Origin of the sequence: Pseudomonas rustica (genome assembly GCF_018336155.1) — a bacterium.
Taxonomy (GTDB): Bacteria; Pseudomonadota; Gammaproteobacteria; order Pseudomonadales; family Pseudomonadaceae; genus Aquipseudomonas; species Aquipseudomonas rustica.
In genome coordinates this window covers 1-230,686 of sequence record NZ_JAGYHF010000011.1, presented here as the reverse complement: position 1 = coordinate 230,686, position 230,686 = coordinate 1, and the positions used below count along the sequence as shown (strand labels likewise).

The window sequence follows — 230,686 nt, the reverse complement described above, 5'->3', positions numbered from 1 at the left end:
GAGTGACGGCTGCCGTAGCTCATGTCCTGCCACTGACGAACCATCCCCAGAACACCGTTGTTCAGGATGACGATTTTCACTGGCAAGCCGTATTGCAGGCAGGTCGACAGTTCCTGGATGTTCATCTGGATGCTGCCTTCGCCAGTCACGCAGGCAACGTCGTCATCCGGGAAGCTCAACTTGATGCCCATGGCCGCCGGGAAACCGAAGCCCATGGTGCCCAGACCACCGGAGTTGATCCAACGATTCGGCTTGTTGAACGTGTAGTACTGCGCAGCGAACATCTGGTGCTGGCCCACGTCGGAAGTGATAAAGGCATCGCCCTTGGTCACTTCGCAGAGGGTTTCGATCACGGTCTGCGGTTTGATCACGCTGCCGTCGCCCTTTTCATAAGGGAACAGGCCGCGATCACCGCGCCATTCATCAACCTGCTTCCACCAACTGGCCACGGACTCCTTGTTCGGGGTCTCGCCGATTTCCTTGAGGATCGCGACCATTTCGGTCAGGACGCTCTCAACCGGACCAACGATAGGCACGTCGGCCTTGATGGTCTTGGAAATCGAAGCCGGGTCGATGTCGATGTGGATGATCTTGGCGTTCGGGCAGAACTTCGCCGGGCCGTTGATCACGCGATCGTCGAAACGCGCGCCGACCGCGAGGATCACGTCAGCATGGTGCATCGCCAGGTTGGCGGTGTAGCTGCCGTGCATGCCGAGCATGCCGATGAACTGACGATCAGTGCCGGGGAAACCACCCAGGCCCATCAAGGTGTTGGTCACGGGCAGGTTAAGCATTTTCGCCAGTTCGGTCAGCGGTGCGGAACCGTTGCCGAGGATCACGCCGCCACCGGAATAAAGCACTGGGCGCTTGGCCGCGAGGAGCATTTCGGCTGCCTTGCGGATTTGCCCGGAGTGACCGCGAACGGCCGGGCTGTAGGAACGCAGCTTGGCTTTCTTCGGGAAGATGTATTCGAATTTCTCGGCCGGGTTGGTCATGTCTTTCGGGATATCGACCACGACCGGGCCCGGACGACCGGATTGCGCCAGGTAGAAGGCCTTCTTCATGACTTCCGGGATTTCCGAAGCGTGCTTGATCATGAAGCTGTGCTTCACGATCGGCCGGGAGATACCGATCATGTCGGTTTCCTGGAACGCGTCGGTGCCGACCATGGTGCTTGGCACCTGACCGGAAATGATCACCATTGGAATCGAGTCCATATAGGCCGTGGCGATACCGGTGATGGCGTTTGTGGCGCCTGGACCGGAAGTCACCAATACCACGCCGGCTTTACCGGTGGCACGGGCGTAGCCGTCAGCCATATGGGTTGCCGCTTGTTCGTGACGAACCAGGATGTGATTCACTTCCGGTTCTTTGAACAGGGCATCGTAAACATGCAGGAGAGCACCACCCGGGTACCCGTAGATATATTTGACGCCTTCGTCACGCAAAAAGCGGACGAGCATCTCACCGCCAGATAAAAGCTCCACGTTGTTCACCTCTAAAACGCCAGAATACCGTCCACAAAAAAGGGGCGGGTCTTAATAGGTTTACTTCTCGGCAGAGCATGAGCGACGGTGGTCGCCGACTACGTCAGCACTGACTGAGCAAGTATTGGGATCGTCCCAGTGTTGCGGGCCTTTCCCACCCAGCGCGAGGTAACGCGTTGCGGGTGTAACAGGTCGGCGCGGATGTGCGCCTCATGATCTACCGAGTGGGTCTGCTTCTGGCAGTCCCTCTACAGCGGACTTTGGATTCTTCTGTTTCGCCCTCTCCAAGTCAAGCTGTCTATGTCACTAATTGTGGGTAAGCACATGAGAACGCAAGAAAAAACCTGAAAACCGCTACTCTGTTAGCGTCAATTGCGCAATTTTGCCAAGGAATCAGCATGCGAACGCTCCTCCTCACCCTGCTGATCGGCCTCAGCCCCTGGTGCATGGCCGCTCAGATCTACAAATGGGTCGACGCCCAAGGTGTCACGCATTTCGATGCGCAGCCGCCAGCGGGCCAGCCGTCGACGACGTTACAGACGCCCTCCTCGCCCCCGCCCAAACCGGCGCCAATGCCGGGCAGCGGCGTGCTGGGCAATCAGAAGGCGATTGATGACAAGGTGAAGAAACAGGTCGCGGATCAACAGGCGCAGCTCAAGCAGTTTTGTCAGCAGGCACGGACGAACCTTGCGCAGTTGCAGAACAATCCGCGTTTGAGGGAGGAAGTGGAGGGACAGATGCGACGGCTGGATGATGCGCAGCGTCAGGAGCGGATTGTTGAGGCGCAGAAACAGATTGCACAGAATTGTGAATAGATATGTGTAGGAGCTGCCGAAGGCTGCGATCTTTTGATGTTGTTTTTAAAACAGGATCAAAAGATCGCAGCCTTCGGCAGCTCCTACAGTTTCCGGTGTACACGCCGACAGGATCGGAGTTACCGGGCCCCGAAAAGGATCGGGGTTAACGTGAGGCGGTGATCAGCAGGTCGAACTCTTTGAGCAGCACCTGCAGTTGACGATCCTTGCCACCCAGGTTGCGCTGGGCGAAGACCATCTCGGCCATTTCCTGAATGCCCGAGGCATTCGGCAGTGGCAGATCCTGCTCGAGGATCATTTTCATGCGCGGCAGGAAGATCCATTGCAGCCATTGTTCGAAGTCCAGCGTATCGACCGAAAACGGTTCGACACTGCTCAAGGCTTCTGCCGACGGCTGCACCTCATCCCACCAGCCCTGTGTGCGCAGTTCGCGCTCGATCAGCAGTAACTGATCGGCGATTTTCGGGAACCGTGCATCCATCACAGCGAAACCTTGGCCTTCTGACGGGCCTGAGCGGCGCCGGCGGAATCGCCTTGTTTCTCACGGGACTGCGCGATCAATTCCCACAGGCTCGCCTGCAGATCCGGACGACCATTGGCCATGGTCAGGGCGCGACGGGCGAACTGCTCGGCTTGCGGTGCATCGCCTTGAGCCATGCGTACCTGCGCGAGGCGATAAAGCACTTGCGGCTCACGCGGCGCGACACGTTGCGCACGCTCGAGGCTGGAGGACGCACCGTTGAGGTCGCCACCGGCCTGTTGCTGTTGCGCAGTGGTCAGCAAGGCGAGCACCGGGCCGTCCAGTTGCTCGTCAGCCGATAAACCGCCGCCGCTGCTGGCCGACGGAATCCCGCTCGGCGTCGACGGCATGTTGTAGGTGCCGGTATTGACCGGCGCCGACTCGACTGGCGCAGGGTTGTAAGGCCCCGCCGTGATACCGCCGGACGCCGGGCCGGGCACGATCGGCGAAGAGCTGATCGGCGTCGACACGGCAGCGCCGCCACCCGGCACCATCACCACCACGCCGGTATCACCCTGCGGAATGGCCTGAGTCTGGCCCTGCGCAGGACGCTTCACCGTGGTTTGACGGAAACCGCCATTGGCCGAAATACGTTCGCTGTTGGACACCGCAGTCCCGGAATCAACCACCGGAATCGAACCACGCTGTACGGTAGAGCAGCCGCTGAGCAAAGCCACGGCGGTCACCGCTGGAATCAACCACTTGTTCACTTGAAACCCTCTTTGCTTAATTCATCCAGCCCTTGACCCAATCCATCACCGACTCGCCGGAAGCAGGCGTTTCGCTTGCGCACGCGGCGCCGGGTGGTGGTTCGCTGCCGCGAATATACGGCATCTGCACCGCGCCCGGGCAGTTGGCATCGGAGCCTTGTCCGGTGCGCGAATCCACCCATGCCTGAACAATGTTGTCCGGTTGCGGCATGTCCAGCGGCAGCGGGTCGGCCTTGCGCATGAAACTGGTCCAGACCTGCAATGCACCGGTGGCGCCGGTGAACGGCGTCTTGCCGTTATCGTCGCGACCCAGCCAGACCACGGCCAGCAAGTCCTGGCTGAAGCCGGCGAACCAGCTGTCCCGCGAATCGTTACTGGTACCGGTCTTGCCCGCCAGCGTCAGGGTTTTCGGCAAGACGTTGTAAACCGAGCTACCGGTACCTTCACGCATCACGCGTTGCATGGCGTTCTGGATCAGGTAGATCGACGCCGGATCGAAACGCTGCTCGATCTGGAACGGATAACGCTTGAGCGGTTCGCCCTCGGCGGTCAATACGCTGCGAATCCCGCGCATCGGCGTGTTGAAACCGCCGTTGGCGAGGGTCTGGTACATGGTTGCCACTTCGATCGGGGTCATGCCGCCGGCCCCCAGCAACATCGACGGGAACGCCGGGAACTCACGGGTTACGCCGAGGCGCCCGAGGGTTTTCAGCACGTTCGACACACCGACTTCCAGACCCAGGCGCGAGGTCGACAGGTTGTAGGAATGCGCCAGACCCTGATAAAGGAACACCGTGCCGTGGGAGCGACGATCGTAGTTCTGCGGTTTCCACACCTGACCGTCCGCGCCTTTGACCGACAACGGGTCATCCGACAACCAACTGGTCAGCGTGTACTTGCTCGGTTTTTCCAGCGCGGTCAGGTACACCGCCGGTTTGATTAACGAACCCACCGGCCGCACGGCATCGAGCGCGCGGTTGAAGCCTGCGTAACTGGCCTGACGGCTGCCGATCATCGCCTGCACTTCGCCGGTTTCCGGGTTGGTCACGACCATCGCCGCTTCAACATCGTCGGAGCCTTTGCGCCCGGACAGACGTTTGAAAGTGTCGTTGACCGAGGCTTCCGCCTTCATCTGCAGAATCGGGTCGAAACTGGTGAAAATGCGCAGGCCTTCTTCGGTCAAGTCTTCGTCGCGATAGTCTTCACGCAACTGACGTTTGACCAGATCGATAAAGCCCGGGAAGGAACTGTCGGCCAGTTTGCCGCGCGTGGTCACACCCAGTGGCATTTTCTTCGCCGCTGCGACTTGCTCGGCGGTCGCTACACCTTGTTGCTCAAGCACGTCGAGCACCAGGTTACGACGCTCAAGTGCGCGTTCCGGGTTGCGACGCGGGTTGTAATAGGACGGGCCTTTGACCATGCCGACCAGCAGCGCAACCTGATGCAGCTTCAGCTCGGACAATGGCTGGCCGAAGAAGAACTGGCTGGCCAGACCGAAACCGTGCACCGCACGCTGACCGTCCTGACCGACAAAGACTTCGTTGAGGTAGGCCTCAAGAATTTCTTTTTTGTCGTAATGCAGCTCCAGCAGCATCGCCATCATCGCTTCGGTGAGCTTGCGGGTCAGGCTGCGTTCGCTGGTCAGGTAGAAGTTTTTCACCAACTGCTGGGTCAGCGTACTGCCGCCCTGAGTCATTTTTCCGCCCGAGGTGTTGACCCAGACAGCGCGGGCAATCGACTTCGGCGACACGCCCCAGTGGCTGTAGAAATCGCGGTCTTCGACAGCCACCAGGGTTTCGAGCAGGTACGGCGGCACTTGATCAAGTTTGATCAGAATGCGGTCTTCAAGATTTTTCGGATAAATGCCGCCGATCATCAGCGGTTCAAGACGCACCACCGACAGCTTGGAACCGTTGGTCGCCGACAACTCGGCGACGTAATCGCCGGAGAAGCGCACGCGCACCGGTTGCGGTTTTTCCAGGCCTTCATAGAACTGGAAACCACGGGTGTTCAGATCAACCGTGTTGCCATTGACCGCAGCAGCACCGGGGCCGTTGCTCACGGCTTCGCGGCGATAGCCGAGGGCATCGAGTTCAGTGAGGAAATCGTCCTTGCTGAGCTTCTGTCCGACGAACAGCTCAAGCGGGCGCGCGTAAACCTTGGCCGGGATGGTCCAGCGCTTGCCGGAGAACTTCTCCTGCACCACGGCATCGAGGTAAACGGCGAAGCCGGCCAGCACGACAAGGCCGACCAGACTGAGTTTAATGGCCCAGCTCAACCACGGGCTAAGGCCCTTGGAAGGTGGTTTTTTCTTGGTACGGGGAGATCGAGTTCGAGTCATGGCGGCGGATTATACGCACTTTATTCATCCTCAACAGGAGCGCTCCGAGGTTTGCGTCAGGCTGGCGAGCGGCCATAATAGCCGCCTCGAATTTCCCCCCTCTCTGAAGGATCGCCCGTGAGCCAGTCACTGATCGCTGCCCTGCAAAACCCGGCCCTCTACCCGCACCCTGTCGAAGGGTTTCAGGTCATCGAAACGCACATCTCGTGGGTAATCCTCACCGGTCCGTTTGCTTATAAAGTGAAGAAGCCCGTGAATTTCGGCTTCCTCGACTTCACCGGCCTCGAATCGCGCGCGCACTTTTGCGCCGAAGAACTGCGCCTGAACCAGCGCCTGACCGATGATTTGTATCTGGAAGTGTTGCCAGTCACCGGCAGCGTCGAAGCACCGCAACTGGGCGGTGACGGCCCGGCCATCGAATACCTGCTGAAAATGCGCCAGTTCCCGCAGACCGGTTTGCTCAGCACCCTGCAAGCGAATGGCGAGCTGACCACCCAGCACATTGATGAGATGGCGCAGCAGATCGCGCACTTCCACCTCACCGCGCCAAAAGTCCCGGCCGAACACGATGCTGGCACCCCGGAAAGCGTGATGGCGCCGGTGTCGCAAAACTTCGAACAAATCCTGCCGTTCCTCAGCGACAAAAATGACCTGCTGCAACTCGACGCACTGAAAGCCTGGGCCGAAAGCAGCTTCGAGCGCCTCAAGCCGCTGTTCACCCAGCGCAAGGCCGACGGTTTCACCCGTGAATGTCACGGTGACATCCACCTCGGCAACGCTACCGTCATCGACGGCAAAGTGGTGATCTTCGACTGCATCGAATTCAACGAGCCTTTCCGTTTCACTGACGTCTGGGCCGACACCGGTTTCCTCGCGATGGACCTGGAAGACCGTGGCCTGAAATCCCTCGCGCGCCGCTTCATCAGCCAGTACCTGGAGCTGACCGGCGATTACCAGGGTCTGGAAGTGCTGAACTTCTATAAAGCCTACCGTGCAATGGTTCGCGCAAAAGTGGCGCTGTTCAGCATGCCGGCCGACGCGACTCCGGTGCAGCGCGCGACCACCCTGCGTCAGTACCGCAACTACGCCAATCTGGCGGAAAGTTACAGCACCATTCCTTCGCGTTTCATGGCCATCACTCACGGCGTTTCTGCTGTCGGCAAGAGCCACGTGGCCATGCGTCTGGTTGAAGCACTGGGTGCCATTCGCCTGCGTTCCGACGTTGAGCGCAAGCGTCTGTTCGGCGAGCAAACCGTTGCCAATGATGTACAGGCCGGCATTTATAGCGCCGACGCCAGCACCGCGACTTACGCGCGTCTGCATGAAATCGCTGAAGTGATCCTGCACGCCGGTTTCCCGGTGGTCATCGACGCGACTTACCTCAAGCGCGAACAACGCGACAACGCGGCGAGAATTGCTGAAGCCACTGGCACGCCGTTCCTGATCCTCGACTGCAACGCGCCGCAAGCGGTGATCGAGAGCTGGCTGGCGATGCGTCAGGCCGACAAACAGGATCCGTCCGACGCCACGCTGGCCGTGATTGAAGCGCAACAAGCCAATCGTGAAGCGCTGACGCCGGAAGAAATTCTGCGCAGCAAACGCGTGCAGACCAACGAATCCGGCACCCTCGATACTGTGGTCGCACAGATCCGTCAGCGCCTGCCGGGCCTGTAAGAAACTATTTCGGCCGTGAAGCCCTCGCTTGCTTCACGGCCGTCAAATAGTGGCACTATACTGGCGTCATAAAACCAACAGGTGATGTGACATGAGCCAGCCGAAACTTCTCGACACCCCGCTGTATGCCTTGCTGCATAAAGACGACATCACTGGTTTCAACAAGGAACGCCCGCAGGACGGCCCGATCGACATGGTCGGCGGCGATTTTCGCGGTCTCGATCTGCGCGAGCTGAATGCCGACGGCGTGGATTTCCGTGACGCGTATTTCCGTTCTGCTGATTTGCGCGGGATTGATTTCCGTAATGCATCGCTTGAAGGGGCGAGCCTCGCTCATGCGCAGATTTCCGGCGCGTATTTCCCGGCGGAGTTGAGTGCGGACGAGATTTTGATGTCGATGAATTTTGGTACGCGTTTGCGTTATCGCACTCGCTGATATTCTTGATCGGCCCTTGTGGGAGCGGGCTTGCTCGCGAAGGCGTAGTGTCAGTCGATACATCCGGTGACTGATACGACGCCTTCGCGAGCAAGCCCGCTCCCACATTTGTTTCCGCGTTTCTTCCCGCCTTTCTGCGTTTGCAGCCCCTTTCTTAGAAGCTTTTGCGTCGAATCCGACCAAACAACCACGCTTTTCCTACTGATGGCTACACTCCTGAGAAGCTCGCCCACGCACCGTTCGGCCGTCGCAAGGAGGCTTGATGAATGATGAACTGCAACACCTGAAGAATCTTGGCAAGACGTCGGCGCAATGGCTGCATGCTGTGGGCATCCACAGCGCCTCGGACTTGCGTCGCCTGGGCGCGGTGGACGCCTACCGGGCCGTGCGTACCCGCGGGTTTCGCGCATCGAAGGTGTTGTTGTATGCGATCGAAGGCGCGCTGATGGACGTGCACTGGAACGACATTCCCGCCGAGCGCAAAGACGCGTTGAACAAGCAACTCGACGCCATCTCCGCGCGCCACAAGAACTGACCGCTATGTATTTGCTGGGGGAACAATCGGCGCCAGTGGATGCGCTGATCAATCGCTTGCAGACTCTGCCCGCGCAATGGCTGCAAGGCCTTGAGCCGTGCGGTTTGGAGATTGAAGTCGAGGCGACTGAGGATTTGCTGGGGCAACTGCCGAGTGATCAGCTATTTCTGCTCAACGAAGGCGTGATCAGCGGAAGTATCGCTGGTCGAGCCCTGTTCTATTGGCAGGAAGGCGACTTGATCGGTCTGCAACGTGGCGAAGCCTGGATGGATTGCCGCTTGAGCAGTGACGGCGCCCTGCGTCTTCTGCCTTATCGGCGCCGTGATCTGTTTCAGCATTTGTATGCAGAGCCCGCTCGGGCTGAGCAATTTCTCGAATACCTGCTGGGGCACACCGCGATACTGGCCCACGCCGTAGCAGAACTGAAGCCGCGCGAGTTTCGTAGCACCAATGGTTTCAAACGGGTCGAGGCCGGCGAAATCCTGATTCAACAAGGTGACGCCGCTGATCATGTCTTCGTGATCATCGACGGGCACGCCGAAGCGTTTGTTGATGGGCAGAAAGTCGGCGAAGTACCCAAGGATGAAATTTTCGGCGCGATGGCGGTGTTCACCCGCGAGCCGCGCAACGCCACGGTGATCGCCCGTGAGCCGAGTACCATCATGCTGATCCCCGGTGATCAATTTTTGAGCATGACCCGCAGCAATCCAAAGATCGCTCACAGCCTGATCGAGAGCATGGCGCGGCGCATCGGCCAGCTCAACCGGCAGATCACCCAGTTGACGTCGACTAATGGTTAACGCTCAAGTCCTTTGTTTGCGGGGCGTTCCGGCCATTTCACAGACTAAATCAAATAAATCCAGAATCAGGTGTTGACTCGGTAATGAGAATCGCTATGATTATCACAACTGGTCGCGAGATCAGTCGATATTCTGAAAAGCCCTTGGTTCGGACTCTCAGATTATCTCCTCATCAGGCTAATCACGGTTATTTGACCCGGTTTTTACCGGGTCTTTTTTTGCCTGTGGAAAAGTCATTTGCCGAACTGTTTGCGCATTTGCTCGCAGTAATCCTGCTTCGGCGTGACAGGAGTGAACCAGACGTAATCGGCCATTGCCGCAGTCGCCTCACTGCCCTGCTCTGCCAACATCAAAACCGTCGGTGCCTCAGTGGCGCCCAAATCCTCGACATGCACCGGCACACCGACATCCTTGCGCGCATGCCAGGCACCGGCCAGCAACAGCGAAGGCGTCGGCGCGGCCAGCAAACGCTCAGCCATACGCCGATCACGCTGTTGCTGCACCGCCAGCATCGCCGGCATTTGTGATTCCGGAAGCAGGCCACAGTGCGAATCACTGATCTGCTCAAGCAACGTGCTTTTTACCGAGGCGGCATTGCTACGCTCCCCCTTCAAAACCGGCGGGTTGCGGTAGAAGGTGTGGATTTCGGCGGTGTCGAGATTTGCCGCCAGCAGCGGATACGGTTGCGTGAGCGCGAAACGAACGATCGGCCCGTAGAGATTCCAGTCCCAGCCATCCTGCCAAGCCAATGCGGCAGGCAGATCTGCGGGCGGCGCTGCGGCACGGCGCACTTGATCAACTTTCGATTGCTGCTCCGGCGTGAGCATTTCCAGCAACAGACTGCCCTGCGGCCGTTGCTCGCCGAGTGCCTGCAATAACCACAACTGCACCGCGTGATGATCGGCATTGTCATGTTGCTCGCCGACGATCACACGCTCAGGCTCGGCCAGTCGCATCAGCAATTGCTGCGCCGTCAGCACTTGACCGTTGCGCAGATCAAGAATTTCTCCAGCGGGCGGCGGCGCCACAGCCACATGCTGACACCCCGCCAACCACAACACCGCCAACAACCAGATTGCGCGCATGCACTCACCTCGATGAAAAACTCAGCGGGCGATGATCAGCGGATGCCCACGCTCCGGGTGCGGTTGCACCAATACTTCCAGACCGAACACCGCTTTGAGTGCGTCCGGACGCAGCACTTGCTCCGGCGTATCCAGCGCGACCGGGCGCCCGCCTTCGAGCAGCAACACCCGATCACAATAGCGCGCCGCCAGATTCAGATCATGCAGGATGACCAACACCGCAGTGCCGCGATCAGCGAACTCGCGCACGGCCTGCAACGTGGTGTGTTGATGCAGCGGATCGAGCATCGACGTCGGCTCGTCCAGCAACAACGTTTGCCCGGCCTGCCCCGGCCACAGTTGCGCCAACACCCGCGCCAGATGCACGCGCTGACGTTCGCCGCCGGACAACGCCAGATAACTGCGACCGCTCAAATGCCCGGCATCGGCGGCGGCCAGTGCGGCAGCAATAATCTCGTCATCGCGCACTCGACCGCTTTGATAAGGCAAGCGGCCCATGCCGACCACTTCTTCAACGCGAAACGCAAAATCCAGCGTCGACACTTGCGGCAGTACGGCCAGACGTTGCGCCCGTTGCGTGCCCGTCCAGTGCGTCAGCGCCTGGCCGTCGAGCGACACTTCGCCCTCGCTCGGTTTCAATTCACCGCACAAGGCGCCGAGCAAGGTACTTTTGCCGGCACCATTGGGCCCGAGCACACCAAGCACTTCACCCGGTTCGAGTTGCAGCGAAACTTCGCTGAGCACCGTTTTGCGGCCGCGATGGATGTGCAGATTGTGCGCTCGCAGCATCAGGCACGTCCTCGCAACAGCAAGTAAAGGAAGAACGGCGCACCGATAAACGCGGTGACGATACCGATCGGCAATTCCGCCGGCGCCAGCGCCAGCCGCGCCACCAGATCGGCGAGCAACAACAGGCTCGCCCCCGCCAGCACCGAGGCCGGCAACAACACCCGATGATCCGGCCCCGCCAGCAAGCGCACCAGATGCGGCACTACCAGGCCAACAAAACCGATCATCCCGGCCGCCGCCACCGCCGCGCCAACACCCAGCGCCGTGCAGAACACCAACTCACGCTTGAGCTTCTCGACATCGATTCCCAAATGCCCGGCTTCCGACTCGCCGAGCAATAACGCATTCAACGCCCGCGCCCGACGCGGCAGCCACAAGGCGACAGCGGCGCTGATGATCAGCAACGGCCACAACCGCGCGTAACTCGCACCATTGAGGCTGCCCAGATTCCAGAACGTCAGCGTGCGCAGAGTCGCGTCATCCGCCAGATAAGTGAACAGTCCAACCGCCGAACTGGCCAATGCGGTCAGGGCAATACCCGCCAGCAGCATGGTGGCGACATTGGTCTGGCCATTACGGCGACCGAGTCGGTACACCAGCGCCGTCACACCGAGGCCGCCGAGAAACGCGCACACCGACAACAGGTAAGGCCCGAACCACTCAGGCATGCCGCCAAAAAACGAGCCGCCGACAATCGCAATCGCCGCGCCCAACGCCGCGCCACTGGAAACACCGACCAGCCCCGGATCCGCCAGCGGATTGCGAAACAAACCCTGCATCGCGACGCCGGACAACGCCAACACACCGCCGACCGCCAGACCAAGCAAGGTTCGCGGTAGACGAATCTGCCCGAGAATCAGCTCAGCCTGTTCCAGCCCGTCCGGCGCCAGCGGCACACCGATCAGGCGCAACGCCGCCCGCAGCGTGTCGAACAGCGGCAGGCTGACCGGCCCCAATGCCAACGATAGCCAGATCGCCAGCAAACACAGGAGGGTCAGGCCGATGAACAAGCCGCGGGGTTTGACCAGTGTGGTCATTGGCCGCTCTTGGCCGGGTAGAAACCGTCAGACAGGGTTTTCAAAGCCGCCGGCAAGCGCGGGCCGAGGCCGCCGACCAACAGCGTCGGATCCAGCTCCAGCACCCGCCCGGTTTTCGCCGCGCGGCTTGAATTGAGAATCGGGTTTTCCTTGAACAACGCCGCTTTCGCCGCGTCACCGGTCAAGGCACGGTCGGCGAATACCAGGACTTCCGGATCAAGACTGGCAAGGGATTCCACCGAGAACGGTTTGTAACCGGTGTGCGTCGCGAGGTTATGCCCGCCCGCCTGTTGCAGCAGCCAGTCGGCGGCGGTGTCCTTGCCGGCGATCAACGGTTTGCCACCGGCATGGCCGAGCAAGAGCAGCACACCCGGGGCTTTCTGCTTGGACTGCGCGTCGGCAACCCGCACTTTTTGTGCGTCGAGTTGCTGTTGATAACTTGCCAGCAGTTGTTTGGCCTGAGCTTCAGCGCCGAGTAATTGACCGAGACGGGTCACGTTTTTCTCAACCGTCGGCAGATCGGGCTGCGCCGAGAACAATTCCACCTGCACCTTGGCCGCTTTGACTTGCGACAGTACCGGCGGCGGGCCCATTTCTTCGGTGCCGATCAGAATGTCCGGGCGCAAACTGAGAATGCCTTCAGCGGAAAGGCTGCGCTGATAGCCGATGCTCGGCAGCGCTTTCAAAGATTCCGGATGCTGACTGGTGGTGTCGACGCCGACCAGTTTCGACTCGCCGCCCAAGGCCGAAACCCACTCCGACAGCGCGCCGCCGGCACTCACCCAACGTTGCGGCAGATCAGCCGCTGCAGCCTGGTGGCTGACGAAAAGTCCGACACACAGCACAGCAACGCGGGTACTCAGGCGCATACACAGCTTCCTTGAACGTGGTTTTCCCGGGCATCGGGACGACAGGCCAAGTATCCTCGGCATCTGCCAGCCGCCCTGCGGACGAAGGCCGTCATTTGATAATTGTTTGCATTTAAACGTCAAGCTCGGACATATCCGGACACGAGCGGACACTAGAGGATAGTCATGAAGTTTCTCTGCGCAGGTGCCGAGCTGGCCGAAGCGAAAAGCCGTGGTTTCGAGATCGACGGCAACAAGCTGTTCGCCGTGCGCCGCAGCGGCCAGGCCTACGTCTACCTGAATCGCTGCCCGCACCGGGGCGTGGGGCTGGAATGGCAACCCGACCAGTTTCTCGACCCGAGCAACAGCCTGATTCAGTGCGCCACCCACGGCGCACTGTTTCTGATCGAGGACGGTGAATGCGTGGCCGGGCCTTGCGCCGGGCAATCACTCACCGCCATCCTTTGCCGCGAAGACGCGCAAGGCCTGTGGATCGATGTTTAACCGTTGAGCAACACGTCGAGGCGCCGGTCGATAACCATCTCTTCATGGCTCAAGCGCACGCCGTACGCCAGCACCTCGACGCCACACGCGACCGCTTCATGCAGTGCTTCGGCATACGCTGAATCAATTTCCTTGGCCGGGCGCACCGCCTCGATCCCGCTGAGATTGACGCAGTACAACTGCACCGCGCGAATCCCGTCCCGCGCCAGATGCGCCAGCTCCCGCAGATGCTTGGCGCCGCGCTGGGTCACCGCATCCGGAAACGCTGCCACCGGCGTACCGTCGAAACCCAGCGTGACACTTTTCACTTCCACGTAAGCCGGGCCGCTCGGGTATTCGAGGCGAAAATCGATGCGACTTTTTTCCTGACCGTAAGCGACTTCACGCTTCAACGCGGTAAAGCCGTTTAGCTCGGTGATGACGCCAGCTTGCAAGGCTTCCTCGACCAGGCCGTTGGCCCGCGCGGTGTTCACGCAAAACAGGCGGCCCTGCGGTGTTTCGCCGATTTCCCAGGTACCGGGCAACTTGCGTTTGGGGTCATTGGAGCGGCTGAACCAGACCTGCCCGCCCTCGACCTGACAATTGAGCATCGAACCGGTGTTCGGGCAGTGAATGGTCAGTAACTCACCGTTAACCGTTTCGATATCGGCGAGGAAACGTTTGTAACGACGGATCAGTCGCGCTTCTTCAAGCTCTGGATAAAAGCGCATCAGCCTTGCCAACTCTTCAAACCAAGCGCGATGCGTTCCACCGCTTCTTGTAGGCGAGGGAGGTTTTGCGTGTAGGCAAAACGCACATGATGACTGGCCTGATAGCGACCGAAATCCAGCCCTGGCGTAAAAGCGACGTGCTCGGTTTCGAGGAAATGTCGACAGAACGCGAAGGCATCACCGCCGAACTGGCTGATATCGGCATACAAGTAGAACGCGCCTTCAGGCTCCACGGCAATGTTGAAACCCAACTCGCGCAAGGCCGGCAACAGGAAGTCGCGACGACGGCCGAACTCGGCGCGGCGTTCTTCGAGAATGGCGATGGTGTCCGGTTCGAAACAGGCCAGCGCGGCGTACTGGGCCATGCTCGGGGCGCTGATGTAGAGGTTCTGCGCGAGTTTTTCCAACTCGCTGACTGCTGCGTCCGGCGCCACCAGCCAGCCGAGTCGCCAGCCGGTCATGCCGAAATACTTGGAGAAACTGTTCAGCACGAAAGCACTGTCATCGACTTCCAGCACGCTCGCCGCATCGGTGCCGTAGGTCAGGCCGTGGTAGATCTCGTCCACCACCAGATGCCCGTGTCTGGCCTTGATGGCTGTGGATAACCCGGCCAGCTCATCGCGGGTCAGGATGGTGCCAGTCGGATTGGCCGGTGAGGCGACCAGTGCGCCGACGCTGTCGTGATCCCAATGACGCTCGACCAGATCCGGGGTCAGTTGATAACGCACGTCAGGCCCGACCGGCACCAGTTGCGCCGCACCTTCAACCAGACGCAGGAAGTGGCGGTTGCACGGGTAACCCGGATCCGCCAACAGCCAGTGTTTCCCGGGATCGACCAGCAACGCACTGGCGAGCAGTAACGCCCCGGAACCGCCCGGCGTGATCAGAATCCGCCGTGGATCGATGTTCAAACCATAGCGCGATTGATAGAACCCGGCGATCGCCTCGCGCAGCTCAGGAATGCCGCGCGCGGCGGTGTAACGGGTTTTCCCGGCGGTTAGCGCCGCCTGCCCTGCGCGAATGATCGGTTCAGCGGTGGTGAAGTCCGGCTCGCCGATCTCCAGATGGATCACGTCGTGGCCTTCCGCCTGCAACTCATTGGCCCGCGCCAGCAACGCCATGACATGAAACGGTTCGATCGCACGACTGCGCGCACTGTAGGGCTGAGCCATTGGGCCTTTCCTTCAACGGAAAAAAAGAGACGATTCTACCCATCTGCCGGAACGAGCGAGAACCCGCAGCGGTCACAGCCTCAAGAACGCTGGACTGTAACGATACGAGCGTACGCTCCAGGATTGACTAAAATCAGTGATTGAACAGGTCTCCACCACCGCCAGACACAGCTTGCCTGACTTTTACAAGCGCCACCCGCCGGGGCCTCGACATCCGGGAGTAGCGCGGGCCGAATTGATCTGGTAAGTTCGCCCGCTTGCAGCCGCAGGGCCGGCAGGTGTCGGTGATGGAGCAATCCTGCGCAATGGATTACAAGAGTAGAGGCGGTCCATTTCATGCCCACCCAAGCAAAGCAACAGCAGCAAACCACGATCAGCGGTTTCGAACCTTACGTTCCGGCGAAAGGTGAAGAGTACATGGGCGCCCCGATGCGCGCGCACTTCACCAAGGTTCTGAACAAGTGGAAACAGGAGTTGATGCAGGAAGTCGACCGCACTGTTGACCACATGAAAGACGAAGCTGCGAATTTCCCGGATCCGGCCGACCGTGCCAGCCAGGAAGAAGAGTTCGCTCTTGAGCTGCGCGCCCGCGACCGCGAGCGCAAGTTGATCAAGAAGATCGACAAGACGCTGCAACTGATCGAAGACGAAGAGTACGGCTGGTGTGATTCGTGCGGCGTCGAGATTGGTGTGAAGCGCCTCGAAGCACGCCCTACAGCCGACATGTGTGTCGACTGCAAGACCCTGGCGGAAATCAAGGAAAAGCAGGTCGGCAAGTAATCTCGACCTGAACGAAGAACGGAGCGTGCGAACGCTCCGTTTTTGTTTCTGCGGTTCCTGCTTTTGTGGGAGAGGGCTTGCTCCCGAATGCGGTGTGTCATCCAACATCCAGGTTGTCTGAACCGACGCTTTCGCGAGCAAGCCCGCTCCCACAGGGGTAATCTGCGCAAATTCTGAAAAGTTTTATCGCCCCCATGACTGCCAAAAAATCCCCCGCCTACATCGGCCGCTTCGCCCCGACCCCCAGTGGCCATCTGCACTTCGGCTCGCTGGTAGCCGCCCTCGCCTCTTACCTCGACGCCCGTTCAGTCGGTGGTCGCTGGCTGGTGCGCATGGAAGATCTCGATCCGCCGCGTGAAGAACCCGGCGCGCAGACTGCGATTCTCAAGGCGCTGGAAAGCTACGGTTTCGAGTGGGACGGCGACATGGTGCGCCAGAGTGATCGACATGACGCCTACGCCGACGTGCTCAACAGCCTGTTCAATCACGGTCTGGCCTACGCCTGCACCTGTTCGCGCAAACAGCTCGAAGCGTACAACGGCATTTATCCGGGCCTGTGCCGTAACGCCGGCCATGATCAACAAGACGCAGCGATCCGCCTGCGCGTGCCGGAGCTGGAATACCATTTCATCGACCGCGTGCAGGGCGAGTACCGCCAGCACTTGGGTCGCGACGTCGGCGATTTCGTCATTCGCCGCCGTGACGGGCTCTACGCCTATCAACTGGCCGTGGTGCTCGATGATGCGTGGCAAGGCATCACCGACATCGTCCGTGGTGCCGATCTGCTCGACTCGACACCGCGCCAGCTCTACCTGCAAGAACTGCTCGGCCTGCGCCAACCGCGTTACCTGCACTTGCCGTTGATTACCCAACCGGACGGCAACAAGCTCGGCAAGTCCTATCGCTCACCACCGCTTGAAGCAGATCAGGCCACGCCATTGCTGCTGCGGGCCCTGCGTGCTTTGGGGCAAAATCCCGGCGCCGAACTGGCCCACGCCTCGCCGCAAGAATTGCTCAGTTGGGGCAGCAAGCATTGGGATGCGACGAAGATCCCGCGCACACTGACCCTGCCCGAAGCGCAACTGCTATGACGACACTTGCAGTCGCGCGCCCATCCGTTACCATCGCCGCACGTTTTCGGGCACGCGCATAAAAAAGAGAGGCCGGGATGTACATCTATCGCTTGGTCCTGCTTTTAGTCGTGGGGATCTACCTGTTTTCCCCCGCCATCATGGATTGGTGGATCGACGCTACGGGCGCCTGGTATCGCCCCTATCTGCTTTGGCTGATCCTGATTGTTGTGACCTTCATCCTGCAGAGCCAAAAAGATGCCGATGAGCTTTAGCCTGACCCAGATGATCCTGATCAGCGCCGCGTACCTGGCGGTGCTGTTCGGCGTTGCCTGGGTCAGCGAACGGGGCATGATCCCGCGCGCGATCATTCGCCACCCGCTGACGTACACCTTGTCGCTGGGGGTTTACGCCAGTGCGTGGGCGTTCTACGGCACGGTCGGCCTCGCGTATCAGTACGGCTACGGTTTTCTGTCCAGTTACCTCGGCGTGTCCGGCGCGTTTCTGCTGGCGCCGGTGCTGCTCTATCCGATTCTGAAAATCACCCGCACCTATCAACTGTCGTCGCTGGCGGATCTGTTTGCCTTTCGCTTTCGCAGCACCTGGGCCGGTGCGCTGACCACGATCTTCATGCTGATTGGCGTGTTGCCGTTGCTGGCGTTGCAGATTCAAGCGGTCGCCGATTCCATTGGCATCCTCACTGGCGAGCCGGTGCAGAGCCGCGTAGCGCTGGCGTTTTGTGCGCTGATCATCCTGTTCACGATTTTCTTCGGCTCCCGCCACATCGCTACCCGCGAGAAACACGAAGGACTGGTGTTCGCGATTGCCTTTGAATCGGTGATCAAACTGGTTGCCCTCGGCGGCGTCGGTTTGTATGCGCTGTACGGCGTGTTCGACGGCCCGCAACAACTTGAGGTGTGGCTGCTGCAAAACCAGACCGCCCTCGCCGCGCTGCACACGCCATTGCAGGAAGGCCCGTGGCGCACGCTGTTGCTGGTGTTCTTCGCTTCGGCGATCGTGATGCCGCACATGTATCACATGACGTTTACCGAAAACCTCAATCCACGCTCGTTGGTCAGTGCGAGCTGGGGTTTGCCGCTGTTCCTGCTGTTGATGAGCCTGGCGGTACCGCTGATTTTGTGGGCCGGTCTGAAACTGGGCGCGACGACCAATCCGGAATATTTCACCCTCGGCATCGGCATCGCCGCCAACAGCAAACCGCTGGCGTTGCTCGCCTACGTCGGTGGCTTATCAGCGGCCAGCGGCCTGATCATCGTCACCACGCTCGCGCTGTCGGGCATGGCGCTGAACCACCTGGTGCTGCCGCTTTATCAGCCGCCGGCTGAAGGCAATATCTACCGTTGGCTGAAGTGGACGCGCCGCGCGCTGATCGTCGCGATCATCATGGCTGGTTTCGGTTTCTACCTGATGCTCGGCGCCGAGCAGGATCTGGCCAACCTTGGCATTGTTGCCTTCGTCGCGACCCTGCAATTCCTCCCGGGCGTGCTGTCTGTGCTGTATTGGCCGACCGCCAATCGCCGGGGTTTTATCGCCGGTCTGCTGGCGGGGATTCTGGTCTGGGTCGTGACCATGCTGTTGCCGCTGGTCGGCAATCTGCAAGGTTTCTACATCCCGCTGCTGAACATGATTTACGTGCTCGACGACACCAGTTGGCACATGGCCGCGATTGCCTCGCTGGCGGCCAACGTGTTGATGTTTACGCTGATCTCGCTGTTCACCAACGCCAGCCCCGAAGAAGCCAGCGCCGCCGAAGCCTGCGCTGTGGATAACGTGCGTCGCCCGCAACGCCGCGAACTGCACGCTGCTTCGCCGCAGGAATTCGCCACGCAACTGGCGAAACCGCTGGGCGCCAAGGCTGCGCAGAAAGAAGTCGAACAAGCGTTGCGTGACCTTTATCTGCCGTTCGATGAACGTCGTCCGTACGCGTTGCGCCGTTTGCGCGACCGCATCGAGGCCAACCTTTCCGGCCTGATGGGCCCGAGCGTGGCGCAGGACATGGTGGAAACCTTCCTGCCTTATAAGGCGGGCGGCGAAAACTATGTCACCGAAGACATCCACTTTATTGAAAGCCGTCTCGAGGATTACCACTCGCGCCTCACAGGTTTAGCCGCCGAACTTGATGCCTTGCGCCGTTACCACCGGCAGACCTTGCAAGAATTGCCGATGGGCGTCTGTTCGCTGGCCAAGGATCAAGAGATCCTGATGTGGAACAAGGCCATGGAAGAACTCACCGGGATCGCCGCGCAGCGCGTGGTCGGTTCGCGCCTGAGCACCATCGGCGAGCCATGGAAAGAATTGTTGCAAGGCTTCATCAATCTGCCCGACGAGCATTTGCACAAACAGCATCTGGCCCTCGACGGCCAGACCCGCTGGCTGAACCTGCACAAAGCGGCCATCGATGAGCCGCTCGCTCCGGGTAACAGCGGTCTGGTGTTACTGGTCGAAGACTTGACCGAAACACAGATGCTCGAAGACAAACTGGTGCACTCCGAACGGCTGGCGAGCATCGGTCGCCTCGCAGCGGGTGTGGCCCACGAAATCGGCAACCCGGTCACTGGCATCGCCTGTCTGGCGCAAAACCTGCGCGAGGAGCGCGAAGAGGACGACGAGCTGACGGAAATCAGCGGGCAGATTCTCGAACAGACCAAACGCATATCGCGCATCGTCCAGTCGTTGATGAGTTTCGCCCACGCTGGCAGCCATCAACACAGCGATGAGCCGGTTTGTCTGGCGGAAGTGGCGCAGGACGCGATTGGCCTGCTGGCGCTGAACCGACGCAATTTCGAAGTGCAGTTCTACAACCTGTGCGATCCGGATCACTGGGTCGAAGGCGATCCGCAGCGGCTCGCGCAGGTGTTGATCAATCTGCTTTCAAACGCCCGCGACGCCTCGCCGCCGCACAGTGCGGTACGGGTGAAAAGCGAAGCCGGCGAACACACGGTCGATCTGATCGTCGAAGACGAAGGCAGCGGTATTCCGAAGAACATCATGGACAGATTGTTCGAACCCTTCTTCACCACCAAGGATCCTGGCGAAGGCACCGGTCTGGGCCTTGCACTGGTCTATTCCATCGTTGAAGAGCATTATGGACAAATCACCATCGACAGCCCGGCTGATGTACAAAGCCAACGCGGCACCCGTATTCGGGTGACATTGCCGCGTCATGTCGAAGCGACGTCCGCTGTGAACTGAGACCGTCGAGAGTATCGAATCAATGCCGCACATTTTGATCGTCGAAGACGAAACAATTATCCGCTCCGCCTTGCGCCGCCTGCTGGAACGTAACCAGTATCAGGTCAGCGAAGCCGGTTCAGTGCAGGAAGCACAAGAACGCTTCACCATTCCTACGTTCGACCTGATCGTCAGCGATCTGCGTTTGCCGGGCGCGCCGGGCACCGAGCTGATCAAGCTCGGCCAGGGCACGCCGGTGCTGATCATGACCAGTTACGCCAGCCTGCGCTCGGCGGTCGACTCGATGAAGATGGGCGCGGTGGATTACATCGCCAAGCCTTTCGACCACGATGAAATGCTCCAGGCCGTCGCGCGGATTCTGCGTGATCGCCAATCGGCCCCGGCTGCCGGCGAAGCGCTTGCCAGCAAACCGGCCAATGGCAGCGGCAAACCCGCCACCGACAACAGCAATGGCGAGATCGGTATCATCGGCTCGTGCCCGCCGATGCAGGATCTGTACAGCAAGATCCGCAAGGTCGCGCCGACCGATTCCAATGTGTTGATTCAGGGCGAGTCCGGCACCGGTAAAGAACTGGTGGCCCGCGCCCTGCACAATCTGTCGAAACGCGCCAAGGCACCGATGATCTCGGTGAACTGCGCGGCCATTCCGGAAAGCCTGATCGAGTCCGAACTGTTCGGCCACGAAAAAGGTGCGTTCACTGGCGCTAGCGCCGGGCGTGCCGGTCTGGTCGAAGCGGCGGACGGCGGCACGTTGTTCCTCGACGAGATCGGTGAACTGCCACTGGAAGCTCAGGCCCGCCTGTTGCGCGTGTTGCAGGAAGGCGAAATTCGCCGTGTTGGTTCGGTGCAGTCGCAGAAGGTCGATGTACGCCTGATCGCAGCAACGCACCGGGATCTGAAGAGCCTGGCGAAAATCGGCCAGTTCCGTGAAGACCTTTATTACCGTCTGCACGTGATTGCCCTGAAATTGCCAGCGCTGCGCGAACGCGGTGCCGACGTCAACGAAATCGCCACAGCCTTCCTCGCTCGCCAGAGCGCGCGCATCAACCGTACCGACCTGAAATTTGCTGCCGATGCCGAACAGGCCATTCGTCACTATTCCTGGCCGGGTAACGTGCGCGAGCTGGAAAACGCAGTCGAGCGCGCGGTGATTCTCAGCGAAAGCCCGGAAATCTCTGCGGAACTGTTGGGCATCGACATTGAACTGAGCGATCTGGACGACGACGAGTTCATCGGCCTGCCACCGCAAACCGGTGGTAACGCCAGCAACAGCAGCCATGAGCCGACCGAAGACCTGTCGCTGGAGGATTACTTCCAGCACTTCGTCCTTGAGCATCAGGATCACATGACCGAGACCGAACTGGCGCGCAAACTGGGCGTCAGCCGTAAATGTCTGTGGGAACGCCGTCAGCGTCTGGGCATTCCACGGCGCAAGACCGGGGTCGCCAGCGAGAGCTGAACGTTACCTGTCGAGTGTGCGGGTAACGCTTGAAGAGGTGAAAAAACTGTTACCTCAGTCTTTTCACGTAACAGAAGCCGGGGTTATCGGTAACGAAACCCCGGCTTTTTTTCGCCCCGAGAAAACGGTTATATCGATCTAACCCTTTGTTTTACGGGGTTTCGCAAAAGTTGGCACGACCCCTGCTATATGTTTGGTACAAGAACAATAACAAGCAATGCACAAGACAATAAAAATAAGACGAATCGACTCACGCACAATAAAAACAAGACGGCGAGAGGCGCAGCTAACTGATTCTTTTGGAGAGGCGTTGTATTTGGGGCTTGCCCCACGACCAGGCCGAGAACAACAAAAACTGTCCTAAGACAGAGCCTGTACTGGTTGGATCGTAAGATCACTGCAATTCAGCGACCAAAGCAATCCGTTTGCTCTTGGCTCCCGATTGGGAGGGTCACGAAGGAAAAGCTTCGTGGCGAGGGCACTCAACAAAAACAAGAAGCCCGAATCAATAATAAAAAGAGCACGCAACTACTTCTTGGGGAGCCTCGGCTCCCCTTGTAGTTTCTCCCTTCTGTAAAAAACTCCCTGTTTTACCCCCGTTCACCCTTGTAGCTTGCGGCTTTCAGCTCGAAGCTGCTGTCTCCTACACCATCCCCCGACTAAATGCTAGAATCTGCGCCCATCATGCGGTCATTCTTTGGTATGGCCGAACATTCCTTCAAACAGTGCATCCCATGCTGAAGAAGTTGTTCCAGTCATTCCGAACTCCCGTGCGTCGTACGCAACACATCCGTAGCACCCCTGAAGTGCTCAACAGCGGTCAACATTCGCTGCAGAAAACGCAGTTCAGCCGCTATGCGGTGAATATTGTCGAACGCCTGCAAGGTGCCGGTTACCAGGCTTATCTGGTCGGTGGTTGCGTGCGTGACATGCTGCTGGGCATCACGCCCAAGGATTTCGACGTCGCCACCAGCGCCACGCCCGAGCAAGTCCGCGCCGAATTCCGCAACGCGCGGATCATTGGCCGTCGCTTCAAACTGGTGCATATCCATTTCGGTCGCGAAATCATCGAAGTCGCGACCTTCCGTGCCAATCACCCGGTCAATGAAGACGACGAAGACAGCAATCAGTCTTCGCGTAACGAAAGCGGGCGGATTCTGCGCGACAACGTTTACGGCACCCTGGAAGAAGACGCGCAACGCCGCGACTTCACCATCAACGCCCTGTATTACGATCCGGTCAGCGAGCGCATCCTCGACTACGCCAACGGCGTACACGACATCCGCAATCACCTGATCCGCTTGATCGGCGATCCGAAGCAGCGTTATCAGGAAGACCCGGTGCGCATGCTGCGAGCCGTGCGTTTCGCCGCCAAGCTCAACTTCGGCATCGAGAAGCACACCGTGCAGCCGATCCGCGAGCTGGCGCCGATGCTGCGCGAGATCCCGTCGGCGCGTCTGTTCGAAGAAGTGCTCAAGCTGTTCCTCTCGGGACACGGCGCAATTACCTTCGAAATGCTGGTCGATCTGCAACTGTTCGCCCCGCTGTTCCCGGCCAGTGCCGATGCGCTGGAACACAACCCGGAATACACCCACACGCTGATCAGCGAAGCTCTGACCAACACCGACCTGCGCATCAAGCAGAACAAACCGGTGACCCCGGCGTTCCTGTTTGCCGCGCTGCTGTGGCCAGCCCTGCCGGCCCGCGTGTTGCGCTTGCAAGAACGTGGCATGCCGCCAATCCCTGCGATGCAGGAAGGCGCCCACGAGCTGATCGCCGAACAGTGCCAGCGCATCGCGATTCCGAAACGTTTCACCATGCCGATCCGCGAGATCTGGGACATGCAGGAACGCTTGCCACGCCGCAGCGGCAAACGCGCCGACCTGTTGCTGGACAATCCGCGTTTCCGCGCCGGTTACGACTTCCTGCTGTTGCGTGAAAGCGCCGGCGAAGAGACTGACGGCCTCGGCGAATGGTGGACGGATTATCAGGACGCTAACGAAAGCGAGCGTCGCGACATGATTCGCGACCTCAGCGGCAAAGGTGATGACGCCAGCGGCGCACCGCGCAAACGTCGCCGCAGCGGCGGTTCCAAGCGCAAACGCGCCGGCGCCCCGAGCGCTTCGACCGGCGAGTAAAAGCATGGAACGCATCTACATCGGCATGGGCAGCAACCTCGCTGACCCCGCCGAACAATTGCGCAGCGCCGTCGAGGCGCTGGGGCAATTGCCGCAAACCACGCTGGTGGGCGTTTCGGCCTTCTATCAAAGTGATTCGTTGCTGCCGGGCCAACCGCGTTACACCAATGCGGTCGCGGCGCTCGACAGCTCGCTCTCCCCGATTCAGTTGCTCGATGCCTTGCAAGCGATCGAGAATGATCAGGGCCGCGAACGTCTGGAACGCTGGGGCCCGCGTACGCTTGATCTGGATATTCTGCTGTTCGGTGATCGCTTGATCGACGAACCACGGCTGAAAGTCCCGCATTACCAGATTCAGGAACGCGCGTTCGTGCTGTATCCGCTCGCCGAACTGGCGCCGGCGGATCTCCATCTGCCCGATGGCCGCACCTTGGCCGACCTGCTCGCCGCCTGCCCGTTCATCGGCCTCGAACGCCTGCCCCACCCCTGACACAACTCCTCCTGTAGGAGCTGTCGAGTGAAACGAGGCTGCGATCTTTTGATTTTCAAAAGCAACATCAAAAGATCGCAGCGTTCCGCAGCTCCTACAGATGGGGGTTGATCCCCACATCGGTTTTGTCGGACAAAAATTCCTCGAATCAGGCCCGCCGCGCCGCTGAATCGCATCAGTAACGTCGGTAACACTCGCCTCGTAACAATGCGGTAACACACGCAATTGACTTCCTCGGTTCTCCTCACGACTATAGGCGTCCCGCTGCCGCCAACCCGGCACATACGGGCGCAATCCAGGCCTTATAAGCACGACAAAAGAGCGTGCGCCTGAGTAAATGAAGAATCACGCGCGTTACTCGCAGTAGTTTCCAGAGCGCCTGAACGAGGATTTTTTACATGCCAGCCATCACCCTGACCACGCTCCAGAGCCTCAAGCAGAAAGGTGAAAAAATCACCATGCTGACCTGCTATGACGCGACCTTCGCCCACGCCTGCAACGAAGCCGGTGTCGAAGTGCTGCTGGTGGGCGACTCCCTCGGCATGGTGCTGCAAGGTCACGACAGCACCTTGCCGGTGACCACTGCAGAAATGGCCTACCACACCGCGTGCGTCAAACGCGGTAACACCGACGCCCTGATCCTGGCTGACTTGCCGTTCATGGCCAACGCCACCCTCGAACAAACCATGATGAACAGCGCCATGCTGATGCAGGCCGGTGCGCACATGGTCAAGGTCGAAGGTCAGCTGTGGCTGGCGGAGTCGATTCGTCTGCTCGCCGAACGCGGTGTGCCGGTGTGCGCGCACATGGGCCTGACCCCGCAAGCGGTGAACATCCTTGGTGGCTATAAAGTGCAGGGCCGCAACGAAAACCAGGCGCGGCAGATGCGTGCCGATGCGATCTCGCTGGAGCAGGCTGGCGCGTCCATGCTGCTGCTCGAATGCGTGCCAAGCGAACTGGCTGCGGAAATCACCCAGGCGGTGAAAATTCCGGTTATCGGCATTGGCGCCGGCGCGGATACTGACGGCCAGGTGCTGGTGCTGCACGACATGCTCGGTCTGTCGATCACCGGCCGTGTACCGAAATTCGTCAAAAACTTCATGCACGACCAGGACAACATCCAGTCCGCATTGAAGGCTTACGTTAGCGAAGTCAAAGCTGCCACGTTCCCTGGCATCGAACACGGATTCTCTGCATGAACACCGTAAAAACCGTACGCGAACTGCGCGCCGCCGTGGCCCGCGCGCGCAGTGAAGGCAAGCGCATCGGCTTCGTGCCGACCATGGGCAACCTGCACAGCGGCCACGTCGCCCTGGTGACCAAAGCCACGCAACGCGTGGACTTCGTGGTGGCGAGCATTTTCGTCAACCCGCTGCAATTCGGCGCCGGCGAAGACCTCGACAAGTACCCGCGCACCCTGGCAGCGGATCAGGAAAAACTGCTTGAAGCCGGTTGCTCCCTGCTGTTCGCGCCGACCGTTGAGGAAATGTACCCCGACGGCATGGCCGGGCAGACCCGGGTCAGCGTGCCGCAACTGTCCGAAGGCCTGTGCGGCGCCAGTCGTCCGGGACACTTCGAGGGCGTCGCGACCGTGGTCAGCAAGCTGTTCAACATGGTGCAGCCGGATCTGGCGATTTTCGGTCAGAAGGACTTCCAGCAACTGGCGGTGATCCGCGCGCTGGTGCATGACCTGAACATGCCGATCCAGATCATCGGCGAACCGACCGTACGCGCTGCGGACGGTCTGGCGCTGTCGTCGCGCAACGGCTTCCTTAATGAAGAACAACGCGCGGTAGCCCCTGTGGTGTATCGCACGCTGAGCACTATTGCCGAGTCGATCAAGCAAGGCGAGCGTGATTTCCCGACGCTGATCAGTGCCCAGCTGCAACAGCTGGAAGCGGCGGGCCTGCGTCCGGATTACCTGGAAATCCGCCATGCGCTGACGTTGCGTCCGGCGACGGCTGAAGACCGTGATCTGGTGATTCTGCTGGCCGCATTCCTCGGTACTACGCGATTGATCGACAACCTGCACCTGAATCTCGACACCCCCTCTTAAAAACACCGCAGTCCCCCCTGTGGGAGCGGGCTTGCTCGCGAATGCAATCTATCAGTTGACCAACATGTCGACTGATACGACGCCTTCGCGAGCAAGCCCGCTCCCACAGTGGTTTTCGGCGCATGAACGATTGCATAGCAGCTGTATTGCCGCCCCCAGAGCCTTCGGGCACACTGCCCGCCGTTCGATTCCAACCCGGGAGGTTCAGCTTGCCCGACCTCGCCCTCCCCCTCCGTTTGTCGGCCACTCCCTGTATTAAATGTTAAAAAAGTACAGGGATCAGGTCAGAAGAAGTCAAGACAGATCGCAGCGCGAGGTTTACTGTATTCGCCCTGCGTCGATAAATCGTGTAGACGCAGTTGACCGCGCCCCCAAACATGGCGCGCCGGTCTGATCCGTGTTCAGAAGCCGTTCAAGTAAAAAGGAAAACCGCAGCGATGGCGTATTACCTCACTCCTCAAGACGTTACCGCTCTGCCCGCCTGGCAAGCGTTGAAAGATCACCGCCAAGCCATGCAGGATTTCAGCATGCGCGAGGCCTTCAACGCCGATCCGCAGCGCTTCAATCAGTTCACCCTCAGCAGCTGCGGCCTGTTTCTCGATTATTCGAAGAATTTGATCAACGCCGAGACCCGTAATCTGCTCGTGGGTCTGGCCAATGAAGTCGATCTGAAGGGCGCGATCAAAGCGCTGTTCGAAGGCGAAATCGTCAACACCTCCGAAGGCCGCCCGGCGCTGCACACCGCCCTGCGCCGCCCGGTGGGCGACAAGCTGTCGGTCAACGGCGTCAACGTGATGCCGGAAGTCCACAAAGTACTGAACCAGATCACCGACCTCGTGGGCCGCATCCACGACGGTCTGTGGCGCGGTTACACCGAGAAGCCGATCACTGACGTGGTCAACATCGGCATCGGTGGCTCGTTCCTCGGCCCTGAGCTGGTTTCCGAAGCACTGCTGTCGTACGCGCAAAAAGGCGTACGTTGCCACTATCTGGCAAACATCGACGGCAGCGAATTCCACGAGCTGACGCAGAAACTGCGCGCCGAGACCACGCTGTTCATCGTTTCGTCGAAATCCTTCAACACCCTCGAAACCCTGAAAAACGCTCAGGCCGCACGTGCCTGGTATCTGGCGCAGGGCGGTTCGGAAGCTGAGCTGTATCGCCACTTCATCGCCGTCTCGAGCAACAACGCCGCGGCTGTGGCGTTCGGTATTCGTGAAGAAAACATCTTCCCGATGTGGGACTGGGTTGGCGGTCGTTACTCGCTGTGGTCGGCGATCGGTTTGCCGATTGCGCTGGCCATCGGCATGTCCAACTTCAAGGAATTGCTGTCCGGTGCCTACACCATGGATCAGCATTTCCAGACTGCGCCATTCGAGCAGAACATGCCGGTGCTGTTGGGCTTGCTGGGTGTGTGGTACGGCAACTTCTGGGGCGCGCAAAGCCACGCGATCCTGCCGTACGACCACTACCTGCGCAATATCACCAAGCACTTGCAACAACTGGACATGGAATCCAATGGCAAGAGCGTGCGTCAGGACGGCACCCCGGTGTCGACCGATACTGGCCCGGTGATCTGGGGCGGCGTCGGCTGCAACGGTCAGCACGCTTACCACCAGTTGCTGCACCAAGGTTCGCAACTGATCCCGGCTGATTTCATCGTGCCGATCGTCAGCTTCAATCCGGTTGCTGACCACCATCAGTGGCTGTACGCCAACTGCCTGTCGCAGAGCCAGGCGCTGATGCTCGGCAAGACTTTGCCGGAAGCAGAAGCCGAGTTGCGCGAAAAAGGCATGAGCGAAGAGCAAGTGCACAAACTCGCACCGCACAAGGTGATCCCGGGCAACCGTCCGAGCAACACCCTCGTCGTTGAACGCATCAGCCCGCGTCGTCTCGGCGCACTGGTGGCGATGTATGAACACAAAGTGTTTGTGCAGAGCGTGGTCTGGGGCATCAATGCCTTCGATCAGTGGGGCGTGGAGTTGGGCAAGGAACTGGGCAAAGGCGTTTACAACCGTCTGGTGGGCAGCGATGAAAGCACCGCTGACGACCCGTCCACTCAGGGCCTGATCAACTACTTCCGCGGTCGTCACCGCGGGTGATAGGCTGAAGGGGCGGTTTGCCTGCCCCTACAGCTTGCAACATCGACAGTTCCACGGCACCGGGCTAATCGCAGAATCGGTGGCGTACACGATCCCTGTAGGAGCTGCCGAAGGCTGCGATCTTTTGATCTTGACCTTAAAAAACAAGATGAAAGATCGCAGCCTTCGGCAGCTCCTACGAGGGTCGTACAGCTCCCCTCTTGTCGCACAACAAGAATAAGGAACCGTCATGTTCGATATCAGCACGTTCCCCAAAGCCGATGCCGTCCGCCGGGCTGCGCAATTGAGTCAGGATGACTATCGGCGCCTGTACCGCGAATCCATTGAACACCCCGACACCTTCTGGGCCGAGCAAGCCACGCGCTTCCTCGACTGGAGCACGCCGTGGCAAACCGTTCAGCGCTGTGACTTGAAAACCGGTGAAGCCGCCTGGTTTGCCGGGGGCCAACTGAACGTCAGCTACAACTGCATCGACCGCCATCTCGAACAACGCGGCGAGCAGACCGCCCTGCTCTGGGAAGGCGACGATCCCGCCGAATCGGCACAAATCACTTACAAAAAACTTCACCACCATGTCTGCCGCCTGGCCAACGTGCTGAAAAGCCGTGGCGTGAAGAAAGGCGACAGGGTGTGCATTTACATGCCGATGATCCCCGAAGCTGCTTACGCGATGCTCGCCTGCACGAGGATTGGCGCGGTTCATTCCGTGGTGTTTGGCGGTTTCTCTCCCGATTCCCTGCGTGACCGCATTCTCGATGCCGACTGCCGCACCGTGATCACCGCCGACGAAGGTGTGCGCGGTGGCAAGTTTGTGCCGCTTAAACACAACGTCGACAAAGCCCTGCAAAGTTGCCCGGGCGTCAGCACCGTCGTGGTGGTTGAGCGCTCTCAAGGCAAGGTCGACTGGGTCGAAGGTCGCGACCTCTGGTATCACCAGGCCGTGCGCGACGTAAGCGACGATTGCCCGCCGGAACCGATGGACGCCGAAGATCCGCTGTTCATCCTCTACACCTCCGGCAGCACCGGCAAACCCAAAGGCGTGCTGCACACCACCGGTGGCTACTTGCTGCAAGCGGCGATGACCTTCAAATACGTGCTCGATTACCGTGACGGCGAAGTGTTCTGGTGCACCGCCGACGTCGGCTGGGTCACCGGCCACAGTTACATCGTCTACGGCCCATTGGCCAATGGCGCGACCACGCTGATGTTCGAAGGCGTGCCGAGCTATCCGAGCAGTTCACGTTTCTGGCAGGTCATCGATAAACACAAGGTCAACATTTTCTACACCGCGCCCACCGCCCTGCGCGCATTGATGCGCGAAGGCGCCGAACCGTTGCAGGAAACGTCGCGCGCCAGCCTCAGATTACTCGGCAGCGTCGGTGAGCCAATTAACCCGGAAGCGTGGGAATGGTATTTCAACGTGGTCGGCGAACAGCGCTGCCCGATTGTCGATACCTGGTGGCAGACCGAGACCGGCGGCATCATGCTCAGCCCGCTGGTCAGTGCGCAGCGGATCAAACCGGGCTGCGCCACACAGCCGATGTTCGGCGTGCAACCGGTGTTGCTCGACGAGCAAGGCAAGGAAATCCAAGGCGCCGGCAGCGGCGTGCTGGCGATCAAATCGAGTTGGCCGGCGCAGATTCGCAGCGTCTATGGCGACCCACAACGGATGGTCGACACCTATTTCAAACCTTACCCCGGCTATTACTTCACCGGCGACGGCGCGCGGCGCGATGAGGACGGCGATTATTGGATCACCGGGCGCATCGATGACGTGATCAATGTGTCCGGCCACCGCATTGGCACCGCTGAAGTGGAAAGCGCTTTGGTGCTGCACGACAGTATCGCCGAGGCCGCCGTGGTCGGTTATCCGCACGACGTCAAAGGTCAGGGCATCTATGCCTTCGTCACGCCCATGAACGGCACCGAGCCCAACGACGAACTGAAGAAAGAATTGCTCGCCCACGTCAGCAAGGAAATCGGCAGCTTCGCCAAACCGGATCTGATCCAGTGGGCGCCGGCCTTGCCGAAAACCCGCTCAGGCAAGATCATGCGCCGCATCCTGCGCAAGATCGCCTGCAACGAACTCGACAGCCTCGGCGACACTTCGACCCTGGCCGACCCGAGCGTGGTGCAAGGCCTGATCGACAAGCGCCTCAATCAGTAACACGTCGGGCGCGGTCAACCGGCCGCGCCCGCCCTTCTTCACTGAGTGGTCATGGAATTCATCCGCAGTCGCATCGAAAACCAACTCATGAGCCTGACCGGGTTATCCCTCGGCCAGCTCGATCTGGAAAACCCCAAGGGCGATCCCGGCCTGTTCGGCCCCGAATCGGTCAGTTGGCAGGTGCACGGCGATTTCAGCAGCATGTTGATCGGCGGCATCAGCGCGTTGTTGCTGCGAGCCCTGCATCCACTGGCGCTGGCCGGGGTTTGGGATCATTCGAATTTTCGTCAGGACATGCTTGGGCGCTTGCGGCGTACCAGCCAGTTTGTCTCCGGCACCACGTTTGGCTCCCGGCGGGATGCCGACTGGTTGATCGAGAAAGTCCGCACCATTCACCTGCAAGTGGTGGGCACCGCACCGGACGGCCGACCATATGCGGCCAGTGATCCGGATTTGCTGACGTGGGTGCATGTGGCCGAAGTCAGTAACTTTCTGGCGGCGCATTTGCGCTATCGCAATCCACAGTTGTCGCTGGCTGATCAGGATCGTTATTACGCCGAGATCGCCGTGGTCGCCGAACGCCTAGGCGCACGCGATGTGCCCAAGTCGCGGCAGGCCGTGGCCGATTATCTGCAACGCCTGCGCCCGCATTTGCTGTGCGATGAGCGCAGCCGCGAGGTTTTACGTTTGCTGCTGGCCGCACCGGCGCCGAGTGTTCTGGCGCGACCGTTTGGCGATCTGATGATGAAGGCTGGCATTGATCTACTGCCGAACTGGGCCAGCGACATGCTCGAGGTGCGGCAGAGTTCGCTGCAACGCCAGTTGATTCGCGCCAGCGTCAAGCGCAGCGCACCGATGCTGCGCTGGGCGATGCGCAATGGCTCGGTGCAGAGAGCCAAACGTCGTATGGGCCTGCCGACCTGAAAAGCTTCGCGAGCAAGCCCGCTCCCACATTTGGAATGCGTTCCCATGTGGGAGCGGGCTTGCTCGCGAAGGGCTTAACTCGGTTCCCCGCCAAGCTGTTAAACTCCCGCGCCCCAATTCTCTCCAGCAAGGCGCATGCATGTCTTCCTTGAATCAGGCGCTGCGCGCCGCCCTCGATCAACGCCAGGACTTGCTCGCTGTGCTGCACAGCCAGGGCACCGATTGCTATCGGCTGTTCCACGGCAGCCAGGAAGGCGCCGGCGGTCTGACCATCGACCGCTACGGCCCGCAACTGCTGGTGCAGAGTTTTCACCAGACGCTTGAGCGTGACGACCTGCTGCAACTGCACGCGATGGTCAATCAAACCCTGGGCCTGGAAACCTTGCTGGTCTACAACGACCGCTCCCGTGGCAACTCGCGCATCGACCGTGAAGACAGCGTCTACAAAGCCGAAGACGCCGCACTGGTTGATCTGGTCGGTCACGAATGGGGCCTCAATTACCGCGTGCGCGGGCGGCACGCCGGGCAGGATCCGCTGTTGTTCCTCGACCTGCGCAACACGCGCGGCTGGGTCAAGGAGCACGCCAAAGGCAAATCCGTGCTCAACCTGTTCGCCTACACCTGCGGCGTCGGCCTCAGTGCCGCAGCCGGTGGCGCTCGTGAAGTGTGCAATCTGGATTTCGCCGAAGGTAATCTCGCGGTCGGTCGCGAAAACGGTCTGCTCAATCCGCAGTTGCCGGAGATGGAATTCATTCAGTCCGACTACTTCCCGGCGATCCGCCAACTCGCCGGCCTGCCGATCAGCCAGCGTCGCGGGCAGAAACTGCCAAGCTACCAGCGCCTCGAACAGCGTCAGTACGATCTGGTACTGCTCGATCCGCCGGCCTGGGCCAAGAGCGCGTTCGGCACCGTTGACCTGCTGCGCGATTATCAAAGCCTGCTGAACCCCGCGCTGCTGACCACCGCCGATAACGGCGTACTCATTTGCTGCAACAATCTGGCGAAAGTCAGCATGGACGACTGGCGCGAACAAGTCCTGCGCTGCGCCGAAAAGGCCGGCCGCCCGGTGCGTGAGTGGAGCGTGATGACCCCGGGTGCAGACTTCCCGTCCATGGATCAGCAACCGCCACTGAAAACCCTGATCCTGCAGCTATAAGAAGATCCCTGTAGGAGCTGCCGAAGGCTGCGATCTTTTGATTTTGTCTTTTTTTAAAACAAGATCAAAAGATCGCAGCCTTCAGCAGCTTCTACACAGTCGTGCATATTTCCAGACAAATCTGAACAATCCTGACCCATGCGATGTACTTCGGAACCAGATTCGCGTGCCATACTCCAAGGCACTTCGATTCAGACAGATGAAGCCGCACATGACCAAAGGATTGATTCGCGCGATTGGCGCCTTGTTGACTGCGCTGGCCCTCTACAGCCTGCTGGGGTTTCTGATTTTGCCGGGCATTGCCCTGCGAGTGGCCAACCAGCAACTGGCCAATTACGCCACGGTGCCGGCGCATATCCAGCGCATCGAACTCAACCCGTTCAGCCTTGAGGTCACCTTGTGGGGCCTGGTTATTGGTGAACCGGGCAAAGAGCAGGTGGGCTTCGAACGCCTGTACGCCGACCTGCAAATCGACAGTCTGTGGACCAAAGCCCTGCATCTGGCGAACATCGAACTGGACAAGCCGAAGACCGAAATCCTCTTCGCCAAAGACGGCAAGCTCAATCTGCTCGGCCTGTTCAACGTGCCGGCCAGCGAACCGGTCCCGGCCGATCCCGACGCCAAACCGTTCCCGCTGCGCATCGACAACATCAAACTGGCCAGCGGCGTCGTGCACTTTCAGGACGTGCGCCCAAGCGAGCCGATTGAATTCCTTTACGACGACCTCAGCTTCGAACTGAAAAACCTCAGCACCCTGCCCGAAGACAGCGCCGACATGACCCTCGTCGCGATCGGCCCGGCCGGCGGACGAATCGACTGGAGCGGCAATTTCAGCCTGATCCCGTTCACTTCCGAAGGCACCCTGAAAGTCACCGACGGCAAGATGAAAGCCTTCTGGCCTTACGTGCGTGACTCGGTGCCTTTGGTACTCAACGACGGCGTGGTCAGCCTCAGCACCGAATACAAACTCAACCTGTCGAAAGAAACCGAACTGCTGCTGAACAACGTCAACGTCAGCATCGCGCCGTTCGCGATCAGCGCTCCGGATGGCCGCCCGCTGGCCAAGCTTGAGCGCCTCGACGTCAGTGACACCAGCATCGATCTGGCCAAGCAACACGTGGAGGTCGGCAAGATCCGCAGCCAGAAACTGGAAACCTGGGCCGCTCTCGAAGCTGACGGCCAGCTCGACTGGCAAAAACTGTTCGCCAGCCAACCGTCAAAACCCGCCGCCAAAGCCGCCGCCGAACCGGCCAGCACACCGGCCGCTGCCGATTCGCCGAAAGCTGAACCGACGGCGCCAGGCAAACCATGGCAAGTGCTGCTCAAAGACGTGCAACTGCGCGACTACACCGTTCACCTCGCCGACCGTTCCGCCACGCCTGCGGTGGCGCTGGATATCACGCCGCTGAACATTGATCTGCAGGATTTCGACAGCCTCAACGGCTCGCCCTTCAAGGTCAAACTCGACAGCGGCGTGGGCAAATCAGGCAAGCTGAGCGCCGACGGCGCGGTCAATCTGGCGCCGGTCAACGCCCAACTCAATGTGAAAACCCAGGACATCGACCTGCGTGTCGCACAGTCCTACATCAACCCGTTTATTCGTCTGGAACTGCGCAGCGGCATGCTCGGCAGTGACCTCAAGGTCAACCTCAAGAGCACCGAGCCGCTGGCCCTCAGCGTGACCGGCCGCGCGCAGATCGATCAACTGCACACCCTCGACACCCTGAAAACCCGCGACTTTCTCAAGTGGCAGCAAGTGGTGGTCGAAGGCCTGAATTATCAGCACGGTGACAGCCTGTCGATCGACAAGGTCAACCTGTTCCAGCCGTACGCGCGCTTCATGATCAACGATGATCGCACCACTAACATCGACGATCTGCTGATCCCGCAACCGGCCGACAGTGGCGCGAAATCCGCTGCGGCGAAACCGGCCAGCAAGGACAAGCCGCTGGGCATTCATATCGGCGGCATTGCGATCAATGACGGCTCGGCCAACTTCGCCGACTTCAGCCTGACGCCTAATTTCGCCACTGCGATCCAACAACTGAACGGTCAGATCGGCACCATCGACAGCCGTCAGGCGAAACCGGCCAGCGTCGACATCAAGGGCAAGGTCGACCGCTATGCACCGGTGACCATCAAAGGTGCGGTCAACCCGTTCGACCCGATGGCCAGCCTCGACATCGCCACCAGTTTCAAACGCGTCGAGCTGACCACGCTGACGCCGTATTCCGGCAAGTTCGCCGGTTACCGCATCCGCAAGGGCCGGCTCAATCTCGACCTGCATTACTTGATCACCAAAGGCCAACTGAAAGCCGAGAACAAAGTGGTGGTCGAGCAATTGCAGCTCGGTGAGAAAGTCGACAGCCCGGACGCCGTGAGCCTGCCGTTGAAACTGGCGATTGCGCTGCTCAAGGACGTCGACGGCAAAATCTCCATCGAATTGCCGGTGACCGGCGACCTCAACAACCCGCAATTCAGCGTGATGCCGATTGTCTGGCAGACCCTGCGCAACCTGATCGTCAAAGCCGCAGCGGCGCCGTTCAAGCTGATTGGCGGTTTGGTCAGCGGTGGCGGTTCCGAAGACCTCGGCACCGTGTCGTTCGCGCCGGGCTCCAGCGAATTGAGCAAAGACGCCGAAGGCGCGCTGGTGAAACTGTCGCAAGCGCTGAAAGAACGCCCTGCCCTGCGTCTGGAAATCGAAGGCACCGCCGCGCAAAGCAGCGATGGCCCGCTGATTGCCGAACAGCGTCTGGAACGTGAATATCAGTACAACTACTACAAGATGCTCCAGCGCCGTGGCGATAAAGTCCCGGCTCAAGCATCTTTGATCGAAGTACCGGAGGGCGAAAAAGGCCCGCTGCTCGAAGGCATTTATCGCACCCGCCTGAAAACCCAGCCGCCGGCTGAGTGGAAGGATCTGGGCAAGGAAGAACGCACGGCGAAAATGCGTGAAGGCGTGATCAAGTTCTGGAGTAGCAGCGATGTGTTGCTGCGTCAGTTGGGTCAGGATCGCGCCAGCAGCATCAAGGATTATCTGGTCGACAAAGGCCAACTGGCCGATGACCGCGTGTACTTCATCGACGCCAATCTCGGTCAGGCTGAAAGCGATGGTCGGGTGATCACACCGCTGCATCTGGACGCCGAGTAATGACGGGCAAGTGGCTGGCGGCGATCGCCCTGACGCTGGCTGCCAGCCACGTCTGGGCGTCGGATACGTTGCGCTGCGGCAGTCAACTGGTCAGCCTCGGCGACCGCGCCAGCGAAGTGCTGCAGAAGTGCGGCGAACCGGTTGGTCGCGATCCGCTGGGTTACAAGCGCAGCGCCAATCGGCGTGAAGAGTTTCAGGTCGAGGAATGGACGTACGGGCCGAACAACGGCATGTACCAATACCTGCGCTTTGAAGGCAATCGCCTGCGGCAGATCACCAGCAAACGCGGTAACTAAAACACATCAAAAGATCGCAGCCTTCGGCAGCTCCTACAGGGAAATGCATTCCAAAGTAGGAGCTGCCGAAGGCTGCGATCTTTTTTTGCGCCTGAAATAGAACGGGCCCCGACACAAGTGTCGGGGCCCGTAATGACCACATCCGTGTGGCCGTTCGCATGAACTCTAAAGGTGCGGCAGACGTATTGCTCGGCCCGCCTGTCGCGTCTTCTCCCGGTTCAGGCGAGAAGCCTTAGCCTTACTCGGCTTTCAGGCCGTCAGCGGAGACCGCTTTGACGCCTTTGATTTTCTTGGTGATGTTAACGGCGGTGGTTTTCTGAGCTTCGGTGACAGCTACAGTCGACGACAGCGAAACAACGCCTTTGTTGGTTTCTACTTTGATGTCGGTGCCTGGGATGCCTTTTTCGGTAACCAGGTCGCTTTTGACTTTGGTGGTGATCCAGGTATCGGAAGTAGCTTCTTTAGCTTGGGTAACTTCACCAGCAGCCAAAGTCATTGGAGCAGTCTGAGTGGTTTGGGCGAATGCGCCGGAAGCCATGGTCAGGGTCAGCGCGGTAGCAGCAGCGGCAGTGATAGCGAACTTCTTCATACGAGTAACTCCTGTTTTTCTGGAAAGTCTGCTGCGTGTCTTGTCAGCAGGGTTGCCATATACATTGCGAACGCTGTGCCAACTTTTTCGACGACATAAAAACCTTATGAATCAATAGTTTAGTAAAAATGTAAATTCCCGGATTCATGCAATTTGCATGACTTGCAGATAAATCGCATGCAAGTTGCGGTTTTTTGGAAAGTTCCTAAGACGCTGAAATTATTGAAGCTTTTATTTAGCCCCGGCCAAAGAAAATGCCCCGTAAACGGGGCATGTTTCAGTCGAAGGTCAATGTAGGATCGCTATTAAGTACCGCTACCTGGGCAGCCTTTAGGCGCGTAATCGGCGTTGACCGTCGAAGTGCAGCTCCAGACACCTGCTGCCGAGCCGGTCCCGGAAGAGCGAGCTAGCGTGATCGTTTTGCCCAGCACCGGAGCGGGTGCGTTAGCGAGTGTGCAAACGATACTGCCTGCCCCGGATGAGGCAGTACCTGACGCCTCTACTTTCCCGCAGTTAGTGGTGGTGAACGTAGTGTTGCCGGCGACTAGCGCAAGTGTTGGGTCAGTCCCTTGGTTAATCGTGTCTTCAAACGGAATCTTCAGCGCGCTGATTTCCGCCAGACCCGCCGTGACCTTCGCCCGCGCTTGATACTTGGTGTACTGCGGCAGGGCAATGGTCGCCAGAATCCCGATGATCGCCACTACGATCAGCAGTTCGATCAGCGTAAAACCTTGTTGTTTTTTCATAGACACGCTCCATGCATGAGTCGAAATCTCATGATCTGCAAGGGACGCAGCATAGCCCATGCCAACGGCCGCCAGACCCCGCACGCTGGGCGCACAGCGATCGTGACGCCGTTTCCTACAACCTCTGACCGCACTATCTGACACTTTTTGTCACCTGCGCCCGGCATGTTTGGCGCTGCCGGTTGACTAGGCTATAAGTCATGAACGGCAAGCGTGCGGAATCCCCATGAATGACATCGCTCTGAGCGGTCTGGCCAAGCAATTGGTGCAGGCCGAACTGCTCACGGAAAAAAGCGCCCAACAAGCCTGGCAACAGGCCCAGCGCAATCGGCTATCGCTGGTCAGCTACCTGGTGCAGAACAAACTGGTGAAGAGCTGGCAGGTCGCCGAGATCGCCTCGGAACACTTCGGCATGGCGTTCCTCGACCTCAATTGTCTGGACAAGGAAACCCAGCCCAAAGGCCTGGTCAGCGAAAAACTGGTGCGCCAGCACCACGCCCTGCCCTTGTGGCGGCGCGGCAACAAACTGTTCGTGGGCATTTCCGACCCGAGCAATCATCAGGCGATCAACGACATTCAGTTCAGCACCGGGCTGAACACCGAAGCCATTCTGGTGGAGGACGACAAGCTCACCGATGCCATCGAAAAGTTCTTCGACACCCACGCCTCGGGGCTCGAAGACATGGCCGACGTCGACCTCGACGGCCTCGATGTCGAGGCCGTCGACGATGCTAAACAGGAGAGCATGGGCCCGGATGCCGACGATGCGCCGGTCGTGCGTTTCGTGCACAAGATGCTGCTCGACGCGATCAAAAGCGGCTCCTCCGACCTGCACTTCGAACCCTACGAAAAAAACTACCGCGTGCGCGTGCGCACCGACGGCATTCTGCGCGAAGTGGCGAAACCACCGATCCAGTTGGCCGGGCGCATCGCTGCGCGCCTGAAAGTCATGGCCAGCCTCGACATCTCCGAGCGGCGCAAACCGCAGGACGGGCGGATCAAGATGCGCCTGTCGAAGAGCAAGTCGATCGACTTCCGCGTAAACACGCTGCCGACCCTTTGGGGCGAAAAAGTGGTGATCCGGATTCTCGACCCGTCCAGCGCGCAGATCGGTATCGACGCGCTCGGCTATGAGCCAGCGCAAAAAGACTTGTACATGGCCGCACTCAAGCAGCCACAGGGAATGATTCTGGTCACCGGCCCTACCGGTTCGGGGAAAACCGTGTCGCTGTACACCGGGCTGAATATTCTCAACACCGTCGACATCAATATCTCCACCGCTGAAGACCCGGTGGAGATCAACATGGAAGGCATCAATCAGGTCAACGTCAATCCGCGCCAAGGCCTCGACTTCGCTCAGGCATTGCGCTCGTTTCTGCGTCAGGATCCGGACGTGATCATGGTCGGTGAGATCCGCGATCTGGAGACCGCCGAGATCGCGATCAAAGCCGCGCAGACCGGTCACCTGGTGCTCTCGACCCTGCACACCAACAGCGCCGCGGAAACCCTCACGCGTCTGCACAACATGGGCATTCCCGGTTTCAACATCGCCACGTCGGTGAGCCTGATCATTGCCCAGCGCTTGGCGCGCAAATTGTGCAGCCACTGCAAGAAACCCATCGAGATCCCCCGTGAAACCCTGATCAAGGAAGGTTTCCCCGAGGAACGCATCGGTCATTTCACGATCTACGAGCCGGTCGGCTGCGATCATTGCAACGGCGGGTATAAAGGCCGCGTGGGGATTTATGAAGTGGTGAAAAACACACCCGAGCTGCAACGGTTGATCATGGCCGAAGGCAACTCACTGGAAATCGATAGTCAAATGCGCCGCGACGGCTTCGATGACCTGCGCACCTCGGGTCTGCACAAGGCCATGCAAGGCATCACCAGCCTTGAAGAAATCAATCGGGTCACCAAGGACTGAACATGGCGGTCAAGGCAGCGAAAATCAGCATCTATGCCTGGGAAGGCACGGATCGCAAAGGCAGCAAAGTCACCGGCGAGCTGAGCGGGCAGAATCCGGCGCTGGTCAAGGCGCAGCTGCGCAAACAAGGGATCAACCCGGGCAAGGTGCGCAAAAAATCCGTGTCGTGGCTGAGTCTGGGCAAACGCATCAAGGCGCAGGACATCGCCCTGTTCACCCGGCAAATGGCGACCATGATGAAGGCCGGCGTGCCGCTGTTGCAGTCGTTCGACATCATTGGTGAAGGCTTCGATAACCCGGCCATGCGCAAACTGGTCGACGAGGTGAAGCAGGAAGTTGCTGCCGGTAACAGCTTCGCCGCCGCGCTGCGCAAAAAGCCGCAGTATTTCGACGAGTTGTATTGCAACCTGGTCGACGCGGGCGAGCAGTCCGGCGCCCTCGACACCTTGCTGGAGCGCGTCGCGACCTATAAGGAAAAAAGCGAAGCGCTTAAAGCCAAGATCAAGAAAGCCATGACCTACCCGACCGCCGTAGTACTGGTCGCTGCGGTGGTCACCGGGATTCTGCTGGTCAAAGTGGTGCCGCAATTTCAGTCAGTGTTCTCCGGTTTCGGTGCTGAGCTGCCGCCCTTCACTCTGATGGTGATCAGCCTTTCAGAATTCATGCAGCAATGGTGGTGGGCGATTCTCGGCTTACTGATCGCGGCGTTTTTCGGCACCCGTCATGCGCTGAAAAAATCTCAGGCGTTGCGTGATCGGCGCGATACCTGGCTACTGAAACTGCCGCTGGTGGGCACGATGATGTACAAGTCCGCCGTCGCGCGTTTCGCCCGAACGCTGTCGACAACATTTGCCGCCGGCGTGCCACTGGTTGAAGCGCTGGACTCGGTGGCTGGCGCCGCCGGCAACGTGGTGTTCAAGCGCGCGATTCTGCGTATTCGTCAGGATGTTTCCACCGGCATGCAGCTGAATTTTTCGATGCGCACCACAGGCATTTTTCCCAACATGGCCGTACAGATGACTGCGATTGGTGAAGAGTCCGGTGCACTCGACGAGATGCTCGACAAGGTTGCGGGTTTCTATGAAGAGGAAGTCGACAACATGGTCGACAACCTCACCAGCCTGATGGAGCCGTTCATCATGGTGGTACTCGGGGTGATTGTTGGCGGTCTGGTGGTGGCGATGTACTTACCGATCTTTCAACTCGGCTCAGCGATCTGATATGCCCATCGACGAACTGTTTGCCCTGTATCCGCTGGCCTTTGTCATCACCGCGCTGTTGCTCGGGCTGGTGGTCGGTAGCTTCCTTAACGTGCTGATCTGGCGTCTGCCGAAGATGCTTGAACGCGATTGGCGCCAGCAGGCCCAGGACGTCCTCGGCCTGCCCGGCGAAACGCCGCTGCCTACCTACAACCTGATGCTGCCGCACTCGCAATGCCCGCACTGCGCGCATCGAATTCGGGCGTGGGAAAATATTCCGCTGCTCAGTTACCTGTGGCTGCGCGGCCGCTGTTCCGCGTGTGCAGCGCCGATCAGCAAACGCTATCCGCTGACCGAACTGGCCTGCGGCCTGCTCTCGGCATTTATCGCCTGGCACTTCGGCTTTGGCTGGCAGGCGTGTCTGCTGATCTTCCTGACCTGGGGTCTGTTGGCGATGAGCCTGATCGACACCGAGCATCAATTGCTGCCCGATGTGTTGGTGCTGCCCTTGTTGTGGCTGGGATTGATCGTCAACAGTTTCGGCTTGTTCGTGCCATTGCACGCTGCGCTGTGGGGCGCGGTGGCCGGTTATCTGCTGCTGTGGTCGGTGTTCTGGCTGTTCAAATTGCTCACCGGCAAGGACGGCATCGGCCACGGTGATTTCAAGTTATTGGCGCTGCTCGGCGCGTGGGGCGGCTGGCAGATTCTGCCGCTGACCATTCTGTTGTCATCGCTGGTCGGCGCGATCATCGGTGTGATTTTGCTGCGCCTGCGCCAGCAGGAAACCTCGACGCCGATCCCCTTCGGCCCCTATCTGGCAATTGCCGGCTGGATTGCCTTGCTCTGGGGTGGTCAAATAACCGACTTCTATTGGCAGTTTGTCGGTTTGAAATGAATACCCCTGTGGAAAAACCCTGGATTCTCGGCCTGACCGGCGGCATCGGCAGCGGCAAAAGTGCCGCTGCCCAGCACTTCATCGACCTCGGCATTCATGTCGTCGACGCGGATCACGCCGCGCGCTGGGTGGTCGAACCGGGCCGGCCGGCGCTGGCAAAGATTGCCGAGCATTTCGGCCCCGGCGTGTTACAAGCGGACGGCACGCTGGATCGTGCGGCCCTGCGCAAACTGATCTTCGAGATTCCAGAACAGCGGCGCTGGCTCGAAGCCTTGCTGCATCCGTTGATCGGCGAGGAAATCGCTCATCATCTGGCGCTGGCAAAATCGCCTTACGCGATTCTGGTGTCGCCGCTGTTGATCGAATCCGGGCAATACGCGATGACCCAGCGAATTCTGGTGATCGACGCCCCGCAACAACTGCAGATCGAACGCACCTTGCAGCGTGACCAGACCAGCGAACAGCAGGTTCAGGCGATCCTCAAGGCCCAGTCGAGCCGTGAAGACCGCGTGAGCCGCGCCGACGACGTGGTGGTCAACGCCCGCGACCTCGCCTGGCTGCACAGCGAAGTCGAGCGTCTGCATCACTTTTACCTGACTTTATCCGGAGGCCAAGCATGAGCCAGATTCCTACCGTTGAATGCCCAACCTGCGGCGCCCCCGTGGAATTCACACCTGAAAGCGAATTTCGTCCGTTCTGCTCCGCGCGCTGCAAACTGATCGATCTCGGCGCCTGGGCGTCGGAAGAACACAAGATTCCGGTCGCGCCGGACGCTGAAGACGAACTGTTTTCCGGCGATTTCGATCCTCGTCACTGATCGCGATGAGGGCAGATCTGCTGGGGATCAACGCTTGGGATCGTCGTCCTTCCACGGCGCCGAAAGGTAGCGTGTGCGATTGAAGGTCTCCAGCCATTCCGGGCTGAAGACCACCAGCGCGCTAATGACCATGCCGTTGATAAACGCCTCGGGGAAAATGATCAGCCACAGGTAACCGATGAAATCTTCCAGCCATTCCGGCATGGCGAAGACGCCGTCGTACCACAGCAGCGTCAGACTCAGCAGCAGGCAAACCAACGCCGACAGCGCGGCAGCCAGAAACCCCGAACAGAAGATATACACGAAGGGATTACGCGGTTGTGCACGCTCGACGAGTATTGCCACGCACTCGGTGATCAGCACCGGCAGCAGAATAAACAGCGAGCCGTTGACCCCCATCGCCGCGAGATCCTGACGCCCGAGCAACACCAGACCGATCTGCGCCACCAGCCCGCCGACAATCGCCAGCGGCCAGTCCAGCAGCAAGGTCACTGCGGTCATGCCGATAAAGTGATACGACACGCCGGTGTCGAAATCCCTGCGCACCAGCCACAGCAGAAACAACGCGAACACCGTGCCGAACAGCAAATGCTGACGGCGGCTGTCACTGAACAACTCGACCCACGGCGCACGCACGATCGCCCAGAGCAGCACCGGCAGGTAAATCAGCCAGCCGAGCGTCAGGCTTGCCGTCGACAGCAGTTCAGCTCCAATCATGACTCCCTCACCTTTCTGCGCACATCCCCCCGTAGGAGCTGCCGCAGGCTGCGATCTTTTGATCTTGTTCTTTTTACAGTCAAAAGATCGCAGCCTTCGGCAGCTCCTACAAGGGCGAGGTGAACGGGCGGTTCAAGCAAAGCTTTCTGCTTGTCGCATTTGAACGCTAAGCTTGGGCCTATGGATGACTCAGATTATTTACGCCTGCTGACCATCGCGGCCGAGCAAGCCAACGCGTTCCTGTCCAATGCCCGCAAATGGGAGCGTGAGCGTTGGGTCTGCCAGCGCCTGCTGCAAGGCTTGAATATCCCCTATCGCGCCGACGAGTTCGCCCCGGCCGGTGAGCCGCCGGACGTATTGTTTCGTGATGCCAATTTCGAAGTGTTCTTCGTTCTTGATGAAGGCCGTCGCCTCAACGATGAATGGCGCGACGAACTGCAGCGTCGGCGCAGCGCGTTTTCCCTCAGCCAACTGGTGCGCCGTGAAGCCAAGCCCAAGCGCATCCCGGCCAATGAATTCCTTATGCGACTGGCGCCGACCTTGCGTAAAAAAGCCCACAACTACAAAGAACGCGGCATGGATCTGGGTGAGCTGGACATCATTGCCTTCGCCAGCCTCAAGCGCGAAGTGCTCGACTTGAACAGCCACTTCCCGCCGCCCACCGAATATTTGCGTCAGGGCTGGCGCTCGCTGTCGCTGGTCGGCCCGACCTTCGCCCGCGTGCTGTTCGCCCATCCGGATGCGCCGGATTTTCTGCGCAGCAACCTTGGTCGCAGTATCGTTTTTGATGTGGGGATCAGCCTGTGACGCCGCTTCAGCAGTTGATCGCCGATGTGCCGCAAACCGGACGTGTGCGCTGGATCGGTGTGCGTCCGGAGTCTCGTGGGCCGATGATTGAGCTGGATGCCGTCGAGGCACGACTTGAGGCCGGGCTAACCGGCGATCATGCACGCCCCGGTGTGCGTAATGCGCGGCAGGTGACGCTGATTCAGTGGGAGCATCTGGCGGTGATCAACGCATTGATGGGCCGCCCCGACGATCAACCGGTCAAGCCTGAAGATCTGCGGCGCAATCTCGTTATCAGCGGTATCAATTTGTTTAGCCTGAAAGGTCGGCGCTTTCGCATCGGTCAGGCCATCTTCGAAACCACCGGTTGGTGTCAGCCCTGCGCACGCTTGCAGAACAACCTCGGCCCCGGCACCTTTCAAGCGGTGCGCGGGCATGGCGGAATTACCGCGCGGGTGTTACAAAGCGGGATAATTCGCCTCGATGATGGCGTGTCTGTCGAGCCGGTTCCGGACAGCGGCTATGCTGCGTTCAACCCCGGATAAAAACCGCTGTAGCTTCTGCCCATTCAGCAACGTCTACCTGACGAGGCATTTATGACCAGCCGCCTGAACCCCGAAGACCAGAAACATGTCGAAGAGTACCTGCAACTGTCCCAACACCGAGTCGAGCGCCGGCCTTTCCGGCCGTGGATGCTCCTCGTGCTGGTGCTGGCAGTGACCATTGGTCTGGGCCTGTTGAGCCGATTTATCAGTTACCTGACGCTATGAGCAGCTTGGCGCTCGCTTGGGTAACCGCACCGATTTCCTTTAAAAACCTTGCGAGTTATCCCTATGTCCCATCGTATTGTTATTGTCGGCGGCGGCGCCGGCGGTCTGGAGTTGGCTACCCGTCTGGGTAAGACTCTGGGCAAACGCGGCACCGCCAGTGTGATGCTGGTCGACGCCAACCTGACGCACATCTGGAAGCCGTTGCTGCACGAAGTGGCCGCCGGATCGCTGAACTCCTCCGAAGACGAACTCAACTATGTTGCCCAGGCCAAATGGAACCACTTCGAGTTTCAGCTGGGGCGCATGAGCGGGCTCGATCGCGCGCAGAAGAAAATCCAGCTGGCCGCGACCTATGACGAAAACGGCGTCGAACTGGTACCGGCGCGGGAAGTGCAGTACGACTCGCTGGTCATCAGCGTCGGCAGCACCACCAACGATTTCGGCACTCAGGGCGCGGCGCAGCACTGCCTGTTCCTCGACACCCGCAAACAGGCCGAGCGTTTTCATCAGCAATTGCTTAACCACTATCTGCGCGCACATGCCGGGCAAACCGATGTGGTCGAGCAGATCAGCGTGGCGATCGTGGGTGCTGGCGCCACTGGCGTTGAGCTGGCGGCAGAGCTGCACAACGCGGCGCATGAACTGGCGGCGTATGGGCTGGATCGGATCAAACCGGAAAACATGCACATCACCCTGATCGAAGCCGGGCCACGGGTGCTGCCTGCCCTGCCGGAGCGCATCAGCGGGCCGGTGCACAAGACCCTGGAGAAACTTGGGGTCAATGTGATGACCAACGCCTCGGTCAGCGAAGTGACGGCGGACAGCCTGATCACTGCCGACGGCAACGAGATCAAGGCCAGTCTGAAAGTCTGGGCCGCCGGGATTCGCGCGCCGGGTTTCCTCAAGGACATCGATGGTCTGGAAACCAACCGCATCAACCAACTGCAAGTGCTGCCGACGCTGCAAACCACCCGCGATGAAAACATCTTCGCCTTCGGTGACTGCGCGGCCTGCCCACAACCGGGTTCGGATCGCAACGTACCGCCGCGTGCACAAGCGGCGCACCAACAGGCGTCGTTGCTGGCTAAATCGCTGAAGCTGCGCATCGAAGGCAAAACCCTGCCGGAGTACAAGTACACCGACTACGGCTCGCTGATCTCGCTGTCGCGTTTCTCGGCTGTGGGTAACTTGATGGGCAACCTGACAGGCAGCGTGATGCTCGAAGGCTGGCTGGCGCGGATGTTTTACGTCTCGCTGTACCGCATGCACCAGATGGCGCTGTACGGGCCGTTCCGCACGGCGATGCTGATGCTGGGCAGCAAGATTGGTCGCGGGACTGAGCCACGCCTGAAGCTGCATTGATGATCTAAAAACTGTGGGAGTGAGCCTGCTCGCGAAAGCGATGTGTCAGTCGACATTGATTTCGACTGTGCTACCGCCATCGCCAGCAGGCTGGCTCCCACTTTTTTTTGCGCTGCCCATAAAACCGCCAGACAACCGCAATCAATGTAGGAGCTGCCAAAGGCTGCGATCTTTTGATCTCGCTCTGATCGGCCTGGGTTCACAGGACTTGACGCAGCAGAGCTTTGAACTGCTGTAACCCTTAAAAGCCAAAGATCGCAGCCTGCGGCAGCTCCTACAGTGGATCTGGGTTACACACAGACAATTCTTCTCCTCGAGATTGCTGAAGGTGGCTGAGGTTTTTCGCGGACAAAAAAAATCCCCGTATCTTTCGATACGAGGATTTTTAATATGGTCGGGGTAAGGGGATTCGAACTCCTGACATCCTGCTCCCAAAGCAGGCGCGCTACCGGACTGCGCTATACCCCGGTAAAAAAAAGGCGACCTTTCAGTCGCCTTCTTCGATCAGCGCTTTTGGCCTCTGATCTTAAGATTCGATTCCAGCGTTAACTGGTTTCAAAAATGGTGGGTCGTGTGGGATTCGAACCTACGACCAATTGGTTAAAAGCCAACTGCTCTACCAACTGAGCTAACGACCCAAAAATGGTCGGGGTAAGGGGATTCGAACTCCTGACATCCTGCTCCCAAAGCAGGCGCGCTACCGGACTGCGCTATACCCCGGCTTGAAATTGGCTCCGTGACCAGGACTCGAACCTGGGACCCAATGATTAACAGTCATTTGCTCTACCGACTGAGCTATCACGGAACTACATATTTCAATTTACAACGGTGAAACTTACTGCTTCCAGTCACTCGTTCGCATCGCTGCGTTCGTGTGTCTGAGGCGCGCTATTCTACAACCTAGAACACCTCTGTCAACCCCCTAAATTGCTTTCAAGTTAATGATTTGCAACTTATTTCAGATTTCAGCTCAGTGAGTTGAAACCGTCTTGGCGACTGACTGCGGGGCGCACTTTACAAGCCTTTTCCTTTGAGTTCAACAGCCTAACGAAAAAAAAGGCCCCACAATGTGGGGCCTGCCAATTTTCATTGGCGTTTGGACTTAGTTGAAAACGATTTCGTCGTTCTCAACCACGCCGGTTGCCGTGTCACCTGGCAGGAAATGCCCCGACAGGATCAGCTGCGCCAACGGGTTTTCGATCCAGCGCTGGATCGCACGTTTCAACGGACGTGCGCCATAGACCGGGTCGTAGCCCACCGCAATCAGCTTATCCATGACTTCCGGGCTCAGTTCCAGCTTCAGCTCACGCTCAGCCAGACGCGTACGCAAGCGACCCAACTGGATCTCGGTGATGCCCGCGATCTGATCCCGTGCCAGAGGCTCAAAGATCACCACTTCGTCGACCCGGTTGATGAACTCCGGCCGGAAGTGCGACGTCAGCGCGTCCATTACAGCTGCACGCTGTGCCTCACGATCACCGACCAGTTCCTGGATCTGTACAGAGCCAAGGTTGGAGGTCATCACGATCACCGTGTTGCGGAAGTCCACCGTACGGCCGTGGCTGTCGGTCAGGCGACCATCCTCAAGCACTTGCAGGAGGATGTTGAACACATCCGGGTGCGCCTTCTCGACTTCGTCCAGCAGGATCACCGAATAAGGCTTGCGACGCACAGCCTCGGTCAGGTAACCGCCCTCTTCGTAGCCGACATATCCTGGTGGCGCACCGATCAAGCGAGCCACGGAATGTTTCTCCATGAACTCGGACATGTCGATCCGCACCATCGCCTCTTCAGTATCAAAGAGGAATTCGGCCAGCGCCTTGCACAGCTCGGTTTTACCGACACCGGTCGGGCCGAGGAACATGAACGAGCCGCTTGGACGATTCGGGTCAGACAACCCGGCTCGTGACCGTCGCACGGCGTTGGCCACGGCGACCACGGCTTCTTCCTGACCAATCACACGTTTGTGCAACAGGCTTTCCATCTTCATCAACTTGTCGCGCTCGCCTTCGAGCATTTTCGACACGGGGATGCCGGTCCATTTCGACACAACCTCAGCAATCTCTTCCTCAGTCACCTTGCTGCGCAGCAACTGATTTTCGCTCTTGCCGTGCTGATCGACCATTTGCAGGCTGCGTTCCAGATCCGGGATCACCCCGTACTGCAACTCGGCCATGCGGTTCAGGTCGCCTTTACGGCGTGCCGCTTCCAGTTCCTGACGCGACTGTTCGATCTTCTGCTGAATCTGTGCAGAACCCTGCACCTCGGCTTTCTCCGAGTTCCAGATTTCTTCCAGATCGGAATACTCGCGTTCGAGGCGGACGATTTCTTCCTGAAGTTTCTCCAGACGTTTCATCGCCGCTTCGTCGCTTTCTTTCTTCAGCGCCTGCGATTCCACCTTCAACTGAATCAGGCGACGTTCCAGACGATCGAGCACTTCCGGCTTGGAATCGATTTCCATGCGGATGCGGCTCGCGGCCTCGTCGATCAAGTCGATGGCCTTGTCCGGCAACTGCCGGTCAGTGATGTAACGATGGCTGAGCTTCGCCGCCGCGATGATCGCACCGTCGGTGATCGCCACCTTGTGGTGAACCTCATAACGCTCTTTAAGGCCGCGCAGGATCGCGATGGTGTCTTCTTCGCTCGGCTCATCCACCAGGACTTTCTGGAAGCGTCGCTCGAGCGCCGCGTCCTTCTCTATATATTGGCGGTACTCGTTAAGCGTGGTCGCGCCAACGCAGTGCAACTCGCCGCGAGCCAGTGCTGGCTTGAGCATGTTGCCAGCGTCCATCGAACCTTCGCCCTTACCGGCGCCGACCATTGTGTGCAGTTCGTCGATAAACAGAATGATCTGCCCTTCCTGCTTCGACAGCTCGTTGAGCAGCGACTTCAGGCGTTCTTCGAACTCACCGCGATACTTGGCACCGGCGATCAGCGCGCCCATGTCCAGCGAGAGCAGACGTTTGCCTTTAAGGCCGTCCGGCACTTCGCCGTTGATAATGCGCTGGGCCAGACCTTCGGCAATCGCGGTTTTACCCACGCCAGGTTCACCGATCAGCACCGGGTTGTTCTTGGTGCGGCGTTGCAGAACCTGAATGGTGCGACGAATTTCGTCATCACGGCCAATCACCGGATCGAGCTTGCCGTCTTCGGCGCGCTTGGTCAGGTCGACGGTGTATTTATCCAGCGCCTGACGCGACTCCTCGTGGTTGGCGTCATTTACCGCTTCGCCGCCACGCAGGTTAGTGATCGCGTTTTCCAGAGCTTTTTTGCTCACGCCCTGGCCGAGCAACAACTTGCCGAGCTTGCTGTTCTCGTCCATTGCCGCGAGCAACACCAGTTCGCTGGAAATGAACTGGTCACCCTTCTGCTGCGCCAGACGATCAGCCTGATTGAGCAGGCGTGCCAGATCCTGCGACATGTTGACGTCGCCAGTCGGGTTCTGGATTTTCGGCAATTGGTCGAGCTCTTTGGTCAGCTCTTTGCGCAAGCTGTTGACGTCGAAGCCCACCTGCATCAGCAGAGGTTTGATCGAACCACCCTGCTGTTCAAGCATGGCTTGCATCAAGTGCGCCGGCTCAATCGCCGGATGATCGTGGCCGACTGCCAACGACTGGGCGTCGGACAAGGCCAACTGTAATTTACTGGTTAAACGGTCTATTCGCATAAGTCACCTTCCTTTTGAGCAGGCCGGACCTAAGAAACCATCCTGAATAAAGAAACCTGCCAGATACCCCTATAGATGCGGTCGATTCTGGAAGATTCAAGCGTCAGAGAGTTGATGCAGATCAGACAGTCTAGCGGGTGAGCCAAACTAAGGAGGCGAAGCGTCCGGTGCGCGAAGCACGGCGATAGGAGAAGAAGCGCGGATCGGTCACGGTGCAGAAACCGCCACCATAAATAGCTGTGACTCCACGGGCTGCCAGACGCAGGCGCGCCAGCAGATAGATGTCCGCCATGAACTTGCCGGCATTGGCGCTCGGCACGAAGGCGTTTGCCGCTTCCGGCAACTGACTTATGAAGACTTCACGAACTTCCGGGCCGACTTCAAAGGCTTTCGGGCCAATCGCCGGGCCGAGCCAGACCAAAACGTCGTTAGCCGGAATATCGAGGCTATCGAGCGTCGCTTCAAGGACACCCGCCGCCAGACCACGCCAACCGGCATGGGCCGCCGCCACGCGAGTGCCAGCGCGATCGCAGAACAATGCCGGCAAGCAATCCGCCGTCATCGCCGCGCAGGCAATACCGGGCGTTGCCGTCCAGCTCGCATCAGCGGTCGCAACAATGCCCGGATCAGCATGCGCCACGGTAATCCCGTGAACTTGCTGCAACCAGGCAGGCTGTATAGAGAAGTGTTCGGTGAGACGTCGACGGTTTTCGGCAACTGCCTCAGGACGATCATCAACGTGATCGCCCAGATTGAGGCTGTCGAACGGCGCCTCGCTGACACCGCCCTCGCGGGTGGTGACGCAGGCTTTGACGCTGGCCGGCGCGGGCCAGTCCGGCGTCAGCCAATTCATCCGATGAAGGCCTCACGATCCTGCTTGAGCAGGGTCAGCAGCCAGACGAAATCTTCTGGCAGCGGCGATTCCCAGCTCATGCGCTCACCGGTCGTCGGATGATCCAGCTCAAGGAAGCGCGCGTGCAGGGCCTGACGCGGGAAATGCTTGAGCGATTCCACCATCGTCGGGTTGGCCGCTGGCGGAATGCGGAAACGACCGCCGTACGCCGGATCGCCGACCAACGGGAAGTTGATGTGCGACATGTGCACGCGAATCTGGTGAGTACGACCGGTTTCCAGTTTCACCCGTACATGGGTGTGGGAACGGAAACGCTCCAGCACGCGGTAGTGGCTGACGGCAGGCTTGCCGCCTTCCATCACCGCCATGCGCTGGCGCTGCTGGCCGTGGCGACCGATCGGGGCGTTGATCTTGCCACCGGCCGTTACCACGCCAATCACGATGCACTCATAGATGCGGCTGACGCTGCGACTCTGCAATTGAGTAACAAGCTTTGTCTGCGCCTGAATGGTCTTGGCCACCACCATCAAACCGGTGGTGTCCTTGTCCAGACGATGCACGATACCGGCGCGCGGGACATTGATGATGTCCGGCACGTGGTGCAGCAAGGCGTTGAGCAACGTGCCATCGGCGTGACCGGCAGCCGGGTGCACCACCAGGCCCGCAGGCTTGTTGATCACCAGAATGTCGTCGTCTTCATAGACGATGTCGAGCTCGATGTCCTGGGCGATCCACTCGCCCTGGGCTTCCTGCTCGGCAGTCAGCTCAAGGATGGCACCGCCGTGCACGATGTCGCGAGGGCGGATGACCGCCCCGTCCACAGTCAGGCGACCTTCTTTGATCCAGGCGGAAAGGCGCGAGCGAGAGTGCTCAGCGAAGAGTTGGGCAGCGACTTGATCGAGGCGTTGGCCGCCCAATTCGGACGGCACCTCTGCGCGAAGTTCAATTTTATCGGACATGCTCTGACTGTGCGTCGGCACAGCTTTTGGTTTCGGCTGCGCGCTTGTGGTTAAATACGGCGTCTTTTGCCCCGAGGCTTTTCAACGGGGCGCTCATCATAACAGGACGGCCCCGCCCAAGACAGCGGCCGTCATAGGGACGCAAGCCGCCATGCAAGTGAAACACCTGCTGCTGATCGCCATCCTCGCATTGACCGCTGCTTGCTCATCGAAGGAAGTCGTAGACGAAAACCTCAGCGAAGCCGAGCTGTATCAGCAGGCTCAGACTGACCTGGACAACAATAGCTACACCAGCGCCACAGCCAAGCTGAAGGCTCTGGAGTCGCGTTATCCGTTCGGTCGCTACGCCGATCAGGCACAGCTGGAGCTGATCTACGCCAACTATAAGAACGCCGAGCCGGAAGCTGCAAAATCCGCCGCCGAGCGTTTTATTCGTTTGCATCCGCAGCACCCGAACGTGGATTACGCGTACTACTTGAAAGGTCTGACTTCTTTCGACCAGGACGTCGGCCTGCTGGCGCGCTTCCTGCCGCTGGACATGACCAAGCGTGACCCGGGCGCTGCCCGCGACTCGTACAACGAGTTCGCCCAGCTGACCAGCCGCTACCCGAACAGCCGCTACGCGCCGGACGCCAAGCAGCGCATGATTTATCTGCGCAACCTGCTGGCAGCCTACGAAATCCACGTGGCCGACTATTACCTGACCCGTCAGGCTTATGTAGCCGCTGCCAACCGTGGTCGTTACGTGGTGGAAAACTTCCAGGAAACCCCATCGGTCGGTGACGGCCTGGCGGTGATGACCGAGGCTTACCAGCGTCTGCACCTGGACGAACTGGCCAACACCAGCCTGGAAACCCTGAAGCTCAACTACCCGAACCACCCTAGCCTGCAAGACGGCCAGTTCGTGCCTTCGGTGGCTGAAGCGGACAACCGTTCGTTCCTGAGCAAGGCGACCCTCGGTCTGATCGAGTCGCGTCCACCGCTGCCGCCGGGCGAAACCCGCGCCAACCAGGACGTGCAGAAGCAGTACCAGGACGCGAAAGATGCGATCCCGAACGAGCTGAAGCCTAAAGACGAAAACGGCGACGTGATCGAAGAGCCGGAGCCAGAGTCGAGCGACACTGACCGTTCGTGGTTCAGCTACATGACCTTCGGCGTGTTCGACTGATCACACCGGATGGACAAAAAAAGGGAGATCTCAGGATCTCCCTTTTTTATTGCCGCGCGTTAATAGGCTGTGCGCTTGTCGGGAGCTTGGCTAAACTGCCGGATCATTAGTCGGAAAGCCGCTCATCATGCTTCGTATATTGTTCTGGATCGTCCTGATTTTCGCCGCTGTCTGGCTGTGGCGTAAATTCAAGGCGCCCGCCGCCAATCAATCCAATCGCGCCCCTCGCGAACAGGACGCCGCGCCGATGGTGCGTTGCGCCCACTGCGGCGTGCACCTGCCGCGCGACCGTGCATTGAGCGTTCAACAACAGTGGTATTGCAGCCAGGCTCACCTTGAGCAAGGCCCGGGCCCCCGTGATCGCTGAGGCCAACGCCGACAGCAAACAGGCTCAGCGCCTGCTGCGCCTTTATCACCTCTACCGTTTAAGCGTCGGCATCATGCTGGTGCTGCTGATCTCCAGCAATATGGACAACCGCCTGCTGACGTCGATCGACGACGATTTGCTGCGCAGCGGCAGTTGGCTGTACCTGGTGCTGAATATCCTGCTGGTGGTGTTCCTAGAGAGCACCCGGCGCCCGGCGCAGTTGTTCAGCCTGGCGCTGGTCGACGTGTTGCTGCTGTGCGGTTTGTTCTACGCCGCCGGCGGGGTTGCCAGCGCCATCGGCAACTTGCTGATCGTTTCCGTGGCGATCTGCAACACCTTGCTGCGCCGGCGCATCGGTTTGCTGATCGCTGCCATAGGCGCGCTCGGCATCGTCGGCTCAAGCTTCTTGCTGAGTTTCAGCCATCCCCTCACGGCCAACGATTATCTGCAGGCCGGCACCCTCGGCGCACTGTGCTTTGCCGCCGCTTTGCTGGTGCAAGGGTTGATTCGTCGGCTTGAAGTCAGCGAGACCCTGGCCGAACAACGCGCCAGTGAAGTCGTCGGGCTTGAGGCGCTCAATGCGCTGATCCTGCAACGCATGCGCACCGGCATTCTGGTACTCGACGAGCAACGCCGCGTGCAACTGGCCAATCACAGCGCGCAGACCTTGCTGGCGCGCACACACCTTCAGGGCCATTTGATCGACGACTATTCGCCCGCCCTCGTCGATCGCCTGCAACTGTGGCTGAACAACCCGACCTTGCGCCCACAAAGCCTGAAGATTCCCGGCAACGGTCTGGAATTGCAGCCGAGCTTTATCGCCCTCGAACAAAGCCCGAATCAGCAAACGCTGGTGTTTCTCGAAGACCTCGCGCAAATCGCTCAACAAGCGCAGCAACTCAAACTCGCTGCGCTTGGACGACTGACCGCCGGCATCTCCCACGAAATCCGCAATCCATTGGGCGCCATCAGCCATGCCGCGCAGCTATTGGGTGAATCCGAGGAACTCGATGGCGCCGACCGGCGTCTGACGCAGATCATTCAAGATCACTCCAAACGCATGAATCGAGTCATCGAAAACGTCCTGCAACTGTCCCGCCGCCAGCAAAGCGCACCGCAACGGCTGGATCTCAAGCCGTGGCTGGAAAACTTCGTCAACGAAAGCCGCGAGCAGGCCAATGAACAGCAACAGATTCATCTGCGGATCAATTCAGGGGATTTCACCACGCTGATGGATCCTGCGCAGCTCACGCAAATTCTCGACAATCTGCTGCGTAATGGCTGGCGCCACAGCGCCCTGCTGCACGAGCAGGCCGAGGTCTGGCTGGCGTTGTTTGTCGACAACGAAAGCCAACTGGCAGTGCTAGAAGTGCAGGACAACGGCCCCGGCGTGCCCGTCGATGAGCAGGCGCATCTGTTCGAACCGTTCTTCACCACCAGCAGCCAGGGCACCGGTCTTGGGCTTTATCTGTCCCGTGAGCTGTGCGAAAGCAACCAAGCGCGCCTAGACTTCAAACCACGCCAAGGCGGCGGCTGCTTTCGCATCACTTTTGCTCACGGACGGAAACAAAGTTGAACACGAGCCCACGGCAAAAAATCCTCATCGTCGACGACGAACCGGATATCCGCGAACTCCTGGAAATCACCCTGGGACGGATGAAACTCGACACCTTCAGCGCCCGCAATCTGGCTGAAGCCCAAGCGCTGTTACAGCGCGAGCAATTCGATCTGTGTCTGACCGACATGCGCCTGCCCGACGGCACGGGGCTCGATCTGGTGCAGCACATTCAACAACGTTATCCACAACTGCCGGTGGCGATGATCACCGCTTACGGCAGCCTCGAAACGGCGATCAATGCGCTGAAGGCCGGGGCGTTCGACTTCCTCACCAAACCGGTGGATCTCACCCGCTTGCGCGAACTGGTCGCCACCGCGCTGCGCATGCCGGTGGCGGGCGCCGTGTGCACGTCGATTGATCGACGTTTGCTCGGTGACTCCCTGCCGATGCGTAGCTTGCGCAAGCAAATCGACAAACTCGCCCGCAGTCAGGCGCCGGTGTACATCAGCGGTGAGTCCGGCAGCGGTAAAGAACTGGTCGCACGACTGATCCACGAACAAGGGCCACGCGCGAGTCAGCCGTTTGTACCGGTGAACTGCGGGGCGATTCCGTCGGAACTGATGGAAAGCGAGTTTTTCGGCCATCGCAAAGGCAGTTTTACTGGCGCAGTTGAAGACAAGCCGGGACTGTTTCAGGCGGCGAATGGCGGCACCTTGTTTCTTGATGAAGTGGCGGACTTGCCGCTGTCGATGCAGGTGAAACTGCTGCGCGCCATTCAGGAAAAAGCCGTGCGTAGCGTCGGTGGGCAGCAGGAAACCGTGGTCGATGTGCGGATTCTTTGCGCGACGCACAAGGATCTTGATGCGGAAGTGGCTGCCGAGCGGTTTCGGCAGGATCTGTATTACCGGCTCAACGTGATCGAATTGCGTGTGCCGTCCCTGCGTGAACGGCGCGATGACATTGAAGTGTTGGCGGCGCACATGCTCAAGCGTCTGGCCAAGGACACCGGGCAACCGGCGGCACGCTTGCATGCGCAGGCGCTGGAAGCGCTGAAAAATTACCGCTTTCCGGGGAATGTGCGCGAGCTGGAAAACGTGCTCGAACGCGCGCACACCTTGTGCGAGAACCGCACGATCGAGGCTGGGGATTTACGCCTGAGCGAGGGTAATTGCGCGGCGGAAGGCGGGATTGCGGATCTGACGCAGATCGACAATCTTGAAGATTATCTGGAGAACGTTGAGCGGAAGCTGATTTTGCAGGCGCTGGAGGAAACGCGCTGGAATCGCACGGCGGCGGCGCAGCGCTTGAGTCTTTCGTTTCGGTCGATGCGGTACAGACTGAAAAAACTCGGTCTGGATTAGATCGCAAAAGATCGCAGCCTTCGGCAGCTCCTACAGGAAACCCATTCCAAGGTAGGAGCTGCCGAAGGCTGCGATCTTTTGATCTTGCTTTAAATGCGGCCCGCAGGCGCATAAGGCGCCGGATCAATAATCGGCGCACGACCCAACATCACATCCGCAAACAACTGACACGACGCCGGTGCCAGCACCAATCCGTTACGGTAATGCCCGCAGTTCAGCCACAAGCCTTCATACCCCGGCACCCGGCCAATGTACGGAATCCCTTCCGGCGAACCCGGACGCAACCCCGCCCAATGCCCGACCACTTCAGCATCCGCCAACGCCGGAATCAGCTCGACCGCTGAAGCCTTGAGGCTCTCCAACGCCACATCGGTCGGCGTTTTGTCGTAGCCTTCATGCTCCAGCGTGCTGCCAATCAGAATATGCCCGTCACGCCGCGGAATCGCGTACCGCCCCTTCGCCAGCACCATGCTCGGCAAGAAATCCGCCGCGCACTTGTAGAGAATCATCTGCCCTTTCACCGGTTCGACCGGCAGTGTCAGATCCAGCGTCTTGAGCAGATCACCGCTCCATGCACCCGCCGTCAGCACGACCTGATCGCCCTTGATCACGCCGCCGGAGGTTTCGACGCCGATGACCTGCCCACCTTCACGAACAAACCCGCTGACTTCGCACTGCTCATGAATCGTCACGTTCGGCATCGCTTGCAGCGCCGCTTTCAACGACTTCACCAGGCGCGGATTACGTACGTTGGCAACGTCAGCCATGTAGATCGCCCGCGCGAACCCACCGCCGAGTACCGGCACCGCATCGTGCGCCGCCGAGATATCCACAGCCCGCAGCGGACGGTTCTCGCGTTGAGCCCAAGCGAGCGCTTCGGCTTCATCGTCCAGATCCAGCCAGTACAGGCCGGTGGTGTGGACTTCAGGATCAACCCCGGTATCAGCAAACAGACGCTCGCCAAGCTGTGGATAAAAATCCTGCGACCAGTGCGCCAGTGCGGTGACTGCCGGGCTGTAGCGCCACGGGTACAACGGCGAAACGATACCGCCGCCCGCCCAGGACGATTCCTGGCCGAGGTTCGAACGATCGAGCAGCACCACGCTGCGCACTTCGGAGGCGAGGTTGTAGGCGGTCAGCAGGCCAATCACCCCGCCACCGACTATCACCACTTGCTGTTGCCTGGTCATGTTTGATCCAACCGTAAAAAAGACAGTGGGCGCAAAAGGCGCCCGAAAGAAAGCGCCTCAGCGGCCCCAGCAATCCTTGGTGGTCAGCCCGGTGGTCGCGTTGTTCATGCTTCTGACACCGGTGTTGGTCAGGGTGAAATCCCCGCACTTGTCGGTGGCCATGGTCGTACCGGTTTTACGCGTCGCGGTCAGCAGGAAAGTCTGGTCAGCGATGGTCGGGGTGATGGTGTAGAAATCATTGCCCGTGCTTAGCCCGGTGATGCCGGTGTAGACATTGTTCTTGGTGTAGAAGCGCTCGAGGGACTGCGCCTGCTCCGAGAGCAATGACACCACTTCGGCGCGGCGGCCCTTTTTCAGGTACTCGGTGTAGCTCGGTGCGGCGATGGTGATGACGATCCCGATAATCGCAATCACGATCATGATTTCGATCAGGGTGAATCCGCGGTTGGATCTGCGCATGCCTCAAACTCTCACTTACTGTATTTGTCGCCACATGATACGACGGCTGCCGCCGCCGGGTTTTTCCACCAGTGTGGTAATGCCGCCACTGGAGTCGTTCACGATCTTGCGGGTTGCGCCGTTGACGATGGCGTTCAGGGTCGGAATACCGCCGGTGAGCACCACGCCACTGGAAATTGTGTCGTTGCTGTCGACCACGCCATCGGCGTTGGTATCGAGCACCGCGTAGTTGAGCATCTTACCGCTGAACGCATCGAGTTCGACCAGTTTGCCGGTGCCGAAACTGGAGCAGGGATCAGTGGTATCGACGCTGGCGGTGGTAAAAATGATTCGCCCCAGCACCAGACTGGCCTGATTGATCACCCGCTCGCCGGTCAGCGCGTTGTTATACACCAAGGGCAAATACCAGCCCTTCTCCGCCGGGTACGTCGTGTCATTCTGCGAGGTGCTCACGAATTGCCCGGTACTGCCCGAGAACACACCCGTGACTGCCTGCGCCTGCAAACTGCTGACGGTCAATTGTCCGGAACCGCCATCGGCATCCCACACCGAGTAGAACGCTTGCAAATCCTTGTTGGTTTTGTCGGCCGTTTCGTTGAATTTTCCGGTGCCGAAGAAAATCTGTTTGCCGCCGACTGAGTTGTCCGCCAGTAGCGGTTGCGCGGTAATCGGCTGAGTCGCGCCGCCAGCCGTGGTGAATAGCGGTTTACCGGAAAACGCCACGCCCCAACTGTCGGTCGACGTCGCACTCAGGTCGAATTTCCACAGGCGCCCTTTCAAGTCACCGCCGTACGCGGCCTGCACGACATTGGAAGAGTTGACCTTGAGCTTAACCGAGGACAAACCGTTGGTGGTTTCCGTGCTGTCGATGACGATCTTCTTGATCAGCGAGCCGTCGCGTACATCCAGCACATACAACGCGGCCACGCCAGAATTGCTGCCGTAACCGTTGGAAATAAACGCCGCCCAGCGACCGTCGGCCAAGCGTGCCACTTCTGGTCGGGCGTAGGCGTAACCCAGATCATTAAAAGCGTTGGCGCTGTTGGCGGTGGTCGGCGCACTGACTTCCCACAAGGCCTTGATCACATTGCCCGCCGATGCATCAAACAACTGCAGCCCGTAGAACGTTTTACCTCCGGCACCCGTGCCACCAATGGCCAGGGTTTTCCAGGCCGTGCCGGACTGCGCGTCGAACACTCCGACTTGCCCGTCGACGAGAAACTTGTGGCTGACGCCATTGATGTAGGTCGGATCAGCAATCAGCCGTAGCGACGGCAACACACTGGACGGCATGTAGGCGTAGCGCCGGGTGCCATTGGCCGAGTTGATGATGTTGACGAATCCGTCGTTGGCATTCACCACCAGATTGGCGTTCATGTTCGCGGCTTTGGTCGTCAGATAAGCGCTATAAGTGCTATCGCCGGACAAGTCAGCAGCGGTCTTGTCCGTGGGAGCCGCCAGCACCAATGGCGAATTGATGATGTCGCCGAGCAATACGCTGCGTACCTTGAGCCCGGTTTTGTTGGTGCCTTTGCTCCACTCCACCAGATCATTGCCGGTGATTCCAGTGGGCAGACTTTGACTGAGCGTGGTTTGTTGCGCTGGGGAAAAGTTGCCGTAAGCCAGCGTCACGGCGGCGTTGCTCGTGGTGTTCCAGGATTGGTAAGTCGGCGCAGTCGCTCCGGGCACTATGGTCGTATCAGTCGTCCAAAGCGTGGTCGACGTATTCACCGCCCCGGAAGACGTGAAGCCGAAAGACTTGATGGTGCCGCGCCAATCCTTGGGGTCGTAACTGGTCTGGAAATAGCTGGTGCCGCTCGCCAGCGTGGTGCCGCTGGCGACGCCGCTGCCGCCGGAGCCCGCCTTGGAAGTGATATCACTCAACGCCGACGACAGTGCCGCATTCAGCCCCGTGCTGTCCGTCGCCTGATAATACTTGCCCTGCCCATAACTGGCCGCATCCGACAACATGTCGTTGGCCGCTGTGAAACCGACTGTGTAGGTGTTCATGTTCTGCTTGGGAAAATCCACCGCGTTCCAGCTCTTGCCCGCCGCGTCGGTGCCGGTCGAACGCATGTCGATGTCGAAGGCGAATTTGGCGATGTCGTCCAGATACAGCGTGTCGCCCTCACCGTCACCATTGAGATTGTTGCCGTCATTATTGACGCCATCCCAGTTCGGTAGACGACTGCCGCCCAGCGGATCGTTGGTCGGGAAAGTTCGGTCGAAGGTGGGTAAGCCGTCAGTGATCACCACGCCGTAGTTTTTCTGGCAGCGATACTGGATCGGGCTGGTGTAGGTCGTTGGCGTGCTGTTGTAGTACGGCGCCATGCCGCGCATGTAGCGGGTGATCTCGTAATAGGTTTCCGCCAACGGCGTGTTGGCCACGGCGCTCAAAGCGTTGATCGATGAGATCAGCGCGTTGTAGTTGGTATCCGCCTGGGCCTGCGTCACGCTGCCGGAGACCGGGGCCAGATCGCTGATCGAACGCGCGATGTATCCGCCATTGCCGGAGTTGTTGCTGGTGGCCGGATTGAAGGTCGACAGACCCATTCGCAAGGTGCGGTTGCTGGTCACCAGTGCCGTCGATACGTTGCGTGCCACGTTGATCCGGTAATCGTTGGGAATCGCCCCGGTGGTGAAATCGCGGGTGCCGTTGTTGATGGCCAGACTGACCACGTAAGAAATGTAATCGCCCGAATAACGCGTGTTGCCGCTGCCCACGGGATCCGGCAGTTTCAGGCACAACGGCGCGATGCTGTTGTTGTAGAACGCATAGGCGCCACCGGAACAGCCGGAAGTCGGCAGGCTCGACAGAAAGATCGTGTCACCGGTGATCGCTGTCGAACTCAGACACAAGCCGAGCAAGGCGTTGCACTGCCGCGCCGGCGTGGGGTTGTCAGCGGGGTTGAAACCGGACGCATAGATGATGCTGTTCATGCTCCCCGAATCATCGATCAACAGCATCACATTTGGCGGAACCGCGGCTGCACTTAACAACGGCGAGTCCGATGGCGTGAACGCATACGCCGGTGCCGTCAGATAAAAGCTCAGCAACAGACCGAGCAGCAGCGATCCATAGCGCTCAATACTTCGCATAAACACTCTCCACCACGCTGCGCGAAGTGCCGGCGATGCCGACGGCGGTCACTCGATACAACGTTGCCGAGGTATTGCTCGGCACATTCACCGCCGTGAGTGTGGTGCCAATGTTTTGCACACCATAGAAACCATTACCGGTCGCGATCCACGTCACCCCCGAGGTGGAATTGAGCCCTGCCGCACTGACCACCGAAGATTCCGCCGGCGGCGCACATTGCGTCGTGCCGCTGCACACCGCCAAGGTGTAAGTATCGAGCTGCACCGCGCTTTCGCCCACCCGCAACGCCGCTTCCGCAGTCTGGAACGACTGATTACGCAAACTCACACTACCGGCCATTTTTTCCTGCAGGTTGGCGCTCTGCATCGACGACAAACCAATCAGCGTCAGTAACAACAAAAACACCAGACTGACCAGCAACGCCATGCCGAGCTGGGCCTTCCTGTTGTGAAGAGAAATCCGCATCACCCTGGCCCTCACTGCAAGCGGTTGCGCAAAGCGGCAACCACGTTGAAGGTTTGTGGGGCGACCCGGCTGTTGGGGTCGAGCAGGGTCAGGCTCAGGCGCACACTGCGGATGCGTGCCGGATCGCTGGGGTTGGCGCTGTAAGTTGAAGCGGCCACATCGGTCGCAGAACTCGCCAGGCCGAAGGTAACGGTGAAAGCACTGACGTTGTTCACCAGCACCTGCTGGGTCGGCGTGCCGCTGCCGGTGCCCATGAGTATCTGGTTGTTGCTGAAGCTGTAGATCAATCGGCGAATCGGAAAGGCAATCTGCCCGGTCGCCGCCGTTCGTAAACCGGTATACGCCGTGGCGCTGTTGCGGCAATCGGAGAGCACCGTCCAGGTCGGCGTGCCACCACCGCTGCCGATATCGGCGGTCACCAGCGTCAGTTTGAGGTTGGCGTTATCCCAGCCGATCGGAGCGATCTGCGCGGCATTGAAATCCCCGGCCGTGCTCGAATCGGTAATCGTGCCGAGGCAACCGAACATGCCGACCATGCGGATTTCCTGAATCATTTTGCTCAGCACAAAACGCGCGTCCTCCTGCATCGCGGCGGCGCTGTTCTGACTGACATAGGTATTTTTCGCCGCGATGAAAATCTGCACGACACCCAGCACGATGATCAGACCCAGCGCGAGAGCCACGAGCAATTCGATCAGGCCGAAACCCCGATTATCGCGCCTCATGGCGTGGCCACCGGATCGACCGCCGCACGGCTGCTGAGGACGAAACTGCGCGGCGCGCTGGCGGTGTTGGCGGCCCGTGCGTCACTCCAGTTGATGGTGATGGTGTACACCCGCTGATTGAGGGTGATGCTGCCGGTAGCGGTGGGCCCGCCGAAAGCAATGATGTTGGTGGTGAAATCGTAGAGATCCTGATCGCGAGCGACGCTGAGATTGCCCGAGGTCGGCGGCGTCACGGTGTAGTCGGCGCCGGAGTTGGCGCGAATGCGATCCATCATGTCGTAGGCGATAAAACTGGCCTGACTGGTCATCCGCGAGCTGTCGGTGTACTTCAGCGCATTCAGTTGCACCGCCGCCGCGCCCAATAACCCGACGGTCAGAATCAGCAACGCGACCAGCACTTCGATCAGCGTCATGCCCTCCTGTGCGTGTTGACTCCCTGCCCTCATCCGCAAATTCCACCCAATTGAATTCGTCCGTTCAAACACACGTTCAGCGTCCTGCTTTGCGTGCCCAGCGTGTAACTGATGACCACCGCCGTGGACGGTGCGGCCAGACCGCCGAGATTGTTGAAATCCAGCGCGGTCACTCCAGAGGGTAGCGCCAGAGTGGCGCCGCTGCTCATCGCTGGAACAACCCGCAATACATTCGCCGGCGTGCCAGTACTGTCGTAAACCGCCAATTCGCCCGTCCAGACGCTGCCGCCGGCGCTCGGGCGCAAGCGAGTGGTCACGCCACGATCAATCGCTTCAAGCCGGGCAAAATTGATTGCCCGTTGCAGATCGCCCATTTCGGTATCGGCCTTGCTGCTCTGGATCGACTTGGTGAACGCCGGCACGGCAAGGGTGATCAGAACAACGAAGATCGCCATCGCCACCAGCAACTCGATCAGCGTGAAACCTTTTGTACGAAGATCCATCGATGCCCTCCGTTGCCGTCGGCTATACCTGCTTCTACACGCTAGAACATTCAACCGACCCGCGTCGGTTGATTTGCCCTGCGCGGCGTAAGGATCGCGCCGCTCATCACACTCCACGGAGGGAGTTTTCATGACGCAACATGGTTTCAGCCTGATAGAACTGCTTATGGGACTGGCGATCGGCGCAATTGTTCTGCTGTTGGTCAATCCGGCGTTCGCAACGCTGCGCGAATCGAACCAGCGGGATCTGGCCGCGCAGTCGCTGCTCGACGGTATTCGCAACGCACGCAGCCTGGCCATCACGCGCAATCAGAGCGTGGTGATTCATGGCATCAACGGTGACTGGAGTCAGGGCTGGCGGATCATTGTGGATATCAGCGGCAAAGGATCTGCGGACAGCAGCAATCCCTTGTTGGCAGAACGTGCGAGTGACGCAAAGGTGCCGATTGTCGGTAATCGATCAGTGAGTCGATACGTGCGCTTCAGCAGTCTGGGACAACCGCTGATGCCCGGGCGGGCGTTTCAGGCAGGGACATTACATATTTGCTCGACTCACGAGCCGGTCAGCCAGCGCCAGGTGGTGCTGGCGGCGACCGGTCGCGTGCGCCTGAGCAGCAAAAGCGCTGAACAGGCGTTGTGTCAGAAAGCCAAAAACGTCAGATCGAACGAACGCGCAACTCTTTCGGCATCGAGAACGTGATGTTCTCTTCGCGCCCGGCCAGCTCATCGGCGCCGGTCGCACCCCAGGCTTGCAGTTGCTGAATCACGCCACGCACCAGCACTTCCGGTGCGGAGGCGCCAGCGGTGATGCCGATACGCTCGACACCGTCGAACCAGCTCTTTTGCAGGTCTTCGGCGCCGTCGATCAGGTAGGCCGGGGTAGCCATGCGCTCGGCCAGTTCGCGCAAGCGGTTGGAGTTGGAGCTGTTCGGGCTGCCGACCACCAACACCACATCGCATTCGTCGGCCAGTTGCTTGACCGCGTCCTGACGGTTTTGCGTGGCGTAACAGATGTCGTCCTTGCGCGGGCCGCCGATAGCCGGGAAGCGTGTGCGCAAGGCATCAATGACGCGACTGGTGTCGTCCATCGATAGCGTGGTCTGGGTGACGAAAGCCAGTTTTTCCGGGTTGTGAACCTGCAATTCGGCGACGTCTTTTTCGTCTTCAACGAGGTAGATCGCGCCGCCATTGCTGGCGTCGTACTGGCCCATTGTGCCTTCGACTTCCGGGTGACCGGCGTGGCCGATCAGGATGCACTCACGACCATCGCGGCTGTATTTCGCGACTTCGATGTGCACCTTGGTCACCAGCGGACACGTGGCGTCGAAGACTTTCAGACCACGGCCAGCGGCTTCGGTACGCACGGCCTGGGAAACGCCGTGGGCACTGAAAATGACGATGACGTCGTCCGGCACCTGATCCAGTTCTTCGACGAAAATCGCGCCACGACTGCGCAGGTCTTCAACGACGAACTTGTTGTGCACCACTTCATGGCGCACGTAGATCGGTGGCCCGAAGACTTCCAGGGCGCGGTTGACGATTTCGATCGCCCGGTCCACACCGGCGCAGAAGCCACGGGGATTGGCGAGTTTGATTTGCATGCTGTGCCTCGTGTCTTGCGCGCGAAAACAATGAAAAACCATTGTAGGGATCAGCTCTCTGTGGCGAGGGGATTTATCCCCGTTCGGCTGCGTAGCAGTCGTCGACCTTTCAGCGCATTCATTCAGAATTGCGGTGCCTGGTTCGGGGGCGCTTCGCACCCCAACGGGGATAAATCCCCTCGCCACAAAGGCTCACTCCTACATTTTTATAGCGCTTTAACGGAAATGATTTCCACGTCAAAGGTCAGCGTTTTGCCTGCCAGCGGGTGGTTGAAGTCGATGGTCACTTGCGTGTCGTCGAATTCTTTCACCACGCCCGGCAGCTCAGTATTGGCCGCGTCGTTGAATATCACCAGCAAACCCGGCGACAGCTCCATGTCGACGAACTGCGAGCGCGGGATGATCTGCACGTTCTGCGGGTTCGGCTGGCCGAAAGCATTTTCCGGCTCAACAGTCAGCGTGCGCTTGTCACCGGCCTTGAAGCCGGACAACGCCGCTTCGAAACCCGGCAGCAGGTTGCCGTCGCCGACCTTGAAGGTCGCCGGGGCTTTGTCGAACGTGCTGTCGACGGTGTCGCCGTTCTCCAGGCGCAATGCAAAGTGCAAAGTGACTTCCGTGTTCTGGCCGATGCGTTGCTCAGCCAATACCTGTTCAGTCATGAACGGCCTCTTCGGTTTTCTTGGTTTTGAACATGTCCAGTGCCAGCATTATCGCGCCAACGGTAATCGCGCTGTCGGCGAAGTTGAACGCCGGGAAGTACCAGCGGTTCTGCCAGTGCACCAGAATGAAATCGATCACATGCCCCAAGGCAATGCGGTCGTACAGATTGCCCAGCGCGCCACCCAGCACCAGCGCCAAAGCGACGGCCAGCCAGGTTTCATTGCGGCCCAAGCGCTTGAGCCAGACAACCAGCACGGCACTGACCACAATGGCGATCAGGGCAAACAGCCAGCGCTGCCATCCGGAGCTGTCAGCGAGGAAGCTGAAGGCAGCGCCGGTGTTGTACGCCAGCGTCCAGCTGAAGTAATCAGGAATGATCACGATCTGCTGGAACATTTCGAGCTTGCCTTCGAAGTAAAACTTGCTGGCCTGGTCAATGACCAGAACCAGCAAACTCAACCAGAGCCAGCTCAACCGTCCGAAACGGCCAACGGCATTAGGCATAGTGACGAACCTCGCCAGCGCCGCTGATGTTGTCGACGCAACGACCGCAGATTTCCGGATGCTCCGGGTTCACACCAACGTCTTCACGGCAGTGCCAGCAACGGGCGCACTTCGGGAAGGCCGATTTGACGATCTTCAGCTTAAGGCCGCTGACTTCAGTCACGACCGCGTCTTCAGGTGCGCTGACAAAAGGCGCAACGCTGGCCGTCGAAGTGATCAGGACAAAGCGCAGTTCGTTGCTCAGCTTGGCCAGATCGGCGCTCAGGGCGTCTTCGGCGTACAGCGTCACTTCGGCTTGCAGGTTGCCACCGACGGCTTTGGCCGCGCGCTGGATTTCCATTTCTTTGTTGACCGCTACTTTGACCGCCATTACGCGCTCCCAGTAGTCGCGGCCCAGTTCAACGTCAGCTGGCAGTTCGGTCAGGCCTTCGTACCAGGTGTTGAGCATGACCGATTCGTTACGCTCGCCCGGCAGGTATTCCCACAGTTCGTCGGCGGTAAAAGCGAGGATCGGCGCGATCCAGCGCACCAGCGCTTCGGAGATGTGGAACAGCGCGGTTTGCGCCGAACGGCGAGCCTTGCTGTTGGCGCCAGTGGTGTACTGACGGTCCTTGATGATGTCGAGGTAGAAACCGCCCAGCTCCTGCACGCAGAAGTTGTGGATCTTCGAGTAGACGTTCCAGAAACGGTATTCGCCGTAATGCTCTTGCAGCTCGCGTTGCAGCAGCAAGGTGCGGTCGACCGCCCAACGATCCAGCGCGAGCATTTCTTCAGCCGGCAGGATGTCGGTGGCCGGGTTGAAACCGCTCAGGTTCGAGAGCAGGAAGCGCGCGGTGTTACGGATACGACGATAGGCGTCCGCGCTGCGCTGCAGGATCTGGTCGGAAACCGCCATCTCGCCGGAGTAGTCAGTCGAAGCCACCCACAGACGCATGATGTCGGCGCCCAGGGTGTCGTTGACTTTCTGCGGCGCAATCACGTTGCCCAGCGATTTGGACATCTTGCGGCCGGCTTCGTCGACGGTAAAACCGTGAGTCAGCAGTTCGCGGTACGGCGCGTGATTGTCGATGGCGCAACCGGTCAGCAGCGACGAGTGGAACCAGCCACGGTGTTGGTCGGAACCTTCCAGGTACAGATCGGCGCGCGGGCCGGTCTCGTGACCCATCGGGTGCGAACCGCGCAGGACGTGCCAGTGCGTGGTGCCCGAATCGAACCAGACGTCGAGGGTGTCGCTGATCTTGTCGTACAGCGGCGCTTCGTCGCCGAGCAACTCGGCAGCGTCCATCTTGAACCAGGCTTCGATGCCTTCGACTTCAACGCGTTTGGCGACTTCTTCCATCAGCTCGACGGTACGTGGGTGCAGTTCGCCGCTTTCCTTGTTCAGGAAGAACGGGATCGGCACGCCCCAGTTACGTTGACGCGAGATGCACCAGTCAGGACGGTTGGCGATCATCGAGTGCAGACGCGCCTGGCCCCAGGCCGGGACGAACTTGGTGTTTTCGATGGCTTTGAGCGAACGTACACGCAGGGTGTCGCCGCTGGTTGGCTCTTTGTCCATGCCGATGAACCACTGCGCGGTGGCGCGGTAGATCAGCGGAGTCTTGTGGCGCCAGCAGTGCATGTAGCTGTGTTCGATGACGGTGGTGTGCATCAGCGCACCGACTTCGGTCAGCTTGTCGACGATGGCCGGGTTGGCCTTCCAGATGAACTGGCCGCCGAAGAATTCCAGCGACGGCACGTAAACGCCGTTGCTTTGTACTGGATTGAGGATGTCGTCGTTGACCATGCCGTATTTTTTGCAGGTCACGAAGTCGTCCACGCCGTAGGCCGGAGCGGAGTGAACCACGCCGGTGCCAGCGCCCAGTTCAACGTAGTCAGCCAGGTACACCGGCGACAGACGGTCGTAGAACGGGTGACGGAAGTTGATCAGCTCCAGCTCTTTACCGGTGGTGGTCGCGATGACCGAACCTTCGATGCCGTAGCGCGCCAGGCAGGCTTCAACCAGCTCTTCAGCCAGCACCAGCAGCTTGTCGCCGACATCCACCAGTGCGTAGTTGAATTCCGAGTGAACGTTCAGTGCCTGGTTGGCCGGGATGGTCCACGGGGTGGTGGTCCAGATCACGATCGAGGCAGGTTTGCTCAACGATGGCAGACCGAACGCGGCAGCCAGTTTGGCTTCGTCAGCGATCGGGAACGCAACGTCGATGGTCGAGGACTTTTTGTTCTCGTACTCAACTTCCGCTTCAGCCAGGGCCGAACCGCAGTCGAAGCACCAGTTCACCGGCTTGAGGCCCTTGAACACGAAACCGCCCTTGACGATTTCAGCGAGGGCGCGGATTTCACCGGCCTCGTTCTTGAAATCCATGGTCTTGTACGGGTTGGCCCAGTCGCCCAGCACGCCGAGACGGATGAATTCGGACTTCTGCCCTTCGATCTGCTCGGTGGCGTAGGCACGGCACAGTTCGCGGGTCTTGTCCGCGCCCAGATTTTTGCCGTGGGTCACTTCAACCTTGTGCTCGATCGGCAGGCCATGGCAGTCCCAACCCGGAACATACGGCGCGTCGAAGCCCGACAGGGTCTTCGAGCGGATGATCATGTCCTTGAGAATCTTGTTCAGTGCGTGACCGATGTGGATCGTGCCGTTGGCATACGGAGGGCCGTCATGCAGAACGAACTTCGGACGATCCTTGCCAATCTCGCGCAACTTTCCGTACAGGCCAATACTGTCCCAGCGCTGCAGAATCTGCGGTTCGCGCTGTGGCAGGCCGGCCTTCATTGGGAAGGCGGTGTCCGGAAGGTTAAGCGTGGCTTTATAGTCGGTCATTTAAGGCTCTTCATTAGCGATGGGCGCTAGGTGCGGCTAGTGCACGGGCGGTGGCGACATCCGCATTGATCGCCGTTTTCAATGCCTCCAGGGAGGCGAAGCGCTGCTCTTCACGCAGCTTTTGGTGGAAAACCACCGTCAAACGCCGGTCATACAGATCGCCGGCAAAATCTAAAAGATGGACTTCAAGGTGGGCCTTGCCATCACCTTGTACCGTAGGCCGCACGCCGATATTGGCGACGCCTGGCCAGGTCTTGCCGTCGATATCGACATCCACCAGATAGACCCCGGTGAACGGCACGCGACGACGCTTGAGTTGAATGTTGGCAGTGGGCGTGCCCAATTGCCGGGCCAGTTTCTGGCCATGCAGCACGCGACCGGCGATCCGGTACGGGCGACCGAGCAAACGTTCGGCCAAGGCAAAATCGGCGGCGGCCAAGGCATTGCGCACTTGCGTGCTGCTGACGCGAATGCCGTCCAGCTCGACGGTTTGCGCCGCTTCGACGGTAAAACCGTGAACCTGCCCGGCCTGCATCAGGAAATCGAAATCACCGAGGCGGTCGCAGCCAAAGCGGAAATCGTCACCGACTTCCAGATGCTGCACGCCGAGGCCATCCACAAGGATGGTGTCGACGAACTCACTGGCGCTGAGTTTGCTCAAGCGCTGGTTGAACGCCAGACACAACACCCGGTCGACGCCTTCGGCGGCCAACAGTTGCAGCTTGTCGCGCAACCGGGCCAGACGTGCCGGCGCGGTCTCGGGGGCAAAGAATTCCCGTGGCTGCGGCTCGAAAATCACCACGCAGCTGGGTACGCCCAACTCGAGCGCACGCTCACGCAGTCGGGCCAGGATAGCCTGGTGACCACGGTGAACACCGTCAAAGTTGCCAATAGTGGCGACGCAGCCCCGATGCTGGGGGCGCAAGTTGTGGAGGCCTCGAACCAGCTGCATAACGCGCTTCTTGCTCATAAAGTGGTCGATTATAACCACACCCGACGGCCGACGACAGGCAACACCGTAACGCAAAGTGAACGAGCCGACAAAACTGCCGGCCCGCGCCCATCCATAAAGAGAAAAACCTTAGCTCAAGGCCTTGCGATTGAAGTCGCGCAGGCGGAAACCGAGCAGCAGCAACATACCGAAATAGGACACCACGCCAGCCGCGACCAAGGCGCCCAGACGCAGGAAGCGCTCAAGCATGTGCCCTTGATCCCATGGCGGCATGAAATGCATGCCGATCAACAGCACCACGGACATCACCGCCACCGCGACCACCAGTTTGAAAGCGAACTTGGCCCAACCCGGCTGCGGCTGGTACATCTGCTGCTTGCGCAGTTGATAGAACAGCAGTCCGGCGTTGAGGCAGGCACCGGCACTGATCGCCAAGGCCAGACCGGCGTGAGCCAGGGGGCCGATCAGCACCAAGTTGAACAACTGAGTAACCACCAGCGTGAAGATTGCGATTTTCACCGGGGTGCGGATGTTCTGTTGCGCATAAAAGCCCGGCGCCAGCACTTTGATCACGATAATCCCGAGCAGGCCGACAGAATAAGCAATCAGCGCACGTTGAGTCATTTCTGCGTCGAAGCCACTGAACTGACCGTACTGGAACAGCGACACGGTCAGCGGCTCGGCGAGAATCCCCAACGCCAGCGAGCACGGCAGCACCAGCACAAAACACAGACGCAGGCCCCAATCGAGGATCCGCGAATACTCGTGGCGATCCTTGCTCGCATAGGTTTTTGCCAATGTCGGCAGCAAAATCGTGCCCAACGCCACGCCAAGCACACCGGATGGCAACTCCATCAAACGGTCGGCGTAGTACATCCACGACACCGAACCTGCGACCAGAAACGAGGCGAAGATAGTGTTGATGATCAGCGAAATCTGGCTGACCGAGACACCGAGGATCGCCGGCAGCATCTGCTTCATCACGCGCCACACGCCGGTATCGCGCAGGTTCAGACGCGGCAGCACCAGCATGCCGATCTTTTTCAGGTGCGGCAGTTGATAGAGCAGCTGCGCCAGACCACCAACCAATACCGCCCAGCCAAGGGCCATGACCGGCGGATCGAAGTACGGCGTGAGGAACAGCGAGAACACGATCATGCTGACGTTAAGCAAGGTCGGCACAAATGCGGGCACCGAGAAACGGTTCCAGGTATTGAGGATCGCGCCGGCCAGCGATGACAGCGAGATCAGCAATATATAAGGGAACGTCACCCGCAACAGATCAGAGGTGAGCTGGAATTTTTCCGGCGTATCGGTGAAACCGGGCGCCGTGGCCCAAATCACCCAAGGCGCCGCGATCATGCCCAGCGCGGTGACGATCGCCAGTACCAGCGTCAGCAGGCCCGATACGTAGGCAATGAAGGTACGGGTCGCCTCTTCGCCCTGCTGACTTTTGTATTCGGCCAGAATTGGCACGAATGCCTGGGAGAAAGCGCCCTCGGCAAAAATTCTTCGCAGCAGATTGGGCAGTTTGAAGGCGATAAAGAAGGCGTCTGTCGCCATCCCGGCGCCGAATGTGCGGGCGATAAGCGTGTCACGAACAAAACCCAGAATCCGGGAAAGCATCGTGATAGAGCTGACGGCGGCCAACGATTTGAGCAGATTCATTGAGGGAATTTGTGCCTGTCGATAAACAGCAGGCGAATTAAGCGCCTACTTATGCGATACTCCGCGCCGCAGCAGCACAGAGCCAAAGCTCGCGAGTTTACAGGTCAAGCGCCGGAAATAAATATCCCGCCTCTTTATACCTACCACTTAGCGGAACGATTCAAGTGCCCTTGACAAGACTTCTCTTCATCGGCATGATTCGCGGCCTATTTTGTTTGCTATTTCCTAAAAAGTCTTTCGAGGAGCTCGACGGTGGCCAACTCACCTTCCGCCAAAAAACGTGCAAAACAGGCTGAGAAGCGTCGCAGCCACAACGCCAGCCTGCGTTCCATGGTTCGCACCTACATCAAGAATGTAGTTAAAGCCATTGACGCAAAAGACGCTGAAAAAGCTCAAGCTGCATACGTTCTGGCTGTGCCAGTTATCGACCGTATGGCCGATAAAGGCATCATCCACAAGAACAAGGCTGCTCGTCATAAGAGCCGTCTGAATGGCCACGTTAAAGCGCTGAAAGAAGCCGCTTAATCGACGTAGTCATTAAAAAACCGACCTTAGGGTCGGTTTTTTATTGCCTGTGATTTAACAAATCCAGCGCAAAAAAAAGTGGGAGCGGGCTTGCTCGCGAATGCGATCGGTCAGTGGATATTCCTATCGACTGACACGACCTCTTCGCGAGCAAGCCCGCTCCCACATTTGTATCTGCGGAGTTATTGCTGGACGGGCACCCATGGCAGGATCGGGATCGCCGTCACGGCATTCTGTGGACTGCCTTCGATCAAGCGATCGCTATAGACCAGGTACACCAGCGTATTGCGTTTCTTGTCGAGGAAACGCACCACCTGCATGGTCTTGAACACCAGCGACGTGCGCTCCTTGAACACCTCATCGCCATCCTTCAGATCGCCATTGAACTTGATCGGCCCCACCTGACGACAGGCGATCGACGCTTCTGCGCGATCTTCAGCCAGACCCAAACCACCCTTCACCCCGCCAGTCTTGGCGCGCGACAGGTAGCAGGTCACGCCTTCGACCTTCGGATCATCAAACGCTTCGACCACGATCCGGTCGTTCGGGCCGACGAATTTGAACACTGTCGACACCTGACCGATTTCCTCGGCCGAGGCCAGCAATGGCATCGCCATCAGTAGGCCCAACAATCCTTTTGCTAAACGCATCGAGTTTTCCTTACACCAGGATCAGGTTGTCACGGTGAACCAGTTCTGGCTCCGCCATGTAACCGAGCAAACCGACAATCGCATCCGACGACTGACCGATGATTTTTTGTGCTTCCAGCGCGCTGTAGTTGGCCAGGCCACGAGCGATCTCACGACCGTCCGGCGCCACGCACACCACCATCTCACCGCGACGGAAGCTACCCTGCACCAGTTTCACGCCGACCGGCAGCAGGCTTTTGTTGCCTTTGGACAGCGCCGACACCGCGCCATCGTCCAACACCAGGGTACCGCGCGTTTGCAGATGGCCGGCCAGCCACTGTTTACGCGCCGCGAGCATGCCGCGCTCAGGCGACAGCAAGGTGCCGATGCGCTCGCCCGCTTTCAGGCGATCAAGCACGCGCTCGAGACGCCCGCCAACGATGATGGTGTGCGCACCGGAACGCGCCGCCAGACGCGCCGCGCGCAGCTTGGTCTGCATGCCGCCACGCCCCAACGCACCGCCGGTACCACCGGCAACCGCGTCGAGACTCGGATCATCGGCGCGCGCTTCGTAGATCAACTGCGCATCCGGATTGTTGCGCGGATCGGCGTCGAACATGCCGTCGCGGTCGGTAAGGATCACCAGCAGATCCGCTTCGACCAGGTTGGCCACCAGCGCCGCCAGCGTGTCGTTGTCGCCAAAACGGATCTCGTCAGTCACCACGGTGTCGTTTTCGTTGATGACCGGAATGACTTTCAGCTCGACCAGCGCGCGCAAGGTGCTACGGGCATTGAGGTAGCGCTTGCGGTCGGACAAGTCGTCGTGAGTCAGGAGAATTTGCGCCGTGTGCCGGCCATGCTCGGCGAAGCTTGATTCCCACGCCTGCACCAAACCCATCTGACCGATAGCGGCGGCCGCCTGGAGCTCGTGCATCGCGCTGGGTCGCGCGGTCCAGCCCAAACGGCTCATACCGGCCGCCACTGCCCCGGAGGACACCAGCACCAGCTCGACGCCCGCTTCATGCAGCGCCACCATTTGCTCGACCCAGACACTCATTGCCGCGCGATCCAGCCCTTTGCCATCTGCTGTCAGCAAAGCGCTGCCGATCTTCACGACCCAACGCTGCGCACCTGTCACCTTGCTCCGCATCATCTTCAACCTTAGCTTGAGGGCAGCGCGACCCAGCGCCGCCCGTGACGTTATTCGTGGCTATGCCTTACCAACGATCGATTTCCAGATACTAAAACGCCGCTCGATTGAGCGGCGTTCAAGTTTATCGCAACGGATCAGTCACGCACGTAAATGATTTCCGGACCGTCTTCGTCATCTACATCTTCTTCGTCCCAATCATCGTCGCCGATGTCGTGAACCGACTTCACGCCGCTGCGGCGCAGGGCACGCTTGTCGTCCAGCGCCTGCAACTGGGCGCGAGCTTCGTCTTCGATGCGTTGATCGAGGTCTGCCAACTCTTCCTTGTAAGCCGGATCAGCAGCAAGGCGATCGGCACGATCTTCCATGTAACGCATGATGTCGTGGCACAGACGCTCGGTACCGATCTTGGCGATAGCCGAAATCACGTAAACCGGGCCAGTCCATTCCAGACGATCAACGATCTCCTTGACGCGCTCTTCGTGCTCTTCTTCAAGGATCTGGTCGCACTTGTTCAGCACCAGCCAGCGATCACGCTCGGCCAGGGACGGGCTGAACTTGATCAGCTCGTTGACGATCACTTCTGCCGCGTCCGGAGCGCTGGCGTCATCCAGCGGCGCCATGTCGACGAGGTGCAGCAGCAGACGCGTACGCGCCAGGTGCTTGAGGAAGCGAATACCCAGACCGGCACCGTCAGAAGCGCCTTCGATCAGACCCGGAATGTCCGCAACGACGAAGCTCTTCCAGCGATCGACGCTGACCACACCGAGGTTTGGCACCAGCGTGGTGAACGGGTAGTCGGCGACTTTCGGCTTGGCCGCCGATACCGAACGGATAAAAGTACTTTTACCGGCGTTCGGCAAGCCCAGCAGGCCAACGTCGGCCAGTACTTTCATTTCCAGTTTCAGGTCGCGCTGCTCACCCGGCTTACCCGGCGTGGTTTGACGCGGCGCACGGTTGGTACTGGATTTGAAACGGGTGTTGCCCAGACCGTGCCAGCCGCCCTGCACAACCATCAACTTCTGACCAGCCTTGGTCAGGTCGCCGATAACTTCCTGAGTGGCGGAGTCGATCACTGTGGTGCCGACTGGCACACGCAGGATCAGGTCTTCGCCCTTCTTGCCGGTACAGTCAGTGCTGCCACCGTTGGAACCGCGCTCGGCATCGAAGTGCCGGGTGTAACGGTAGTCGACCAGGGTGTTGAGGTTTTCGTCAGCCATCATGTAGATGGAACCGCCGTCACCGCCATCACCACCGTTCGGGCCACCGTTTTCGATGAATTTTTCCCGACGGAAACTCATGGCACCGTTGCCACCGTCACCGGCCTTTACGCGAATCGATACTTCATCAACAAACTTCATAACCAACGCCTCTCGCCGTACGGACGAGCCGAAAAACAATCAAGACATAAGACTCTTGCAAAAATGAGCGCAGCGACCCCAAAACACGACCTGCATCGCACGCCGACAGCCCATACAAACAGTTTTGCAAGAGACTCACCCCACAAACGAAAAAGCCCCGTCGCGAGACAGGGCTTTTCCAGCGATTGCGCAATTAAGCTGCGACAACGCTCACGTAACGGCGGTTGAACGCGCCCTTTACTTCAAACTTGATCACGCCTTCGATTTTCGCGAAGAGGGTGTGATCTTTACCCATGCCAACGCCGTAGCCAGCGTGGAATTGGGTGCCGCGCTGACGCACGATGATGTTGCCCGGAATGATTTTCTGGCCGCCATACATCTTAACGCCAAGGCGTTTGGCTTCTGAGTCGCGACCGTTACGGGTACTACCACCAGCTTTTTTGTGTGCCATGAGTCAATTCTCCTAGTGAGGAATTAGGCTGAAATTAAGCCTGAATACCGGTGATTTTGATCTCGGTGTACCACTGGCGGTGGCCCATACGCTTCATGTGGTGCTTACGACGACGGAACTTGATGATGCGGACTTTATCGTGACGACCTTGGGAGATCACTTCAGCCACAACGGTAGCGCCAGCAACAACTGGAGCGCCGATGTTCACGTCATCGCCATTGGCGACCAACAGAACGCGATCAAAAGTAACGGATTCGCCGGTAGCGATTTCCAGTTTTTCGATCTTCAGGTATTCACCTGGGGCGACTTTGTATTGCTTGCCACCAGTAACAATTACTGCGTACGACATGGTATTTCTCCGATAATCCTGCTCACCCAGCTCTTTATAAGAAGAGGTATTGGCTGGCATGGCTGCATAAGGCTGGAAGGCCTGATTGCAATTGCGTAAGGCAGGTGCTGCCCAGGAAGTTCAGGGTGCGCGATTGTACGCAAGCTGTTGAAGTGTTGCAAGAGGCCGTCCATCGCGCCTTGACAGGTCCGGGTGGGGGTCCTAGCATGCCGCGCAACCCTTCTGGAGCAACTGTCTCTGATGCAACCCCAAGCTTTCTACCGCGCGGTGGCGGACGATTTTAGCGCCGTCGACGGCATCATCAAGAAGCAGCTGACTTCCCGAGTACCGCTGGTATCGAAAATCGGCGATTACATCACCTCGGCCGGCGGTAAACGCCTGCGTCCTTTATTAGTGTTGCTGTGTGGCAAGGCATTGGGTCGCGAAGGCGACGACATGCGTCTGCTCGCCGCCACCATCGAATTCCTGCACACCGCGACCCTGCTGCATGACGACGTTGTCGACATGTCCGGCATGCGCCGTGGCCGCTCGACCGCCAACGCCATGTGGGGCAACGCTCCGAGCGTGCTGGTCGGCGACTTCCTGTACTCGCGCTCGTTCGAAATGATGGTCGAACTGGGTTCGATGCCGGTGATGAAGATCCTGTCCCAGGCCACGCGCATCATCGCTGAAGGCGAAGTGTTGCAACTGTCCAAGGTTCGCGACGCCAGCACTACCGAAGAAACCTACATGGAAGTCATCCGCGGCAAAACCGCGATGCTTTTCGAGGCTTCGACCCACAGCGCTGCGGCGCTGGCCGGTGCCACAGCTGAGCAGAGCGAAGCCCTGCGCACTTTCGGCGATCACCTCGGTGTGGCGTTCCAACTGGTCGACGACCTGCTCGACTACAAGGGCGACGCGGAAACTCTTGGCAAGAACGTCGGTGACGATCTGGCCGAAGGCAAGCCAACCCTGCCGCTGATCTACACCATGCGCGAAGGCACGCCGGAACAGGCTGCACTGGTGCGTCAGGCGATTCAGAAAGGCGGGATCGAAGACCTGGAAAGCATCCGCATTGCCGTGGAAGCCTCCGGTTCGCTGGAGTACACCGCGCAACTGGCCCGCGATTATGTGGCCCGTGCGATCAAGTGCCTCGAAGCGCTGCCAGCAAGCGAGTATCGCGATGCACTGGTTGAACTGAGTGAGTTTGCGGTCGCCCGCACGCACTGATATCGCTGTAGCAAGATCAAAAGATCGCAGCCTTCGGCAGCTCCTACAGGGGTTGTCGGGGCTGCGATTTTTGCTTTTGACTGCCTGAACAGCTAAAACCCTATACAATGTGCGACTTTTAGCGATCCCTCCCAAGGAGCCTTAGTGAGCACGTTGCCACCCTGCCCGAAATGCAATTCCGAATACACCTACGAAGACGGTACCCAACTGGTGTGCCCGGAGTGCGCCCACGAGTGGTCCGCCAGTGGTGAAGCCGAAGTGGCCGCCGATGACACCGTGAAGAAAGATTCGGTCGGCAACGTCCTGCAGGACGGCGACACCATCACTGTGATCAAGGATCTGAAGGTCAAGGGCACCTCGCTGGTGGTCAAGGTCGGCACCAAGGTCAAGAACATCCGCCTGTGCGATGGCGACCACGACATCGACTGCAAGATCGACGGCATCGGCCCGATGAAACTCAAATCAGAGTTCGTCAGAAAAGTCTGATTGCGCTGTCATCCATCCCGCGCCAGCCGTGGGATGGAGCTTCACCCTCCCCCGCCGTACCTCAATAAATCCACGCAATAGCCAAACGCCAGCCGTTTTGACCTTACGCAATCTTTACCCGGAAAAAATCAGAATCCGCCAATAGGCGCTTGCTATTTCGATAATAAGAATTATTCTCATCAAACACCTTCAATGGAGATGAGAACCATGACTTATTTGATCGACGCCTGGCTGGATCGCCCACACCCTTACCTCAGGATCCTCCACCGGGAAACCGGCGAGGTCTGTGCGGTGCTTGAAGAGGAAGCCTTGCATGAGCTGCAGGATCAAGGGGATCTGGATGTCAGCAGCCTGAGTTCCAGCGAGCCGATGGTGCTCAAGGAACTGGTGCGCAATCTGTTCCTGTTCTGCTACGCCCGGGCGTTGCGCCCGACCCATGAACTGCATCACAAGATCGAAATATGAAACACGACACAAACCCTGTAGGAGCAGAGCTTGCTCGCGAAAGCGGTCTTTCATTCAACATTGATGTCGATTGACCGGACGCCTTCGCGGGCAAGCCTTGCTCCTACAAGGTCACGGGATTACAGAACGTCCAGCAGCTCGACGTCGAATACCAGAACGCTGTGCGGCGGGATGCTGCCAACGCCTTGCGCGCCGTAAGCCAGTTCGCTCGGCACGTACAGACGCCATTTGCTGCCGGCATTCATCAGTTGCAGGGCTTCGGTCCAGCCGGCGATCACGCCGCCAACCGGGAATTCTGCTGGCTGGCCGCGCTCGTAGGAGCTGTCGAACACAGTGCCGTCGATCAGCGTGCCATGGTAGTGAGTACGCACCTGGTCTTCACGGGTTGGCTTGGCGCCTTCGCCCTGAGTCAGCACTTCGAATTGCAGGCCGGAAGCCAGAGTGGTGATGCCGTCACGCTTGGCGTTTTCAGCCAGGAATGCCAGACCTTCGCCAGCAGCGGCTTCAGCTTTGGCAGCCGCTTCGGCTTGCATGATTTCGCGGATAACCTTGAAGCTGGCGGACATTTCTTCCTGACCAACACGGCTTTCCTTACCGGCGAAAGCGTCGGTCAGACCGGCCAGGATCGCGTCCAGGCTAACGCCCGGTGGCGGGTTGTCGCGCAGCTGGTCACCTAGCTGACGGCCGATACCGTAGCTGACGCGGGTTTCGTCGGTGGACAGATTTACTTCGGACATGACACTGCTCCGCTGTGCGGACGGCCACAAGACTTGCCGTGCGTGCACAGCGCGTCCCGGCGCGCCCGGAACCAAAAGGGCGAGCAGACTAGCACAGATGCTTCGGCGATGGGACGCAGCGCCTACAGGGCGGAACGCCAGGCCAGCGGTACCTTCAGACTTTCCTCGCCACTGGCGCCCAGGCCACACATTTCATCATGTACCGAGGTGTGTACGAGGTTGAACGGCAGCACCGGAAAGGCATGCAGCAAATCTCGCGCATGCTCCACCGAACGCAGCGTCAGCATGTTGCCCTTGGGATCACTCAAAGGATACGCCGCGCCATGCATGCGCGCTTCGAGCAGATAAATCCCGCCCTCCATGGAGATCAGATTCAGCTCATCGACCTTCCTGGCAATGGCAAACGCATTCAACTCTTGCAGGTTCATGTGCGCACCTCTCGCGGTGGCGAATCAGGACGTCTACAGGGATATGCCCGCGCGCCCGAAAGCACAAGCCACAAACGACACCGCCCGTCTGTTTCGCAACAGACGGGCGGTGTTTTGCAGCGTTCAACAAACGATCAGTGCTTGGTGAGCTTGTCCAGGTAACCCATGGCGAAGGCCGAGATCACGAAGGTCATGTGAATGATCACGTACCACATCAGGTGCTCGGGATCGACGTTCTTGGCGTCCATGAAGATGCGCAGCAAGTGGATCGAAGAGATCGCCACGATCGACGCCGCGACTTTCATCTTCAGCGAAGACGAGTCCATGGTGCCCAGCCAGCTGAGCTTCTCCTTGCCCTCGTCGATGTCCAGTTGCGAGACGAAGTTCTCGTACCCGGAAATCATCACCATCACCAACAGGCCGCCGACCAGCGCCATGTCGATCAGCGACAGCAGTACCAGAATCAGATCCGACTCGGCCATCGCAAACACGTTGGGCAGGATATGGACGATTTCCTGGAAGAATTTCAGTGCCAACGCGAGCAGACCGAGGGACAAGCCGATGTAGATCGGCGCCAGCAGCCAGCGCGTGGCGTACATTGCGTTTTCGATAAAGCGTTCCATTGAATCTCACACTGGGGGCTGGAAATGGCGGCGAGTATACCAGCCCGCCATGACCGCCAGAAACCGTCCTGAATCCGCCGTTTGCGCACGTATGACAAAGAATTTCTGCTAGTGTCCAAACCTATGAAAGCCCAGTGACGTTGGACAGGATGCGTGGAAATGGATGTGCGATTGCCGATAACAACTGCCGGAATTTGCTTCGCGCTGCTGATGAGCGGTTGCTCGCCCGGCGATGAGAAGCACGCGACAAGCCTTGAAGAGAAAACCGCCAAGTTCGAACAGTCACTGGACACCATCACCGATCCGAAACTCAAGGACGCCGTCAGCGAACTCGGCGGCTCATTGCTGTTACTCCAGCGCGCAAAACAGAAACTCGACAGCAACCCGGCGAAAACCGAATACGGCGAAGACGCCCTCGGCGTGCTCAAGCACTACCCGACCCCGCAGGCATTGGTCGACACCTTTATCAATGGCCTGTTTGTGCTGCACAAGGATTCCAGCTCCGACTACCTCACCGACCTGCAACCGGTGTTCCCTTTCAACCTCAATATTCCCGGCGGCTTCCTTTTCCCTCACGGCGTCGAATGGCAGTCGGTCACGCTGAGTAACAAACGCGTCATTGGCTACCAGCCGGAATGGTCGGAAACCGATCCCGGCATTCAGCTCAGCCCGTCCAGCTCCAACGTCACCAACCCCGATGACCTGACCGTGACCTACCCGTTCATCGACGGTCTGAACGTCGACAAGAAGAGCCTGCCGCAACCGGTCAGCCTGCAAGGCAAGCTCGAAGTCATCGCGCCGCGTCGCCTGTACAGCTTCGACCTGACGCAGAAAGACGTTGGCCAGACCCGCACCAACGACAACCTCAGCGTGAAACTGCTGAAGCTTGAAAAGAATTCCGCCGAAGTCGAATTCAGTAACAGTCAGCCATTGGCCCCGGAAGTGGCTGAGGCGCAGCTCAATCCGATGATCGTTCAGGCCCGCGATGCCAGCGGTCAATACCTGGTGCGTGCCGGCTCGATCAACGAAAGCCCGGAGCAAGTGGCGTTCTACGAAAAACAACTGACGAACCTGCAACAGCAGAAAGCCTGGAGCGATGCGCTGGACAAGCAGCTCACTGCCGAGCAACAGGCGTTCGAGGAAAAACATCCAAAGCGCTACAACAAGGTCTACTTCAACGGCCCGATCGAAACCCTGGAAGTCAGTGTGCTGGATTTCTCTTCGGTGACCGTATCGCGTAAAGCGCTGGACTTGCCGATCCGCGCCTTCAAACAGCACACCACGGAAAAAGCCATTCAGCCGCTGGATCTGCCGGTGACGGTTTACGACGATCAGACGGTGAGCTGGCTCAAGGGCGCGAGCCTGACCGAAGAGCAATTGAAGGCCGGTGTGCGCATCCATCAATCCGTCGAAGAACCGAGCGCCGCACGCATCGAGTTCTCCCACCGCCGCACGTTCAACGATGAATTGCTCGGTGACGATTTCAACCCCGGCGAAAGCCCGGTGACGTTCTTTACCGAGAAGCACAACGGCAAACTCGACGAGCCGATCGAACTGCCGCCCGAGGCGTACCAGGTCGATCCGTTGCGCGCGACGATTACTTACGATTTGAATCTGTTCCCGGAAACCCCGGCGATTGCCGTCGGTTCGATGCCGCTGTTTTTGGCGACCGTGGCCAAGCAGGCCTACGACGAAAAATCGTTGCCCAAAGGGCTGGAGATCAAGAACAACACGCTGCTGGTGGATCTGAAATTGTTTCCGGCCAACGAATATCGCTACTTCGTCAAAGACGACAGCGGTAATTATTTGAAGGAAATTCTTTCGGTCAGTCACGACGCCAGTGCAGAGGGCCCGGCGTTAGTTGGCGTGCATTATTTTTATGGTCGCCCGACTCACGTGGAAACCTATCAGCGCACCGACCTCGCCACCGTGCAATATGGTTTTGAGGTCAAACTCGACAAGGCGCAGACGTCCGACGCGGCGCCTTGAGGAACAGGATCAAAAGATCGCAGCCTGCGGCAGCTCCTACAGGGCGCGGCTGCGGCCTCCGTTGATCTGGCGCAGCTGGGCTTGCAGGTGCAGGCTCCAGATTTGCGGATCGTCGGCCAGTTCGTAGCCGTGCAGCGTCAGGCTCTCAACGATGGTGTCGAGAATCGACTCGGCCGCGATCGGCCCGTGAAACGGTCCCTGGGCTTTGATGGCGGAAGGTTGTTCGCCGGCCATACCGGCGGCGAAGAGTAGCGTCCACATGCCGTTATCGCCGGCCAACGGCTTGATGGCGCATTCGATGCGGGTCACGAGACCCAGGCATTGACGGGTGAGGCAGAGGTTGCGCGACATGGCGGCGACCCTCGGTGAAGCCGGTATTCAGCCCCCACGGGAGGACTGGCTCGATCCAGTGATACTGTCGATATCCTTGAGCTGAGAATAGAAGAAAAGTCCGCTGCGCAAGCCAGATAGAACCAGCAGGCGCCGAATGGTCATTGTGTGAAGTTTGACGTCAGAGTAGTGGCGAATTTTGATGTCATTACACAAAACAAATGTGGGAGCGAGCCTGCTCGCGAATGCGGAGTTTCAGGCAACTTATTCGTCGTCTGATACACCGCTTTCGCGAGCAGGCTCGCTCCCACAGTTTTGACCGCGTTTGACCTTAGGCCGGTTTTGCTTCGGCTAACGCCTCTTGGGCCAGTTCCTTTTCCGCTTCCTTGAGGTCTTCTTCGCTGATCATTTCAGCGATGTCGCGCAAGCGCTCGACCACCCGTGCATTGATGCTGCCTTCCGGAAATTCGCCGTCGGCATTCGGCTCACCGGCCGGTTCGCCGACCAGCAGGCTCAACGCCTCGTCGGCCTGACGCACCGCGTAAACGTGGAACTGCCCGGCACGCACCGCCGCCAGCACTTTCTCATCGAGCATCAACGTTGCCACGTTGGCCTGCGGAATGATCGCGCCCTGCTCGCCCGTCAGCCCGCGTGCTTCGCAGAGACGGAAGAAGCCTTCGATCTTCTCGTTGACCCCACCGACCGCCTGCACTTCACCGAACTGGTTGATCGAGCCGGTGATCGCGAAGCACTGCTTGAGCGGGGTTTTCGACAGCGCCGAAATCAGCGTGCACGCCTCGCCCAGCGATGCACTGTCGCCATCGACGTAACCGTAGGATTGCTCCAGCGCGATGCTCGCAGAAATCGCCAGCGGGAATTCCTGCGCGTAACGGCTGCCCAGATACCCGGTGAGGATCATCACGCCTTTGGAGTGAATCGGCTGGCCAAGGTTAACCTCGCGCTCGATGTCGACGATGCCACTGCCGCCCGGGTACACCGTGGCGGAAATCCGCGCCGGCACACCGAACGCCGAGTCGCCGACTTCGAGCACGGTCAGCCCGTTGCACTTGCCGACTGCTGCGCCATCGGTGTCGATGAGGATGATCCCGGCGAGCATGTCGTCGAGAATCCGCGCCGACACGCGACCAGTGCGCGTGGCTTTGGCTTTCAGCGCACGCTCGATGTGGCCGGCATCGGTCATTTCATCGCCAGCCAGATGGCGGATGAAATCCGCTTCGCTGACCAACTGGAACAGATCGCCGATACGCGCCGACAAACGCCCTTGGTGCTCGGCCAGCCGTGCGCTGTACGTCGCCAGACGCGCCACCGCGTCGGCGGTCAGCGGCGCCATGCCTTCTTCCGAGGTGCGGGTTTTCAGCAGCTGGGCAAATTGCTCCAGGCTCTCGTCGACCATCGGGATGTCTTCGTCGAAGTCGACCAGAACGCGGAACATCTCCTGGAAGTCCGGATCGAGGTCTTGCAGCGTGTAGTACAGCGACCGCGCACCGATGATGATGACTTTGACCTGCAACGGAATGTGCTGCGGGTTGAGCGTGACCGTGGCGAAACGGCCCATCTCGCCCAGCGGCGATTCCATTTTCAGCTTGCGCGATTGCAGGGCGCGCTTGAGCGCATCCCACACGAACGGCTCGCTGAGCATTTTTTCCGCTTCAAGAATCAGGAAACCGCCGTTGGCACGGTGCAAGGCACCCGGGCGCAACTGACGATAAGTAGTGTAGAGCGCGCCCTGATCGGTGGTGTATTCGATACGACCGAAGAGGTTTTCGTAAGTCGGGTGCGGTTCGAATACCACCGGCGCACCGCCGCTGACTGGGTGACCGACGACCAGACTCGGCGCGTATTGCTCTTCGAGCAGCTTGCGCGCCACGGCGTCGGTCTTGCTGTCGTCGACCAGTTGCTCGACCACGGTTTTCAGCAGGTACACCTGCATCGCTTGCAGGTAACCGCAGACCGCAGCGTTCTCGGCGTACTTCTCCGACAGCGGCGACAGCAACGGCTGCAGCGCCAACGTGATGGTTTCTTCGTTGAGCGAACGCAGCTGATTGTTCGACTCGCGCTTCCATTGCGGCAGGCTGGCGAGTTCTTCGTTCAGGCGTTCTTCAAGCCCGGAAATATCATCGTGAAAACGCTCGCGATCAGCTTCTGGCAATTGGGCGAATTCGGCTTCGTCCAGCGCCTTGCCGTCGAGCATCGGCGTGAAGGCGATGTTGCTGCTGTCGCGATAGAGGGCGACGTCTTTTTCCAGGGCCAGGCGCTCGATGATGTCGAGGGCCTTGTCGTAGCGCTGGTTGAAGGCGCGGTCGATGGCGCTTTTCTTTTGCTGGTAGGACGGGTGCTCGAAGACGGCCGGAAACGTTGCCAGCAGGTTGTCGATCAAACCGTTGATGTCACCGATGAACGAAGCGGCGGTGCCGGATGGCAACTCCAGTGCGCGGGGTTCGCGCGGCTCATCGAAATTGTTCACGTAGACCCAGTCCGCCGGGGTCTGCAGGCGTTTGCCTTCGGCCTTCAGATAGCGTTTGACGAACGAGAAACGGCCAGTGCCGGGCTCGCCCATGACAAACACGTTGTAACCGGGGCGTGGCATGGCCACACCGAACTGCAAGGCTTCGACCGCGCGTTCCTGGCCGAGCACACCGCGAAAGGGCTCCAGATCATTGGTGGTAGTGAAGCTGAACTGTTCAGCGGAAAACGGACGGGTCAGCGCTTCGGGCGCAAGACGCAAGCTGGCAGCAACAGGATCAGGCATCGGGCTTCCTTAACAATCAGGCGGGGCAGATAGCCGCATTCTGGCGCTGCCCGTGCCCCACTGGCAAGGCGCGCCATGTGACAAAGCATAGACAACCGGATCTCTGCGCACCGGCTCCCCTGAAACCGGGGTTATTACCGAATCTTTTGTAAAAAATCACGGAACCGCAGGAACGTGCCTAAACTCCAAACTGCGCGGCTGGAACTAATACCGGCCCACTGGCTTCGTTTGGGTCTGTCTTGTACAGCGCTTGGGGGCCAGAACCCTGTCCATTGGTATGCACACAAAGAGAACAAAGCTATGAAACGGATTCTTCTCGGTACTCTCTTCACCGCTGTATCCATCAACGCAATGGCGCAAGCTCCAGGCGGCCCGGATTGCGGTTGGGGCAACATGCTGTTTGAAGGTCAGCGTGGCACCCCTGCTCACTTCCTCGCTTCCACCACTAACGGCACTTCCGGTAACGCTACGTTTGGTATGACTTCCGGCACCAACGGTTGCTCGACCAATGCGTCGCTGACCTACGGCGGCAAATCCTGGTTTGCCATGAATGGCATGATGAACGAGCTGTCCGAAGACATGGCCAAAGGCAACGGCGAAGCGCTGACGACTTATGCCGTGGTACTGGGCGTGGCGCCGGAAGATCGTGCGCACTTCGCTGCTGTGACTCACGAGCACTTCCAGCAGATCTTCAGCAAAGCTGACGTGACCGCTGAAGACGTGCATACCAACACCCTGGCCGTACTGAAATCGGATCCTCGTCTGGCCAAGTACGCAACGCAGGCTTAAGCTCGACCCCTGCCCGCTTCCTTCGGGGAGCGGGTTTTATTTTTTATGCAGTGATTCCACCGTGACGCTGAACCTGTGGTGAGGGGATTTATCCCCGATCGGCTGCGCAGCAGTCGTGAACCTGTGCATGCGGTATAACTGGTGCATTGGGGATATAGGTTTTGGGGCCGCTTCGCTGCCCAACGGGGATAAATCCCCTCGCCACAAGGGTGGAGTGTTAACCCCCGATTCGGGTTTTATTTTCTTTCGACTTAAGTTGCCACTTATGCTCAAACGCCTTGCCTGGCTGGCGCTCTGTGTCTGCGCCCCGCTGTCCGCCGCGCCCCATGTCGACCCTCAACGTTTGCAGCAACTGGCCAACGACCGCTTCTGGATTTCCCTCGGTCATTACGAAACCGCCAAACTCGGCGGCTGGCGCAGCTATGTCAGCGACAAGAAATTCTTTCTCGCGCCTGATGGCAATGAACATCCCGATCACGAATTGGCGGCGACCGTGCAAGCGTTGTACGCCCCGGCCAGTCTCGGTGAAAAGCACGCGCAGTGCATTTACCCGGCGCGCACGCGCTGGCTGAAAGCGCAACTCAATCTGAAAGATCTGCCGGCACCTGATTGCGCCGAGTACAAAAAATGGATGAAGGACGTCTCGCCGCACAGCGCGGTGATGATCTTCCCGGCGGCGTATTTGAACAGTCCGTCATCGATGTTCGGCCACACCTTGCTGCGCATCGACCAAGCTGACGTGCAGGCCGACAAGACCTCGCTGCTCAGCTACGCGATCAACTTCGGCGCCTATATCGAGGGTTCCGACAACAGCATCCTCTACGCCTGGAAAGGTTTGATGGGCGGTTATCCGGGCCTGTTCGCGCTGGTGCCGTATCAGGAAAAACTCTCCGAATACCGCAGCCTGGAAAACCGTGATCTGTGGGAATACCGACTCAATCTGACGCAAGAAGAAACCGCACGCATGGTCGAACATGTGTGGGAGTTGAAGCAGATCCAGTTCGACTATTTCTTCTTCGATGAAAACTGCTCGTACCGCTTGCTGGAGCTGCTGCAAGTGGCTCGCCCAAGTCTGCGCCTGACCGAGCAATTCCCGCTGACCGCAATTCCGACCGACACCGTGAAAGCGGTGAAAGAAGCAGGGCTGGTGGAAAGTATTGAATATCGTCCGTCCCGTGAGCGCGAGTTGCTGAGCCGCGCCGAGCCGTTGACGGGTGAAGAACAGGATTGGGTGCTGAAAGTCAGCGCCGATCAACAAGTGCTGCAAGAGCCGACCTTCAAAGCCCTGCCCCGCGATCGTCAGGCACTGATCATCGACGCGGCGTATCGCCTCGAACGCTACCGCGCCAACGGCCAGGAACGTGATCCGCAACGGGCGCAGCGCAGTTTCGAACTGCTGCGAGCGATCAATAAAAACCCGGCACCCGATCTGCAGATTCCGCAACCGGGCTTGCCGGAAGACGGCCACGAATCGCGCACCTGGCAGGCCGGTCTCGGCACCCGTGGCGACCGTGCGTTCGGTGAGTACGGTTTGCGTATGGCTTATCACGATCTCAACGACAACGCCGAAAGCTTCCCGCTCGGCGCGCAGATTGAAATCCTGCAAATGAAGCTGCGTCAGTACGAGGGCAATCACTGGCAGTTCCAGCAACTGGATCTGGCGACGATTCGCTCGCTGACGCCGCGTAATGAGTTGTTGCAGCCATTGTCGTGGCAAGTCACCGGTGGTCTTGAGCGCGTGCCGGGCAAGCATGATGACGAAACGCTGGTCAGCCATGTGAATGGTGGCGGCGGCGGCACGTGGGCGCTGGGTGATGATGTGTTGGGGTTTGCACTGGGCACCGTGCGGGTTGAGCACAACAATGACTTTGCTGAATTTGTTTCGCCGGCCGGTGGTTTCAATACCGGCGTGCTGTGGCGCAATCCTCTGGGAAATATGAGCCTGGAGGCCAAGGGTGATTACTTCACCAATGGCGAAGTGCGGCGCAGTTTGAGCCTGAATCAGCAGTGGGAACTGTCGCGCAATCTTGGTTTGCGCTTGAGTGCGCAGCGCGAGTTCAGCCACATCGCCACGCCGGAAACGGAAGTCATGCTCGAAGTGAAGTGGTATCACTATTAAAAGATCGCAGCCTTCGGCAGCTCCTACATTTGCAATGTGCTTCACCTGTAGGAGCTGCCGCAGGCTGCGATCTTTTGATCTTTCTTTCACACCCCACTAATGAATCTGCTTCTAGACTCTCCTTATAAGCCGGACAACCGGCTCAGGAGAGTGCGATGTGGCGGTGTGCGGGTTTGCTGGGGGTTTTGCTGTTCGTGAGCGGTTGCCAGACCACCCACGATGATTTGATCGCCAAAGGCTACCCACCGGCCTTTGCCGACGGTTTCGATGACGGTTGCGTCAGTGGTCGCCAGGCTGCCGGTTCGATCAGCGGCGAATTCCGCAAAAACGTCCCGCGCTATCTCAAAGACAAGCAATACGCCGAAGGCTGGACTGACGGCTTCCGCCAATGTCAGGCGATGCTCGAAAACAAGGATCGCGACGAGTACCGTAATGAGCATTGGGACGAACGCGAGCGCGCCTGGCAGCAGCAAAAAGATCAGGACGCCGCGCGGGCTTACCGCTCGCCCTAGGTCGCTCCCAGACATCCAGTGAAACCAAATGCCTGCGAGCATGGCCCAAACCTCATACGAGGAGGAATCCATGAGCCGTGCTTTCGTCAACGAAGACAACGCCGCCGCACAAGCCGATCAACCGGTTGAACGGCAGGTCAGTGACCAGCCCAATTACGTCACGTCACAAGGCTTGGCGCAGTTGCAGGCAAAAGTCGCCGAACTGCAAAGTCTGCATGCCGAACAATCAGCCAAGGGTGAGCAAGCCGATAAGCAACGGCTGGCCGACCTGCAAAGGGATTTGCGTTATTTCAATCAGCGCTTGAGCAGTGCGCAAGTGGCTGTGCCGGCAACGTCCAGAGACAAAGTGCAGATCGGCAGTTGGGTCACCTACGCGGATGAGCACGACACAGAACGCCGCGTGCAATTGGTCGGTGAAGATCAGGCCGATGCCGCGAAGGGCCTGATCAATTGGGGTTCACCGCTGGGCCGGGCGCTGCTCGGTGCCCGGCTGAACGACGAGGTGCTGTGGCAGCGCCCCGCCGGCGATCAAGTGATCGAAGTGATCCGCATCGAACCGGCTTAAACCACGCCCTGCGCCAGCATCGCGTCGGCGACTTTGACGAAACCGGCGATGTTCGCGCCTTTGACGTAATTGATCCGACCGTTCTCTTCGCCGTAGTGCACGCAGGCGTGGTGGATCGATTGCATGATGTTGTGCAGCTTGCTGTCCACTTCACCCGCCGTCCACAGCAGACGCATGGCGTTCTGCGACATCTCCAGACCACTCACCGCGACACCGCCGGCATTGGACGCCTTGCCCGGCGCGAAGAGAATGCCGGCCTCGATAAAGATATCCACAGCCTCCAGCGTGGTCGGCATGTTCGCGCCCTCAGCGACGCACACGCAGCCATTGCGCAGCAGCGTACGCGCGGCTTCGGCGTCGAGTTCGTTCTGCGTGGCGCACGGCAATGCGATATCGCATGGCAGCGACCACGGCAATTGACCGGCGCGGAATTCCAGACCGAACGCTGAGGCCAATTCGCTGATGCGTCCGCGTTTGACGTTCTTCAGCTGCAGCAACGCCGACCACTGTTCTTCGCTCAGGCCCGCCTCGCAATACAGCGTGCCTTCGGAGTCGGACAGCGAAATCACCTTGCCGCCCAGATCCATCACTTTGCGCGCGGCGTATTGCGCGACGTTGCCGGAACCGGAGATCGCCACGCGTTTGCCTTCCACGGTTTGCTCGCGACGTTTGAGCATTTCTTCCGCGAAGTACACACAACCGAAACCGGTGGCTTCCGGACGAATCAGGCTGCCGCCGTAGGTCATGCCTTTGCCGGTCAGCACGCTAGTGAACTGGTTGCTCAGGCGTTTGTACTGGCCGAAGAGGAAACCGATCTCGCGCGCCCCGACACCGATGTCACCGGCCGGCACGTCAACGTCGGCGCCGATGTGACGATACAACTCGCTCATGAACGCCTGGCAGAAACGCATGACTTCGGCGTCGCTCTTGCCCTTCGGATCGAAATCCGAACCGCCCTTGCCGCCGCCCATGGGCAACGAGGTCAGGGAGTTTTTGAAGGTCTGTTCGAAGGCGAGGAATTTCAGCACGCCCATGTTCACCGACGGATGGAAACGCAAGCCGCCCTTGTACGGGCCGATGGCGCTGTTCATCTGGATGCGGAAACCGCGATTAACCTGAACCTTGCCCTGATCGTCGACCCACGACACGCGGAACGCCACGGCACGCTCCGGCTCGCAGAGCCGCTCGAGAATCCCCGAAGTCAGGTAGTGCGGATTGGCTTCGAGAAATGGCCACAGGCTGCGCAGGACTTCTTCGACGGCCTGGTGGAATTCGGGCTGATCAGGGTCGCGTTTTTTCAGGCGGGCGAGGAAGGATTCGACGGATTCGATCATGGGAAAAGTCTCGGCAAATTTATTATCGTTGGAAGAGATTGGGCCGGACTGTAACAAACCAATTGCGCACAGGAATAGAGCGAAATGTCGCGGATATGAAATTAAATGGTGCACAGGATATAAATCATGAGGATTTTTTGACCTGTTTTGCACCTGAATGGTGATTTACAAAACAAGCTTTGCACCAACCGGAATACAGCCTTCGCGAGCAAGCTCGCTCCCACATTTGGAATGCGTTCCCCTTGTGGGAGCGGGCTTGCTCGCGAATGCCGCGACTCGATCCATCTGAAAAAACCCGGGCAAAAAAAAACGGAGCCCGAAGGCTCCGCTTTTTATGCAACCAACCCGAATCAGGCCAGTTTCTTGTGACGCACCCGGTGTGGCTGGGCAGCTGCTTCGCCGAGGCGTTTCTTGCGATCCGCTTCGTACTCGGTGTAGTTACCTTCGAAGAAGATCGCTTGCGAGTCGTCTTCGTACGCGAGGATGTGTGTCGCCACGCGGTCAAGGAACCACCGATCGTGAGAGATCACAATTGCAGCGCCCGGGAAGTCCAGCAGGGCTTCTTCCAGGGAACGCAGGGTTTCAACGTCGAGGTCGTTGGACGGTTCGTCGAGCAGCAGGACGTTACCGCCCTCCTTCAGGGTCAGTGCCAGGTGCAGACGACCGCGCTCACCACCGGACAGATCCTTGACGAACTTCTGCTGATCGCCGCCCTTGAAGTTGAAGCGACCGACGTAGGTGCGCGACGGGATCTCGTAGTTGCCGATGCGGATCTGGTCGGAGCCGTCGGAGATCTGCTGGAACACAGTTTTGCTGCCGTCGAGGTCGTCGCGGCTCTGATCGACGCAAGCCAGTTGCACGGTTTCGCCGACTTCGATGCTGCCCGAATCCGGTTGTTCCTTGCCCATCAGCATGCGGAACAGGGTCGACTTACCGGCACCGTTACCGCCGATCACACCGACGATCGCGCCCTTCGGCATCGAGAACGACAGGTTGTCGATCAACACGCGATCGCCGTAGCCCTTGGTGACGTTCTTGAATTCGATGACCTTGTCGCCCAGACGCGGGCCGGCCGGGATGTAGATCTCGTTGGTTTCGCTGCGCTTCTGGAATTCCTGCGATTGCATTTCTTCGAAGCGTTGCAGACGTGCCTTGGATTTCGACTGGCGGGCTTTGGCGCCTTTGCGCACCCACTCCAGTTCTTCCTTCATGGCTTTTTCGTGTGCCGACTGCTGCTTGGATTCAGCGGCCAGACGATCGGACTTGGCTTCAAGCCAACCCGAGTAGTTGCCTTCGTACGGAATGCCCGCGCCGCGGTCGAGTTCCAGAATCCAGCCAGCGACGTTGTCGAGGAAGTAACGGTCGTGCGTGATCGCAACCACGGTGCCCGGGAAATCGTGGAGGAAGTGCTCCAGCCACGCAACGGAATCGGCGTCCAAGTGGTTGGTTGGTTCGTCGAGCAGGAGCATGTCCGGAGCGGACAGCAGCAGGCGGCACAGGGCCACACGACGCTTTTCACCACCGGAGAGGAATTCGACCTTGGCGTCCCACGCCGGCAGACGCAGGGCGTCGGCGGCGACTTCCAGTTGACGATCGAGGTTGTGACCGTCGCTGGCTTGCAGGATCGCTTCGAGCTTGGCCTGTTCAGCCGCCAGTTTGTCGAAGTCGGCATCTTCGTCAGCGTAAGCCGCGTAGACCTCGTCCAGGCGGGCCTGGGCGTTCTTGATCACGCTGACCGCTTCCTCAACCACTTCACGCACGGTCTTGGTGGGGTCAAGTTGCGGCTCTTGCGGCAGATAACCGATGTTCAGTTCCGGCATCGGGCGCGCTTCGCCTTCGAACTCGGTGTCGACGCCAGCCATGATTTTCAGCAGCGTGGACTTACCCGAACCGTTGAGGCCGAGCACGCCGATCTTGGCGCCGGGGAAGAACGACAGCGAAATGTTTTTGAGGATTTCCCGCTTCGGCGGAACAACTTTGCCCAGCCGATGCATGGTGAAGACGTATTGAGCCATGGAGAACCTTGGGTCAGTGACAGATGAATGATTGCAGCGCGGGCGATGCCCGGCCAGACCATGCGCGTCGTTCACTTGATGGTTATCAATGCGTGCGCGCTGAAAAAGTCTGAGTCTAGGAGCTGGAACGCTCCCGCGTAACCGGCAAAGCTACCTGAATGACGGAAGGCAGTCCAGCCGAGCGGGGCTGGCACTTCGCCACAACTCAAGGCATGCTAGCCGCCCTTTGGGCGTCCGGCTTATAGTGCACGTCGCGCCAGTCCAGCCAGACCGCAGGATTACAGCTTGTCCAATGTCACTCCGCCAGCCTCTGTGAGCAGCACCCCTCCGGCGCCCGGCTCACCCCTGCGCGGGACATTAAAGGGTGCGCTGGCGACTTTGGTGCTGTTGCTGCTGGCGTTGCTGTTCTGGCAACTGCTCGATCAACTGCGCGAGACCCAGAAAAACCAGCGCCAGTACACCATCGATTACACCGCCGACCTCGCTTCACAAGTCAGCCTGAACATGGCGCTGAACGCGCAAATCGCTCTCAACCTGCTACCGATCGTCGAGCAACCGCAAACCGCCGACGAACAGCAGGCGCTGCTGCGCAAACTTCAGCAATCGCTGCCGGATCTGCGCAGCATGGCGTTGCTCAGTCCTTCCGGGCGAATCCTCAGCGACAGCGCCGCCGACAGCCATGACGCCGATTACCTCACCGAACTGGTTCGGCGCAGTCGTGCTCAGGCGCATTACTTCAGTAACGCCGATGACGGCTCGGTGGTGCATCTGTTGCTGCATCAGGCCAGCGGCAGTTCGCGCGGTTATTGGGCGTTGCGCCTGACGCCGACGTTTTTCGATTCGCTGACCAAACAGGGCGAAACCGGCCTGCGCCCATTGTGGCTGGTGGAAAACCGCATCAACCATCAGATCGTCAGTCGCGATAAAGCGTTGCCCTCGGCCAAGCCCAGCGTGCTTTCCCCTGACGATCTGGCCGACACGGTGCTGACTGTGCCGCTGAGCAGCAGCGACTGGCAGTTGCGCGGTCTGTTCGACCGTCAGCGCGTGCTCGAAGAATTGCTCCCGGCGTTTATCGGCAAATGCCTGCTCGGGCTGGCCTTCTCGCTGCTGCCGGTGATCGCGCTGCTGAACATGCGCCGCCGTCAGCGCCAGTTGCATGAAGGTCGCCGGCGTTATCAGGATATTTTCGAAGGCACCGGCGTTGCGTTGTGTGTGCTCGATCTGTCTGGCCTGAAACAGGTTTTCGAGAAAGCGCAGATCCAGACCAGCGACCAGCTCAAGGCCTGGCTCGACCAACCGGCGCAGCGCCAGCAATTGCTGCAAGAGTTGCGTGTCACCGAGGTCAACCAGGTCGCGTTGCAACTGCTCAACGTCAATTCCTGCGAACAAGCGTGGCAACTGTTGATCGACGGTCATCCGCACCGTCAGTGCGCGATCGGCAATCAAATCCTCGACGCCGTGCTGCAACAGCAAAAGCAGCTGGAACTGGAAATCAAACTGGCGGACATCAATGGCCGCGATCAACACCTGTGGATGGTCTTGCGCCTGCCGACCGAGCAGCACGATTACACGGCGGTGATCCTCAGCATCAACGACATCACCAGCCGCAAACTGGTCGAGCTGTCGTTGCTGGAGCGCGAAGGGTTCTGGTCGGACGTGGTGCGCACGGTGCCGGATCATCTGTACGTGCAGGACGTGATCAGCCAGCGAATGATTTTCAGCAACCACCACCTCGGGCAGACCCTCGGCTACAACCGCACCGAACTGCACCAGATGGGCGAGTATTTCTGGGAAATCCTTCTGCACCCGGAAGACGCCGATTATTACCACCGCTCGCGCCAATCCCAGCGCCATGCCGGTTACAGCCAATTGCTGCAGTGCCAACTGCGCTTCCGCCATCGCGACGGCAACTGGCGGCGCTTTGATATTCGCGAACAGGCACTGGCGCGCGACAAGCACGATCAGGTCACGCGGATCATCGGCGTGGCCAAGGACATCACCGAGCAGATTGAGGCCAGCGAGTCCCTGCGCGACAGTGAGCAGCGTTATCGCATGCTCGCCGAAAGCATCAGCGACGTGATTTTCTCCACCGACAGCAAGCTCTCGCTGAACTACGTCAGCCCGTCGGTGCAGGCTGTGCTGGGCTTTGATGCCGAGTGGATTTTCCAGAATGGCTGGCAATCGATCATTGCCAACCCGCAGCAATTGAGCGGCATCTACACGCTGATGGATCGGGTCAGCAAGTCGCTGAATAAACCCGAGCAACTGGCGCTGTTGCGCAGTCAGGTGCAGACGCAATTGTTTCTGTTCGACTGCCTGCGCGCCGATGGCCGCAAGATTCCAATCGAACTGCGTCTGGTCTTGGTGTGGGATGAGCATGGCGGTTTTGAAGGCGTGCTCGGGGTCGGTCGCGACATCAGCCAGCAGCGCCGCGCCGAAAAAGACCTGCGCATGGCTGCCACCGTATTCGAACACTCGACCTCGGCGATCCTGATCACCGATCCGGCCGGTTACATCGTTCAGGCCAACGAAGCGTTCAGTCGCGTCAGCGGTTACGCGGTGAGCGAAGTGCTCGACCAATTGCCGAACATGCTCACGGTCGACGAGCAGCAGGACGCGCATCTGCGTTACGTGCTCAAGCAGTTGCATCAGCACAGCACCTGGGAAGGCGAAGTCTGGATGAAGCGCCGTAACGGCGAGCATTATCCGGCGTGGGTCGGCATCACCGCGGTGCTCGACGACGAAGGCGATCTGGCCAGTTACGTGTGTTTCTTCAGCGACATCAGCGAGCGCAAGGCCAGCGAACAGCGCATCCACCGCCTCGCTTACTACGACGCCCTGACCCACTTGCCGAACCGCACGCTGTTCCAGGATCGCCTGCACACGGCGCTGCAATCGGCGGAGCGGCAGAAGTCGTGGGTGGTGCTGATGTTCCTCGACCTCGACCGTTTCAAACCGATCAACGACTCCCTCGGTCACGCCGCCGGTGACCGCATGTTGAAAGACATGGCCACGCGCCTGCTGGCCTGCGTCGACAACGACGACACCGTCGCGCGCATGGGCGGCGATGAATTCACCTTGCTGCTGCAACACCGTTCCAGCCGCGAACTGGCGCTGAACCGGGCGATTCATGTCGCCGAGCAGATTCTTGCCAGCCTGGTGCGACCGTTTGTGCTGGAAGGCCGCGAGTTTTTTGTCACTGCGAGTATCGGCATCGCCCTGAGTCCGCAGGATGGCAACGAACTCAGCCAGTTGATGAAGAACGCCGACACCGCGATGTACCACGCCAAGGAACGCGGCAAGAACAACTTCCAGTTCTATCAGGCCGACATGAACGCCAGTGCGCTGGAGCGTCTGGAGCTGGAAAGCGATTTGCGCCACGCCTTGGAACAAGACGAATTCGTCCTGTATTACCAGCCGCAATTCAGCGGCGACGGCAAACGCCTGACCGGCGCTGAAGCCCTGCTGCGCTGGCGTCACCCGCGTCGTGGACTGGTGCCGCCGGGGGATTTCATTCCGGTGCTGGAAGAACTCGGTCTGGTGGTCGACGTTGGCGATTGGGTGATCAGCGAGGCCTGCCGCCAATTGAAAACCTGGCACCAGAACCGTGTGCGCGTGCCGAAGGTGTCGGTGAACATTTCCGCGCGGCAGTTCTCCGACGGCCAACTCGGCACGCGGATCGCCACGATCCTGCGCGAAACCGGCCTGCCGCCGGCGTGTCTGGAACTGGAGCTGACGGAAAGCATTCTGATGCGCGAAGTCAGCGAGGCGATGCAGATTCTTGCCGGGCTGAAAAACCTCGGCCTGAGCATCGCGGTCGATGACTTCGGCACCGGTTATTCATCGCTGAACTACCTCAAGCAGTTCCCGATCGATGTGCTGAAGATCGACCGCACGTTTGTCGACGGTTTGCCATCCGGCGAGCAGGACGCGCAGATTGCCCGGGCGATCATTGCTATGGCGCACAGCCTGAATCTGGCGGTGATTGCCGAAGGCGTGGAAACCCACGAGCAGCTGGATTTCCTGCGCGAGCATGGTTGCGATGAGGTTCAGGGGTATTTGTTCGGGCGGCCGATGCCGGCGAGCCGGTTTGAGGCGCAGTTCAGTAATGACGCCCTGTTCATGTTCGACTGAAGAAAAGATCGCAGCCTGAGGCAGCTCCTACAGGGATTGATGTCGGTCACGGTATTGGTGTGCGCCTCGGATAATGTAGGAGCTGCCGAAGGCTGCGATCTTTTCAGGCTGGCACAATCACCATCTATCCGCGCATGAACGCCACTTGTCTGCGACATGATGCCGTTTCATATGCCATCCAAAAGCCGTTGGGTTAGAATGCCTCCCTTTTCTGCCCCCCGATCCTTGAGGACCGCCATGTTCAGCCGTGATTTGACTATTGCCAAGTACGACGCCGACCTTTTTGCCGCCATGGAGCAAGAAGCTCAGCGCCAGGAAGAACACATCGAGCTGATCGCTTCGGAAAACTACACCAGCCCAGCGGTGATGGAAGCTCAAGGCTCGGTACTGACCAACAAGTACGCTGAAGGCTACCCAGGCAAGCGTTACTACGGTGGTTGCGAGTACGTCGACATCGTTGAGCAACTGGCCATCGACCGCGCCAAAGAGCTGTTCGGCGCCGATTACGCCAACGTTCAACCGCACGCCGGTTCGCAAGCCAACGCGGCTGTTTACCTGGCCCTGCTGCAAGGTGGCGACACCATTCTGGGCATGAGCCTGGCCCATGGCGGTCACCTGACCCACGGCGCCAGCGTTTCCTCCTCCGGCAAGCTGTACAACGCGGTTCAATACGGCATCGACGCCAACGGCCTGATCGACTACGACGAAGTCGAGCGTCTGGCAGTTGAGCACAAGCCAAAAATGATCGTGGCCGGTTTCTCTGCCTACTCGCAGATTCTGGATTTCCCACGCTTCCGCGCCATCGCTGACAAAGTCGGCGCTTACCTGTTCGTCGACATGGCTCACGTGGCCGGTCTGGTCGCCGCGGGCGTCTACCCGAACCCGGTGCCTTTCGCTGACGTCGTGACCACCACCACGCACAAGACCCTGCGCGGTCCACGTGGCGGCCTGATCCTGGCGCGCGCCAACGCCGACATCGAGAAGAAGCTGAACTCCGCAGTATTTCCGGGCGCCCAAGGTGGCCCGCTGGAGCACGTGATCGCTGCCAAGGCGATCTGCTTCAAGGAAGCGCTGCAGCCTGAGTTCAAGGCCTACCAGGAACAAGTGGTGCTGAACGCCCAAGCCATGGCCGAAGTGTTCATCGAACGCGGTTTCGACGTGGTTTCGGGCGGTACCAAGAACCACCTGTTCCTGCTGTCGCTGATCAAGCAGGACATCTCCGGTAAAGATGCTGACGCCGCTCTGGGCAAAGCCTTCATCACCGTGAACAAGAACTCCGTGCCAAACGATCCACGCTCGCCGTTCGTTACTTCCGGCCTGCGCTTCGGTACTCCGGCTGTGACCACTCGCGGCTTCAAGCAAGCCGAGTGCAAAGAGCTGGCTGGCTGGATCTGCGACATCCTGGCTGACCTGAACAACGAAGCGGTGATCGACGCCGTTCGTGAGAAAGTCAAAGCCATCTGCAAGAAACTGCCGGTATACGGCGCTTAATTGCGACGTTAAATCCGCAGCATGAAAAACCGGCCAAGTGATTGGCCGGTTTTTTTTCGCCTGCAATTCACCTGTAGGAGCTGCCGAAGGCTGCGATCTTTTGATCTGGATTTTAAAAACAAGATCAAAAGATCGCAGCCTTCGGCAGCTCCTACATTTGGCTGGTGCCACTGGTCAGACCGGTCATGCCAATTTTCATGTTTTCACTTGTCATCCCGAAAAAACCGAGCGTAGACTGCGCCTGCACTGGACATACCGGTAAGACCACAATAATTAAGTCCTGAATCTGATGCGTTCAAGCGCACGGCAGCCAGGACACCGACCAGGATTCCTCCCATGCTCAGATGGTGCTCGCGTTCAATCTTCCTCCAAGTGGTTCTCGGACTGGTGCTCGGCATCGTCTGCGGGCTGACCCTTCCTGAATATTCGGCCCAGCTCAAACCGCTCGGCGACGGTTTCATCAAACTGATCAAGATGCTCATCGGCCTGATCGTGTTCTGCGTAGTGGTCAGCGGCATCAGCGGCGCGGGCGATCTGAAGAAGGTCGGGCGCATCGGCCTCAAATCGGTCATCTACTTTGAAATCCTCACCACCATCGCCTTGGTGATCGGTCTGGTCTTCGCCTTCAGCACCGGCATCGGCAGCGGCGCGAATATTCATCTGGAGCAGCTGTCCGCTGCCGACATGGGCGACATCGCCCAGCGCGGCCAGCACATGCACACCACCACGCAGTTCCTGATGGATCTGATCCCGACCTCGGTGATCGGCGCCTTCGCCGACAACAACATTCTGCAGGTGCTGCTGTTCTCGGTGCTGTTCGGCAGCGCGTTGAATCTGGTCGGCGAAGCGGCGTCCGGGATCTCGCGACTGATCAACGAACTGAGCCATGTGATCTTCCGCATCATGGGCATGATCGTGCGTCTGGCGCCGATCGGCGTGTTTGGCGCCATCGCCTTCACCACCAGCAAATATGGCCTCGATTCGCTGCAGCATCTGGGCAGCCTGGTCGGTTTGTTCTACCTGACCTGCATGGCTTTCGTCGCGCTGATCCTTGGCACTGTCATGCGCTTGTCCGGCCTGCGCATGTGGCCGCTGCTCAAATACCTGCGTGAAGAATTGCTGATCGTCATGGGCACCGCTTCGTCTGACGCCGTGTTGCCGCAGATCATGCGCAAACTCGAACACCTCGGCATCGGCAGCTCGACGGTAGGGCTGGTGATTCCAACCGGCTACTCGTTCAACCTCGATGGTTTTTCGATCTACCTGACGCTGGCCATCGTGTTCATCGCCAACGCCACCGGTACGCCGCTAGCGATGACCGATTTGCTGACGATTCTGCTGGTGTCGCTGATCACCTCGAAAGGCGCCCACGGGATTCCCGGTTCGGCACTGGTGATTCTGGCGGCGACACTGACCGCGATTCCGGCGATCCCGGTGGTCGGCCTGGTATTGGTGTTGGCCGTGGACTGGTTCATGGGCATCGGCCGCGCACTGACCAACCTGATCGGAAACTGCGTCGCCACGGTTGCGATCGCCCGTTGGGAAAAAGACATCGACGTACAACGCGCCAACAAAGTACTCAGCGGTCAGCAGGGCTACACCTTTCAACCGCGTAAACCAGCAACTCCCGCGCACCAGCAGGAGTTCTGATTTAACTCTGTAGGAGCTGCCGCAGGCTGCGATCTTTTGATCTTGAGTTTGCGGTGCTGCCCTACAGGCAAATGGAGCGAGACCCTTGATAACCACATCAACCGTAGTCAACTCAGTCGTCGAAAAACTCCGCGCCGCCCTCGCCCGTGGCCAATGGCGCTCGGGCGATATGCTGCCGGGCCAGCGCGAACTCGCCGAACAACTGGGCATCAGCCGCCCGAGCCTGCGTGAAGCGGTGATCGTTCTGGAAACCCTCGGCCTCGTCCGTTCGATGCCGGGCAAAGGCGTGGTCGTCCTCGATGCACAACTCAGCGACAGCCAAAGCCACGACAGCGCAGTCGCCGGGGCGAGCCTCGAAGATGTGCTGCAACTGCGCTACACCCTTGAGCCATTCATTGTCGGTCTGGTCGCGCAGTCGATCAGCAGCAAGGAAGTCGGCCAATTGCGCCTGACCCTGATGGACATGCGCGAAGCCCTTGAGGCCGGCGACAGTGAAGCCGGCGTCAGCGCTTACATCGCCTTCCACGAAGAGCTGTTCACCCTGACGTCAAACCCGATTTTCCAGAGCGTGGTGCAGCAAACCAGCAATGCCCTCAAGCAAAGCGCCGAAGTGTTGCGCAACTCCCCGGAACATCTGGCCGAACGCCTTGAAGAAAACGAAGCCGTGGTACGCGCGATCCGCAGCAAGAACAGCGCGCAGGCCAGCGCGGAAATGCGTCGGCACATTCTGCAAGAAGGTCAGCGCATGGGCATCGAGCTGAATATTCCGGATGACAACCTGAGTCGCTGATTCCTACAGGAGACAGGCCATGAACAGTTTCGCTTCAGCGTCGCACACTCGCGAGAGCACGACGCCCCTGCCCTTCTCTCGTTTGCGCGCGCCGGCGGAGGATCTTTACCCGCGACTGTTCGATGCGATTCTGGAACAGCGCCTTGATGCGGACAGCCGTTTCACCGAAGACAGTTTGAAAGACATGTTCGGCGTGACTCGCGCGGACGTGCGGCGGGTGCTGACGCAACTGAGCCATGAGCAAGTTGTTGTACTGCGCGCCAATCATCGTCCGCGTGTGGCGGCTCCGGATCGCGAGCAAACGCGGCAGACCTTGCATGCGCGGCGATTGGCCGAGAACACGTTGGTGCGGTTGGCGTGTCAGCGTCCGCAGGCTGAGGGTTTGAAACGCTTGCGTGGGTTGATCGAGCGTGAGCGTTTGGCGGTTGAGCAGGATCGGCGCGGGGCGGCGATTCGCTTGTCGGGGGAGTTTCATCTGACGTTGGCGAGGATGGCGGGGAATGTGCCGTTGGCGCATTTTTTGGGCAGTCTGGTACCGCTTACTTCGTTGGCGATTGCGCGGTGTGAGGGTTCTGCGCACAGCTGTTGCGCTTGGCGGGAGCATTTGGCGTTGGTTGAGGCGGTTGAATGTGGGGATGCTTCCAGGGCCGGGATGTTGATGAATCGGCATTTGGATCATCTTGAGCAGACACTATTGGGTTCAGACCTTGAAGTTTGTGTTGCCGGGTAGATTGCCATCGCGGGCAAGCCTTGCTCCTACAAAGTCATACCCATAACTCTGTAGGAGCAAGGCTTGCCCGCGATGGCGTCAGCCCTGACCCAGAAGATCCATCAGGCAGAAACGACTTTGGCAAACCCCGCCCGAATCTTCTCTTCCGGCAAATCATCAGCAATAAACACGATCACACTGTCCCGCGCCTCACCCTCGGCCCATTCGGTGTCCCAGTCGAAACCATAGAGTTTCAGCACGCCCTGAAACACCAAGCGACGATCTTCGCCAGCAATGCTCAGCACACCTTTGTAACGCAGCAATTGCTTGCCGTGCTCTTCCAGCAATTCATTCATGAACTCGCTGAGCTGATCGATATCCAGCGGTTGATCGGTGCGCAGCACCAGGCTGGAAATACGATCGATCGACGGCGCCTTACTCACTGGACGCAAACTCAAGCCGCCGCCCAGATCGGCGTTGAGGTTGAAGCCGCGTACATCGAGCAGTTCAGCCAGTTCGATGTTGCCGTGATCAACCACACGAATCGGCGCGCGACGGTTGATTCGCGTCAGGCGTTCGCTCAACGCCGTGAACGTGGCCTCGTCGACCAGATCGGTCTTGCTCACCAGCAAGCGGTCGGCAAAACCGATCTGCGCCTGGGCGATGGTCTGGCTCAGATGCACATCCGCATGGGCGGCATCGACCAGGGTGATGATGCCGTCGAGCAGGTAACGCTCGCGCAATTCCTCGTCGATGAAAAAGGTCTGGGCGACTGGCGCTGGATCGGCCAGGCCGGTGCATTCGATGACCAGACGATCGAAGGCAATTTCGCCGCTGTCCAGACGCTCGAGCAGCAGGTACAGCGCTTTGGTCAGGTCGGTGTGAATGGTGCAGCAGACGCAGCCGTTGGCCAGGGTCATGACTTGCACCGGTTCGTCGCCGAGCAACTGAGTGTCGATGCCGGCGTCGCTGAATTCGTTTTCGATCACGGCGATTTTCAGGCCGTGCTCGGCTTTCAGAATGTGGCGCAGCAAGGTGGTCTTGCCGGCGCCGAGGAAACCGCTGAGTACCGTGACCGGGATTGGGGCTGACAAATTAAATCTCCCTCACGCAAAAAAACTGTAGGAGCCTGGCTTGCCAGCGAAGGCGTCATCAAGATCGCCTTCGCCAGCAAGCTGTGCTCCTACAGTGCTTGTGTTGCTTGAACCATCATGTGCCTCAACAGCACTTCGGCCCACCCTTGCCACCGTAACGGGCTTCCTGACGTTCGCGGAAGAACATCTCATAGCTCATCACCGGTTTGTCCGGGTGTTTGGTTTGCATATGCTCGACGTAGGTGTCGTAGTCGGGCATGCCGACCATCAGGCGCGCGGCCTGACCGAGGTATTTACCGAGGCGACTCAGGTCATTGAACATGCTGCAATCCTCTGGTTACGCATCCGGCAGAGCCTGGAATGGCGATTCTTTATCCGTACGCTCTTTTTTGCCCCAGGCGGCGATGCCGACTTTGAGCGCATAGAACAGGATGCTGAAGACCACGAACAGGAACAGCGCGGTGAGCGTTGCGTTGGTGTAAGCGTTGAAGATCACGTGCTGCATCTGCTCGACGCTTTTCGCCGGGGCCAGAATCTGACCACTGGCCAGCGCGTCGCTGTACTTCTTGGCCAGCGACAGGAAGCCGATTGCCGGGTTGGCATCGAACAATTTGATGAAGCCCGCCGTCGTGGTGCAGATCAACAGCCAGGTGGCTGGCAGCAAGGTGACCCAAATGTAGCGCTGACGCTTCATTTTGATCAGCACCACGGTACCGAGCATCAGCGCGATACCGGCCAGCATCTGGTTGGAGATACCGAACAGTGGCCACAAGGTGTTGATGCCGCCCAGTGGATCGACCACGCCCTGATACAGCAACCAGCCCCACATCGCCACACAACCGGCGGTGGCGATCAGGTTGGCCGTCCACGATTCAGTGCGTTTCAGCGCTGGCACGAAGGAGCCGAGCAAATCCTGCAGCATGAAACGTCCGGCACGAGTACCGGCGTCGACAGCGGTCAGGATAAACAGCGCTTCAAACAGGATCGCGAAGTGGTACCAGAACGCCATGGTGTTTTCACCCGGCAGAACACTGTGCAGGATCTGCGCGATACCGACCGCCAGGGTCGGCGCGCCACCGGCACGGGCCAGAATGGTGGTTTCGCCAATGTCATGCGCCACGGCTTGCAGCGCTTCCGGCGTGATCGCAAAGCCCCAGCTGGAGACCACTTGCGCAACCGAGGCGACATCACTGCCGACCACAGCGGCCGGGCTGTTCATGGCGAAGTACACGCCAGGTTCAATCACCGAAGCGGCAACCATGGCCATGATCGCGACGAACGATTCCATCAGCATGCCGCCGTAACCGATGTAACGGGCGTTGGTTTCGTTATCCAGCAGCTTCGGCGTGGTGCCCGAAGAAATCAGTGCGTGGAAACCGGATACCGCACCGCAAGCGATGGTGATGAACAGGAACGGGAACAGACCGCCCTTCCACACCGGGCCGGTGCCGTCGACGAACTGGGTCAGCGCCGGCATTTTCAGCTCGGGCATGGTCACCAGAATGCCGATCGCCAGGGCGATGATGGTACCGATTTTGAGGAACGTGGAGAGGTAGTCACGCGGTGCCAGAATCAGCCACACCGGCAGCGATGCTGCGACGAAACCGTAACCGACCAGCATCCAGGTAATCTGCACGCCGGTGAAGGTGAAGGCCTTGGCCCATACCGGATCAGCAGCAATCTGCCCGCCCAGCCAGATCGAACCGAGCAGCAGCAACACGCCGACCACGGAGATTTCGCCGATGCGGCCCGGGCGGATGTAGCGCATATAAATGCCCATGAACATCGCGATCGGGATGGTCGCCATCACCGTGAAGATGCCCCACGGGCTCTCGGCCAGTGCTTTCACCACGATCAGCGCCAGCACCGCGAGGATGATGATCATGATCAGGAAGCAGCCGAACAGTGCGATGGTGCCGGGAATCCGGCCCATTTCTTCACGCACCATGTCGCCCAGGGAACGGCCGTTGCGACGGGTCGACATGAACAGAACCATAAAGTCCTGCACCGCACCCGCCAGCACCACACCGGCAATCAGCCACAGCGTGCCGGGCAGATAACCCATCTGCGCCGCCAATACCGGGCCGACCAAAGGTCCTGCGCCAGCGATCGCTGCGAAGTGGTGACCGAAAAGAATGTGTTTGTTGGTCGGCACGAAGTCCAGACCATCATTGTTGAGCACGGCGGGGGTGGCCCGACGCGGGTCAAGTTGCATCACATTGTTTGCGATGAACAGACTGTAGTAACGGTACGCAACCAGATAAATGGCCACAGCGGCGACCACAATCCACAAGGCATTGATCGCCTCGCCGCGGCGCAATGCCACTACGCCCAGGGCGCACGCTCCTACGATTGCCAGCAATAGCCAGGGTAAGTGGCGTAGCAGGCTATTATTATTTTTCATTTTATTATTCCAGCCAGGGTGGACAAGAAAGACAGCCACCCCGAGTTTAGCGCTTACGGCGCCAAAGGCCATACCCCGACGTTGGTCTGAGTGGCCCGTCTGCGCTGGTACGCTTAGACAATGCGGGTCTATAGTCAGCGAACTTCCGGAGGATTGCGCCATGAGCGAGCACCCAGCCAATCGTCGTCGCTTCAAACGTATTGCGTTCGATGCCAGAACCGAGCTGAGTCAGGGCGAGTACATCTGGCCGGTCAAGCTGATAGACCTGTCGCTCAAAGGCTTGCTGATCGAGCGGCCAGAGCCTTGGCTGGGGGATGCCGAGAAGGATTTCTTCGTCGACATTCATCTGAGCGATGAGATTGATATCGAGATGGACGTGCAGTTGGCGCACGAAGAGAACGGCCAGTTGGGGTTTGTTTGCCGGCATATCAGTCTGGAGTCGATCCAGCGGTTGCGACGCTTGATCGAGCTGAACCTGGCGGATCCGCAGGAGCTGGAGCGCGAGTTGGGTGCGTTGATCGAGATCTGATGGTTGCCCCTGTAGGAGCTGCCGAAGGCTGCGATCTTTTGACTTTGTTTCAAGATCAAAAGATCGCAGCCTGCGGCAGCTCCTACAGGGGATCTCTGGTTATTCGAAGAGGGCGTCGAGGGCCTGTTCGAGGCGCGTTACGGCGATGATCTGCAAACCCGGCGGCGACTCTTTTGGCGCATTGCCTTTGGGCACGATGGCGCGTTTGAAGCCATGCTTCGCGGCTTCCTTCAAGCGCTCCTGACCACTGGGCACAGGACGCACTTCGCCAGACAACCCAACCTCTCCAAACACCAACAAATCATGCGGCAACGGCCGATTGCGCAAACTCGACATCACCGCCGCCATCAACGCCAGGTCAGACGCCGTCTCCAACACCTTCACCCCGCCAACGACGTTGAGAAACACGTCCTGATCGTGCGTCGGAATCCCGCCATGGCGATGCAACACCGCGAGCAACATCGCCAAGCGGTTCTGATCCAGCCCCAACGTTACCCGTCGCGGGTTGGCCAGATGACTGTCATCGACCAGCGCCTGCACTTCCACCAGCATCGGCCGGGTGCCTTCCCACGTCGCCATCACCACACTGCCCGGGACTTCTTCTTGCGCGCGAGTGAGAAAAATCGCCGAAGGGTTGGAGACTTCTTTCAAACCTTTATCAGTCATGCCGAAAACGCCCAACTCGTTGACCGCCCCGAAACGGTTTTTCACCGCGCGCAGCAAACGTAGACGCCCATCCGATTCGCCCTCGAAATACAAAACGGTGTCGACCATGTGCTCGAGAACCCTAGGGCCGGCGAGCGCGCCTTCCTTGGTGACGTGGCCGACAAGGAAAATCGCCGTGCCGCTCTGTTTGGCATAACGCACCAGCAGTGCCGCACTCTCACGCACCTGGGACACGCCACCGGGCGCCGATTGCAGTTGTTCGGTGAAGATCGTCTGGATCGAATCGATCACCATCACCTTGGGCTTTTCCTGGCGGGCGGTGGCGATGATGGTTTCGATGCAGGTTTCGGTCATCACCCGCAGTTGATCCTGCGGCAAGCCGAGACGCCGCGCGCGCATGGCCACCTGCTGCTGGGATTCTTCGCCGGTGACGTACAGCGCCGGCATGCTCTTGGCGAGGTTGCACAAGGTCTGCAACAGAATCGTCGATTTGCCGATGCCCGGATCGCCGCCGATCAACACCACCGAGCCGTCGACCAGACCGCCGCCGAGCACGCGATCCAGTTCACTGGATGCCGTGGAAAAACGCGGAATCTCTTCGACGCTGACTTCGGCCAGGGTTTTGATCTGCGCCTGCTGGCCGGTCCAACCGGTGCGACCGCTTGGCGCCGTGGCACCGCCGCTTTCGATCATGGTTTCGGTGAGGGTGTTCCAGGCACCGCATTCACCACACTGCCCGGCCCACTTGGGAAAGGTTGCGCCGCACTCGGTGCAGCCGTACATGCGCTTGGCCTTGGCCATCAGAACCCCCGGGGCAAAAACCGCGATGATAACGCAGACGGAGCCTGATTCCGGCTCCGTTTGCGCTCCGTCGTTATCAGTCGACCAGTTTTGCCGCCAAGGCCTTGACCCGACTCAGGTCACCATTAGCCACCTTCGTCACGCCGGTGCCGTACTCTGGATCGGCCTTATAAAGGAAGGACAGGATGATGTGCTTGCTCTCGTCATCCGCGCTCGCCAGCGAGCCACCGAAACTGTCGATCAAGTCACGACGTTCCTTTTTGCTGAAGGAGCGATAAAGATCACCGGCCTGCCTGAAGTTCTGCTCCCGTGTAATTTTCGCTTGCTGAGTATTGCCAGACAACGCCGATTGGCTGTAACGCGCACTCTGAGTTTCTTCACGCGGTTGCAGTCGGCTCGGTTGATAATTCACACCGGAGTTGCTCGCCCCGCTATTCATTGCGCCGTCCTGATTGCCGTTATTGACGCCCACCTTTGGTGCATTAATTGGCAATTGCAGGGCGTTAGCGCCCACGCGATACATTTGCGTGTCGGCGTAAGCGAATATTCGTCCTTGCAACAAACGGTCTTCAGAAGGCTCGATGCCGGGCACGACATTGGACGGTGCCATGGCCACCTGCTCGGTCTCCTGGAACACGTTCGCCGGATTGCGGTTGAGCACCATTTGTCCAACTTTTCGCTCAGGGATCCCTGGCCAGATCTTGGTGGCGTCCAATGGATCGAAATCAAATTTGGACAAATCTTGTGGATTCAGCACTTGAATGTACAAGTCCCATTTCGGGAAATTGCCTTTGTTGATGTTCGCCACCAGGTCATTGGTCATATGACTGTAATCTTGACCCTGGACTTTACTGACTTCTTTAGGCGTCAGATTTTTAACACCCTGTACACTCTTCCAGTGAAACTTTACGTAATGCACTTCGTCCTTGGCATTAATCAACTTATAGGCATGAACACTATTACCATCCATTTCACGATAACTGGCTGGCGTGCCTGAGTTGGAATATAACTCGGTCAATGTCCGGGTCGCTTCCGGTACATGGGAGAAGAAATCAAAACGCCGCGAATCATCATCCAGATTAGTTCGTGGATTGGGCTTGAACGCATGAACCATGTCTGGAAACTTGATCGCATCGCGAATAAAGAATGTCGGGAAGTTGTTACCGACTAAATCCCAATTGCCGTCAGCGGTGTAGAACTTTGTGGCGAAGCCGCGAGGGTCGCGCAGGGTTTCCGGCGAATGGTTAGCGTGCACCACCGCCGAGAATCGCACGAACACTGGCGTGCTTTGCCCGGCAGCGAAGACTTTGGCCTTGCTCAGATCACTGAGGTCGTCAGTGACGGTGAAGGTGCCATGAGCACCGGTGCCGCGAGCGTGAACGACGCGCTCCGGAATACGCTCGCGGTCGAAGCGCTGCAGCTTCTGGATCAGTTGCACATCCTGCAACAGCACCGGGCCGTTGGCGCCAGCGGTTTGCGAGTTCTGATTGTCACCAACCGTCGCGCCGTTATCGCGAGTCAGGGGTGTCGCGTTGACGCTAAAGGTCAGCAGGCTGGCGGTGAGTACGCCAAGAGTACGGCGATGGGGAAAAGCCCCTAAGCCAAGGGATGCAGTCATATCAGAGTCCTCTGTTTATTTTGGGCGCATCCGGGTGCGCCAACCAGAGGCTAGAGGGCAAATCCGGAGAACTTAAATAGAATATCCGCAACGCCATGATGGAAAAAAATGGCTTCCTGATCAGCGAGTTAAGGCGTATTTCGCGCGCGATTAGTGGCACTTTGCAAACTATTCGTCGAATAATGGGTCGATAAAAACGGGCATTGTAAGAAGGTGTTTCGCGCAGGACGCGTTTTGCTGATTTACACTGCGTACACCAACCTCATCTGTAACAAGGAAATAACCTATGGGCGTGCTAAGTGAGTTCAAGGCCTTCGCGGTCAAAGGCAATGTGGTCGACATGGCCGTCGGTATCATCATCGGTGCCGCTTTCGGCAAGATCGTTTCGTCGTTTGTCGGTGACGTGATCATGCCGCCGATTGGCTTGCTGATCGGTGGGGTGGATTTCAGTGATTTAGCGGTCACGCTAAAAGCCGCTGATGGCGCCGCGCCTGCGGTGGTGCTGGCTTATGGCAAATTCCTGCAGACCGTTCTGGACTTCGTGATCGTTGCTTTCGCGATCTTCATGGGCGTTAAAGCCATCAACCGCCTCAAACGCGAAGAAGCCGTGGCCCCTACCCTGCCACCGGTTCCGACCAAAGAAGAGGAATTGCTCGGCGAGATCCGTGACCTGCTCAAAGCGCAGAACAACCGGCCGCAATAAACCGGCAGAATTGAAAACGGCGCCTTCGAGGCGCCGTTTTTTTACCAGTAGTTTTCCACCGCCACCTGCCCGGGCCTGCGCGTCAGGCTCAGGCTCATGTTTCGTTGTTTGAGTAAGGCGCGGGTGTCGTCGATCATCTGCGGATTACCGCACAACATGACTCGCGAGTGCTCAGCCGTCAGCTCAACCCCGGCCGCACGCTCCAGCTCACCGTTTTCGATCAGCGTCGTGATACGCCCATTAAGTGCGCCGGGATGAGATTCACGGGTCACGGTGGGGATAAATTGCAGCTTGTGGGCATGCTCGGCCAGATAGTCACGCTGCGCCAATTCCGCAATCAACTGTTGATACGCCAGTTCGCGGGCCTCGCGCACGCTGTAGACCAGAATGATCCGCTCGAATTTCTCCCAGACTTCGAAGTCCTGCAGGATCGACAAGAACGGCGCCACGCCGGTGCCTGTGGATAACAGCCAGAGGTCGCGACCGTCGACAAAACGATCCAGCGTCAGATAACCAAAGGCCTGACGGTCGACCAGCAAGGTATCGCCCGCTTCAAGCCGGCTCAGTTCACTGGTGAATTCGCCGCCCGGCACCACGATCGAAAAGAATTCAAGAAACTCGTCAAACGGTGAAGACACCATCGAATAGGCACGCCATACCGTACTACCGTCGGCCTTGGTGACGCCCAATCTGGCGAATTGTCCTGCACGAAATCTGAAGCCTGCGTCGCGAGTGGTACGCAGGGTGAACAGGTTCGGCGTCAACGGCTGCACATCAAGCAGGGTCTGTCGGGTGAATTTTTCTGCGCTGGCGGTCATAGGGCGCTCCATTCGGCGATGGCCTTAGTCTCTCGCAAAGTAAAGCCTGTTTAAACCGTCATTTTGTAGTGGTATTACGCCGCGCGTTTATACAACTAAAACGATCCGTATTACCAACACAATTAACCGAATAGGACATCAATAAACTGGGATGACACCCTTCATATAAAAACCCAGTTACTAATAACGGTTTATACAAAAAAAGATCAGCACAAAGAGCAAAAAATTCCACAGCACCATGTAGGAAACGTCCTACACTCGACTTCGTGCGCATTGGATCCAACGCACCCCAGCGAAAACCTATGGAGCGTTTGAAATGGAAAAATGGAAGGAGTCGCAGTTAAGGCAACTGACGTTCGCAAAAAAAATAGATAGCGCTTACCCGATTCTGCTCAGCTTTGCTCAGAATATCGGCTTCAACTTTTGTAGTATCACCGTGGCCTCCACTTATCGTGATGCGCACTTCAATACTTTGGAGATCAATAACTTTTCCGACGACTGGAAACGACGATGCGCCCAAGACCCGGTTGACGAAATTGATCCGATTACCAAGCATTGCACGGGGTCAATGTTGCCCTTCATGTGGAACAAAGCCGCTTACGAAAATGCCCCCAAGCGCTGGAATGCATTGCAGAAAGAAGGCCTGCGTTACGGCTGGTCACAATCTTTTCACCGCGAGGAGTTAGGACTCTGTAGCACCTTGAGCCTGGCCAGAGGTGACGGCCCGATCAATTCCATAGAGCTTTATGAACATTTTGGCTGCCTGTTCTATATCACCAGCCTGATGACAGATCTGTTTGCTCAGTCGTTGCCCAAGCCAGCCCTGGCTCGCCGCCCTCATCTGTCCCCGCGAGAACTGGAAGTGGTGGGGTTATCCGCGCAAGGGAAAACCGCTTACGAAATCTCCCAGATTCTCAGCCTCAGCGAGCGAACCGTGAATTATCACGTCCAGCACCTGATCGAGAAATTCAAGGTGTGCAACAAGATCTCTGCGGTCATTGCCGCCGCCCGGGCCGGGTATATCTAAACGGCCGGCCTCGCACAAACAGAAAACGTGCGGGTAATTGAATAGAAAAAAACGTACCATTTGTGGCCTTCCTGAGTGTTAACGCCATCCATCCGCGTTGCAGTCCACTCGGTCGGTTCCGCCGCACAATGCCAGGGCTGCGGGACATCCCTCGATTACCCTGAGTCCCCGCCCCATGCCTTTGCTCGATACACCGTTCGCCCAACTCGACTTGATTCGCCAGCCCGAACAGCAAAACGAACCGCTGCAAGCTTTCGATGCCGCCGACGAATACCTGCTCAATCATCTGGCCGCGCAACAGCCTGCGGCGAGCACGCGGGTGCTGGTGCTCAATGACAGCTTCGGCGCGTTAGCAGCCAGTTTGCTGGGCAAGGTTGAAGTGAGCAGCAGCGGCGACTCGTTTCTGGGTTTTCAGGGACTGGAAAAGAATTTGCTGCGCAACGGTCAGGCATTCGATGCCATTCGGCCGATTCCGGCGAGTGAGCCTTTGGTCGGGCCTTTCGATCGCGTGTTGATCCGCGTACCGAAAACCCTCGCGCTGCTCGAAGAACAATTGATTCGCCTGCAAGGGCAACTCGCTCCCGGCGCCGAAGTCATCGCAGCGGCGATGGTCAAACATTTGCCACGCGCTGCCGGTGATCTGCTGGAGCGCTACATCGGCCCGGTGCAAGCATCGCTCGCCGTGAAAAAGGCGCGACTGTTGATCGCCACGCCGGAAGCGAAAGCCCCGGCTATTTCGCCCTACCCGAGCCGTTACAGCCTCGACGAACCGGCCATCGAACTGCTCAACCACGCCAACGTGTTCTGCCGTGAAGGCCTGGACATCGGCACTCGCGCTTTTCTTCCGCATCTGCCGAAAAACCTTGGCAGCGCACGGGTTGCCGATCTCGGTTGTGGCAACGGCGTGTTGGCGATTGCCAGTGCGCTGCAAAACCCTGACGCGCAGTACACGCTGGTCGATGAATCGTTCATGGCGGTGCAATCGGCCGCTGAAAACTGGCGCGCGGCGGTGGGTGATCGTGAAGTGACTGTTCGCGCTGGCGACGGTCTGGCTGGTCAGGAGCCGCAATCGCTGGACGTGGTGCTGTGCAATCCGCCATTCCATCAGCAACAAGTGGTCGGCGATTTTCTCGCCTGGCGCATGTTTCAGCAGGCGCGTGAGGCGCTGGTGGTGGGCGGCGCGTTGTACATCGTCGGCAACCGACACTTGGGTTATCACAGCAAACTGGCGCGGCTGTTCCGGGGTGTCGAGCAAGTCGCGGCGACGCCGAAGTTCGTGATTCTCAAAGCCCGAAAATAATCTTCAGGGCAAAAAAAACCCTCCATGCGGAGGGTTACAAAACCGTACCCGAAGGCGCCGGGACGGGGATGATTCAGATTCAGTGCGTCGTCAGGCCTGCCGCGTTCATGAACATGCGCATCAGGCTGGCGGCGATGAACAACACGCCAACACTGCCGGCCCAGATCAGGGCCAGCCAGCCGAGCCGCTGCCACAGCGGTTTTTTTTCGGCTTGTTCAATGTCGTGCAGGGAATGTTTGCCGGGCATTGTTTCGATCCTCAGTTAGATCGATGGCGCCGTTGCCGACGCCATCGCGAGCTAGCTCTCTCCACAAGATTAGTGGTAGCCGTCTTCGTGGGTGACCTTGCCGCGGAACACGTAGTAGCTCCAGAAGGTGTAACCCAGAATGAACGGGATGATGAACAGCGTCCCCACCAGCATGAAGCCCTGACTCTGCGGCGGCGATGCGGCGTCCCAGATCGAGATCGACGGCGGCACAATGTTCGGCCACAGGCTGATGCCCAAACCGCTGTAGCCGAGGAAGATCAGCACCAGCGTCAGCAGAAACGGCGTGTAGTGGGCGTTACGCGCCACTGCACGAATCAACCCGTACAGGGTGACCAATACCAGAATCGGCACCGGCATGAACCAGACCAGATTCGGCATGCTGAACCAGCGCGTGGCGATTTCCGGGTGGGCCAGCGGTGTCCACAGGCTGACGACACCGATCACCGCCAGCAGCACGAATGCCAGTGGCCGCGCCAGATTGTGCATCTGCTCTTGCAGCTTGCCTTCGGTCTTCATGATCAGCCAGGTGCAGCCGAGCAAGGCGTACGCCACCACCAGTGCCGCGCCGCAGAACAGGGTGAACGGTGTCAGCCAGTCGAGTGAACCGCCGGCGTATTGCCGATTGACCACCGGCAAGCCGTCAATGAACGCACCGAGCGCCACGCCCTGAAAGAACGTCGCAGCCACCGAACCGCCGATGAACGCCTTGTCCCACAAGTGACGCTTGTCGTCCTTGGCCTTGAAGCGGAACTCGAACGCCACACCGCGAAAGATCAAGCCGATCAGCATGAAGATCAGCGGCAGATACAGCGCCGACAACACCACCGAATACGCCAGCGGGAACGCGCCAAACAACGCCGCGCCGCCCAGTACCAGCCAGGTTTCATTGCCGTCCCAGACCGGGGCGACGGTGTTCATCATTACGTCACGGTCGACTTTGCCGGGGATGAACGGGAAGAGAATCCCGATGCCCAGGTCGAAGCCGTCCATGACCACGTACATCATGATGCCGAAGATGATGATCACGGCCCAGATCAGCGGAAGATCAATACCCATGAGTCAAATCTCCTTGGTCAGGCGAACGTCGTCGCCGTGATCGGCATCGGACGAATCGTCGGCAGCGGACAACGGACGGGCCGGTGTACGTTTTTTGCCAGGGCCACCGTCCGGCGTCTCTGTGCCTTCGCTGATCTTCGGCCCTTTGCGCACCAGGCGCATCATGTAGCCGAGACCGGCACCGAACAGCGCGAAATACACCACGACAAACATGATCAGCGTGATGCTCATCTGCATAAAGCTGTGGTTGGAAGACGCGTCCGCCGTGCGCATCAGCCCGTAGACCACCCACGGCTGACGGCCGATTTCAGTGGTGAACCAGCCCGCCAGAATCGCGATCAGACCGGACGGCCCCATCCACAACGCCAGGTACAAGAACGGACGCGAGGTGTAGAGCGTGTCGCGTTTACGCAGCCACAGACTCCACAGACCGGTGAAGATCATCAGGAAACCGAGGCCGACCATGATCCGGAACGACCAGAACACGATGGTCGAATTCGGCCGGTCTTCCGGTGGGAATTCCTTGAGCGCTGGCACTTGTTTGTCCAGCGAGTGCGTGAGGATCAGGCTGCCGAGGTACGGGATCTCTACGGCGAACTTGGTGCGCTCTTCTTTCATGTCCGGCCAGCCGAACAGGATCAGCGGCGTGGCTTCGTCGCCCTTGTTTTCCCAGTGACCTTCGATCGCGGCGATTTTCGCTGGCTGATGCTTGAGGGTATTGAGGCCGTGGAAGTCACCGATGACTGCCTGGATCGGCGCGACGATCAGCGCCATCCACATCGCCATCGAGAGCATGGTGCGGATCGCCGGGTTGTCCTTGCCGCGCAGCAAATGCCAGGCCGCCGAGGAGCCGACGAAGAATGCCGTGGCCACAAACGCCGCAGTCGCCATGTGCATCAAGCGGTAGGGGAATGACGGGTTGAAAATGATCGCAAACCAATCGGTCGGAATCACCTGACCGTTGATGATCTCGAAGCCTTGCGGGGTCTGCATCCAGCTGTTGGAGGCGAGAATCCAGAAGGTCGAAATCAGCGTGCCGATGGCTACCATCACCGTGGAGAAAAAGTGCAATCCGCGCCCGACCTTGTTCCAGCCGAACAGCATGACCCCGAGGAAACCGGCCTCAAGGAAGAATGCCGTGAGCACTTCATAGGTCAGCAACGGCCCGGTGACGGCACCGGCGAAGTCCGAGAAACGGCTCCAGTTGGTGCCGAACTGGTAGGCCATGACCAACCCCGAGACCACGCCCATGCCGAAGTTGACGGCAAAGATCTTCGACCAGAAATGGTAGAGGTCACGGTACGTGTCGTTATGGGTTTTCAGCCACAGGCCTTCGAGCACGGCGAGGTAACTCGCCAGACCGATGGTGATGGCCGGGAACAGGATGTGGAACGAGATGGTGAACGCGAATTGAATTCGGGCGAGATCTAGTGCCTCTAAACCGAACATATGGCTTCCTCTGTCAGGTAATACCGGCGGCGGGGCTTGTGGCCCCTTGCACTACTGCCCCCACGGATATGGAGTGCGGCGAATTCGGATTCGTTCTTTTTGAAACCATCGCAACGCAGGGAGTCTGGCCAACTGGCCGTCTGATCAATTCCGTTTGGGGTCTTGATCTGGATCAAGCAACGTTGAAAGAGTAGTCCCATTTTTGCCGATGAACCGCGTGGTCGTTTGCCGCGTGACAAGTTGCCTCATAACTGCGGCAAAACTTTGCAACAAATCCCCGGAACCATGTGATGGTGAGGCAACAACACAGAAACCCTGTGGCGAGGGGATTTATCCCCGTTGGGCTGCGAAGCGGCCCCCAATCCATTCAACGCGTTTTTTCAGATCAATCGCGTCGCCTAATTTGCGACTGCTGCGCAGCCGAACGGGGATAAATCCCCTCGCCACAGGGTTAATTTGTGATGGCGAGAATATCGATGTCTGGCTAACTAAATTTTTTGTCATAGCAACTTCCTGTTACAGACTGGTGATAACCTCGCGGTTCCCCTCGAACCAGACCTGCCCTCAGATGCCCAGCCAAGAGCCGTTGCTGTTACGCCACCATCGTCCCTTTCTCGCGTTCTGGATGGCGCGGATTTTCACTGCCAGCGGTTTTCAGATGCTCACCGTGGCGATCGGCTGGAACCTCTATCAACTGACCGGCAACGTCCTCGATTTGGGCCTGGTCGGTCTGGTCGAATTCGCCCCGCGCGTGCTGTTCATGCTGCACACCGGGCATGTCGCCGACCGCTATGACCGACGCAAAGTTGCAGCGATCTGCCAGTCGTTGCAGGCCATGATCGCCCTCGCGCTGGCCATCGGCAGCGCTACCGATCACGTCACCCGCGAGATGATCTTCATCCTCGCCTTCCTGCTCGGTGCGGCGCGCTCCTTCGAGATGCCGACCACTCAGGCATTGCTGCCGAGCATCGTGCCCAGCGCCCTGTTCCCCCGAGCCGTCGCGGCAGCGCAATCGGCGCAACAGTCAGCGACCATCGTCGCCCCGGCCCTTGGCGGTTTGCTCTACGCGTTCGGCAGCGTCTGGGTGTATGGCCCGACCGTGCTGCTCTACGTGATCGCCTGCACGCTGATGCTCAACCTGCCCGCGCGGCAAACACCGTTGAATAAAGGCAAAGCCACACTGGATTCGTTGCTGGCGGGGATCCGCTTCATTCGCAGCCGCCCGGATATTCTCGGGGCGATTTCGCTGGATCTGTTTGCGGTACTGCTCGGCGGTGCGACGGCGCTGCTGCCGGTGTTCGCCAAAGACATTCTGCTGACCGGCCCGTGGGGTCTGGGCCTGCTGCGTTCGGCGCCAGCGGTCGGTGCGCTGGGGATGTCACTGTTCCTCGCACGGTTTGCCGTGGAACGTAACGTCGGTCGGGTGATGTTCACTGCGGTCGGCATCTTCGGCGTCGCGACCATCGCCTTCGGTCTGTCGACCTCGTTCTGGTTTTCGCTGGCGGTGCTGGTGGTACTCGGTGCGGCAGACATGATCAGCATGGTCATCCGCGCCTCCTTCGTGCAACTGGAAACCCCGGACGAAATGCGTGGCCGCGTCAGCGCGGTCAACGGCCTGTTCATCGGCGCGTCCAATCAGCTGGGCGAATTCGAATCCGGCGTCACCGCCCACTGGTTCGGCACCGTGCCCGCCGTGGTCATGGGCGGGATCGGCACGCTGGTGGTGACGGGGACGTGGATCAAGTTGTTTCCGACGCTGGCGAATCGGGACCGGATGCATGTGCCGGTGGAAGAGACGAAGGTTTGAGTTCATCGGCAAAATCGGCAGGCCAAACACACATCAGATGAAAATGTGCGGTACATAGATACCGCACTGAGTGTAATGTATCGCCTTACACTCCCCCATGATCAAATCCTTTCAGCACAAATAGCAAGCAGGCTCATGCCCATGCACAACCCGCCACACCCCGGCGAAACACTGTTGATGGATGTTCTGCCCGATTTGGGCATCAGTGTTACCGAACTGGCACGGCATCTGGGTTTTGCGCGCCCACATCTTTCGCGTGTATTGCACGGTCATGCGCCGATCAGCCCGGATCTGGCTGTACGCCTGGAGCGTGCGGGCATTGGTAAGGCTCGCGTTTGGCTGGGTGTTCAAACTGATTACGATCTGTGGCAAGCAGAACATCGCGAGCAGCCGCCAATTCAACCGATCGCTGCACACGCCTGATCGACTCAGGCCAACAACTTCCCCGCCACTTTCGCCCTGAGCGTCTTGCCCCCCAGTTGCTCAACCAGCGCCAAGGCAAACTCCAGCACCGCACCAGAGCCCTGCGCAGTGATGCAGTTGCCGTCGATCACTACCGGTTGATCAACAAACGTACAGCCCGACAGTTGATGACTGGCGCTGGGCAGACAGGTCATGCGGCGTTGGCGCAGCACGCCAGCAGCTTGCAGGGCGACGGCCGGGGATTCGGCGATGGCGGCGAACAGGCGTCCGGCGCTGGATTGATCCTTAAGTATTTGTTGCAGAGGTTGGTGTGCGGCGAGGTGTTGGGCACCGACGGCGCCGCCGGGTAAAGCGATCAGGTCGAAGGTTTGCGCCAGTACATCGACGAGCATCCCGTCGGCGGTCAGGCGGGTGCCGCGGGCGCAGGTGAGCATGCGCCGGCCTTCGATGCTGGCCGCGACGACTTCAATGCCGGCACGGCGTAGCACGTCGATGAGGGTCACGCTTTGCAGATCATCGATGCCCTCGGCGAGGGTAATCAGGGCTCTAAAGGTCATAGGCTGTGTCCGCTGGGTGATCCTTTAAGCGTAGTCAGCTTCGCCTGGATCGCGCAGCGCCAGCCGTTACTTGATGTAAAGCTGCGTTGAAACCTTGTTGCCCGGCGCGTTAATAGAAGTGTTGCTGTAGGTGAACGTGCCTTCCTGCTTGCCATCCAGATCAAAGATGTACAGCGTGCCGACGACCTTCGACGCGGCGCCGGTGCATTGCGTGAGGTTGCCGTTGCCGTAGGCGCAGACCTGGGTTTTCATTCCGTCCAGTTCAAAACCGTCCAGTGCGGCATTGGGAACGCGGCCGTAGCCCATTTCCAGCACATACACCTTGATGTTGGCACCGCCGTGGTCGCAGGCCGTCTTGTCCTGCCCATCAGAAATATTTTCGATGCCGCAGGCCGCCGACTGCACCTTGAGCACCTGCACGCTGGTCAAGGGTGGCGCCGATGCCGCCATAACGGCTGGCACACTGGCCATAAACGTGCAAAACAGCCCCAACGATCGAACGAAATTGCGCTTGACGCCCATCATGACCCTCCCCCCAAAACAGGCGCGCAGTATGGCTCAGTTCGCCTGACTGCAAAACATCGCCGACGATCGCAGCCAATCCCCCACGCTGCTGGTATGATGCGCGGCTTTTTCCGGCCCACCACAATTTTCCAGGCGCTTGCGACGGTCTGTGCTTTGCTGTTGAGGTCGATACATTCACGGCGCTACGCGCGCCACGGGGAGCAGACATGCTGGAAAGGCTGTTTCAACTCAAGGCACACAACACCAACGTGCGCACCGAGATTCTGGCGGGCATCACGACTTTCTTGGCCATGGCCTACATTCTGTTCGTCAACCCGAGCATTCTCGGCGAGACCGGCATGGACAAGGGTGCGGTGTTCGTCGCCACCTGTCTGGCCGCCGCGATCGGTTCGACGGTCATGGGCCTGATCGCCAACTACCCGATCGCCCTCGCGCCGGGCATGGGCCTGAACGCCTTCTTCACTTACACCGTGGTGCTGCACATGGGCCACACGTGGCAAGTGGCGCTGGGCGCGGTGTTCATTTCGGCGGTGCTGTTCTTCCTGCTGTCGATCTTCCGCATCCGTGAATGGATCATCAACAGCATCCCGCTGCCGCTGCGCTCGGCGATTGCCGCCGGTATCGGCCTGTTCCTGGCGCTGATCGCCCTGCACAACGCCGGCATCGTGGTCAGCAACCCGGCGACCATGGTCGGCCTCGGTGACCTGAAACAACCGGCACCGATTCTCGCCACCCTCGGCTTCGCCTTGATCGTTGCCCTCGAAGCGCTGAAAGTGCGCGGTGCGGTGCTGATCGGCATTCTCGCGGTGACCATCACCTCCATCGTGATGGGTTTCACCCCGTTCGGCGGCGTGACGTCGATGCCACCTTCGCTGGCGCCGACCTTCCTGCAACTGGACATCAAAGGCGCACTGGACATCGGTCTGGTCAGCGTGATTTTCGCCTTCCTGTTCGTCGACCTGTTCGACAACTCCGGCACCCTGATCGGCGTCGCCAAGCGCGCCGGCCTGATGGGCAAGGACGGCCACATGCCGAAAATGGGTCGCGCACTGATCGCCGACAGCACCGCGGCCATGGCCGGTTCGCTGCTGGGTACGTCGACCACCACCAGCTACATCGAATCCGCCGCCGGCGTCAGTGCTGGCGGCCGTACCGGTTTGACCGCCATCGTCGTGGCGATTCTGTTCCTGCTGGCGCTGTTCTTCTCGCCATTGGCGGCCAGCGTACCGGCGTTCGCCACTGCACCGGCACTGCTGTTCGTCGCCGTGTTGATGACTTCGGGCCTGGCGGAAATAGACTGGGACGACATCACCGTCGCCGCGCCGGTTGTGGTGACCGCGCTGGCCATGCCGTTCACTTACTCGATCGCCAACGGCATCGCCTTCGGCTTCATCTCCTGGACGGTGATCAAGTTGCTGTCCGGTCGCGCCCGTGAGCTGAACCCGGCGCTGGTGATTCTGTCGATTCTGTTCGTGATCAAGTTGGGTTGGTTCAACGCATGACATTTGATTCCCAGGCTTACGCCGAGCAACTCGAAGCCAAGGTCACGCGCTTGCGTGACCTGCTGGCGCCGTTCGATGCCCCCGAGCCGACCGTGTTCGACTCGCCGCTGCAGAACTTCCGTCTGCGCGCCGAATTCCGCCTGTGGCGCGAGGGCGGCGATCGGCATTACGCGATGTTCGCTCAGGACGACAAACGCACGCCGATCCTGATCGAAGAGTTCCCGATCGCCAGCCTGCGCATCAATCAGTTGATGCCGCAGCTGAAAGCGGCGTGGCAGGCCAGTTCGGCGCTGAGCCACAAGTTGTTTCAGGTCGAGTTTCTGACCACGCTGTCCGGCGACGCGATGATCACCCTGTGCTATCACCGTCCGCTGGACGAGCACTGGCACGCGGCGGCGACCAAACTGGCGGCGGATCTCGGCGTCAGCATCATTGGGCGCTCGAAAGGCAAACGCGAAGTGCTCGGCCTCGATTACGTGGTCGAGAAACTCGAAGTCGGCGGTCGCACCTTCAGCTATCGCCAACCGGAAGGCGCGTTCACCCAGCCGAACGGCACCGTGAACCAGAAGATGCTCAACTGGGCATACGAAGCACTCAGTGATCGCACTGACGACTTGCTGGAGTTGTACTGCGGCAACGGCAACTTCACCCTGCCGCTCGCCACCCGCGTGCGCAAAGTGCTGGCCACCGAAATCAGCAAGACCTCGGTCAACGCGGCACTGAGCAACCTCAGCGAAAACGCTGTGGATAACGTCACCCTTGTGCGTTTGTCCGCCGAAGAACTGACCGAAGCGCTCAACGAAGTGCGCCCGTTCCGTCGCCTGCAAGGCATCGACCTGAAGAGCTACGAGTTCGGCAGCGTCTTCGTCGACCCGCCACGCGCCGGCATGGATCCGGACACCTGCGAGCTGACCCGGCGTTTCGACAACATTCTGTACATCTCCTGCAACCCGGAAACCCTGGCGGCCAACATCGCCCAGTTGCACGACACGCACCGCATCACCCAGTGCGCGTTGTTCGACCAGTTTCCGTGGACGCACCACATGGAATCGGGTGTGTTACTGACCCGGCGCTGAGTGCGAATGCCAGATACAAAAAAGCCGTCGTGATTGACGGCTTTTTTGTGGGTGTTTACAACGCGGGATCGGCCTTGCGTGGTCGCCCGCCCTTTTTGCCATTCGCTCGAGCAGCTTCGGACTTCGCAGCACTGCTTTGACGACCGTTACGCGATGCAACCACCGACGCGGCCATCTTCATGAGTGACGGGCTCGCTGAAATCATCCCGGCAATGGAAACGTCAAGGTCTTTGCCTTCATGGCAAAGCGCAGTGCCTGCGAACCCGACTGTCAGCCCCTCGTAATCGCCTGCATCAAACCCGTCAAACTCTGGATACTGGTTCACCGGAAGCAACACACCGCTGCCATCCTCAAAACGGATGACCAGAGATGATTTTTCAAAGGTTACGGAGACCGCCTGCAAGCTACTCGCCCGGCGTGCCTCCCCTTGCAGGATGGCGGCGTCGATCATCTCCTCCGTCAGGGGGCGACGTGTGGATGGCTTAGCTTTGACGACTTTCATAGATCGATTTCCACTCCTTCGAAATGTGCGAGCGGGATGCCCATCTCGCATCACGATCGCTATTGCATGTTTCTTTTAGCTGCGCACTTATGCTAACCCATCAGTTAGGTTAATTGATTTCAAGTGTGAAACTTATGTCTCATTCCTGCTTCAGAATTTCTACCAAATATTGCTTCTGTGCGATCACCGAACATAAAACGCCACGTGCATTATTTTTCAATTGACCATGGTAACCATCTAGTACATTTTATCTCCACAGGCCGAAACCTCTGGCCAAAGCCAAAAACAATAAGTGGAGTTACCCCTCATGCCCCCTATCGTTCTGGTGCTCAACGGCCCGAACCTGAACCTGCTTGGCACCCGCGAGCCGGCGACTTATGGTCACGAAACCCTGGCGGATATTTCGGCGTTGTGCGGTCGTGCGGCTGAAGAATTCGGCCTGGCCGTGGAGTTTCGCCAGACCAATCACGAAGGCGAATTGCTCGACTGGATTCACGCGGCGCGCGGTCGTTGCGCCGGGATCGTGATCAACCCGGCAGCGTGGACGCACACGTCGGTGGCGATTCGCGATGCGCTGGTCGCCAGCGAAGTGCCGGTGATTGAAGTGCATCTGTCCAACGTCCACGCCCGCGAGCCGTTTCGTCATCACTCGTTTGTCTCGGCGATTGCCACGGCGGTGATGGCCGGGTTTGGCAGTCATGGCTATCGCCTGGCGCTGGAACATTTCAGTCAGCGGCTGAAGGGGTGAATCGCATGTCGCACTCCAACATAATTCTCGCCGGGTTGATCGGTGCCGGTATTCAGGCTTCGCGCACACCGGCGCTGCATGAGCACGAGGGTGATGCGCAGGGCATGCGTTATCTGTATCGATTGATCGATCTCGATCAATTGCAAATGGACAGCACCGCCCTGCCCGATCTGCTGCTGGCAGCTGAACGGATGAACTACACCGGGCTGAACATTACTTTTCCGTGCAAGCAGGCGATTATTCCACTGCTTGATGAGTTGTCGCCGGAAGCCCGGGGCATCGGCGCGGTCAACACGGTGGTGCTGAGGGACGGCAAACGCGTCGGCCACAACACCGATTGTCTGGGTTTCGCCGAGGGTTTTCGCCGTGGTTTGCAGGACGCTGCCCGTGAGCGTGTGGTCCAGATGGGCGCCGGTGGTGCGGGTGCGGCAGTGGCCCACGCGTTGTTGAGCGAAGGCGTCCGGCAGTTGAGCATTTTCGACGTCGACAGTGAGCGTGCGGAAAGTCTGGCGAACAACTTGAATCAGCATTTCGGCTTCGGTCGTGTGGTGGCGGGTCGGGATTTGCCGAGTACGCTGAATCTGGCTGATGGTCTGGTCAACACCACGCCGATGGGCATGGCTAAATTGCCGGGCATGCCAGTGCCAGTCGAGTTGCTGCGCAAGGAATTGTGGGTGGCGGAGATTGTGTATTTCCCGCTGGAAACCGAGCTGCTGCGTAATGCTCGCGCGTTGGGTTGCCGCACGTTGGATGGCGGCAACATGGCGGTGTTTCAGGCGGTGAAGGCGTTTGAATTGTTCAGCGGCGTGGTGCCGGATGCGCAGCGGATGCTGGCGCATTTTCAAAGCATGAATGGTTGAAGATCAAAAGATCGCAGCCTGCGGCAGCTCCTACAGGGATCGGTGTAGGAGCTGCCGAAGGCTGCGATCTTTTGATTGTCAGGCTTGCAGGTAGCGCAGCACCGATTCGCAGATCATCTCGCGATGACGCTGTTTGATGTTTTCATCCGGCAGGTCAATCTGGAAGATCTCGCCAAACGTGTGCCGGTTCGACACGCGATAGAAGCAGAACGAACTGATCAGCAAATGCACATCCAGCGCATCCAGCCCCGCACGGAACACACCTTCATCAGCACCGCGACGCAGAATCTCGCCGAGTGAATCGAGGATGGTGTTGTTCATCGCCTTGATCGCATCGGAACGCTTCACGAATTCAGCGTTGTGGATATTTTCGATGCTGACGATGCGCACGAAATCGACGTTGCGATCGTGGTGATCGAAGGTGAATTCGACCAATCGTCGAATCGCCACCTCTGGCGGCAACTCGGCCAGATGCAGGCGGTTTTCGGTGTTGCGAATATCGCCGTAAAGCTTCTCCAGCACCTCGACGTACAACTGCTCCTTACTGCCGAAGTAGTAATAGATCATGCGTTTGGAGGTGTGGATGCGCTCGGCGATCGCGTCGACGCGAGCACCGGACAAACCTTGCTGGACGAACTCGACGATCGCCTCCTGCAGGATGTTCTCGCGGGTCTTTTCCGGGTTGTTTTTGCGACTCTTGCGCGGCTCTACGACGGGCACGACAGTAGCTGCGGAAAGTTCTGAATTTATCGTCATTGCGGGCTCACGGCCATCACTGCACAGGCGGCGATTATGGGCCGCGCCGCACAGTGAAGGAAGCCGCGCGAGCCGTGTTTAATCCCGCGTTTACGAATTTCCTACAACTTCGCCTGGCGAACGGCGCCGCTGCGTGATTTGGCCATCGCCGCCAAACGCACCGCGACATTCGCTGCGCCGTAACCGGCATAACCGTTTTTGCGCTGGATGATCTCGAAGAAGAAGCGCCCTTCGAACGGCTCGGTGTAGACGTGAAACAGCTCGCCGCCCTGCGCATCACGGTCGTAGAGCACGTTGTAATAGGCCAGCTCGCTGAGGAATTCGTCGTCGAAATCGAAGCGTGCGGCGAGGTCGTCGTAATAGTTGAGCGGAATATCCAACAGCGGCACACCGGCCTCTTTGGCACGACTGACTTCGGCGAATATGTCGTCACAATCGAAGGCGATGTGATGCACACCGGAACCGCGATAACTCGACAGCGCATGGGAGATCGCGGTGTTGCGGTTCTCTGAAATATTCAGCGGCAAGCGGATCGAGCTGTCGCGACTGCGCAGTGCGCGGCTCTTCACCAGCCCGTACGGGTCGGGCAGCACCACTTCATCATCCGCTTCGAAATCCAGCAGGCTCTTGTAGAACAGCACCCAACTGTCGAGGCTGTCGGCCGGCAGCGCCATGGCCATGTGGTCGATGCGCTTGAGCCCGCCACGAGCCGGCGCGTCGGCCAGCAGATTGAAATCGGTGCCGTAGACATCGGCCTGTTCATCGACCAGATAAATCAGGCTGCCATCCGGCGCGCGCACTGCCGCCAGTTCCAGTTCGTTGGGGCCGACCAGTCCGCGATAGGGCTGACCTTTGTAAGCCACGGCGCGGGCCAAAGCACTGGCGCTGTCCTTGACCCGCACGGCGGTGGCGCACAACGACGGGCCGTGGGCTTCGAAAAAACTGTGGGCGAAAGAGTAAGGCTCGGAGTTGAGAATCAGGTTGATGTCGCCCTGACGCAACAGGCTCACGCTCTTGGAGCGGTGCTGGCCCGCTTTGACGAAACCGAGGCGCTCCAGCCAGTTCGACAGCTTGGCGCCGAGGCTTTCATCGACGGCAAACTCCAGAAACTCAATGCCGTTGTACTCGCTGGCCTGCGGCGTTTCGAACAGGATTTCGCGGTTGGCCACAGGCGTCGTGTCCTGCTCCAGACGCTGGCGAGTCTTCTCCTCCAGGTACAGCAGCGAACGCAAACCGTCAGCGGCATTGGCCCGTGGCGGCGCGGCGCGGAAGCCGTCATTGAAGATTTCCAGCGACAGCGGCCCGGTGTAACCGCTCTGAATGATCGGCGCGAGGAAGCCCGGCAGATCAAATTCGCCCTGCCCCGGGAAGCAGCGGAAATGCCGGCTCCACTCCAGCACATCCATCTGCAGAATCGGCGCGTCGGCCATTTGCACGAAGAAGATTTTGTCGCCGGGGATGTCAGCGATGGCGCGCGGATCGCCCTTCAGCGACAAGGTGTGAAAGCTGTCGAGCAGCACGCCGAGGCTCGGATGATCGGCCTGACGCACGATGTCCCAGACCTGTTGATAAGTGTTGACGTGACGGCCCCAGGCCAGCGCTTCGTAACCAATGCGCAAGCCACGCGCGCCGGCGTGTTCGGCCAGCAAGCGCAGGTCATCGACTAGAATTTGTTGATCGCCGACGCTGTCGGCCGAGGCGTTGCTGCAGACCAGCACCAGGTCGGTGCCGAGTTCCTGCATCAGGTCGAACTTGCGTTCGGCGCGCTCAAGATTGCGCGCCAGGCGATCGCGGCGGCAGCCTTCGAAATCGCGGAACGGCTGAAACAGGGTGATGGCGATGCCGAGATCGGCGCACATCTGTTTAATTTCGCGCGGACTGCCGTCGTAGTACAGGAGGTCGTTTTCGAAGATCTCCACCCCGTCGAACCCGGCGGCGGCAATGGCTTCGAGTTTTTCCGGCAGGGTGCCGCTCAAGGAAACGGTGGCAATGGAACGCTGCATGTTTCAACTCCCGGACTGCGCCGCTTGATCTTTACTGTAGGAGCTGCCGAAGGCTGCGATCTTTTGATGTTGCTTTTCAAAATCAAGATCAAAGGATCGCAGCCTTCGGCAGCTCCTACATGGGATGGGTTTTTATAGTGGGGAAATTATTGGCTGCATTGAACGCGGCAGCAATTTAAAGTGTACTACCCGGTTAGTTTTGCGTGCGATTATTGAACACAATGGCGGTTTGGCGAATTGACGATTTTTCGTCCACTGCCCACCATCGACCGCACATTGAGTCCGGATATGAACCACCGGTCGCAGCGTGCAAGCAACACAGCACACCAAATAACAAATCCAAAAACGGGTGGAACACATGATTCCTTCACAGACTTCCCGCATGGCTCCGGCCATGAGTACTGCCTCAGGTGGCATCGGCGACAAGATCCGCGGCGCCATGGCGGTCGGCAAAACCCGCTGGGGCATGCTGGCGCTGGTGTTTTTCGCCACCACCCTGAACTACATCGACCGCGCCGCCCTCGGCGTCATGCAGCCAATCCTCGCCAAGGAAATGAGCTGGACGGCGATGGATTACGCCAACATCAACTTCTGGTTTCAGGTCGGCTACGCGATCGGTTTCGTCCTGCAAGGTCGACTGATCGACCGGGTCGGCGTCAAACGCGTGTTCTTCTGCGCCGTGCTGCTCTGGAGCCTGGCCACCGGCGCCCACGGCCTGGCGACATCGGCGGTCGGTTTCATGGTCTGCCGATTTATCCTCGGCCTCACCGAAGCGGCGAACTACCCGGCCTGCGTGAAAACCACGCGCCTGTGGTTCCCCGCTGGCGAACGTGCAGTCGCCACTGGCATCTTCAACGCCGGCACCAACGTCGGCGCGATGTTCACGCCAATGTTGCTGCCGCTGGTTCTCCACGTCTGGGGCTGGCAAGCCGCGTTCCTGTGCATGTCGGCGCTGGGCGGGATCTGGTTGTTGTTCTGGGGTTTGAAGTACTTCAACCCGGAAGATCACCCGACCGTGAAACAGTCCGAACTGGACTACATCCAGCAGGAAGTTGAACCGGAACAGGCCCGCGTGCCGTTCTCGAGAATCCTGCGGATGCGCGGCACCTGGGCCTTCGCCATCGCTTATGCGCTGACCGCGCCGGTGTTCTGGTTCTACCTGTACTGGCTGCCGCCGTTTCTCAATCAGCAATACAACCTGGGCATCAACGTCACCCAGATGGGTATTCCGCTGATCATCATCTACGTGACGGCTGACTTCGGCAGCGTCGGCGGCGGCATTCTGTCTTCGTTCCTGATCGGTCGCGGCATGAACTCGATCAAGGCGCGGCTGCTGTCGATGTTGCTGTTCGCCTGCTGCATCATCGGCGTGGTCATGGCGGCTGGCTCGGCCAATCTGTGGGTCGCAGTGGCGGCGATTTCTCTGGCGATCGGCGCGCATCAGGCCTGGACGGCGAACATCTGGAGCCTGGTGATGGACTACACGCCCAAGCACATGATGAGCACGGTGTTCGGTTTCGGCGGCATGTGCGCGGCGATCGGCGGGATGTTCATGACCCAGATCGTCGGCCACATCCTGACCGTGACCAACAACAACTACACCGTGTTGTTTACCCTGATTCCGGCGATGTATTTCCTTGCGCTGACGTGGATGTACTTCATGGCCCCGCGCAAGATCCCGACCGTCACCGAATAACCTGCCTACACCCGACTCCCTTGTAGGAGCTGCGGCACGCTGCGATCTTTTGATCTTGATGTTGAAGATCAAAAGATCGCAGCCTCGTTTCACTCGTCAGCTCCTACAGGGGTTTGTGTTTCCGGCTTTGCTGCCACGCTGCTGCCAGTCCGCTGCAGCAGATCACCGCGATACCGATGATCGTCAACACACTCGGCGTGTGATTGAACAGCAGCCAGCCCAACAACCCCGCAAACACGATCTGGCAATAACCGAACGGCGCCAGCAGCGCCGGCGCAGCATGGCGGAACGCTTGGGTCAGGAACAAATGCGCGGTCATCCCGCAACTGCCCAGCGCCAGCATCAACCCGGCGTGGGTCAGCGTCGGCACCTGCCAGAAGAACGGCACCAGCGCACTCATCACCAACGTGTTGCACAACCCGGCGAAGAAGTTGCTGGTGGTCGGACTATCAATCTCCGCGAGCTTGCGGGTGAGTAATTGATAGAAGCAGAAAAACAGCGCCGAGCAGAACGGCAACAGCACCGCTGGTGTGAACAGTTCACCGCCCGGGTGGACGATGATCAGCACGCCGATAAAGCCGCAAATCACCGCGATCCATTGGCCGCGTGTCACCCGTTCTTTAAGCAATGGCACTGACAACGCCGTGACCAACACCGGTGCAAGAAAGTTGACCGCAGTGGCTTCCGCCAACGGGATGTACAACAGCGCCGTGGTGAAAAACAGGCTGGTGCCGAGTAGGCAAAGTGCTCGAACCAACTGCCACAACGGCTTCTTGGTACGTAGGACGCGCAGTCCGGACTGCGGCAGAAAAATCCCCGCCATCAGTAAGGTGTGCACCAAATAACGCGCCCACACCACCATCACGATCGGATAGAACCCGGAGAGGTATTTCGACAGCGCGTCGTGGCTGGAGAACAGGAAAGTCGCCACGACAATCAGCAGGATCCCTTTGAAGGGTTGGTTGACACCGGAGAGCGGGGTGCTGACGGTCATTGGGTTTCCTTGTGTTGCCAAAAAAGATCAAAACCTTCGCGGACAGTCTCGCCCTCCCCCTGTGGGAGCGGGTTTGCCCGCGATAGGTGCGCAGCACCGCTTAAAGCCGCGCCAACAATTCCCGCGTTCTATCGATCGCCATCTTCGCCCGATCCAATCCACTCACGCCCTGCTCCAGCAGTTTAACCGTAGGAATTTCCAGGCTCAGTGGGATATTAGCCGGCAGCGCTTTCAGCAACCCGAGCAAATCGCAATCACCCTCGCCGGGAAACCGCCGCTCGTTGCGCGCCTGACGCAAGATCTCGGCCATGTCTGACGGTCGCGGCCCTGTGACATCACATAACTGCGCATAACGCAGTCGCGACGATGGCACCTTCGCAAGATCCTCAAGCTTTGACGCCGAACGATCAAAGTGGAAGGCATCGACCAACACCGCAGCATTTTCCCGACTAGCGTTTTCCACAATCCGCAGCGCTTGCTCAAGGTTGCGCGCATCCGTCCAGGGCATGAACTCCAGATGCGGATGCAATCCGAGCGGCGCCGCCAAATCGCACAACGCGGCAAAGTTATCCGTGAGTCGCTGCTCGTCAGGATCGTTACCGGCGACGAGCAATTCAGTCGCACCAAACTCCGCGCCGACCGTAAGAAGCTTCTCGAAATCGGCAACAACGGTCTGCGGTTTCAGACGCAGGATTTCCACGTCGAGCACGCGGATGCCAGTGTCGCGCAATCGCTCCATCGTCCTACGCCGCAAATCGTTATCGGCTACCAGTGGGAAGTGATATTCCTCGGGCGTTGCCGGTTCCAGACGCAATCCGACATGGCTGTATCCGGCGCGAGCAGCGACTTCGACCATTTGCGGTGGCGACAACTCCAGCACGGTCAGGCTGGCCAGGGAGATAATACGTTCGCTCATGGTCAAGCCTCGATCAGTGCAGGGGCGCAAGCGCGGCCAGTGGCGGCGGCTTCGCGAATGGCTTCGATCAGCGCGAGGGTGCGTGCGGCATCAGCAGCACTGACCAACGGCTCGACTTCGCGCCGAGCCACGCGGACGAAATGCTCTAACTGCAAGCGTAAAGCTTCCTCACCGCCGTAGGACTCTTCCACACTCAACAACGGTTCATGCCAACCGGCGTCCACCTGATCAGCGGCGTAATGCCAACGTTTGAGCTGCGGAATGCTCAACGCCCCGGCGGTACCGGCCAGCAGATAACACGGTTGATCCGCCTGACGCGGATACGCCGGGTTTTCACCGGAGGCCAGCTCCCAACTCCACGGTGCCGCCACCGCATCGGAGCCGCTCAACGTGCCCAATGTGCCGCCGGCAAATTGCAGCAACACCGCCGCGCTGTCCTCGTTGGCGAAACCGCGCACCGAGTTGTCGGTGAACGCTTGCACCGAACGCACTTCACCGCACAGGTGACGCAACAAATCGAGGTCGTGAATCAGGTTGGTCAGCAACATCCCCGCCCCCGCCTCACGGCGCCACGGGATCTCGAAATAGCTGTCCGGTTTACGCACCTGAAACAGCGCAGTGACCGTGGTCAAACGCCCGAGCGCACCGCTTTGCACCAGCTCATGAGCGCGGACGATCAGCGGATTGTGGCGTCGATGATGGCCGACCAATACCGGCACGCCGCTGCGTTTAACCGCCGCGACCAGATCGCGCACTTCATCCAGATGCACGCCGACCGGTTTTTCCAGCAGCACCGGTACACCGGCCGCCAGACAATCGAGCGCCGTACTGACGTGTTGGTTATTAGGATTGGCGACGATGACTGCATCTGGCTTGATCTGATCAAGCATCTGACGGTGATCGGCGAAATGTCTGACACCCCACTCAGCCGCAAGAGTGGCGGCTTGCGGCCCGGGATCAGCCACTGCACACAGGCTGGCTTCGCTGAGGGTTTGCAGGTGCCGGTAATGTTGTTGACCCATATTGCCAGCGCCGATCAGGGCGATTCGAAGGGGTGAATTCAAGGCGCGATCCTTTTGTGATTGTTGTCGGAAAAACACTCCAGCAACAATTTAGAACCGAGTTCCAGAATCAAACACCCATCAAGCGCAAAACCGTGCGAACACCGCACATTTTTGGACTGAAACCAAAATCCCCTGTAGGAGCTGCCGAAGGCTGCGATCTTTTGATCTTAAAAAACAAAGTCAAAAGATCGCAGCCTGCGGCAGCTCCTACCGGGGATTTGTGGAGTGTCAGATAAACAATTCAGAAGCCAGGCTGGCGGCGGATAATTCTTGCGTAAACCTCAACAACAACGGCGCCAACTCATGCAACCGCGCCCCCGGCATCCGCGCACTCGGCCCGGCAATACTGAGCACGCCAATCACCCGACCATCCGCCGGATGTTTGACCACCGCCGCAATCGCCGACGTGCCGACCGCCGAGCTTTCCTCGACCCAGGCATACCCTTGCTCACGGGCCAGACGCAGGCGTTCCAGCAGTTCAATATTGGAGCGCGGCGCATTCGGCCCGATACCCACCGGCACCTCCGCCGCCTGTCGCTCAACCAGTGACAACGCCTCGGCATCGCTCATGCACGCCAGCCACGCATGCCCGGAAGCGGTGTAAAAAAGCGGCGCATCGCGGCCCATGTCCGGGTCATAACGCAGACCGGTACGCGCACCCTGCGCCTTGGCAATCCAGGTTTGCCGCTCGCCATCAATCACACCGAGACGCACCAGTTCGCCGGTTTCCTGCGCTAGCCGATCCAGCACGGGCTGAACAATATCGGCGCCACTGCTCGACAGGTATTGAAAGCCCATCGCGACCAGTTTGGTCGACAAGTGATAACGCAAGGTCTCGGGATTCTGCCGCACGTAGCCGAGGCGAATCAGCTCGGCGAGCAAGCGGTGAGTCGCGCTTTTCGGAATGTCCAATTGCTCGGCAAGCGTCTGCATCGGCAGCCCGCGCGGATCACTGGTGAGGCTTTCCAGCACGCTGAAAACCCGTTCAATCTGACTGCCGGCCATGGGGAAATCCAAATGAAATTTCGCCGATTCTAGAAGACATCGCCGGTAAAGCGAAATCTGGAACCGGCTGTTCGATAACCGCCCGCGTTGTCGTATCAAGGCTTGTAGGCCGACCGCAGCAATGGTTATTTTCTGGAATCGAATTCCAAAAAAATTTCAGCGCTGGAGCCATGTTTGATGCCTGCCGAACTTCCCGCTATCGACTGCGACGTTTTGATCGTCGGCTCCGGCGCCGCCGGATTGTCGGCAGCCGTCACTGCTGCGTGGCATGGCCTGAAGGTTATCGTTGTCGAAAAAGATGCGGTGTTCGGCGGCGCCACCGCATGGTCGGGTGGCTGGGCGTGGGTGCCGTGCAATCCGCTGGCCCGACGCGCCGGCATCATCGAAGACGTCGAACAACCGCGCACCTATTTGCGCCATGAACTGGGCGAGCATTTTGACCCGGCGATGATCGATGCCTTCCTCGAAGCCGGGCCAAATATGGTCGCGTTTTTCGAGCAACACACCGCACTGCAATTCGCCGACGGCAACGCGATTGCCGACATCCATGGCGACACCCCGGGCGCGGGCACCGGCGGGCGCTCAGTGATTGCCGCCCCCTACAACGGGCGCAAGGTCGGACGCTTGCTCAAGCGACTTCGTACGACCATGCGCGAAACGTCCTTCATGGGCATGCCGATCATGGCGGGCGCGGATCTCTCGGCATTCCTCAATCTGACCCGCTCATTGAAAGCCGCCTGGCACGTGACGCGACGTTTCACCCGGCACCTGTTTGACCTCGCGACGCATGGCCGCGCACTGCAACTGGTCAACGGCGTGGCACTGGTCGCGCGACTGGCGAAATCGGCCGAAGACCTTGGCGTGTTGCTGTGGGAATCGGCGCCGGTGACTGAGTTGCTGCGTGACGAAAACCGCGTTTGCGGTGCAGTGATCAACAGCAAAAAAGGCCCGATCCGCATCCATGCACGCAAAGCCGTGGTACTCGCAGCAGGTGGTTTCGCCAACGACATCGAACGGCGCAAAGCCCTGTTCCCACGCACGCCCACCGGCCACGAACATTGGGCGTTGCCGCCGCTGGCCGTGAATGGCGATGGCTTGCGCCTGGGCGAAAGCGTCGGCGCGCGGGTCAACACCGACGTTGCGTCCCCCGTCGCGTGGGCACCCGTCTCGCAAGTGCCTCATTCCGACGGCAGCATCGGCCATTTCCCACACATCATTGAGCGTGGCAAACCCGGCATCATCGGCGTACTGAGCAACGGCCAGCGTTTCGTCAACGAAGCCAACGGCTATTTCGACTACGTCAGCGCGATGGTCAATGCGGCGCCGCCAGGTGAAGAAGTCACCTCATGGCTGATCTGCACCCACGCCTTTCAGCGCCGCTATGGCCTCGGCATGTCACGGCCGTTTCCGGTTCCGTTGTCAGAATTTATCCGCAGTGGTTATCTGAAAACCGGTAACACCGTTGAGGAATTAGCCAACGCTTGCGGCGTCGACTCGAACGGTTTGCGCCAAACCCTCGACGACTACAACCGCCATGCCCACAACGGCGAAGACCCGCAATTCGGGCGCGGCGCAACGCCCTACAACCGCAAACAGGGCGATCCGGCGAACCTTCCCAACCCCTGCGTTGCCCCAATAGAAACCGGCCCGTTCTACGCCGTGAAAGTACAACCGGGATGCTTCGGCACCTTCGCCGGCCTCGAGGTCAGTCCACACGCGCAAGTACTCGACGCCAACCAACAACCTATCGCCGGGCTGTATGCAGCGGGCGGCGACATGGCCAGCATCATGGGCGGCCACTACCCGGCGGGCGGAATCAACCTCGGCCCGGCGCTGACGTTCGGCTACATCGCCGCTCGGCATATCGCCGGCATCACTGCTTTCGAACAGGAGATCGACCATGCAGCACATCGTTAATGCCCAGGGTTTGAACATGCCGAAACTCGGTCTCGGCACGTGGCCGATGCTCGGCGAAGAATGCACCCAGGCCGTGGAGCAAGCGCTGGAACTCGGTTATCGACACATTGACACGGCTGCGGCCTACAACAATGAGGACGCCGTCGGACAAGCGCTGGCGAATACGCCGACACCCCGCGAGCAGATTCACGTCACCACCAAGGTCTGGTGGGATCAGCTGCAACCCGACGCCATGCGCCATTCCATGGATCGCAGCCTCAAAGCCTTGCGCAGCGATTACGTCGACCTGTTCATGCTGCACTGGCCCACCACCGATTGGGACTTGCCGCGCACGCTCGAAACCTTGGCCTCATTCAAGGAGCAAGGCCTGGCGCGCAACATCGGCGTGGCGAATTTTCCGCTGCCGCTGCTGCGCACAGTCGTCGAGGAATACGGCATTGATCTGTCAGCGATTCAGGTCGAGTACCACGTCCTGCTCGGACAAAACGCCCTGCTCGACTACGCTCGCCAACACAATCTGGCACTGACGGCCTACACACCGCTGGCGCGCAACAAGGTTTCACACATTGCCGAGATCCAGCAGATCGCCGTCAAGCATGGCGTGCTGCCGACACAGGTCGCGCTGAAATGGCTGCTTGATCAAGACAACGTTGCAGCGATTCCCAAGGCGAGCAGCAAAGCCAATCAACTGGCCAATCTCGCGGCACTTGAGGTCAACCTCGACGATGAAGACCGGGCGCTGATTGCCAGCCTGTCGAAGCGCGAACGTCAGGTCAGTCCGGACTTCGCGCCGGTGTGGGACGCGTTTGATCAGTGAGTAGGAAAACAGCGTTTGCCCGGTTCGAAACGCCAGTTGCAGGATCGGTCTTACGCGCTCTTACACATCTGCCCTGCACAACTTGAGCTGTGCGGTTATTCATAGGCGAGGCGAAAAACGCCCCATCAACCTATGAGAGACCGCACCATGCTATGGAACAAGGCAAGACGCAGCGACAACGTCAATGACACGCGAGAGGGCAAGGACGCCCGCACACTGACAGGGAAAAAACTCGGCGCCGGACTGGCCGCCGCCGCACTGACAGGCGTGGCGCTCTATTCGAGCTACAACACCGCACCACAGGCGCCTGCCGCTGAGGACTACATCAGTCAGGAAATCGCGCCGGTCGACGACCCCCAACTCAAATTCATCGAATCGATACTCGGCGACACCGAAGACACCTGGGAACAGGTATTTGCCAGTACCGGGCAACACTACCCGGCGCCCACATTGACCCTGTTCAGCGATGGCATCGCGTCGGGCTGCGGCTTTGCCAGTGCGTCAAGCGGCCCCTTTTATTGCCCCACCAACCAAAACATCTACATGGATCCGGCGTTCTTCGAACAGATGGCCGAGCGCTTTTCGGTGGTCGGTGACTTCGCTCAGGCTTACATCCTCGCCCACGAAGTCGGCCATCACGTGCAAATTGCCTTGGGTATTTCCGCACCGTTTGAAAGCGCGCTGTCCGCCAGGCAGCCTGTGACCGGCGACTCAGGACTGGAGGTGCGCGTCGAACTGCAGGCCGATTGTCTGGCCGGGGTCTGGGCTCACCATGCGCAACAGCGCCATGCGTGGCTGGAACCGGGCGACATCGACGAAGCACTGAACGCTGCCAGCGTGCTCGGCGATGATGCGCTGCAACGTGCGCGAAACCAGACAGTACGTCCCGAGACCTTCAGCCACGGCACATCACATCAGCGCAGTGCCTGGTTCAGCGCAGGATTCGATAGCGGCCGCGTCGAAGCGTGCGATACCTTCAACGCCGCGCAGTTGTAAGCTTGGCAATATCGGCATCTGCTTTAGAACCGGCGTCGATCACGATGGTCTGACGACCGGACTGGCGCCACCGTCGCGCACCAGCAACACTCATCACCACGTACAACGGAGGATTCCCACATGCTATGGAAAAAAGGCCGACGCAGTGACAACGTCGTCGACGCCCGGGGTGATGATGCAGGCGGTGGCGGTGGCGGCATGCGCTTTGGTGGCGGCAAAGGTCTGAGCCTGGGGGCGATTCTGCTGATCGTCGGGATCGGCTGGATCACCGGCCAGGATCCGATGCAGATCCTCGGCCAGCTCGCCGGGCAATCTACTCAGCAAGCGGCACCGACTTCGCAGACCCGTCAGGCGCCGCCGGCCAACGATGAGCAGGCTGAGTTCGTCCGCTCGATCCTTGGCGACACCGAAGACACCTGGGGTTCGATTTTCCAACAGGCCGGTCGCCAATATAAGGATCCGACCCTGGTGCTGTTCAGCAACCGGGTCAATTCGGCGTGCGGTCTGGCCACCTCCGCCACCGGCCCGTTCTATTGCCCGGCCGACCAGAAGGTCTATCTGGACATGGCGTTCTTCCAGGAAATGTCGCAACGCTTCAAGGCGGCCGGCGATTTCGCTCAGGCCTACGTGATTGCGCACGAAGTCGGACACCATGTGCAGACGCTTCTCGGCGTCTCGGCGAAAATTCAGACAGCCCGCCAGCAAGGTCGGCAGATGGAAGGCGACGGTGGTTTGCTGGTGCGTCAGGAATTGCAGGCCGATTGCCTCGCCGGTGTCTGGGCTTACAACGCGCAGAAACGTCTGAACTGGCTGGAACCGGGCGACATCGAAGAAGCCTTGAACGCGGCTAACGCCATCGGTGATGATCGCCTGCAACAACAGGGTCAGGGCCGTGTGGTGCCGGACTCGTTTACCCACGGCACGTCGGCGCAAAGGGTGCGCTGGTTTAAAACCGGATTCGCGCAGGGCCAGGTCGGCCAGTGCGACACCTTCGCGGCGAAAAACCTGTAAATGCATAAATGGCTTTTGGCGTTACTGATCGTTGGCAGCACCGCGCACGCCGCAGGTGTCGATGCGATCAGCCCCGGTCGCTTGCAACTCAAGGCCGGGGAAATGGCGGTGGGCATTGGCCCGGCGCCGGAAAAAATCGAGCGTGTGCTGATCGTCATTCATGGCCGTTTGCGCAACGCCGAGACCTATCGCAAAAGCGCCGAAAGCGCCGCCGAACTGGCCGGACAGACCGCACACACGCTGGTGATCGCCCCGCAGTTTCTCAATGAAAGCGATGTCGCCCTGTACTCGTTGCCCGCCACGTTGCTGCGTTGGCAAGGCAATGAATGGATGGGCGGCGGCTTATCCACAGGGCCGAATCCGTTGAGTTCGTACGCGGCACTGGATGAAATCGTCGCGCGGATCACCGATCGCAAACAGTTTCCCGACGTGAAGCAGATCGTGATTTTCGGCCACTCCGGCGGCGGCCAAGTGGTGCAGCGCTATGCCCTGCTGGCCAAGGATCAGCTGGCGCTGAAGGCCAACGGCATTCGTCTGCGCTATGTGGTGGCGAATCCGTCGTCGTATGCGTATTTCAATGAACAGCGCCCGGCTGCATTCGATCACGCCAAGTGCCCGGGTTTCAATCGCTGGAAGTACGGGCTGGCAGACATGCCGGTGTACGCCGGTGGGCAAACGCCGCTGCAGCTTGAAAGCAGTTACGTCAAACGCGAGGTGATCTATCTGCTCGGGCAGCAGGATATTGATCCGCAGCACCCGGCGCTGGACAAGAGTTGCGCGGCGGAAGCGCAGGGCGCGTTCCGTCTTGAGCGTGGGAAATCTTACTTCGGCTATCTGCTGCGCCGACATCCGGAAGGGGTCAATCAGCGGCTGGTGGAAGTGCCGGGGGTTGGGCATAACGGCGATGGGATGCTGACGTCGCCGGAGGGGCAGAAAGCCCTGTTTGAGCAGTGAATTTTGGGGTGGCGGTTCTGGCCTCTTCGCGAGCAAGCCCGCTCCCACATTAGATCTTCAGTGCACAGAGATTTTGTGCATTGCACAGATCCAATGTGGGAGCGGGCTTGCTCGCGAAGGCGTCCTTTCAGACAGCAAAAATCTCAAACCAAAAGCATCCGCCGCAACTCAGCACAATCTTTAGCATGCCAATCCGTCAACTCCGGCCACGGGTTCTCCGGCAAATTCACCAACACCGTCCGCGCCCCTGCCGCTCTTCCGCAATCCAGATCAAAGCGATAATCACCGACCATCACCATCTCGCTGGCCGGCACGTCCCACGCGTCTGCCAGTTTCAGCAAACCACCCGGGTGCGGCTTAGGCGGCGCTTCGTCGCGACCCAACACATCGTCCACCGCAAAGCAGTCAGCCAAACCAATCGCCTCCAGCGTCACATGCGCCAATTCCCGCGCGTTGCGGGTCAGAATGCCGAGGCGATAACCGCGCGCATGCAGATCACGCACCAGCTCAACCGCGCCGGTGGCCGGGGTCGAACCCAGCGCCAGATCGCGTTCATGCTCCAACAACCAAGCATGTTTCGCCGCCGCTTCATCCGCCGGCAACGCCGCAAGATGCGTGAGGATGTCGTCCTCCGGCGGAATCGCCAGCGCCACGCGAATCGCCGCAAAATCATGCACGGCGACGGTCAGCGTGCCGTCCATGTCGAACACCCAGTGCTTCACCTCTTTCAGGCTCATGCCCAATCCTTGCGATGGCGAATCAAGCCTTCCTGCGTCACCGAAGCGACCAATTGGCCGGCGCGGTTGTACACGCTGCCACGGGAGAAACCACGGGAATTGCCGGCCCACGGGCTGTCCATTGCGTAGAGCAGCCAGTCATCGGCACGCAGATCATTGTGGAACCACAGCGCGTGATCGAGGCTGGCGACCTGCATGTCTTTCTGCCAGACCGATTTGCCGTGGGGCAGCATCGAAGTGGTCAGCAGACCGAAGTCGGACGCGTAGGCCAGCAAGTATTTGTGCAGCGCCGGAATATCGGCCAACGCACCGTCAGCACGGAACCACACGTACTTCACCGGATCGGCCGGTTGCGGGTTGTACGGGTCTTTTTCGGTGACCGGGCGCACTTCGATCGGTTTCGGGCACAGCAGCTTTTCACGCATGTGCTCGGGGATCAGTTGCGCACGTTGCTGGAACAATTCCAGTTCCGACGGCAAATTTTCCGGGCCGACCACCACGGGCATCTGGCTCTGGTGTTGAAAACCTTCTTCGTCGTACTGAAACGACGCGCTGCAGGTGAAAATCGGATGGCCCTTCTGGATCGCGGTCACCCGGCGCGTACTGAAACTGCCGCCGTCACGCACGCGATCAACCGAATACACCACCGGCAACTTGGCGTCGCCCGGACGCAGGAAATAACCGTGCATCGAATGCACGTGGCGCGCTTCTTCAACCGTCTGACTGGCCGCCGACAACGACTGACCAAGCACCTGACCACCGAACAACTGACGGAAACCCAAGTCCTGGCTGCGGCCACGGAAGAGGTTTTCTTCGATCGGTTCCAGGGTCAGCAGGTCGACCAGATCTTCCAACACTTGGCTCATTCAGACTCTCCTCACACAAAGCAATGCCGTGCAGTCTTGGCTGCAACGGTCGATTCAGGTTCTGGCGCGAGCCACTATCGCGCCATTGTAAACGTCTGTGTCTGCTTATCCATGCAAGGTTTCCAGCCACTGCTCCCGCGTGATGCGGTACAGCACGTGGCGGCGCAGCGGGTGATCGACGGCGAGCTTGGGGTGATCGAAATCATCGTCAGGGGCGTGATGCATGCCAATCGCCTGCATGACTTTCTCCGACGGCAGATTGATTTGCGCGGTGAATGAGACGATTTCTTTCAGGGCCATCCGGTCAAAGCCGCAGCGCAGAGCCGTCCACGCCGCTTCACTGGCATAGCCCAGCCCCCAATGTTCCTTGGCCAGACGCCAGCCGATTTCCACCGCCGGAGTAAACGGCGCGTCGAAACCAACCACACCGAGCCCGGTGAAACCGATAAATTCGCCGCTGTCCTTGCGCTCCAGCGCCCACAGGCCGAAACCGTGCTCGGCAAAATGCCCGCGAATCCGCCCGATCAGCGAGGCGCTTTCGAGTCGGCTCAACGCTGCCGGAAAATAACGCATGACCTGAGGATCGGCACACATCGCCGCAAATGCCGGCAAATCTTCGTCCTGCCACTGGCGCATCAACAAGCGTGCGCTTTGCAGTTCCAGTATCGGCTCCATCGTGCCCCTCCGTTTCCATGCCGCAAGTCTACATCGCTGGTAGGATCCTTCACTCTTTCCAACATTTCCTACATGAATACGCCATGCCACTGCCGCTGATCTACCACGAAGACTACAGCCCCGAGTTTCCGGCGGATCACCGCTTTCCGATGGACAAGTTCCGTTTGCTGCGCGATCACCTGGTCGACAGCGGGCTGACCCGCGATGCCGACCTGCTGCGCCCCGAGATCTGCCCCAACGACATCCTCGCCCTCGCCCATGACCGTGCGTATATCGAACGCTACATGAGCGGCGAGTTGTCCCGCGAAGACCAACGGCGCCTCGGCCTGCCGTGGAACGACGCCTTGGCGCGACGCACAGTGCGCGCGGTTGGCGGTTCGATTCTGGCGGCGGAAAAAGCCTTGGAACATGGTCTGGCTTGTCATCTGGCTGGCGGCACGCATCACGCGCATTACGATTACCCGGCGGGTTTCTGCATCTTCAATGACCTGGCGATCATCAGCCATTACCTGCTGCAAAGTGGCCGGGTGAATCGCGTGCTGATCTTCGATTGCGACGTGCATCAGGGCGACGGCACGGCACGGATTCTTCACGACACGCCGGAGGCGATTACCGTTTCCCTGCACTGCGAGAAGAATTTTCCTGCACGCAAAGCGGAAAGTGACTGGGACATACCGCTGCCGAAAGGCATGGGCGATGCCGATTATTTGAAGGTGGTCGATGACACGCTCAACTATTTGCTGCCGCTGTATCAACCGGATCTGGTGCTGTACGACGCCGGTGTCGATGTGCACAAGGACGACGCCCTCGGCTATCTACAACTGACGGATGAAGGCGTCGCCGCCCGTGATGAAAGTGTGATGCGCCATTGCCTGGGTCGCGACATTCCGGTGATGGGCGTGATTGGCGGCGGCTACAGCAAGGATCGCCACGCCCTCGCCCGCCGCCACGGCATCCTCCATCACAGCGCGCAGCGGGTCTGGCAGTCACACGGTTGTCATTGAGCTGTGCTGCGTTACCCACAATCGCTGTGGAACTGCCTGTGGATAAGCTGAGTGAAAGGGCCTACAGCCCATACCGTCCGGGGCCTACAGAACACTGGCTAATTTTTAACCATCACAACCTTGTAGGAGCAAAGCTTGCTCGCGAAAGCGGTCTTACATTCAATATTGTCGGTGGCTGACACACCGCTTTCGCGAGCAAGCTCAGCTCCTACAAGGGATCTGCGCTGTTAGAATGCGCGGCTTATCCCGCCATACCGCAGCGCACGCCATGACCCAGAATTCCGCCTCCTCCCCCGCTCACGTCGCCATCATCGGCGGTGGCCCTGCCGGCCTGATGGCCGCCGAAGTGCTGAGCCAGGCCGGAATCCGCGTCGATCTCTACGACGGCATGCCCTCGGTGGGCCGCAAATTCCTGCTCGCCGGCGTCGGCGGCATGAACATCACCCACTCCGAAGCCTACCCGGCATTTCTCTCGCGCTATGCCGAACGCGCACCGCAAATCGCCCCGCTGCTGCGCAACTTCGACGCCGACGCGTTGTGCACATGGATTCACGATTTGGGCATCGAAACCTTTATCGGCAGCTCCGGCCGCGTGTTCCCCACCGACATGAAAGCCGCCCCGCTGCTACGCGCCTGGCTCAAGCGTCTGCGCGACAGCGGCGTAGTTATCCACACCCGCCATCGCTGGCTCGGCTGGGATGAACACGGTGCGCTGCGCATCGACAGCCCAGAAGGCGAAATCACCGTCAAACCCGATGCCACCCTGCTCGCCCTTGGCGGCGGCAGCTGGTCGCGTCTCGGTTCTGACGGTGCGTGGATGCTGGCGCTGGAGCAATGCGGTGTAGGACTGGCGCCGTTGCAGCCGAGTAATTGTGGCTTTGAGGTGCAGGCCTGGAGCGAATTGATGGTCAGCAAATTCGCCGGCGCGCCGTTGAAAAATATCGCCATTGGTTTGAACGACGACATTCCGCGCTTGGGCGAATGCGTGATCACTGCGACCGGGATTGAGGGCAGTTTGATTTACGCGCTGTCGGCGCCGATTCGTGAGGCGATCAATCAATACGGCGCGGCGGTTATCCACATCGATCTGCTGCCCGGCCGGCCTGTGGATAAATTACAAGCGGCGTTGAGCAAGCCACGCGGTTCGCGCTCGATGGCCAAGCATCTGCACAGTCAGGTCGGGATTGATGGGGTGAAAGCGGCGTTGCTGCGGGAGCTGACAGATGCGGCGACGTTCGCTGATCCGGCGCTGTTGGCGCGGGCGATCAAGGCGTTGCCGCTGACGCTGGTGAAAACGCGGCCATTGGACGAAGCGATCAGCAGTGCGGGCGGCGTGACGTTTGAGGCGATGGATGAGCGTTTGATGCTCAAGGCGTTGCCGGGGGTGTTCTGCGCGGGGGAGATGCTGGATTGGGAGGCGCCGACGGGGGGCTATTTGCTGACAGGGTGTTTTGCCAGCGGGCGAGCGGCGGGGTTGGGAATTGTGCAGTGGCTCAACATCTGAACCCTCACCCCAGCCCTCTCCCAGAGGGAGAGGGGGCCGACCGAGGTGTCTGCCGCTATACATCGACCTGAAAAAACGAGTCGATTATGGATTCGGTAAAGCTCTCTCAGGTCGGCGTAACTTCAAAGCATCCCCCAATCAGTCCCCTCTCCCTCCGGGAGAGGGCTAGGGTGAGGGGCTTTTGACCTTAAGGCTTACGCTTACGCGGCCCAGTGTTAAACACCGGCACCTTGCGCACAGGCTTGACCGAAGGCTCCGGCGCCTGCGTCTCGCCGCTGTCCACCCACTTGCCCAGATTACGTTTGCCACCACCACCGGAAGCTTTCGGCTTCTTCGGTTTTTTCGGCTTCTTGATCACCTGACCGCTGGCATCGGTGTCCGGCACGCGGTGTTCAGGCTCAAAATCCGGCTCGTTCTGACGCTTCAAGGTCTGGCGCGTGAGCATTTCAATCGCCGACAACATGTTCACTTCATCCGCGCACACCAGCGAGATCGCCTCACCGGTCGCACCTGCACGGCCAGTCCGGCCAATACGGTGAATATAATCCTCAGCCACGATCGGCAGATCGAAGTTGATCACCAACGGCAAATCTTCAATATCCAGACCCCGCGCAGCAACGTCGGTCGCGACCAGAATCTGCACTTCACTGAGTTTGAAACGATCCAGTGCACGCTGACGGGTCGCCTGCGGCTTATCGCCGTGGATACCGTCGGCATTCACACCCAAGCCCTGGAGTTTTTCCACTAGCGCATCGACGCCGTTGCGGGTTTTGGCGAACACCAGCACCTGCTTCCACTTGTTCTTGCGCATCAGGTGCACGAACAGTTCGGCCTTGCGCTTCTTGTCCACCGTGACGATCCACTGCTTAACCGTATTGGCGGCGACATTGCGCGGGCTGACTTCAACGGTCAGCGGATCATCGAGCATCTGCCCGGCGAGCAGGCGGATGTCGTCGGAGAAGGTTGCGGAAAACAGCAGCGTCTGACGCTTCTTCGGCAGCGCGCGGTAGATGTTCGACAGTTCTTCGGAGAAGCCCAGATCGAGCATGCGATCGGCTTCGTCGAGCACCAAAGTTTGCAGTTGATTGAATTTCAGCGCCTTCTGGCGGAACAGGTCGAGCAGACGGCCCGGCGTCGCCACCAGCAGGTCAACACCGCCGCGCAGCTTCATCATTTGCGGGTTGATGCTGACGCCGCCGTACACCGCGTAGGTGCGCAGCGGCAGGTTTTCGGCGTACTGGCGCACGGCTTCGTGAACCTGCTCGGCCAGTTCGCGGGTCGGCACCAGAATCAGTGCGCGCACCGAATTGGCGGCGACTTTCGGCCCTTCCATGGCCAGCAACTGCAGCAGTGGCAAGGCGAAACCGGCGGTTTTGCCCGTGCCGGTCTGGGCCGCTGCCATCAGGTCACGACCGGCCAGCACGGCCGGAATGGCTTGCGCCTGAACCGGCGTCGGGGTCTGGTAGCCGAGCTTCTCGAGGGAGCGCAGCAAGGGTTCGATCAGGCCAAGGGTGGCGAAAGTCATGGAAGTACCGTAGGAAAAAATAACGCAGGCATGCAATGCCGCGCAGTTTACCCTAATTCGTACGCGTTTCTGTGGGAACGGCTGTCGGCGCCACGACTGGCGGCTGCACCGGACGACGCCACTGCGGCAGACCAATCAGCACCACGGCGCTGATGATCACCAGCATCGCCAGCGCTTCTTCGATGCCGATGGTCTCGCCGACAAACACGATCCCGAGCAACACCGCCACCGCCGGGTTGACGTAGGCATAACTGGTCGCCGCCGCCGGACGCACGTGCTTGAGCAGGTACATATAAGAATTGAAGGCGATGATCGAGCCGAAGAAAATCAAGTACGCCAGCGCCAGCCAGCCTTCCATCGGCGGCACGGCTTGCAGGCGTTCACCGGTCATCGCGCTACCGATCAGCAGCACCACGCCGCCGACCAACATCTCCACCGCACTGGCCATCGCACCCTGCGGCAACGGCAAATGTCTGCTCCACACCGAACCGAACGCCCAGGTCGCCGCCGCAAAAATCAGCAACGCCGCGCCCAGCGGACTCGATTGCAGGTTGGAGCCCATGTTGAGCATGGCAATGCCGATAATCCCCAACGCGACCCCGGCCCACTCCAGACGCGTATTGCGTGCGCCCCAGAAATAACCAAACAGCAAAGTGAACAACGGCACCGTCGCCACCGCCAATGCCGCCACGCCCGAAGCCACACCGGTGTGTTCGGCCACACTCACCGCGCCGTTACCGAAACTGAGCAACAAAATCCCGATGATCCCCGCCGCTTTCCACTGCGCCCAGGTCGGCGCCGGCGCCCCACGCCAACGCAGGAATGCGTACATCAATGTGCCGGCAATCACGAAGCGCACACCACCGAGCATCAACGGCGGCCAGTATTCAACGCCGATGCGGATCACCAGATAGGTCGATCCCCAGATCACGTACAGCGCAAAAAAAGCGGCGATCAGCGGTAGGGGAAAACGGCGCAGGGCAGGCATGAGCAGCTCGACAGTCAGAGTCTTGGGATTGGATATTCTAGAAAGGCTGGCGGGCAAAAATAAGTTACAAAACCCGTTAATCGCGCCGGTACACTTTTGAGAAATCAGCACTGAACCAATGTGGGAATCAGCCCTGCCGGCGATGGCGGTGAGTCAGTTGATCGTTCCCACGCTCCGCGTGGTAACGCAGCCCGGGACGCTCCGCGTCCCATCCAAAGCCGAACGCGGAGCGTCCGTTGAGGCATTCCCACGCAGAGCGTGGGAACAATCAGGTGGTCGGGATTAGCGATAACGCTGCAGGTGTTCGCTGACTTTCGCGGCAGGGACTTTCTGCAGTTTGCACAGCAGGTCGTGCGATAGCTCGCGCACGCCGTGCTTGCCGCGCAATTCTTCAGCCAGATGCGCCATCAGGTTGGCCGCCATCTCGGCATCGGCCATGGCCCGGTGAGCCTGGCCGGTGTGCGGTAGGCGCGCGAAGGTGGTGAGGGTGCCGAGCTTGTGATTCGGCGCTGCCGGCATCAAGCGTCGGGCCAGCAATAACGAGCAGGCAAAATTCTGCAACCGCGTGCGCTTGATTCGCCCCAGTTCGAAGTCCCAGAACTTCTGGTCAAACGAGGCGTTGTGCGCCACCAGCGGCGTACAGCCGACAAACTCGTTGACCTCGTTCATCACCTGTTCGGCCGGCGGCGCGGTGCGCAGCATGGCGTTGCTGATGCCGGTCAGTTGTTCGATAAACGCCGGGACGCGTACGCCGGCGTTCATCAGGCTCTGGTAACGCTCGACGATGCGGCCGTTTTCCAGCATGACCACGGCGATTTCCGTGGCGCGACAGCTGCTGTTCGGCGAGAGGCCAGTGGTTTCAAAGTCGATGACTGCAATGCGTTCCAAACCGGGTTCAACTCCGTTCAAATCAATTCTTGAGCAACAGTGCGCCTTCGATCGGCACGTAACGGCTGGCGGCGCGGATCAGCGAATTGGCGGTCAGGCCGGGCACACCATAGGCGACCGCTTGCACCCCGTGTTTGCTGATGATGCGTTCGAGCAGCATATCGAAATCACCGTCACCCGAGGCCAGGACGATTTCGTCGACGTGGTCGGCGGCGTCCATGATGTCGAGGGTGATGCCGACGTCCCAGTCGCCTTTGGCCGAGCCGTCGCTGCGCTGGATGTAAGGCTTGAGCTTCACGGTGAAGCCGAGGTTGCGCAGGATCTGCTGGAACTGCTGCTGTTTGCTGTCGCCCCGGTCGATCGCGTAGGCGTAGGCCTCGACGATCTGCCCGTCCTTGCTGATATCGGCCCACAGCGCGGCATAGTTGAAATGGCAACCATAGGCCTGACGCACGGTGTAGTAGAGGTTCTGCACGTCGGCGAACACTGCGATTTTTTTCACCGGAGTTCCTGTGAGCGCGCGAGCGCACGAAGCGGGATCAGGCGCGGGGCCCGAAAAAGGCGCTCAGTATGCCAGTAAAAAACACTGTGGCGAGGGAGCTTGCTCCCGCTGGGGCGCGTAGCGGCCCTTTCTTTTAAAAGAAGGCCTGCTGCGCAGTCCAGCGGGAGCAAGCTCCCTCGCCACAGGGGTTGTGTTGCTTGATGATTGACCGTTGGTCAGACGAAGGAGTCATCGTCATCGAAGAACGATGAGCTGTCGTCGCTGCTGTAATCGGTGTCGGTGAATCCGCCCTGATCGTTGCCGGCCATGCGCTGATCATCGCCCCAGCCACTGTTGCTCTGGTCGGCCACCTGCGCCGGCTCTTCCTTGATCACTTCAACGATTTCTTCCGGCTGCTGGTTGTGATGGAACAAGCTGCTGATGCCTTGCGCCAGCATCACGCCACCCGCCACACCGGCGGCGGTTTTCATGGCGCCGCCGAGGAAGCTGCTGCCGGCTGCCGGAGCCGCTTGTTGCGCGTAGTTTGGTGGTGGTGCACCGACATTCTGTTGTGGCGCGGGCGCCGCATAATTTTGCTGCGGTGCCGGTTCGCGCCAGCCGCCAGTCGACGATGGGGCTGCACTCTGGGTCGGCGCCGGACGCGGGCTGCCACCGAAAATACTCGACAGAAAACCACCGCCACCGCTCGAAGCAGGCGCAGCACTCTGCGCCTTGGCCGATTGCAATTCAGCCTGCAAACGCTGGACTTGCTGGGTCAGTTGCTTGTTCTGCTCATCGAGGCTCTTCAGCGCAGCCTCTTGCACCAGAATCGCCTGGGTCATGAAATAACCTGCCGCCGGTTGGCGTGTCAGGTGTTCCTTGATCCGCGTCTCGGCCTGGGCGTCGCGCGGGGCTGCCTCCGTTTCGGCCTGTTGCAGCCGGGAAAACAGTCCATCGATCAGGGTTTGCTCTTCGCTGTTCATGGCGACCTCGTAGATTGCCGGGGATAACGTTGCCCTCGTCCACGGTGGACAAGGTGCTCTCCTGTAATGGAGACAGTGACAGGATGTTTCAACGACCTTTACCGAATGTTTACGTTTGTGTCGCCCCGCGCCGCATCGGTTAAAGTGAGCCACTGTTTTCGACCTGCGATACCGACTGATGAATGCCTTCGAAGTGCTGCGCGACTCCCTGTATTTCTTCAAACGCCATTTGGCCAGCATCGTGCAGCTGTGCCTGCCGTTGGTGATCTTCGAAGCGCTGCTGCAACAAGTGGTCGATCACAACACCGACCCGGACAGTTTTTCCTCGGTCAGCGTGGTCGTCGGCCTGCTGGTTTATCCGTTGTACACCGCTGCCCTGATTTTGTTTCTTGATGCGCGCACCCGTGGCGAGTCGCCGCGCACCCTGGATCTGCTGGCGATGTCGGCGCGTCTGTGGCCGCGCTTCGCCCTGCTCACCGCACTCAACACCTTGCTGATCCTGCTCGGCCTGTCGCTGTATTTCCTGCCGGGCCTGATGTTGATGGTGATGCTCGCGTTCGGCGAGTACCTGCTGGTGCTGCGCGGCCTCGGCCCGTTGCAGGCGATGAAAGAAAGCCTGCGCCTGACCCGTGGGCATTTCTGGCGGATTCTGTTGTGCATTCTCTGCGTGATGACGCCGTTGTGGCTGCTCAAAGGCGCGACGCTGGCGGTGTATCCGGAACCGCAGAACCCGGCGATCGCCGTGTTGATCGACAGCGCTCACAGCTTCCTGCAACTGTTCACCAGTGTGGTCTTGTTCCGGCTTTTCATGCTGATCAGCGAATCGCCTGACAAAAGTGACAGAGCGGTCTGACACGGCAGCCCTTGGGCTTCGCGCCTGCCGTCAGGTATGCTCGGGGCCACTTTCTGTAACGCTATAAGCCGAGCCATGACCCGCCTACTGCGCTACACCGTTGCGCTTGCCCTGCTCGCCCTCGTCCTGATCGGCGGGCTGATCTACAGCCTGACCTGGCGCCCCGACGCCCGCGAAACCTTGCCGGTCAGTTGCACCGGAACGCCGCCGACGCTGGTGCCGGGCCAAGCCTTGAAGGTCATGACCTGGAACGTGCAATACCTGGCCGGCAAGCGTTACGTGTTCTGGAATGATCTGGCGCAAGGCAATGATGAAGCGCCGACCACGGAAGACATGGCCTTCAGCCTCGACGAAGTGGCGCGGGTGATTCGCGACGAGCAACCCGATGTCGTGCTGTTGCAGGAACTCGATGATGGCGCCAAGGCCAGCGACTATCAGAACCAGTTCAAGCTGTTGCAGGAGCGCGTCGCCGACCTGTACCCGTGCAGCGCCCACGCCTTTGACTGGAAGGCCGATTTCGTCCCCGATCCGCACATCTTTGGCAGCGTTGGCCGGCAACTGGCGACGCTGAGCCGCTACCGCATCGAACACGCCGAACGCCTGCAACTGCCGGTGGCCCCGGCCAATTTCATCAGCCGTCAGTTTCAACCAAAAGATGCCTTGCTTGCGACCAAACTGCCGCTCAGCGATGGCGGGCAACTGACGGTGTTCAACACCCATCTGGAACGCGCCAGCCAACCGGACGACACCTTGCAGGCGCAGGTGACAGCGATGACCAAGGTGCTCGACAAGTACGAAAGTCAGGGTTTGCCGTGGGTCATCGGCGGCGACTTCAATCTGTTGCCGCTCGGACAATACCGGCGCCTGCCCGCCGAGCAACGCACGCCCTACTCCGCCGACAGCGAACTGCACCTGCTGTGGGACAAGTACCCGATGATCCCGAATAACAATGAAGCCAGCGGCATCGACCGCGCGCAGTGGCTGACCCACTACCCCAACGACCCCGATCTGAGAGGCCCGGATCGCACGGTCGATTACCTGTTCTACAGCCCGAAAATCAAACGGGTGGAAGCGACGGTGCGGCAGGACGATACGTTGCGCATCTCCGACCACCTGCCAGTAATCGCCCGCTTCCTGCTCCCCGCCACTCCATAAATCATTGGCACACTACAGATCCCTGTGGGAGCGGGCTTGCTCGCGAAGACGGTGGATCAGTCACACAAAAGTTGAATGACACACCGCATTCGCGAGCAAGCCCGCTCCCACAGGGGGACGTGTTGAATTGGCGATCAATGCACCTCTTCGAGGTCGTCATGCAGCAACCCGAAGATCTGCCGTTTCATGTCGATAAACGAGCGCTCCATCACCATGTCCAGTGAACGCGGGCGTTCGATCGGCACGTCGAGAATCTGCTTGATCCGCCCCGGCTTCGCGCCCATCACATAGACTCGATCCCCCAGCAAAATCGCTTCGTCGATGTCATGGGTGACGAACAGCACAGTCTTCTTAGTATTGCCCCAGACCCGCAGCAACAACTGCTGCATCTGCAAACGCGTCTGGCTGTCCAGCGCACCAAACGGTTCGTCCATCAACAGAATCTGCGGATCATTGGCCAGTGCACGGGCAATCGCCACGCGCTGCATCATCCCGCCTGACAGCTGTTTAGCGTAGTTGTCGGCGAACCCGGCGAGACCGACTTCGTTGACGTAGTAATCAACAATCTCCTTGCGCCGCGCCGCCGGCATGCCGCGACGTTTCAACCCGAACTCGACGTTCTGCCGCACCGTCAGCCACGGGAACAGCGTGTAACTCTGAAAGACCATCCCACGATCGGCGCCCGGCCCCTGCACTTGCTGGCCGCCAACATAGATTTCGCCGGAGGTCGGTTCGGCCAGGCCTGCGGTCAAATACAGCAGGCTCGATTTACCGCAACCCGATGGCCCGACCAGCACCGCAAACTGCTGATCCGGCACTTCGAACGAGACCTTTTCCAGCGCGGTAAATGTGCCGCCGTCGGGCTTCTTGTAACGCAGGCTGACCTTGTCCACCTGCAAACGCGGCGCGGCTTGCGCAGGGGTGGCAACGGGTTCGATAAAACGATGATTGGCAGCAGTCACTGAGCCCATGCGGCAACCCTCAGTCGGAGAAAACGGAACAGTTGATCGGTGACCAGACCGAGCAGGCCGATGATCGCGATGGCGAGGAAAATCACGTCCACCTGAAAGCCGCGCATGGCTTTCAGGCTCAGGTAACCCAAACCGCTGGACGCAGCGACCAGTTCCGCCACCACCAGATACGTCCAGGCCCAGCCCATGGTTACGCGCAAAGTGTCGAGCACGCCCGGCACCGAGGCCGGCGCGATCACATGCAACACCGCATCGCGGCGGCTGGAGCCCAAGGTGTAGGACGCGTTGATCAGATCCTTGGAAATGCCCTTCGACACATCAGCGATCATCACCAGTTGCTGAAAGAACACGCCGAAAATAATCACCGAAACGCGCTGCTCCAGACCGATGCCGATCCACAAAATAAACAGCGGCACGAACGAGGTCACCGGCAGGTAACGAATGAAGTTCACCAGCGGCTCAAGGAATGCCTGAACGATGCGGAAGCTGCCCATCAGCAACCCCAACGGCACCGCCACCAACGACGACACGATGAAGCCGACCATCACCACTTCGACACTGGCCCACACATGTGTGCCGAGCGTGCCATCGCGGCTCAGGCGCACGGCGGCTTCAACCACCGCGCCCGGTGTCGGCAAAAACATTCCCGGCACGATGCCGCCATAAGAAAGTCCGGCCCACAGACCGACCAACAACACCCAGGCCAGAGCGCTGGCGCTCCACACCACTTGCACCGGCAATGCGGTTTTCGGCGTGAGGCTGCGGCTCAGCCACGAATTGCGCTTGAACATTGCGGGCCTCCTAAAGCGGGGTGACGAAACGGTTGTCGACCAGATCGTCGTTGCTGACGTTGTAAGGCTTGCCCTGCAGTTCGCTGGCGGTTTCGTTGGCCAGTTTGATCAGCGGCGCGCTGTCGCCCGGTTTGCCCGGTGAGCCGAGCAGTTTCTCGCTCATCGCCTGATCGTAGAAACGCACGCCTTGTGCAGCGGCGGCCAGTTCCTTCGGATCGGAGAGATAGCCGCCGACGCCTTTGGCCATGATTTTGTAAGCGTCTTCCGGATGATCCTTGGTGTACTGCACGGCTTTGTACAAACCGGCGACCAGCGCTTTGACGTCTTCCGGTTGCTTCTCGATCACGCTGCAATTGAGCGCTACCACATCGACGATCACGCCAGGGGTGCTGCTGCTGTCGATCAGCACTTTGCCTTGCTGTTTGTCGCGCACCATCGACAGGTGCGGTTCCCAGGTCACGGCGGCGGGCACGCGACCGGCGATGAACGCGGTGGCGGCATCGTCAGCGGTCATGTTCTGCACGGTGATGTCGCTCATGCTCATGCCGTTCTTTTTCAGCAGGTACGAGAGCCAGAATTGCGAGGTCGAACCTTCGTTGACCGCCACGGATTTGCCCTTGAGTTCTTGCAGGCTCTTGACGTCTTTGCCGACCAGCACGCCGTCGCCGCCATGGCTGTCATCCAGCGCCGCGACCGCTTTGAAGCAGAACTGCGGACGGTACTTGAGCACTTCATCGATGGTCGACGCCGAACCGGACAATTGCCCGGACGCTTGCGCGGCCATGTACATCGACGCCTCTTCGACCACCGGCAATTCGACGGTCAACCCGTTTTCCTTGAAGTAGCCCAGATCCTGAGCCAGATAAAGCGTGCCGTAACCGACCCACGTGGTGTGGCCGATGGACAGGGTGCCGGCCTGGGCGCTGGTCGCGACCGTGGCGGCAAGGGCGGTGATTGCCAGAGGGTGAGTGAGACGGAGACACAAGGACTTGATCATGGAGCACTCCCGACGCTGTTGATTTAGTTTTGTCATGGGCAGTACGGTCGCCGGCCGTTGTGCAGTTGCTGCCGTTGGTCTCTCGCGGACGCTTGGGCGGACAACATTCGGCTGGCGGGCAAGATCGATGGTGGCCCATGTGCGCGGTGAGGAAAATCAGGAAATTGTTGGCTGCAAATGATGAAAAAACTGGGTAGTGCGCACTGCCAAGGGGCGGTGTTGGCGGGGATGCTCGACTAGGGTGCAGATCGGGGATTTTCGGTGGCTGACCCACCGCATTCGCGAGCAGGCTCGCTCCGACAATGATCTCGAGCGAACCCTGGATTTGTAGACGCCACTGAACCTGTAGGAGTGAGCCTGCTCGCGATGGCGGGGTTTCAGACACAGATGTATTAACTGAAAGACAGCTATCGCGAGCAGGCTCACTCCTACAGGGGATCTTCGGTGTGACCTAGATCCAGTGTGGGAGCGAGCCTGCTCGCGAAGGGGTCGACTCGGTATCAGCGCAACTGAAACCAGGTGGTTTTCAGCTGGGTGTATTTATCGAAGGAATGCAGCGACAAATCGCGACCAAACCCCGACTGCTTACCGCCGCCAAACGGCACCGTCACATCCAGCGCATCAACGGTATTCACCGACACCGTACCTGCGCGCAACCGCCGCGCCACGCGATGCGCCCGGTTCAGGTCATCCGTCCACAACGAAGCCGCCAGACCGTAAACACTGTCATTGGCCAAGCGCAGCGCCTCTTCCTCAGTGTCAAACGGCACCACCGCCAACACCGGGCCAAACACCTCTTCACGAAACAGCGGCATATCCGCCGTCACACCGGTAAAAATCGTCGGATCAATAAAATTGTCCGACCCGTTAAACCGCCGCTGCTGCCCGCCACAAATCCGCGTCGCCCCAGACTCCTCGGCACTGCGAATAAAACCCATGATGCTCGCCGTTTGCTTGCTATCGACAATCGCCCCCGCGCTGCTCTGCGGATCCAGCGGATCGCCCGGCAACCAGCGTTCAGCCTGCGCTTTCAGCCGTTCAACAAACTCATCATGAATCGAACGCTCCACCAGCAACCGCGAGTTGGCCGAGCAGACTTCGCCCTGATTGAAGAAGATCCCGAACGCGGCTTTTTCCGCCGCCAGATCGAGATCCTGGCAATCGGCGAACACCAGATTGGCACTCTTGCCGCCGCACTCCAGCCACACCTGCTTGAGGTTCGACTGCGCGGAATATTCCATGAAATATTTGCCGACCTGGGTCGAGCCGGTGAACACCAGACAATCGACATCCGCGTGCAAACCCAACGCCTTGCCCGTCTGCTCGCCAAGACCCGGCAACACGTTGAGCACACCCGCCGGCAACCCTGCTTCCAGCGCCAACTCGGCAAGGCGCAACGCCGAAAACGGCGACTGCTCCGCCGGTTTTAAAATCACCGAATTACCCGCTGCCAACGCCGGGGCGAGTTTCCACGCGGCCATGTCCAACGGGAAATTCCACGGCACTACCGCCGCCACCACACCGAGCGCTTCGCGAGTAATCGTCGCCAATACATTCGGCGCACTGGGCGCGACTTGGTCGTAGAGCTTGTCGATGGCTTCGGCGTACCAACGGAACACCCCGGCGGCGCCCGGCACGTCGATGTTGTAGGCGTCCATCACCGGTTTGCCCATGTTCAGCGAGTCGAGCAAGGCCAGTTCTTCGCGATGGCTCATCAGCAAATCCGCCAAGCGCAGCAACACTTGCTTGCGCTCGGCGGGCGGGCGTTGCGACCAGGTGCCCGCCTCAAACACTTGCCGCGCATTGCGCACGGCTGCGTCGACATCTTCCTCGCCACACGCAGCGACATTCGCCAGGCACTGCCCGGTCGCCGGATTGATTGCGGCGAAGGTCTGCCCCGACTGCGCGGCGCAATGTTGGCCGTCGATCACGGCGTGATCGGGAAATTTCAACGCAACGGCACGGCGCTGCCACTCTGCAAGCTCGAACACGACGGATGCTCCTGAGACGTTATTGTGAATCGATGGTCGCTCAGGCCCGCGCGGGCTAAAAATAGTAAAAATATCTTCGCAGGCAATAAAAACACTGGGCAATGACTTCCCCCAATCGCTGCGCAGGTGGCTATGGTTGAAGGATAAAAACATCGTCGCGCCATGGACGTGGCGGCGCACAAATTGCTTTGAAGTCGAGTCCGCTCGTCCTGAGGTTTGCCGTGGCCGCCTACAATTTGCGTCAGTTGAAATACTTCATCACCACCGTCGAATGCGGCAGCGTTGCCGAAGCCTCGCGCAAGCTGTACATCGCGCAACCGGCGATTTCCACCGCGATCAAAGGTCTGGAAGACAGCTTCGGCGTGCAACTGCTGATCCGTCATCACGCCCAAGGCGTGTCACTGACGCCCAGCGGCGCGCGGTTTTTCCGCAAGGCACAAGAACTGCTGCGCATGGCCAAGGAGTTCGAACAGAACGCACTGGCCGACAACGACATTGTCGCGGGACAAATCGATATCGGCTGCTTCGAAACCGTCGCGCCGCTGTACCTGCCGCAATTGATCGCCGGGTTTTCCGCACTGTATCCGGGAGTGAAAATCCGCATTCGCGATGGTGAGCAGCAAGAGCTGGTGCAAGGTCTGACCGCCGGTGCGTTTGATCTGGCCATCCTCTACGAACACGACCTCGATGCGACTATTCAGACCGAGCCGTTGATGCCGGCGCAACGCCCTTACGCGCTGCTGCCCGCCGACCACCGCTTCGCCGAATACAAGCAGGTTTCGCTGAGGGATTTATGCCTGGAACCGATGATTTTGCTGGACGTACAACCGAGTCGAACCTACTTCGTCAGCCTGTTTGAAGAGTTGGGTCTGACGCCGCGCATCGAATTCAGCTCGCCGTCGATCGAGATGGTGCGCGGGATGGTCGGTCAGGGGTTTGGTTTTTCGATTCTGGTGACCAAACCTCACTCCGAATGCACCTACGATGGCAAGAAAGTGGTGTGCGTGGAGATTGCCGAGGACGTCACCGGGTCGGGTCTGGTGGCCGCGTGGCTCAAGCGTGGGCAACTGACTAAACCGGCGCAGTTGTTTGCCGATTATTGCCGCGAACACCTGACGGCCAAAGCCGCCGGCTGAAGCCCCAAGCCCGCGCAGACTTCAAGTGCGGCGCTTGACTACGCGACGGTGGCAATCCGCCGGGCTCAGCACCTTGCCCGCCCTGGAACGCACAGCAATGGTCTCGACCGGCTCCGCGTGATCATTGTCCAGAAGCACTGAATAGCTCTCGCCCTTGCTGAACAGGTAACGCTCCCCCCACTGACGCATGCTGATCACGATGGGAAACACCGCACGCCCCATCTCGGTCAGCACGTATTCCTTGTAGGCCGTGCCGTCGGAAGCGGGCTGGATGTCGAACACACCCAGCTCGACCAGCCTCTTGAGTTTCACCGTGAGGATGTTCTTCGCCAGGCCCAGACGTTTCTGGAATTCACTGAAGCGACGCACATCATCAAACGCGTCACGGATGATCATCAACACCCAGCGATCGCCGATAGCCTCAAGCGTGCGGGCCACAGGACATTCGCTTTGTGCCAGTAACTGCTGTCTGGCCATGTTTCTCCAATTTGAGGGAAGTGCGTTGCAAAAGAGTTCTAACGTCAGACAAAAATATTTTGAAAAACTAGTTGTAGATTAAAACCAGTTTTGCTAAAAATCAACGCATCGGTTTCGTTTAGAAACCAGTTATTCCCAAGGATGGAATGATGTCGCTGAACCCTCAAAAGCCTTCGAAGATGGACGTCGAAGCCGAAAACACGGGCGCCGGAGCCGCCGCTTGCGCGCCTTTACAGAGTCCAGACCGTGCCGGTTTAAGTCGTTACCAGACATTTCTCTTCGCCATTACCTGCGCCATGGCCGTGGCCAACGTCTACTTCGCTCAACCGTTACTGGAGTCGATGGCTGCCAGCCTTTCGGTCGCTCCGAGCACGATTGGTATCGTGGTCACAGCGACACAGGCTGGTTACGCAGTGGGTCTGTTGTTCATCGTACCGCTGGGCGACTTGCTCAACCGAAAAGGCCTGATCCTCACGCAGATGTTGCTGAGTGCCGTGGCGCTGTGTGCGGTCGGGCTGGCTCAGGACTGGGGCATGCTGCTCGGCGCGATGGTGCTGGTCGGTTTGATGGCGGTTGTGGTGCAAGTGGTGGTCGCCTACACCGCGACCCTCGCCAGCCCGGATCAACGTGGTCAGGCCATCGGCACCGTGACCAGCGGTGTGGTGCTGGGCATTCTGCTCGCGCGCTTCGTTTCTGGCGCAGTAGCTGACCTCGCCGGCTGGCGCGGCGTCTACTTCGTGTCGGCGGCCTTGATGGTCGGCATGGCGCTGGTGCTGTATCGAACGATGCCGGCCTCGACCACGCCGCCCACCAAAGGCAGCTACTGGCGCCTGCTCGGCTCGGTGTTCCAGTTATATCTCAGCGAACCCACGCTGCGCGTCCGCGGCACGTTTGCTCTGCTGATCTTCGCCGCCTTCAGCGTGTTGTGGACCGCCATGGTCTTGCCACTGAGCGCGCCGCCATTGTCACTTTCACACACGCAGATCGGTCTGTTCGGTCTGGCCGGCGTGGCGGGTGCGCTGGCGGCGGCACGCGCCGGACGTCTGGCCGACCAGGGTCTGGGCAATCGCACCACCGGCATTGCCCTGGCACTGTTGACGCTGTCCTGGTTGCCCACTGCATTTGTTGAAAGCTCGTTGCTCGCCATGGTGGTCGGGGTGGTGCTGCTGGACTTCGCCGTGCAAGCGGTACACGTGACCAACCAGAGCCTGATTTTTGCCGCACGGCCCGACGCGCAAAGCCGTCTGGTGGGCGCCTATATGTGTTTCTACTCGGTGGGCAGTGGTGCCGGTGCAATTGCAGCCACTTACACCTATGCGCATTGGGGCTGGGTGGCTGTTTGTATATTAGGTGCAACTTTCAGCGGCATTGCTTTGCTCTACTGGATGTACCTCGAGCTGACCTCTCGATAACTTTTTCCATCGCGACAAGTAACGTTCATAGCCGACACAGTCCGGCGTGAAACTGTGTGCCTGCCACACGAACTTTACTATTGATAGGGGCATGTATGGCGCTGCACACATTAACCATTAATGCGCACCAACTTGAATTTCAGTTACCGACTAACGCGCCCTTTACCGATATCGAATACGAAGCCGGCGGGAAGAATCTGATCCCGCTGGGCTGTCGGGTCGGGGCGTGCGGGGCCTGTCTGATCAAGGTGACGTCAGGTATCGAGGCGTTGAATCCTCGGGATGAAGATGAAGAAGCATTTATCGAAGTACTGGGTTACAGCGGTGAAGAATACCGCCTGGCATGCCAGTGCCTGCTGAGAGGTGAAGTGGCCATTGACATCATTGGCTGATGTAACGCTGTTGAAATCGTTGTGCAAGTAACACTGAAAGTTTGGTCATTGTTTAAACCGTTATCCATAAACTAAAAAGGACTTGATGATGCTTAACCGTGTAAAGAATGTTGGCTATGGTGATACCACCCCTTTCCTCAACGCTGCTGGCTCGGTCAATCTGCGCGCCGAGATCGACAAGATCATCGACGTGCAAGTAGAGCAGTGGTACGCCACCGTCCCCCAAGCCGCGCATCTGGAAGGCAAGGACGTTAACAGCGAGTACTACAAGCGTCACTTGATCGAAACCGCATGGCGCATCCGTCTGCTGCGCGTTGCCGAAGCCAAGGCACTGGTCGAAGTGGCCAAGGTCAGCCCTGCCGCCGCGCAGATCTGGGCGCACTACGAACAGGAAGAGATGCTCCATGACGAACTGTTCATCGATGACCTGAAGCGTGTCGGTGTCAGCCGCGAAGAGTTCCTCGCCACCGAACCGTACCTGTCGACGAAGCTGCTGGCCGGTTTCTTCTCCTACCTGCTCGACCATGAAGGCCCGCTCGGCGTAATCGCCTATTCCTACCTGGTTGAATACGTCAACGTGAAGCTTGAGCCGCGCAAGCTCGAAGCACTCAAGGCATCGGTGGGCGAGACCAAGATTGTTGGCCAGGTGTCCCATTCGCATACCGACATCAACGATGACCACCCGGGTGAAGTCTGGGCAGCCCTGCGCTTCCTGATCAAAGGCGAGCAGGACATTGCCGCGCTGAAACGCTACCTCGAGGAGCACCAGAAGATCCTCGCGATGTACTTCAGCGAGCTGTACATCAACACCCTGGCCAAGCCGCAAGACAAGGCCGCTTAAGCCATGGAGCAGGCAATGAATTCGAACCAACCCGGTGTTTTGATCCTGAGCCACTGCGGCTTTTCTTTTCTCGAAGATCTGAAGGAGGAGCTGCAGCGCCGCCAGCTCCGGTGTTTCGTGCTGTCTTCATTGCCGCTTCCGGAACATGTACCGGCCCGCCTGGAACAGATTCACGCCTGGGCGGACCGGCTATACACCACTGACAACCATCAGTTGAAGCCGGGGGATGTGCAAAACGCACTGGAGGCCCTGCGCAAGTCGGGCGAACAGGTGACTTGCTGCATCAGCGTATGGGAAGGCTATCGCCACTTGATGGCCACAGCCAATGCGTCGCTCGGTACTTATGACATTGATCCGGGGCAGGCGCTGGCTCTGCGCAACAAGCTCAACGTGCGTAACCGACTGGCTGAAGCGGGTCTGTCGCAAGCCAACGCATTTGCGCTGACGGCTGCGGTGCTGGAAACCTTGCAGGCACAGGATCAGCGGTATTTCATCAAACCAATTTACGGTATTGCTTCCTACGCAGCATTTGCGCTGCGCCAGGACACCACTTGGGATGCACTGGAGGCGCTGCGTCTGGCCTCTGCCGAGGACACGGTGTACGCCTCGGCATTCAACGATGGACTGACATTCATGGCGGAGAACTACATTCCCGGCCACGAGTTCAGCTTCGAGACTCTGTTAGTGGATGGTCAGGTGCACGTCGTGGCCATCCATGAAAAACACGAAGTAACCGAGACCGCCGAAACGGTACTTGAAGACAGCTGCACCACACCCCCTGCCAGCCTTGACCAGGCACAGATCGCTGCCGGCCTGGATTGGCTGAAACAGGTACTCGATTGCATGCAACTGAAATGGGGCTGCTATCACATCGAAGCCCGTTTCACTGGCAAGCACTGGGATCTGATCGAAATCAATCCACGCGTGGGTGGCAGCCTGATCTCGCACAGTGTCGCGGCGGTGACGAACGGCCACAGCATGCTTTCGCTGTGGCTGGATCTGCTGCTGGCCAGTCAGGACGAGAGTCAGCCACGCGAGGCACTGCTCCAGCATCTGGCGGCGTTTGAATGGCAGGCCGATGGCAGCTGCGAGCAAACCCTGGCGACCTTCTTTCGGGTGTACTTCGCCCAACCGGGAACCCTGACTTCGGTGACGCTCAACGAGTTACCGCTGGATCCGGTGGTGCAGCACATCCTGCTGAAAGCCGGCGATGTTATTCCGGCCCATGCGCGTGAAGTGTTTCTGGGGCAATTGTTGTGGACGTTCAAGCGCGCCGATCGCGTTGCCGAACTGCAACGCCTGGCGCACATCTCCGCCACCGCGCTGGATATCCGTTACAAGGCCGACAGCGCCTTGGAACATCGCTGAGCAATCGCCTGGAACATCACCGCTGTCGATGCCACACCCCATGGATGAGGAAGAACAACATGTCGCTGCGAGCGCCTGTATTGCTGATTGTGGACTACAACCTGAGCCGGATCGCCGACGTCCGCCACCTGCGTGACCATGCGCGCCAACAATGGGGCGCGCAGACCTGGCTCGTCAGGGCCAATCCACAGGCTCATGATCAAGGCATCAGCGACCGGGTGATCGATGCCGATCCACTGGCCGCCGATTTCATCAACCTCGCCTTGAATCAATTGGGCGATGACGCTGCGCGGATCAGCGCCGGCATCGTCTTTTCCGACAACGCGGTGGCCAGTGGTGCCGGGCTGCTGGAGCGTCTCGGTCTGGCGGTGGACTGTGCGCGCCTGGCACTCGGCGCGTTCGACAAACTGGCATACCGCATCGCCGAAAATCGCCTGCGCCCGGCGCTGAACCAGTTGGGTGTGAACCTGCCGGATTTCGCGCAGATCGGCTGCATCGACGATGTGCGCCATTTTGCCGGCCGCCAGGAGCGTGGCTTCGTCATCAAGCCTGCGTGCGAAGGCAACAATCGCGGGGTCGTGATGGTCGCGCCGGGCGGTGATTGCGAGCAGGCGTTTGCCGAAGTCGCCCCCTATCTGCACGGCGGTGTGTTGGCCGAAGCGTTCATCTCGTTCACCCGTGAATACTCATACGATGGCCTCGGCAAGCTATGGTTCATCACCGAGAAAGTCAGCGCCACCGGCCGCTATCCGGTCGAAGTCGCACAGATTCTGCCAGCGCGTCTGAGCGAGCAGGAACGGCTGGCGATTCACGTCGCGGGCGAGCAGGTCAACCGTTTGGTCGGCCAGCGTATCGGCCCGTTTCATAACGAGATCAAGCTCAGCGACGATGGCAAGAACACTGCGGTGATTGAACCGAACCGGCGCCCAGGGGGAATGAAAATCTGGACTCTGGCCCAAGCCGTGTACGGGCTTGACCTGTATGCGGCCTGGGTCGATTCGGTGTTTGCCGGGCAAGTTGCAGACGAGCTGCCTGCCGCTACCTGCAGTGCCGCCACGGTGATGTTCGGGGTGCCGCGCGACGTCACGCTCGAAGTCGCTGAACTCGGTGACCTGGCAGGCCTGATCGCTGAAACGCTGGAGCTGGCGGCAGAGACCCTGAACCTGGCGCGCGCCGACATTGCTCTGCTCGAGAGCGCGTGGGTGGCCGGCGAGTCGCGGCTGATCCATGCGACACCGCGTGACAACAGCGACTTCGTCGCTCATGCCTGTGTCGCGCTGCACAACCCGTCTGTGGACATCCGTGATCTGGTGCGAGTCCTGCGCGAGCAGTGGCTGCAGGTGCTTGATCGCGCTCTGAGCGTCGAGCTGCTGTTCAAAGTGGCGTCCTGACTTCCGTCTATAACGTTTCGAGAGTACGCGCATGAAAATTCTGATTCTGCATCGAGTGCCCTATCCGCGCATCGAGTACCACCGTGGCATCGATCATGACCTGCACGAGGTCACCTATCTGGGCAAACAGTCGGCGATCGATACGCTGCCACCGCAACTGCGCTGCACCCGGATCGTCCGGCCGGGGCTGGCCAGCGCCTACGATGAAGCCATGGCATTGCTTGCGAATGATCCGCAACGTTTTGAGCGGATCATTTCGATGTCCGAATACGAACTGCTCGACGCTGCACGCCTGCGCGAAGCATTGAATGTCGAAGGCGCATCGCTGGCGGCGGTCAATCTGGCACGCAACAAGCTCGACATGAAGGCCGCCGTGCAGGCGCGCAAATTGCGCGTGCCACGCTTCATGTCGCTGGAACGCTATCTGGCATTGCAGGGCCACGTGCCATGGCGCGGGGCGACCGTGCTCAAGCCGCACAGTGGCGCGTCGAGTCTTGATGTCAGCATCCACCAGCAGCCGGCCTGTGCCTTCGATGAAATCCGCCACAAGGTCAGCCAGCTGTCGTTGCGCATCGAAGAGTTTCAGGTCGAGGAATTCATCAACGGCCCGATCCGGCATTTTGACGGTCTGGTGCAGGACGGACAAATCCTCACCCTGCTCTCCAGTGAATACGTCGGCACCTGTCTGGACTACATGGAGCGTGGTCAGCCGTTGGGCTCTTGGCATCTTGAAACCACGGCGACCATGAAGGCGTGGGTCAGTGCTGCGCTGGCAGCGGTGCAGATTCGCAACGGTGCATTCCATCTTGAAGCCATCATGGAAGGTGATGAGCCGGTGTTTCTCGAGGTCGGCAACCGGGTCGGCGGCGCTGATGTCGTCGCGACCTACGAGTTGGCCACCGGCATTCATTTGCCGTCGCTGGAGCTGCGTATCCATGTTGAAGGCGCACTCGATCTCGAACACCTGAACCTTCAGGCACCCGACCTGGGTTTTGGCTGGTTTGTGTTCCCCGGACACACGCTGTCCGAGCGCAACTACCAAGGCCTCAACGGCGCAGAAGAACTGCGCGCCAGTCCCGTCGTGGTGCAGTGGAACGAACTGCAGCCGGGCGCGCTGCTGCCGGAACACGTGACCTATTCGGCGTTCGAGGCACCGCTGGCCGGGATCGTCAAGACCGCCGACCCGCAACAGACCCGCGCCTGGATGCAAACGCTGTTTGCCCGAGTGAGCCTTGCCGAACACCTGACATCCGTCGCGTGACACCGCCCACCCTTATCAAGGCGATTCTTTTATGAAACCACTGCACGTCGTATTGGCTGTACTGATCACGGCAATCTGGGGGGTTAATTTCTCGGTGATCAAACTGGGACTGGCCACCGTAGACCCGTTCATCCTCGCGGGGATTCGCTTCAGCCTTTGTGCGTTACCAGCGATCTTTTTCATCCGCAAACCGAATGTGCCGTGGCGCTACATCATCGGTTACGGACTGGTGTTCGGCATCGGCCTGTGGGGCATCGTCAACCTCGGCATCAAGGCTGGGCTGTCGGCGGGGATTGCATCGCTGGTTCTGCAATTCAGCGCCTTCTTCACCATTCTCCTCGGTGGTTGGGTGTTCAAGGAAGCGCTGACGCGTTTTCAGGTGCTGGGCATGCTGATCGCGCTCGGCGGTTTGCTGTGCATCATCCTGATCAGCGACGGTTCGGTGAGTTTGCCCGGTGTGCTGCTGGTGCTGCTGGGTGCCGTGTCGTGGAGCATCGCCAATATCATCAACAAGAAGGCCAGCACCAAGGAGGTTTTTGCTTTCCTCGTCTGGTCCAGCGCCTTCGCGCCGATCCCGTTGTTTGCCCTCGACTACGCGGTTAACGGCAGCGCCGGCTACACCACGTTCGTCAGTCAGGTTGATACGACCGCTGTGCTGTCGATCCTGTTTCAGGTTTACCCCAACACGCTATTCGCCTACTGGATCTGGAACTCGTTGCTCAAGACTTATCCGGTATCGACCGTCGCGCCGCTGTCGTTGCTGGTACCCATCTTCGGCATGCTCGGTTCGGTGCTGATCTTTCACGAAAGCGTGCCGGCGAGCAAAGTCCTCGCGGTGATTCTGATCGTGCTCGGCCTGGCGGTCGGTCTCTATGGCCAGCGTATTTTCAATGCTATGTTTGCGCGTCCTGCGCGCAGTTCAATATGAATCGACAGGGAGTCCGTATGGGTCTGGGAAGACGTGAATTCGTGGGGGCCGCCGTGGGCGCGACCCTGGCTGGAGGCAGCATGATTGCAAGTGTGGCAAATGCACAGGCGAGCAATTCGCCTGTTCACAAAGACGCGGTAACACCCCTGAACTCCAACGATTGGGCTTCAGTGCGGGCGCAGTTCAACCTGTCGCCGGAGTTCGTGCACCTCTCCAACTTTTTCCTCGCCTCCAACCCGAAACCGGTGCGCGATGCGATGGCCCGCCACCGCCAGGCCTTCGATGAAAACCCGTACACCTACCTCGAAGACAACATGTTTGCCAAACCGGAGGACATGGTCTGGCGCAAGGTCTGTGCGGCAGCAGCCGAGTACACCGGCGGACGCCCTGAAGACATCGCCCTGACGACCAGCACCACTCAGGGTCTGGCGATGGTCTACAACGGTTTGAAACTCGCTGCGCACCAGGAAATTCTCACCACTCATCACGAGTGGTACACCCACGACGAGGCGATGCGCCTGGCGGTGGTCAAATGGGGCGGCAGTATTCGCCGGATCGATCTGTACGAAGGTCCCGAGGATGTCAGCACGGATGCCATCGTCACGCGCATTGAACAAGCCATCAAACCTGCCACCCGTATTCTTGCCATGACCTGGGTACATTCAGGCACTGGCGTGCGCTTGCCGGTGCGTGAGATTGGTGCTCTGGTGGCGAGCATCAATCGTGATCGCGCCGAGGCCGACCGGATCATCTACGTGATCGACGGCGTGCACGGCTTCGGCTGTTCCGAGGCGCAAGTGGCGAGTCTGGGCTGCGACTTTTTCAGCGCGGGCACTCACAAGTGGATTTTGGGCCCACACGGCACGGGGCTGGTCTGGGCCCGTGAAGGTCAGTGGGCACAAATCACACCGACCATTCCGACGATCATGGCCGCCGAACCGGCCAATGCCTGGCGCCAGCAACGGGATCCACAGGGCCAAACGCAAGCGGCCTGGGTCAGCCCCGGTGGCTTCCTCGCGTTCGAAAACCAGTGGGCGATGATCGCCGCCTTCGAGTTCATACAAAAGATCGGCCGCAAGCGCATTGCCGAGCGCGTGTCTGAACTCAATGGCCAGCTCAAGGAAGGCCTGGCCAAGCTGCCCGCTGTTTACTTGCATACGCCACAGGCCGAGCAGTTCTCTGCCGGATTCGTCTGCTGTGATGTGAAGAATCGCGACCCCAAAGAGATCGTCGCGCGGCTCAAAGAGCAGAAGATCATCGCCAGCGCCACGCCCTACCGCCATTCGACGGTGCGCTTCTCCGCCGGGATCATCAACACGCCCGAAGACATCGACAAGACCCTCAAAGTCATGCGCTCGCTGGTCTGACACCCAGACCGAATCAACGTCTGCTTCCTGCACTGGCTCACCGCCGGTGCAGTCGCGGGTGTCCGTTGTTTAATTGAACAATCGCCGCGTCTTCAAGGGCAAGGATCGATGACATGAATAAAAACCCCGCTGTCACTCATAGTGCCGCCAAAGAGCTGGCGATGTTCCTGTTCTGCTCGACGGTTTATCGGTTGTTTTCCGGGGCGTTGCTCGTCTCGTTGACGTGGACGATCCTCAACCAGAACGAGGGCGGATACTGGCCGCTGGCGCTAGCGATTTTCTGCTCGTTCATCCCCGCATTTATCACGCCGGCAATCATTAAACGCCTGGCGATTCGCATGAACGGCCGTCAGATGAGCAGCTGGTTTGTGTTCGGGCTGACCGCACTGGCGCTGGTTTCCGGAGTGTCACGTGACTTCACTGTTGGTTTGCTGATCACCAATCTGTTCGTATGGCTGATGATCATGTCGCTCGAGGCCAGCCTGGACATGTGGTTCACCCAACTGCAACGGGGCATGGACGAAACCAAAGTGCGACGCATCAGCGGTGCAACCACTGCCACCAGTCAGGCGGCGCTGATGATCGGTCCATTGCTGGCGGCGGGATTGATGCCGATCCTGCCCGGGATGGGCTTTTCGCTAGTGCTCAGCGGCGGGTTTTTCATGGTCGCGGCGATTTGCTTCACCCGCGCCAGCCTGCCGACGGTGGTGACCGAAACAGACCAGGTCGTCGCACCGGCCAAACTGCCGCTGACGCTGTTTATTCCGATGGTCCTGATCTGGCCGATCCTCGGCGCATTCAACTTCATGCTGCCGGTGTATGTGTCGAACCATGGCTGGGCGCTGTTTGAGCTGGGCGTGCTGGATGCGGTATTCGGCATGGGGATGGCGCTGATCGGTGTGTTGGTGATCATCGCCAATACCGGGCGCAACCTGATGGCGTACTTGTCCGGCCTGATCGCACTGGCGGTGATTTCCACCTCGATGTGGCTGCTGATGCCAGACACGCTACTGCTCAAGGCGCTGAGCCTGTTGATTCTCGGTATGGCGTTCGGTGGCGCACGGGTGCACATCCGCGTGGCCATTGCCTGCCGCTACAGTGAAGCGGCCGTCGGTTTGTATGTCAGCCGGGCGAATGCATTGGCCACGCCGGTGCTGCTGCTGATCCTCAGCCTGCAACTGGCAATGATCGAGAATGCCTGGCTGCTGCCGTTCTTGTTGGTGACCTTGAGCGTCGGGCTGCTATTGCAAACCTCGGCGACGCGCTTTGCCCAAGGCCATTCGCGCGGCGAGGTTGTCAGCGTCTGAAACCGGCGCGGCGCGCAGCCCCGGGTCAGGTGCCCCGGGGCTTCGCCCGCGCAGTAGCCTCCGCCACCAACGGATCATCCGGCCAGTAATGCTTCGGATACCGTCCCTTCAAATCCTTCTTCACCTCGGCATAGGTGCTGCGCCAGAAGTTGGCGAGATCCTGCGTCACCTGCACCGGACGTCGTGCTGGCGACAGCAGATGCAACTTGACCACCTGGCGCCCGCCAGCAATCCGTGGCGTATCCGCCAGCCCGAACAGTTCCTGTAAACGCACCGCGAGAATCGGCGGAAACTCGCTGTAGTCCAGCCGAATCGACGACCCCGACGGCACGCTCAGATGATGCGGCGCCAGCTCGTCAAGCTTCTGCGGCAGCGGCCATGGCAGCAGATTACGCACGATGCTCGACAGATCCAGATTGGCAAAATGGCTGAGTCGCGAGACCTTGCCCAGATAAGGCATCAGCCAATCTTCGAGGGTGTTGAGCAAGGTTGCATCGCTGACGTCTGGCCACTGACTGTCGTTCTGATTCGTCAGATCAAGTTGCCGCAACAGCGCCACTCGCGCCTGCCACTGACGCAGCTCCGGCGTCCACGGCAGCAGCTCCAGACCTTTGCGTCGCACCAGATTCACCAGCGCCTGACTGCGCGCATTTTCATCGAGACCGGTCAGCGGTTCACGGCTGAGAATCAGCTCGCCGACCTTGCGCTGACGCTCGGCGCGCAGCACGCCTTCGCGCTCGTCCCAGTCCAGTTGATCGACGTTGCGCACTTGTTCGGCGAGCACGGAATCGAACAGCGCCGGATCAAAATCCGCTGCCAGATAAATACGTTCTTCACGCTGGCCCTGACGGCTGCCGAGGTCAGCGATGACGATCCACGGTTCTTTCATCAGGCTGTCGGCTTCGGCGAACAGCGCCGCACGACCGTTGGCCAGACGATATTCGGCGCCACCGGCACGCCGCTGTTGCGCGACGCGATCGGGATAGGCCAGCGCCAGCAACGCACCGAGCCAGCGCGGATGATCGGGATCGCTGACCGGCTCACTCGTCTTGCCGCGCAAATATCCGCGATATTGCCGCGCCAATTGCCGGGCACGCTGCACACCGCCCTGAGCACCACGGGCGGCGCGTTCTTCGCCGGACAGCAACACCAGACGACTGTGCAAATCCGCGCCGGCGCCGCGCAAGATATCGCGCTCGCCGAGCAACGCAGCCACATCGCACGCCATGTTGGCCAACCCCAATGCCTGACCGCGCAATAACAAATGGCCAATGCGCGGATGCGCCGGTAACTCAGCCATGGCCTGACCGTGGGTCGTCAGCACCTCACCTTCCAGCGCGCCGAGCCGCTGCAACAAATCCTGCGCCTGTGCATAAGCTGCCGCTGGCGGAACGTCGAGCCACACCAGTTCGCCCGGCGTCACGCCCCAACGTCCCAGTTGCAGCGCGAGGCTGGCGAGATCCGCCGAAAGAATTTCCGCACTGCCGTAAGCCGCGAGCTGTTCGTGCTGATCCTGCGACCACAAGCGATAACAAACACCCGGTTCCAGACGCCCCGCACGGCCCGCACGCTGAGTGGCGCTGGCCTTGGAAATCCGTTGGGTATCGAGCCGGGTCATGCCGCTGCCCGGATCGAAACGCGGCACCCGCGCCAGCCCGGCATCGATCACCACACGCACGCCGTTGATGGTCAGACTGGTCTCGGCAATGTTGGTCGCCAGCACCACTTTGCGCTGGCCGACCGGGGCCGGATCGATCGCCGCGCGTTGCGCATTGAGGTCGAGTTCGCCGTGCAACGGGCAGAGCAACACATCGCTGCGCTCACCCATCGCGTCGACCAATTGTTGATGCACGCGACGGATTTCCGCCTGCCCCGGCAGAAACACCAAGACGCTGCCGGTTTCATCGTGCAGCGCTTCGAGCACGGTTTGCGTGACCCGCTGATCGATGTATTCGCCGGGCTGAAACGGTCGGCCCCAGCGCATCGTCACCGGGTACATGCGGCCTTCGCTGCGCAGGATCGGCGCGTCATCGAGCAACCCGGCCAGACGCTCGCCTTCGAGGGTGGCCGACATCAGCAGAATCTTCAGCGGCTGTTCAGCTCGAAACAGCTCGCGACCGTTCAGACTCAAGGCCAGCGCCAGATCGGCATCAAGGCTGCGCTCGTGGAATTCGTCGAAGATCAGCAGACCTACACCTTCGAGCGCCGGATCATCCTGCAAACGCCGGGTGAGAATGCCTTCGGTGACCACTTCGATGCGTGTGTTGGGGCCAACCTTGCTGTCGAGTCGAATGCGATAACCGACGGTTTCCCCGACCTTCTCGCCCAACTCGCTGGCCAGCCGTTCTGCGGCTGCACGCGCGGCGAGGCGGCGCGGTTCGAGCATCAGAATGGTCTGCCCGGCCAGCCACGCTTCATTGAGCAACGCCAACGGCACGCGGGTGGTTTTACCGGCGCCGGGCGGTGCTTCGAGCACGGCTTCATGGCGAGTCGCCAAGGCTTCACGCAGGGCGGGTAAAACTTCATCGATCGGCAAAGAATTCATGCTAGCTCCCCAGGGCGTGCCCACAGTAAATTGCGAGTCGCGTTAAAGCTGTGAGCGTGCCAGGCAAGGCGCGGGACGCAGGTAAGGGTCGTTTCCTTGCCAAGTCCCGCAACGCAGCATGGCGCGCTCACAGCTTTAGCCCGGAGGGCCGAACCCCGACAGGATTCATTAGCCTTCACGCGGTGTCGATCTGGAGAAAACAACTTCAATCCTCAACGTATTTCGGTAGGGGTGAGACGAGGCCGCAATTTACTGTGGGCACGCCCTGCCAGCGGCGAGTATAACGGCGAACTGCCGGGCGTTCGTCAGGGTCTTAATTCCAGACGACTACGCTTCGTTTTCAAATGACTCAGGAGATTTCCCCATGCGCTTACCTTTTCGCCTGATCGGCGGTGTACTGGTCGCCACCCTGCTCACGCAAATCACGGCGTGCGGTTCGATTTTCTATCCGGATCGTCGCGGTCAGATTGACGGCAAAGTCGACCCGGCGATTGCCGTGCTCGATGCCGTGGGTCTGCTGTTCTACATCATTCCCGGGCTGATCGCGTTTGCCGTCGACTTCGCCACCGGTGCGATCTATTTCGAACCAGGCCACACCGCGCAGATCGATCCGGCCAAACTCAAACAAGCCATCGGCCCGGACGGTCAGGTCGATAACCACAAGTTGCAGGCTATTCTCGAAAGCGAGTTGGGACGTGACTTCCCTCTGGATGATCCGCGCCTGATTCAACACAAGGGCAGCACGCAGCAACTGGCGATGTTCGGCCTGCAACCTGCCGCTTAAAAAGGAAACGCAATGACCTCCAGCCCCGAACACGCTCGCCTGCTAAGGCTGGCGACCCGCGCCTCGGTGGCGGTCGCCTGCACGCTGATCGTCGCCAAAGCCATTGCCTGGTGGCTGAGCGGTTCGGTGGCCATGCTCGCCGGGCTCACCGACTCGGCGCTGGATGGCATCACCTCGATGCTCAATCTGCTGGCGGTGCATTACGCACTGCGTCCGGCGGATGACGATCACCGTTATGGTCACGGCAAGGCAGAGTCGCTGGCGGGCATGGCGCAGGCGCTGTTCATCGGTGGCAGTGCGGTGTTGATCGCGTTTCAGGCGTACGAACGACTGCGCGATCCGCAGCCGCTTGGCGCGCCATGGCTGAGCATCGGCGTGATTGTGTTTTCGCTGCTGCTGACGGCGGCGCTGCTGGTGTTGCAGCATCGGGTGATCAAGCAGACTGGCTCTAATGCCGTACGCGCGGATTCGCTGCACTATCGCTCGGACATGTTGCTCAACGGCAGCATTCTGATTGCGCTGATTTTGGCTGGTTTTGGTCTTGATCAACTGGATGCGTGGTTCGGTTTGGGGATTGCTGCGTACATTCTGTGGAGCGCGATCCAGATCGCCCGGGAAAGTTTTTCGGTGTTGATGGATGAAGAGCTGCCGACGGACGTCAGTCAGCACATGCTCGAACTCGCGTGCAGCGTGCCAGGTGTGTTGGGCGCGCATGACTTGCGCACGCGAATCTCCGGCAACCATTGGTTTGTGCAGTTGCACCTGGAATTGCCGGGAGAGTTGACGCTGTCAGTGGCACACGGCATCAGCGATCAAGCCGCCGATGCCATCCACCAAGCCTACCCGCGCGCCGAAGTGCTGGTGCACGCCGATCCGATAAAAGCAGCGACAAGTCGCGAGCCGCAAGCTTCAAGCTTGTAGCTCGAAACGTGCAGCTCGCAGCTGCTTTTACTGAACCTGATAACCGCGACTGCTCAGGCAATTGCCCTGAGCTTGTCGGTACGCCTGAACCACTTCAGGCGCCGGTTGATAGGTCGCGGTGCGCGGGTCGAAACCGCTTTGCTGCACGGCGTACTGATAGCACTGATAACCATCCTGCTGCACCTGCTCTGGCGATTGGCCGTTGGCCGGATAGGCCTCGACGTCATAGCCCTGGGATTGCGGTTGTGGTTGCGGCTGTTGCTGCACCGGCGGCTCGACCACCACGTAATCCTGCGTCGCTTCCTGATAGGCGTAGTAGGAACCGGCGGCGAGAAACAGCAGCGAACCACCGATCCACACTTCTCGCGAATAGTCCGGCAAGTACTGAATGCGGATCCCGCGCGGCGGTTGCACGACGATGTAGCGCGGGCCTTGCGGGCGGTACCAGTAGCCGCCGGAATAGAAGTAATCCTGCCCGCGATACGGCACGCGATAGTCGCGATCCGGGAAGCGGTCGATCACATGCCCCGGCCGATATTGCGGGCCCGGGCCCCAACCGTTGCCATGTCCGTCGGGACGTCCCGGCCAGCGATTGTCGTTAGGCCGGTAGTCATTGGTCCGGTTGTTGGTCTGCCAATGTTGGTTGTTATTGTTGTAGCCGTTTTGCGGACGCTCGTCGCGGTAGTAACCCTGACGCGGTTCCTGAGTCTGGCGCACGGTGTCGGGCCGCGACTGGATCGGCAAACTGTTGGCCGGCATTTGCGGCGGCGGTGGTGGCTGGCGCACCGGGTTGGGGTTGTAGCCCGGCCGGTTCTGGTCATGGTTTTGCCATTGACCATTGTTATTGTGCGGCTGGCCGTTGTGTTCGAACTGGCGGCTGTTGTCGCCGCGAATGACTTCGTTGTTCTGCGGGCGCGGTTGATTCTGCGGCGGCTGATTTTGTGGACGCGGCTGGTTTTGCTGCGGATTGTTCTGCGGACGCGGCTGATTATCGCCGCCATGCCCTTGGTTATTGCCTTGATGCCCCTGCCCGTGCTGCCCGCCATTCGGGCTGCGGCTCTCTGGATCATCGGCCAGCGCTTGCACACTGACACTCACACACAACACACCAACACCGGCCAGACGCCAGATGCGCGACTTCATGCTTTTCCTCACTGAGGCCTGTAATTAAGGGCGGCCTGTAACTAAGACCGGGTCGGGAACATCCGGTTCTGCAACAGGTTATCAGTCGCGCAACTTATTTATTGAGCGCCGCAAGATGAAATCGCAGGCAAGAAAAAAGGGAGACCCGTCGGCCTCCCTTTAGAGAACTTCGTCCTGGCTCGACGCTTATGACGTCGGCTCACCTCACGCCGTCTTCTGGACAGTGTGCAGCTCGGGGGCCGGCACAACCCCGGTGGGGGTGGCGGCCGCGGCAGGCCTTATAGGGCGGGCCGCGTGGACTGTGTTACCGAGCAGTGATTCTGGTAATAAGAATAGGCCTGAGGCCGCGACAGAGGATTGCGAAGATTTCTGAAATAAACACCACTTGCGCAATTTTTAACCCTGGATAGATAATCCGCCGCAATAGTTACAACCAAGGACAGATTGATGAGCAAACTCGACCGTTACGACCTGAGCATTTTGGCGGAATTGCAGCGCGACGCCCGCATCTCCAACCAGGAGCTGGCCGAGCGCATCGGTCTGTCACCCTCGCCTTGCTCGCGCCGGGTCAAGCAACTGGAAGACGACGGCTATATCTCGCGTCAGGTCGCGTTGCTCGATCGCAAGATGCTTGGGCTGAGTTTGACTGCCTATGTGCTGATCGGCATGGATCGGCATACGCCGGAGCGCTTCGAGAATTTCGAAGCGGCGATTCGCACATTGCCGCAGGTGTTGGAGTGCAGCCTGGTGACGGGTGTGGATGCGGATTACCAGTTGAAAGTGGTGGTGCCGGATATGGATCACTATCAGAAGTTGTTGCTGGGGCACCTCACACGCATTGAAGGCGTGACCAGCGTACGCTCGAGCTTTGTGCTGAATCAGGTGCTCAACAGCACCGAACTGCCGCTGACCCACCTGCGCAACTGATACCGCCCCCTGTAGGAGCTGACGAGTGAAACGAGGCTGCGATCTTTTGATCTTTTAAAATCCAGATCAAAAGATCGCAGCCTTCGGCAGCTCCTACAGAGCGCTTTTGTGGCGAGGGGATTTATCCCCGTTCCAGTGCGCAGCACTGGCAGGATTGGTGTTGCAGACCAATGACTGCGGCACACCGACGCAGGTCAATGCCCCGCCATCCGCCCTTGGCGTATACTCGCCGCGCCCTTTTAGCCGCGCCCATGCCGGAGAACCCCAATGGATCCAGCCGTATTTGAAGAGTGGATGATGACCGGTCTGGTCAGCATCCTGATCATTTTCATGGGTTTTATCGTCTGGGATCTGGCGAAGAAGTCCAAGGCCGGGCGCTTTGGCTCGTTCATTTTGTTCTTCGTGCTGGGCCTGGGTGTGGCCGCGTTCATCATTAAAAGTGTGGTGATCGGCCTGATCGAATCCGGCGCTCTATAAGCGCGCTGGCACTTCCTTCCACTGGCCCTGATCGAGCCCTTCGATCGTCCAGTCACCAATCTTCACCCGCACCAGCCGCAACGTCGGCAACCCGACCGCCGCGGTCATGCGCCGCACTTGTCGATTGCGCCCTTCGCGAATCACCAACTCCAGCCACGACGTCGGAATGGTCGCGCGAAAGCGTACCGGCGGATTGCGTGGCCACAACTCAGGTTCATCCAGCTGCCGCGCTTCAGCGGGCAAGGTCATGCCGTCGTTCAACTCAACGCCGTCACGCAGACGCTGCAACTGTTCGGCGGTCGGCACGCCTTCGACCTGCACCCAATACGTCTTCGCCAGTTTATGTTTCGGATCAGCGATGCGCGCCTGCAACTGCCCGTCGTTGGTCAGCAACAGCAACCCCTCACTGTCGCGATCCAGACGTCCGGCCGGATAAATACCGGGCACATCAATGTAATCCTTGAGCGTCGCCCGCCCTTCGCCGTCGCTGAATTGCGTCAGCACATCGAACGGTTTGTTGAACAGGATCAGTTTCGGCTCGGCCGGTGGCGCCTTGGCAACACGGCGCGGCGAAGACGACTGAGGCTTCGCGCCAGGGCGGCGGGAAGGTGGACGCGGGGGACGAGACATAGGGAGAGCAAACATTTAGCGATCAGGGCTGACAATGCTAGTGCCCTGACCGCCAAATGACCACGACTAACCGTTAACGGAACGGCGGTTCGTCGAAGCTGCGCAGTTTGCGCGAGTGCAGCGAGTTGAGTTCAGTGCGCAGCAGATCGACCGCTTCGATGCCGATCTTCAAGTGCTGACTGACCGCGCGCTCATAGAACGCGTTGGCCGAACCCGGCAGCTTGATTTCACTGTGCAGCGGTTTGTCCGATACGCACAGCAACGTGCCGTACGGTACGCGCAAGCGATAACCCTGCGCGGCAATCGTGCCGCTTTCCATGTCCACCGCGACCGCGCGGGACAGGTTGATCAACGGTCGTTCCTGCGCCCAACGCAATTCCCAGTTACGGTCGTCGTAGGTCAGCACGGTGCCGGTGCGCAGGCGTTTTTTCAGATCATCACCCTTCTCGCCGGTGACATTCGCCGCTGCCTGTTGCAGCGCCATTTGCACTTCGGCCAGCGCCGGGATCGGGATGTTCGGCGGTACCACGCGGTCGAGAATGCCGTCGCGACGCATATAAGCGTGGGCCAGCACGTAGTCGCCAATGGTCTGCGACTGACGCAGCCCGCCGCAGTGACCGATCATCAGCCAGCAATGCGGACGCAGCACGGCCAAGTGGTCGGTGATGTTCTTGGCGTTGGACGGGCCGACGCCAATGTTCACCAGCGTGACGCCGTGGCCATCGTTGGCGATCAGGTGATAGGCCGGCATCTGGTAACGGTGCCAAACCACACCGGCGGCGATTGCCGAGGCTTCGCCGTGATCCATGCTCTTTTCGATGATCACGTTGCCGGGCAAGACCATGCGCACAAAACGCGGGTCACTGCGCAATTGCTCCAGACCATGGACGATGAACTGGTCGACGTAACGGTGATAGTTGGTCAGCAGAATCCACGGTTGCACATGACGCCAGTCGCTACCGGTGTAATGCACCAGCCGACGCAGGGAGAAATCCACGCGCGCCGCATCGAACAGCGCCAGCGGCAGTGGATCGGTGTTTTCCCAATCGTAGAGACCGTCGGCGATGCCATCGGTGGCGGCGGACAGGTCGGTACTCGGGAACACCCGCGCCAGCACGGCAGCAGTGACGCCGGAACCGGCGAGTTCATCGCCCTGCTCGACCACGTACGGATACGGAATGTTTTGCTGGCTGACGCCGACTTCCACGGTCACCGTGAAGTCGTGCATCAACGGCACCAGTTGTTCGAGCAGATATTTGCGGAACGCCGCCGGGTGGGTGACGGTGACACTGTAAGTGCCCGGCAATTGCACCTTGGCGTAAGCGCGGGTGGTCTGCGGGACTTCGCCCTGGCAATGGTAGGTCAGACGCAGTTCGGGATAACGAAACAGAGCACGCTGCGCAGCGTCGGGTTCGACGCGATCTTTCAGGTAACGCTTGAGCGCCGAGTTCAGCGCAGTGGTGGCCCGCTCATGCAGCTCGGCGAGACGATCCACGGCTTGTTCGGCGGTTTGAACAACAATAAACGCTTCGGTCACGATCAGCTTCCTGTGTTCTGACTTGCAGAGCTTCATCTTGCCTGCATCGTGGCGTCACGGGAACAGTGGCATGTTGGCAACCGCACAATATATGGGCCACCCCAATCCTTGTAGGAGCTGCCGAAGGCTGCGATCTTTTGATCTTGCTGTTTATAGGATCAAAAGATTGCAGCCTTCGGCAGCTCCTACAGGGGATTTGTGGGGGTCAGAGGGCTTGGGGGGTTGAGCGGGCGACGAGGGCTTCGATGTCGAGGCCGCGTGGCAAGGCGCCGTAGGCGCGGCCACCACCGCTCAGGCGGCTGGCAATAAAGGCATCGCTGACGGCTGAGTTTCCGGCCTCCAACAGGAGCTTGGCCTGCAAACCGAGCGCGATGTCTTCAGTCAACTGCCGCGCCCGATACTGAATGTCACTGGTGTCCTTGAATTGCGCCTGCAACTGTTGAATATGCGCGGCCAAGCGTTTGTCGCCGTGGCCATCACCGAGCTCGCTGAACAACACATCCAGCACGCCCGGTTCTTTCGACAACGCCCGCAGCACGTCGAGGCATTGCACATTCCCCGAACCTTCCCACGTAGAGTTCACCGGCGCCTCGCGGTACAAACGCGGCAGGATGCTCTCTTCAACATACCCGGCGCCGCCCATGCATTCCGCCGCTTCGTTGATCATTCCCGGCGCGCGTTTGCAGATCCAATATTTGCCCACCGCCGTTACCAGTCGTGCAAATTGCGCTTCGTGGCGATCGTCGAGATGATCCAACGCCTTGCCCATGCGCAAGCTCAGCGCCAGCGCGGCTTCGCTTTCCAGGGCCAGATCGGCCAGCACGTTTTGCATCAATGGCTGTTCGCTGAGCAATTTGCCGCCGACCTTGCGGTGCGCGCAGTGGTGGCTGGCCTGGGTCAGCGCCTGACGCATCAGCGAGCTGGAACCGACCATGCAATCGAAACGGGTCATCGCGACCATCTCGATAATGGTCGGTACGCCGCGCCCTTCTTCGCCGACCATCCATGCCAGCGCGCCACGAAACTCCACTTCGCTCGAGGCGTTGGACTGGTTGCCGAGTTTGTTTTTCAGGCGCTGAATGTAGAACTGATTGCGTGTGTCGTCCGGGCGATGGCGCGGCAGCAGGAAGCAGCTCAAACCCTTGTCGGTCTGCGCCAGCGTGAGGAATGCATCGCACATCGGCGCCGAGCAGAACCATTTGTGCCCGACCAATTCATACGCCTCGCCCGGGCCACTGGTGCCGACCGGATACGCCTTGGTGGTGTTGGCGCGCACGTCGGTGCCGCCCTGCTTCTCGGTCATGGCCATGCCGATGGTCACGCCAGCCTTGTGCGCCATGCCGACGTTGCGCGGGTCGTATTCCGTGGCGAGGACTTTCGGCAACCATTGCTCAGCCAGATTCGGTTGCAGACGCAGGGCCGGCACGCTGGCAAAAGTCATGGTCAGCGGGCAACCGCTGCCGGCCTCGGCCTGGCTGTGCAGATAACTCATCGCGGCGCGGGCGACGTGGGCGCCGTCCTGTGGATGCGTCCACGGCATCGAGTGCAAACCATGCTCGATCGCCGTGCGCATCAACTCGTGATAGGCCGGATGAAATTCCACCAGATCGATGCGATGGCCGTAACGATCGTGGCTGACAAATATGGGTTTGTTTTGGTTAGCGAGGAATCCGGCTTCCATCAGCGGCCCGCCGGCCAGCGCGCCGTAGGCATCGATCCGCGACTCGGCCCAACCGGCGCCGAACCTGCGCAACCACTCCTGCAACGGCAGGTCGATGCGGTACAGGTTGGTGCCGTCCAGCGACGGCGGCTGGTTGGTGACTTCGTGGGTTTCGGCGAACTGATGCAGGTTCATGACGGGCTCCTTGGCTCTCCAGAAAGCTCAGTTAAGCACCGGCTCTCTGTCGATCAAAGTGTCATAGACGCCGAATTCGCGGCGCTTTTACCCTGTCAGCAGCACAACACTCGACGCTCCAGCGCCGACTGCAAATCCTCGAATTTCACTGGTTTGTTCAGGTAATCGACCGCGACGCCCGTGGCGCAGACCTCTCGATCGGCACTCAATGCGAGCATGAACACCGGCAAACTCGCGCAGCCCGGCAGCGCGTGAATCTGGCAGCACAACGACGCGCCTTCGTGGCTGGGCAACTGACAATCGATCAGCACCGCGTCGAAGGTTTCTCGCCGCAGGCAGTCCAGCGCCGTCGCGCCGCTGTCGGCGGTGCGCACGCGGAAACCGAGCTTGAGCAGCATGCCGCGCATCACCAGTTGGTTGACGCTGTTGTCATCCACGAGCAATACCGTGCAGTCCTGCGGCGCGCGAATGCAATCGCCGGCGGGCGCAGGGTTCGGCGTGGGCTCAACCACCGGCAATTCAAACTCGACATCCAACTGGAAGCGGCTGCCGCTGCCCGGCTCGGAACGGTGCGTGAGTTTGCCGCCGAGCAGTTCCACCAATTGTCGGCAGATCGCCAGACCGACGCCGAGGCCACCGTATTCGCGAGTCATCGAACCGTCGAGCTGGAAGAAGCGCTGGTACATCGTCGCCTCGCCCAGATCGGTGAAACCGATGCCGGTGTCGATCACCGCAAACGACAGCGCCAGACGATTGCCCGTCGACGGTTTGCCGGTGACCCGCAACGCCAGCCCGCCAACGCGGGTGAACTTGATCGCGTTATCCAGCAGGCATTCGAGGCATTGCGCAAGTTTGGCGCTGTCGCCGTGCAGACGATCCGGCAGGGTTGGCAGCACGTCGACCTTGAAGTCCAGCGACTTGCTCGCCGCGTTGCCGTCGAACTGCGCGCGCAACGATTCGACCACGCCACGCAAACTGAAACTGCCCGGCGAGGCCTTGAGCTTGCCGGCCTGCAATTCGGTGAGGGTGAGGATGCCGTTGACCATGCGCATCATGTCCCGCGCGGAACCGGCGGCGGTTTGCTGATATTGCTCCAGCTCCGAATCCATCTCGACGGTCTGCATCAATTCCAGCGAACCGATCACCCCGTTCATCGGTGTGCGCAGTTCGTGGGTCAGGGTCGCCAGAAATTCATCTTTGAGCTTGTTGCTGTGGGCCAGTTGCTGGTTGAGCACTTCGAGTTTCTGCCCGGCGTCGTACAGGGTCTGCGCCTGCTGCTCACGCATCGCGTTGATGCGGTCGGCCAGCGCCAGCGACAGCAGCGCCACTTCGATGGCCGAACCGATCTGGCTGGCGTACATGGTCAGGAACACGTTTGGCAGCAGGCCGAGCACCATCAGCGTGTTGACGATGCCGCCCAAAAGAAACGCCGACCAGGCAATGATGAAATACCGCGCCACGCGCAAACCGCGCCACCAGGCCAGAATCCCCGCGGCAAAAATCACCACGGTGAAGGTCAGCGCCAGCGTCGTCGCCAGGCGCAGGGCCAGGGCGTAACTGGTCATCAAGGACAGTCCGATGACCAGCGCACCGAACGCGATCAGGCCGATCAAGACGCGATCGAGTCCACGGCTATGGGTTTTGGTCTGCAGGAAACTGCGCGCGAACTGGCTGCCGAACAGGCCGGCGCATCCGATGAAGAACGGTGTCGCGGCGTTGGCCCACCACGGATTGTTCGGCCAGAAGTACTCGACCGCCGCGCCATTGACCGACAGTTGATAGAGGCCAAACGAGGCAATGTAGAAGATGTAATAGAGGTAGCTGGTGTCGCGCACGCTGAGGTAGATGAACAGGTTGTAAACCACCATCCCCAGCAGCACGCCATAAATGATGCCGAGCACATACAGGCGCACGGGTTGATCTTCGAGGTACGCGGTGCTCGACCACAACGTCACCGGCGCCTGGATCGAGCCTTGGCTGGCCAGTCGCAGGTACACGGTTTGTTGTTGGTCGGGTTCGAAGGCGAGATCGAACAGGTAGTTGTTCTGACGGATTTCGCGGCTGGCAAACGGCAAGGCGTCGCCAGTCTGACGGATCAGCTGATAGTCGCCACTGGCGTCGGGCAAGTACAGATCAAGATGGTCGAGCGGTGGGTAAGCCAGCTCTAGCAACCAGGTGCGCTGGGCGGCGGGGTTGCTCGGGCGGTAATGCAGATCAATTTTCAGCCAGAACGCCGAGCGCGAATAACCGGCATTGAGCGTGGCTTTGTCATGGGCTTTGAAATTGCCGGCAGCGGCCTGCGCGCGGACGTCGGCAATGCTCGCCTGACCACTTGGGTCTTCGAACACTTGCAGCGACCGGCCCAAAGGCAGGTTCTGGGTGAATTCGTCGAATTCGACGGCGCTCGCCATGAGGGGCAAGCAAAACAGCAACATCAGCAAATAGCGCATTGAAGCCCCAGCGTGGCTCGTCCGGTTATGTCAGGAAGCCCCCCCATTCCTTGAGTAGACGTAAAACCGGTATTACCTGTTATTGGTTTGGATCCAGACTAGCATAGCCGCTGCTGGCCATTGAGCACCATCGAAATTTTTCCTACAAAGGCTCTAGAACGGGCGTTTCAGAGCAAAGCAGCGGACTAGAGCTGTTGGGTTGGTCAGCTCACTACAACAACCTCTTTGATAGGTGATCAATTGTGGCGAGGGGATTTATCCCCGTTGGGCTGCGAAGCGGCCCCAAACCCTGCAATCCGGTTCTTTCTGACACACCTCGCTGATGGACTTGCGACTGCTTCGCAGCCGAACGGGGATAAATCCCCTCGCCACAAATGTGCTCTAAATAAAGACTGCAGCGTTGTCCGACAATCTGCTAGCAAACACCGTCAGGACTGAACCCGAAAATCAGCTTTGGTGGTAAGCTCGCGCACCATGAATATCTACAGCTCCCGCCCCGTTGTCCTCTGTCTCTCCGGCCACGACCCAAGTGGTGGCGCCGGCTTGCAGGCAGATATCGAAGCCCTGCTCGCGCAGGGTTGCCATGCGGCTCCGGCCGTCACCGCCCTGACCGTGCAAGACACCGTCAACGTCACTGACTTCCGCGTCCTCGACCGTGAGTGGGTACTGGCTCAAGCCAATGCCGTGCTCAACGACTCCGAAGTCGCTGCGGTCAAACTGGGCATGCTCGGTTCGCTGGAGATGGTCGACACCGTTGTCGAACTGCTCTCGGCGCACCCGCACTTGCCGGTGGTCTGCGACCCGGTGCTGCGCGCCGGCGGCGGCGGACGCCTGGGCAAGGACGAGGTCGGCTATGCGATGCGCGAGCGTCTGCTGCCGCTGTCGATCATTGCCACCCCTAACCTCCCTGAAGCGCGCATCCTCGCCGAACTGCCCGAAGGCACCGCGGACGAGTGCGCTGAAAAACTCCTGCCGTTCGTCAAAAACCTGCTGATCACTGGCGGCCATGGCGACGAAACTGAAATCCACAACCGCGTGTACAGCCGCGACGGACTGCGTGAAACCTTTATCTGCCAGCGTCTGCCGGGCAGCTATCACGGTTCCGGTTGCACATTGGCCAGCGCATTGGCCGGGCGACTGGCGCAAGGCGAACACCTCGCCAGCGCCGTGCGCAGTGCACTCGATTACACCTGGCGCACCCTGCGCGATGCCGAACAACTGGGCAAAGGCCAGTTCGTCCCGCGTCGCCTGCCGCTGGATTTCTGCTCGTAACGTCGTGAGGTCTGCCCGATGAAACTACGTGGCCTGTATGCCATTACCGACAGCGAATTGCTGGCCGGTAAGTTTCTGTCTTATGTAGAGGCGGCGCTGGAAGGCGGCGTCACCCTGCTGCAATACCGCGACAAGAGCAACGATGAGGCCCGCCGTCTGCGCGAGGCCGAAGCGTTGCGCGATCTGTGCGAGCGCTACAAAACGCAACTGATCATCAACGATGACGCCGAACTCGCCGCGCGCCTCAACGTCGGCGTGCACCTCGGCCAGACCGACGGCCCGCTGTCACCGACCCGCGCCCTGCTCGGTTCAAAAGCCATCATCGGTTCGACCTGCCACGCGCAAATTGCGCTGGCCGAACAAGCCGCCAAAGAAGGCGCGAGTTACGTCGCCTTCGGCCGCTTCTTCAATTCCAACACCAAGCCTGGCGCGCCGACCTGCAGCCTCGATCTGCTCGACGAAGCCAAACGCACGCTGCACCTGCCAATCTGCGCGATTGGCGGCATCAGCCTCGACAACGCTGCGCCGCTGGTAGCCCACGGGGTCGACCTGCTTGCCGTGGTTCACGGTTTGTTCGGTGCCGAGAGCACCGCCGAAGTGACCCGCCGCGCCCGCGCGTTCAACGAATTGTTCAAATCCTGAAGATTGAGAGCCCGATCATGTCTCGTTCCGAAACCCTGTTTGCCAACGCCCAGAAACACATTCCCGGTGGCGTGAACTCGCCAGTCCGCGCATTCAAGAGCGTGGGCGGCACCCCGCTGTTCTTCAAGCACGCTGAAGGCGCTTACGTCACTGATGAAGACGACAAGCGTTATGTCGATTACGTCGGTTCGTGGGGCCCGATGATCCTCGGCCACAGCCACCCGGACGTGCTCGACGCGGTGCGCAATCAGCTGCAACACGGCTTGTCGTACGGCGCGCCGACCGCGATGGAAACCGAGATGGCCGACCTGGTCTGCTCGCTGGTGCCATCGATGGACATGGTGCGCATGGTCAGTTCCGGCACCGAAGCGACCATGAGCGCGATCCGTCTGGCCCGTGGTTACACCGGCCGCGACAGCATCATCAAGTTCGAAGGCTGCTACCACGGCCACTCCGACAGTCTGCTGGTCAAGGCCGGTTCCGGCGCGCTGACCCAAGGCGTACCGAGCTCGGCCGGCGTGCCGGCGGCGTTCGCCAAACACACCCTGACCCTGCCGTTCAACGACATCGACGCGGTTGAAAAGATGTTGGCGGAAGTGGGCGACGAAGTGGCATGCATCATCGTTGAGCCGGTAGCCGGCAACATGAACTGCGTGCCGCCAGCGCCGGGTTTCCTCGAAGGCCTGCGTTCGCTGTGCGACAAACATGGCGTGGTGCTGATTTTCGACGAAGTGATGACCGGTTTCCGCGTTGCCCTCGGCGGTGCTCAGGCTTACTACGGCGTAAACCCTGACCTGACTACTTTCGGCAAGATCATCGGTGGCGGCATGCCGGTCGGTTGCTTCGGCGGCAAGCGTGAAATCATGGAACGCATCGCGCCGCTGGGCCCGGTGTATCAGGCCGGCACGCTGTCGGGTAACCCGCTGGCCATGGCCGCCGGTCTGACCACGCTGCGTTTGATCAGCCGTCCGGGGTTCCATGCCGAACTGACCGACTACACCACGCGCCTGCTCGACGGTCTGCAACAGCGTGCCGATGCCGCTGGCATTCCGTTCGTGACCACCCAGGCCGGCGGCATGTTCGGTCTGTACTTCAGCGGCGCCGACGACATCGTCACTTTTGAAGACGTGATGGCCAGCGACGCTGCCCTGTTCGGTCGCTTCTTCCACCTGATGCTGGAAGGTGGCGTGTACCTCGCACCGAGCGCCTTCGAAGCCGGTTTCACCTCGATCGCTCACGGCGAAGCCGAGTTGCAACTGACGCTGGACGCTGCCGAACGCGCCTTCGCCGCACTGAAATAATCGCCGTACCGCTGACGTTGGCTATGGCCAGCGTCAGCATTCACCTACATCCGCGCTGTTTTTCCGATGCTCCTGCTAAAAATCTCCCCTAAAGTGGGCGATATATTCCCCGCGCAGCAGAAAAACGAGTAAAGACTTTGTAAGGTTGGCCCTGCTTATTTCATAATGCGCGCTTATTGGATCCCTCGATGGGTCCGCGTGCCCTTCAGAGGTAAGTCGATTCCCATGAACCGCACCGGCCGCACCCTTGCCTTGGGCTGCCTGTTGCTCCTTCAGCCCCTGCTCGCGCATGCACAAGCAGGCGGCAACTCGTTGTTGATCCCGGCGATGGGTCGTTGCACCCTCAATACTCAGCCGCAAGACGTCACGCAGGCACTGGCCGCCTGCCAGAAAGCGGCGGACGAAGGGGATGCGCAAGCGCAATACGAGTTGGGTGAGTTCTACTACGACGGCAAAAATGCGCCGCGCGACCTCAATCAAGCCCTGAGCTACTTCGAAAAAGCCTCGTTGCAAGGCCACGCTCAGGCGCAATTCAAACTCGGCACGATGTTCTTCCACGGTGAAGGCGTGCAGGCCAACAACATTCAGGCGTATATCGTTTTGAAGATGGCCGCGGTCAACGGCGCTGAAGATGCGCTGGATACGGCTGACGAAGTCTCTGAAAAAATGTCCCGCGAAGACCTTGAGACTGCCACGCAGGTGCTCGGGCAAATTTTCCGTAAATACCTGATGGAACTGCAGAGCGCCGATGGGCGTACGCCTTTCTCACCTCTTCCCTGACCGCCGATAGTTCCCACGCTCTGCGTGGGAATTCATCCCGTGACGCTCCGCGTCACCGACGCAGAGCGTCGAAGGCGGCATTCCCACGCAGAGCGTGGGAACGATCAATCCAGGATCTGCTGTTACTTCTCAGGCATCGGCATTGGGAACGGCATGACATTGCCGACCGCGCCACGGGCTTCGCTGATTTTCGGGGTGCCCAGACGTTCCACTTCGTCGATGCGCACAATCGAATGCATCGGCACAAAACTGCGAACCACGCCTTCGAACTGCGCCTTGAGCTTTTCTTCGCTCGGATCGACGACCACTTGCGTGCGCTCGCCAAAGACGAACTCTTCCACTTCCAGAAAACCCCACAGATCACTTTGATAGATCTGCTTGGCGTACATTTCGAACACCTGGCCCTGGTTGAGGAAAATCACCTTATAGATTGGAGCTTCGCGTTTGGTCATGGCGGGGGGATAACATCGGGGATAAAAATGAGGGCGCAAACTATAGCATAGCCACCAGACGCACAGCGGTAGGAACCTGAGGGCTTGTTCCCTATAATGCCGGGTTCTTTGAATCACGTGACGACCCGAATCCATGGCCAAGAAGCTTTACATCGAAACCCACGGTTGCCAGATGAACGAGTACGACAGCTCGCGCATGGTCGATCTGCTGGGTGAACATCAGGCCCTGGAAGTCACCGCGCGCGCGGAAGACGCCGACGTGATTCTGCTCAACACCTGCTCGATCCGCGAGCGCGCGCAAGATCGCGTGTACTCGCAGCTCGGCCGCTGGCGCGAACTGAAACTGGCCAACCCGGACATGGTGATCGCCGTCGGCGGTTGCGTGGCCAGCCAGGAAGGCGCGGCGATCCGCGATCGCGCGCCGTACGTTGATGTGGTCTTCGGCCCACAGACCCTGCACCGCCTGCCGGAGATGATCGACGCCGCGCGCATCACCAAGCTGCCGCAGGTCGACGTCTCGTTTCCGGAAATCGAGAAATTCGACCACTTGCCCGAGCCGCGCATCGATGGCCCGAGTGCTTATGTGTCGGTGATGGAAGGCTGCAGCAAGTACTGCACGTTCTGCGTGGTGCCGTACACCCGTGGCGAAGAAGTCAGCCGGCCGTTCGATGACGTGATCGCTGAGGTCATCCACCTCGCCGAAAACGGCGTGCGCGAAGTGACGCTGCTGGGGCAGAACGTTAACGGTTATCGCGGCACGACCCATGATGGTCGTCTGGCTGATCTTGCTGAACTGATCCGCGTCGTCGCCGCGATTGATGGCATCGACCGCATTCGCTACACCACTTCGCACCCGCTGGAATTCTCCGACAGCCTGATTCAGGCCCACGCCGACGTGCCGGAACTGGTGAAGCACCTGCACTTGCCGGTGCAATCGGGCTCCGACCGGATTCTCGCGGCGATGAAGCGCAACCACACCGCGCTGGAGTACAAATCCAAGCTGCGCAAATTGCGTGCGGCGGTGCCGGGGATCTGCATCAGCTCGGACTTCATCGTCGGTTTCCCCGGCGAGACCGAGAAAGATTTCGAACAGACCATGAAGCTGATTGCCGACGTCGGTTTCGACTTTTCCTACTCGTTCGTTTACAGCCAACGCCCGGGCACTCCGGCCGCCGATCTGGCTGACGAGACGCCGGAAGAGTTGAAAAAGGAGCGCTTGAACGCGCTGCAACATCGCCTGAATCAGCAAGGTTTCGAGATCAGCCGACAAATGGTCGGCTCGACGCAACGGATTCTGGTGACCGATTATTCGAAGAAAGACCCGGGCGAGCTGCAAGGGCGCACCGAGAATAATCGTATCGTCAACTTCCGCTGCGACAATCCAACCCTGATCGGCCAGTTCGCCGACGTGCACATCGACGCGGCCCAACCGCACTCGCTGCGCGGCTCGTTGATCCAATAATCAACACAAAACCGTAGGAGCAAGGCTTGCCCGCGATGGCCGCGCCGCGATCTGTCTGACAGACCGCGCGACCGTTCATCGCGAGCAAGCTTTGCTCCTACAGGCCGGTGTTTGGTGTTGGAATATTTAAGAGCTTTCGCACCCAAGCCTCTGGCGTTATCCTTGATTTCATCTTAATTGCCCTAGGGCGGCTAAATACGACCTTGAACGCACCCATAGAACCACATCGTTTTATCCTCGAGCCCTTTGAGGCTCGCCGCTTCGCCAATCTGTGCGGGCAATTCGACGAGCATTTGCGCTTGATCGAACAGCGCCTGACGATCGAGATCCGCAACCGCGGAAACCAGTTCGAGCTGATCGGCGACCCCAAACACACCACGTCTGCGGAAAATCTGATTCGTCGCCTGTACCGGGAAACCAAAGGTTCAGAGCTGTCGCCAGATACGGTGCACCTGTTCCTGCAGGAATCGGCCGTGGTCGATCTGGACAATCACGCCCCCGCCGAAGCCTCCGTTGCCCTGCGCACCAAGAAAGGCATGATTCGCCCGCGCGGCTTGAATCAGCTGCGCTACGTGAAGGAAATCCTCGGTAACGACATCAACTTCGGCATTGGCCCGGCCGGTACCGGCAAGACCTATCTGGCCGTGGCTTGCGCGGTTGATGCACTGGAGCGTGAACAGATCCGCCGCATCTTGCTGGTGCGTCCGGCGGTTGAAGCGGGTGAAAAACTCGGCTTCCTGCCCGGCGATCTGTCGCAGAAGATCGACCCGTATCTGCGCCCGCTCTACGACGCGCTCTACGAGATGCTCGGCTTCGAATACGTCGCCAAGCTGATCGAACGCCAGGTGATCGAAGTTGCACCGCTGGCCTACATGCGCGGTCGCACGCTGAACAACAGCTTCATCATTCTCGACGAGAGCCAGAACACCACCGTTGAACAGATGAAAATGTTCCTCACGCGGATTGGCTTTGGTTCTACAGCGGTCATCACCGGTGACATCACCCAGGTCGACCTGCCGAAAGGCACCAAATCGGGTCTGCACCATGTGATCGAAGTGCTCAAAGACGTGCCAGGCATCAGCTTCACGCACTTCCAGCCGAAAGACGTCGTGCGCCATCCTTTGGTACAGCGGATTGTCGAAGCCTACGAGCGCTTCGAAAACCGTGACGAAGCACCCAAGGACACCTCGCGAAATGCTTGAGCTAGACCTGCAAATCGCGACTGAAGCGAACGCGCCGAGTGAAGCCGACTTCCGTCTGTGGTGCGAACTGGCCCTGCGCCAGCGCACCGCTAACTCGGAAATGACCATTCGTCTGGTCGACGAGGAAGAAGGCCGCGAGCTCAACCACACCTGGCGCCAAAAGGATTACGCGACCAACGTCCTGTCGTTCCCTGCTGACGTGCCCGACGAGTTTCTCGACATCCCGTTGCTCGGCGATCTGGTGATCTGCGTGGCCGTGGTCGAGCGCGAAGCCGTCGAGCAAGGCAAGGAACTAAAGGCCCACTGGGCGCATCTGGTCATTCACGGCTGCTTGCATCTGCTTGGTTACGACCATATAGATGACGACGAAGCCGAAGAAATGGAAGCACTGGAACGCGAGTTGCTTGCCGAATTGGGCTATCCCGATCCGTACGCGGACGACGAAACCGAAACATCCCCTATCGTTACAACAAAGGATTCAGAGTAATCGCTATGAGCGAAGATCGATCGAGCAACGGGCAGAAGTCATGGCTGGGTAAACTCACCCAGGCTTTTGCCCACGAGCCGAAGAACCGTCAGGAGCTTCTCGAGCTGCTGCGTGATGCACATCAGAACAAACTGCTGGACAGCGAAGCGCTGGCCATCGTCGAAGGCGCCATTCAGGTGGCTGACCTGCAAGTACGCGACATCATGGTGCCGCGCTCGCAGATGATCAGCATCAAGGCGACCCAGACACCCCGTGAATTCCTCCCGGCCGTGGTCGACTCGGCCCACTCGCGCTATCCGGTCATCGGCGAAAGCCATGACGACGTGATGGGCGTGCTGCTGGCCAAGGATCTGCTGCCGCTGATCCTCAAGGAAAACGGCGACAGCTTCAACATCAAGGATCTGCTGCGCCCGGCCACGTTCGTGCCGGAGTCCAAGCGTCTGAATGTGTTGCTGCGTGAATTCCGCGCCAACCACAACCACATGGCCATCGTCATCGACGAATACGGCGGCGTGGCCGGTCTGGTGACCATCGAAGACGTGCTGGAACAGATCGTCGGCGACATCGAAGACGAGCACGACGTCGAAGAAGACAGCTACATCAAGCCGCTGCCAAGTGGTGATTTCCTGATCAAGGCCCTGACGCCGATCGAGAACTTCAACGAGTTCTTCGACAGTGAATTCTCCGACGACGAGTTCGACACTGTCGGCGGTCTGGTGATGAGCGCGTTCGGGCACTTGCCAAAACGCAACGAAATCACTGAAATCGGCGCCTATCGTTTCCGCATCCTGAACGCCGACAGCCGTCGGATTCATTTGCTGCGACTCACGCCAATCGCCCGGTAATACCTCTAAGGATTGAAATGCGCTGGACAACCCGCCCCGGCTGGCCCGGTAACCTGCTGGCCGTGGCGGCCGGTGCAATCACCACCTTCGCTCTGGCGCCTTTTAACATCTGGCCGCTGGCCTTGCTCGCAGTCGGTTTGTTCTACGCCGGTCTGCGCGAGCTAAGCCCGCGTCAGGCGCTGGGCCGTGGCTGGTGCTTCGGTTTCGGCCTGTTCGGCGCCGGCACCAGTTGGATCTATTACAGCATCCACCATTTCGGCGGCGCTTCGGTGCTGCTGGCCGGGTTCCTGATGCTGCTGTTTACCGCCGCGATTGCCTGGTTCTTCGCACTGCCCGCCTGGATTTGGGCGCGCTGGTTGCGTCGCAACGAAGCGCCGCTGGCCGACGCCCTCGCTTTTGCTGCGCTGTGGGTTGGTCAGGAAATGTTTCGTGGCTGGTTCCTGACTGGTTTCCCGTGGTTGTACTCGGGTTACAGCCAGCTCGACGGCCCGCTAGCGGGGCTCGCGCCGGTCGGTGGCATGTGGCTGGTGGGGTTCGTGCTGGCACTGACCGCTGCGCTGATCTACAACGCGCCGCGTTTGCTGCAAAGCCGCCGCAAAGCTTTTGTTGTCGCCGGTCTGGTGCTGTTGGTCGGGCCTTGGGTGGCGGGTTTCGCGCTTAAGGGTCACGCCTGGACGAGTCCGTCGGGCGCGCCTTTGAGCGTTGCTGCGATTCAGGGCAACGTCGCGCAAAGCATGAAATGGGATCCGGCCGAGCTCAACGCACAGTTGGCGTTGTACCGTGATCTGAGTTTCCGCTCGAAACCGGTGGATCTGCTGATCTGGCCGGAAACCGCTGTGCCGGTGCTCAAGGAATCTGCCGAAGGCTACCTGAGCATGATGGGCAACTTCGCCGCCGAGCGTAAATCCGCATTGATTACCGGCGTGCCGATCCGCGAGATGGTTCGTCACGAAAAACGCTTCTTCAACGGCATCACCGTGGTCGGCGAAGGCGATGGCACTTACCTGAAGCAGAAACTGGTGCCGTTCGGCGAGTACGTACCGTTGCAGGACGTCCTGCGTGGCTTGATCGCGTTCTTCGATTTGCCGATGTCTGACTTCGCCCGTGGCCCGGCCGATCAGGCGTTGTTGCAAGCCAAGGGTTATCAGATTGCGCCGTTCATCTGCTACGAAGTGGTGTACCCGGACTTCGCTGCCGGCCTGTCGGCGCGCAGTGATTTGCTGCTGACGATCAGCAACGACACTTGGTTCGGCACCTCGATCGGCCCGCTGCAACATTTGCAGATGGCGCAGATGCGCGCACTGGAAGCGGGTCGCTGGATGATCCGCGCGACCAACAATGGCGTAACCGGTTTGATCAACCCGTTCGGGCAGATCACCGAGCAGATTCCGCAGTTTGAACAGGGTGTGCTGTACGGCGAGGTGGTGCCGATGCACAACCTGACGCCGTATCTGCAATACCGCTCGTGGCCGCTGATGATTTTGTGTTTGCTACTGTTTGGCTGGGCACTGATGGCTAGCCGGATCTCAAAAACCCTTTAAAGCAAAAGATCGCAGCCTTCGGCAGCTCCTACAGGGGATTTGTATTCAACCCTTGTAGGAGCTGCCGAAGGCTGCGATCTTTTGATCTTCAGCGGTAAAACAGCGAATACCCCACCTGCCCCACCGCTTCATTCAGCAACTGCCCGCTCTGCCAGATCGATTTGAATTCCGGCAACCAGCCACCAAATGGCCTCGCGTTATCAGTGCCCAAAAAACCCACCGGCGCTGGCACCACTTCAAATCCTGCCTGCTCAAAACTCCACACCGAGCGCGGCATGTGCCACGCCTGCGTCACTACAACCACGCGTTTGATCCCTTGCGGCAATAGAATGTCGGCGCTGAATTTGGCGTTCTCCCACGTCGTACGGCTTTCCCCTTCCTGCCAACGCACGGTCACGCCGAAATCATCACGCAGCGAATCGGCCATCAACTTCGCCTCGGTCGGCGGAGTGCCGTAATGCAGGCCGCCCGAAGTCAAAATCGGCAAGCCCGAGGCCTTGGCCAGGCGCGCCGCATAACGCTGACGTTCAAGCCCGACGCCGGTCGGCTGGTCTTCGCCCCAGGCCAGATCGCCACGCTCACGTCCGGAGCCCAACACCACAATCGCGTCAGCCCGTTGCGCCAGTGTCGCCCATTCCTCACGCGCCAGCGGCGGCTCCCGCTCCAGCGCCTTCGCGCCCCATTGCACAACCACCGGCAGGCTCATCAGCCAGAACCCGCCAAAACCAATGGCAAAACACAATCCAGCCAATCGCGGTCGCGAGCGGCGCAGCCACCACGCAGCCAGCAACAGCAGCAAAAGAATGCCGGGCGGCAATAGAAGTTGTTTGATGAAATAGCGAAAGGGCATCGGGCATCTCCAAAGATGCCCGAAGCCTAAGAGTGTTAATAACGCGTTACAACCAGTAGGTGGGATCCCGTTGAAAAAGATCCGTTTCTTGACCTGCCATGCGCTTACTTGGCCTGCATAGCCCGTACTTTGACGGTGTCTCTGCCGGGCGCCTTGTCCTTGAGCCAGATGACCTTGGCCGAATGTGCTGCATCGAGCTGCTTCACTGCTTGTGACAGGCAGCCGTGCGTTTCACGCTCACTGCGATCCAGATAGGCCTTGACCAGTTTGAACTCAGCGGGGCTCAAGCCACGCAATTCCAGTTCCAGGGGGCGCTCGTCGCGCAGCCGGTCAGCGGTTTTTACTGCGTCCAGGGCCATACCCAGACGGTCGATCAACCTCTCGTACAACTCGGGTTTATTCACGTTTTTTTGCCGTTGCTCCACCATCCCTCACCTCATTGAAGATAAGACTCACTCCCCAGTTAGAGCTTAGCTTCGCTGCACAAACCGGCTGTACGCCGCGACCAACGGCCCCAACGCAAGTATTGCGGGACATGTAGCTGTAATCAGGGTTTCCCTAGGCCAAGCGCGGTCATGTATGCTACGGCGCTTCCTGTAATTCCACTTCCAGCTCGTCCGGGCCAACCCCGGAACCTGCGTTGAAGAGGATTAGGCCACCCCTATCCAGTACAAAAGTAGCCATGCACGAACAATATCAGCCCCGTGAAATTGAAGCCGCCGCCCAGTCGTTCTGGGATGAGCAAAAGTCCTTTGAAGTCAGTGAACAGCCAGGCAAGGAGACTTTCTACTGCCTGTCGATGTTCCCTTACCCCAGCGGCAAGCTACACATGGGGCACGTGCGCAACTACACCATCGGCGACGTGATCTCCCGCTACCAGCGCATGCTCGGCAAGAACGTTCTGCAACCGATGGGTTGGGACGCTTTCGGCATGCCGGCAGAAAACGCCGCAATGAAGAACAACGTAGCCCCGGCCAAGTGGACCTACGAAAACATCGCCTACATGAAAACCCAGCTGCGCAGCCTGGGTCTGGCGGTCGACTGGTCGCGCGAAGTCACCACCTGCAAGCCGGATTACTACCGTTGGGAACAATGGCTGTTCACTCGCCTGTTCGAAAAAGGTGTGATCTACCGTAAAAACGGCACCGTGAACTGGGATCCGATCGACCAGACCGTTCTCGCTAACGAGCAGGTGATCGACGGTCGTGGTTGGCGTTCCGGCGCGCTGATCGAAAAGCGCGAAATCCCGATGTACTACTTCAAGATCACCGCCTACGCGGATGAGCTGCTGGAGAGCCTCGACGAACTGACTGGCTGGCCTGAACAGGTCAAGACCATGCAGCGCAACTGGATCGGCAAATCCCGCGGCATGGAAGTGCAGTTCCCGTACAACGTCGATTCGATCAGCGAAGCCGGCACCCTCAAAGTCTTCACTACCCGTCCGGACACCCTGATGGGCGCGACCTATGTCGCCGTGGCTGCCGAGCACCCGCTGGCCACCCTGGCCGCGAAAAACAACCCTGAGCTGCAAGCGTTCATCGCTGAATGCAAGGGCGGCAGCGTCGCTGAAGCCGACGTCGCCACGCAGGAAAAGAAAGGCCTGCCGACCGGCCTGTTCGTCGAGCACCCGCTGACTGGCGAGAAACTGCCGGTGTGGGTCGCCAACTATGTGCTGATGCACTACGGCGACGGCGCTGTGATGGCGGTACCGGCGCACGACGAGCGCGATTTCGAATTCGCCCACAAGTACAACCTGCCGGTTAAATCGGTCGTACGTACCAGCTCTGGCGACAGCAACCCTGCGCCGTGGCAAGACGCCTACGGCGAGCACGGCACACTGATCAACTCCGGCGAGTTCGACGGTCTGGACTTCGCTGGCGCGTTCGACGCCATGGAAGTCGCCCTGATCAAGAAAGAACTGGGCGCCTCGCGTACTCAGTTCCGCCTGCGCGACTGGGGCATCAGCCGTCAGCGCTACTGGGGCTGCCCGATCCCGATCATCCACTGCGATGCGTGCGGTGACGTGCCGGTGCCGGAAGATCAACTGCCGGTCGTTCTGCCGGAAGACGTGGTGCCGGACGGCGCCGGTTCGCCGCTGGCGCGCATGCCAGAGTTTTACGAATGCAGCTGCCCGAAATGCGGCCAGCCTGCCAAGCGTGAAACCGACACCATGGACACCTTCGTCGAGTCGTCGTGGTATTACGCCCGTTACGCCTCGCCGCACTTTGAAGGCGGTCTGGTCGAGAAATCCGCAGCTGATCACTGGCTGCCGGTCGATCAGTACATCGGCGGTATCGAACACGCGATTCTTCACCTGCTCTACGCGCGCTTCTTCCACAAGCTGATGCGCGATGAAGGTCTGGTGAGCTCCAACGAACCGTTCAAGAACCTGCTGACCCAAGGCATGGTGATCGCCGAAACCTACTATCGTCGCGAAGCCAACGGTGCTTACACCTGGTTCAACCCGGCGGACGTAGAACTCGAGCGTGACAGCAAAGCCAAGGTCATCAGCGCCAAGCTGAAATCCGACGGTCTGCCGGTGGAAATCGGTGGCACCGAGAAAATGGCCAAGTCGAAAAACAACGGCGTCGACCCACAGTCGATGATTGATCAGTTCGGCGCTGACACTTGCCGTCTGTTCATGATGTTCGCCTCGCCGCCTGACATGAGCGCCGAATGGTCGGACTCCGGCGTTGAAGGTTCGCACCGTTTCCTCAAGCGCGTCTGGCGTCTGGCGCAAGCGCACGTTGGTCAGGGCTTGCCGGGCAAGCTCGACATCGCCAGCCTGAATGACGAGCAGAAAGCCGTTCGCCGTTCGATCCACGTGGCCATCAAGCAAGCCAGCCACGACGTCGGCCAGAACCACAAATTCAACACCGCCATCGCTCAGGTGATGACGCTGATGAACGTGCTGGAAAAAGCCGCACAAGGCACCGAACAGGATCGCGCTCTGGTTCACGAAGGTCTGGAAGCCGTGACCTTGTTGCTGGCACCGATCACCCCGCACATCAGCCACGAGCTGTGGAATCAGCTGGGTCACGCCGATGCAGTCATCGACGCCGGTTGGCCAGCCGTGGACGAAAGCGCGCTGGTGCAGGACAGCCTGACCCTGGTGATCCAGGTCAACGGCAAGCTGCGCGGCCAGATCGAAATGCCGGCCAGCGCCACCCGTGAAGAAGTTGAAGCGGCAGCCCGTGGCAACGAAAACGTTCTGCGTTTCGTCGACGGTCTGACCATTCGTAAAGTGATCGTTGTGCCGGGGAAACTGGTCAACATCGTCGCCAGCTAATTGGATCGGGCGTCAGGTTCGCCTGACGCCGAGTAAAACCTTTCGGGCCGCACGGTCGGCCCACCTGGTTTCAAGGGGAGCAACACAATGATCAAACGCAATCTGCTGGTGATGGGCCTCGCCGTTCTGTTGAGCGCCTGCGGTTTCCAGCTGCGCGGCACCGGCACCAACGAACTGGCGATCAAGGAACTCGATCTGAGCGCCCGTAACGCTTACGGCGAGACTGTGACCCAACTGCGCCAGGTGCTGGAATCCAGCGGCGTGAAGGTCGTTTCCGGCGCGCCTTACAAGCTGTTCCTGTCCAACGAGCAGGAAAACCAGCGCATCCTCAGCTACTCGGGTAACGGCACCACCGGCGAATATCAGGTGAGCACCGTGCTCAGCTACGACATTCTCGGCGCCAACAACCTGAACCTGCTGAGCGACAAGCTTGAAGTGCAGAAGGTGTTCATTCACGACGGTAACAACCTCGTCGGTTCCGATCAGGAAGCCAACGACGCCCGTCGCGAAACCCGTCGCGAACTGGTACAGCGCATGATGCTGCGTCTGCAACAGCTGACTCCGGCGCAACTGGATCAACTGCAGGCGACCGCCGATGCCCGCGCCAAGGCAGAAGCCCAGGCCCTGGAAGCGGCGCAGAAAGCTGAAGCGGAAACCCCGCGTCAGTCGCCGCTCGAAGTACCGCAGCAGTAAGATGTTCGGGGCGCTCAGGCGCCCCGTTCGACCTTTCTTATGAAGCTCGCCCCCGCCCAACTCGGTAAACACCTGCAAGGCGCCCTTGCGCCGGTCTACATCATCAGTGGCGATGACCCGCTGCTGTGTCAGGAAGCTGCCGACGCCATCCGCCGTGCTGCCCGCGAGCAAGGTTTCGACGAACGCCAGGTCTTTGCCGCCGACGCCAATTTCGATTGGGGTACGTTGTTGCAGGCCGGCGCCAGCATGTCGTTGTTCGCGGAAAAACGCCTGCTGGAACTGCGTCTGCCCTCGGGCAAACCCGGTGACAAAGGCGCTGCCGCTTTCATCGAATATTGCTCGCGCCCCGCTGAAGACACGGTGCTGCTGATCAGCTTGCCCAAGCTCGATGGCAGTGCGCAGAAAACCAAGTGGGGCAAGGCGCTGGTCGAAGGCCAGCAGACCCAGTTCATTCAGATCTGGCCGGTGGATGCCAATCAGTTGCCGAGCTGGATTCGTCAGCGTCTGTCGCAGGCCGGGTTGTCGGCCAGTCAGGACGCGGTCGAATTGATTGCCGCGCGTGTCGAGGGCAACTTGCTCGCCGCCGCGCAGGAAATCGAAAAGCTCAAGCTGATGGCGGAAGGCGGACAGATCACCGTTGAAACCGTGCAGGCCGCCGTGGCCGACAGCGCACGGTTTGACGTATTCGGCCTGACCGACGCCGTGCTCAACGGCGAACCGGCGCATGCGCTGCGCATGCTCGAAGGCTTGCGCGGTGAAGGTGTCGAGCCGCCGGTGATTCTCTGGGCACTGGCGCGGGAATTGCGCCTGCTGGCCAATATCTCGCTGCAGTACAGTCAGGGCACGCCGCTGGACAAATGTTTCAGTCAGGCGAAACCGCCGGTCTGGGATAAGCGCAAACCGCTGATGAGCAAAGCCCTGCAACGCTACACGGCGCAACGCTGGGCGCAGTTGCTGCTGGAAGCTCAGCGCATTGATGCGCAGATCAAGGGCCAGGCGGCGGGTTCACCGTGGATGAGCTTGAGCCGGTTGGCATTGTTGATGGCTGGCCAACGCCTTTCACTGCCTGCTGAATAAGACCAAAAGATCGCAGCCTTCGGCAGCTCCTACACCGATCCTTGTAGGAACTGCGGCACGCTGCGATCTTTTGCTCTTGTTTCCTACAATGCGCGCCCACATTTTCCCTATAGACAGACGCCCAACATCGGCAGATTATTTCCCCCGCAAAACCCACCCCAATGAGAGAACCCTCATGAGCAAAAAGCCAGCAAAGCATGGCCCCAACAAGGCCAAATCCATCGTCGCCCAGCCCCTGTTCCGCAGTCGCCAGGAACGACCAACCAAGGGTAAAGGCAGCTACCGCCGCGAAGCCTTCCAGTCTGACAGCTGGGAGGCTTCTTACTTTCTGGCTGCTTAAAGCGCAGTACCCCCTGCTCATGTTAAGGTCTGCACTTGACTCGTTTCCCCTGGAACTGTGCATGCCCCTAAGTCTTTCCCATCGTTGGCCCGTTCGCCAATTGATCGCTGCCTCCAGCTTCATCCTGCTTGTCGCCTGCGCGGAAAAACCCACCGCCGCCGATGCGCAACCTCTTCAAGCTGCCCCTGTCGCCACGGCCCCAGCGATCATCCCGCCGGTAGTGCCGTCCGCCGACTCTCTCGATCTTCAGCCGACCCAGACCTTTGCCGAATGGCAAGCAGGCTTCCGTAAGGATGCCTTGGCCGCCGGCATTAGCCCTGAGCTGTTCGATCGCGCATTTGCCAACGTCAGCTTCGACGCGAGCATCATCCGCGCTGACCGCAGCCAGCCGGAGTTCTCCCGCCCGGTGTGGGAATACCTCGATGGCGCGCTGTCGCCGCTGCGCGTACGCAAAGGTCAGGCGCTGATCAATCAGTACGCCGACATTCTGCAAAGCATCGAACAGCGTTACGGCGTCGACCGTCAGGCGCTGGTGTCGGTGTGGGGCATGGAGAGTAACTTCGGCCAGTTCCAGGGCACAAAGTCAGTGATCAATTCGCTGGCCACCCTCGCCTACGAAGGTCGCCGTCCCGGCTTTGCCCATGCGCAATTGATTGCCGCGCTGCAGATCCTGCAACAGGGCGATATCACGCCGGAGAAGATGCTTGGCTCCTGGGCTGGCGCGATGGGCCAGACCCAGTTCATTCCGACCACCTACAACACGCACGCCGTGGATTTTGACGGTGACGGTCGCCGCGACATCTGGGGCAGCCCGGCCGATGCGCTGGCCTCGACCGCGCACTACCTGCAAAGCTCTGGCTGGCAGCGGGGTCAGCCGTGGGGTTTCGAGGTGCAACTGCCGAACGGTTTCAACTACACACTGGCTGACGGTGTGATGCGTAAAAGCGTCGCTGAATGGCGCCAGCTCGGTGTGATTCTGCCGAATGGCGGTCAGGCTCCGGCGGGCTCCGAGCAACTGTCCGCCGCCCTGCTGCTGCCGGCCGGTTATCGTGGCCCGGCGTTCCTGGTGCTGGATAACTTCCGCGCGATCCTCAAGTACAACAATTCTTCGTCGTATGCGTTGGCGGTTGGCTTGTTGTCTGAGCGCTTCAGTGGCGGTGGTCTGATCAACGGCACCTGGCCGAAAGATGACATGCCGCTCAGCCGCAGCGAGCGCATTGAACTGCAGAACCTGTTGAGCGCGCGCAACTTTGATGCGGGCACGGCGGACGGGATTATCGGCGCTAACACGCGTAAGGCGATCCGCAGTGCGCAGCAGTCGTTTGGCTGGCCGGCGGATGGGTATCCGACGCACAAGCTGCTTGAGAGCTTGCGTACTCAGTAGTGGCTCGGTTGTATGGCGACTGACGCCTTCGCGAGCAAGCCCGCTCCCACAGTTGATCGAGTTTCAGCATAAGAACACGGTCGAATGTGGGAGGGGGCTTGCTCCCGAAGACTGACTGTCAGGCGACTTATTTCTAAGCTTTGATCACCACATCCTGCTCCAGCATCAATTCCTTCTTCCCGGCATCCAGCCTTACCAGCGCGCCCATCGGCAACGTCAGGTTCGGATCACAATGCCCGCTGCGCCACCCCGACAACACCGGAATCCGTAACGGCTCGAACGTCTGCTTGAGCAAACGGTTCAACGCATCAATATCCACCCCCGCCACATCCCCGACCAACACCCCGCGCAACCTGGCCAGCTTCCCGGCCAGGCGCATCTGCGTCAGCAAGCGATCGATGCGATACAGCGGCTCGTTGATGTCTTCGATCAGCAGAATCACCCCTTCGACATCAATTTCGTAAGGCGTGCCCAATGTCGCCGCGATCATCGCCAGATTGCCACCGAGCAAACGCCCATGGGCAATGCCGGGCTCAACCGTGGTCAAGGGGTAAGCCACCGGGTGGCTGAGCACACTCCCCGCTTTCAACTGACCGCGCAGCATGGCGAAGAATGACGTCACGGTCGGTGGTTCTTTGTCACCAAGCAGGTCAGCGTTGAGCAGCGGCCCGTGAAAGGTCACAAACCCGGCGTAACGACTGATCGCGAGGTGCAGCGCGGTGATGTCGCTGTAACCGACAAAGGGTTTGGCGTTACGGCTGAGCAGGTCGTAGTCGATCCGATCCAGCAGGCGCGGCGTACCGTAGCCGCCGCGCAGACAAATGATTGCATCGACCTCGGCATCTGCGAACGCTGCGTGCAGATCGTTAAGCCGCACCTCATCGCTGCCAGCCAGATAGCCATCCTTTTCATAGACGCCGGGAAACACCTTCAGCGCATAACCGCGAGCGCGCATCCACTGCACTGCCTTGTCGGTGTCCAGCGCACCCGGCCCGGCAGGCGCGATAACGCCGATCACGCCCTCTGACGGCAACGCCGGCACGGGTTTATGCGGAAAAAGGCTGTGGGTCGGTCGAACGGTCATCCATGGGGCTCCCAGTGTGAAGTCATGCGCACACAGTAGTCAGGAAAGCAGGCAAAAAAAAGCCCGCCGGACTTAAAGCCACGGCGGGCATTTTATTCAGTGCTGAATCAGGAACCCATCAACTCAGCCTTGACCAGCTTCGCTTGCTCGTCGGCGTGATACGACGAACGTACCAGCGGGCCCGACGCAACGTTTTTGAAGCCCATCTTGTAACCTTCTTCGGCGAACCAGGCGAAGGTGTCCGGGTGCACGAAACGCTGCACCGGCAAGTGGCTGCGCGACGGTTGCAGGTACTGGCCGAGGGTCAGCATGTCGATGTCGTGTTCGCGCATGCGCTTCATGACTTCGATGACTTCGTCGTCGGTCTCGCCCAGACCCAGCATCAGGCCGGATTTGGTCGGGATGTGCGGCATCATCTGCTTGAAGCGTTGCAGCAGGGTCAGCGACCACTGGTAATCCGAACCCGGACGCGCAGCCTTGTACAGGCGCGGCACGGTTTCCAGGTTGTGGTTGAACACATCTGGCGGCTCGGCGGCGGTGATTTCCAGCGCGACGTCCATGCGGCCACGATAATCCGGCACGAGGGTTTCCAGTTGCACGTTCGGCGACAGCTTGCGGATTTCGCGGATGCAGTCGGCAAAGTGCTGGGCACCGCCGTCACGCAGGTCGTCGCGGTCAACCGAGGTGATCACCACGTACTTGAGCTTGAGGTCGGCGATAGCGATGGCCAGGCTTTCCGGCTCGTTGACGTCCAGTGGCTTCGGACGACCGTGGCCGACGTCGCAGAACGGGCAGCGACGGGTGCAGATGTCGCCCATGATCATGAAGGTCGCGGTGCCGCCGGAGAAACACTCGCCGAGGTTCGGGCAGGACGCCTCTTCGCAAACGCTGTGCAGCTTGTGTTTGCGCAGCAGGCTCTTGATCCGGTCGACTTCCGGCGAAACCGGGATGCGCACACGAATCCAGTCAGGTTTCTTCGGCAGCTCGGTGGTCGGAATGATCTTTACCGGGATGCGTGCAACCTTCTCGGCGCCGCGCAGCTTGACGCCCGCTTCTACCTTGGGACGCGGGGCCGGGCGCTCGGTCACGTCGAGCGTCGGGATCATGGTTTGCACTGCATCAGTAGTCATATCAGTCGATTCCGCCCGTCAGGGTCGTCTGCTCAGCATAGTCGAGGTGTTTGACGAGCTGCGCGCGCAGCCGGGCACTTACCTCGGCAAATTCAATCGATCCTGCGTGGTCGCTCAGCTGGGTCATCGCCAGCCCGGCATAGCCGCAGGGATTAATCCGTCGAAACGGTTCCAGGTTCATATCCACGTTCAGGGCCAGGCCATGAAAGGAACAACCGTGGCGAATCCGCAAACCCAGAGAAGCGATTTTCGCTCCGTCGACGTAGACGCCGGGAGCATCTGGCTTGGCCGCTGCGGTTACCCCGTAGCTGGCCAGCAGTTCGATCAGGCAAAGCTCCATGCGGCTGACCAGATCACGCACGCCAAAACCCAGCTTGCGTACATCCAGCAACAGGTAAGCGACCAATTGGCCGGGGCCATGATAAGTCACTTGCCCGCCGCGATCGACCTGCACCACCGGGATATCACCCGGCAGCAACAAGTGTTCGGCCTTGCCAGCCTGGCCCTGAGTGAACACCGGCGGGTGTTCGACGAGCCAGATTTCGTCGGCGGCATCGCTGCCGCGTTCGTTGGTAAAGCGTTGCATGGCATGCCAGACCGGCTCGTACGCCATCTGGCCGAGCTCACGAAAGCCCAGCGTGCCGGACATCACAGCACCATGTGCACGAAACCGGTTGCCCGCAGTTCGCTGTTGATGTTGTACAGCTGATCCTGATCGGTCGCCACGATGTGCAACTGGATGGTGGTGTATTTGCCGTTGGTGCTTTGACGCTCGTCGATGCGCTCATCATTGATGGTCGCGTGTTTTTTGACGATGTCGATGATCTTGTCTTTGTTGCCCACACCGGTATCGCTGATCACCTTAACGGGATAATCCGTTACAGGGAATTCGATCTTTGGCGCCTTTACTTCGGTATCGGTCATGGCGTAACGGCCTCTAGAGCGCAAGCCGTGTTAACGCGCATGGCCCCGCACCGGATCGGGGCGGGGCCATGCAGGTCAACACAAATCAGTTGAACAAGCCGAAGAAGAATAGACGGATGCTATCCCACATGCGGCGGAAGATACCACCCTCCTCGACGCCATCCAGAGCGATCAGGTCAGCGCTGTGCACGACCTTGTCTTCCAGTTTGACTTCGACTTTACCGATCACGTCGCCCTTGGCGATAGGCGCGATCAGTTGCGGGTTCATGGTCATGCTCGCAGCGAGCTTCTTCAGCTGGCCTTTTGGCAGGGTCATGGTCAGGTCTTCAGCCAGGCCGGCCTTGACTTGATTGGTGGTGCCTTTCCACACCGGGGCTTGAGCCAGTTCGGTGCCCTTCTGATAGAAGGTCTGGGTTTCGAAGAAGCGGAAACCGTAAGTCAGCAGCTTCTGGGTTTCAGCGGCGCGAGCCACTTCGCTGTTGGTGCCGAACACCACGGCGATCAGACGCTGGCCGTCACGTACAGCCGAGGACACCATGCAGTAGCCGGCTTCGTCGGTGTGACCGGTTTTCAGACCGTCAACGGTCTTGTCGCGCCACAGCAGCAGGTTGCGGTTAGGCTGCTTGATGCCGTTCCAGAAGAACTCTTTCTGCGAGTAGATCGCGTAGTGAGCCGGGTCTTCGTGGATGATCGCGCGGGCCAAAATCGCCATGTCGTGAGCCGACGAGTAGTGCTCAGGGTTTGGCAGACCGGTCGGGTTCATGAAGTGGGTATTGGTCATGCCCAGATCGGTGACCGTCTTGTTCATCAGGTCGGCGAATGCGTCTTCGCTGCCGGCGATGTGCTCGGACAGCGCGACGCTGGCGTCGTTGCCGGACTGGATGATGATGCCGTGCAGCAGGTCGCTGACAGTCACCTGCGAGCCAACCTTGATGAACATCCGCGAACCGCCGGTGCGCCAGGCGTTTTCGCTGACGGTCACCGGATCGTTTTCACCGATCTGGCCGCGACGGATTTCCAGGGTCGCGATGTACGCGGTCATCAGTTTGGTCAGGCTGGCCGGTGGCAGACGCTGGTCACCATTGTTCTCTACCAGCACGTTGCCGCTGCTGGCGTCCATCAGAACGTAGGCTTTGGCGGCCAGTTGTGGTGGCGACGGCATCATCTCGGCCGCGAAGGCGGCTGGCGAGAGGAGCAGCGGGACTAGCAGACACAGGCGTTTGGCAAAGGTGGTGATGTTCATCCGTCTCTCGAAATCGCTAATGGAAACTGCCCTTGCGGACAAAATTTAATCAGATGGCTTTCTAACGGGCCATCGCGGGTTCAGTTGCTCACTCCAGTCACCCTTGCCGGGCTTTTGTTCTTCGACGAGCCAACAACCTGGTTCACCCCCCAATCGCTGGTGAACCGTCAATCAAGTTCTACGTTGCTACTTATTCAGTGACCACACTTGGCGAACCAAGGTTGGCCAGGCGCACGCTGTTCTGCACCTGGGCAATTTCACCCGGCGAGCCGATCGGCCCCAGGCGAACCCGATGCAGGGTCTGCTGATTGCGCACGATCGAGCTGATAAACACCGGAGCGCTCACCATCCCGCTGAGCTTCGACCTCAGGAGTTCTGCAGCGTCCGGGTTGGCGAACGCGCCCACCTGCAGATACTGGCCAGTTGCTGTTGCAGAAGCGTTTTTTTTTGCACTCATCGGCACGGGGACGGTGTCGGAGGCATGTTGCTGCGGTGGCGGCGTCCATTGCTCGACGGTGCCGGCCGAGGCCGTGATCACCGGCGCGCTGTTCTGCGCGACCTGCGGCTCGTTGAGCATCAGCGGTGCCGGACGGCCCTTGGCGGCCCAGTATTGCTGCGGATCGATGCCTTCGACCTTGACGCGCGCAGTGCCGGTTTCGGCGTAACCGAGTTTTTTCGCGGCGGCGTAGGACAAGTCGATGATGCGATCGGAATAGAACGGCCCACGGTCATTAACCCGCAGAATCACTGTGCGGTTATTGTCCAGGTTGGTCACCCGAACGTAACTTGGCAGTGGCAATGTCTTGTGGGCGGCACTCATGCCGTACAGGTCGTAGACCTCGCCGTTGGCGGTGTTCTGACCGTGAAACTTGGTGCCGTACCAGGACGCCGTGCCAGACGCGACGTAGGTCTTGGATTCCTGCAACGGGAAGTAGGTTTTGCCCAGTACGGTGTACGGGTTGGCCTTGTACGGGCCGGTGTGCAGGGTCGGTGTGGCGTCGGGAATACGCGAGACATCGACGTCCCACCACGGTGCGCCGTCTTTGTGCGCACGGTTGATGTCCAGACCCGGCTGCGCACGCACAGCAGTGGATGAGGTTGTTTTCGGCGTCGGCGAACGGCTGGTCGTGCAACTGGCGACCAGTACTGCCAACGCAGCGAAGGCCACCAGCTTCAGGGGTTTATTGTTAGGCAATGCCTGCATTACTTGACGCCCCGTGCTTGTACCAGCTGTTCAGACAGTTGATGTACGGCCATGGCGTACATCACGCTGCGGTTATAACGCGTGATCGCGTAGAAATTCTTCAGGCCCATCCAGTATTCAGGGCCGTTCTCGCCTTCGAGGCGAAATGCAGTAACCGGCATATCATCGCGCAGCGCATCATGACTTGACCAGCCCAGCGCCCGCAACTCTCCGACCGTTTTTGTCGGCTCGATGCCGGTGGTCAGACCTTCATCGACCTGCTCGCCACGGACATCGGCGCGGCTGACCACGGGCTCACCCGCGACCCAGCCGTGACGTTTGAAATAGCTGGCAACGCTGCCGATCGCATCGTCCGGGTTGTTCCAGATATTGATGTGGCCGTCACCGTCAAAATCCACCGCGTAGGCGCGGAAGCTGCTCGGCATGAATTGCGGCAAGCCCATCGCCCCGGCGTACGAGCCTTTGAGGGTCAATGGATCGACCTGTTCCTCACGCGCCAGCAGCAGGAATTCACGCAGTTCCTTGCGGAAAAATTCGGCACGGGGAGGATAGTCGAAACCGAGCGTCGACAAGGCATCGATCACCCGAAAATTACCGGTATTACGTCCGAAAAAGGTCTCGACGCCGATGATCGACACGATGACTTGTGCCGGCACGCCGTATTCCTGCTCGGCACGGGCCAGCGTAGCCTCGTGCTGACGCCAGAAGTCCACACCACGGGCGATGCGCGCGTCGGTGATGAACATCGGGCGATATTCTTTCCACTGTTTGACCCGCTCGGCAGGTCGGGAGATGGCGTCGAGAATCGACTGCTTGCGCTGCGCCTCGCGGAACACACCCATCAGTTGTTCACCGGCGAAACCATAATCGCGGGTCATTTCACCGACGAACTCGGCCACCTGAGGTGAGCCTTCGTATTCGCCGGCCAGCGCTTCCTGCACGCTCCCAAGGAGGCCAACCAGGCCAACCCACGGCGCGCATCGAGTCGCCCAGCCACGCATTACTTGCATTGAACTCTTCACCTTATTCAAACCTGTGCGATCCACTTGCGATGGGTATGGATCGACATCAAAACCCCAAACGCTGACAGCAGCGTCACCAGCGAAGTTCCTCCGTAGCTAATGAACGGCAACGGCACCCCTACAACCGGCAACAGGCCACTGACCATACCGATGTTGACGAAAACGTAAACAAAAAACGTCATGGTCAACGAACCGGCAAGCAATTTACCGAACAGCGTTTGCGCCTGAGCGGTGATCACCAGCCCCCGGCCAATCAGCAATAGATAGATCAGCAACAACGCGCAGATGCCCACCAGGCCGAACTCTTCGCCCAGTACGGCAATGATGAAGTCGGTGTGGCTTTCCGGCAGAAAATCCAAGTGCGACTGAGTACCGAGCAGCCAGCCTTTGCCGAACACGCCGCCGGAGCCGATCGCCGCTTTCGACTGAATGATGTTCCAGCCGGTGCCTAACGGATCGCTTTCCGGATCGAGGAACGTCAGGATCCGTTGCTTCTGGTAGTCGTGCATGATGAAAAACCACATCGCCACCGACACCGGAATCGCCGCCGCCAGCACGCTGAGAATCCAGCGCCAGCGCAAGCCACCCATAAACAATACGAAAGCGCCGCCAGCAAGAATCAGCAGCGAAGTACCCAAGTCAGGCTGGCGGACGATCAGCACAAACGGCACACCGATCAGCATCAAACTGATACCGACGTGCTTGAGTTGCGGCGGCAACGTGCGTTTGGACAGGTACCAGGCAATGGTCGCCGGCATCAGGATCTTCATGAATTCCGAGGGCTGGAAGCGGATCACCCCGGGAATGTTGATCCAGCGCGTTGCGCCCATGGCGTTGTGGCCCATGATGTCCACGACCATCAGCAGCACCACCCCGACCACATAACCGAGCGGCACCCAACGCGCCATGAACCGCGGTTCGAGCTGGGCGATGACGATCATCGACACCAGGCCGATGCCAAACGAGGTGGCTTGTTTGGCCAGCAGATCCCAGCTCTTGCCACTCGCTGAATACAGCACGAACAGGCTGCCGGCGGCGAGGATCAGCAACAGAATCAACAACGGGCCATCGATGTGCAGACGTTGCAGCAACGTCGCACGACGACGCATCACATCCTCGCTAGAGAGCATGCGATCAAAATTATTCATCACGGGCCGTAGCCTCCGCACTGATTGGGCTGGCGTATTCGGCCTTCAATCGACCTTCGGGATCGAGCAGCCAGGCGTCCATGACCTGACGCACTACGGGCGCGGCAACGCCGGAACCGGACTCACCGTTCTCGACCATCACCGAAACAACGATTCGCGGATCGTCAGCCGGGGCGAAACCGACGAACAAGGCGTGGTCGCGGTGGCGCTCCTGAACCTTGGAGCGGTCGTACTTCTCACCCTGCTTGATCGCCACAACTTGCGCGGTACCGGACTTGCCGGCAATGCGGTATTGCGCGCCGATCGCGGCTTTACGCGCAGTCCCCCGCGCGCCATGCATCACCTGCTGCATGCCGTGGTTGACCTTGTTCCAGTCCGACGGATCGCGCAGAACAATGTCTGGCATCGGGTTTTCGTCCACCGGTTTCTGCCCTTCGAGGGACTTGGCCAGATGCGGACGGTTCCAGATGCCTTTGTTGGCGACCAGCGCGGTGGCCTGCGCCAATTGCAGCGGGGTTGATTGCATGTAGCCCTGGCCGATCCCGAGGATCAGGGTTTCGCCCGGGAACCAGGCCTGCTTGCGCGTCGCTCGCTTCCATTCGCGCGATGGCATCAGGCCGGGGGATTCTTCGAACATGTCCAGCGAGACCTTTTGGCCAATGCCGAACTTGTTCATGTAAGCCGACAACCGATCGATGCCGAGCTTGTGCGCGAGGTCATAGAAGTAGGTGTCGTTGGAACGCATGATCGCCGTGTCGAGGTCGACGAAGCCGTCACCGGTGCGGTTCCAGTTACGGTATTTGTGATCGTAGTTGGGCAGCATGTAGTAGCCCGGGTCGAACACTCGGCTCGACGCCGTAATCACCCCGGAATCGAGGCCGGCAATCGCCACCGCAGGCTTGATCGTCGAGCCCGGCGGGTACAGACCACGCAGTACGCGGTTGAACAGCGGCCGGTCGATGGAATCGCGCAACTCGGCGTAAGCCTTGAAGCTGATGCCGGTGACGAACAGGTTCGGGTCGAAGCTCGGCTGACTGACCATCGCCAGCACTTCGCCGGTCTTCGGATCGAGCGCAACCACCGCGCCACGACGACCGCCCAGTGCGGCTTCGGCGGCTTCCTGCAGTTTGATGTCCAGGCTCAGAACGATGTCTTTGCCGGGAATCGGATCGGTACGCTTGAGCACGCGCAACACGCGGCCACGGGCGTTGGTTTCCACTTCTTCGTAACCGACCTGACCGTGCAATTCCGGCTCGTAGAAACGCTCGATGCCGGTCTTGCCGATGTGGTGGGTGCCGCTGTAGTTGACCGGATCGAGGCTCTTCAGCTCTTTCTCGTTGATCCGCCCCATGTAACCCACCGAGTGCGCAAAATGCGCGCCCTGCGGGTAGTGACGAACCAATTGCGCCACCACTTCGACGCCCGGCAGACGGAACTGATTCACCGCGATGCGGGCGATCTGTTCTTCGCTCAGCTCGAACAGGATCGGCACTGGCTCGAACGGCCGGCGCCCCTGACGCATGCGCTTTTCGAAAATCACCCGGTCTTCCGGCGTCAGCTCAAGCACTTCGACGATGACGTCAAGCACCTGCTGCCAGTCGCCGGAACGCTCGCGGGTCATGCTCAGGCTGAAGCTCGGGCGGTTGTCCGCCACCACCACGCCGTTGCGGTCGAAAATCAACCCGCGCGTAGGCGGAATGGGCTGCACATGGACGCGGTTGTTTTCCGAGAGCGTCGAGTGATAGTCGTACTGGATCACCTGCAAGTAATACAGCCGCGCGATCAACACGCCAATCAACAGCACAATCGCCACGGCCCCGAACACGACGCGGCTACGCACCAGGCGTGCGTCCTTTTCGTGGTCCTTGATGCGGATCGGCTGAGACATGAGGGCAGGATTACTTGTGGTAAGGGTGACCGGACAGCACGGTCCAGGCACGGTACAACTGTTCGCCGATCAGAATCCGCACCAGCGGGTGCGGCAACGTCAGCGGCGACAACGACCAGCGTTGATCAGCGCGGGCACAGACTTCCGGCGCCAGCCCTTCCGGGCCACCGACCATGAAATTGACCGTGCGCGAATCCAGCCGCCAACGATCGAGTTCGACCGCAAGCTGCTCGGTGCTCCAGGGCTTGCCATGGACTTCGAGGGTCACAATTCGCTCATTCGGCCCGACCTTGGCCAGCATGGCTTCGCCTTCCTGACGGATGAAGCGGGCCACGTCGGCATTCTTGCCACGGGTGTTGAGCGGAATTTCCACCAGTTCCAGCGCCAGCTCGGAAGGAAGACGCTTGGCATATTCATGCCAGCCTTCTTCCACCCATTTGGGCATGCGTGAACCGACGGCGATCAGGCGCAGTCGCACAGCAATCCCTTACAGCTGGTCTTTGTTGAGCTTGGTGAAATGCTCGTGGGTGTTTTCCGGGCTGTGATGCTTTGCATCCGCCGCACGGCTTTGCTCGGCGCCGGCCCACAGACGCTCCAGGTCGTAGAACTGACGCGCCGAGGCGGTCATCATGTGCACGATCACGTCGTCCATATCCAGCAGAACCCAGTCGCTGTCGCCCTTGCCTTCTTCACCCAATGGCTTGACGCCCTGGGCTTTGACCGCTTCGCGAACCTTGTCCAGCATCGCGCCGATCTGGCGGTTGGAGGTACCGGTGGCGATGATCATGAAGTCGGTGATGCTTTGCTTGTCGCGAACATCCAGGATCTGGATGTCTTGCGCCTTGACGTCTTCAAGGGCAGCGACAGCGACTTTGACCAGCTCTTCGCCAGCCAGCTCTGGGCCGGTTTTTACTTCGACCGGCAGCGGTGCGCTCTTGAACGTGCCTTTGCGCTTAACTTTGCTTACGTCTTTGTCAGTCATATAAAACTCGTTTTGCTCGTGTATTCGGCGGCTTGGGGACACGGTGATTCGTATCAGTGAAGCACGCCTTGTTCAGTTCGACGCACGGTATAGACCGTGCGCATCGATGTAGGCCAGGACCGCGTCGGGCACCAGGAAACGTACCGACTTACCGCTGGCCAGCAGTTGACGGATCTGGGTGGCGGAAACCGCGAGCGGTGTCTGCCAGACGAATGCAATCTGTCCGCTCGGCCCTTTCAGGGCCAGCGGGTCGCTCACCGAACGCGCTGCCAGCAGGTTGCGCAAGGCATCCGGCGGTTCGCTGTCGGCGTCCGGGCGCTGTAGCACCAGGATGTGGCAATGCTGGAGCAACTCTTCCCAGCGATGCCAAGTGGGCAGGCCGCAAAATGCGTCCCAGCCCAAAAGCAGAAAAACCTGGGTCTCGGCGGGCATTTCGGCGCGCATCAACTCCAGGGTATCAATAGTCCAGGACGGCTTGTCCCGCTGTAACTCACGGGCGTCCACCAGCAGTGGCGGCACGCCGGCCACTGCGCATTCAACCATCGCCAGCCGATCCTGCGCCGACACCTGCGGCATGCCGCGATGCGGTGGCCGCGCGTTCGGCATCAAGCGCAACTCGTCGAGCGCCAGCGCTTCGGCGACTTCCAGCCCACCGCGCAAATGGCCGATGTGCACCGGGTCGAACGTGCCGCCCAGAACGCCAATGCGTTGAGGTCGAACGTCTTTGCCGGCGGGCACCGTGGTCAGGTCGAGGTCGGTCAACTCAGACCGTCGCCTGGCCGCGCAACTGGCCATCACCGACCACGATGTACTTCTCGCAGGTCAGTCCTTCGAGGCCCACCGGGCCGCGGGCGTGCAGCTTATCAGTAGAAATGCCGATCTCGGCACCCAATCCGTATTCAAATCCATCGGCGAAGCACGTCGGGGTGTTGATCATCACCGACGCCGAGTCGACTTCCGCCACAAACCGGCGGGTGTCGGCGAGGTTTTCGCTGACGATCGAGTCGGTGTGATGCGAGCCGTAATGGTTGATGTGTTCAATTGCCTGATCCAGCCCGTCGACCACGCGGATCGACAAAATCGGCGCCAGATATTCAGTGTTCCAGTCGTCTTCACTGGCCGCGACCGCTTCGATGATTGCCCGGGTGCGCTCGCAACCACGCAGTTCGACGCCTTTTTCGCGGAACCGAGCGGCCATCGCCGGCAGGAAATCCTTGGCAACAGTTTGATCGACCAGCAACGTCTCCATCGCACCGCAAATACCGTAACGATAAGTCTTGGCGTTGAAGGCAATGCGCTGGGCTTTCGCCAGATCGGCGTGGGCACTCACGTAAACATGGCAGATGCCGTCCAGGTGTTTGATCACCGGCACACGGGCATCGCGGCTGATGCGTTCGATCAGGCCACGGCCACCTCGCGGCACGATCACGTCGACGTACTCAGGCATGGTGATCATCGCGCCAACGGCGGCACGGTCGGTGGTTTCGACCACTTGCACCACCGCCGCCGGCAGTTCTGCCTCGGCCAGTCCGCGCTGAATGCACGCGGCAATCGCCCGGTTGGAGTGAATCGCTTCGGAGCCACCGCGCAGAATCGTCGCATTCCCGGACTTCAGGCACAGGCTGGCGGCATCGATGGTCACGTTCGGCCGGGATTCATAGATGATCCCGATCACGCCCAGCGGCACGCGCATCTTGCCGACTTGAATGCCCGACGGGCGAAAACTCATGTCACGGATCGCGCCGACCGGATCCGGTAGCGCTGCCACCTGACGCAGGCCGACGATCATGCCGTCGATGCGCGCCGGGGTCAGTTCCAGACGCTCCAGCAGTGCCGGTTCCAGACCATTGGCGCGACCGGCGGCCAGATCCTGCTCATTGGCTGCAGCAAGCTCGGCGCGAGCGGCGTCCAAGGCATTGGCAGCAGCCTGCAGGGCGCGGTTTTTCTGCGCGGTGCTGGCACGGCCGATGACCCGGGAAGCTTCGCGGGCGGCGCGACCCAATCGGGTCATGTAGTCAAGAACGGACTCAGTCATGGTCTGCTGGGGTCTTGGCAAAGAGGAAAGCGGCAGATTATAGCTGTCGCGTCCCGGGACTAACAGCGGTGACGGGCGGATGGTCGAAATGGACTGCAATTTGCCGACGTTCAGCCGTAATTAAGCATTGAATTGTTATCATCACGACCTCATCAGCCCGGATAAACATCGTTTGCCATGTCCAACCTGACTGTTCGCGCCAGCGCCGAGCGCCAGCCTGCGGGGCTTGCCGACGCTTTTTTCGACCGTGACGCACAAGTCCTCGCCAAGGATCTGCTCGGCAAAGTCATTCGCCATCGCGTTGGCGGTCTTTGGCTGAGCGCGCGGATCATCGAAACCGAAGCCTATTACTGCGCAGAGAAAGGCAGCCATGCCTCGCTCGGTTACACAGAAAAGCGTAAGGCTTTGTTTCTGGATGGCGGACACATCTATATGTATTACGCCCGAGGCGGTGATTCGCTGAATTTCAGCGCACAGGGCCCGGGCAATGCCGTGCTGATTAAATCGGCCTATCCATGGGTCGATGAAGTCAGCGGGCCGGCGAGCCTGGCGCAGATGCTGCTGAACAATCCTGACGCTCAAGGGCGTGCGCGACCGTCGCAGAAACTCTGTGCCGGGCAGACTTTGCTGTGCAAGGCGCTGGGGTTAAAGGTGCCGATGTGGGACGCCAAGCGTTTCGATCACGAATTGATTCTGGTCGAAGACACCGGCCCGGCGCCGTCGCAGATTGTTCAAACCACGCGACTGGGCATCCCCCATGGCCGTGACGAACACCTGATGTACCGCTTCGTCGACGGCGCTTATGCGCAATGGTGCACGCGGAACCCGCTGCGCCGCGGTCAGGTCGAAGGCCGGGATTATTTTTTGCTGTAAACACAAACCCCTGTAGGAGCTGCCGAAGGCTGCGATCTTTTGATCTTTTAAAAACAAAGATCGCAGCCTTCGGCAGCTCCTACAGGGGATCATCAATGGTTTGGAGTTTTTTGGTATGGGCCCATGGCTCGATAGCGTGACCGGTTGGCTGGCGGCCAATCCGGAGTGGCTGGCCGTAGCGGTGTTCATTGTTGCCTGCGTGGAATGCCTGGCGATTGCCGGATTGATCGTGCCCGGCACGGTGTTGTTGTTTGCCGTGGCCGTGTTGGCCGGCAGCGGTGCGCTGTCGTTGAGCGAAACCTTGCTGCTGGGTTTCCTCGGCGGGATTCTCGGCGATGCGATTTCGTATTTCCTCGGTCGCCACTTCCACCAGAACATCCGCCGTCTGCCGGGCTTGCGCCATCACCCGGAATGGATGGCCGGCGCAGAAAGCTATTTCCAGCGATATGGCATCGCCAGTCTGCTGGTCGGTCGCTTTATCGGCCCGTTGCGACCAATGCTGCCAATGGTCGCCGGCATGTGCGACATGCCGTTCCCGCGTTTTGCCGCCGTCAGTCTTCTGGCCGCCGCCGGCTGGAGCGTCGCCTATCTGCTGCCAGGCTGGGCCACTGGCGCGGCGATTCGTCTGCCGCTGCCGGAAGGTTTCTGGCTACAGGCCGGGATAGTCGCGGCAAGCATTGCGGTCATGGTCGGCCTCAGCGTCAACAGCAGCCTGCGCCGCCATCGTCGCGCGACGATCTGGATCAGCAGCATGAGCCTGTTGATTCTGATTGGCCTGTTCATTGGTTACCCGTACCTGACGGCGCTCGACCAAGGCGTGATGACGCTGGTGCAGGAGCATCGCCAGCCGCTGCTCGATGAGATCGCGGTGACGTTCACCCTGATCGGCGAATTCCGCAACATGCTGATGTTCAGCGCCCTGCTCACCGGTCTGTTGCTGCTGTGCCGGCAATGGCGCCAGGCAATCTTTGCCGGCGGCGTGTTGCTCTGCACAGCGATGCTCAATACCGGCACCAAGATGTTTTTCGCGCGGGTGCGTCCGGAAGTACTGAGTGATCCGCTGACCAGTTACAGCATGCCGAGCGGCCACGCGTCGGGGTCGTTCGCGCTGTTTCTGGTGCTCGCGGTGTTGGCTGGTCGCGGCCAACCGCCACGCATGCGCCTGACCTGGCTGTTTGTCGGTTGCATTCCGGCTCTGTCGATTGCCTTGTCGCGGGTGTATCTGGGGGCGCATTGGCCGACGGATATTCTCGCCGGCGCGATGCTCGCGGCGTGCGTGTGTGCGGCGGGGTTGTGGTTGAGCCAGCGCAAAGAGCCGCTGAATGCCATGCCGTTCAAGGTCTGGTGGCTGATTTTGCCAGCGTTGCTGGTGTTGTTCAGTTTGTTTGTGTTTAGGCATTTGCCGAACACGATGTTGCGTTACGCGTATTGAAGATCAAAAAATCGCAGCCTTCGGCAGCTCCTACATGGGATTTCATTTCACGCCCGACACATCGCGCGCATGTGAAATCAAACAGTGTAGGAGCTGCCGCAGGCTGCGATCTTTTACGATGTTTCAGGCAAACAACTCGCCCTGCAACTCATCAAGCAGCGCCTGGATCGCATCCAGTCGCTGTTGCGGATCGTCGAGTTGCAGCAGATCGATCTTGTCTTCTTCGGCGAACGGCAGCAGATACGCCAACTGATTGGCCAACGACTGCTGACCGAGCGCGTCAGTGCCCATGTTCAGCGCTTCGACCATCGGGTGTTCGGCCAGCGCTTTGAGCAGCGCGACCAGATCGGCGTCCTCGTCCTGCAGCGGTTGCTCGGGTTCATCGTCGAGCCATTCGACGTCGGCAAGAATCAACTGATCGCGCTGCACTTCAGTGCGCAACACGTTGAAACGCCGCCCGCCCTGCACGCGAATCCCCAGCAAGCCGTTGTCCTGTTGCTGGAAATCGGTGATGCGCGCCTCGCAACCGACCAGCGCATAGCCCTCCGGCGCCAGCCCGACTTCGCTGCCCTGCAGAATGCACACCACGCCGAAACCGCCGCCCTGCTTCATGCAGCGGCCGATCATATCGAGGTAGCGCGCCTCGAAGATCTGCAAGTCGAGGTTGCAGCCGGGAAACAGCACTGTGTTCAGCGGAAAAAGCGGCAGACTCATAGACATTTCCTTACACCACCATCGACACCGCCAACGGCAGGAACACCGCCGTGGCCACGCCCATCAGACTCATCGCCAGCGCCGCAAACGCGCCGCACTCATCACTTTCCTGCAACGCCACCGAGGTGCCGACCGCGTGGGCGGTCATGCCCAGCGCCATGCCGCGCGCTTCGGGGCTGTGTACGCCCAGACGGGTCAACAGCGCCGGGCCGAAAATCGCGCCGATCACCCCGGTGATCAACACGAATACCGCTGCCAGCGCCGCGACGCCGCCGATCTGTTCGGCGACCAGCATGGCGATCGGCGAGGTCACCGACTTCGGCGCCATGGTCATCAAGATCATGTGCTCGGCGCCGAACCACCAGCCCAACAGCACGCCCATGCCGGTAGCGACCACCCCGCCTATCACCAGCGTAGTAAAAATCGGCCAGAACAATTGGCGAATGCGCCGCAGGTTGAGATACAGCGGCACCGCCAGTGCCACGGTCGCCGGGCCGAGCAGAATGCTGAGGATCTCGGTGCTCTTGCGGTATTCGGCGTAGGTCAGGCCGCAGCCGACCAATACGCCGATCACCAACAGCATGGAGACCAGCACCGGTTGCAGAAAGATCCAGCGGGTTTTCTCGAACGCCGCCAACACCAGTTGATAGGCGCCGAGGGTGATGCCGATGCCGAACAATGGATGATGGATTACGGAGGCCCAGGCACCTTGCCAATCGAAGAGCATCAGGACTCCTCCGACGGCGGCGCGTGACGCTTGACCATGCGCTGCATCAGCACACCGGCGAAGGCCATCGACAAGACCAGCGACAACACCAGCGCACCGGCGATTGCCCAAAAATCAGCGGCAATGTCGCTCGCATACACCATCACCCCCACCGCTGGCGGCACCAGCAGCAACGGCAGATAACGCAGCAGACTGCCGGCCGCGAGGTTCAGCGGTTCGCCGACTTCACCGCGAATGATCAGGAAGATCAGCAACAGCAGCAGGCCGATAATCGGCCCCGGCAGCACCGGCAACAGCAAATGATTGAGTGCCGTGCCGAGCAGTTGAAACAGCACCAGCATGGTCAGGCCACGTAACAACATCCGACTTCTCTCCCCGTCTCTCTCCCGTTCATCGCCGGCATTATAAGCACGCCTGCGCTATGGATCGGCATTCGCCAAAAGCATGGTCAGTTGACCGCAGCAAATTGCCATGTTGATCTACAGTGGTTCGCAGGGCGGTCAAATCCCCGACCTGAAAAACTATAAAACCGATGAACCCAAGGAGAGTCTCAATGCCCTACGTTCCAGTTGCAGAGCTCAAAGATTATGTCGGCAAGGAACTCGGACGTTCCGAATGGCTCACCATCGATCAGGAGCGCATCAACCTGTTCGCCGAAGCCACCGGGGATTATCAGTTCATTCACGTCGACCCGGTCAAAGCCGCGCAAACGCCATTTGGCAGCACCATTGCCCACGGTTTCCTGTCGTTGTCGCTGATCCCGAAATTGATGGAAGACATCCTCGTCCTGCCGCAAGGCGTGAAGATGGTCGTCAACTACGGTCTGGACAGCGTGCGTTTCATCCAGCCAGTGAAGGTCAATTCGAAAGTTCGTCTCAAGGTCGATCTGGGCGAAGTGACCGAGAAAAAACCCGGCCAGTGGTTGCTCAAAGCCACCGCAACGCTGGAGATAGAAGGCTCGGACAAACCGGCCTATATCGCTGAGCCACTGTCGCTCTGCTTCGTCTAAGCGTTCCGGATGCGAAGCAGCGCACGCTGTTTCGCGTCACGTCTCTATATATGCGACGCATAGCTGCGGCATACTCGGTCGCCTAATTGCCCGGATCCCGCTATGCGCTCACTCGCTTCCCTCGCACCCATTGCCTTGACCCTGATGCTCACCGCGTGCGGCGACGGCGAATCGCTGTTGCCCCCGGATGCGCGTCTGCCGGACGGCGGACGCTATCGTGGCGAACTGGTCGATGGCTTGCTGCAAGGTCAGGGGCGCGTCGATTATCCCAATGGCAGTTGGTACGCCGGGCAATTCGACAAAGGTCAGTGGCATGGTCAGGGCGAATGGCACGGCAGCAATGGCGAGGTCTATCGCGGCCAGTTCCAGCAAGGCTTGTTCGACGGTCAGGGCAGCCTGACCACCAACGCCAGCAGCTACACCGGTGGTTTCAAACAGGGCCGACGCGACGGTGAAGGCACGCTGAAAGAAAACGCCATGACCTACCGTGGCGAGTTCAAGGCTGACCAGTATTCCGGACTCGGTCGTCTGGAAATGGACGACGGCAGCTCCTATCAAGGCCAGTTCGCCCACGGCAAACCCAACGGCGAAGGCCAGCGTGGCGACTCCAGCGGCAACACGTTCAGCGGGCATTTCGTCAACGGTCAGCTGGAAGGCAATGGCACGTTCAACAGCGCTGACGGTGACATCTACGTCGGCGGCTTCAAGAACAATCAATTGCACGGCAAGGGCCGCTACGAAAACGCTGACGGCGATGTCTGGCTCGGCCAGTTCAAAGAAGGCGCGCTGACCGGCAAGGGCGAACTGATCGGCGCCGACGGCAGCCATTACATCGGCTCGTTCAGCGATTGGCGCTTCAGCGGGCCGGGCCGTTTGAATCTGTCTGATGGCAGTTTCTACATCGGCGGTTTCGACAACGACAGCTACGCAGGGCGCGGCACGTTGGTGCTGACCGATGGCAGCGTCATGAGCGGCACCTGGATCAACGGCCAGCGCGTGCGTGACGCCGATGGCAAGCTGTTGCCCGACACCCTCGAACTCGGTTTGCTCGCGCAGGGCCGTTTGCTCGATGAAGCGTTGGCCGCCATCCCGGCGTCAACCCCGGCCGTCGAGTTGTACACGCTGACTCTAGGCGGCGACGGCAAGCAAAGCGTGTTCCTGCGCGAATCGGACTTCGTCGCCAATATGCTCCGCACGCGGTTCGGTGCTTATGGCCAGATCCGCTTGGTCAACCATCGCGACCACCTCGCCGACCGACCGATGGCCACCCGCGAGAACCTGCGCCGTGCCGCGCAAACCCTCGCTGAACGTACTGGCCCGGAAGATCTGCTGTTTATCTACCTGACCAGCCACGGCACCGCCGAACATGAACTGGTGCTCGATCAACCGCGCATGGAACTGGCCGACCTGCCCGCTGACGAACTCGCCGCTGTGCTCGCGCCGCTGAAAAACCGCGACAAAATCATCGTGATTTCCTCTTGCTACTCCGGCGGTTTCATCCCGGCGCTGAAAGACGAACGCACGCTGATCATGACCGCCTCGCGCGCCGATCGGGTGTCCTTCGGTTGCTCGGAAGAGGCCAATTTCACCTACTTCGGCGATGCACTGTTCGCCCAGGCACTGAACCAGACCGATGATCTGGAGCAAGCCTTCAAACTGGCCAAGGCCACCGTCGCCGAGCGTGAACTGGCGGACAATTTCGAAGCCTCGGAGCCGCAGATCTGGGCGCCGAAAACCGTGCTGTCGCACTGGCAAACGCTGCGCAAACAACAAGCAAGAAAAGCTTTGCAAAGTGCTGCATTGAACGACGGAGCGACAAAGAGCAACTAAGCTGAACAGTATCAAGGGAGAGACACTATGTACTTGACGCCTCAGCACGTATTGCTTGCCGGAGCCACCGGTTTGACCGGTGAACATCTACTCGACCGTTTGCTCAACGAGCCAACGATTTCTCGCGTGCTCGCCCCGTCGCGTCGGCCATTGGCGGAACATCCGCACCTGGAAAACCCGGTCGGCGATCCACAGGCGTTTCTGCCGCAACTCAGCGGCCGCGTCGATATCGCCTATTGCTGCCTCGGTACGACGATCAAACAGGCAGGCTCCGAAGCGGCGTTTCGCGCGGTCGATCTGGACATGGTCGTGGCGTTTGCCAAGCGCGCGCGGGAGATGGGCGCGCGGCATCTGATCGTGATCAGCGCGATCGGCGCGGATCCGAAGTCATCGGTGTTCTATAACCGCGTCAAAGGCGAAATGGAGCAGGCACTGCGCGCGCAGGACTGGCCGCAGCTGACCATTTGCCGGCCTTCGCTGTTGTTGGGCGAACGCACTGAACCGCGTCTGGCCGAGCAATTAGCCGGGCCGTTGTCGAAGCTGATTCCGGGTAAATATCGCGGCATCGAAGCGTGCCAACTGGCGCGGGCGATGTGGCGATTGGCGCTGGAAGAACAGGATGGGGTTCGGGTGATTGAGTCGGATGATTTGCGCAAACTCGGCAAATAATCTTCCGCCGCATGATCGTTCCCACGCTCTGCGTGGGAATGCAGCCACGGACGCTCTGCGTCCCAAAGCGTGACGCAGAGCGTCACCGGAGGCGTTACCACGCGGAGCGTGGGAACGATCTGTCTAACTACAATCCGCCTGTTGCCTGAAAACTCACGCCGATCACGGTAAGAAGCGACAACGGCAACAACAGCGTATCGAGCAACGCACTCCCCGGCAGATCCACACCCGGATAGCTCGGCGCTTCAGCCCCGAACCGATCCATCGCGCAGCATCCGCCATTCATCGCATACAAATCCAGCCGCGTCCCGGAGTACACCACTGGCGCCCCCGGTTTCGCCGCATCCAAGGTGCGCGCCGTGGCGCATCCGGTCAGCAACACCACCAGCCCGATCAGCAGCAGCTTATTCATCGCTGCTCAAATGATGCTCACCCCAACGCGGCAGCATGTCCTGCGGAATACCGAGCAGATTGAGAATCCGCGCCACAACGAAATCGATCAAATCATCAATCGTCTGCGGCTGGTGATAAAAACCCGGCGACGCCGGCAGAATGGTCACGCCCATGTTCGACAGTTTGAGCATGTGCTCCAGATGAATGCTCGAATACGGCGCTTCACGCGGCACCAGAATCAACTGGCGACGCTCCTTCAACGTCACATCCGCAGCGCGTTCGATCAAATTGTTGCAGGCGCCCGTGGCAATCGCCGACAACGTGCCCGTCGAGCACGGCACCACGACCATCGCTGCCGGTGCGCCAGAGCCCGAAGCCACCGGCGACATCCAGTCTTCCTTGCCATACACGCGGATCTGCCCGGCGGCCGCCCCTGTGTATTCGGTGAGGAACGCCTGCATCATCTGCGGTTTCGGCGGCAGCGTGACATCAGTCTCGGTGGCCATCACCAACTGCGCAGCCTTGGAGATCAAAAAGTGCACTTCGCGATCTTCGCGCACCAGACAATCGAGCAGGCGCAAACCGTACTGCGCGCCCGAGGCGCCGGTCATCGCCAGCGTGATGCGCTCCGGGCCGTTGCCCTGCGAAAAAGTGTTCATTGCAGCGCCTCGGCGAGTTTGCCGTGCAGGCCGCCGAAGCCGCCGTTGCTCATGATCACCACGTGCGTGCCGGGCTGGGCCTGGCTCTTCACGCGTTCGATGATGCCTTCCAGCGAATCGCTGACAATCGACGGCACGGTGCACAACGCGGCGGTGCCAGCCAGATCCCAGCCGAGGTTGGCCGGGGCGTACCAGATCACTTGGTCGGCATCGACCACGCTGGCCGGCAAGCCGTCACGGTGGGCGCCGAGCTTCATCGAGTTGGAGCGCGGTTCGATGATCGCGATCAGTGGAGCATCGCCGATGCGTTTGCGCAGGCCGTCGAGAGTCGTAGCGATGGCCGTCGGGTGGTGAGCGAAGTCATCGTAAATGGTGATGCCGCGCACTTCGGCGACTTTCTCCATGCGACGCTTAACGTTCTTGAACGCGCTCAAACCGGCAATGCCCATCGATGGCACCACGCCAACATGCCGCGCCGCTGCCAAAGCTGCCAAGGCGTTGGCAACGTTGTGCTGGCCGGTCAGTTCCCACTCGACAGTGCCTTGCGACACGCCTTCAAACATCACCTCAAATGCCGAACCGTCTTCGCTCAACAGTTTGACCTGCCACTGCCCGCCAGCACCGGTGGTCTGCACCGGTGTCCAGCAACCCATTTCGATCACCCGCTGCAAGGCAGGCTCGGTGGTCGGGTGGATGACCAGGCCTTCACTTGGAATGGTCCGCACCAGGTGATGGAATTGCCGCTCGATCGCCGGCAGATCCGGGAAGATGTCGGCGTGATCGAACTCAAGGTTATTGAGGATCGCGGTGCGCGGACGGTAGTGAACGAACTTCGAGCGCTTGTCGAAGAACGCGCTGTCGTATTCGTCGGCCTCGATCACGAAGAACGGCGTACCGCCCAGTCGCGCCGACACCGAGAAATTCTGCGGCACACCACCGATGAGGAAACCCGGGCTCATGCCGGCGTGTTCCAGCACCCAGGCGAGCATGCTGCTGGTGGTGGTTTTGCCGTGCGTGCCGGCAACCGCCAGCACCCAGCGACCTTGCAGCACGTGATCAGCCAGCCACTGCGGGCCGGAAACGTACGGCAGGCCTTTGTTCAGCACATATTCCACCGCCGGATTACCGCGCGACATGGCGTTGCCGATAACCACCAGATCCGGTGCCGGATCGAGCTGCGCCGGGTCGTAACCTTGCGTCAGTTGAATGCCTTGGGCTTCAAGCTGCGTGCTCATCGGCGGATAGACGTTGGCGTCGGAGCCGGTCACGTGATGGCCCAGCTCTTTGGCCAGAACCGCCATCGAGCCCATGAAAGTCCCGCAGATACCCAGAATATGAATGTGCATAGTCGACCTCGTAAAACATGGCCGCAGGTTAGCGTAGGGAGGGGGAAATCGCACTCTTTAGGTGATGGGGCGGGAATGGCATTTGTGTTCGGCTGTGGATTGTCGCCCCTCACCCCAGCCCTCTCCCGAGGGAGAGGGAGCCGATCTGTGTTGCTTTCATATCCAGAGTTCGGCTGGATAATTCAGGTCGGCGTAAATCGCCAGAACACCTCGGTCAGTCCCCTCTCCCGAGGGAGAGGGCGCCGATCTGTGTTGCTTTCATATCCAGAGTTCGGCTGGATAATTCAGGTCGGCGTAAATCGCCAGAACACCTCGGTCAGTTCCCTCTCCCTCTGGGAGAGGGCTAGGGTGAGGGCCTTCTAACTGACCCGCCGCTCAATCCCATGCTTACGCAGCTTTCTGTAAAGCGTATTACGGCTAACCCCCAACTGCTCAGCCGTATGCGTCATGTGCCAGCGCGTCTGTTCCAGCGTTTTAAGCAGCGCAACCCGCTCAGCATCTTCCAATGGATGCTCAGATACATCAGGTTGCAAAACCGCCACCCGCACCTGCCGAATCATCACCGGCAAATCCTCAAGCCCGATCCGCCCTTCATCACACAACGCCGCCAACGTGCGCAGCACATTACGCAACTGCCGCACATTCCCCGGCCAGTTGAACGCCAGCAACGCCTGCCGCGCCGGCTCTTCGATCAGGATCGTTTCGCCGCCCGCCTCTTCGGCCAGCAGAAAATCCAGCAACTGCGATTTATCACTGCGTTCGCGCAGCGCCGGCAACGCCACTTCCAGCCCGTTCAAGCGGTAATACAAATCCTCGCGAAAGCTGCCGTCCTCAACCCGCGCCAACAGATTGCGGTGCGTCGCGCTGATGATGCGCACGTTGACCGATTCCGGTTCGCCACCGATCGGCACCACCTGCCGATCCTCCAGCACCCGCAACAAACGCGTCTGCAAGGCCAACGGCATATCGCCAATCTCATCGAGGAACAACGTGCCGCCATCGGCCTGCTGCAACTTGCCGCGCATGCCATCCTTTCTTGCACCGGTAAAACTGCCGCCGCGATAACCGAACAGCTCGCTTTCAATCAGACTTTCAGGGATCGCCGCACAGTTGAGCGCGACAAAGGCTTTGTCCGAGCGCTGACTGGCCTGGTGCACAGCTTTGGCGAACGCCTCTTTACCCGAGCCGGTTTCGCCATTGATCAGCAGCGGCACATCCCGCTCGAACACGCGCAGTGCTTTGCGAAAGTCCGCTTGCAGCGCGGCGTCACCCAGGCAGATCCCGGACAGGCGCGGCGCTTCGATAATTTTTGCCAGCGGCATGATCGGCGCGGGTTTACGCGATTCACCGCGCAACACAGCAAACAGATGGCGCCCGTCACGGGTGCGCAGCGGCCAACTGGCGCTGGCATTCGCGCTGGCGCGGCCGAGCAACTCATCCAGCGAGCAATCGAAAAACGCCTCGACCGGTTTCCCGAGCAGCCCACCGCGAATATGCCCGAGCAGGTTCAGCGCACTCTGATTAACCGCGCTGATCCGCCCTTCGCCGTCAAACGCCAGCAAACCTTCGCTGAACAGCCCGACCGACTCGGCCTGCAAGTGGAAACGCAGCAACCATTGGTTATCGAAACAGCGCAGGAAGTAGCAGCTCTCGATCATCTTCGCCGACAGATTGACCAGCGCCATGGTGTGGAACTGGCTCTGCCGCGAGACATCGTGACGGGCCGAGGACACGTCGAGCACCGCCAGCAGTTCGCCATGCGGATCAAACACCGGGCTCGCCGAACAGGTCAGGCCGGTGTGGCGACCGCGAAAGTGTTCGTCCTGATGAATGGTCAGCGCCTGACGCTCGACCAGGCAGGTGCCGATGCCATTGGTGCCTTCGCAGGCTTCGCTCCAGTCGGCACCGAGCCAGAGGCCGGCACGTTCGAAAATTTTCCGTTCAGCGGGTGCGGTGACGCAATTGAGGATCACCCCGCGCGCGTCGGTCAGCAACACCGCGTGGCCGGCGCCGGAAAGCTGTTGATGGAGGCTGCTCATTTCATTGCCGGCGATCTGCAGGACTTGTTGCAAACGCTCACGGCTTTCGAGGACACGCCCGTGTTCAAGCACGGTCGGCGCGATGCTTAGCGCCGGGTCGAGGTGATAGTCCTCAAGACAGCGCAGCCACGACCGGGCAATCGACGGATCAGCTCCAGGCCCGTGCAGGTGCGGTTTGCCCTGACTGACGGTGAGAACCTGCTGGGCATGGCGACTCAAATGGTTGTCGTGCATTTCTTATTGTTCTCCATATTCCCCGTGTAGGAGCTGCCGCAGGCTGCGATCTTTTGATCTTGATCTGCAAAAAAGCAAAATCAAAAGATCGCAGCCTTCGGCAGCTCCTATAGGGGTTGCTGTGGGTTGAGCATCCTCCAGCTCACGCACCAATGCAATGCTGGCAAGACTGCCCGGTCACAGGCTGTGCCAAAAGCGGTACAAACTGTCACCCCGCCTGTACCGATAGCGTCACAGCGCCATTCCGCTCGTCCGACAAAAACCTGCCAACCCCTTGATTTCACGGCTCCGCGCGGCAGTGGCCCGACCCTTGCTCTACGCTTATAGCAAGCGCACTTGCGCGTTTCTCTAATAAGTACAAAGCCAAGGAGAACATCATCATGCGTTACGCTCACCCCGGTACTGAAGGCGCCAAAGTCTCGTTCAAGAGCAAGTACGGTAACTACATCGGCGGCGAGTTCGTCGCGCCTGTCAAAGGTCAGTACTTCACCAACACCTCGCCAGTGAATGGCCAGCCGATTGCCGAATTCCCGCGCTCCACTGCCGAAGACATCGACAAGGCACTGGACGCCGCTCACGCCGCAGCCGATGCATGGGGTTCCACTTCCGTGCAGGCGCGCTCGCTGATCCTGCTGAAAATCGCCGACCGCATCGAACAGAACCTCGAACTGCTGGCAATCACCGAAACCTGGGACAACGGCAAAGCCATCCGCGAAACCCTCAACGCCGACATCCCGCTGGCCGCCGACCATTTCCGCTACTTCGCCGGTTGCCTGCGCGCCCAGGAAGGCAGCGCTGCCGAAATCGACGGCAACACTGTGGCGTATCACATTCATGAACCGCTGGGCGTGGTCGGGCAGATCATCCCGTGGAACTTCCCGATCCTGATGGCCGCGTGGAAACTCGCACCAGCGCTGGCCGCCGGTAACTGCGTGGTACTCAAGCCTGCCGAGCAAACCCCGCTGGGCATCACCGTGTTGCTGGAACTGATCGGCGATCTGCTGCCGCCGGGCGTACTGAACATTGTTCAGGGCTATGGCAAAGAGGCCGGCGAAGCGCTGGCGACCAGCAAACGCATCGCCAAGATTGCCTTCACCGGCTCGACCCCGGTTGGCTCGCACATCATGAAATGCGCGGCGGAGAACATCATTCCGTCGACCGTGGAACTCGGTGGCAAATCGCCGAACATCTTCTTCGAAGACATCATGCAGGCCGAGCCGACGTTCATTGAGAAAGCCGCTGAAGGTCTGGTGCTGGCGTTCTTCAACCAAGGCGAAGTCTGCACCTGCCCATCGCGCGCACTGGTACAGGAATCGATCTACGACGAGTTCATGGCCGTCGTGATGAAGAAAGTCCTGCAAATCAAACGTGGCGATCCACTGGACACCGACACCATGGTCGGCGCGCAGGCCTCCGAGCAACAATTCGACAAGATTCTTTCGTACCTGGAAATCGCCAAGGGCGAAGGCGCCGAGCTGTTGACCGGCGGCAAGGTGGAAAAACTCGAGGGCAATCTGTCGACCGGCTATTACATCCAGCCGACCCTGCTCAAGGGCACCAACAAGATGCGCGTGTTCCAGGAAGAAATCTTCGGGCCAGTGGTGAGCATCACCACGTTCAAGGACGAAGCAGAAGCGCTGGCGATCGCCAACGACACCGAGTTCGGCCTCGGTGCCGGTCTGTGGACTCGCGACATAAACCGCGCCTACCGCATGGGCCGCGCGATCAAGGCTGGTCGTGTGTGGACCAACTGCTACCACCTGTATCCGGCGCATGCCGCGTTTGGCGGGTACAAGAAGTCCGGCGTGGGGCGTGAGACGCACAAGATGATGCTCGATCACTATCAGCAAACGAAAAACCTGCTGGTGAGCTACGACATCAATCCGTTGGGTTTCTTCTAAGCCCGACTTTTGATCGTTTAACGGCGTTCGCGAGCAAGCTTTGCTCCTACAGGGTTACGCAGGATCTGTAGGAGCATGGCTTGCCAGCGAAGGCGTCCTTAATAACACCACCCACAACATGCCTGGCCGCTCTGGCACGGCCCTTGCGTACCCGTCATTCAGGATTTGCAGAAAAACTGCCGCTGCGTGAACAGCCCCATCCACCCCAACCGCATCACCCGAAAGTCCAAAAAATCGAACAATAAAAAGACAGCGAGGACTTATGACTTCAACCACACAGCTCAAACCCACACTCGGCACCCTGCACCTCTGGGGCATTGCCGTCGGCCTGGTGATTTCCGGCGAGTACTTCGGCTGGAGTTACGGCTGGGGCACCGCCGGCACCCTGGGTTTTCTGGTCACGGCGTTGATGGTCGCGACCATGTACACCTGCTTCATCTTCAGCTTCACCGAATTGACCACCGCTATCCCACACGCCGGCGGGCCGTTTGCCTACAGCCGTCGGGCGTTCGGCGAGAAAGGCGGATTGATCGCCGGCATCGCCACGCTGATCGAGTTTGTCTTCGCGCCACCGGCGATTGCCATGGCCATCGGCGCCTATCTAAATGTGCAATACCCAGAGCTTGATCCGAAGATCGCGGCGGTCGGCGCGTATTTCGTGTTCATGACCCTGAATATACTCGGCGTCAGCATTGCTGCGACCTTCGAACTGGTGGTCACCGTACTGGCCGTTGCCGAGCTTTTAGTATTCATGGGCGTGGTGGCGCCGGGCTTCAGCTTCAGTAATTTTGTATTGAATGGCTGGTCGGGCTCCAACGAATTCACCATGGCCTCGATCCCCGGGATCTTCGCGGCGATACCGTTCGCGATCTGGTTCTTCCTCGCCATCGAAGGCGCGGCGATGGCCGCCGAAGAGGCCAAAGACCCGAAACGGACGATTCCCAAGGCTTACGTCAGCGGCATTCTGACCCTGGTGTTTCTGGCCATCGGCGTGATGGTCATGGCTGGCGGCGTTGGCGACTGGCGTCAGCTGTCGAACATCAACGATCCGCTGCCGCAGGCGATGAAAGCGGTGGTCGGCAATAACTCGACGTGGATGCACATGCTGGTGTGGATCGGCCTGTTCGGGCTGGTGGCGAGTTTCCACGGGATCATCCTCGGTTACTCGCGGCAGTTTTTCGCCCTCGCCCGCGCCGGTTATCTGCCTAAAGGGCTGGCCAAACTCTCGCGCTTCCAGACCCCGCACCGGGCGATTCTGGCCGGTGGCGTGATCGGCATGGCGGCAATCTACAGCGATGGTTTGGTTAACCTGCAAGGCATGACCCTGACCGCCGCGATGATCACCATGTCGGTGTTCGGCGCGATCGTGATGTACATCATCAGCATGCTCAGCCTGTTCAAACTGCGCAAAACCGAGCCGAACCTGGAACGCACCTTCCGCGCGCCGGGTTATCCGGTGGTGCCGGCGATTGCACTGTTTCTGGCGGTGGTGTGTCTGGTGGCGATGGCGTGGTTCAACACGCTGATCGGCTGTGTGTTCCTTGGCTTTATGGCCGCTGGCTATCTGTATTTCCAGTTGACCGCCAAGCAACGCGCCGATGCACCGACAGACGCTATGCTCGAAGGTATCTAGCTGACATATAAAAGTGCACAGCGCCCATTCAGGCACTGTGCTGGAACCCTGTAGGAGCTGCCGCAGGCTGCGATCTTTTGATCTTTTAAAAGCCAGATCAAAAGATCGCAGCCTGCGGCAGCTCCTACAGGGGATTATCGTTTACAGGAGGATATCGTGGCCGCATTCGCCCATTCCGTCGGCGCCCAGACCTATCGCTTCGACAGCCTCAAGGACGTCATGGCCAAGGCCAGCCCGGCGCGCTCCGGGGATTTCCTCGCCGGTGTCGCCGCGCTCAATGATGGCGAACGCGTGGCGGCACAAATGGCGCTGGCCGACATCCCGCTCACGCATTTCCTGCAAGAAGCGCTGATCCCCTACGAATCAGATGAAGTCACTCGACTGATCATCGACACCCAAGACAAACAGGCCTTCGCCGTGGTCAGCCACCTCACCGTCGGCGGTTTCCGCGACTGGTTGCTCAGTGACGCCGCCGATGAAACCAGCCTGCGCAACCTCGCCCCCGGCCTGACGCCGGAAATGGTCGCCGCCGTGTCGAAAATCATGCGCGTGCAGGATTTGGTATTGGTCGCGCAGAAGATCCGCGTGGTGACGAAATTTCGCGGCACTCTCGGCCTGCGCGGGCGCCTATCCACGCGTCTGCAACCGAACCACCCGACCGACGAACCCTCCGGCATCGCCGCGAGCATTCTCGACGGCCTGCTCTACGGCAACGGCGATGCGATGATCGGCATCAACCCGGCCACCGACAGCATTGCCTCGATTTGCGCGATGCTGGAAATGCTCGACGCGATCATCCAGCGCTACGACATTCCGACTCAAGCCTGCGTGCTCACCCACGTCACCACCTCGATCGAGGCGATCAACCGGGGCGTGCCGCTGGACCTGGTGTTCCAGTCGATTGCCGGCACCGAAGCGGCCAACGCCAGTTTCGGTATCAATCTGAATGTCTTGCAGGAGGGTTATGACGCCGGCCTGAGCCTTAATCGCGGCACCCTCGGGCAAAACCTGATGTATTTCGAAACCGGTCAGGGCAGCGCGCTGTCGGCCAACGCTCATCACGGTGTCGATCAACAGACCTGCGAGACCCGAGCCTATGCCGTGGCACGGCATTTCAAACCGTTTCTGGTGAACACCGTCGTAGGATTTATCGGCCCGGAATACCTCTACAACGGCAAACAGATCATCCGCGCCGGCCTCGAAGACCACTTCTGCGGCAAGCTCCTCGGCGTGCCGATGGGTTGCGACATCTGCTACACCAACCACGCCGAAGCCGACCAGGACGACATGGACACCCTGCTGACTCTGCTCGGTGTCGCGGGGATCAATTTCATCATGGGCATCCCCGGCTCCGACGACATCATGCTCAATTACCAGACCACTTCGTTTCATGACGCGCTCTATGCTCGCCAGACACTGGGCCTGAAACCGGCGCCGGAATTTGAACAATGGTTGGCGAACATGGGCATCTTCACGCAGGCGGACGGCAAGGTTCGCTTCGGTAACAATCTGCCGCCGGCCTTCCGCCAGGCGTTGGCGCAACTGGGATGAGTCGCATGGATAAACCGCCCGTCGATCCGCAAAACCCTTGGCTGCAACTGCGCCGCCTGACCCCGGCGCGGATTGCCCTTGGCCGCACCGGCACCAGTCTGCCGACCAGCGCACAACTGGATTTCCAGTTTGCTCACGCTCAGGCGCGGGATGCGGTGCATTTGCCGTTTGATCACGCGGGGCTCAGTGCGCAATTAAGTGAACGAGGGCGTGAGAGTTTGCTGCTTCACAGTGCGGCGCTGGATCGCAACAGCTACCTGCAACGCCCGGATCTGGGACGCAAACTCAGCGATGACTCGGCGCAAAGTCTTCGCGACTACTTGGCCGTGCACCCCGGCGGGGTCGATCTGGTCATAGTCGTCGCAGATGGCTTGTCGGCACTGGCAGTGCATCGCCACACGCTGCCGTTTATCACCCGGCTGGAAGAACAAATGAGCGGCGATGGCTGGTCAATCGCCCCGGTGGTCTTGGTGGAACAGGGTCGCGTCGCCATCGGCGATGAAATCGGGCAATTGCTCGGCGCGAAAATGGTGGTGATGCTGATTGGTGAGCGCCCGGGGCTCAGTTCGCCGGACAGCTTGGGGCTGTATTTCACCTACAACCCAAAAGTTGGTCTGACCGATGCCTATCGCAACTGCATTTCCAATGTCCGGCTGGAGGGTTTGAGCTACGGCATGGCGGCGCATCGCTTGCTGTACCTGATGCGCGAGGCGTGCCGGCGGCAGCTGTCGGGGGTCAACCTGAAGGATGAAGCGCAAGTTCAGACGCTGGCGTCGGATGCTGGTCAGGACATGAAAGGAAACTTCCTACTGGATCCGCCGCCAAACTGAACCGTTTCTGCATTGCGTTTCTGATCCTGTTTGAGGCAGGATCGATGCACGGCCGCCAGGGTTTACCGTCGCCGTCACAACACGTGAAGACAGCCACTTGAAGGACGAGACCTGACATGCGGATTATCCAAGCGACCCTTGAACACCTCGATTTGCTCACGCCGTTGTTCGTCAAATACCGCGAGTTTTATGGCTCCCTGCCTTATCCCGACTCGTCCCGCGCCTTCCTCGAAAAACGCCTGCGCCGCAAGGAATCGGTGATTTATCTGGCGCTGGCCGATGATGACGACAAGAAGCTCATGGGTTTCTGTCAGCTCTATCCGAGCTTTTCATCGCTGTCACTCAAGCGTGTGTGGATCCTCAATGACATCTATGTCGCCGAAGACGCGCGCCGACAACTGGTCGCCGACAATCTGATCCGCACTGCGAAGAAGATGGCCAAGGAAACCCAGGCTGTACGCATGCGCGTCTCGACCAGCAGCAACAACGAAGTGGCGCAAAAAACCTACGAATCGATTGGGTTCAAGGAAGACACCGAGTTCAAGAACTACGTGTTGCCGATCAGCGACGAGCTCTGAAGTCAAAAGATCGCAGCCTTCGGCAGCTCCTACGGGGCTGCGATCAACTCCCTGACAATTACTCACACACCGACATCCCTCGCTACAAAACCAACGCGCTTTTGATGTTTCAGGCCGTATAATCTCGAGCTTCCCAGCTTGTAAGAAAAACTACACCTCGCTGTAGGCTTACTCGAAGTTATCCGCACAGGCCTGCCGAGTCGGGCCGCCATACAGGTGCCTCCATGGATTTCAACCCGCTCGACCTGATCCTGCATCTCGACGTTTATCTCGATTTGCTGGTTAACAACTACGGGCCGTGGATCTACGCCATCCTGTTTTTGGTGATTTTCTGCGAAACCGGTCTGGTGGTGATGCCATTCCTGCCGGGTGATTCACTGCTATTCATCGCCGGCGCTGTAGCGGCCGGCGGCGGCATGGATCCAGTACTGCTGGGCGGTTTGCTGATGCTCGCGGCGATTCTCGGCGACAGTACCAATTACGTGATCGGACGAACGGCCGGCGAGAAGCTGTTCAGCAATCCGAACTCGAAAATCTTCCGTCGTGACTATCTGCAAAAGACCCATGATTTCTACGACAAGCACGGCGGTAAAACCGTAACACTGGCGCGCTTTCTGCCGATCATCCGTACCTTCGCTCCGTTCGTGGCAGGCGTTGCGCGTATGCCGTATCCGCGCTTCTTCGGTTTCAGTGTTCTGGGCACGATCCTCTGGGTGGGCGGCCTCGTGACGCTGGGCTACTTCTTCGGCAACGTTCCGTTCATCAAGAAGAACCTGTCGTTGCTGGTTGTTGCGATCATCTTGCTGTCTCTCATTCCGATGATCATCGGCGTGGTGCGCAGCCGTTTTGGCGGCACTAAAGCCCAATCGCACTAAGCGATGTGGTCGCTAAGCGCCTGGCGGCGTCGACGCATCCTCGCCAAGCACCCGATTGCCGACGACATGTGGCAACGGGTGCGCCACCACCTGAGTTTTCTTGACGGCATCACTGCTGCCGAAGATCAGTGGCTGCGCGAAGCCTGCGTCCTGTTCCTCGAAGAAAAACACCTGACCGCCCTGCCCGGCGTCGAACTGCATCAGGAACAACGCCTGCTGCTCGCCGTGCAGGCGCAATTGCCGCTGCTCAATCTTGGCGATCTGAACTGGTATCAGGGCTTCCACGAAATCGTCCTTTATCCCGATGACTTTGTCAGCCCGCAACGACACCGCGATGCCAGCGGCGTCGAGCACGAATGGGATGGCGAACACAGCGGCGAAGCCTGGCAGCAGGGGCCGATTATTCTCGCCTGGCCTGGGGTGATGGCCAGTGGTGGCTGGGAAGGTTACAACTTGGTGATCCACGAGCTGGCGCACAAACTCGACATGCTCAATGGCGATGCCAATGGCCTGCCACCGCTGCACGCGGACATGCGCGTCAGCGACTGGGCCGAGGTGATGCAGGCCGCTTACGATGATCTTGATGGTCAGCTTGAGCGTAATCCCGACGCCGAGACCGCGATCGATCCTTACGCGGCTGAGAATCCGGCAGAGTTCTTTGCCGTCACCAGTGAGTACTTCTTCAGCGCACCCGATCTGCTCCATGAGACTTATCCACAGGTCTATGAGCAGTTGCGACTCTTCTATCGTCAGGATCCATTGAGCAGGTTGCGGCAACTTCAGGCGAGCGACCCGGTCTATCAGGCTCACGACTAAGGTCTGCACGACCTTCAGGACTTTCGGTGAATGGCGTCGACGGCAGAATATGCCTATAATCGCCGCCACTTTTTGGTCAATCCGGCCAAGTGTTTTTGGTCAACTACGGGGGCAACGCCCAATGAGCTACAGCAAGATTCCGGCTGGCAAAGACCTGCCGAACGACATCTACGTCGCGATCGAGATTCCGGCCAACCACGCGCCGATCAAGTACGAAATCGACAAAGACAGCGATTGCCTGTTCGTTGACCGTTTCATGGCCACCCCAATGTTCTACCCGGCCAACTACGGTTACATCCCGAACACCCTGGCTGACGACGGTGATCCCCTCGACGTGCTGGTTGTAACCCCTTACCCGGTTGCGCCAGGCTCGGTTATCCGTGCACGTCCGGTTGGCATCCTGAACATGACCGACGACGGCGGCGGCGATGCCAAAGTCATCGCAGTGCCACACGACAAGCTGTCCCAGCTGTACGTGGACGTTAAGGAATACACCGACCTGCCGCCTCTGCTGATCCAGCAGATCGAGCACTTCTTCGCGAACTACAAAGATCTCGAAAAAGGCAAATGGGTCAAGATCGAAGGCTGGGCCGGTGCAGACGCCGCCCGCGAAGCAATCACCAAGTCGGTTGCTGCCTACAAGGGCTAAGACGCTTCGGCTCGCGTGATGCTTGAAGAAAACCCCGGATATCCGGGGTTTTTTATCGACGTGAGCCAGCCGCTTAAACAGGCTGTTTATCGCTCTCTTGATATTGTTGTGACCTGTTTAATTTCCCACAAGAACGTCTTACATCCCGTCGTAAAACTCAGCCTGCTTTTGAACGCTCGGTTTATTCAAACCGCTCTGGCACGGCCGTAGACTCCGTGTTTATGAGAAAGAACACGAGCGGTCCAAGATTCAAGGCACTCCTGGAAGCAGCGAACATCTCCACCACGGGATTCGCAAAGTTCTGGGGCACGGAAGCCCAAAATGTCCACAACTGGTACACCCGGGGCGTCCCGGCGTATCGCATGGAAGAGGTCTCACGCCTGCTGTCCGTGAACAGCGAATGGCTGAAGACTGGCGAAGGCCACAAGGAGTCGCCGCGTCTCCATGCCCCTGCCAGCAATGGCGACACCTTCGACGCCCAATCTGTGCGCGGCGTCTATACGGTCATTGATCCCAACGACATCGACCTGGTGTTTTTCAATGAGAAACCGCTCACCGATACCGGCAAAACACACGTCATCGAAGATACGGATCAATCCATCCGCCTGCTTCGCGCACAGCTGGATCAACTTGAAATAAAACACTCTGACGCTATCTGTGCACGCATGATCGGCAACAGCATGGCCGAGCGAATCGAAGACGGATCCATCGTTGCCATTGATCGAGGACTGACTCAGGTCGTCGATGGCGAGATCTATGCGATCGAACACGACGGGATGTTGCGCATCAAGTATCTGCATCGCATGCCGGGCAATGGCTTGCGCCTGCGTAGCCACAACAGTGCCGAGTACCCGGACGAGATCTTCCGTGCAGCGCAACTTGACGAGCAGCGGATTCATATTCTGGGCTGGGTGTTCTGGTGGTCGACACTGAGCAAGCGTCGGCCGGTGGTGCCGTTTCTCTAATGATCGTCAGTGCACAACGCTATTTCTGATGCTTTGACAGCTCTAATCCGCACTTCGGGCTGGGAATATGCGGTAAAAATCAGTATCCTTCGCCCCACATTTGCGCATCGACCCGTCCTGCGGTTCTGATAGCGCCCGACGCGGCAGACCAACCTCTGACCAAGTCCCACAGCCGGACGCAAGATCCGGGTGTACGTTTTGAAGGCTGGCGCGGTTTACCAAAAATGAACCAAGCCAGTCCCCGAGAAGCCGGCCACAAGCCGGCTTTTTAATGCCTGCCAGAAAGACACTCACCTGTTAATTCCCTCGCTGCTGGCTCACTTCGTCCTGTCAGGTTGCGGCGCGCTGGGTGGCGGCTGTCCATTGTCTTGTTAAAAGCGCTTTCGGTG

General features: G+C 59.5%; 212 protein-coding genes and 4 tRNA genes (1 of these 216 cut by a window edge). 111 read left to right on the top strand and 105 right to left on the bottom strand.

Annotation, left to right across the window (positions count from 1 at the left end):
* Positions 1–1,487, bottom strand: partial view of an acetolactate synthase 3 large subunit gene (locus KFS80_RS21560; protein WP_212545832.1) — the 5' portion only. Its footprint begins 238 nt before the window's first position; 1,487 of the gene's 1,725 nt are visible here — the first part of the coding sequence; its start codon is at positions 1,485–1,487; the stop codon falls past the left edge of the window.
* 398 nt (positions 1,488–1,885) lie between these two features.
* Between KFS80_RS21560 and KFS80_RS21555 the strand changes: the two genes are divergently transcribed.
* Positions 1,886–2,302, top strand: a complete 417-nt coding sequence (locus tag KFS80_RS21555; RefSeq protein WP_212545831.1) for a DUF4124 domain-containing protein — start codon at positions 1,886–1,888, stop codon at positions 2,300–2,302.
* Positions 2,303–2,447: 145 nt separating this feature from the next.
* Here the strand turns inward: KFS80_RS21555 and KFS80_RS21550 are convergent, their stop codons facing one another.
* From KFS80_RS21550 to mrcB, 3 genes are read right to left on the bottom strand one after another with little or no spacing between them, the layout of a single operon-like run.
* The gene (locus tag KFS80_RS21550; RefSeq protein ID WP_053123861.1) at positions 2,448–2,783 is read right to left on the bottom strand and encodes a YqcC family protein; all 336 of its coding nucleotides are present in this window, start codon (positions 2,781–2,783) and stop codon (positions 2,448–2,450) included.
* Positions 2,783–3,532, bottom strand: coding sequence for a tetratricopeptide repeat protein (locus KFS80_RS21545; RefSeq protein ID WP_053123863.1), 750 nt, complete (start codon positions 3,530–3,532; stop codon positions 2,783–2,785). The genes KFS80_RS21550 and KFS80_RS21545 overlap by 1 nt, the downstream gene beginning before the upstream one ends.
* Before the next feature lie 16 nt (positions 3,533–3,548).
* Positions 3,549–5,873, bottom strand: coding sequence for a penicillin-binding protein 1B (mrcB, locus tag KFS80_RS21540; RefSeq protein ID WP_212545830.1), 2,325 nt, complete (start codon positions 5,871–5,873; stop codon positions 3,549–3,551).
* A gap of 117 nt (positions 5,874–5,990) precedes the next feature.
* Here mrcB and KFS80_RS21535 point away from each other — a divergent pair, with 117 nt between their 5' ends.
* From KFS80_RS21535 to KFS80_RS21520, 4 genes are all read left to right on the top strand, one after another.
* Positions 5,991–7,547, top strand: coding sequence for a bifunctional aminoglycoside phosphotransferase/ATP-binding protein (locus KFS80_RS21535; protein ID WP_212545829.1), 1,557 nt, complete (start codon positions 5,991–5,993; stop codon positions 7,545–7,547).
* A gap of 91 nt (positions 7,548–7,638) precedes the next feature.
* Positions 7,639–7,983 carry a pentapeptide repeat-containing protein gene (locus KFS80_RS21530; RefSeq protein ID WP_053123868.1) on the top strand — a complete coding sequence of 115 codons (345 nt, stop codon included), beginning with the start codon at positions 7,639–7,641 and terminating at the stop codon, positions 7,981–7,983.
* A gap of 262 nt (positions 7,984–8,245) precedes the next feature.
* Positions 8,246–8,518: a TfoX/Sxy family protein gene (locus tag KFS80_RS21525; protein ID WP_053123870.1), complete on the top strand. Its 273-nt coding sequence runs from the start codon at positions 8,246–8,248 to the stop codon at positions 8,516–8,518.
* A gap of 5 nt (positions 8,519–8,523) precedes the next feature.
* A complete protein-coding gene (locus KFS80_RS21520) occupies positions 8,524–9,318 on the top strand; it encodes a Crp/Fnr family transcriptional regulator (protein ID WP_212545828.1) in 795 nt (264 codons plus the stop codon).
* Between the two features lie 233 nt (positions 9,319–9,551).
* Here the strand turns inward: KFS80_RS21520 and KFS80_RS21515 are convergent, their stop codons facing one another.
* Genes KFS80_RS21515 through KFS80_RS21500 form a run of 4 tightly spaced genes read right to left on the bottom strand, consistent with a single transcriptional unit; the run spans position 9,552 to position 13,098 of the window.
* Complete coding sequence (locus tag KFS80_RS21515) at positions 9,552–10,403, bottom strand: ChaN family lipoprotein (RefSeq protein ID WP_212545827.1); 852 nt, start codon at positions 10,401–10,403, stop codon at positions 9,552–9,554.
* A 21-nt stretch (positions 10,404–10,424) separates the two neighbouring features.
* Positions 10,425–11,192, bottom strand: coding sequence for a heme ABC transporter ATP-binding protein (locus KFS80_RS21510; RefSeq protein WP_212545826.1), 768 nt, complete (start codon positions 11,190–11,192; stop codon positions 10,425–10,427).
* Positions 11,192–12,175 (bottom strand): FecCD family ABC transporter permease, encoded by a 984-nt coding sequence (locus tag KFS80_RS21505; RefSeq protein WP_212545838.1) that lies wholly within the window; start codon positions 12,173–12,175, stop codon positions 11,192–11,194. Before KFS80_RS21505 ends, KFS80_RS21510 begins: the two co-directional genes overlap by 1 nt.
* 50 nt (positions 12,176–12,225) lie before the next feature.
* Positions 12,226–13,098, bottom strand: coding sequence for a heme/hemin ABC transporter substrate-binding protein (locus tag KFS80_RS21500; RefSeq protein WP_212545825.1), 873 nt, complete (start codon positions 13,096–13,098; stop codon positions 12,226–12,228).
* Between the two features lie 165 nt (positions 13,099–13,263).
* Here KFS80_RS21500 and KFS80_RS21495 point away from each other — a divergent pair, with 165 nt between their 5' ends.
* Positions 13,264–13,581 carry a Rieske (2Fe-2S) protein gene (locus KFS80_RS21495; protein ID WP_212545824.1) on the top strand — a complete coding sequence of 106 codons (318 nt, stop codon included), beginning with the start codon at positions 13,264–13,266 and terminating at the stop codon, positions 13,579–13,581.
* Here the strand turns inward: KFS80_RS21495 and sfsA are convergent.
* Both sfsA and KFS80_RS21485 read right to left on the bottom strand, forming a co-directional pair.
* On the bottom strand, positions 13,578–14,291 hold the full coding sequence (gene sfsA / locus KFS80_RS21490; RefSeq protein WP_212545823.1) for a DNA/RNA nuclease SfsA: 714 nt from the start codon (positions 14,289–14,291) through the stop codon (positions 13,578–13,580). The genes KFS80_RS21495 and sfsA overlap by 4 nt on opposite strands.
* Positions 14,291–15,463, bottom strand: coding sequence for a pyridoxal phosphate-dependent aminotransferase (locus KFS80_RS21485; protein ID WP_212545822.1), 1,173 nt, complete (start codon positions 15,461–15,463; stop codon positions 14,291–14,293). The genes sfsA and KFS80_RS21485 overlap by 1 nt, the downstream gene beginning before the upstream one ends.
* A 336-nt stretch (positions 15,464–15,799) precedes the next feature.
* Between KFS80_RS21485 and dksA the strand changes: the two genes are divergently transcribed.
* The 15 genes from dksA to KFS80_RS21410 all read left to right on the top strand — a co-directional run bounded on the left by dksA (position 15,800) and on the right by KFS80_RS21410 (position 36,465).
* Positions 15,800–16,243, top strand: coding sequence for an RNA polymerase-binding protein DksA (gene dksA, locus KFS80_RS21480; protein ID WP_053123888.1), 444 nt, complete (start codon positions 15,800–15,802; stop codon positions 16,241–16,243).
* A gap of 194 nt (positions 16,244–16,437) precedes the next feature.
* Positions 16,438–17,334, top strand: coding sequence for a tRNA glutamyl-Q(34) synthetase GluQRS (gene gluQRS, locus KFS80_RS21475; RefSeq protein ID WP_053123890.1), 897 nt, complete (start codon positions 16,438–16,440; stop codon positions 17,332–17,334).
* A gap of 77 nt (positions 17,335–17,411) precedes the next feature.
* The gene (locus tag KFS80_RS21470) at positions 17,412–17,588 is read left to right on the top strand and encodes a hypothetical protein (RefSeq protein ID WP_003176118.1); all 177 of its coding nucleotides are present in this window, start codon (positions 17,412–17,414) and stop codon (positions 17,586–17,588) included.
* Positions 17,572–20,526, top strand: coding sequence for a sensor histidine kinase (locus KFS80_RS21465; RefSeq protein WP_178116858.1), 2,955 nt, complete (start codon positions 17,572–17,574; stop codon positions 20,524–20,526). Before KFS80_RS21470 ends, KFS80_RS21465 begins: the two co-directional genes overlap by 17 nt.
* Before the next feature lie 22 nt (positions 20,527–20,548).
* Complete coding sequence (locus tag KFS80_RS21460; protein ID WP_212545821.1) at positions 20,549–21,985, top strand: sigma-54-dependent transcriptional regulator; 1,437 nt, start codon at positions 20,549–20,551, stop codon at positions 21,983–21,985.
* A 734-nt stretch (positions 21,986–22,719) separates the two neighbouring features.
* The gene (locus tag KFS80_RS21455) at positions 22,720–24,123 is read left to right on the top strand and encodes a polynucleotide adenylyltransferase PcnB (RefSeq protein WP_053123896.1); all 1,404 of its coding nucleotides are present in this window, start codon (positions 22,720–22,722) and stop codon (positions 24,121–24,123) included.
* A 4-nt stretch (positions 24,124–24,127) separates the two neighbouring features.
* On the top strand, positions 24,128–24,613 hold the full coding sequence (folK, locus tag KFS80_RS21450; RefSeq protein ID WP_212545820.1) for a 2-amino-4-hydroxy-6-hydroxymethyldihydropteridine diphosphokinase: 486 nt from the start codon (positions 24,128–24,130) through the stop codon (positions 24,611–24,613).
* 398 nt (positions 24,614–25,011) lie between these two features.
* Positions 25,012–25,812: a 3-methyl-2-oxobutanoate hydroxymethyltransferase gene (panB, locus tag KFS80_RS21445; RefSeq protein ID WP_159815137.1), complete on the top strand. Its 801-nt coding sequence runs from the start codon at positions 25,012–25,014 to the stop codon at positions 25,810–25,812.
* Positions 25,809–26,669 carry a pantoate--beta-alanine ligase gene (gene panC / locus KFS80_RS21440; RefSeq protein WP_212545819.1) on the top strand — a complete coding sequence of 287 codons (861 nt, stop codon included), beginning with the start codon at positions 25,809–25,811 and terminating at the stop codon, positions 26,667–26,669. Before panB ends, panC begins: the two co-directional genes overlap by 4 nt.
* Positions 26,670–27,106: 437 nt before the next feature.
* Positions 27,107–28,771 carry a glucose-6-phosphate isomerase gene (gene pgi / locus KFS80_RS21435; RefSeq protein WP_212545818.1) on the top strand — a complete coding sequence of 555 codons (1,665 nt, stop codon included), beginning with the start codon at positions 27,107–27,109 and terminating at the stop codon, positions 28,769–28,771.
* A 229-nt stretch (positions 28,772–29,000) separates the two neighbouring features.
* Entirely contained in the window at positions 29,001–30,938 is a 1,938-nt protein-coding gene (gene acs / locus KFS80_RS21430) for an acetate--CoA ligase (protein ID WP_212545817.1), read from the top strand.
* A gap of 51 nt (positions 30,939–30,989) precedes the next feature.
* Entirely contained in the window at positions 30,990–31,862 is an 873-nt protein-coding gene (locus KFS80_RS21425) for an oxygenase MpaB family protein (RefSeq protein WP_212545816.1), read from the top strand.
* 139 nt (positions 31,863–32,001) lie between these two features.
* Positions 32,002–33,018, top strand: coding sequence for a class I SAM-dependent rRNA methyltransferase (locus tag KFS80_RS21420; RefSeq protein ID WP_212545815.1), 1,017 nt, complete (start codon positions 32,002–32,004; stop codon positions 33,016–33,018).
* Between the two features lie 199 nt (positions 33,019–33,217).
* Complete coding sequence (locus tag KFS80_RS21415; protein WP_212545814.1) at positions 33,218–36,169, top strand: DUF748 domain-containing protein; 2,952 nt, start codon at positions 33,218–33,220, stop codon at positions 36,167–36,169.
* Entirely contained in the window at positions 36,169–36,465 is a 297-nt protein-coding gene (locus KFS80_RS21410) for a DUF2845 domain-containing protein (RefSeq protein ID WP_159815142.1), read from the top strand. Before KFS80_RS21415 ends, KFS80_RS21410 begins: the two co-directional genes overlap by 1 nt.
* Positions 36,466–36,703: 238 nt before the next feature.
* Here KFS80_RS21410 and KFS80_RS21405 read toward each other — a convergent pair whose 3' ends face one another.
* Together KFS80_RS21405 and KFS80_RS21400 are read right to left on the bottom strand one after the other, a co-directional pair.
* Entirely contained in the window at positions 36,704–37,054 is a 351-nt protein-coding gene (locus tag KFS80_RS21405) for a BON domain-containing protein (protein WP_159815260.1), read from the bottom strand.
* Positions 37,055–37,359: 305 nt separating this feature from the next.
* Entirely contained in the window at positions 37,360–37,800 is a 441-nt protein-coding gene (locus KFS80_RS21400; protein ID WP_212545813.1) for a pilin, read from the bottom strand.
* Positions 37,801–38,026: 226 nt separating this feature from the next.
* On the opposite strand from KFS80_RS21400, the gene pilB reads away from it, so the two are divergent.
* Genes pilB through yacG form a run of 5 tightly spaced genes read left to right on the top strand, consistent with a single transcriptional unit; the run spans position 38,027 to position 42,635 of the window.
* Positions 38,027–39,724: a type IV-A pilus assembly ATPase PilB gene (gene pilB, locus KFS80_RS21395; RefSeq protein WP_212545812.1), complete on the top strand. Its 1,698-nt coding sequence runs from the start codon at positions 38,027–38,029 to the stop codon at positions 39,722–39,724.
* Positions 39,725–39,726: 2 nt separating this feature from the next.
* Positions 39,727–40,944 (top strand): type II secretion system F family protein, encoded by a 1,218-nt coding sequence (locus KFS80_RS21390; RefSeq protein ID WP_053123923.1) that lies wholly within the window; start codon positions 39,727–39,729, stop codon positions 40,942–40,944.
* A 1-nt stretch (position 40,945) separates the two neighbouring features.
* A complete protein-coding gene (locus KFS80_RS21385) occupies positions 40,946–41,818 on the top strand; it encodes a prepilin peptidase (RefSeq protein WP_053123925.1) in 873 nt (290 codons plus the stop codon).
* On the top strand, positions 41,815–42,438 hold the full coding sequence (gene coaE / locus KFS80_RS21380) for a dephospho-CoA kinase (RefSeq protein ID WP_212545811.1): 624 nt from the start codon (positions 41,815–41,817) through the stop codon (positions 42,436–42,438). The genes KFS80_RS21385 and coaE overlap by 4 nt, the downstream gene beginning before the upstream one ends.
* On the top strand, positions 42,435–42,635 hold the full coding sequence (yacG, locus tag KFS80_RS21375) for a DNA gyrase inhibitor YacG (RefSeq protein ID WP_186625120.1): 201 nt from the start codon (positions 42,435–42,437) through the stop codon (positions 42,633–42,635). Before coaE ends, yacG begins: the two co-directional genes overlap by 4 nt.
* Before the next feature lie 27 nt (positions 42,636–42,662).
* Here yacG and KFS80_RS21370 read toward each other — a convergent pair whose 3' ends face one another.
* Entirely contained in the window at positions 42,663–43,352 is a 690-nt protein-coding gene (locus KFS80_RS21370) for an energy-coupling factor ABC transporter permease (RefSeq protein ID WP_053123931.1), read from the bottom strand.
* 180 nt (positions 43,353–43,532) lie between these two features.
* Here KFS80_RS21370 and KFS80_RS21365 point away from each other — a divergent pair, with 180 nt between their 5' ends.
* From KFS80_RS21365 to KFS80_RS21350, 4 genes are all read left to right on the top strand, one after another.
* Entirely contained in the window at positions 43,533–44,159 is a 627-nt protein-coding gene (locus KFS80_RS21365; protein WP_008078503.1) for a DUF1780 domain-containing protein, read from the top strand.
* On the top strand, positions 44,156–44,683 hold the full coding sequence (locus KFS80_RS21360) for an MOSC domain-containing protein (protein ID WP_053123933.1): 528 nt from the start codon (positions 44,156–44,158) through the stop codon (positions 44,681–44,683). Before KFS80_RS21365 ends, KFS80_RS21360 begins: the two co-directional genes overlap by 4 nt.
* 51 nt (positions 44,684–44,734) lie before the next feature.
* Positions 44,735–44,908, top strand: a complete 174-nt coding sequence (locus KFS80_RS21355) for a DUF3094 domain-containing protein (RefSeq protein ID WP_007909875.1) — start codon at positions 44,735–44,737, stop codon at positions 44,906–44,908.
* Positions 44,909–44,971: 63 nt separating this feature from the next.
* On the top strand, positions 44,972–46,270 hold the full coding sequence (locus KFS80_RS21350; RefSeq protein ID WP_159815266.1) for an NAD(P)/FAD-dependent oxidoreductase: 1,299 nt from the start codon (positions 44,972–44,974) through the stop codon (positions 46,268–46,270).
* A 391-nt stretch (positions 46,271–46,661) separates the two neighbouring features.
* Here the strand turns inward: KFS80_RS21350 and KFS80_RS21345 are convergent.
* From KFS80_RS21345 to rluD, 7 genes are all read right to left on the bottom strand, one after another.
* Positions 46,662–46,738, bottom strand: a tRNA-Pro gene (locus KFS80_RS21345).
* A 94-nt stretch (positions 46,739–46,832) separates the two neighbouring features.
* Positions 46,833–46,908, bottom strand: a tRNA-Lys gene (locus tag KFS80_RS21340).
* 5 nt (positions 46,909–46,913) lie between these two features.
* Positions 46,914–46,990: transfer RNA gene (locus KFS80_RS21335), tRNA-Pro, on the bottom strand.
* Between the two features lie 9 nt (positions 46,991–46,999).
* Positions 47,000–47,075, bottom strand: a tRNA-Asn gene (locus KFS80_RS21330).
* 297 nt (positions 47,076–47,372) lie between these two features.
* Positions 47,373–49,937: an ATP-dependent chaperone ClpB gene (clpB, locus tag KFS80_RS21325; RefSeq protein WP_212545810.1), complete on the bottom strand. Its 2,565-nt coding sequence runs from the start codon at positions 49,935–49,937 to the stop codon at positions 47,373–47,375.
* A 130-nt stretch (positions 49,938–50,067) separates the two neighbouring features.
* Positions 50,068–50,790: a peptidoglycan editing factor PgeF gene (gene pgeF, locus KFS80_RS21320; protein WP_212545809.1), complete on the bottom strand. Its 723-nt coding sequence runs from the start codon at positions 50,788–50,790 to the stop codon at positions 50,068–50,070.
* Positions 50,787–51,749 carry a 23S rRNA pseudouridine(1911/1915/1917) synthase RluD gene (gene rluD, locus KFS80_RS21315; RefSeq protein WP_034153865.1) on the bottom strand — a complete coding sequence of 321 codons (963 nt, stop codon included), beginning with the start codon at positions 51,747–51,749 and terminating at the stop codon, positions 50,787–50,789. The genes pgeF and rluD overlap by 4 nt, the downstream gene beginning before the upstream one ends.
* A gap of 151 nt (positions 51,750–51,900) precedes the next feature.
* Here rluD and KFS80_RS21310 point away from each other — a divergent pair, with 151 nt between their 5' ends.
* The 4 genes from KFS80_RS21310 (at position 51,901) to KFS80_RS21295 (ending at position 56,203) form a co-directional block, all read left to right on the top strand.
* Positions 51,901–52,917, top strand: coding sequence for an outer membrane protein assembly factor BamD (locus tag KFS80_RS21310; RefSeq protein ID WP_053123943.1), 1,017 nt, complete (start codon positions 51,901–51,903; stop codon positions 52,915–52,917).
* Positions 52,918–53,044: 127 nt separating this feature from the next.
* Positions 53,045–53,284: a PP0621 family protein gene (locus KFS80_RS21305; RefSeq protein ID WP_212545808.1), complete on the top strand. Its 240-nt coding sequence runs from the start codon at positions 53,045–53,047 to the stop codon at positions 53,282–53,284.
* Entirely contained in the window at positions 53,274–54,860 is a 1,587-nt protein-coding gene (locus KFS80_RS21300) for a sensor histidine kinase (protein WP_212545807.1), read from the top strand. Before KFS80_RS21305 ends, KFS80_RS21300 begins: the two co-directional genes overlap by 11 nt.
* Positions 54,857–56,203, top strand: coding sequence for a sigma-54-dependent transcriptional regulator (locus KFS80_RS21295; protein ID WP_053123950.1), 1,347 nt, complete (start codon positions 54,857–54,859; stop codon positions 56,201–56,203). Before KFS80_RS21300 ends, KFS80_RS21295 begins: the two co-directional genes overlap by 4 nt.
* Before the next feature lie 89 nt (positions 56,204–56,292).
* Here the strand turns inward: KFS80_RS21295 and thiO are convergent, their stop codons facing one another.
* Genes thiO through KFS80_RS21260 form a run of 7 tightly spaced genes read right to left on the bottom strand, consistent with a single transcriptional unit; the run spans position 56,293 to position 63,058 of the window.
* Positions 56,293–57,393: a glycine oxidase ThiO gene (gene thiO / locus KFS80_RS21290; protein ID WP_212545806.1), complete on the bottom strand. Its 1,101-nt coding sequence runs from the start codon at positions 57,391–57,393 to the stop codon at positions 56,293–56,295.
* A 57-nt stretch (positions 57,394–57,450) separates the two neighbouring features.
* A complete protein-coding gene (locus tag KFS80_RS21285; protein ID WP_159815269.1) occupies positions 57,451–57,852 on the bottom strand; it encodes a type IV pilin protein in 402 nt (133 codons plus the stop codon).
* A gap of 15 nt (positions 57,853–57,867) precedes the next feature.
* Positions 57,868–60,951, bottom strand: coding sequence for a pilus assembly protein (locus tag KFS80_RS21280; RefSeq protein WP_212545805.1), 3,084 nt, complete (start codon positions 60,949–60,951; stop codon positions 57,868–57,870).
* Positions 60,938–61,417 carry a pilus assembly PilX family protein gene (locus KFS80_RS21275; RefSeq protein ID WP_212545804.1) on the bottom strand — a complete coding sequence of 160 codons (480 nt, stop codon included), beginning with the start codon at positions 61,415–61,417 and terminating at the stop codon, positions 60,938–60,940. The genes KFS80_RS21280 and KFS80_RS21275 overlap by 14 nt, the downstream gene beginning before the upstream one ends.
* 11 nt (positions 61,418–61,428) lie before the next feature.
* Positions 61,429–62,142 carry a PilW family protein gene (locus KFS80_RS21270; protein ID WP_053123958.1) on the bottom strand — a complete coding sequence of 238 codons (714 nt, stop codon included), beginning with the start codon at positions 62,140–62,142 and terminating at the stop codon, positions 61,429–61,431.
* Positions 62,139–62,588, bottom strand: a complete 450-nt coding sequence (gene pilV / locus KFS80_RS21265) for a type IV pilus modification protein PilV (RefSeq protein ID WP_053123960.1) — start codon at positions 62,586–62,588, stop codon at positions 62,139–62,141. Before pilV ends, KFS80_RS21270 begins: the two co-directional genes overlap by 4 nt.
* Positions 62,585–63,058, bottom strand: a complete 474-nt coding sequence (locus KFS80_RS21260) for a GspH/FimT family pseudopilin (protein WP_212545803.1) — start codon at positions 63,056–63,058, stop codon at positions 62,585–62,587. Before KFS80_RS21260 ends, pilV begins: the two co-directional genes overlap by 4 nt.
* 130 nt (positions 63,059–63,188) lie before the next feature.
* On the opposite strand from KFS80_RS21260, the gene KFS80_RS21255 reads away from it, so the two are divergent.
* Entirely contained in the window at positions 63,189–63,758 is a 570-nt protein-coding gene (locus KFS80_RS21255) for a GspH/FimT family pseudopilin (protein WP_212545802.1), read from the top strand.
* Here KFS80_RS21255 and ispH read toward each other — a convergent pair.
* The 6 genes from ispH to murJ form a co-directional block, all read right to left on the bottom strand.
* Positions 63,715–64,659 (bottom strand): 4-hydroxy-3-methylbut-2-enyl diphosphate reductase, encoded by a 945-nt coding sequence (gene ispH, locus KFS80_RS21250; protein WP_038361699.1) that lies wholly within the window; start codon positions 64,657–64,659, stop codon positions 63,715–63,717. The two genes, KFS80_RS21255 and ispH, sit on opposite strands and share 44 nt — an antisense overlap.
* Before the next feature lie 206 nt (positions 64,660–64,865).
* On the bottom strand, positions 64,866–65,303 hold the full coding sequence (gene fkpB, locus KFS80_RS21245) for an FKBP-type peptidyl-prolyl cis-trans isomerase (RefSeq protein ID WP_212545837.1): 438 nt from the start codon (positions 65,301–65,303) through the stop codon (positions 64,866–64,868).
* A gap of 7 nt (positions 65,304–65,310) precedes the next feature.
* Positions 65,311–65,823, bottom strand: coding sequence for a signal peptidase II (gene lspA / locus KFS80_RS21240; protein WP_122592781.1), 513 nt, complete (start codon positions 65,821–65,823; stop codon positions 65,311–65,313).
* The gene (gene ileS / locus KFS80_RS21235) at positions 65,816–68,647 is read right to left on the bottom strand and encodes an isoleucine--tRNA ligase (protein WP_212545801.1); all 2,832 of its coding nucleotides are present in this window, start codon (positions 68,645–68,647) and stop codon (positions 65,816–65,818) included. Before ileS ends, lspA begins: the two co-directional genes overlap by 8 nt.
* 13 nt (positions 68,648–68,660) lie before the next feature.
* Complete coding sequence (gene ribF / locus KFS80_RS21230; protein WP_038361708.1) at positions 68,661–69,599, bottom strand: bifunctional riboflavin kinase/FAD synthetase; 939 nt, start codon at positions 69,597–69,599, stop codon at positions 68,661–68,663.
* Between the two features lie 129 nt (positions 69,600–69,728).
* Positions 69,729–71,267 (bottom strand): murein biosynthesis integral membrane protein MurJ, encoded by a 1,539-nt coding sequence (gene murJ, locus KFS80_RS21225; protein WP_008078545.1) that lies wholly within the window; start codon positions 71,265–71,267, stop codon positions 69,729–69,731.
* A 252-nt stretch (positions 71,268–71,519) separates the two neighbouring features.
* On the opposite strand from murJ, the gene rpsT reads away from it, so the two are divergent.
* Positions 71,520–71,792 carry a 30S ribosomal protein S20 gene (gene rpsT / locus KFS80_RS21220; protein ID WP_003228351.1) on the top strand — a complete coding sequence of 91 codons (273 nt, stop codon included), beginning with the start codon at positions 71,520–71,522 and terminating at the stop codon, positions 71,790–71,792.
* Positions 71,793–71,974: 182 nt separating this feature from the next.
* Here the strand turns inward: rpsT and KFS80_RS21215 are convergent, their stop codons facing one another.
* From KFS80_RS21215 to rplU, 5 genes are all read right to left on the bottom strand, one after another.
* Complete coding sequence (locus tag KFS80_RS21215; RefSeq protein WP_053123976.1) at positions 71,975–72,442, bottom strand: CreA family protein; 468 nt, start codon at positions 72,440–72,442, stop codon at positions 71,975–71,977.
* Between the two features lie 10 nt (positions 72,443–72,452).
* Complete coding sequence (proB, locus tag KFS80_RS21210) at positions 72,453–73,571, bottom strand: glutamate 5-kinase (protein ID WP_053123978.1); 1,119 nt, start codon at positions 73,569–73,571, stop codon at positions 72,453–72,455.
* Positions 73,572–73,708: 137 nt separating this feature from the next.
* Positions 73,709–74,932: an Obg family GTPase CgtA gene (gene cgtA / locus KFS80_RS21205; protein ID WP_053123980.1), complete on the bottom strand. Its 1,224-nt coding sequence runs from the start codon at positions 74,930–74,932 to the stop codon at positions 73,709–73,711.
* A gap of 193 nt (positions 74,933–75,125) precedes the next feature.
* Positions 75,126–75,383 (bottom strand): 50S ribosomal protein L27, encoded by a 258-nt coding sequence (gene rpmA, locus KFS80_RS21200; RefSeq protein WP_003176049.1) that lies wholly within the window; start codon positions 75,381–75,383, stop codon positions 75,126–75,128.
* A gap of 34 nt (positions 75,384–75,417) precedes the next feature.
* A complete protein-coding gene (gene rplU / locus KFS80_RS21195; protein WP_003176051.1) occupies positions 75,418–75,732 on the bottom strand; it encodes a 50S ribosomal protein L21 in 315 nt (104 codons plus the stop codon).
* Between the two features lie 240 nt (positions 75,733–75,972).
* Between rplU and KFS80_RS21190 the strand changes: the two genes are divergently transcribed.
* From KFS80_RS21190 to KFS80_RS21180, 3 genes are all read left to right on the top strand, one after another.
* On the top strand, positions 75,973–76,941 hold the full coding sequence (locus KFS80_RS21190; RefSeq protein ID WP_007909817.1) for a polyprenyl synthetase family protein: 969 nt from the start codon (positions 75,973–75,975) through the stop codon (positions 76,939–76,941).
* Between the two features lie 144 nt (positions 76,942–77,085).
* A complete protein-coding gene (locus KFS80_RS21185) occupies positions 77,086–77,427 on the top strand; it encodes a zinc ribbon domain-containing protein YjdM (RefSeq protein WP_008078556.1) in 342 nt (113 codons plus the stop codon).
* Between the two features lie 207 nt (positions 77,428–77,634).
* A complete protein-coding gene (locus KFS80_RS21180; RefSeq protein ID WP_053123985.1) occupies positions 77,635–77,892 on the top strand; it encodes a PA4570 family protein in 258 nt (85 codons plus the stop codon).
* A gap of 119 nt (positions 77,893–78,011) precedes the next feature.
* On the opposite strand, the gene KFS80_RS21175 is transcribed toward KFS80_RS21180, so the two are convergent.
* The 3 genes from KFS80_RS21175 to KFS80_RS21165 all read right to left on the bottom strand — a co-directional run bounded on the left by KFS80_RS21175 (position 78,012) and on the right by KFS80_RS21165 (position 79,680).
* Entirely contained in the window at positions 78,012–78,629 is a 618-nt protein-coding gene (locus KFS80_RS21175; protein ID WP_008078561.1) for a BamJ family beta-barrel-assembly machinery protein, read from the bottom strand.
* A 122-nt stretch (positions 78,630–78,751) separates the two neighbouring features.
* Positions 78,752–79,057 carry a DUF6482 family protein gene (locus tag KFS80_RS21170; protein ID WP_053123987.1) on the bottom strand — a complete coding sequence of 102 codons (306 nt, stop codon included), beginning with the start codon at positions 79,055–79,057 and terminating at the stop codon, positions 78,752–78,754.
* Between the two features lie 134 nt (positions 79,058–79,191).
* Complete coding sequence (locus tag KFS80_RS21165; RefSeq protein WP_053123989.1) at positions 79,192–79,680, bottom strand: TIGR00645 family protein; 489 nt, start codon at positions 79,678–79,680, stop codon at positions 79,192–79,194.
* Between the two features lie 159 nt (positions 79,681–79,839).
* Here KFS80_RS21165 and KFS80_RS21160 point away from each other — a divergent pair, with 159 nt between their 5' ends.
* Complete coding sequence (locus KFS80_RS21160) at positions 79,840–81,669, top strand: hypothetical protein (protein ID WP_159815773.1); 1,830 nt, start codon at positions 79,840–79,842, stop codon at positions 81,667–81,669.
* A 36-nt stretch (positions 81,670–81,705) separates the two neighbouring features.
* On the opposite strand, the gene KFS80_RS21155 is transcribed toward KFS80_RS21160, so the two are convergent.
* Together KFS80_RS21155 and KFS80_RS21150 are read right to left on the bottom strand one after the other, a co-directional pair.
* On the bottom strand, positions 81,706–82,020 hold the full coding sequence (locus tag KFS80_RS21155) for a PA4575 family protein (protein WP_053123993.1): 315 nt from the start codon (positions 82,018–82,020) through the stop codon (positions 81,706–81,708).
* A gap of 310 nt (positions 82,021–82,330) precedes the next feature.
* Entirely contained in the window at positions 82,331–84,769 is a 2,439-nt protein-coding gene (locus tag KFS80_RS21150) for a Lon protease family protein (protein ID WP_053123997.1), read from the bottom strand.
* Positions 84,770–85,069: 300 nt separating this feature from the next.
* Between KFS80_RS21150 and KFS80_RS21145 the strand changes: the two genes are divergently transcribed.
* The 4 genes from KFS80_RS21145 to KFS80_RS21130 all read left to right on the top strand — a co-directional run bounded on the left by KFS80_RS21145 (position 85,070) and on the right by KFS80_RS21130 (position 88,754).
* Positions 85,070–85,558 (top strand): DUF3015 domain-containing protein, encoded by a 489-nt coding sequence (locus tag KFS80_RS21145; protein ID WP_007909797.1) that lies wholly within the window; start codon positions 85,070–85,072, stop codon positions 85,556–85,558.
* 265 nt (positions 85,559–85,823) lie between these two features.
* The gene (locus KFS80_RS21140) at positions 85,824–87,677 is read left to right on the top strand and encodes an Lnb N-terminal periplasmic domain-containing protein (protein ID WP_212545800.1); all 1,854 of its coding nucleotides are present in this window, start codon (positions 85,824–85,826) and stop codon (positions 87,675–87,677) included.
* A gap of 155 nt (positions 87,678–87,832) precedes the next feature.
* The gene (locus KFS80_RS21135) at positions 87,833–88,189 is read left to right on the top strand and encodes a hypothetical protein (protein ID WP_053124000.1); all 357 of its coding nucleotides are present in this window, start codon (positions 87,833–87,835) and stop codon (positions 88,187–88,189) included.
* Positions 88,190–88,259: 70 nt separating this feature from the next.
* Positions 88,260–88,754: a GreA/GreB family elongation factor gene (locus tag KFS80_RS21130; RefSeq protein ID WP_212545799.1), complete on the top strand. Its 495-nt coding sequence runs from the start codon at positions 88,260–88,262 to the stop codon at positions 88,752–88,754.
* Here the strand turns inward: KFS80_RS21130 and gdhA are convergent.
* Positions 88,751–90,088, bottom strand: coding sequence for an NADP-specific glutamate dehydrogenase (gdhA, locus tag KFS80_RS21125; protein ID WP_212545798.1), 1,338 nt, complete (start codon positions 90,086–90,088; stop codon positions 88,751–88,753). The two genes, KFS80_RS21130 and gdhA, sit on opposite strands and share 4 nt — an antisense overlap.
* A gap of 350 nt (positions 90,089–90,438) precedes the next feature.
* Positions 90,439–92,103: an energy-dependent translational throttle protein EttA gene (gene ettA / locus KFS80_RS21120; RefSeq protein ID WP_212545797.1), complete on the bottom strand. Its 1,665-nt coding sequence runs from the start codon at positions 92,101–92,103 to the stop codon at positions 90,439–90,441.
* Between the two features lie 285 nt (positions 92,104–92,388).
* On the opposite strand from ettA, the gene morA reads away from it, so the two are divergent.
* From morA to KFS80_RS21095, 5 genes are all read left to right on the top strand, one after another.
* Entirely contained in the window at positions 92,389–96,237 is a 3,849-nt protein-coding gene (gene morA / locus KFS80_RS21115; protein WP_212545796.1) for a sensor domain-containing protein, read from the top strand.
* Positions 96,238–96,474: 237 nt separating this feature from the next.
* Positions 96,475–97,728 (top strand): serine hydroxymethyltransferase, encoded by a 1,254-nt coding sequence (gene glyA / locus KFS80_RS21110; protein ID WP_007909785.1) that lies wholly within the window; start codon positions 96,475–96,477, stop codon positions 97,726–97,728.
* Positions 97,729–98,064: 336 nt separating this feature from the next.
* Positions 98,065–99,378 (top strand): C4-dicarboxylate transporter DctA, encoded by a 1,314-nt coding sequence (locus KFS80_RS21105; RefSeq protein ID WP_053124013.1) that lies wholly within the window; start codon positions 98,065–98,067, stop codon positions 99,376–99,378.
* 85 nt (positions 99,379–99,463) lie between these two features.
* A complete protein-coding gene (locus KFS80_RS21100) occupies positions 99,464–100,168 on the top strand; it encodes a FadR/GntR family transcriptional regulator (protein WP_053124015.1) in 705 nt (234 codons plus the stop codon).
* Between the two features lie 19 nt (positions 100,169–100,187).
* The gene (locus KFS80_RS21095) at positions 100,188–100,898 is read left to right on the top strand and encodes a GntR family transcriptional regulator (protein WP_212545795.1); all 711 of its coding nucleotides are present in this window, start codon (positions 100,188–100,190) and stop codon (positions 100,896–100,898) included.
* Between the two features lie 101 nt (positions 100,899–100,999).
* Here KFS80_RS21095 and yjiA read toward each other — a convergent pair whose 3' ends face one another.
* The 3 genes from yjiA to KFS80_RS21080 form a co-directional block, all read right to left on the bottom strand.
* Complete coding sequence (yjiA, locus tag KFS80_RS21090) at positions 101,000–101,971, bottom strand: GTPase (RefSeq protein WP_212545794.1); 972 nt, start codon at positions 101,969–101,971, stop codon at positions 101,000–101,002.
* Between the two features lie 124 nt (positions 101,972–102,095).
* Positions 102,096–102,293: a YbdD/YjiX family protein gene (locus KFS80_RS21085; protein ID WP_003228401.1), complete on the bottom strand. Its 198-nt coding sequence runs from the start codon at positions 102,291–102,293 to the stop codon at positions 102,096–102,098.
* A 15-nt stretch (positions 102,294–102,308) separates the two neighbouring features.
* Complete coding sequence (locus KFS80_RS21080; RefSeq protein WP_212545793.1) at positions 102,309–104,375, bottom strand: carbon starvation CstA family protein; 2,067 nt, start codon at positions 104,373–104,375, stop codon at positions 102,309–102,311.
* Between the two features lie 160 nt (positions 104,376–104,535).
* Between KFS80_RS21080 and KFS80_RS21075 the strand changes: the two genes are divergently transcribed.
* Positions 104,536–104,904: a PilZ domain-containing protein gene (locus KFS80_RS21075; protein ID WP_053124024.1), complete on the top strand. Its 369-nt coding sequence runs from the start codon at positions 104,536–104,538 to the stop codon at positions 104,902–104,904.
* 99 nt (positions 104,905–105,003) lie between these two features.
* Here KFS80_RS21075 and radA read toward each other — a convergent pair whose 3' ends face one another.
* Together radA and KFS80_RS21065 are read right to left on the bottom strand one after the other, a co-directional pair.
* Positions 105,004–106,371 (bottom strand): DNA repair protein RadA, encoded by a 1,368-nt coding sequence (gene radA / locus KFS80_RS21070; protein WP_008084632.1) that lies wholly within the window; start codon positions 106,369–106,371, stop codon positions 105,004–105,006.
* A gap of 76 nt (positions 106,372–106,447) precedes the next feature.
* Complete coding sequence (locus KFS80_RS21065) at positions 106,448–107,989, bottom strand: catalase (protein ID WP_212545792.1); 1,542 nt, start codon at positions 107,987–107,989, stop codon at positions 106,448–106,450.
* Between the two features lie 286 nt (positions 107,990–108,275).
* Here KFS80_RS21065 and mscL point away from each other — a divergent pair, with 286 nt between their 5' ends.
* Complete coding sequence (gene mscL, locus KFS80_RS21060; RefSeq protein WP_159813591.1) at positions 108,276–108,692, top strand: large-conductance mechanosensitive channel protein MscL; 417 nt, start codon at positions 108,276–108,278, stop codon at positions 108,690–108,692.
* 41 nt (positions 108,693–108,733) lie between these two features.
* Here mscL and KFS80_RS21055 read toward each other — a convergent pair whose 3' ends face one another.
* On the bottom strand, positions 108,734–109,510 hold the full coding sequence (locus KFS80_RS21055; RefSeq protein WP_212545791.1) for a ferredoxin--NADP reductase: 777 nt from the start codon (positions 109,508–109,510) through the stop codon (positions 108,734–108,736).
* A gap of 316 nt (positions 109,511–109,826) precedes the next feature.
* Between KFS80_RS21055 and KFS80_RS21050 the strand changes: the two genes are divergently transcribed.
* Both KFS80_RS21050 and KFS80_RS21045 read left to right on the top strand, forming a co-directional pair.
* Positions 109,827–110,537, top strand: coding sequence for a helix-turn-helix transcriptional regulator (locus tag KFS80_RS21050; protein ID WP_212545790.1), 711 nt, complete (start codon positions 109,827–109,829; stop codon positions 110,535–110,537).
* Positions 110,538–110,712: 175 nt separating this feature from the next.
* A complete protein-coding gene (locus KFS80_RS21045; protein WP_212545789.1) occupies positions 110,713–111,837 on the top strand; it encodes a methyltransferase in 1,125 nt (374 codons plus the stop codon).
* Positions 111,838–111,916: 79 nt separating this feature from the next.
* On the opposite strand, the gene KFS80_RS21040 is transcribed toward KFS80_RS21045, so the two are convergent.
* From KFS80_RS21040 to KFS80_RS21030, 3 genes are all read right to left on the bottom strand, one after another.
* Positions 111,917–112,084 (bottom strand): DUF2474 domain-containing protein, encoded by a 168-nt coding sequence (locus KFS80_RS21040; protein ID WP_082341490.1) that lies wholly within the window; start codon positions 112,082–112,084, stop codon positions 111,917–111,919.
* Positions 112,085–112,153: 69 nt separating this feature from the next.
* Positions 112,154–113,161 (bottom strand): cytochrome d ubiquinol oxidase subunit II, encoded by a 1,008-nt coding sequence (cydB, locus tag KFS80_RS21035; RefSeq protein WP_053124037.1) that lies wholly within the window; start codon positions 113,159–113,161, stop codon positions 112,154–112,156.
* A gap of 3 nt (positions 113,162–113,164) precedes the next feature.
* Positions 113,165–114,610 carry a cytochrome ubiquinol oxidase subunit I gene (locus KFS80_RS21030; RefSeq protein ID WP_159813600.1) on the bottom strand — a complete coding sequence of 482 codons (1,446 nt, stop codon included), beginning with the start codon at positions 114,608–114,610 and terminating at the stop codon, positions 113,165–113,167.
* A 568-nt stretch (positions 114,611–115,178) separates the two neighbouring features.
* Here KFS80_RS21030 and KFS80_RS21025 point away from each other — a divergent pair.
* Both KFS80_RS21025 and KFS80_RS21020 read left to right on the top strand, forming a co-directional pair.
* Positions 115,179–116,417 (top strand): MFS transporter, encoded by a 1,239-nt coding sequence (locus KFS80_RS21025; RefSeq protein WP_212545788.1) that lies wholly within the window; start codon positions 115,179–115,181, stop codon positions 116,415–116,417.
* Between the two features lie 135 nt (positions 116,418–116,552).
* Positions 116,553–116,840 (top strand): HigA family addiction module antitoxin, encoded by a 288-nt coding sequence (locus tag KFS80_RS21020; protein ID WP_212545787.1) that lies wholly within the window; start codon positions 116,553–116,555, stop codon positions 116,838–116,840.
* A gap of 5 nt (positions 116,841–116,845) precedes the next feature.
* On the opposite strand, the gene KFS80_RS21015 is transcribed toward KFS80_RS21020, so the two are convergent.
* Together KFS80_RS21015 and KFS80_RS21010 are read right to left on the bottom strand one after the other, a co-directional pair.
* Positions 116,846–117,397 carry a DJ-1 family glyoxalase III gene (locus tag KFS80_RS21015; protein ID WP_212545786.1) on the bottom strand — a complete coding sequence of 184 codons (552 nt, stop codon included), beginning with the start codon at positions 117,395–117,397 and terminating at the stop codon, positions 116,846–116,848.
* 66 nt (positions 117,398–117,463) lie between these two features.
* The gene (locus KFS80_RS21010; protein WP_246541969.1) at positions 117,464–117,868 is read right to left on the bottom strand and encodes a DUF4879 domain-containing protein; all 405 of its coding nucleotides are present in this window, start codon (positions 117,866–117,868) and stop codon (positions 117,464–117,466) included.
* 260 nt (positions 117,869–118,128) lie between these two features.
* On the opposite strand from KFS80_RS21010, the gene KFS80_RS21005 reads away from it, so the two are divergent.
* Positions 118,129–119,424 (top strand): NCS2 family permease, encoded by a 1,296-nt coding sequence (locus tag KFS80_RS21005; RefSeq protein WP_053124049.1) that lies wholly within the window; start codon positions 118,129–118,131, stop codon positions 119,422–119,424.
* On the top strand, positions 119,421–120,500 hold the full coding sequence (gene trmA, locus KFS80_RS21000; protein WP_212545784.1) for a tRNA (uridine(54)-C5)-methyltransferase TrmA: 1,080 nt from the start codon (positions 119,421–119,423) through the stop codon (positions 120,498–120,500). The genes KFS80_RS21005 and trmA overlap by 4 nt, the downstream gene beginning before the upstream one ends.
* A 55-nt stretch (positions 120,501–120,555) precedes the next feature.
* Here the strand turns inward: trmA and KFS80_RS20995 are convergent, their stop codons facing one another.
* Complete coding sequence (locus KFS80_RS20995) at positions 120,556–121,002, bottom strand: DUF2442 domain-containing protein (RefSeq protein ID WP_212545783.1); 447 nt, start codon at positions 121,000–121,002, stop codon at positions 120,556–120,558.
* 307 nt (positions 121,003–121,309) lie between these two features.
* Between KFS80_RS20995 and aroQ the strand changes: the two genes are divergently transcribed.
* Positions 121,310–121,750, top strand: a complete 441-nt coding sequence (gene aroQ / locus KFS80_RS20990) for a type II 3-dehydroquinate dehydratase (protein ID WP_212545782.1) — start codon at positions 121,310–121,312, stop codon at positions 121,748–121,750.
* Positions 121,751–121,755: 5 nt separating this feature from the next.
* The gene (locus tag KFS80_RS20985; RefSeq protein WP_212545781.1) at positions 121,756–122,610 is read left to right on the top strand and encodes a shikimate dehydrogenase; all 855 of its coding nucleotides are present in this window, start codon (positions 121,756–121,758) and stop codon (positions 122,608–122,610) included.
* 78 nt (positions 122,611–122,688) lie between these two features.
* On the opposite strand, the gene KFS80_RS20980 is transcribed toward KFS80_RS20985, so the two are convergent.
* Positions 122,689–123,366 (bottom strand): TetR/AcrR family transcriptional regulator, encoded by a 678-nt coding sequence (locus KFS80_RS20980; protein ID WP_212545780.1) that lies wholly within the window; start codon positions 123,364–123,366, stop codon positions 122,689–122,691.
* 101 nt (positions 123,367–123,467) lie between these two features.
* Positions 123,468–125,369, bottom strand: coding sequence for a 3-dehydroshikimate dehydratase QuiC (quiC, locus tag KFS80_RS20975; protein WP_212545779.1), 1,902 nt, complete (start codon positions 125,367–125,369; stop codon positions 123,468–123,470).
* 358 nt (positions 125,370–125,727) lie between these two features.
* Between quiC and KFS80_RS20970 the strand changes: the two genes are divergently transcribed.
* The gene (locus tag KFS80_RS20970) at positions 125,728–127,065 is read left to right on the top strand and encodes an MFS transporter (RefSeq protein ID WP_053124060.1); all 1,338 of its coding nucleotides are present in this window, start codon (positions 125,728–125,730) and stop codon (positions 127,063–127,065) included.
* Between the two features lie 103 nt (positions 127,066–127,168).
* On the opposite strand, the gene KFS80_RS20965 is transcribed toward KFS80_RS20970, so the two are convergent.
* From KFS80_RS20965 to KFS80_RS20950, 4 genes are all read right to left on the bottom strand, one after another.
* Positions 127,169–128,059, bottom strand: a complete 891-nt coding sequence (locus KFS80_RS20965) for a DMT family transporter (RefSeq protein ID WP_159813620.1) — start codon at positions 128,057–128,059, stop codon at positions 127,169–127,171.
* A 100-nt stretch (positions 128,060–128,159) separates the two neighbouring features.
* Complete coding sequence (locus KFS80_RS20960; protein WP_212545778.1) at positions 128,160–128,975, bottom strand: sugar phosphate isomerase/epimerase family protein; 816 nt, start codon at positions 128,973–128,975, stop codon at positions 128,160–128,162.
* A gap of 2 nt (positions 128,976–128,977) precedes the next feature.
* Complete coding sequence (locus tag KFS80_RS20955) at positions 128,978–130,039, bottom strand: Gfo/Idh/MocA family protein (RefSeq protein WP_212545777.1); 1,062 nt, start codon at positions 130,037–130,039, stop codon at positions 128,978–128,980.
* A 228-nt stretch (positions 130,040–130,267) separates the two neighbouring features.
* A complete protein-coding gene (locus KFS80_RS20950) occupies positions 130,268–131,044 on the bottom strand; it encodes an IclR family transcriptional regulator (RefSeq protein WP_212545776.1) in 777 nt (258 codons plus the stop codon).
* Positions 131,045–131,221: 177 nt separating this feature from the next.
* On the opposite strand from KFS80_RS20950, the gene KFS80_RS20945 reads away from it, so the two are divergent.
* The 5 genes from KFS80_RS20945 (at position 131,222) to KFS80_RS20925 (ending at position 136,739) form a co-directional block, all read left to right on the top strand.
* The gene (locus KFS80_RS20945) at positions 131,222–132,961 is read left to right on the top strand and encodes an FAD-dependent oxidoreductase (RefSeq protein WP_212545775.1); all 1,740 of its coding nucleotides are present in this window, start codon (positions 131,222–131,224) and stop codon (positions 132,959–132,961) included.
* Entirely contained in the window at positions 132,945–133,778 is an 834-nt protein-coding gene (locus tag KFS80_RS20940; RefSeq protein ID WP_212545774.1) for an aldo/keto reductase, read from the top strand. The genes KFS80_RS20945 and KFS80_RS20940 overlap by 17 nt, the downstream gene beginning before the upstream one ends.
* 147 nt (positions 133,779–133,925) lie before the next feature.
* Positions 133,926–134,774 (top strand): KPN_02809 family neutral zinc metallopeptidase, encoded by an 849-nt coding sequence (gene ypfJ, locus KFS80_RS20935; RefSeq protein ID WP_212545773.1) that lies wholly within the window; start codon positions 133,926–133,928, stop codon positions 134,772–134,774.
* Between the two features lie 120 nt (positions 134,775–134,894).
* Positions 134,895–135,785: a KPN_02809 family neutral zinc metallopeptidase gene (gene ypfJ, locus KFS80_RS20930; protein ID WP_212545772.1), complete on the top strand. Its 891-nt coding sequence runs from the start codon at positions 134,895–134,897 to the stop codon at positions 135,783–135,785.
* The gene (locus KFS80_RS20925) at positions 135,786–136,739 is read left to right on the top strand and encodes an alpha/beta hydrolase (RefSeq protein WP_212545771.1); all 954 of its coding nucleotides are present in this window, start codon (positions 135,786–135,788) and stop codon (positions 136,737–136,739) included.
* Positions 136,740–136,882: 143 nt separating this feature from the next.
* Here KFS80_RS20925 and KFS80_RS20920 read toward each other — a convergent pair whose 3' ends face one another.
* The 3 genes from KFS80_RS20920 to KFS80_RS20910 form a co-directional block, all read right to left on the bottom strand.
* On the bottom strand, positions 136,883–137,476 hold the full coding sequence (locus KFS80_RS20920; RefSeq protein WP_212545770.1) for an HAD family hydrolase: 594 nt from the start codon (positions 137,474–137,476) through the stop codon (positions 136,883–136,885).
* Positions 137,473–138,342, bottom strand: a complete 870-nt coding sequence (gene tesB, locus KFS80_RS20915) for an acyl-CoA thioesterase II (RefSeq protein ID WP_053124082.1) — start codon at positions 138,340–138,342, stop codon at positions 137,473–137,475. The genes KFS80_RS20920 and tesB overlap by 4 nt, the downstream gene beginning before the upstream one ends.
* A 105-nt stretch (positions 138,343–138,447) precedes the next feature.
* Positions 138,448–139,017, bottom strand: a complete 570-nt coding sequence (locus tag KFS80_RS20910) for a GNAT family N-acetyltransferase (protein WP_053124084.1) — start codon at positions 139,015–139,017, stop codon at positions 138,448–138,450.
* Between the two features lie 83 nt (positions 139,018–139,100).
* Between KFS80_RS20910 and KFS80_RS20905 the strand changes: the two genes are divergently transcribed.
* Together KFS80_RS20905 and KFS80_RS20900 are read left to right on the top strand one after the other, a co-directional pair.
* A complete protein-coding gene (locus KFS80_RS20905; RefSeq protein ID WP_159813639.1) occupies positions 139,101–140,021 on the top strand; it encodes a histone deacetylase family protein in 921 nt (306 codons plus the stop codon).
* Between the two features lie 268 nt (positions 140,022–140,289).
* Positions 140,290–141,525 carry a TIGR03862 family flavoprotein gene (locus KFS80_RS20900; RefSeq protein WP_212545769.1) on the top strand — a complete coding sequence of 412 codons (1,236 nt, stop codon included), beginning with the start codon at positions 140,290–140,292 and terminating at the stop codon, positions 141,523–141,525.
* Positions 141,526–141,712: 187 nt separating this feature from the next.
* Here KFS80_RS20900 and KFS80_RS20895 read toward each other — a convergent pair whose 3' ends face one another.
* The 5 genes from KFS80_RS20895 to KFS80_RS20875 form a co-directional block, all read right to left on the bottom strand.
* A complete protein-coding gene (locus KFS80_RS20895) occupies positions 141,713–143,050 on the bottom strand; it encodes an RNA helicase RhlE1 (RefSeq protein WP_007909704.1) in 1,338 nt (445 codons plus the stop codon).
* Between the two features lie 52 nt (positions 143,051–143,102).
* On the bottom strand, positions 143,103–144,038 hold the full coding sequence (gene yedA / locus KFS80_RS20890) for a drug/metabolite exporter YedA (protein ID WP_212545768.1): 936 nt from the start codon (positions 144,036–144,038) through the stop codon (positions 143,103–143,105).
* Positions 144,039–144,320: 282 nt separating this feature from the next.
* The gene (locus KFS80_RS20885) at positions 144,321–144,926 is read right to left on the bottom strand and encodes a 3'-5' exonuclease (protein WP_053124223.1); all 606 of its coding nucleotides are present in this window, start codon (positions 144,924–144,926) and stop codon (positions 144,321–144,323) included.
* A gap of 22 nt (positions 144,927–144,948) precedes the next feature.
* Positions 144,949–145,428 carry a LabA-like NYN domain-containing protein gene (locus KFS80_RS20880; protein WP_007949802.1) on the bottom strand — a complete coding sequence of 160 codons (480 nt, stop codon included), beginning with the start codon at positions 145,426–145,428 and terminating at the stop codon, positions 144,949–144,951.
* A 215-nt stretch (positions 145,429–145,643) separates the two neighbouring features.
* The gene (locus KFS80_RS20875) at positions 145,644–146,390 is read right to left on the bottom strand and encodes a DUF2076 domain-containing protein (protein WP_212545767.1); all 747 of its coding nucleotides are present in this window, start codon (positions 146,388–146,390) and stop codon (positions 145,644–145,646) included.
* Positions 146,391–146,568: 178 nt separating this feature from the next.
* On the opposite strand from KFS80_RS20875, the gene KFS80_RS20870 reads away from it, so the two are divergent.
* On the top strand, positions 146,569–147,243 hold the full coding sequence (locus KFS80_RS20870) for a YciC family protein (RefSeq protein WP_212545766.1): 675 nt from the start codon (positions 146,569–146,571) through the stop codon (positions 147,241–147,243).
* 75 nt (positions 147,244–147,318) lie between these two features.
* The gene (locus KFS80_RS20865; RefSeq protein WP_212545765.1) at positions 147,319–148,398 is read left to right on the top strand and encodes an endonuclease/exonuclease/phosphatase family protein; all 1,080 of its coding nucleotides are present in this window, start codon (positions 147,319–147,321) and stop codon (positions 148,396–148,398) included.
* A 134-nt stretch (positions 148,399–148,532) separates the two neighbouring features.
* Here the strand turns inward: KFS80_RS20865 and KFS80_RS20860 are convergent, their stop codons facing one another.
* The 4 genes from KFS80_RS20860 to KFS80_RS20845 form a co-directional block, all read right to left on the bottom strand.
* Positions 148,533–149,369, bottom strand: a complete 837-nt coding sequence (locus tag KFS80_RS20860) for an ABC transporter ATP-binding protein (RefSeq protein ID WP_212545764.1) — start codon at positions 149,367–149,369, stop codon at positions 148,533–148,535.
* Complete coding sequence (locus tag KFS80_RS20855) at positions 149,357–150,160, bottom strand: ABC transporter permease (RefSeq protein WP_008081110.1); 804 nt, start codon at positions 150,158–150,160, stop codon at positions 149,357–149,359. Before KFS80_RS20855 ends, KFS80_RS20860 begins: the two co-directional genes overlap by 13 nt.
* Before the next feature lie 10 nt (positions 150,161–150,170).
* Complete coding sequence (locus tag KFS80_RS20850) at positions 150,171–151,157, bottom strand: ABC transporter substrate-binding protein (protein ID WP_159813657.1); 987 nt, start codon at positions 151,155–151,157, stop codon at positions 150,171–150,173.
* 500 nt (positions 151,158–151,657) lie between these two features.
* A complete protein-coding gene (locus tag KFS80_RS20845; RefSeq protein WP_212545763.1) occupies positions 151,658–153,148 on the bottom strand; it encodes an aldehyde dehydrogenase in 1,491 nt (496 codons plus the stop codon).
* 221 nt (positions 153,149–153,369) lie between these two features.
* On the opposite strand from KFS80_RS20845, the gene KFS80_RS20840 reads away from it, so the two are divergent.
* Positions 153,370–154,284: a LysR family transcriptional regulator gene (locus tag KFS80_RS20840; protein ID WP_212545762.1), complete on the top strand. Its 915-nt coding sequence runs from the start codon at positions 153,370–153,372 to the stop codon at positions 154,282–154,284.
* A 21-nt stretch (positions 154,285–154,305) separates the two neighbouring features.
* Here the strand turns inward: KFS80_RS20840 and KFS80_RS20835 are convergent, their stop codons facing one another.
* On the bottom strand, positions 154,306–154,761 hold the full coding sequence (locus tag KFS80_RS20835; protein WP_053124106.1) for a winged helix-turn-helix transcriptional regulator: 456 nt from the start codon (positions 154,759–154,761) through the stop codon (positions 154,306–154,308).
* Between the two features lie 149 nt (positions 154,762–154,910).
* Here KFS80_RS20835 and KFS80_RS20830 point away from each other — a divergent pair, with 149 nt between their 5' ends.
* From KFS80_RS20830 to KFS80_RS20790, 9 genes are all read left to right on the top strand, one after another.
* Positions 154,911–156,173, top strand: a complete 1,263-nt coding sequence (locus KFS80_RS20830; protein WP_212545761.1) for an MFS transporter — start codon at positions 154,911–154,913, stop codon at positions 156,171–156,173.
* 95 nt (positions 156,174–156,268) lie between these two features.
* Entirely contained in the window at positions 156,269–156,565 is a 297-nt protein-coding gene (locus tag KFS80_RS20825) for a 2Fe-2S iron-sulfur cluster-binding protein (RefSeq protein WP_053124109.1), read from the top strand.
* Positions 156,566–156,653: 88 nt separating this feature from the next.
* Positions 156,654–157,406 carry a hypothetical protein gene (locus KFS80_RS20820; RefSeq protein ID WP_053124111.1) on the top strand — a complete coding sequence of 251 codons (753 nt, stop codon included), beginning with the start codon at positions 156,654–156,656 and terminating at the stop codon, positions 157,404–157,406.
* A gap of 15 nt (positions 157,407–157,421) precedes the next feature.
* Positions 157,422–158,774, top strand: a complete 1,353-nt coding sequence (locus KFS80_RS20815) for an ATP-grasp domain-containing protein (RefSeq protein WP_212545760.1) — start codon at positions 157,422–157,424, stop codon at positions 158,772–158,774.
* A 59-nt stretch (positions 158,775–158,833) separates the two neighbouring features.
* Entirely contained in the window at positions 158,834–160,165 is a 1,332-nt protein-coding gene (locus tag KFS80_RS20810) for an ATP-grasp domain-containing protein (RefSeq protein WP_212545759.1), read from the top strand.
* A gap of 31 nt (positions 160,166–160,196) precedes the next feature.
* Complete coding sequence (locus tag KFS80_RS20805) at positions 160,197–161,426, top strand: ATP-grasp domain-containing protein (protein ID WP_212545758.1); 1,230 nt, start codon at positions 160,197–160,199, stop codon at positions 161,424–161,426.
* 31 nt (positions 161,427–161,457) lie between these two features.
* A complete protein-coding gene (locus KFS80_RS20800; protein ID WP_053124120.1) occupies positions 161,458–162,354 on the top strand; it encodes an EamA family transporter in 897 nt (298 codons plus the stop codon).
* 80 nt (positions 162,355–162,434) lie between these two features.
* Complete coding sequence (locus KFS80_RS20795; RefSeq protein ID WP_212545757.1) at positions 162,435–163,721, top strand: aminotransferase class V-fold PLP-dependent enzyme; 1,287 nt, start codon at positions 162,435–162,437, stop codon at positions 163,719–163,721.
* A gap of 113 nt (positions 163,722–163,834) precedes the next feature.
* Positions 163,835–165,028, top strand: a complete 1,194-nt coding sequence (locus tag KFS80_RS20790; RefSeq protein WP_212545756.1) for a hypothetical protein — start codon at positions 163,835–163,837, stop codon at positions 165,026–165,028.
* Between the two features lie 25 nt (positions 165,029–165,053).
* Here the strand turns inward: KFS80_RS20790 and hrpB are convergent, their stop codons facing one another.
* Entirely contained in the window at positions 165,054–167,573 is a 2,520-nt protein-coding gene (gene hrpB, locus KFS80_RS20785) for an ATP-dependent helicase HrpB (RefSeq protein WP_212545755.1), read from the bottom strand.
* Between the two features lie 364 nt (positions 167,574–167,937).
* On the opposite strand from hrpB, the gene KFS80_RS20780 reads away from it, so the two are divergent.
* Both KFS80_RS20780 and KFS80_RS20775 read left to right on the top strand, forming a co-directional pair.
* Positions 167,938–168,357, top strand: coding sequence for a hypothetical protein (locus KFS80_RS20780; RefSeq protein WP_034153788.1), 420 nt, complete (start codon positions 167,938–167,940; stop codon positions 168,355–168,357).
* Between the two features lie 12 nt (positions 168,358–168,369).
* Positions 168,370–169,278 carry a cation diffusion facilitator family transporter gene (locus tag KFS80_RS20775; RefSeq protein WP_212545754.1) on the top strand — a complete coding sequence of 303 codons (909 nt, stop codon included), beginning with the start codon at positions 168,370–168,372 and terminating at the stop codon, positions 169,276–169,278.
* A 27-nt stretch (positions 169,279–169,305) separates the two neighbouring features.
* Here the strand turns inward: KFS80_RS20775 and KFS80_RS20770 are convergent, their stop codons facing one another.
* A complete protein-coding gene (locus KFS80_RS20770) occupies positions 169,306–170,421 on the bottom strand; it encodes a DUF6515 family protein (protein ID WP_212545753.1) in 1,116 nt (371 codons plus the stop codon).
* Between the two features lie 447 nt (positions 170,422–170,868).
* Here KFS80_RS20770 and KFS80_RS20765 point away from each other — a divergent pair, with 447 nt between their 5' ends.
* Both KFS80_RS20765 and KFS80_RS20760 read left to right on the top strand, forming a co-directional pair.
* Positions 170,869–171,348, top strand: a complete 480-nt coding sequence (locus tag KFS80_RS20765; RefSeq protein ID WP_008081091.1) for an Lrp/AsnC family transcriptional regulator — start codon at positions 170,869–170,871, stop codon at positions 171,346–171,348.
* 267 nt (positions 171,349–171,615) lie between these two features.
* Positions 171,616–171,825 carry a DUF2788 domain-containing protein gene (locus KFS80_RS20760; protein ID WP_003228500.1) on the top strand — a complete coding sequence of 70 codons (210 nt, stop codon included), beginning with the start codon at positions 171,616–171,618 and terminating at the stop codon, positions 171,823–171,825.
* On the opposite strand, the gene KFS80_RS20755 is transcribed toward KFS80_RS20760, so the two are convergent.
* The 4 genes from KFS80_RS20755 to KFS80_RS20740 all read right to left on the bottom strand — a co-directional run bounded on the left by KFS80_RS20755 (position 171,820) and on the right by KFS80_RS20740 (position 178,297).
* The gene (locus KFS80_RS20755) at positions 171,820–172,455 is read right to left on the bottom strand and encodes a pseudouridine synthase (RefSeq protein WP_246541957.1); all 636 of its coding nucleotides are present in this window, start codon (positions 172,453–172,455) and stop codon (positions 171,820–171,822) included. The two genes, KFS80_RS20760 and KFS80_RS20755, sit on opposite strands and share 6 nt — an antisense overlap.
* A 73-nt stretch (positions 172,456–172,528) precedes the next feature.
* The gene (gene amn / locus KFS80_RS20750; protein ID WP_162130776.1) at positions 172,529–174,028 is read right to left on the bottom strand and encodes an AMP nucleosidase; all 1,500 of its coding nucleotides are present in this window, start codon (positions 174,026–174,028) and stop codon (positions 172,529–172,531) included.
* A 169-nt stretch (positions 174,029–174,197) separates the two neighbouring features.
* Positions 174,198–175,847: an acyl-CoA dehydrogenase family protein gene (locus tag KFS80_RS20745; RefSeq protein ID WP_212545752.1), complete on the bottom strand. Its 1,650-nt coding sequence runs from the start codon at positions 175,845–175,847 to the stop codon at positions 174,198–174,200.
* 95 nt (positions 175,848–175,942) lie between these two features.
* Positions 175,943–178,297, bottom strand: coding sequence for a hybrid sensor histidine kinase/response regulator (locus tag KFS80_RS20740; RefSeq protein ID WP_212545751.1), 2,355 nt, complete (start codon positions 178,295–178,297; stop codon positions 175,943–175,945).
* Positions 178,298–178,771: 474 nt separating this feature from the next.
* Here KFS80_RS20740 and KFS80_RS20735 point away from each other — a divergent pair, with 474 nt between their 5' ends.
* The 4 genes from KFS80_RS20735 to KFS80_RS20720 all read left to right on the top strand — a co-directional run bounded on the left by KFS80_RS20735 (position 178,772) and on the right by KFS80_RS20720 (position 182,292).
* A complete protein-coding gene (locus tag KFS80_RS20735) occupies positions 178,772–179,569 on the top strand; it encodes a hydroxymethylpyrimidine/phosphomethylpyrimidine kinase (protein ID WP_007909650.1) in 798 nt (265 codons plus the stop codon).
* Between the two features lie 18 nt (positions 179,570–179,587).
* A complete protein-coding gene (thiE, locus tag KFS80_RS20730) occupies positions 179,588–180,211 on the top strand; it encodes a thiamine phosphate synthase (RefSeq protein WP_008081079.1) in 624 nt (207 codons plus the stop codon).
* Between the two features lie 17 nt (positions 180,212–180,228).
* A complete protein-coding gene (hemL, locus tag KFS80_RS20725; protein ID WP_053124138.1) occupies positions 180,229–181,512 on the top strand; it encodes a glutamate-1-semialdehyde 2,1-aminomutase in 1,284 nt (427 codons plus the stop codon).
* 225 nt (positions 181,513–181,737) lie between these two features.
* On the top strand, positions 181,738–182,292 hold the full coding sequence (locus tag KFS80_RS20720; RefSeq protein ID WP_003228518.1) for a tetratricopeptide repeat protein: 555 nt from the start codon (positions 181,738–181,740) through the stop codon (positions 182,290–182,292).
* A gap of 122 nt (positions 182,293–182,414) precedes the next feature.
* Here the strand turns inward: KFS80_RS20720 and KFS80_RS20715 are convergent, their stop codons facing one another.
* Positions 182,415–182,744, bottom strand: coding sequence for a DUF1820 family protein (locus KFS80_RS20715; RefSeq protein ID WP_003185742.1), 330 nt, complete (start codon positions 182,742–182,744; stop codon positions 182,415–182,417).
* 133 nt (positions 182,745–182,877) lie between these two features.
* On the opposite strand from KFS80_RS20715, the gene miaB reads away from it, so the two are divergent.
* The 5 genes from miaB (at position 182,878) to lnt (ending at position 188,281) form a co-directional block, all read left to right on the top strand.
* Positions 182,878–184,206: a tRNA (N6-isopentenyl adenosine(37)-C2)-methylthiotransferase MiaB gene (gene miaB, locus KFS80_RS20710; protein WP_053124140.1), complete on the top strand. Its 1,329-nt coding sequence runs from the start codon at positions 182,878–182,880 to the stop codon at positions 184,204–184,206.
* A 203-nt stretch (positions 184,207–184,409) separates the two neighbouring features.
* On the top strand, positions 184,410–185,408 hold the full coding sequence (locus KFS80_RS20705) for a PhoH family protein (protein WP_212545750.1): 999 nt from the start codon (positions 184,410–184,412) through the stop codon (positions 185,406–185,408).
* On the top strand, positions 185,401–185,895 hold the full coding sequence (gene ybeY, locus KFS80_RS20700; protein WP_212545749.1) for an rRNA maturation RNase YbeY: 495 nt from the start codon (positions 185,401–185,403) through the stop codon (positions 185,893–185,895). Before KFS80_RS20705 ends, ybeY begins: the two co-directional genes overlap by 8 nt.
* Before the next feature lie 5 nt (positions 185,896–185,900).
* Complete coding sequence (locus tag KFS80_RS20695; RefSeq protein WP_007909641.1) at positions 185,901–186,740, top strand: HlyC/CorC family transporter; 840 nt, start codon at positions 185,901–185,903, stop codon at positions 186,738–186,740.
* 17 nt (positions 186,741–186,757) lie between these two features.
* On the top strand, positions 186,758–188,281 hold the full coding sequence (lnt, locus tag KFS80_RS20690) for an apolipoprotein N-acyltransferase (RefSeq protein WP_212545748.1): 1,524 nt from the start codon (positions 186,758–186,760) through the stop codon (positions 188,279–188,281).
* A gap of 88 nt (positions 188,282–188,369) precedes the next feature.
* On the opposite strand, the gene KFS80_RS20685 is transcribed toward lnt, so the two are convergent.
* Together KFS80_RS20685 and KFS80_RS20680 are read right to left on the bottom strand one after the other, a co-directional pair.
* Positions 188,370–189,131 carry a YdcF family protein gene (locus KFS80_RS20685; protein WP_212545747.1) on the bottom strand — a complete coding sequence of 254 codons (762 nt, stop codon included), beginning with the start codon at positions 189,129–189,131 and terminating at the stop codon, positions 188,370–188,372.
* A gap of 104 nt (positions 189,132–189,235) precedes the next feature.
* On the bottom strand, positions 189,236–189,559 hold the full coding sequence (locus KFS80_RS20680; protein ID WP_053124151.1) for a hypothetical protein: 324 nt from the start codon (positions 189,557–189,559) through the stop codon (positions 189,236–189,238).
* A 254-nt stretch (positions 189,560–189,813) separates the two neighbouring features.
* Here KFS80_RS20680 and leuS point away from each other — a divergent pair, with 254 nt between their 5' ends.
* From leuS to KFS80_RS20655, 5 genes are all read left to right on the top strand, one after another.
* Entirely contained in the window at positions 189,814–192,420 is a 2,607-nt protein-coding gene (gene leuS, locus KFS80_RS20675) for a leucine--tRNA ligase (RefSeq protein ID WP_212545746.1), read from the top strand.
* 87 nt (positions 192,421–192,507) lie between these two features.
* Positions 192,508–193,113 (top strand): LPS-assembly lipoprotein LptE, encoded by a 606-nt coding sequence (locus KFS80_RS20670; RefSeq protein WP_053124154.1) that lies wholly within the window; start codon positions 192,508–192,510, stop codon positions 193,111–193,113.
* Between the two features lie 39 nt (positions 193,114–193,152).
* Positions 193,153–194,190 (top strand): DNA polymerase III subunit delta, encoded by a 1,038-nt coding sequence (gene holA, locus KFS80_RS20665; protein ID WP_212545745.1) that lies wholly within the window; start codon positions 193,153–193,155, stop codon positions 194,188–194,190.
* Positions 194,191–194,365: 175 nt separating this feature from the next.
* Positions 194,366–194,530, top strand: a complete 165-nt coding sequence (arfA, locus tag KFS80_RS20660) for an alternative ribosome rescue factor ArfA (RefSeq protein ID WP_053124158.1) — start codon at positions 194,366–194,368, stop codon at positions 194,528–194,530.
* A gap of 61 nt (positions 194,531–194,591) precedes the next feature.
* The gene (locus KFS80_RS20655) at positions 194,592–195,914 is read left to right on the top strand and encodes a lytic murein transglycosylase (protein ID WP_212545744.1); all 1,323 of its coding nucleotides are present in this window, start codon (positions 194,592–194,594) and stop codon (positions 195,912–195,914) included.
* Between the two features lie 133 nt (positions 195,915–196,047).
* On the opposite strand, the gene KFS80_RS20650 is transcribed toward KFS80_RS20655, so the two are convergent.
* The 13 genes from KFS80_RS20650 to KFS80_RS20590 form a co-directional block, all read right to left on the bottom strand.
* Positions 196,048–196,998, bottom strand: coding sequence for a S66 peptidase family protein (locus KFS80_RS20650; protein ID WP_212545743.1), 951 nt, complete (start codon positions 196,996–196,998; stop codon positions 196,048–196,050).
* A gap of 107 nt (positions 196,999–197,105) precedes the next feature.
* Complete coding sequence (gene lipA / locus KFS80_RS20645; protein WP_212545835.1) at positions 197,106–198,104, bottom strand: lipoyl synthase; 999 nt, start codon at positions 198,102–198,104, stop codon at positions 197,106–197,108.
* Between the two features lie 25 nt (positions 198,105–198,129).
* On the bottom strand, positions 198,130–198,777 hold the full coding sequence (gene lipB, locus KFS80_RS20640) for a lipoyl(octanoyl) transferase LipB (protein ID WP_038361904.1): 648 nt from the start codon (positions 198,775–198,777) through the stop codon (positions 198,130–198,132).
* The gene (locus tag KFS80_RS20635; protein WP_039761816.1) at positions 198,777–199,052 is read right to left on the bottom strand and encodes a DUF493 domain-containing protein; all 276 of its coding nucleotides are present in this window, start codon (positions 199,050–199,052) and stop codon (positions 198,777–198,779) included. The genes lipB and KFS80_RS20635 overlap by 1 nt, the downstream gene beginning before the upstream one ends.
* Before the next feature lie 85 nt (positions 199,053–199,137).
* A complete protein-coding gene (locus KFS80_RS20630) occupies positions 199,138–200,295 on the bottom strand; it encodes a D-alanyl-D-alanine carboxypeptidase family protein (protein WP_053124166.1) in 1,158 nt (385 codons plus the stop codon).
* Between the two features lie 190 nt (positions 200,296–200,485).
* Positions 200,486–201,499 (bottom strand): septal ring lytic transglycosylase RlpA family protein, encoded by a 1,014-nt coding sequence (locus tag KFS80_RS20625; RefSeq protein WP_159814959.1) that lies wholly within the window; start codon positions 201,497–201,499, stop codon positions 200,486–200,488.
* Positions 201,499–202,509 carry a lytic murein transglycosylase B gene (mltB, locus tag KFS80_RS20620; RefSeq protein WP_053124170.1) on the bottom strand — a complete coding sequence of 337 codons (1,011 nt, stop codon included), beginning with the start codon at positions 202,507–202,509 and terminating at the stop codon, positions 201,499–201,501. The genes KFS80_RS20625 and mltB overlap by 1 nt, the downstream gene beginning before the upstream one ends.
* 17 nt (positions 202,510–202,526) lie before the next feature.
* Entirely contained in the window at positions 202,527–203,630 is a 1,104-nt protein-coding gene (rodA, locus tag KFS80_RS20615; RefSeq protein ID WP_053124173.1) for a rod shape-determining protein RodA, read from the bottom strand.
* A 31-nt stretch (positions 203,631–203,661) separates the two neighbouring features.
* Positions 203,662–205,557, bottom strand: a complete 1,896-nt coding sequence (mrdA, locus tag KFS80_RS20610; RefSeq protein ID WP_053124174.1) for a penicillin-binding protein 2 — start codon at positions 205,555–205,557, stop codon at positions 203,662–203,664.
* 10 nt (positions 205,558–205,567) lie between these two features.
* Positions 205,568–206,035, bottom strand: a complete 468-nt coding sequence (gene rlmH, locus KFS80_RS20605) for a 23S rRNA (pseudouridine(1915)-N(3))-methyltransferase RlmH (protein WP_003185785.1) — start codon at positions 206,033–206,035, stop codon at positions 205,568–205,570.
* A 9-nt stretch (positions 206,036–206,044) separates the two neighbouring features.
* The gene (gene rsfS, locus KFS80_RS20600) at positions 206,045–206,539 is read right to left on the bottom strand and encodes a ribosome silencing factor (protein WP_053124176.1); all 495 of its coding nucleotides are present in this window, start codon (positions 206,537–206,539) and stop codon (positions 206,045–206,047) included.
* Between the two features lie 72 nt (positions 206,540–206,611).
* Positions 206,612–207,334, bottom strand: coding sequence for a nicotinate-nucleotide adenylyltransferase (nadD, locus tag KFS80_RS20595; RefSeq protein WP_246541964.1), 723 nt, complete (start codon positions 207,332–207,334; stop codon positions 206,612–206,614).
* Entirely contained in the window at positions 207,303–208,574 is a 1,272-nt protein-coding gene (locus KFS80_RS20590) for a glutamate-5-semialdehyde dehydrogenase (protein WP_212545742.1), read from the bottom strand. Before KFS80_RS20590 ends, nadD begins: the two co-directional genes overlap by 32 nt.
* Before the next feature lie 177 nt (positions 208,575–208,751).
* Between KFS80_RS20590 and KFS80_RS20585 the strand changes: the two genes are divergently transcribed.
* Positions 208,752–209,447, top strand: coding sequence for a DNA-3-methyladenine glycosylase (locus tag KFS80_RS20585; protein ID WP_212545741.1), 696 nt, complete (start codon positions 208,752–208,754; stop codon positions 209,445–209,447).
* Between the two features lie 115 nt (positions 209,448–209,562).
* Complete coding sequence (locus KFS80_RS20580; RefSeq protein ID WP_212545740.1) at positions 209,563–210,879, top strand: bifunctional DedA family/phosphatase PAP2 family protein; 1,317 nt, start codon at positions 209,563–209,565, stop codon at positions 210,877–210,879.
* 123 nt (positions 210,880–211,002) lie between these two features.
* Here the strand turns inward: KFS80_RS20580 and KFS80_RS20575 are convergent, their stop codons facing one another.
* Genes KFS80_RS20575 through KFS80_RS20565 form a run of 3 tightly spaced genes read right to left on the bottom strand, consistent with a single transcriptional unit; the run spans position 211,003 to position 212,682 of the window.
* Positions 211,003–211,593: an LON peptidase substrate-binding domain-containing protein gene (locus KFS80_RS20575; protein WP_053124190.1), complete on the bottom strand. Its 591-nt coding sequence runs from the start codon at positions 211,591–211,593 to the stop codon at positions 211,003–211,005.
* A 10-nt stretch (positions 211,594–211,603) separates the two neighbouring features.
* Positions 211,604–212,320: an LrgB family protein gene (locus KFS80_RS20570; RefSeq protein WP_053124192.1), complete on the bottom strand. Its 717-nt coding sequence runs from the start codon at positions 212,318–212,320 to the stop codon at positions 211,604–211,606.
* Positions 212,320–212,682 carry a CidA/LrgA family protein gene (locus tag KFS80_RS20565; protein WP_212545739.1) on the bottom strand — a complete coding sequence of 121 codons (363 nt, stop codon included), beginning with the start codon at positions 212,680–212,682 and terminating at the stop codon, positions 212,320–212,322. The genes KFS80_RS20570 and KFS80_RS20565 overlap by 1 nt, the downstream gene beginning before the upstream one ends.
* A gap of 191 nt (positions 212,683–212,873) precedes the next feature.
* Here KFS80_RS20565 and KFS80_RS20560 point away from each other — a divergent pair, with 191 nt between their 5' ends.
* The 3 genes from KFS80_RS20560 to KFS80_RS20550 all read left to right on the top strand — a co-directional run bounded on the left by KFS80_RS20560 (position 212,874) and on the right by KFS80_RS20550 (position 215,828).
* Entirely contained in the window at positions 212,874–213,329 is a 456-nt protein-coding gene (locus tag KFS80_RS20560) for a MaoC family dehydratase (RefSeq protein WP_034153755.1), read from the top strand.
* A gap of 102 nt (positions 213,330–213,431) precedes the next feature.
* Complete coding sequence (locus tag KFS80_RS20555) at positions 213,432–215,159, top strand: C13 family peptidase (RefSeq protein WP_053124196.1); 1,728 nt, start codon at positions 213,432–213,434, stop codon at positions 215,157–215,159.
* Between the two features lie 27 nt (positions 215,160–215,186).
* On the top strand, positions 215,187–215,828 hold the full coding sequence (locus tag KFS80_RS20550; protein WP_053124198.1) for an oxidoreductase: 642 nt from the start codon (positions 215,187–215,189) through the stop codon (positions 215,826–215,828).
* Positions 215,829–215,955: 127 nt separating this feature from the next.
* Here the strand turns inward: KFS80_RS20550 and KFS80_RS20545 are convergent, their stop codons facing one another.
* The 4 genes from KFS80_RS20545 to KFS80_RS20530 form a co-directional block, all read right to left on the bottom strand.
* Entirely contained in the window at positions 215,956–216,240 is a 285-nt protein-coding gene (locus KFS80_RS20545) for a YceK/YidQ family lipoprotein (RefSeq protein ID WP_053124200.1), read from the bottom strand.
* The gene (gene ubiX / locus KFS80_RS20540) at positions 216,233–216,880 is read right to left on the bottom strand and encodes a flavin prenyltransferase UbiX (protein ID WP_053124202.1); all 648 of its coding nucleotides are present in this window, start codon (positions 216,878–216,880) and stop codon (positions 216,233–216,235) included. The genes KFS80_RS20545 and ubiX overlap by 8 nt, the downstream gene beginning before the upstream one ends.
* Positions 216,877–218,226, bottom strand: coding sequence for a UDP-N-acetylmuramate:L-alanyl-gamma-D-glutamyl-meso-diaminopimelate ligase (mpl, locus tag KFS80_RS20535; protein ID WP_008083666.1), 1,350 nt, complete (start codon positions 218,224–218,226; stop codon positions 216,877–216,879). The genes ubiX and mpl overlap by 4 nt, the downstream gene beginning before the upstream one ends.
* A gap of 359 nt (positions 218,227–218,585) precedes the next feature.
* Positions 218,586–220,499 (bottom strand): sigma-54-dependent Fis family transcriptional regulator, encoded by a 1,914-nt coding sequence (locus tag KFS80_RS20530; protein WP_212545738.1) that lies wholly within the window; start codon positions 220,497–220,499, stop codon positions 218,586–218,588.
* A gap of 380 nt (positions 220,500–220,879) precedes the next feature.
* On the opposite strand from KFS80_RS20530, the gene exaC reads away from it, so the two are divergent.
* The 9 genes from exaC to KFS80_RS20485 all read left to right on the top strand — a co-directional run bounded on the left by exaC (position 220,880) and on the right by KFS80_RS20485 (position 230,297).
* Positions 220,880–222,400, top strand: a complete 1,521-nt coding sequence (gene exaC, locus KFS80_RS20525) for an acetaldehyde dehydrogenase ExaC (protein WP_008083670.1) — start codon at positions 220,880–220,882, stop codon at positions 222,398–222,400.
* A 262-nt stretch (positions 222,401–222,662) separates the two neighbouring features.
* Positions 222,663–224,033: an ethanolamine permease gene (gene eat / locus KFS80_RS20520; RefSeq protein WP_212545737.1), complete on the top strand. Its 1,371-nt coding sequence runs from the start codon at positions 222,663–222,665 to the stop codon at positions 224,031–224,033.
* A 156-nt stretch (positions 224,034–224,189) separates the two neighbouring features.
* Positions 224,190–225,584: an ethanolamine ammonia-lyase subunit EutB gene (locus KFS80_RS20515; protein WP_212545736.1), complete on the top strand. Its 1,395-nt coding sequence runs from the start codon at positions 224,190–224,192 to the stop codon at positions 225,582–225,584.
* Entirely contained in the window at positions 225,581–226,414 is an 834-nt protein-coding gene (eutC, locus tag KFS80_RS20510) for an ethanolamine ammonia-lyase subunit EutC (protein ID WP_420851060.1), read from the top strand. Before KFS80_RS20515 ends, eutC begins: the two co-directional genes overlap by 4 nt.
* Positions 226,415–226,530: 116 nt before the next feature.
* Entirely contained in the window at positions 226,531–226,992 is a 462-nt protein-coding gene (locus tag KFS80_RS20505) for a GNAT family N-acetyltransferase (protein WP_003228592.1), read from the top strand.
* A 224-nt stretch (positions 226,993–227,216) separates the two neighbouring features.
* Complete coding sequence (locus KFS80_RS20500) at positions 227,217–227,867, top strand: DedA family protein (protein ID WP_053124211.1); 651 nt, start codon at positions 227,217–227,219, stop codon at positions 227,865–227,867.
* A 3-nt stretch (positions 227,868–227,870) separates the two neighbouring features.
* Positions 227,871–228,683 carry a M90 family metallopeptidase gene (locus KFS80_RS20495; RefSeq protein ID WP_159814971.1) on the top strand — a complete coding sequence of 271 codons (813 nt, stop codon included), beginning with the start codon at positions 227,871–227,873 and terminating at the stop codon, positions 228,681–228,683.
* Between the two features lie 121 nt (positions 228,684–228,804).
* The gene (gene ppa, locus KFS80_RS20490; protein ID WP_003205933.1) at positions 228,805–229,332 is read left to right on the top strand and encodes an inorganic diphosphatase; all 528 of its coding nucleotides are present in this window, start codon (positions 228,805–228,807) and stop codon (positions 229,330–229,332) included.
* 221 nt (positions 229,333–229,553) lie between these two features.
* Entirely contained in the window at positions 229,554–230,297 is a 744-nt protein-coding gene (locus tag KFS80_RS20485) for a S24 family peptidase (protein ID WP_053124215.1), read from the top strand.
* Positions 230,298–230,686: the final 389 nt, after the last annotated feature.

Bases quoted from the DNA above. Each gene is read 5' to 3' on its own strand.
- KFS80_RS21555 (WP_212545831.1), top strand. From the start codon at position 1,886: ATGCGAACGCTCCTCCTCACCCTGCTGATCGGCCTCAGCCCCTGGTGC.
- KFS80_RS21550 (WP_053123861.1), bottom strand. From the start codon at position 2,783: ATGGATGCACGGTTCCCGAAAATCGCCGATCAGTTACTGCTGATCGAG.
- mrcB (WP_212545830.1), bottom strand. From the start codon at position 5,873: ATGACTCGAACTCGATCTCCCCGTACCAAGAAAAAACCACCTTCCAAG.
- KFS80_RS21530 (WP_053123868.1), top strand. From the start codon at position 7,639: ATGAGCCAGCCGAAACTTCTCGACACCCCGCTGTATGCCTTGCTGCAT.
- KFS80_RS21525 (WP_053123870.1), top strand. From the start codon at position 8,246: ATGAATGATGAACTGCAACACCTGAAGAATCTTGGCAAGACGTCGGCG.
- KFS80_RS21520 (WP_212545828.1), top strand. From the start codon at position 8,524: ATGTATTTGCTGGGGGAACAATCGGCGCCAGTGGATGCGCTGATCAAT.
- KFS80_RS21515 (WP_212545827.1), bottom strand. From the start codon at position 10,403: ATGCGCGCAATCTGGTTGTTGGCGGTGTTGTGGTTGGCGGGGTGTCAG.
- KFS80_RS21510 (WP_212545826.1), bottom strand. From the start codon at position 11,192: ATGCTGCGAGCGCACAATCTGCACATCCATCGCGGCCGCAAAACGGTG.
- KFS80_RS21500 (WP_212545825.1), bottom strand. From the start codon at position 13,098: ATGCGCCTGAGTACCCGCGTTGCTGTGCTGTGTGTCGGACTTTTCGTC.
- KFS80_RS21495 (WP_212545824.1), top strand. From the start codon at position 13,264: ATGAAGTTTCTCTGCGCAGGTGCCGAGCTGGCCGAAGCGAAAAGCCGT.
- sfsA (WP_212545823.1), bottom strand. From the start codon at position 14,291: ATGCGCTTTTATCCAGAGCTTGAAGAAGCGCGACTGATCCGTCGTTAC.
- KFS80_RS21485 (WP_212545822.1), bottom strand. From the start codon at position 15,463: ATGGCTCAGCCCTACAGTGCGCGCAGTCGTGCGATCGAACCGTTTCAT.
- dksA (WP_053123888.1), top strand. From the start codon at position 15,800: ATGCCCACCCAAGCAAAGCAACAGCAGCAAACCACGATCAGCGGTTTC.
- gluQRS (WP_053123890.1), top strand. From the start codon at position 16,438: ATGACTGCCAAAAAATCCCCCGCCTACATCGGCCGCTTCGCCCCGACC.
- KFS80_RS21470 (WP_003176118.1), top strand. From the start codon at position 17,412: ATGTACATCTATCGCTTGGTCCTGCTTTTAGTCGTGGGGATCTACCTG.
- KFS80_RS21465 (WP_178116858.1), top strand. From the start codon at position 17,572: ATGCCGATGAGCTTTAGCCTGACCCAGATGATCCTGATCAGCGCCGCG.
- KFS80_RS21460 (WP_212545821.1), top strand. From the start codon at position 20,549: ATGCCGCACATTTTGATCGTCGAAGACGAAACAATTATCCGCTCCGCC.
- KFS80_RS21455 (WP_053123896.1), top strand. From the start codon at position 22,720: ATGCTGAAGAAGTTGTTCCAGTCATTCCGAACTCCCGTGCGTCGTACG.
- folK (WP_212545820.1), top strand. From the start codon at position 24,128: ATGGAACGCATCTACATCGGCATGGGCAGCAACCTCGCTGACCCCGCC.
- panB (WP_159815137.1), top strand. From the start codon at position 25,012: ATGCCAGCCATCACCCTGACCACGCTCCAGAGCCTCAAGCAGAAAGGT.
- panC (WP_212545819.1), top strand. From the start codon at position 25,809: ATGAACACCGTAAAAACCGTACGCGAACTGCGCGCCGCCGTGGCCCGC.
- pgi (WP_212545818.1), top strand. From the start codon at position 27,107: ATGGCGTATTACCTCACTCCTCAAGACGTTACCGCTCTGCCCGCCTGG.
- acs (WP_212545817.1), top strand. From the start codon at position 29,001: ATGTTCGATATCAGCACGTTCCCCAAAGCCGATGCCGTCCGCCGGGCT.
- KFS80_RS21425 (WP_212545816.1), top strand. From the start codon at position 30,990: ATGGAATTCATCCGCAGTCGCATCGAAAACCAACTCATGAGCCTGACC.
- KFS80_RS21420 (WP_212545815.1), top strand. From the start codon at position 32,002: ATGTCTTCCTTGAATCAGGCGCTGCGCGCCGCCCTCGATCAACGCCAG.
- KFS80_RS21415 (WP_212545814.1), top strand. From the start codon at position 33,218: ATGAAGCCGCACATGACCAAAGGATTGATTCGCGCGATTGGCGCCTTG.
- KFS80_RS21410 (WP_159815142.1), top strand. From the start codon at position 36,169: ATGACGGGCAAGTGGCTGGCGGCGATCGCCCTGACGCTGGCTGCCAGC.
- KFS80_RS21405 (WP_159815260.1), bottom strand. From the start codon at position 37,054: ATGAAGAAGTTCGCTATCACTGCCGCTGCTGCTACCGCGCTGACCCTG.
- KFS80_RS21400 (WP_212545813.1), bottom strand. From the start codon at position 37,800: ATGAAAAAACAACAAGGTTTTACGCTGATCGAACTGCTGATCGTAGTG.
- pilB (WP_212545812.1), top strand. From the start codon at position 38,027: ATGAATGACATCGCTCTGAGCGGTCTGGCCAAGCAATTGGTGCAGGCC.
- KFS80_RS21390 (WP_053123923.1), top strand. From the start codon at position 39,727: ATGGCGGTCAAGGCAGCGAAAATCAGCATCTATGCCTGGGAAGGCACG.
- KFS80_RS21385 (WP_053123925.1), top strand. From the start codon at position 40,946: ATGCCCATCGACGAACTGTTTGCCCTGTATCCGCTGGCCTTTGTCATC.
- coaE (WP_212545811.1), top strand. From the start codon at position 41,815: ATGAATACCCCTGTGGAAAAACCCTGGATTCTCGGCCTGACCGGCGGC.
- yacG (WP_186625120.1), top strand. From the start codon at position 42,435: ATGAGCCAGATTCCTACCGTTGAATGCCCAACCTGCGGCGCCCCCGTG.
- KFS80_RS21370 (WP_053123931.1), bottom strand. From the start codon at position 43,352: ATGATTGGAGCTGAACTGCTGTCGACGGCAAGCCTGACGCTCGGCTGG.
- KFS80_RS21365 (WP_008078503.1), top strand. From the start codon at position 43,533: ATGGATGACTCAGATTATTTACGCCTGCTGACCATCGCGGCCGAGCAA.
- KFS80_RS21355 (WP_007909875.1), top strand. From the start codon at position 44,735: ATGACCAGCCGCCTGAACCCCGAAGACCAGAAACATGTCGAAGAGTAC.
- KFS80_RS21350 (WP_159815266.1), top strand. From the start codon at position 44,972: ATGTCCCATCGTATTGTTATTGTCGGCGGCGGCGCCGGCGGTCTGGAG.
- clpB (WP_212545810.1), bottom strand. From the start codon at position 49,937: ATGCGAATAGACCGTTTAACCAGTAAATTACAGTTGGCCTTGTCCGAC.
- pgeF (WP_212545809.1), bottom strand. From the start codon at position 50,790: ATGAATTGGCTGACGCCGGACTGGCCCGCGCCGGCCAGCGTCAAAGCC.
- rluD (WP_034153865.1), bottom strand. From the start codon at position 51,749: ATGTCCGATAAAATTGAACTTCGCGCAGAGGTGCCGTCCGAATTGGGC.
- KFS80_RS21310 (WP_053123943.1), top strand. From the start codon at position 51,901: ATGCAAGTGAAACACCTGCTGCTGATCGCCATCCTCGCATTGACCGCT.
- KFS80_RS21305 (WP_212545808.1), top strand. From the start codon at position 53,045: ATGCTTCGTATATTGTTCTGGATCGTCCTGATTTTCGCCGCTGTCTGG.
- thiO (WP_212545806.1), bottom strand. From the start codon at position 57,393: ATGACCAGGCAACAGCAAGTGGTGATAGTCGGTGGCGGGGTGATTGGC.
- KFS80_RS21285 (WP_159815269.1), bottom strand. From the start codon at position 57,852: ATGCGCAGATCCAACCGCGGATTCACCCTGATCGAAATCATGATCGTG.
- KFS80_RS21280 (WP_212545805.1), bottom strand. From the start codon at position 60,951: ATGCGAAGTATTGAGCGCTATGGATCGCTGCTGCTCGGTCTGTTGCTG.
- KFS80_RS21275 (WP_212545804.1), bottom strand. From the start codon at position 61,417: ATGCGGATTTCTCTTCACAACAGGAAGGCCCAGCTCGGCATGGCGTTG.
- KFS80_RS21270 (WP_053123958.1), bottom strand. From the start codon at position 62,142: ATGAGGCGCGATAATCGGGGTTTCGGCCTGATCGAATTGCTCGTGGCT.
- pilV (WP_053123960.1), bottom strand. From the start codon at position 62,588: ATGAGGGCAGGGAGTCAACACGCACAGGAGGGCATGACGCTGATCGAA.
- KFS80_RS21260 (WP_212545803.1), bottom strand. From the start codon at position 63,058: ATGGATCTTCGTACAAAAGGTTTCACGCTGATCGAGTTGCTGGTGGCG.
- KFS80_RS21255 (WP_212545802.1), top strand. From the start codon at position 63,189: ATGACGCAACATGGTTTCAGCCTGATAGAACTGCTTATGGGACTGGCG.
- ispH (WP_038361699.1), bottom strand. From the start codon at position 64,659: ATGCAAATCAAACTCGCCAATCCCCGTGGCTTCTGCGCCGGTGTGGAC.
- lspA (WP_122592781.1), bottom strand. From the start codon at position 65,823: ATGCCTAATGCCGTTGGCCGTTTCGGACGGTTGAGCTGGCTCTGGTTG.
- ileS (WP_212545801.1), bottom strand. From the start codon at position 68,647: ATGACCGACTATAAAGCCACGCTTAACCTTCCGGACACCGCCTTCCCA.
- ribF (WP_038361708.1), bottom strand. From the start codon at position 69,599: ATGCAGCTGGTTCGAGGCCTCCACAACTTGCGCCCCCAGCATCGGGGC.
- murJ (WP_008078545.1), bottom strand. From the start codon at position 71,267: ATGAATCTGCTCAAATCGTTGGCCGCCGTCAGCTCTATCACGATGCTT.
- KFS80_RS21215 (WP_053123976.1), bottom strand. From the start codon at position 72,442: ATGCGTTTAGCAAAAGGATTGTTGGGCCTACTGATGGCGATGCCATTG.
- proB (WP_053123978.1), bottom strand. From the start codon at position 73,571: ATGCGGAGCAAGGTGACAGGTGCGCAGCGTTGGGTCGTGAAGATCGGC.
- cgtA (WP_053123980.1), bottom strand. From the start codon at position 74,932: ATGAAGTTTGTTGATGAAGTATCGATTCGCGTAAAGGCCGGTGACGGT.
- rpmA (WP_003176049.1), bottom strand. From the start codon at position 75,383: ATGGCACACAAAAAAGCTGGTGGTAGTACCCGTAACGGTCGCGACTCA.
- rplU (WP_003176051.1), bottom strand. From the start codon at position 75,732: ATGTCGTACGCAGTAATTGTTACTGGTGGCAAGCAATACAAAGTCGCC.
- KFS80_RS21190 (WP_007909817.1), top strand. From the start codon at position 75,973: ATGCAACCCCAAGCTTTCTACCGCGCGGTGGCGGACGATTTTAGCGCC.
- KFS80_RS21180 (WP_053123985.1), top strand. From the start codon at position 77,635: ATGACTTATTTGATCGACGCCTGGCTGGATCGCCCACACCCTTACCTC.
- KFS80_RS21175 (WP_008078561.1), bottom strand. From the start codon at position 78,629: ATGTCCGAAGTAAATCTGTCCACCGACGAAACCCGCGTCAGCTACGGT.
- KFS80_RS21170 (WP_053123987.1), bottom strand. From the start codon at position 79,057: ATGAACCTGCAAGAGTTGAATGCGTTTGCCATTGCCAGGAAGGTCGAT.
- KFS80_RS21165 (WP_053123989.1), bottom strand. From the start codon at position 79,680: ATGGAACGCTTTATCGAAAACGCAATGTACGCCACGCGCTGGCTGCTG.
- KFS80_RS21160 (WP_159815773.1), top strand. From the start codon at position 79,840: ATGGATGTGCGATTGCCGATAACAACTGCCGGAATTTGCTTCGCGCTG.
- KFS80_RS21155 (WP_053123993.1), bottom strand. From the start codon at position 82,020: ATGTCGCGCAACCTCTGCCTCACCCGTCAATGCCTGGGTCTCGTGACC.
- KFS80_RS21150 (WP_053123997.1), bottom strand. From the start codon at position 84,769: ATGCCTGATCCTGTTGCTGCCAGCTTGCGTCTTGCGCCCGAAGCGCTG.
- KFS80_RS21145 (WP_007909797.1), top strand. From the start codon at position 85,070: ATGAAACGGATTCTTCTCGGTACTCTCTTCACCGCTGTATCCATCAAC.
- KFS80_RS21140 (WP_212545800.1), top strand. From the start codon at position 85,824: ATGCTCAAACGCCTTGCCTGGCTGGCGCTCTGTGTCTGCGCCCCGCTG.
- KFS80_RS21135 (WP_053124000.1), top strand. From the start codon at position 87,833: ATGTGGCGGTGTGCGGGTTTGCTGGGGGTTTTGCTGTTCGTGAGCGGT.
- KFS80_RS21130 (WP_212545799.1), top strand. From the start codon at position 88,260: ATGAGCCGTGCTTTCGTCAACGAAGACAACGCCGCCGCACAAGCCGAT.
- gdhA (WP_212545798.1), bottom strand. From the start codon at position 90,088: ATGATCGAATCCGTCGAATCCTTCCTCGCCCGCCTGAAAAAACGCGAC.
- ettA (WP_212545797.1), bottom strand. From the start codon at position 92,103: ATGGCTCAATACGTCTTCACCATGCATCGGCTGGGCAAAGTTGTTCCG.
- glyA (WP_007909785.1), top strand. From the start codon at position 96,475: ATGTTCAGCCGTGATTTGACTATTGCCAAGTACGACGCCGACCTTTTT.
- KFS80_RS21105 (WP_053124013.1), top strand. From the start codon at position 98,065: ATGCTCAGATGGTGCTCGCGTTCAATCTTCCTCCAAGTGGTTCTCGGA.
- KFS80_RS21095 (WP_212545795.1), top strand. From the start codon at position 100,188: ATGAACAGTTTCGCTTCAGCGTCGCACACTCGCGAGAGCACGACGCCC.
- KFS80_RS21085 (WP_003228401.1), bottom strand. From the start codon at position 102,293: ATGTTCAATGACCTGAGTCGCCTCGGTAAATACCTCGGTCAGGCCGCG.
- KFS80_RS21080 (WP_212545793.1), bottom strand. From the start codon at position 104,375: ATGAAAAATAATAATAGCCTGCTACGCCACTTACCCTGGCTATTGCTG.
- KFS80_RS21075 (WP_053124024.1), top strand. From the start codon at position 104,536: ATGAGCGAGCACCCAGCCAATCGTCGTCGCTTCAAACGTATTGCGTTC.
- radA (WP_008084632.1), bottom strand. From the start codon at position 106,371: ATGGCCAAGGCCAAGCGCATGTACGGCTGCACCGAGTGCGGCGCAACC.
- KFS80_RS21065 (WP_212545792.1), bottom strand. From the start codon at position 107,989: ATGACTGCATCCCTTGGCTTAGGGGCTTTTCCCCATCGCCGTACTCTT.
- mscL (WP_159813591.1), top strand. From the start codon at position 108,276: ATGGGCGTGCTAAGTGAGTTCAAGGCCTTCGCGGTCAAAGGCAATGTG.
- KFS80_RS21055 (WP_212545791.1), bottom strand. From the start codon at position 109,510: ATGACCGCCAGCGCAGAAAAATTCACCCGACAGACCCTGCTTGATGTG.
- KFS80_RS21050 (WP_212545790.1), top strand. From the start codon at position 109,827: ATGGAAAAATGGAAGGAGTCGCAGTTAAGGCAACTGACGTTCGCAAAA.
- KFS80_RS21045 (WP_212545789.1), top strand. From the start codon at position 110,713: ATGCCTTTGCTCGATACACCGTTCGCCCAACTCGACTTGATTCGCCAG.
- KFS80_RS21040 (WP_082341490.1), bottom strand. From the start codon at position 112,084: ATGCCCGGCAAACATTCCCTGCACGACATTGAACAAGCCGAAAAAAAA.
- cydB (WP_053124037.1), bottom strand. From the start codon at position 113,161: ATGGGTATTGATCTTCCGCTGATCTGGGCCGTGATCATCATCTTCGGC.
- KFS80_RS21030 (WP_159813600.1), bottom strand. From the start codon at position 114,610: ATGTTCGGTTTAGAGGCACTAGATCTCGCCCGAATTCAATTCGCGTTC.
- KFS80_RS21025 (WP_212545788.1), top strand. From the start codon at position 115,179: ATGCCCAGCCAAGAGCCGTTGCTGTTACGCCACCATCGTCCCTTTCTC.
- KFS80_RS21020 (WP_212545787.1), top strand. From the start codon at position 116,553: ATGCCCATGCACAACCCGCCACACCCCGGCGAAACACTGTTGATGGAT.
- KFS80_RS21015 (WP_212545786.1), bottom strand. From the start codon at position 117,397: ATGACCTTTAGAGCCCTGATTACCCTCGCCGAGGGCATCGATGATCTG.
- KFS80_RS21010 (WP_246541969.1), bottom strand. From the start codon at position 117,868: ATGGCCAGTGTGCCAGCCGTTATGGCGGCATCGGCGCCACCCTTGACC.
- KFS80_RS21005 (WP_053124049.1), top strand. From the start codon at position 118,129: ATGCTGGAAAGGCTGTTTCAACTCAAGGCACACAACACCAACGTGCGC.
- trmA (WP_212545784.1), top strand. From the start codon at position 119,421: ATGACATTTGATTCCCAGGCTTACGCCGAGCAACTCGAAGCCAAGGTC.
- KFS80_RS20995 (WP_212545783.1), bottom strand. From the start codon at position 121,002: ATGAAAGTCGTCAAAGCTAAGCCATCCACACGTCGCCCCCTGACGGAG.
- aroQ (WP_212545782.1), top strand. From the start codon at position 121,310: ATGCCCCCTATCGTTCTGGTGCTCAACGGCCCGAACCTGAACCTGCTT.
- KFS80_RS20985 (WP_212545781.1), top strand. From the start codon at position 121,756: ATGTCGCACTCCAACATAATTCTCGCCGGGTTGATCGGTGCCGGTATT.
- KFS80_RS20980 (WP_212545780.1), bottom strand. From the start codon at position 123,366: ATGACGATAAATTCAGAACTTTCCGCAGCTACTGTCGTGCCCGTCGTA.
- quiC (WP_212545779.1), bottom strand. From the start codon at position 125,369: ATGCAGCGTTCCATTGCCACCGTTTCCTTGAGCGGCACCCTGCCGGAA.
- KFS80_RS20970 (WP_053124060.1), top strand. From the start codon at position 125,728: ATGATTCCTTCACAGACTTCCCGCATGGCTCCGGCCATGAGTACTGCC.
- KFS80_RS20965 (WP_159813620.1), bottom strand. From the start codon at position 128,059: ATGACCGTCAGCACCCCGCTCTCCGGTGTCAACCAACCCTTCAAAGGG.
- KFS80_RS20960 (WP_212545778.1), bottom strand. From the start codon at position 128,975: ATGAGCGAACGTATTATCTCCCTGGCCAGCCTGACCGTGCTGGAGTTG.
- KFS80_RS20950 (WP_212545776.1), bottom strand. From the start codon at position 131,044: ATGGCCGGCAGTCAGATTGAACGGGTTTTCAGCGTGCTGGAAAGCCTC.
- KFS80_RS20945 (WP_212545775.1), top strand. From the start codon at position 131,222: ATGCCTGCCGAACTTCCCGCTATCGACTGCGACGTTTTGATCGTCGGC.
- KFS80_RS20940 (WP_212545774.1), top strand. From the start codon at position 132,945: ATGCAGCACATCGTTAATGCCCAGGGTTTGAACATGCCGAAACTCGGT.
- ypfJ (WP_212545773.1), top strand. From the start codon at position 133,926: ATGCTATGGAACAAGGCAAGACGCAGCGACAACGTCAATGACACGCGA.
- ypfJ (WP_212545772.1), top strand. From the start codon at position 134,895: ATGCTATGGAAAAAAGGCCGACGCAGTGACAACGTCGTCGACGCCCGG.
- KFS80_RS20925 (WP_212545771.1), top strand. From the start codon at position 135,786: ATGCATAAATGGCTTTTGGCGTTACTGATCGTTGGCAGCACCGCGCAC.
- KFS80_RS20920 (WP_212545770.1), bottom strand. From the start codon at position 137,476: ATGAGCCTGAAAGAGGTGAAGCACTGGGTGTTCGACATGGACGGCACG.
- tesB (WP_053124082.1), bottom strand. From the start codon at position 138,342: ATGAGCCAAGTGTTGGAAGATCTGGTCGACCTGCTGACCCTGGAACCG.
- KFS80_RS20910 (WP_053124084.1), bottom strand. From the start codon at position 139,017: ATGGAGCCGATACTGGAACTGCAAAGCGCACGCTTGTTGATGCGCCAG.
- KFS80_RS20905 (WP_159813639.1), top strand. From the start codon at position 139,101: ATGCCACTGCCGCTGATCTACCACGAAGACTACAGCCCCGAGTTTCCG.
- KFS80_RS20900 (WP_212545769.1), top strand. From the start codon at position 140,290: ATGACCCAGAATTCCGCCTCCTCCCCCGCTCACGTCGCCATCATCGGC.
- KFS80_RS20895 (WP_007909704.1), bottom strand. From the start codon at position 143,050: ATGACTTTCGCCACCCTTGGCCTGATCGAACCCTTGCTGCGCTCCCTC.
- yedA (WP_212545768.1), bottom strand. From the start codon at position 144,038: ATGCCTGCCCTGCGCCGTTTTCCCCTACCGCTGATCGCCGCTTTTTTT.
- KFS80_RS20875 (WP_212545767.1), bottom strand. From the start codon at position 146,390: ATGAACAGCGAAGAGCAAACCCTGATCGATGGACTGTTTTCCCGGCTG.
- KFS80_RS20870 (WP_212545766.1), top strand. From the start codon at position 146,569: ATGAATGCCTTCGAAGTGCTGCGCGACTCCCTGTATTTCTTCAAACGC.
- KFS80_RS20865 (WP_212545765.1), top strand. From the start codon at position 147,319: ATGACCCGCCTACTGCGCTACACCGTTGCGCTTGCCCTGCTCGCCCTC.
- KFS80_RS20860 (WP_212545764.1), bottom strand. From the start codon at position 149,369: ATGGGCTCAGTGACTGCTGCCAATCATCGTTTTATCGAACCCGTTGCC.
- KFS80_RS20855 (WP_008081110.1), bottom strand. From the start codon at position 150,160: ATGTTCAAGCGCAATTCGTGGCTGAGCCGCAGCCTCACGCCGAAAACC.
- KFS80_RS20850 (WP_159813657.1), bottom strand. From the start codon at position 151,157: ATGATCAAGTCCTTGTGTCTCCGTCTCACTCACCCTCTGGCAATCACC.
- KFS80_RS20835 (WP_053124106.1), bottom strand. From the start codon at position 154,761: ATGGCCAGACAGCAGTTACTGGCACAAAGCGAATGTCCTGTGGCCCGC.
- KFS80_RS20830 (WP_212545761.1), top strand. From the start codon at position 154,911: ATGTCGCTGAACCCTCAAAAGCCTTCGAAGATGGACGTCGAAGCCGAA.
- KFS80_RS20825 (WP_053124109.1), top strand. From the start codon at position 156,269: ATGGCGCTGCACACATTAACCATTAATGCGCACCAACTTGAATTTCAG.
- KFS80_RS20820 (WP_053124111.1), top strand. From the start codon at position 156,654: ATGCTTAACCGTGTAAAGAATGTTGGCTATGGTGATACCACCCCTTTC.
- KFS80_RS20815 (WP_212545760.1), top strand. From the start codon at position 157,422: ATGAATTCGAACCAACCCGGTGTTTTGATCCTGAGCCACTGCGGCTTT.
- KFS80_RS20810 (WP_212545759.1), top strand. From the start codon at position 158,834: ATGTCGCTGCGAGCGCCTGTATTGCTGATTGTGGACTACAACCTGAGC.
- KFS80_RS20805 (WP_212545758.1), top strand. From the start codon at position 160,197: ATGAAAATTCTGATTCTGCATCGAGTGCCCTATCCGCGCATCGAGTAC.
- KFS80_RS20800 (WP_053124120.1), top strand. From the start codon at position 161,458: ATGAAACCACTGCACGTCGTATTGGCTGTACTGATCACGGCAATCTGG.
- KFS80_RS20795 (WP_212545757.1), top strand. From the start codon at position 162,435: ATGATTGCAAGTGTGGCAAATGCACAGGCGAGCAATTCGCCTGTTCAC.
- KFS80_RS20790 (WP_212545756.1), top strand. From the start codon at position 163,835: ATGAATAAAAACCCCGCTGTCACTCATAGTGCCGCCAAAGAGCTGGCG.
- hrpB (WP_212545755.1), bottom strand. From the start codon at position 167,573: ATGAATTCTTTGCCGATCGATGAAGTTTTACCCGCCCTGCGTGAAGCC.
- KFS80_RS20780 (WP_034153788.1), top strand. From the start codon at position 167,938: ATGCGCTTACCTTTTCGCCTGATCGGCGGTGTACTGGTCGCCACCCTG.
- KFS80_RS20775 (WP_212545754.1), top strand. From the start codon at position 168,370: ATGACCTCCAGCCCCGAACACGCTCGCCTGCTAAGGCTGGCGACCCGC.
- KFS80_RS20770 (WP_212545753.1), bottom strand. From the start codon at position 170,421: ATGAAGTCGCGCATCTGGCGTCTGGCCGGTGTTGGTGTGTTGTGTGTG.
- KFS80_RS20765 (WP_008081091.1), top strand. From the start codon at position 170,869: ATGAGCAAACTCGACCGTTACGACCTGAGCATTTTGGCGGAATTGCAG.
- KFS80_RS20760 (WP_003228500.1), top strand. From the start codon at position 171,616: ATGGATCCAGCCGTATTTGAAGAGTGGATGATGACCGGTCTGGTCAGC.
- KFS80_RS20755 (WP_246541957.1), bottom strand. From the start codon at position 172,455: ATGTCTCGTCCCCCGCGTCCACCTTCCCGCCGCCCTGGCGCGAAGCCT.
- amn (WP_162130776.1), bottom strand. From the start codon at position 174,028: ATGAAGCTCTGCAAGTCAGAACACAGGAAGCTGATCGTGACCGAAGCG.
- KFS80_RS20745 (WP_212545752.1), bottom strand. From the start codon at position 175,847: ATGAACCTGCATCAGTTCGCCGAAACCCACGAAGTCACCAACCAGCCG.
- KFS80_RS20740 (WP_212545751.1), bottom strand. From the start codon at position 178,297: ATGCGCTATTTGCTGATGTTGCTGTTTTGCTTGCCCCTCATGGCGAGC.
- KFS80_RS20735 (WP_007909650.1), top strand. From the start codon at position 178,772: ATGAATATCTACAGCTCCCGCCCCGTTGTCCTCTGTCTCTCCGGCCAC.
- thiE (WP_008081079.1), top strand. From the start codon at position 179,588: ATGAAACTACGTGGCCTGTATGCCATTACCGACAGCGAATTGCTGGCC.
- hemL (WP_053124138.1), top strand. From the start codon at position 180,229: ATGTCTCGTTCCGAAACCCTGTTTGCCAACGCCCAGAAACACATTCCC.
- KFS80_RS20720 (WP_003228518.1), top strand. From the start codon at position 181,738: ATGAACCGCACCGGCCGCACCCTTGCCTTGGGCTGCCTGTTGCTCCTT.
- KFS80_RS20715 (WP_003185742.1), bottom strand. From the start codon at position 182,744: ATGACCAAACGCGAAGCTCCAATCTATAAGGTGATTTTCCTCAACCAG.
- miaB (WP_053124140.1), top strand. From the start codon at position 182,878: ATGGCCAAGAAGCTTTACATCGAAACCCACGGTTGCCAGATGAACGAG.
- ybeY (WP_212545749.1), top strand. From the start codon at position 185,401: ATGCTTGAGCTAGACCTGCAAATCGCGACTGAAGCGAACGCGCCGAGT.
- KFS80_RS20695 (WP_007909641.1), top strand. From the start codon at position 185,901: ATGAGCGAAGATCGATCGAGCAACGGGCAGAAGTCATGGCTGGGTAAA.
- lnt (WP_212545748.1), top strand. From the start codon at position 186,758: ATGCGCTGGACAACCCGCCCCGGCTGGCCCGGTAACCTGCTGGCCGTG.
- KFS80_RS20685 (WP_212545747.1), bottom strand. From the start codon at position 189,131: ATGCCCTTTCGCTATTTCATCAAACAACTTCTATTGCCGCCCGGCATT.
- KFS80_RS20680 (WP_053124151.1), bottom strand. From the start codon at position 189,559: ATGGTGGAGCAACGGCAAAAAAACGTGAATAAACCCGAGTTGTACGAG.
- leuS (WP_212545746.1), top strand. From the start codon at position 189,814: ATGCACGAACAATATCAGCCCCGTGAAATTGAAGCCGCCGCCCAGTCG.
- KFS80_RS20670 (WP_053124154.1), top strand. From the start codon at position 192,508: ATGATCAAACGCAATCTGCTGGTGATGGGCCTCGCCGTTCTGTTGAGC.
- holA (WP_212545745.1), top strand. From the start codon at position 193,153: ATGAAGCTCGCCCCCGCCCAACTCGGTAAACACCTGCAAGGCGCCCTT.
- arfA (WP_053124158.1), top strand. From the start codon at position 194,366: ATGAGCAAAAAGCCAGCAAAGCATGGCCCCAACAAGGCCAAATCCATC.
- KFS80_RS20655 (WP_212545744.1), top strand. From the start codon at position 194,592: ATGCCCCTAAGTCTTTCCCATCGTTGGCCCGTTCGCCAATTGATCGCT.
- KFS80_RS20650 (WP_212545743.1), bottom strand. From the start codon at position 196,998: ATGACCGTTCGACCGACCCACAGCCTTTTTCCGCATAAACCCGTGCCG.
- lipA (WP_212545835.1), bottom strand. From the start codon at position 198,104: ATGATCCCGACGCTCGACGTGACCGAGCGCCCGGCCCCGCGTCCCAAG.
- lipB (WP_038361904.1), bottom strand. From the start codon at position 198,777: ATGTCCGGCACGCTGGGCTTTCGTGAGCTCGGCCAGATGGCGTACGAG.
- KFS80_RS20635 (WP_039761816.1), bottom strand. From the start codon at position 199,052: ATGACCGATACCGAAGTAAAGGCGCCAAAGATCGAATTCCCTGTAACG.
- KFS80_RS20630 (WP_053124166.1), bottom strand. From the start codon at position 200,295: ATGAACATCACCACCTTTGCCAAACGCCTGTGTCTGCTAGTCCCGCTG.
- KFS80_RS20625 (WP_159814959.1), bottom strand. From the start codon at position 201,499: ATGCAGGCATTGCCTAACAATAAACCCCTGAAGCTGGTGGCCTTCGCT.
- mltB (WP_053124170.1), bottom strand. From the start codon at position 202,509: ATGCAAGTAATGCGTGGCTGGGCGACTCGATGCGCGCCGTGGGTTGGC.
- rodA (WP_053124173.1), bottom strand. From the start codon at position 203,630: ATGCGTCGTCGTGCGACGTTGCTGCAACGTCTGCACATCGATGGCCCG.
- mrdA (WP_053124174.1), bottom strand. From the start codon at position 205,557: ATGTCTCAGCCGATCCGCATCAAGGACCACGAAAAGGACGCACGCCTG.
- rsfS (WP_053124176.1), bottom strand. From the start codon at position 206,539: ATGACTGACAAAGACGTAAGCAAAGTTAAGCGCAAAGGCACGTTCAAG.
- nadD (WP_246541964.1), bottom strand. From the start codon at position 207,334: ATGGCCAGTTGCGCGGCCAGGCGACGGTCTGAGTTGACCGACCTCGAC.
- KFS80_RS20590 (WP_212545742.1), bottom strand. From the start codon at position 208,574: ATGACTGAGTCCGTTCTTGACTACATGACCCGATTGGGTCGCGCCGCC.
- KFS80_RS20585 (WP_212545741.1), top strand. From the start codon at position 208,752: ATGTCCAACCTGACTGTTCGCGCCAGCGCCGAGCGCCAGCCTGCGGGG.
- KFS80_RS20580 (WP_212545740.1), top strand. From the start codon at position 209,563: ATGGGCCCATGGCTCGATAGCGTGACCGGTTGGCTGGCGGCCAATCCG.
- KFS80_RS20575 (WP_053124190.1), bottom strand. From the start codon at position 211,593: ATGAGTCTGCCGCTTTTTCCGCTGAACACAGTGCTGTTTCCCGGCTGC.
- KFS80_RS20570 (WP_053124192.1), bottom strand. From the start codon at position 212,320: ATGCTCTTCGATTGGCAAGGTGCCTGGGCCTCCGTAATCCATCATCCA.
- KFS80_RS20565 (WP_212545739.1), bottom strand. From the start codon at position 212,682: ATGTTGTTACGTGGCCTGACCATGCTGGTGCTGTTTCAACTGCTCGGC.
- KFS80_RS20560 (WP_034153755.1), top strand. From the start codon at position 212,874: ATGCCCTACGTTCCAGTTGCAGAGCTCAAAGATTATGTCGGCAAGGAA.
- KFS80_RS20555 (WP_053124196.1), top strand. From the start codon at position 213,432: ATGCGCTCACTCGCTTCCCTCGCACCCATTGCCTTGACCCTGATGCTC.
- KFS80_RS20550 (WP_053124198.1), top strand. From the start codon at position 215,187: ATGTACTTGACGCCTCAGCACGTATTGCTTGCCGGAGCCACCGGTTTG.
- KFS80_RS20545 (WP_053124200.1), bottom strand. From the start codon at position 216,240: ATGAATAAGCTGCTGCTGATCGGGCTGGTGGTGTTGCTGACCGGATGC.
- ubiX (WP_053124202.1), bottom strand. From the start codon at position 216,880: ATGAACACTTTTTCGCAGGGCAACGGCCCGGAGCGCATCACGCTGGCG.
- mpl (WP_008083666.1), bottom strand. From the start codon at position 218,226: ATGCACATTCATATTCTGGGTATCTGCGGGACTTTCATGGGCTCGATG.
- KFS80_RS20530 (WP_212545738.1), bottom strand. From the start codon at position 220,499: ATGCACGACAACCATTTGAGTCGCCATGCCCAGCAGGTTCTCACCGTC.
- exaC (WP_008083670.1), top strand. From the start codon at position 220,880: ATGCGTTACGCTCACCCCGGTACTGAAGGCGCCAAAGTCTCGTTCAAG.
- eat (WP_212545737.1), top strand. From the start codon at position 222,663: ATGACTTCAACCACACAGCTCAAACCCACACTCGGCACCCTGCACCTC.
- eutC (WP_420851060.1), top strand. From the start codon at position 225,581: ATGAGTCGCATGGATAAACCGCCCGTCGATCCGCAAAACCCTTGGCTG.
- KFS80_RS20505 (WP_003228592.1), top strand. From the start codon at position 226,531: ATGCGGATTATCCAAGCGACCCTTGAACACCTCGATTTGCTCACGCCG.
- KFS80_RS20500 (WP_053124211.1), top strand. From the start codon at position 227,217: ATGGATTTCAACCCGCTCGACCTGATCCTGCATCTCGACGTTTATCTC.
- KFS80_RS20495 (WP_159814971.1), top strand. From the start codon at position 227,871: ATGTGGTCGCTAAGCGCCTGGCGGCGTCGACGCATCCTCGCCAAGCAC.
- ppa (WP_003205933.1), top strand. From the start codon at position 228,805: ATGAGCTACAGCAAGATTCCGGCTGGCAAAGACCTGCCGAACGACATC.
- KFS80_RS20485 (WP_053124215.1), top strand. From the start codon at position 229,554: ATGAGAAAGAACACGAGCGGTCCAAGATTCAAGGCACTCCTGGAAGCA.